Here is a 230,686-nt window from a genome sequence, read left to right as displayed (position 1 = left end):
TAGCTTGGATTTTGCAAACAGGATTAAGCCTGTCAGCACCAAGACAATCAGGGTAAACATCACGACACCTAAAATAATAATTTCCATGAATTCTTCTCGCCTTTATAGCTGCACACCGGAGAAGGACATAAAGCCCAATGCCATTAAACCGGTTGTCACAAAGGTGATACCTAACCCTTTTAGACCCGATGGAATATCTGAGTACTTCATCTTCTCTCGAATAGCTGCCATCAATACGATTGCGAGCATCCAACCGATCCCCGAACCGAACCCATATACGACCGATTCGCTAAAGTTATAGTCACGTTGCGCCATGAAAGAAACACCACCAAAAATGGCACAGTTAACGGTAATCAATGGCAAAAAGATACCTAACGCGTTATACAGTGATGGGAAGTAGCGATCTAAAATCATTTCAAGGATCTGAACTAACGCGGCAATAACACCGATAAACGTGATGAAGTTCAAGAAGGATAAGTCGATACCTTCAGCAATCGCACCATCACGCAATACTAAGTTGTATACCAAGTTATTAGCTGGGACAGAAATCCCAAGAACTACCGTTACAGCGATACCCAGTCCAAAAGCAGTTTTTACATTCTTCGATACCGCAAGGAAGGTACACATTCCCAAGAAAAATGCTAATGCCATATTTTCAATAAAAATGGCTTTAACAAACAGGCTAATATAGTGTTCCATGTGATTAGTCCTTCTCTACCTGAGCTGGTTTCAGGGTACGTAACCCCCAAATCAGCATACCGATGATAAAGAATGCACTTGGCGCGAGGAGGAACAGGCCATTTGGCATGTACCAACCACCGGTTTGTAGTGATTCAAAAACTGTGATACCAAACAATTTGCCGGAACCAAATAACTCACGTAAAAAGCCGACTAAAACAAGGATCACACCGTAACCTAGGCCATTACCAATACCGTCCATGAAGCTTTCAATTGGTGGTGCTTTCATTGCATAAGCTTCAGCACGCCCCATTACGATACAGTTAGTAATAATCAAGCCAACAAATACAGAAAGTTGTTTTGATATTTCATAGGCATATGCACGTAAAATTTGGTCAACCACAATAACTAAAGAAGCAATGATTGCCATTTGAACGATAATACGTACGCTGCTCGGAATATAATTCCTGATGAGTGAAATAAAGAAGTTAGAAAATGCCGTCACTAAGGTTACAGCAATCGTCATAACGAGTGCTGTTTCTAACTTCGTTGTCACTGCCAGTGCAGAACAAACCCCTAATACCTGTAAAGCAATTGGGTTGTTATCCAATAACGGTCCAAGTAGGACGCGTTTTACTTCTTTTGAATCAGCCATTATTCAGCGCTCCTTCACGTACTTTTTTCAGGAACGGACCAAAACCGTTATCCCCTAACCAGAAATCAAACATATGCTGGATTCCGTTTGATGTTAGAGTCGCACCTGAAAGGCCGTCGATACCGAATGGGTTATCTGTCGCACCACCGCGCACTATTTTAATTGCCGGAACCCCCTGCTCATTGAACAGTTTTTTACCTGGCCATTGGGCTTTCCACTGAGGGTTATCAACCTCACCGCCCAGCCCTGGTGTTTCGCCATGTGCATAGTAAGTAATACCACGAGAGGTGACACCATCTACATCTACCGCAATAAAGGCATACATGACAGACCACAAACCAGAGCCGTAAACAGGTAAAATAATTTGTGATACTTTTCCAGCTTCATCTTTAACTAAATAGATTTCAGCGCTATTGGCACGACGGCGAATTTTTGCAATATCTTCTGCAGGAGAGAGTGCAATACTCGTTTCTTCGCTGCGTAGCTCGCTATTTAAGTCATAACGGCTAGTGCTATCAGATAATTCATTAGTTTTAAAATTCAAAAGTTTAGGTTCGATACGATCCTTATATACATCTTGAACTTCCTCAGCGGTCATTTTAGGTTGCAGCAAGCCAGCAACACTTAAAATATTACGTTGAGTATCTAACTGAATCTGTTCTTGCTGCTGTGGTTTTAGACCAACTGCAGCCCCTGCGACGACAATAGAGCAAACTAGACAAAGAATAAAAACAACTAGAAATGTTCTGCCGACGCTATCGTTATTCATTGGTTTTTCATTAGCCACGAGCTTTTCTCCGCTTAATATTTGCTTGAACGACCAGATAGTCAAACAGAGGAGCAAACAGGTTGGCGAATAGGATCGCCAGCATCATCCCTTCTGGATAAGCTGGGTTAACAACCCTGATAAGAACACACATTACACCGATCAGAATGCCGTACGCCCATTTACCTTTGTCTGTGAAAGACGCTGATACCGGGTCTGTCGCCATAAAAATCATACCGAATGCGAAGCCACCAAGTACCATGTGCCACCACCATGGCATGGCAAATAACGGGTTAGTATCAGAGCCAATAGCATTGAATAGGTAGGACATTGCAATCATGCCAACCATCACGCCAGCAACAATACGCCATGATGCGATACGGAAGAACATGATAAGAGCACCACCAATAAACAACATCAGTGTTGACACTTCACCAATTGAACCTGGCATATTACCTAAAAAGGCTTGCATCCAAGTAATAGGTTCATGAGTCACCGTGTTCATTAGGGCATGCTCACCACCGGTTGCCCATTGTGATAATGGTGTCGCACCAGAGAAGCCATCTGCTGCAGTCCAAACTAAGTCACCTGATATTTGAGCAGGATAAGCAAAGAATAAGAAAGCACGGCCAGCTAATGCTGGGTTTAAGAAGTTACGCCCAGTACCGCCAAAAATTTCTTTCGCAACAACAACCCCGAAAGTGATACCTAATGCAGCCTGCCATAAAGGAATGGTTGGTGGCACAATCAAGGCAAATAAAATCGAGGTAATAAAGAAGCCTTCGTTAATTTCATGGCCGCGGATCATGGCGAATAAAACTTCCCAGAAACCACCGACTAAGAAAACGACAGCATAAATAGGAAGGAAATACACTGCACCTAGCAGCATTTTACTTCCCCACCCTGCATCCATCGAAAGTGATGCACCTAGAAACTGTGCTAAGCTATAATGCCAATCACTCGCGAGAACTTGCTGTAACTCCGCCCCGCTATATAATTGGTGCAAAGCTGGGATGGCTTGGTTACCAACGTTATACATTCCCCAGAACATCGCTGGGAAAACCGCTAGCCACACCAATATCATCATACGTTTCAGGTCGATGGTATCCCTGACATGAGAACGCCCTTTTGTTACCGTACCCGGCGTATAAAAAACAGTCGAAACTGCTTCAAATAACGCATAGTATTTTTCTAACTTTCCACCGGGCTCAAAATGGTGCTCATACTTTTCAAATAAATTTTTCAGACCCATGGAATCACCCTTCTAGCTCAATCTTGGTCAGAACATCACGTAGCACTGGACCATATTCATATTTCGCTGGGCAAACATAGGTACATAAACCTAGATCTTCTTCGTCCAACTCTAAACAGCCCAATTCTTGTGATGTATCAGTGTCTCCAGCGAGGAGATCGCGCAACAAATGAGTGACCATGATATCGAGAGGCATGACTCGCTCGTAATTACCAATTGGTACCATCGAACGCTCACCGCCGTTCATTGTCGTTGTGAAATTAAAACGTTTATTTTTCAGGAAGTGCCCGATTGTGGTACGCGTAATCGTAAACTTATTAACACCAGGCATAATCCAGCCAAATAACTCTTTATTGCGACCTTCGGCTAACACTGAAACTTGATTGTGAAAACGACCAAGATAGTGATGAGTATCATCACATGTCACGCCCCAAAGGACTGAACCAGAAATAATACGATTTTCACCCGCTTTAAGCTGACCTTGTGTTAATTCATATAAATCAGCACCTAGACGAGTACGCAGAAGACGAGGCTTTTCAACTTGTGGCCCTGCTAATGAAATCACGCGGTCTGTATATAGGTGACCCGTAACAAATAGCTTACCAATAGCAATAACGTCTTGGTAATTAAGGCTCCAAACTTTTTTCTTGATGCTAACGGGTTCCAAGAAATGAATATGAGTTCCCACTAAACCTGCAGGATGCGGCCCTATAAATTGGGTATAAGAAATTTGGTTATGAGCCGTATTCTTCGGTAAGTCTCCCTCTCCATGACAAACATGGATTTTACCTTCTGTTAAACGGCTTAGAACCAAAAGCCCATCGTTAAATGCTGGTTCTTGCTCTTGAATAACTAAAATAGGATCCGCTGCAAGTGGATTGGTATCCATTGCAGTGACAAAAATAGCGATAGGTGAAGAACCTGGTTGTGGAGAACGGCTAAATGGACGCGTTCTTAAAGAAGTCCACAAACCCGATTTTATCAAGTTTTCTTCGACTTGCTGTTGCGTTAATGTAGATAGCTCATCACGAGTATAAGCTGCAAAAGTTTCTTGTTCATCACCATCTATTTCGATGACAACAGATTGAAGCACACGACGCTCACCACGATGAATAGCAACAATTTTACCGCAGGCTGGGCTTGTAAATAAAACCCCTGAGTTCTTTTTATCTTCAAAAAGAACCTGTCCTTTAACTACACGCTCACCTTCTTTAACCAGCATCGAAGGACGCATTCCGACATATTCCTCACCTAGCACAGCTACGTGTTGAATTTTCGGGCCGTCTTCTATCACTTGGGCTGGCTCACCTGCAATAGGAAGGTTGAGGCCTTTTTTAATTTTAATCATAAGATCTGCACAAGTTTATCAGTTAAACCCTAAGCTAACGATTCAGCAATGAATGATAGCGACTCATTAAATAAAAAATAGCTCAAGCAATAGGCATCACTTAAGCAGGTATTCTCACATAATTGTTACTAAATTTTATCTTCTGCCAACCATAATTTTATCAGTTCCCACTCTCTATGTCCGGCTATAGAAGTGACATAGTTCAAGCAAATTGCATTAATATTTAAATTTTTTTGTTAACAATTCGATATTATCGATATTTAAGCTCACATTTATCGATCATTGTTCATTATTTAAACAATAAAGGTTCATTTAAAAACTATTAACAAACTATATTAATTTTCGATTTACTCGTCTAGAATGCATAAAATATGTACTCTTTTTATTCAATAACATTTTCTTGATATGGCTTAGATATGAAATTAAGTAAATTTTTTAGTGCAATTTTCTTATTTGTACTCATATATTCTCCTGTTATTCAGGCAAGTAACTATTCATTTCTACTTAATAATAACGTATCGGATAGCCCAAACTCATCTATTTTTATTCAAATATTTAAGCAAGAAGGTTTATTAGAACTCTACCAAAAAACGCCATCAGGAAAATATAAACTGTCGAAAACTTACCCAATTTGTAAGTTTTCTGGCGGGCTAGGCCCCAAAAAAATTGAAGGTGACCTGAAAAGTCCAGAAGGATTTTATCAAATTACTGCCGAACAGCTCAATCCTAATAGTCGGTATTACCGATCTATCAATATTGGTTTTCCTAATGAGTTTGATAAAGCACAAGGTTATAGTGGCAGCTATCTTATGATCCATGGCAGTTGCGTTTCTGTGGGATGTTATGCCATGACGGACAAATATATGGGTGAGATTTACCAAACAGTAGAAACAGCCTTACTCAGTGGACAGTCCGTCATTAATGTCAGCATTTATCCATTTAAAATGACAAATGAAAATATGCTGCGCTATCGCAATTCCAGCCACTATGCTTTTTGGAAACAATTACAACCGGCCTATGAGTATTTCAACCGCACAGGAAGGCCTGCTGAGGTGTCAGTCTCTTTAGGTAAATATGCGGTTATTGACCAAGCTGAGACCCCAACAAAATTGTTAGGGTCTAAATCACAATATGCGCTCACCAAGATAGAATAAGACAAAATTGCCTGGGTCAATTCGCTGCCAGTTTTCGTTGCCCGTGAGTGGTTGCGTTGCGATCACAGAGACCACATCAGTAGGTGTCGTACACTGTTCGAAATCGATTTCAATATCTTGGTCAAGTAATTTTGCTTTACCAAACGGTGCCTTACGCGTTAGCCAATGTAAATTCGTCGAGCTAAAGGCCATCATATATTGCCCATCGGACAGCAACATATTAAATACGCCTTTATGACGCAATTGGTCAGCTAGTGTCGCAATAAAACGGAACACACTTTTCCAATTCGATGGCCTACGTGGATACTTTTCACTAAGTTGATGAAGTATCCAACAAAATGCCCATTCGCTATCGGTTTCACCTATCGGGCAATAGCGCCCAGTTTTTAGTGTACGATAGCCTTTTAACTGCCCATTGTGCGCATAAGTCCAATTACGCCCCCATAGCTCCCGTGTAAAGGGGTGAGTGTTCACTAACGACACATCCCCTCGGTTTGCTTGGCGAATATGAGCAACAATACTTTCTGATTTAATCGGATATTCCTGCACAAAGCGAGCGACAGGTGATAAAAAACTAGGTTGAGGATCTTTAAATGTGCGACACCCGAGCCCCTCATAAAAGGTGATTCCCCAGCCATCTTTATGTGGGCCCGTTTGACCTCCTCGGGAAATCAACCCACTGAGGCTAAACGAAATATCAGTTGGAACATTGGCACTCATGCCAAGTAACTCGCACATTTAAAAAACTCCTGAAACAGTAATAACGTTATTTCACCATCTCTTTTTCAATTAACTGAATTAAGATATGAATAACTTTAATATGAATTTCTTGAATACGGTCGGCATAACCAAAGTGTGGGACACGAATTTCAATATCCGCAGTTCCCGCCATTTTCCCGCCATCTTTACCTGTTAATGTGATGACTTTCATACCTTTTTCACGCGCAGCTGCAATCGCTTTAATAATATTCCCAGAATTACCGGAGGTAGAAATTCCAAGTAAAACATCGCCTTTCATACCAACAGCTTCAATAAAACGTGAAAAAACATACTCATAACCGAAGTCATTACTCACACAAGATAAATGACTCACATCTGAGATTGCAATCGCAGGATAGCCCGGACGGTTTTCGCGGTAACGCCCTGTTAATTCTTCAGCGAAATGCATTGCATCACAGTGAGAGCCCCCATTACCACAAGATAATACTTTGCCACCCGCTTTAAAAGAGTCAGCCAGTAAAACGGCAGCCTGTTGGATAGCAGCAATATTGGCGTCATCGCTAAGGAAATTCGATAACGTCTCGGCCGCTTCTGTCAGCTCACCGCGGATTAGGTCTTGATACATGAGATTTCCTCTTAATTAAGAATACGTTATAAAAAACACGATTAATTCAGATTCAAATTATCCTAAAAGAAAAATGGCGCTCCATGGCAAAACTCAGATAGATATCAGTAATTAATCTTTAATAGTCAGATTGTTGCACAGGGATAATTTTGTTTCTACTTTTGATTGCGCTGTCTTGATCCTACCGACAAAATTCATCGTGACTCATAGCTAATAACCTGACTTTTCATAGAGCCAATAATACAAATTACTACGATATTTTCCTTTATATGACGTTTTTGTGAGCTAAGTTGTAATTAGGATGTAAATATATTGCTAATTCTTTATTAATGGGTATAGATTAAAGCAACAAACAGGTCAGACCTCTTACAAGTAGACAGGAGCTTCGCTATGATCCTTCTCAGCATCGTGTTATTTCTCGCCTTAATAGGCGTACTTTGTTATCACAAAACATCTTTGGTTTTTAGCTCAGTATTATTATTGGCTTATACCGCGGTTATGGGAGTCATCGATATTTGGAGCTACTGGATGTTACTGCCAGTTGCCTTGGTATTATTTCCTTTTGTCTTCACTCCTGTACGCCAATCGCTTTTCTCTATCCGCGCGATGAAAATGTTCCAAAAAGTCATGCCTCCTATGTCGAGCACAGAAAAGGAAGCCATTGACGCAGGAACAACGTGGTGGGAAGGCGACCTTTTCCGCGGAGCGCCAGATTGGAATAAATTGCATAACTATCCAAAACCACAGCTAACCGCAGAAGAACAAGCTTTTATTGATGGGCCTGTTGAAACCGTTTGTGGCATGGTCAACGACTTCGAAGTGAGCCATGAACTGGCAGATCTAACACCTGAAGTGTGGCAATACCTGCGTGATCACCGCTTCTTCGCGATGATCATCAAAAAAGAATACGGTGGCTTAGAGTTTTCTGCTTATGCGCAATCTCAGGTTCTACAAAAGCTCGCTGGTGTCTCCGGTATTCTTGCTATCACTGTAGGGGTACCCAATTCATTAGGTCCGGGTGAATTACTGCAGCATTACGGCACTGATGAACAAAAACAACGCTATTTACCAGGCTTAGCTACGGGTGAAGAAATTCCGTGCTTTGCATTAACCAGCCCTGAGGCAGGTTCCGATGCTGGTGCTATCCCAGATTCAGGTGTCGTTTGTATGGGTGAATGGCAAGGCGAGCAAGTATTAGGAATGCGCTTAACATGGAACAAACGCTATATTACTTTGGCACCAATTGCCACTGTATTAGGCCTCGCATTCAAACTTTCAGACCCTGATAAACTATTAGGTGGCGAGAAAAACCTTGGTATCACCTGTGCACTAATTCCAACCAATACCCCTGGCGTTGAAATTGGTCATCGCCACTTCCCACTAAATATTCCATTTATGAATGGTCCTACACGCGGAAAAGATATTTTTGTTCCAATCGATTACATTATCGGTGGGCCAAAAATGGCAGGCCAAGGCTGGAGAATGTTGGTTGAGTGTCTTTCTGTCGGTCGTGGTATTACATTACCATCGAACTCAACTGGTAGTTTGAAGAGTATTGCTATCGCGACAGGGGCTTACTCTTATATTCGCCGTCAATTCAAATTACCAATTGGTAAAATGGAAGGTATTGAAGAACCACTAGCTCGCATCGCAGGTAATACCTATCTGATGGACGCAGCAGCAACTCTCATCACCTCTGGAATTATGTTAGGTGAGAAACCTGCCGTTTTATCCGCTATTGTTAAATACCACTGTACACACCGTGGCCAGCGCGCCATTATTGATGCCATGGATATTACGGGTGGTAAAGGCATCTGTCTTGGGGATTCAAACTTTGTTGCCAGAGCTTACCAAGGCGCACCTATCGCCATTACGGTTGAAGGGGCAAATATCCTAACCCGCAGTATGATCATCTTCGGTCAAGGGGCTATCCGTTGCCATCCATTCGTATTAGAAGAAATGGCCGCAGCACAAGATAATAACTTACATAAATTCGATAAAGCCGTATTTGGGCATATAGGTCATGTGGTTAGTAATCAATTCCGTAGCTTCTGGCTTGGTTTAACCAATGGTCGCGGAAGTCATGCACCAACCAAAGATGAAACGCGCCGTTACTATCAAATGCTAAACCGCCAAAGTGCCAACTTAGCATTACTATCCGATGTTGCCATGGGTGTGTTAGGGGGTAGCTTGAAACGCCGCGAACGTATCTCTGCTCGCTTAGGGGATATTTTAAGCAACTTGTATCTCGCATCTGCAACCTTAAAACGTTATGAAGATGAAGGTCGCCAAAAAGCAGACTTACCATTAGTGAAATGGGCGGTTGAAGATTGTTTATATCAATCAGAAAAAGCGATGGATGATCTCCTGAAAAACTTCCCTAACAAGTTGGTTGCGGGGGTAATGCGCATCACCCTATTCCCTACTGGCCGTGCGATGTCAACACCATCAGACCGACTAGACCATAAACTGGCTCAAATCCTGATGGAACCATCAGAAACACGTGATAGGTTGGGCCGTGGGCAGTATTTAACACCTACGGAAAACAACCCTCATGGCCTTGTAAACCAAGCTCTGCTCGATATCATTGCTGCTGAACCTATTTTCGAACGTATCTGCCGCTTAAAAGAGCGTAAACTCAGCTTTACTCGCTTAGATAAACTTGCTGACCAACTACTTCCTGAAAACGTAATTACGCAAGAAGAAGCTGATATCTTGCGTAAAGCAGAAGCAAGCCGGTTACGGACGATTAACGTCGATGAGTTTGAGTTTGATGATTTGGGTGTACTTCCGACAAAAAAGTCACCAGATGAACCTTCAAATGAAGAAACTAGTAAGAAAAAGAAAGCGGCTTGATTAATTTTAGCTAGTAAATCAAAGGGAACTCAAGAGTTCCCTTTGTCATTTAGATTTAAAGCAAATAATCACTGAAATATTCGGCTACTTTGTCTTCATCAATACCTAAATGCCCCTTCCAGCCAGCCCATGGCATCTCCATATCTGAGCGACCTTTAGTATTGTTTAACTGGGACTCAGTACTCACAAGGTCACCAAAATTAACCCTCGACGCTAATGATAAAGGAATAAACTGATTTGGTATCACACCGATCAATGCTAGAGATTGTAAAACCCCTCTATGTGTATATTTATTACCCGGGATTATTTTGGCTTCAGCCAAACGCTTTTCAAAATGGCCGGGGGTTTCATCATCCTTAGCAGAACGAAATAAATCCAATAACTGGTTAAATTTAATTTTATCGTCCCCAAGCGGTTGTACTGGCTCAACATTAAGTAAGTGTTTTAAATTTAAATAAGCATATGAGGTATTACCTGTATAGGAATTTCCGTAATACAAGCAATATTGAAAGTAACTATCGTTGATGTGAATTTTTCGATTGTAATCACTGCATACCCAGCAACAGGCTAATTGTGGTTTTTCTATATAGTCATGAATCTGTATATTTTTGAGCTTATGAAAAGCACCTAGCACTGAACGTCCTCGTAAATAACTTCCGCCAACACCTGCAATAAAAGTATCAAAACAGCGCTCTTGGCTGAGTTTTTCCTCTTTTTTTAAACTGTTGAACTTGTGCATAATATCAGCATGGTCATTGAAAGACTCAATGTGATTCACTTGCCAATTAATTCGAGCGAGTTCCAATTGTTCTTTGGCTGACAGTGTACTTTGACTATAAACAGAAACCTCACGACCAACGTCATATTGGCTATTTTCGTACTTATACAGTTTACGAAGAACCCTCATCACTTTTTGCACTGATTTTTACCTTCTAGCTTTTATTATGTTGCGTAGAATTTATACAAGGTAGGTAAAGTACATGGGAATATAGATGTGGTGAATCAGAATAACCGCATCTTACAATAATAGCCCTATGAGTAAGATGCAGTTATCTATAATGAAAGGAAGACTTACAGCTCCAGAGCCAATAGCTCTTCAATCGTTTGGCGGCGGCGAATCAATTGTGGCTTACCATCAACAAACATCACTTCCGGCAATAATGGACGGCTATTGTAGTTTGATGACATGGATGCACCGTAAGCGCCAGTGTCATGAAAAACCAGAAAATCGCCAACTTTCACCTCGGGTAAAGCGCGGGTTACCACTAAACCGCCCTCTAACTGGGTAAATACATCTCCTGATTCACACAGTGGGCCAGCAACAATTGTGTCTTTTAGTTGGGCCCCATCAAGGTTACGTCCATCCATCGGTAATACCGAAATATGGTGATAACTGCCATACATCGCTGGACGCATTAGGTCATTAAAACCACTGTCTACAAGCACATAGTGGCGACTACCCATATCTTTAACGGCTCGCACTTCTGCTAATAGTACCCCAGACTCAGCAACTAAATAGCGGCCGGGTTCTATTTCAAGTTCAATTTTGTGCCCTAAGTGTTGTTCGATGCGTTGGCGAGCGTTATCCCATAGGCTGTAATAATGCGGTACATCGATTAATTCATCACCTTCACGATAAGGGGTTGATAACCCACCGCCTGCTGAAATGGCATGAAGGTCAACCCCTGCGGTTGTGACTAACGCCACCATAGAATCACACACATCGGCAAGATGTTGATAGTCAACCCCTGAGCCAATATGCATATGGATACCAACTAGCGATAAATTGTAATGGCGAATTTTCTCTAACGCTGCAGGTAAATCTTCATGCCAAATACCGTGCTTACTATTTTCACCACCAGTATTGGTTTTTTGGCTATGGCCGTGACCAAAACCTGGATTGATGCGTAACCAAACAGGATGGCCAGCTTTTTGTTCGCCAATTTGCTCAAGCATGTCAATAGAGCCTGCATTCACAGGGATATCTAGCTCAGTCACTTTCGCTAATGTGGCTCTATCGAGCACATCTGCTGTAAATACGATTTCTGAGTTCTCACGTCCAGGCTGGAACCCTGCCACCAGCGCACGTTCTATTTCCCCTAAAGAAACAGAATCGACTTTAACGCCTTGTTGTTTCATTAAGCGCAGAATATGAATATTCGAACATGCTTTTTGTGCAAAGCGGACAGTATCAAAAACTTGTAATTGCTTGATACGCTCAATAATCACCGCGCTATCATAAACCCAAACAGGGCTACCATACTGCTCAGGTAATACACGTAAATATTCAGATGTTAAATATTGGCTTGTTGTCGTTGCGAATGAAGTCATTGTCTTTCTCGTTTGCAAGTTTTTATTATATTAAAAGCTATTATTCAAAGAATAATACGGGAAAAAAAATATCTATTTTGCTAAAGTCTATTCATATTTGATATAGACTTTATTTAAGGACTTCCTATGCAAGCCATTTCATGGCGGCACATTGAAATATTCCGTGCAGTAATGACAGCCCCCAACCTGACGGAAGCCGCTGCACTGCTAAACACCTCACAACCAACTATCAGCCGTGAACTTGCTCGCTTAGAATACCTTTTACAGTTTAAGTTATTCGATAGGGTCAAAGGACGTCTACAGCCAACAGCACAAGGATTACGGTTTCTTGAAGAAGTCGAACGCTCTTATTATGGTTTGGAACGCATTAAAAACTCAGCGGAAACTATCCGACGCTTCGAACATGCCCAAATCTCGATAACCTGTTTACCTGCTTTCGCGCAATCTTTATTGCCCCATGTTTGCCAATCGTTTATGGAAAATTACCCTGATGTCAGCATCACAGTGATCCCGCAAGAGTCTCCTGTTCTTGAAGAATGGTTGTCCGCTCAGCGTTACGATTTCGGTTTAACAGAACATTTGCAAATGCCTCCGGGCACTGAACAACAAACACTGGGAAGTTTAAATGAAGTGTGTGTCTTACCCGCAAACCACCCTTTAGCCCAAAAAGAAGTCCTAATCCCCAATGATTTTCAAGGCCAACGTTTTATTAGCCTATCATTAACTGACAGCTATCGTCAGTTGATTGACTCAACATTTGCGGAGCACCATGTCGAGCGCAAAATGGTCATGGAGACGCATTCAGCATCATCTATTTGCGCTATGGCACTAAAAGGGATTGGGATTTCTATTGTTAACCCTTTAACTGCATTAGATTTTCATCAACAATCTGCTGGGAAGTTGGCTCTGCGCCCACTCAGCTTTTCCATTCCTTTTACCGTTAGCTTGATAAAACCTATTCACCGCCCTTCATCACAATTGACCAATATTTTTACTCAACATTTAGAGGATAACTTTAATCAAATAAAAACCCAGCTAATTTCCGCGCTGTTGCATCAATAACTGCCAGTGAGGTGAAGTTACAAACCAATTAGCGAGATAATCAATCACCACCCTCAATGCAGTTGGCATTTTTTGCCGACTCGTATACACAGCGTAAATACCTAGAGGCATTGGCGTATATTCAGGTAATAGTTGAACTAACGCCCCTGAGGCCAAATGATCAGCAACAGAATAATATGGTTGCATAGAGATACCCGCGCCCTGCAATGTTGCCTCAGCGAGAAATACGGATTCATTCGCACTTAATCGCCCATCAACCAATACACTATGCTGCATACCTGCCTTTTCAAAGACCCATAAGCTACGACCAAAAAAATTGTAGGTTAAGCAATCGAGTAAAACTAAATCTTCTGGTTTTTCGGGATATTTTTTCCCTTTTAAAAAATCAGGTGAAGCACAAATGACAGAATGGCAAGTTGACAATGGTTTTGCGATTAAACTCGGCTCCAGCTGATTAGTAATACGGATAGCCAAGTCAATTCGTTCCTCTATTAAATTAACTGATTTATTCGATATTTGCATATCTATAGCCATATTCGGATAGAGTTTCATAAACTCAGCAATAGCCACAGAAAGCGCACTTTGGGCAATAGATTGTGAGCAACTAATGCGCACTAAACCAGATAATGCTTTTGCATCAAGCTCTTGCTGCACAGGGACCATTTGGGAAATAGCATTAAGTTGCAAAGATTGTTGATATACCCCTTCCCCCGCTGAAGTTAAACTTAATTTCCGCGTGGTACGATTTAATAAACGCACTCCCGCCCATTGTTCCATTTCCGACAAATAGCGAGTCACCATCGCTCTCGACATCTCTAATTTTTCTGCTGCTCCACTTAGGCTGCCTTGTTCAACGATAGTAATAAATACTTCTGCTGCCTTTAATCTATCCATACCACTCTCATTTGACCGAATTATGCAACAAACAACACCTAATTATGGGGTTTTTCATCTTATCATTGCAATTTAATATACACGCCATGCAAAAAACAAGCGTTCCTGTATAACTTTATTTTAGGATACAAAATGAAATTTACCTTATTAGCTGCAACCGCGTTATTCGCCACTACGATAAATATGACCCAAGCTGAAACACTAACATTAGATGTTTATAATCCTGGAAATAACAGCGTATTTCCGGTTTCCTCTGAAATTATTAGCGGTTCAAGTGAAGTGGTGTTAATTGACGCACAATTTCAAAAAAATGATGCACAACAATTGGTTGATAAAATTAAAAAGCTCAACAAGAAATTAACCACGATTTATATTAGCCACTCAGATCCAGATTACTATTTTGGGCTCGATACCCTAACAAACGCCTTCCCTGAAGCTAAAGTGGTCGCGACAGCAAACACAGTTGAAGCCATTAAAGCAACTAAAGATGGCAAACTGGCTTACTGGGGTGGTGTATTAAAAGATGAGGCACCTGCCCATATTATCGTCCCTGAGGTCATTAAAGGAGATAGCTTCACAGTTGATGGTGAACGACTTGAAATTAAAGGCCTTGATAGCGCATCACCAGATAGAACTTATGTCTGGGTTCCATCATTAAAAGCCGTTGTAGGGGGCGTTATTGTTTCTGACAATATTCATGTTTGGGTAGCAGATACACAAACAGAAGAGTCACGTAAAAATTGGCAGCAAACATTAAAAGACATCAAAGCACTGAACCCAATAACCGTTGTTCCTGGTCACTTTACGGGAGCATCTAAATTAGATACAAGCACGGTTTCTTTTACTCAAAAATACTTACAAGATTTTGAAAATGCAGCAAAAACAAGTAAAAACTCAGATGAACTCATCCAAAAAATTGCGGTAAAATATCCACAATTGGATGACAAATCAAGTTTAGAACTTAGTGCAAAAGTTGTTAAAGGCGAAATGCAGTGGCCTCAATAACCAAGTGATACTCACTATTGCAGCCATTTTGCGCGGTATGTTCCGTAGCAACTCACTGAATGACTAAAAGCAATTTGGCTGATTTCACCGAATGATAGTGGTATTAATTTTTTGATGATAATGATACAACTTAACTCAAATTACTTAAAAAGATCAAATAGAGAGAACGATTATGAGCAACATCACCCTACACTATATTTATGACCCTTATTGCGGCTGGTGCTATGCCGCTGCGCCTTTAATCGAAATTGCCAACCAACATCCAAGTATCAACATTGAAATGCATGGTGGTGGTATGTTAGCTGACAATGCACGCCTACATTTAGATGATAATTTTCGCCAATATATTCTGCAAGCTGATAAGCGCATTGCATCCATGACAGGGCAAGTATTTGGCGATGACTATATAAAAATGCTACACGAACCTAATTTGGTTATGGACTCAACACCACCGCAAACCGCTATATTAGCGGCAACCAAGCAAGGCAAAGGCTTTGAGATGCTTAAAGCCATTCAAAAAACACACTACATTTCAGGACGCCATATTAAAGATACCGCGGTACTTCTTGAGCTCGCCAAAGAAATTGGCCTCAATGTAACCCAGTATGTGTCCGACTACAGTGAGTGTGAGCAACATGAAACTGCGGCCCACATTGAAACAAGTAAGGCTCTGTTAGCGCAGTCAGGTGCATCCGGTTTTCCAACTCTGTTAATACAACAACAGGGGAAATGGTTACGAGTTCCATTACAGAATTACCTCGGTGAGCCGAGTAAATGGCAGCAATTTTTAGATTCTTTGGTAACCGCAGCGTCTTAATAATCACCCTTTTTAATAAGCCACCTTTCAAATATGCGCATAAGGTTGTCATTTAATTTAATATTCAATTATTGATAAATACAACCATGTGCTAGCACTAATAATTAACGCGGGGCCAAATGGAATCGTCTTCGTTGTTTTAGCTATTTGCACCCCAGATAATATCTCGGCGTGGGCTAGATTTACCAGTTGCTTTTTTTGGTATATTTTAGGCCATAGCCCAAAGTTAACCCAGTATTGTAATAGCCCCAACCCTGCAGCGGTGGCCAAAAAGTAAGGTAACTCCCAAACACCAAGCCAAGCCGAACAAGCGGCAACGAGTTTAAAATCCCCTCTCCCCATTTGTGGTTGATAAGTTTGTTTTTCAACCAGTGTAACCACCATTAACATCACTAAGTAGCTGATCAGTACTGCATAAATAGCTGAGACTACATTCCCATTTGGTAAGTGAATTTGATATAGCAACCCCACCCATAATAATGGGTACGTAAGAACATCAGGGAGATAACCTATTTTATTATCAATGATAAATAATGGTATTATTAAATTAATATATAATGTTAAAAATAAAATAATACGTAAATTATTAGATGAATAATATATTATAAAAATTAGTACACTATATATTAGAAGCAAAACAGTATTTTTAATAATAATTTTGGATTTATCAAAATGAACAACGGGTAAATAAATAAGTAGTTTTTTAGTCGTAAAAAAGGATATTAGCAGCATAAAAAAAGAAGAAAAAACACAAATAAAATCAATGATGTTTATAGATTTATCATTTTGACATGATAATGTAAATTGCTCAGACGGCGAAATAATAGATATAACCGATGATATTAAAGTACAGAGTAACTCCCTCATATTAACTCCTTATTCCTTTATGGAGATAAAAATAAATATACTGTGAATTTCTGCTATCCCCAACACTTTAATTCCGTTGAGTAGAGTCGGTTTATTCGAATATCATGATCTTCTAGTTTACTTTCATCACTGTTTAAGATGTCACCTATGGCACAGACATACTATAAAAGGTCAGTATTTCGTTATAAACTAGGTAGCAGCGCTTGAGTTTAACAATTCAACCCCCATATTCATCAAAGTTATATTATTTATTAACCCAGTCTGTACTAAGGAAAAGCTATGCGCATTCCACGCATTTATCACCCAGAGCCTCTTCAAATAAACACAACAATTTCTCTTGGTGATGATGCTGCAAACCATGTAGGTCGAGTACTGCGCATGACTGCAGGCCAAAAACTCGAACTTTTTGATGGCAGCAATAAAACCTTTAGTGCTGAAATTACTGAAGCAACTAAAAAAAATGTATTCGTACACATTAAAAATAGCCAAGTTGACGATAGAGAATCCCCTCTCGATTTACACATCGGGCAGGTCATGTCTCGTGGGGAAAAAATGGAATTTACTATCCAAAAATCTGTCGAACTCGGAGTTAATACAATAACACCTTTGTTATCAGAACGTTGTGGTGTTCGCCTAGATGGCGAACGGCTCGAGAAAAAATTACTTCAATGGCAAAAAATTGCGATTGCTGCCTGCGAACAATGTGGCCGCAACCGAATTCCAAAAATTCGCCCAGTACAAACCCTTGAAGCATGGTGCGCGGAAACTGACGGTGCATTTAAAGTCAATTTGCACCCACGAGCAACAGAAAGTATTAATACGTTACCCACTGAACTGAAGAAAGTACGATTGTTGATTGGCCCGGAAGGTGGCTTGTCAGCAGACGAAATTGCCATGACAGCAAATTATCAATTTACCGATATACTGTTAGGGCCTCGAGTATTACGAACAGAAACGACTGCGCTAACCGCTATCACAGCACTACAAGTGCGCTTAGGTGATCTGGGGTAAGGAGAAAAAATGATCAAGCTCGGTATAGTGATGGATCCTATTTCATCCATCAAAATCAAGAAAGACACCAGTTTTGCAATGATGCTGGAAGCTCAGCGTCGAGGTTATGAAATCCATTATATGGAAATGAATGACCTGTATTTACACCAAGGTGAAGCTCGCGCACAAACAAAAATCGTGACAGTCGAAGAAAACCCAGAAAAATGGTACGAATTTCATGGGGAACAAGATATCCCCCTAAGTTCACTTGATGCCATTTTAATGCGGAAAGACCCGCCTTTTGATACTGAATTTATCTATGCGACTTATATTTTAGAAAGAGCGGAACAAGCTGGCACCTTAATTGTGAATAAACCGCAAAGCCTACGTGACTGCAATGAGAAACTCTTTACTGCTTGGTTTGCTGAGTTAACACCGGACACATTGGTCACGCGCAGCCCACAAAAGTTAAGAGATTTTCACCAAAAACATGGCGATGTCATATTCAAACCACTAGATGGTATGGGTGGCGCTTCGATTTTCCGTCTTAAACAAGATGACCCAAATGTGGGCGTAATTATCGAAACGCTAACGGAACATAGCTCCCGTTACTGCATGGCCCAAAACTTCCTACCAGCAATTAAAGATGGTGATAAACGTGTCTTGGTGGTGGATGGTGAACCTGTTCCTTATTGCTTAGCGCGAATTCCAGCTCAAGGTGAAACCCGAGGTAACCTTGCAGCGGGTGGCCGTGGGGAAGCTCGTCCATTAAGTGAAAGTGACTGGGCCATTGCGCGTGCCGTAGCGCCAACATTAAAAGAAAAAGGCTTAATTTTTGTTGGCCTTGATATCATTGGTGACCGTTTAACCGAAATTAACGTGACTAGCCCAACGTGTGCACGGGAAATTGAAGCCGCATTTGATATCTCCATTACAGGTATGTTAATGGATGCCATTGAACGCCGTCTCAATAAATAATTTATAGTGGTGGTTTATCTTCACTGATGGCTTTTATTATTTTCACACAATAAAAGTCATCCGTTTTATTTACCACCTATAAGTTTGCCTTTTATTGTGTTCTCTCAATTGTTTTAAATTTGCTGGAGTCTAAGTTTGAATCTGCAAAACCATTTTCTTATCGCCATGCCATCCTTAACAGACCCTTATTTTGAGCAGTCAGTCGTTTATATGTGTGAGCACAATGAAAAAGGGGCGATGGGGATTGTGATTAACAAGCCTATTGATGATTTTTCTGTCGATAAGATGCTTAAAAAACTCGAAATTACGATTTCAGATAAAATTGATAACCGTAATTTAAAGAAGCCTGTCATTGCGGGTGGTCCCGTGGCTGAAGAGCATGGGTTCATCTTACACACACCGATAAAAGGTTTTTTATCGAGTCTGCACTTAAATGATGAAGTGATGGTGACAACGTCAAAAGATATCTTAGAGACTTTAGGAAGTGAGCACTCCCCCTCAAACTCTTTAGTTGCACTAGGTTATGCAAGCTGGGAACCAGGCCAACTTGAACGTGAAATCATGGAAAATAGCTGGTTGACCGTTGAAGCTTCTCCTGAGCTTATTTTTGATACACCAATTCATGAACGCTGGACTGCTGCAGCTAAATTAATTGGTATTGATATTCATACTATTTCAATGCAAGCGGGGCATGCTTAATGTCTGGAAGAACTTTGTTAGCCTTTGATTTTGGAACCAAAAGCATCGGTGTGGCCGTTGGACAAGAAATTACAGGTACCGCGCGACCATTAACCTCACTAAAAGCCAGCGATGGCCGCCCTGATTGGCAACAAATCGAAAAGTTACTTAAAGAATGGCAACCTCAGTTGGTTATTGTTGGCCTTCCCCTTAATATGGATGGCACGGAACAACTGGTTACAAGCCAAGCCCGTAATTTTGCAAATCGAATTCATGGCCGTTTTGGTGTTAAAGTCGAATTACATGATGAACGTCTTTCCACGGTTGAAGCAAAAGCAGGCCTTTTTGAACAAGGTGGTTATCGAGCTTTGAGTAAAGGAAAAGTAGATTCTGCGTCTGCTGTTGTGATCCTTGAAAGCTGGTTTGAGCAACATATTTAAGCATTGCGTATTTTACGTGGTTATTTTTAGCTTAACCTCATGCAATGGTGCCGTTCTGATGTAATTTGCTTTACACTATGGTCAATAGCCGCTATTCATGTAAGACATGAATAAAATAGTATTGAATAAACCATATTGAATAAAATAATGACCATTCAAAATAATATCTCTGATGTCACCGCGCGTATTGAGCATGCTGCCGCAGAGTGTCAGCGCTCACCACAAGACATTACGCTACTCGCGGTAAGTAAAACCAAACCTTGTGAGGCTATTTTAGAAGCTATAGAGGCAGGCCAACGCCAGTTTGGTGAGAACTATGTGCAAGAGGGCGTTGAGAAAATTCAATATTTCTCTGATAGAAATGACTTAGTTTGGCATTTTATCGGCCCATTACAATCGAATAAAAGCCGCCTTGTTGCTGAGCACTTTGATTGGTTCCATACCTTAGACAGAGCCAAAATCGCTCAGCGCTTAAATGACCAACGTCCAAGTGGAAAAGCGCCCCTCAATGTGCTAATTCAAATCAATATCAGCGATGAAAACAGTAAATCAGGTATAACACTCGCAGAAGTTGCAGACCTTGCGGCGCAAGTCGCTACGATGCCAAACCTTGTGCTACGGGGCCTGATGACGATCCCTGCACCTGAAACGGATTATGAACGCCAATGTGCTGTGTTTCATCAAATGAATGAGGCATTTAAGCAATTAAAAACCACTTACCCCACTGTTGACACTCTTTCAATGGGGATGACTGACGATATGCGTGCAGCAATCCATTGCGGCTCAACACTTGTTCGCATAGGAACCGCTATTTTTGGCGCTCGCCAATATCACCAATAAGATAGGAGAACAGAATGCAACATCGTAAAATTGCCTTCATCGGCGCCGGAAATATGGCTCACGCCATCATTGCTGGGCTGGTTAACCATGGTTACCCTGCATCGATGATCACGGTGTGCTCTCCTACACCTGTACGTCGAGACAAACTGGCCGAGCAATATGGCATTATCAGCAGTCATGATAACTTAGCTGCGGTCAAAGCCGCTGAGGTCATTATCCTAGCGGTTAAACCACAAATGATGAAAGAAGTGTGTGAACCGCTGCAAAATGCCACAAACTTTGACCAAAAATTAGTGCTGACAATTGCCGCGGGGATCCCTGCAGAGCGTTATAATGATTACTTTGCACACCAACTGAATTTAGTACGCATCATGCCAAATACGCCATCGTTGGTGGGTAAAGGTGTTAGCGGGTTATTTGCTCAAGGGAAGGTTTCTGAGCCAGACAAACAGTTTGCTCAAGAGCTGATGCAAAGTGTTGGCTCCACGATTTGGTGCCAACAAGAGCAAGACATCAATAAGATTATTGCCATTACTGGTAGCTCCCCTGCCTATTTCTTTCTGTTTATGGAATCAATGCAGCAAAAAGCAGAACAACTCGGTTATGATAAGCAACAAGCTCGCGAGCTCGTTCTGAATGCAATTGAAGGGGCTGTAGAACTAGCTAAGTCACAAAGTGACACGGACTTTTCGGCTTTACGTGAACAAGTCACCTCTAAAGGCGGTACCACCGCGATGGCTTTAGAGCAATTTTATAATGGAAATCTTCCGCAAATTGTTGCCGATGCAATGCAAAGCGCAATACACAGAGCAGAAGAAATGGAAAAACTTTTTTAAATTAATCGCGGAATTCACCATGCAGACCTTAGTATTCGTCGTTACTACCCTGATCCAACTGTATATTTTTGTATTACTACTGCGCGTATGGATGCAGTGGGTACGCGCAGACTTTTATAATCCTTTTTCGAAATTTGTCGTTAAAGCAACACAGCCTATCGTCGCACCATTACGCCGAATCATTCCTTCTTTTGGCGCGATAGATACCGCTTCAGTGGTTGTTGCGTTTGTTTTAGCCATTGCAGCCATTATCTTTGGTATGTGGGCAACAAACTTACTCCCTATTTTAGGTATAAGCATTTTACCTATGGGATTGATTTTATTATTAACCTATACCGGTAAATTAATTTTTTGGATGATTTTAATCCGTGCAATTCTAAGCTGGGTTAGCCAAGGCCGTAACCCAGTAGATTATTTATTATACCAATTAACCGAACCTTTAATGGCGCCAATCCGTCGCATCATTCCTGCTATGGGCGGGTTAGATTTCTCTGCAATGATTGTGATGTTTATTTTAATCGCATTGAATTACCTGCGTGTAGATATCTCACTGATGATTGACCCATCATTGACTGCAATGATGTATTCCATTGGTATTATGTAAAAACGAGTTTTAAATAATGCAAAAAGTTGTTTTAGCCACCGGTAACCCCGGAAAAGTGAATGAGTTAGCTGGCCTACTACGTGATTTTGGGATGGATATCGTCGCACAAACCTCATTAGGCGTTGAGTCCGCAGAAGAAACGGGCTTAACTTTTATTGAAAATGCAATCCTAAAAGCGCGTCATGCAGCAGCACAAACCGGGTTACCCGCAATTGCTGATGATTCAGGAATTTCCGTTGATGCCCTTGGTGGCGCGCCGGGGATTTACTCTGCCCGCTACGCAGGTGAAGAAGCAACAGACGAGCAAAACCTAGTTAAGCTATTAGAAGCAATGAAAAATGTGCCTGACGACCAACGTCAGGCTCAATTCAACTGTGTGTTAGTTTATTTGCGGCATGCAGAAGACCCTACGCCATTAGTATTCCATGGCCGTTGGCACGGTATCATCACCCGTGAACGCAAAGGCCAAGGCGGCTTTGGTTATGACCCCATATTCTATGTTCCTGAATTAGGTTGTACCTCAGCAGAGCTAACAAAAGCGGAAAAGCAAGCCGTTTCACATCGTGGAAAAGCACTCACAATGATGTTGGATGCGCTAAAGAATGCTTAAATTACCCCCGCTGAGCCTGTATATCCATATCCCTTGGTGTGTACAAAAGTGCCCTTATTGTGACTTCAACTCACACACACTTAAAGGTGAGATCCCTCAGCAAGAATATGTGGCACACTTATTGGCCGATTTAGACACCGATGCAAAATTAGTTGCAGGACGTTCGGTGAAAACTATTTTTATTGGGGGCGGAACACCCAGTTTATTAAGTGCTGAGTCAATGCAAGCTTTAATGGATGGCGTACGTCAGCGAGTTGATTTAGACCCACATGCAGAAGTTACCATGGAAGCAAACCCTGGTACTGTTGAAGCTGGTCGTTTTGCAGGTTACCAAGCCGCAGGAATTAATCGTATTTCTATTGGCGTACAAAGCTTCGGTAACGATAAACTAATCACTTTAGGGCGTATTCATGGCGCTGATGAAGCGAAGCGTGCTGCTCAGTTAGCCGCTAATCTTAATTTAAGAAGCTTTAACCTCGATTTAATGCATGGGTTACCCGCGCAAACTCAGGTTGAAGGTTTATCAGACCTGCGCCAAGCTATTGAACTTGCCCCTCCGCACCTGTCTTGGTACCAACTCACTATTGAACCTAACACTCAATTTGGCTCACGCCCTCCGGTATTACCCGATGACGATACACTGTGGGATATTTACACTGAAGGCCATAAATTATTGAGTGCGGCAGGTTACCAGCAATATGAAACATCCGCCTATGCTAAACCCGGTTACCAATGCCAACACAACCTCAATTACTGGCGCTTTGGTGACTATTTAGGTATCGGTTGCGGCGCTCATGGAAAAATTTCTTTTGAAGATGGTCAAATTTTACGAACCGTAAAAACAAAACATCCTCGAGGTTATATGGAGGGCCGTTATATGCACCAATCCTATGACGTTGGCGCTTCCGATAGACCATTTGAATACTTCATGAACCGCTTTCGCCTTCTTGAAGCCATGCCACGCGCTGAATTTACCCAATATACAGGGTTACCAGAATCGACAGTTAGAGCGGCTATTGATGAAGCTTTAGCTAAAGGCTATATCACAGAAACCGTGAATGAATGGCAGATTACAGAGCATGGAAAGTTGTTTCTCAATTCGCTATTAGAGCTATTTTTAGGTGAAGAATAGCGGCTATTCGGTTCATTTATAAATTACTTCACTGATAAATTAGATGAAAGCCCACTTCAAACGAAGTGGGCTTTTGTTTAGAGATAAAAATGAAATAGACAAGAATAACAATTGAGGTAATACATATTGCCACCATCAATAAGACAGTGGCAGATATCTGTTATAGAGCATTCACCACCGCATTAACTTGCTCTGTTAAGCTAACTAAACCGCCACCTGACAAGTACCATAAGTCAGATTGCAGGTAAGTAATTTTGCCATCTTTATAAGCTTTGGTTTCTTGAATATTGCTATCTTCAAATACTGTTTTATCCAATTTACCTGCACCAATCGCTTCGCTACGGTCAACAATCAGGATCACATCTGGGTTAGCTTGAGCAATAGTTTTGGTATCCACAACACGGCGTTTTGCTTTATCTGCACTTTCATCAACCGGTAGGTCAGCGCGTTTTGCTTTCACAACGTTGTAAACAACGGCTTGGCTATTTGGAATTAATTTGCCGTCATTATGCATCAATACTAAAACTTTTTTATTGGAATCAGCCGCTTTCTTCTGGGCGTCTGCGATGACTTTATCTAATTGGACTAACTGCTCATCAACCGCTTTTTGGTTACCGTAGAGCTCACCAATCACACTAATATTGGCTTTTACAGAATCAATATAGTGTTTGCTATCAGAGCCTAAATTGATAGTGGGTGCAATTTTTGATAACTCATCATAAGACTTACCTTGACGACCTGTGATCACAATCAGATCAGGTTTTAATTGTGCGATTTTGGCTAAATCAGGTTGTTTCATTCCACCTGCGTTTTCCATTGATGCAGGAATACTGCCTTTTATATAAGCAGGAGCATTGCCAGTTGGTAGTGCAACAACCTTGTCACCTAAGCCGAGTTTTTGCATTGAGTCATAAACACCGAAATCAAACAGAACCACTTTTTGTGGTTTTTTCATGACTTCAGTTTCACCTGATAGGTGTTTGATCGTCACTTTTTCAACGCCTTGTGCTGTAACCGCATTTGGAGTGAAAGTGGTAGATTCAGCGCTAAGAGCAAAAGGCGCAGAGAATGACAACACAGAAACAAGCAGAGCAGGAATGAATTTTTTCATTTAAATGATCCCAATTTAGTCATTAAGCCAAACCCGCATTGTAAAGTGAGTGGCTTAGATGTCAATCAAATAAGAATCAATTTCATTTTCATTCCCATTAATGGAGTTAATATCACACAAATTGATGATAACGATAATATAGATAAATAAAAAACAGTAATGTACAAAAATACACTACTGTTCATAAAGTTATTATTGATTTTAAATCGATCAGTGACTTTTGATTGAATTAAGTAATGAGACGCGTTGTTGCTCTATTGAAGTCACTTTAGAACAAACTTGTTGGCCGAATTGCTGGAAGCTTTTCTCTTGTTTTTTCCATTCAGATTCAAGTTCTTGTTGTAACCCGCCTAAGTTGCCTAGCATACCTTGTAACGCTTTATTGGCATCACCACCCGATAATAATTGCTTACGCCCCATCTCATTAATGCTGTCTTGTAAAATACCGCCTAAGCTTTCATTGACTAACTCGCGCCCTTTCGTTTCAACAGTTTTCATGGCTTTATGGTGAAACACATAACCATTGGGACGAGTCTCAATAATTTGGTTGATTTGCCCATTAAGATCTTTTTCTAATTTTGTTAACCGGTTACGGATATTGCTGTCACTACCAACCACTTTAACGACAACTTTGTCTATCGTTTCCCTTGAAGTTGATAATTTTTTTTCTGATTCTTGTTTTATCCAAGGTAAATCCTGACGAATATCGGCTTGGTAACGAATAGCTTGCTGCTTTTGCGCCTCTGTTGCAGCCACATTTTTACCGTTAAGTGTGATTTCACCGTTTGGCGTAATTTTTAAATCACCACTCGCACCAATGACTTGCACACTTTCGGGTGTCATAAAGATGTCATCCTTTGGTGTTACAGAACAGTTATAATCTGCAGCTTGGCTCGTCGCACAAGCAAGGAGTGAAAATGCAATTAATGTACGGCGTAACATAAAATCTCCTAGTAGAGCATTAATTAAAAAACAGAACGCCCAATTCGTTTCGATAATAACTCTAAAGCCGCACATCCGACTAAAGAGTTCCCCGCCGAGTCTAGCTCAGGTGACCAAACCGCGACCGTAAATTGGTTTGGTACTACGCAGACAATACCCCCTCCAACGCCAGACTTACCGGGCATTCCTATCCGAAATGCAAACTCACCAGAGCCGTCATACATACCACAAGTCATCATTAATGCATTGATTTGTCTTGATTGCAGCGGTGTGATGATGGGGTCAATAGAGCAAGATGACATTCCTTGCGATGTTAAATAAGAAAAACATCTCGCTAATTCAACACAGTTCATACTTAGAGAGCAATAATGAAAATAAGTTTCGAGAACTGTTAAAACATCATTTTCAAAATTCCCAAAAGATTTCATAAGATAAGCAATGGCCGCATTACGGCTGGCGTGTTCCAGTTCTGAGCGAGCGACAACTGTGTCATAGCTAATATCCGGTTCGCAAGACAACTTCCGGACAAACTCCAACATACGCTGTTTTGGTGCGCTAAGGCGTGATTGCAGCATATCAGCGATAACAATGGCTCCCGCATTAATAAACGGGTTTCGAGGTATCCCCTTTTCCATTTCAATTTGAATTAGCGAATTAAATGGTAGCCCGGAGGGTTCTTTACCTACTCGGCTCCAAATTTCCTCTTCCTCATAACGCGTCATTGCAAGCGTAAGGCTTAATACTTTTGAAATAGATTGAATTGAAAAGCGTTGATATGCATCCCCTGCGGTAAAAATATCACCATCGATTGTGGATACAGCAATACCTAAATGGTGGGAAGGCACACAACCTAAAGCAGGAATGTAATTTGCAACACAACCTTGCCCAATCAGTGGGCGAACTTGGTCTAGGATATCGTTGAGTAGCTGGTTAGAAAACATGGCGCTCAAAACGTTGACTCCAGATAGTATTTGCAACAGAAAATAAAGGCACCCAATTTTTGGATGCCTCTTCAAGCGACTGAAAGTTCAGTTTATTTATTGAGGTTGACTCAATAAAATTATTCTTCCCACCAAACATCAAAAAGCTCAGAAACGACGACGTCATTCATACCTTTTGATTTTAACCAGTTTTCAACAATTTGACGGTGCTCTTCGGTACATTTGCCAATTTTTTGTAGGCAAACGATCCCTTCCCAGCTCATATAGCCACTTGCTTCAAATGCTAAACCATTCGGTTCAATCGCTTCTGCAATCAGTTGGTCAACGGTGCTGTCAACTTCCTCAATCGGCGTACCTTCTTTAAAGCTCCACTTAACGGTAAAGCCTAACTCTTGGAACTCATCCAAGCGTAATTTTTTACGTAAACGACGACTACGTTGTTGTTTAGCCATTATTTGATCCTCTCAAACATTAAATCCCATACACCGTGCCCTAACCGCTGGCCGCGCTTTTCAAATTTTGTTTCTGGTCTTGTTTCTGGACGAGGAACGTAATCACCTGATGGCGATAAGTTTTTATACCCTTCGACACTCGTCATCACTTCAAGCATGTGCTCTGCATAAGGCTGCCAATCCGTTGCCATATGGAAAACACCACCGATAGCTAGTTTACTACGAATTTTTTCTGCAAACGGAACTTGCACAATACGGCGCTTATTGTGTTTCGCTTTATGCCATGGGTCAGGGAAAAATAACTGAACCATTTCAAGGCTTCCATTTGGGATCATGCAGTCTAAAACTTCTATTGCATCATGGCACATCACCCGTAAATTGGTGACATTTTCTTCTTTTGCTGATGCTAAACATGCGCCAACACCGGGAGCATGAACTTCGATACCTAAAAAGTTTTTATCTGCATTTTGAGATGCCATGGTCACCAATGAGGCGCCCATCCCAAACCCAATTTCCAAGGTAACTGGATTTGAGTTATTAAATACTTTGGCAAAATCAAAAGGCTCATTGATAAAATCGATGCCTTTTTCTGCCCATTCTTTTTCTAATGCGTCTTCCTGACGTTTTGTCAGACGCCCTTGACGGCGGACAAAACTACGGACTCGGCGCATAACCCGCCCATCTTCATTATATTCGGGGGAGATAACATTATTGATCATAATAAAGGTTCTAAAATGAATGCCCAATTAAGTTAGTGTGCCAACAATCAAGTTTATAAGGTGATTGGTTACCAAATTTATCAATTTACAGCCCTAAATGCCCAAGTTACAGTGAGTACCCTTACCCTTGAAGCATGATGGATATCGGAGTTTAGCAAAACTTCCACAAGGATGCAGTTGATAATTAGCTAACTTTACACTAAACAACACAATAGCGGTTTACAGCCCTCTTCGTCTATGTTGCAATTCCTGCCATGACTGGAAATATCAATAAAAAATAAAATTATCAATGGAAGCTCAACAATTTTCATCTGCAGTGCTTGACTGGTATCACAAATACGGTCGTAAAACGTTGCCATGGCAACAGGAAAAATCGTCCTACCATGTTTGGTTATCAGAAGTCATGCTGCAACAAACCCAAGTGAGTACTGTAATCCCCTATTTTGAGAAGTTTATCTCTCGTTTTGAGGATGTTACCGCCCTTGCCAACGCACCTCTTGATGAAGTTTTACACCTATGGACAGGACTCGGCTATTACGCTCGGGCTCGGAACCTCCATAAAGCGGCACAAGTGATCGCGACTCAATATGATGGCTCGTTTCCCACTACATTTGATGAAGTATTAGCGCTACCCGGTGTTGGCCGGTCCACTGCTGGGGCAATTTTGTCTTTATCGCAAAAACAGCATTATCCTATTTTAGATGGTAATGTTAAACGTGTATTAGCTCGAGCTTATGCGGTTGATGGCTGGCCGGGTAAAAAAGAAGTCGAAAATCGCTTGTGGGAAATCAGTACTGATGTCACGCCAAAAGAGGGAGTTGAATTTTTTAACCAAGCGATGATGGACTTAGGTGCGATGGTCTGTACTCGCAGTAAACCAAAATGTGAGCTGTGCCCACTTATTTTTGGTTGCATGGCCTATGCCAATCATTCATGGCAAAACTACCCGGGCAAAAAGCCTAAACAGAAAATTCCTGAAAAAAGTGCTTGGTTTCTAATTATGCAGCACGGTGACAGTGTGTGGTTAGAGCAACGCCCACCATCCGGTATTTGGGGGGGGTTATTTGCCTTCCCACAATTCAATTCTTTAGAGCAACTCAATGATTGGTTGAGAGAATCAGGCCTTGAATATACTCAATTAGAGCAATTAATTTCCTTCCGTCACACATTTAGCCATTTCCATTTAGATATTATCCCTGTAAAAGTTAACATTCAGGCATTTAATTCTGCCATGGATGAAGGCAAAGGACTCTGGTATAACTTACACTTAGGCGCAACTATCGGCCTTGCAGCCCCAGTTGAAAGTTTACTAAAACAGCTCGCCTTACTACCTGATATTTGAGGAAAAATTAATGAGTAGAACCATTTTTTGTACATTTTTACAACGTGATGCAGATGGGCAAGATTTTCAGCTTTACCCAGGTGAGTTAGGAAAACGTATTTTTAACGAGATTTCAAAAGAAGCATGGAGTCAATGGATGGCAAAACAAACTATGCTTATTAATGAAAAGAAACTCAATACCATGAACCCTGACGACCGTAAAATGTTAGAACAAGAAATGATTAATTTCTTGTTTGAAGGCCATGATATCCATATTGATGGCTATACACCTGAAAAATAATCTGTTTGTCTACCTACTAAGTAGGTAGACTTTTGCCCCAAGACTGTGAATCGTATGAAAAAACTATTTGCGCTGAGTTTGTTAATTCCCTTAATTGTTTCTTGTTCTAGCAAGCAAAAATCTGACTTTAACCCTAATTATGTCAAAGATACCAATGGGTTCGATATTTTAATGGGCCAATTTGCCCACAATATTGAAAATATCTGGGGCATTAAAGAAGTGTTAATTGCAGGCCCAAAAGACTACGTTAAATATACCGATGAATACCGAACTCGTAGCCATATTAATTTTGATGCGGGAACCATCACGGTTGAGACAATTTCAGCAATAGAACCTTCACAGCACCTAAAGAAAGCTATTGTCACCACCTTATTAATGGGAGATGACCCTAATTCCATTGACCTCTATTCTGATATTAATGATATTCCTCATAGCAAAGAACCCTTTTTATTTGGCCAAGTGCTAGATAACACAGGAGAAGCTATTCGTTGGGAATGGCGAGCCACAAAGTTTGCTGATTATCTGATAGAAAATAAAATGCAGCGCCGGCAGTCTGGTATGAATATTGTTTGGTCCGTAACTATGCAACTAGTACCAAACCATTTAGATAAACGGGCTCATAAATATTTACCTTATATTAAAAAATCTTCAGCCAAATATGGTGTTGATGAATCATTAATCCTAGCTATCATGCAAATTGAATCGAGTTTCAACCCTTATGCGGTTAGCCGTTCTGATGCACTTGGTTTAATGCAGATAATGCCAAATACAGCAGGGAAAGATGTTTTCCGCTCACAAGGGAAATCCGGTGTTCCTAGCCGTAGCTATTTATTTGACCCAGAGAAAAATATTGATACAGGCACTGCTTACTTAGCTATATTGCAAAACAGCTACTTAGGCGATATTCGTAACCAGACCTCACGCCGCTATGCGGTCATCACTGCCTATAATGGCGGAGCTGGTAGCGTATTACGTGTCTTCCACAGTGATAAAAAACAAGCAGCACAACGTATTAATAATTTAGAGCCTGGAGAAGTGTATGAAACTTTATCCACTAAACACCCAGCGGCTGAGTCACGTAATTATCTTATCAAAGTGAACAAAGCACAGAAAAATTATCTCCGCTAAAATTTTTCCAATATTGCATGCCAGCCAAAATTGGTTTTTAGGCTGGCATTTGTTATTAACCTTAATAATTTTATGTATATTCGATTAAAAACTGGCTAACATGTTGAAAAAAAGCGCATACAGTCAAAAGTTTATTGAAAGCGCCTTGACTCAACCAATGAAATCAGGTTTAATACGCTCCGTTGCCCGGATAGCTCAGTCGGTAGAGCAGGGGATTGAAAATCCCCGTGTCCTTGGTTCGATTCCGAGTCCGGGCACCACTAATTCTCAACAGACGTCAAATGACGTCTGTTTTTGTTTGTAACGCCCGCTAAAATTAACACTCCGCCAAAGTTTCACCTCAACTGAATTCTATTCGACTCTACCCACATCAACCCTACTGTGCAGGTACAATTGCGGGTATACACTAGTTCGATAGAATCTTGTACCCTCTTTATCTGGCACTATTGCAAAATTTAAGTAATAGGTATGCTAAATTAATTATTTTGTTACTGAGAATTGTTTGGTGAATGCATTTAAAGCTCGTCATTTCACAGGTATTATCATCCTTTGAGCTATGCATTGGTACTGCAAATACGGTATCAGTTATCAAGAACGCTTGGAAATGTTGGCTGATGGTGGTGTAAATTTAGTTCACACGACAATCTATCGCTGGATTCAACGTTATGCGCCAAAAATAGAAAAGCGGTTATGTTGGTATAGGTGTAGTCCCTCCGACCTCAACAATTGGCATTTAAACGGAACTTATATCAAAGTGAATGGGAAATGGACGTACCTTTACCGAGCTGTCGATAGCCGAGTGCACAGCATTGAATTTTACCTCTCACCACATCGTAATACCAAAGCTGCCTATCGGTTTTTAAGAAAAATATTCAATCGAGTTAGAAATGGCAAATCCTCAGGGTTATCAATACAGATAAAACCTCACCTTATAGTCGAGCTCTTAACCCTCTAAAAAAAGAAGGAAAATGCCCTACACATGTAGAGCAACGGCAAATCAAATTTCACAATAATGTCATTGAATGCGATCATGGAAAATTGAAGCGCGTGATAAATCCCACCTTAGAATTTAAATCAATTAAAACGGCACATGCGACTATTAAAGGTATTGAGGTAATGCATGCACTTCGCAAGGGTTAAGCTGAACATTTGTTACTATGCTCAACCGCTAAGCGAAATGCACCTAGTGAATCGACTCTTTGGTATGTAGCCCATTTCGAGTTGAAAAATTCAATCTCACCACTTTATTTGCAACAGTGCCCTTAATTGGGATTCTGTTATTATTTTAATGGGTCACCTATTATTGAAAAACAATTTCAATATAAATAATCTTCATTATCAGGTAATATTTATTTAGCTACCTTACGACCCACATTTATTAAAATGAAGTGTAGCCTACAAATTCGCGAATACTTCATAAAACGAGGTTAAATGGAATGTGTACGAGTTTATCAATAACAGATAGCCAAAATAATATTTACCAAGGGCGAACATTAGAATTAACGGAAGACCTGCCCTCTTGGATAACATATTATCCTGCGAATACTTTTTTTCAGAAAAAAGCCCCTAACGGGGAAAATGGTATTAATTATACATCTAAATTCGATATTCTTGCGATAACGACCGAAGTTTATTTTGATGGAGATAACCATAATATATTCCAAGGGTTAAATAGTGCAGGATTAACGTTTAGTGCAAATATGATTTCTGAAGCAGAGCTTACGCCAATTAATCCGGAAAACTATTATTTATCATTGCCTGTTACCGCATTAGGCGAATGGGCTTTATCCCTTTTTAGTCATGTTGATGACGTTAAAAAAGCGGTTGAAAATGGTTACTTTTGGTCCCCTATTCTTGTTAACTTTAGGAATTTAACATCACCATTCCACTATGCTTTTTATGATAAACACGGTGGTAGCATTATTGTTGAAGCCGTAAATGGCAAATTACAGGTTTTTGATAACCCTACTCGTGTCATGACTAATGGGCCTGATTTTCAATGGCATTTAAAAAACCTGAATAATTATACTCAGTTATCAAACCTAGATATATCAACAAGTTTACTGGGTAATATTCGAGTTACTCAACCTGATAGTGGTATTGCAACATCAAATCTACCTTCGTCTGATACATCTGTTGGGCGTTTCATTCGAGCGGTTTTTTATAGTACTTATGCGCCAAAAGTTGACAATGCAAAAGACGCTATGATTACACTCGCTCACATTATGAATAATTTTGACCGTACTAAAAATATGACTGTTGATAATATGGGGGAAGGAGAAGGCACTCAAAATAGTTTACTTTCTGAATATACTGTTTGGAGCTGCTTATCTGATTTATCTAATGGTGTAATATATATTAGAGGTTATGGCGAAATGAATTATAACCAATATTCAATTAGCCAATTTAGTAGTGCAGGAAAACCTGTATTTCAACAACTGGATATTTATTAATTTATAATCGCAGAAGATAAATACTAGGTTATCTTCTGCTATCTCATAAACCTATTTTATCGTAGCGTCTTCATATTTTGGTAAAGCCCTTTCAATTTCACCTAATGCAAAGGCTAAATCCACAGCAGCAATAACTGAACCCGTATAAGAATCAATATGAGCAAGCTCGGCTGTTAATAATGCAATTTCTGCGGCATTAATTTCAGTCACTGTTCCTAAACCATTTTTATAAAAATCAACACTGGCGGTATAACTTAATTGAGTTGTTTCGACTAGGTTTTTCGCCGCTTTATTGGCCTCAACCGCTGATTTTAGTGCATTCTCAGTTAAACTCATCTCTCGAATCGCCATTTCTTGGCTTTTCCGCAAATTCTCTTGGGCAATAAGAATATCCGACTGAGCATTCTTCATACGTGCTTGCCTTATTCCCCCTTCATAAAGCGGAATACTGATACCTATCAAAATATTTGAAGATGAAGAACTTTGGTTGATACCCGGTAGTCCTTGCACATCTAAACGGCTGTTTCCCCCCGCGACTGCCCCCGCTAAATAGACTTTAGGGAAATAGTCGGATTCCACAGATTGGGTCGTTTTCATCGCTGCCAGTGTAAGTTCATAGTTAGCAAGCACATCAGGGCGCTGGGCTAACGCATTTCTGATCCGTTCATGGGTCAACGGTGCGATATTATCAGGCAAAACATCGTTATCATTATATTGAATATTAATTGTTTTCAATGGAGATATACCGATGGTAGAGAGTAATAATTGGTATTGATCTCTTTCTTTCCCTTTAGCTAATACGTTCTGAAACTCTAATTGTGAAACTTGCTGCTTCGCTAATGCAACATCCAGTACGGTTGCTAGCCCACGCGCTTTTTTTTGCTCTACGGCATACAATAAACGCTGGCTTCGCTCCAAAGCTTCATAAGTTATTTTTGTTTTTTTCTGTGCTGCACCATAAGCATAATAAGCAATGGTTACATCATGAATAATTTTTTGGTGAAGTAAATTAAAGTTAAGGTCAGAAGCTAAAGATGCATGTTTGGCTGCATCAGTTAATGCTCCTCGCTGACCAAAATCAAACAATAGCCATTGAAACGTTATCGCAGGGATAAAAACATGGTTAGAAACATCAATTTTATCGACTAAATCATTATGTGGTAACTTCAATGTTCCACGTTGATAGCCACTTAATGCTGTTGCAGTTATAACGGGTAAATAGGTACTTTCAACCATTCCCACATTGGTTGCGGCTTTTTTAGCAAGCTCCCAAGCAATACGTGTTTCAGGATTATTTTTTTGTGCAACATCGATAAGGCTTGCTAGGTCATATTGATCTTTAAATACTTCGTTATGTTCAGCATATAAATTCTCTTCAGGGGAAGAGATATATGTGTCAGTTTCATATTGTAAAGGCTGCGGCGCTTTATCCATAAATGAACGGCTCGTATCGACACAACCGACAAGAAAAATGCTGAATATCGAGATGAGTAAATATCGTTTTTTGTCGTATCTCATTGATTGGGTCATTATCATTACTTCTCGCTCACTAGTTCTTTAATGACTTGCTCTTTTTCTTGAGCCGATAAAGTTGAAGGTATCGTATTTAAGACATCATATTTCAAATCACTGGCAGATTTTAAATTTGTATTCGAATCAAAATGATCTTTATGATTAAAAGGAATAAATTCAGACGAATAATTTTGGTAACTATCTACTGAAACCTTGGTTAAGAATTGGTTTAAGAAATGAGTTAAAGCCCCCCCTTTATCTTTAAAGTGGGTTTCGAACATCAATAAATTAATATCATCTTTTGTTTTAATAACGCCCTCATTGATTGCAGCAACCAAACTGAGAGCCTCGACATTGTTATCATAAGATTTTAATTTAAGTGCCGCATAACTATCTAGAATATTTCTAATTTGAGAGTTAACTGTAGTCATGATAGAGACCGGCCACACTTTAGTGAACATAATGTACATGACAACATTACCTAATAGGATACCGAGGATCCTATCGGAAGCAACATCCAGATCATAGCTCGGTTTAAAACCATGAAGAACGGTTAATAAAAATGCCAGCCCAACTTGGACTCCTGCATAGGATATACGCTCATTACCCGCAGCCACCCATGCAGCAGGCAAGATACAGAAAAAGATGAGTATCATTAGGCTAAAAATATCGGATAAATGAGGGATAATATACACAATCGAAATAACCCCGATTAATGCACCAATTAAACACCCTATAATACGCAGCGTTAGCTTATGTACTGTTTCACCAACAGAAGTCAATGCAACAACGTAGCAAGTGATCATCGCTGTGTGGATCCCCTGCCATTCAAAATAGTCATAAAAAACATAGCATATTAGTGCAGCACAGGTTGTTTTGATGGCGAAATATTTATGGTTTGGATTTGTAAAAGCGTCTTTAACAAAAAAGGGATTTTTAGCTTTAGGGTCACTCCCCACTTTCTTCTTAAATAGAATATCTTGAAAATCAGCCAGTATTTTCTGGTTTTCAAGGTAACTATTTTTTTCGCTTTTTAGCGTTTCCAATTGTTCAATTTGGTTTTTTTCCAAACACTGCGCAATAAATTGACATTTTTCCGCAAGTAATAGACGAATTTCAGCAGAAGTATCATCGGGTAAATTTAAGGACATGATCAGTATTTCATACGAATTATCAACCATGCTATCTAGCCACTGGATTTCCCTTTTTCCTTTTAGAAAAAAGAGTTTGATGAGCATTAGGTTCCGTTTACATTCAGCCTGCGTACTTAAAGCTTCACTAATTTGAATTGAATACGGCATTTTCCCTAAAAAAAATTGGTTTGCAGCCAAAAAACGCTCAGCTAGCTTATTCATTAATAATTTTTTAGGGCTAATCCCAAAAAAGTAATTAAAGATAACCACCAATAACATGGGGGATACAGCCATTAATAGTGCGTATAAAAGCCCTCTTGTTGCGGCATCGCCAAAAGGAACATCATCAATCAATGTCATTAGAAATGCAATTACAAGGGCAATTAAGTTACCGACATCACCAAGGCTGCTCGCTGAAGACAAATACATAAATAACCCTGAGAAAAGGGCCATAAAGAAAAAGCGCAACATCACATTTTGAATCGTAAAGTTAAACAATATAAAGATTACACAGACCGCTATACTGCATAGCACTATGACACCAATACATAACAGAATATTTTCAATCGCATTGGCTTTAACAAGGTAGATAATTAAATAGCAGCTAATCGCCGATTCTGGAATTTCGTATAACATCGCAATGCCAGCCATTAATGCGCACAGTAAAGCAATCCGCCATGTTGTCGCGAAACGAAAATTAAATGGCAACAAATCTTGTTTTATTTGTTGAAGAACCAGTAAAGCTTTAGCAGTCATCATCTTGGGATACAATATTAACAGTGGCAGTCGCACCAACACGCATCAGATTTTTCGGTGGATTTTCTAAAATTACTCTCACAGGAAAACGTTGTTCAACACGCACCCAATTTAAAGACTTGGGGACATAAGGTAAGTCTCGAGGTATATTCAACAGATCAGTAGACATTACTCCCCAACCTGCACCTTGTACTCGGCCTTTAATAGGTTGTTTGTTATTAATCATTGAATAAACAACTGCACAGCTGCCCATTTGGATGTTATCTAACTCTGTTTCTTTAAAGTATGCGGACACAAACCATGTCTCTGTATCAATTAAGGTAAAAACAGATTGCCCTGAAAGGACAAACTCACCCGCTGATATCGTTAGTCCAACAATATACCCATCACTCGGTGCCTTAATTTCCGTGTTACCCAATTCCCACTCAGCCATGGCGAGTGATATTTTTAATGACTCAACAAGTGCTTCTTCAGATTTGGTGTTATTAATTAATGCTTCTGATGCCACATTTTGTTTTTGAGCTTGTTTTAAGCTGACTTCTGCATCACGTTTTAAGGTTCGGGCGTCATCCACTTGTTGGGCGGTAACAAAACCTTTCGCCAACAATGGCTCTAAACGTTTTAAAGACTGGGTTGCCAGTGCAAGGTTAACTTGTGCACGTTTTATTTGCTCTTCAGCCACTTCAGAATTTGATGTTTCAGCGACAATAATTCTCTTCTTATTGCTTAACGCCGCTTCTGCAACAAGTAACTCGGCTTTAGCTTGGTTCACTCGTAGAGCATACATAGTCGGGTCAATGGTAAATAATCGATCGCCTTTTTTGACTTCCTGATTTTCTTTAACATAAAACTGGCTTATCCGTCCCGGAACGACAGAAGAAATGTTAATTTTATTGGCCTCAATCACGGCCTCTTCACTTAGTGGATTCAGAATCGATGATTGCAGGCTTTTCCATAGTAATAGTAATAAAGCCGCAAATATGCCGATTGTGAGAATGACGGCTATCTTTTTTTTATTTTTTATATTCATAATTTAATGAGAAAAATAAAGTAAGGATATGGTAATAGAGATTGTCAACAAGACACCAAAGTAAAACATCAGAGGAAAAGGTAACTTATCATCAATTTCTAAATAAACGAGAACAACACGCAATAATATAGCGCCAACCAATCCAATTAAGACACATAGCATCCAATAAGGGAAATAAGCGCCTAACATGGGGAATAATGGGGAATGTCCTTGGTTGCATCCCATTAACAATAAGGATAGCAGGCTAACGCTGATAATATGGCGATATTTTCTAATTAAGCTCAAGATAACTCACCTATCATATTATGATTAATTAACTTATTAATTAATCACTACTATAACTCTTTTTAAATAATAATCGAATAATAAATCGAAAGTTTATTAAACCTATAAAATGAAATGAAATAAAAAATGAATTAAAGATACATAAACCAGCCACTAAATGCCGAGAACCCTCCCAAGAGGGCAATTGAGGGTTACTTCAAAAGCTATTTTTGCTTTATACCTACCGGTAAAAATGACTAAACAAAACGCCCTGTATCGCAACTAGCTTATGCGGATAACACTGAAAGTTAGTAACAGCTTATCATTTGTTTATCCGCTTATTTAAAATACCAATTAACCCGTTATTTGCCTCTCACCTTGCGTATCAACCAATAAGCGCTGGTTAATATACTCAATCGCCTCATCTATAGTCATGATTTTATTCACAACATTAGTAATTCCTTGCCCAATAATGACTTCAGCTTGGCGCAAATTAAACAACTTACCGTTTGGAATTGAAGATTCACGGATACCTCGATTTATTTCTTGATAAGCCAGTGGCATCCATGGGTAGCGATAGCAAACCTCTTGATTATGGCTGAAATCTTGATGATTACTGTTACCACCCAACAAAATGAGGTGATCCATTACTATTGGTGAATAAAGCCAACGATAAAATTGTTCTGCATAATGTGTTTTTTGGCTATAGCGAGATACCCCTAATGCCCCACCCCCCAATTGAGGGACTCCCCCTGGTACAGGGGCAAAACCAATTTTAGGGAAAATATTACTGTGAGCAACATCGTTAAATAGGTTCATATAAGCAATCAGCATAGCAAGTTTCCCTTGCTCAAATTGTTCGACTGATTCGCTCCACCATTTATTATGAATATTTTCTGTAATAGAAACCTGGTGGAGGTATTCATCTAATACCTGACCCGCTAATGGCATTTCTAATCTAGGAATATTACCATTACTTATTAACTTTCCTCCTGCCGCGTAATACCTTAATAAGTACTCAGTGGCAATTAACCCCGCACTGCCTAACGTCGTTGATGCACCGATAGGCCGTAAAAACTCACCTTCTTCATGTAGCTCTGTAAAAAATTGGGTTACCTGATCGTATTCATCAAAAGAAGTCGGTACTGTTAGTTCTTGTCCTGTTTTCTCGTAATACATTCTTTTTAAAATAGGATCTTCAAAGAGATCTTTACGATAAAATAACATTTGTGCACTGGCATCAAATGGCATTGCATAAGCAGTATCATTCACCAAACTAAATTTTTGCTGTGTTGGTAAGGAAAAGTTACTTAATAAATCAGTCACCCCATTCCCGACTTTATCTAACGGTTGCAAGATGCGTTCCGCAAACCAAGGAAAGCAGGCCATATCGATACGTAGTAAATCATAATAAGGATGTAAATGGAGCTGCCCTAAAATTTGGTAAACTTCATCATAAGGATAAACTGCTAAATTAACCTTAATTCCTGTTTGTCGATAAAAATGTGGCAGTAGCTTTTTAAGTGCGTTTGTTGAAGGGCTGGGTAAAATGAGTAAATTTAAGGTTGGATCGGATTTATTGTCAGTAATTATTGCCGATGTTGCCGTATAAAGGTTACCACTTTGATTACGAACGTAGACAGTATTCTTCCCCACCGTTTTCTTTGCGTGATCTTCTCTCATCAGTTCATCGACCACTTCCAACCCTAATTGTGCATAGTTCATTGGGAAACAATGTAACCCTTTTAGTATCGGAGGAATGTTACCACTTAAAGCAAAAATTGCAGGGCAATCACCTTCACTACCAAAAAAACTAGCTTGGGTTAAAAAACTAGCTTTTTCAATGTCTTCAGCAACAAATAAATCGGGTATTTGCTCCTCAGAGAAAAAATCAAAAGCTGCCTTATAAGATTCATCATTAGAAGCACGAATAATAATAAATTTTTTATTCGGGGCCTGCTGTTTAAGGTTATTTTGTAACTCACTGACAAAGGTGGCGTGCTCTAAATCACCATGATCATCGCTAAAAATACCCACTAGCTGGCTTCGACTTGTCGCAATTTGTTGGCAAATGGCATCAGCTGCCTGAGAGTAATCCAATGTGAAAAAATGGTAAGCGTTTACAGGCTGACGATAAATAAAAATAATTTGAGAAGCGGCTAATTTTAAGGTGTCAAAATAGATAGCGGCATCCTGCAAACAACTGACTGCTACGACTTGCTTATAGCCACCAGCGGCAATTTTTTGTAATGCATCGAGTTCTGTCGTCTCCAGATCATCCGTCAAGAATAGATCATAAGTTATCTCTGGATACTGAGCCATAGATTGCCTAAATGAATTAAAAAATATTGCATACTTATCAGACACCAATTGCGGTAAAAGTATTGCTATCTTTTGGCTCTTATTGGTTCTCAATAATTGAGCTTGTGTATTTAACTGGTACCCCATTTGCTTGGCGGCTTTATAGACTGCTTCAATTTTCTCAACACTCACATTCCCCCGCTTATTCAAAACATTAGAAACGGTTCCATGAGAAACACCTGCTAATTTTGCGATATCCTTGATTGTTGCCATTTGTCTTTTTCACCTTGATTATTGCTGCCAATAGCATACCTGAATTATTCATCGCGACTACCGATAATTGATTTGAACGTTCCACTCTCAATTAGTTTATAAAACAAACGAATAAAATAAAGATTACTTTTCTTGCCTTTCTTTTGCAGGGCAATATTAAACAATAATAAAATCAATGATATAAAAAATAATCTTTGAATGAGATCACTGATCTAAATAACATTTATTGGCAATAACAACCCCCAGCATTACTATTGGAACGTTCAAATTGATTTATTTTTTGTTTGAACACCAACACCAGGGATCAAAAATTCCAAAATAAAACTATAAAATACAGGTAATTATTATGAAACTTCACTTTTTAGGCACCGCGGCTTCTGAAGGCATACCAAATCCTTTCTGCCGCTGTGAGCACTGCCAAAAAGCAAGAGAGCTTGGAGGAAAAGATATTAGAACCCATTCTTCCGCCATTGTGGATGATCTTATGTTGATCGATGTTTCCCCGACATTTAGCTATCAGTTAATGCGTGACGGAATGGATGCAACTAAGTTTGAAAGCTTACTATTTACCCATACTCATCCTGACCATTTTAATGTCGGCGATTTATTCAGCCGCATGGAAGGTTATGGTTTTGAAATTCACCATCCATTACATATTTTTGGTAATGACCGAGCAATTAATGGCTGCCTTGACGTTCTACCCGGCTACAGTAAAGAGCGTTTCGATTTCCACTGTTTAATCCCTTTTGTCACCGTCGAAAGGAACGGTTATAAAATTACGCCATTACTTGCAAACCATGCTAAATGGGAACTTTGCTATGTCTATCATATTGAAAAGAATGGAAAAACAATTTTTTATGGACATGATTCAGGTTGGTTCCCTGAATTAACCTGGAAATGGTTAGAAAATAAACAACTTGATATTGTCGTATTTGAATGCACTTACGGGCTCAATGGGAAAAATCGTACAGATAATCACATGAGCCTAGAAACCGTCTTTGCAGCTAAAGAAAAACTGCAGCAACAAGGCTGCCTGCATTCAGAAACTCAAATTGCTGTTTCACATATTTCCCATAGTGGCAAATTACTTCATGATGAATTAGAAGCGGTTTGTGCACCTTATAATATCCGTGTTGCTTATGACGGATTAACGCTAGAAGCATATTAAGAGGAAAACTAATCATGGATATGAAAATAACCTCTCGCTTACTGATCATGATGTTTGTGCAATATTTCATGCAAGGCGCATGGAATATGACAATGGGACTTGTGTTAAGTACTTATGGGATGGCAAACATCATTGGTAATGCTTACGCTTTATTAGGTGTAGCAACCATTATTTCCCCTTTATTCATTGGTATGGTTGCTGACCGTTTCTTTGCTTCACAAAAAGTAATGGGAACACTGCATTTAATTAATGCAGCCGTTATTCTATGTGTTCCTCAATTTATTGAGGCACAAAATAGCGGCATGACCCTGTTTATGATTTTTATTATTGGTCTACTATTTTATCCAACAACTGCGCTTTCTAATAGCATCAGCTTCTCTCATATTAATGGTGTGAAATATTTCCCTATTATTCGTGTATTTGGCACATTCGGTTTTATGGCTATCGGATTTATATTAGGGGAAATGGGCTTCTCGGGTAGTACCATGACTTGGTATATCGCATCCGCTGTTGCTGTATTACTAGGTTTCTACTGCTTTACTTTGCCAAATACACCACCAAAAGCGAAAGGTAAACCTTTCTCCGCTAGAGATATTCTATGTTTAGATGCACTTTCATTATTTAAAGACCGTTATTTCGCTATCTTAATGTTTAGTATCTTTGTATTAATGATACCGAAAACAGCTTACTCCGCTTATATCCCTGTATTTATTAAAACACTTGGATTCGATAATGCAGCATCTATCATGCAAATTGGTATTGCATGTGAAGTCCTATTTATGTTTGTGCTGTCATTCTTCTTAATGAAATTCGGTTTCAAAATCACCTTACTTCTTGGCGCAGTAAGTTGGATTATTCGTTCAATGTTATTTTCCTATGCTGCAGTAGATTCCGGTTTCTACTTCATTATTTTCGGATTGATGCTTCAAGGATTATGCTGGGACTTCTTCTTTACAGCAGGTGATATCTACGTTGACCGTAAAGCAAAACCTGAGATCAGAGCGCAAGCTCAGGGTTTACGCTTTATTGTTTCAAATGGCTTTGGCTTATTATTTGCTTCAACAATTTGTGGTGAAATCTTTAATTCAACTGTCACAGAGACAGGTAGCGCAGCATTACCACAATGGGGAACATTCTGGCATTACCCAGCTATCGTCGCCGCTGTTGTCACCGTTTTCTTTATCTTCTTCTTTAAAGACGATGTGTCTAAAAAGAAAAATGGGGAAAATGAAAAACCAGCAAATCGCGTTACAGCACAATAATAATTAAGGAAAGGGTAAGGTCACGTCAGGAGCAAGCCATGGATTTATTTATACAGTTTGTTGGCACCATTGGCCCTTTATCACTATCAAGTATTGCTAAACTACTAGCCGCCTTCGTTTTAGGCGGCTTAATTGGCTTAGAACGTGAATCAAAGGGAAAACCTGTTGGTTTTAAAACTTGTGTCATTATCGCCGTTGCCAGCTGTTTATTAACCATCGTTTCTATTCAGTCAGCGGAATATTACGCCAATATCTCTGACAATATACGTAGCGACCCAATGAGATTAGCTGCACAAATAATTAGCGGAGTGGGCTTTCTAGGCGCTGGGGTTATATTGCATCGTCGTGATGATGCCATTTCAGGTCTAACAACTGCAGCCATTGTTTGGGCTTCAGCCGGTGTTGGAATTGCCTGTGGTTCAGGGTTCTACTGGCATGCTATCATCGTTACAATCCTTTTTTTCTTAGCAATACAACTCAGTCCTCAAGTTGCTTTATTTCAGATGAGAAACCAAAAACTAGGAAAAATTAAAGTTCGAATGCTATTTACTCATGAAAAAGGTGTTCCTTTGCTTATTGAGTACCTAAAAAGCCACAAAGACTTAATTGAGAATCTCACCATCAGAGATATCAAGAAAGAGCGTGTCGAGGTAAATTTAAAGCTATTAGTACGCCAAAAAATCACTTTACCTGAATTTTACTGCTCCTTAAAACAGTTGGAGTATGTCCACTCTGTTTCTTTAGATCACTAATTCTTTCTTTTTCAAAGTGATATATTTTCGCTAAATAAAATGTGAATTATTTTAATAACCTGTTTATTTTAGCAGGTTATTTATCTATAAATTCCCCATCGACACTATAAGTGCCGTAAATCCTCTGGAATATTCTTTTTTAAAATGCGCCAAAAGTCCTCTGCAGTTTTATTTAGCCTTGTATCCATACGGTAAATATAAGCTTGGATAGGTATCGTTAATTCAGGCGTATCTAGACAAACGAGTTTCTTTTCTTTCAATTCATTCACTACAGAATAAATAGGCAACCATGCTATGCCATGACCATCCAAAGCCATATTTTTTAATAACTCACTCATTGATGACATAAAAAGTGTTTTCGAATTGATCGTACCAAATTCACTTAACCGACGATTAACTAACCTTCCCATATATGAAGCACTTGTGTAATTCAACAACGGCACTTGAGGTTGATAGATGTCAAATAGCGGCTTACCATGCTCATCTGCGGCACAAATTGGGTATAATTCAGATTCAAATACATTCAATGAGGAAAATGGAGATTGCATGAGATCTTCATCATAAAATGAGATAATAAAGTCACTCTTCCCTTCTCTCAATGCGTTGACAACTTGTACGACATCAATGGCTTCAACATGGTAAACAAACTCCTCACCGTAACCGGACAGCCCATGGACTAATTTAGGTAGTAATGTTAATGACAACGAATGAGCGGCAGCAATTTTAATATTTGGTAGACTCAATACATTATGGCCGGATAATTCATTTAAGTTACATTCCAGTTGTTGTAGTAAACTACGTGCTTGGGAATGGAAAATTTTGCCCTCTTCAGATAACTGTAAAGGGGAAGTCGTTCTATCAAATAATTCAACACCAATAGCTTCCTCTAACGCTTTAATACGACGGCTAAACGCGGGCTGAGAAATATTTCGTTGTTCTGCGGCATGAGAAAAATGTCGGCACGACTCTAGTGTTAAAAAATCATATAGCCATTTTGTTTCTATATTCTTCATCTTATTAAGCCTTAAATTGACTTGCTGTTAAAATATAAGAAATTAAAAGTATTTTTATTGATATTTTAAGTTAATGATTAGTTAAGCAACCAAACAAAATTTGTAGATACATTATTTGTATTATGCATAGCCCTACTATTTAAAACATTAACAAAAATCAAAAATTAATTTTATTTAATTTATTTACATCATAAAACCTAGTCTATTCAGGCTCTCAGAGCAATTTATTAAAATAACTTTATTTTGAATAAAAAACTTAATGCATATCTTGCATCAACCCATACTTACTTGCATTTCTCATCCAAGATAAACATTGATAAATATTAGCCATAGGTTATGGCAGTAATATTTAGGTTAATAATTATTTTAATGCCAACCTATATGTTAAATAAATGAAGAAATATAAGCATTTATTGATTTTTATTTTATAAAAAGGCTAATGAAATGCAGGGGTATTAAAATGAAAGGTTTAATTGGTGTATTAGGTGGTATGGGACCTGCCGCTACTGTCGATTTATTTAATAAATTCGTTAATTATACCGTAGCAAATAGAGACCAAGAGCATATCCCTTTAATTATATCATCTATTCCTGATATACCAGATCGAACAGAGGCGCTATTAAACCGTGGTGAATCTCCTCTACCTTTAATGACTGACTATCTAAAAAAACTAGAAAATGCAGGTGCTGAATGTATTGTTATTCCTTGTAACACCGCACATTATTGGTTTAGTGAACTGAAAGATATTTGCCACGTCGATATGCTAAGTATTGTTGAGACAACAATGAAAGAAGTGCTAGCAACCAAGAAAAAAAATATCGGATTACTTGCAACAAATGCCACTATGTATATGGGGTTGTATCAAAAAAATATAGAAAATAAATATTTAAACTGCATCACGCCTGATAAAGAAAGCCAAGACAAAGTTATGGAAAGCATTTATTTATTAAAATCAGGAAATAAAAAAATGGCTGAGGCCATTATGAAAAAACAAGCTGAGGCATTATTCTCCCGAGGTGCAGAAATTATTGTTCTTGGCTGCACTGAGGTTCCCGTCATTCTTGAAAATGAAATAAATAATTATCCAGATAAATATATCGACTCAACCAGTACCTTAGTCAGAGCAAGTATTCACTGGTATGAAAGTAGAGTCGGGAAACAAAATTTAATGATAAATAAAAATATTTAATTTTATATCAAATATCAAAAATTAATTTTTAATATTACTAATGACAATATATTGTCTATTGGAGACGATTATGGTTTGGCTAGAAATCATTGTTGTATTAGGTGCAATATTCTTCGGTATACGGATGGGGGGAATTGGTATAGGACTCTGCGGTGGATTAGGATTAGCAGTTCTAACCATTGGGTTTGGTTTACCTATTGGCTCCCCACCTGTTGATGTTATTTTAATTATTATGACCGTCGTGGTAGCAGCATCTGCATTACAAGCTGCAGGTGGAATGGATTATCTCGTACGCCTCGCCAGTAAGTTTATGCGTAAAAACCCTAAGTACCTGAATATTATAGCGCCAATCATCACTTGGGTGATGACTATCATGGCTGGTACAGGCTTCATTGTTTTCTCTATGCTACCAGTGATAGCCGAAATCGCAAAAGATTCAGGCATTCGCCCATCCCGAACATTAGCAGGCTCAGTGGTTGCATCACAAATTGCTATTTCAGGTTCGCCAATCAGCGCCGCAATGGCAGCAATGTTGACAATAATGGAAGGTAATGGCGTTACTTTCATCGTTGTCATGTCAGTCTGCTTACCTGCCTCTTTTGTTGCAGCCATGGTTGCGGCATTTATCGCATCACGCCAAGGCTGTGAACTAGAAGACGATGAAGTTTATCTTGAGCGCTTACAAAAGGGCTTAGTCCATAAATACGAAGAAAAAACAGGTGAAAGTACCACCAGAGAAAAGTTTTCAGTTGTCTTGTTTATCATTGCCACTGTCGCGATTGTCATCCTTGCTGCCTTTCCGCAATTGCGTCCCGGCTTTGATATCGGTAAACCTATGGGCACTCGCGATATTATTATCATCTGCATGTTAAGTGCTGCATGTTTGATGGTGATATTCTGTAAAACATCACCAAACTCAATCGTTCTAGCACCCACTTTCCGTTCAGGAATGAGTTCACTTGCAGTGATATTGGGTATTGTTACCTTAGGGACGACATTTGTTGATGCACACATGGACCAAATTAAAGCGATAGCTGGAGATGTGTTATCTGCATATCCTATTTTATTAGCTTTAGTTCTGTTTTTTACCTGTGCATTGTTATATTCACAAGGTGCCACAACACCATTAATTATTCCGTTAGCTATTGCCTTAGATGTTCCCACATGGGCAATTTTGGCCTCTTTTGTCGCCGTCACCGGAGTATTTGTCTTACCCACTTACCCAACATCATTAGCAGCAATTGAATTCGACTCAACAGGGTCTACTCGGGTTGGAAAATATATTTTAAATCATCCCTTTATGTTACCAGGCCTAGGTGGAATTATTGCAGGTGTCACCTTCGGTTTTATCATTGCACCAATGATTGTCTAACATAAAGACGTGAGGCTTCCACATATTTATAACAAGATAACAAAATGATTTTATTGACAAAATGAAGTTAAACTTTGGCTCTATTTGGCTTTATACTTTGCAAGATTGGCAAAATACAATAACAAAGTATAAAGCTGTTTTTTTATGCCTTCTTCAATGTTCATTAGGTATATCTGCAAAGAAAATATAATTAACAGCACGTAAAAATACCCCATTACTCTATTCAATTTTTTAAATTAAATTTTATAAATTAAAAATAACGTTCTATTAACCATTTTGCGTCTCTTTATTTAATGTAAATTTAATTTGTTTTCATATAAAAATGTGAGCTGAAATGTTTTTGCATAAATTATCCACTTCTGAAAATAGTTAAAATAATTATACTCGGCTTCATATTCATTTCTTGAAAAACTAAAAAAAGGAATGAAATAAGATTTTTATTATAATTTTCATTGTGTTACAAAATCATTTTTGACAGTCTCATTTTCCAATGAAAGTACTCAATTAGGTGACTAAAATTAGGGGTTAAATCACAAATTTTAGTTTTTTACATTCATACTTTCAAAAATGACGACGTCGTCATATTAAAAAGAATTTATTTTATCTATAACATTAAACAACCATTTTTCTTACATACATATCATTATTGATAGTTAAGCGTTAAAAAACTAAAGCAAATGCGTTATAAAAAAACGCTTAATGTTGACGTCAACATTAGGGTTAACAACTAGAAAGAGGTTTTAGAACATGAGTAACCTACCTGAAAAAATGAAAGCTGTTGTTTGTCATGGACCGCATGATTATCGCTTTGAAAACATTAAAAGACCGACGCCAGGATTTAGAGAAGTTGTCATCAAAGTTGATGGATGTGGGATCTGCGCTGGCGACTGTAAAGCCAATGATGGCGCTCAAATGTTCTGGGGTGATGACCCATGGATTAAAGCACCTGTAGTTCCTGGCCATGAATTTTATGGGCGCGTTGCTGAACTCGGTGAAGGTTCCGCTGAAAAATTCAAATTAAAGGTAGGCGACCGCATCTTAGCTGAGCAAATTGTCCCGTGTTGGGAATGCCGTTTCTGTAAATCAGGCAAATATTGGATGTGTGAAACCCATGATATTTACGGTTTCCAAAAAGAAGTTGCCGATGGTGGTATGGCTGAATATATGCGTTTTTCAGAGCGTGCCATTATCCACAAAATCCCTGATGAACTATCTGATAAAGATGCCGCATTAATTGAACCGATGGCTTGTGCTATCCACACCGTACGCCGTGGTGATATCGATTTAAATGACGTCGTCGTCATTGCTGGTGCAGGCCCACTTGGGCTATGCATGATCCAAGTCGCCAAATTAAAAACACCGAAAAAATTGGTTGTTATTGATGCGATTGATGAACGTCTTGAATTAGCGAAAAAATTTGGTGCAGATGTTGTTATCAATCCACTGAAAGAAGATGCCATCAAATTAGTCAAAGATATGACGGAAGGCTATGGCTGTGATGTTTATATTGAAGCAACTGGCGCCCCAATTGGCGTTACTCAAGGGCTAGAAATGATCCGTAAGCTTGGTCGTTTCGTTGAGTTTAGCGTGTTTGGTAAAGAAACAACCGTTGACTGGTCAATCATTGGTGACCGCAAAGAACTTGATATCCGCGGAGCTCACTTAGGCCCATATAGTTATGAAGTCGCTATTGACCTATTTAGCCGTGGCTTAGTTAGTGCTGATGATATCGTTACCCACTTCTATTCCATCGATGATTGGGAAGAAGCTTTTGTCATGGCGAAATCGGCAGACTCAATTAAAGTCGTCATCAAGCCATAAACATGTTTTTAACTGGTAGTAATAATTGATAATTCAAATAAACACTAAATAAGTAAAAACCCTACATATAATTAAACGCTCTTTTAGGAGAACATCTTATGCTGAGTAAATTTAAAAAGTTGGCTGTAGCTGCAAGTGTACTGACTTTAGGTATGGCTTTTAACGCTACCGCTAAGCCAGTTTCAGTGGGTATGTCATTTCAAGAATTAAACAATGAATATTTTGTCACCATGAAGGAAGCCTTAGAGAGCGCAACAGGTGATATGGGTGCCCAACTATACATCTCTGATGCGGCTCATGATGTATCAAAGCAAACCAGTGATATCGAAGATATGTTACAGAAAAAAATCGATATTCTGTTAATTAACCCGGCCGATAGCGTTGGTGCAGAAACAGCTGTACTGGCTGCGAAAAAAGCGGGCGTTGTGGTTATCGCTATTGATGCACAAGCAAATGGCCCAATTGACTCTTTCGTCGGTTCTAAAAACTATGATGCTGGCTTAATGGCGGGTAAACGTTTAGGTGAAGCATTAGGCGGCAAAGGTGAAGTGGCTATTTTAGATGGTATTCCTGTCGTACCAATTCTTGAGCGTGTTCGCGGCTTTGAAGCAGCGATGAAAGAATACCCAAATATTAAAATCGTAACTAAATTGAACGGTAAACAAGAACGTGATACTGCGATGAACGTTACCGAAAATATGCTGCAAGCGAATCCAACTCTCAATGGGATCTTCAGTGTTAACGATGTCGGTTCTTTAGGTGCACTAGCAGCGATTGAATCTTCTGGCCGTGATGTCAAATTAGTGAGTGTTGACGGTTCTCCTGAAGCTGTTGCTGAAATTGCCAAAGGCAACTCTCCATTTATTGCAACTTCAGCGCAATTCCCTCGTGATCAAGTGCGTATTGGTTTAGCAATGGGCTTAGCAAAATACTGGGGTGCCAATGTTCCTAAAGAAGTCCCAATTGATGTTAAATTGATCGACAAAACCAATGCAAAAGATTTCCACTGGTAATCGCTAGTTATCAATAACCGATGTATTGCACCTGTATTTCTGATGTTCGGTGCAATACATTTTCATAAATATTAATTATTAAATGCATATTGGAATAAAAATTCCAAATGGCTTTGTTACCCATTTTTAAGCAGTTGAGAAATATAGGGAAGCAATATGATGCAATTATTAGCATTAAAAGATGTCAGCAAAACTTTCCCTGGGGTTAAGGCGTTAGATAATATTAATCTTTCCCTCGAAAAAGGAGAGGTTCACGCATTATTAGGTGAAAACGGCGCAGGTAAATCAACGCTAATGAAAGTGTTATGTGGAATACATAAACCTGACAGCGGACAAATCCTGATTGAGGGCAAAGAGCACACCTTTCATAACTACAGAGATGCAATCAAAGCTGGCGTAGGTATTATTTTCCAAGAATTTTCTCTTATTCCTTATTTAAATGCTTTTGAAAATATATTTTTAAATCGAGAGTTAAAAAATAAGTTTGGTTTATTAGATAGAAAATTAATGCGAAAAAAATCACAGGAAATCTTAGCTGAGCTGGGTGTCAACATTAATATTGATGAACCTATTAGCCATTTAAGTATCGCGGAACAGCAGTTTGTTGAAATCGCAAAGGCATTATCTTTAGACGCTAAAATTTTAGTATTAGATGAACCAACTGCAACATTAACCCCCAATGAAGCAAATCATTTATTCGATGTAATGCGTGATTTAAAAGCTAAAGGGGTTGGAATGTTTTTTATTTCACATCATTTAGAAGAAATTTATGAAATCTGTGACACCATCAGTGTACTGCGTGATGGACAATATATTGGGTCACGTAAGGTTGATGAAACAGATTTAGACGTTATCATCGAAATGATGGTTGGCCGTGAAGTTGAAAATATTTATCCTCATAAACGCCAATTCAACGAGCAAGAAGTCATCTTAGATGCTGAAATTCAGCGCTTCTCATATAGCCCAACTAACCACCTTCAATTAAAAAAAGGTGAAATTCTGGGGCTTGCGGGGTTGGTCGGTTCCGGTCGTACAGAGACTATTCTTGCCATGATTGGTGCTGACAAAGCATACAAGAAAAAAGTTATTTTAGAAGGCAAAGAAGTTAAAGTTAAATCGGCTGCAGCTGCGCTGCAATTAGGTATCGGTTTATTACCCGAAAGCCGAAAAACCCAAGGTCTTGTATTACCCTTCTCCGTTAAAGAAAATATATGGTTAAACAATCACGCTCAAAAATTATTTTTAATTCAAAATAAAAAAGAACTCACTTTATCTATTGATCTAATTTCCCAAGTAAAAGTTAAAACACCAGAGCCTCACACTGCGGTTTCTACTTTAAGTGGTGGAAATCAACAAAAGGTTGTTATTGCTCGCTGGCTAAATAAACAAGCCAAAATTCTTATTTTCGACGAACCCACTCGAGGAATTGATGTCGGGGCAAAATCAGAAATTTATCAGTTAATGCGCTCTCTAACTGAAAAAGGAATTTCCATTATTATGATTTCATCGGAGCTACCAGAAGTTATTGGTGTCAGTGATAGAGTTTTGGTTTTTCGAGATGGCGAAATTGCCGCTGAGTTAACTGGAGATGAAATAAACTCAACTCAGATCATGGTACATGCGGCCGGCAATATTATATAGGATAACGACTATGTCTAATCAAAGTGCAATTCCATTAACTAAAAATAAGTTTAGTTTTTCTAAGTTAACTAAAATACCTGCATTTTTACCACTTGTTGGTTTAATTCTTTTATTTGTCTGCATGTCCATTTTTAATGAACATTTTTTAACTGTAAATAACCTTTCTACTATTGCTCGTCAGGTTTCTATTAATGCCATTATCGCTATCGGTATGACATTTGCTATCTTAACTGGTGGAATTGACTTATCCGTTGGTGCTGTTATGGCACTTTCTGGAACCTTGATGGCTGGCTTAATGAAATATTATGGAATGGATCCTTATGCAGCCATTGCTCTGGGGTTATTATCCGGTGTTGCTTTTGGCTTTATTAATGGGATTTTAGCGGCTTATGGTAAAATGCCGCCCATCATTGTCACCTTGGGTGCCATGATCATTGCTAAAGGCCTCGCCTTAATTTATACCGGTGGCTACCCAGTTTCAGGATTACCTCAAGAGTTTGCTTTTTGGGGACGAGAAGAATTAATGGGGATCCAAGTTCCTATTTTATTAATGCTTGGCCTTTATCTTATTTTCTATGTTGTACTAAATCATGTCTCTTTTGGCCGCTATATTTACGCGATAGGCGGTAATGAAGAAGCCGCTCGTCTCAGTGGTATCCGCGTTGAACGTTATAAAATGTTAGTTTACGTCATTAGCGGTTTTACTGCGGCTTTCGCTGGGTTAATATTTACCTCTCGAGTCATGAGCGGGCAACCCAATGCAGGCGTAGGCTTTGAGTTAGATGCAATTGCTGCAGTCGTACTCGGCGGTGCTTCAATCGCAGGGGGCCGTGGTATGATCATTGGCACACTCATTGGCGCAATGATCTTAGGTGTACTCAATAATGGTTTAAATTTATTAGGTATTTCACCTTATGTTCAATATATTGTAAAAGGCCTAATTATTTGGGGGGCGACCTTAATTAGTTCAATGAAACGCTAAATGAATAGTTTCTCATAACCATTAAAATAGGCAGGTATCGTTACCTGCCTATTTATATTTTTCATACATTAAATTACATGTATGTTAACTGTGCTCATATGCAACTCAAATTCTTTAGAGTACATATAAAAATCATAACGTACTTTATTTCTGATTCTTATTAATAAACAACAAGTTTCCCATCAATAAATATTTGTTTTGTTTTATGATCTTTATGTGAATCTCGTTCTATCTCAGAAAACAATAACTCAGTTGTTAATTCACCAAGATATACCGAATCATGGTGTACACCAGAAATAGATAAATGGTAAGTATCTGCATAGGGAGGTAAATCAACAGAAAAATAGCGGCAAGAAAGGCCTAATTCTAAAATGATTTTATACATTCCAGCTGTAATAATTCCATTCAACCCAACTATATACATATTAGGTGTGTACAGCTCTTGGACTTTTTTCCTTAAATAATCTTCATCATTCTTATTAAACATATAGCTACTGTATAAGACATTGATGCTTTTTCTATTTGGAAAATTTTCATATATCCCCGCTAAACGGGATAAACTAATTTCGGAGCCTTCTGGCCCTGAAACAATAAGTGTATTCTCACTATTTTGTTGGTTAAGAAATTTTCCTGTTAAAGCACCTATTTCAAAGTTTTTCAAGAATAAACCCGAATACTTATTTTGATAACCATAAATTGAACGGTCAACAAAAACCAAAGGCACATTGTGTTGGTCAATTAATGATAAGTAACTTGGTTGATAGTCTTTATCGTCACGAACTGGCGATAGTAGAATACCGCTCGCCTTGTAACTGACTAACGTTTCAATTGCTGTTTTTTCTGCTTTTTCATCGCTATCTGAATCAAAAATCATGACTTGATAGCCTTTTTCTTTCGCTAAGCGTGAAACTGTTTGAATAAGCACCACATAAAATGGGTTAAATGTACTGTCAGTGACCACACCTATTATACGGCTATTTTTATTTTTCAGATTACGCGCAAAAAGGTTTGGGACATAATTGAGTTCTTGCGCAATAGCTAATATTTTATCTCGAGTTTCTTTCTTTACCATCTCAGGATGATTAAATGCTCTAGAAACTGTAATATCAGTTACATTAGCACGTTTTGCTATATCAATTATCGTTGTTGAGCTATCTTGTTTTGTCATAATTATACTAGTCAACCTTTAATGATTACCCGGAAGAATATATTAGCAATCCATTTTACTATTATCTGGGTAGAAAAAATGCGATTATTCATTATACCTCTTTGAGCTTGAAGATAAATCAATTTCACTTTCATTAAGGAGAATAAATGACTGATAATTCAAAATAGTGATACATGCCGCATGAATTATAAAAAACCACTTAATTGCTTGATATTTAAAATCTATTTTAAATAACATTTAATTCAATCAGTACTGATAAAATCAACCATAGAGCAACAAAGATAACAACACTTGAAAATAATATTTGGATAGCCTTATTGGAAATATAATGCGTTATTAATCGACCAATTAATAAACCAATAACACAAGAAACAATGAAAACAAGACTAATTTCTTTAGGGTACTGGAACCCATTCCAGACATTAATGAAAATACTAATACTACCAATACAAAAAATGACCATTAATGATGTTGCAATAATACTCTTCATATTTAAATTAGTGAATTTTCGCAATGCAGGAACAATAATAAAACCACCTCCCACACCTAACAGCCCAGTAAGTAACCCAGTAACAACACCAATGCACCCCAAGATTAAAGCAGTTTTAGTATTCCAAATAAATTTTCCAGTGTCTTTATTAATTATACAATGAGCATCATTCTGCACATCTGCTCGATTGAAAAATATACGGCATCCGACATAAATCATAACGAAACTAAAAGCAAGCGTTAACCAAACTGGTGGGGTAATATGGGCAAGATAAACACCATATTTAGCGGAAGGAATGCTCAATAATGCTATCCAAATAGCCGCTTTATAGCGAATGTTATTTTTTATAAGACCCTGAACAACACCAATAAATGCAGCAATTGTAACCGCTAAAAGACCAACGGGTGCCGCTAATGCCACACTCCAATTTTGGCTTGCCATTAACGCTGGAACAGCAAGAATACCACCACCGGCTCCCGTTAAACCAAGTAGGCAACCTATCAATAACCCTTCTAATATCAGTATTAGCATTGTGAATGACTTATCATTATTTTCAAATATATTCGCTAAGCATTAACGCTTCCCAAGTACTTTATTCAATACCATTAATGCACAATTAAATGACACTTCTCCAGCAATAATATCGATTAAACGAGTATCTTGGAAAATCGCAATTGTCGGCACTGATTTTATACCATATTTAGGAGCCAAAGTGGGTGACTGAGCAATATCCACAAGACCAAAAACAATATTATTTTGTTGAAAATGCTTAGAAAGTTTAATGAAAATAGGGTGCATGCTTTTACAAGGCAAACACCAAGATGCCGAAAAATAAACAACTACCGTTTGATGCTCTTCCTGACCTAGAGGGTAAAGTGTGCTTGAGAAATTATCACTATCTAACTGTAAGATATGAGGCATTATACGCTACCTTTTTATACATTTTTTCTTAAACTAACATACTGAAGTGATACTTCAGATAATATATCACCTCTTATCCATTAGTTGTTCAATATTATTGATAAATTAAATATTACCTAAAAATCAATTGGTTGAGTTAAATTTAATCATGAAAAAATACACGCGTGAAAAATAATAAGTAGTTAAAATAAAATCTGTATTCATTTAACAAAAAATAACCATACAATATATATACGCTACTTTTATTTTTTATTATGCATTAATTTTTTATTTGTGAATATTCTTGTCGTTATAGTAACGACGTCGTTTAATATAACTTAAAGGTGTTCATAATGAAAAATAGACTATATCTTTTACTCTTATTAATATTTAGCCCTTCAATTTTTGCTCATTTAGATTCTGCTTATTACAGAAGCGCTTCTGATGGATTTACGGCGAAGCCTAAATGGATGGATACTCTTAGAGATGATATAATGCTTTCCGAAATAGCATTACCTGGGACTCATGATAGTGCTGCATATAAAAATTTTGTAGATAGTGTGTCAACACAAGCATTAAATTTTGACCAACAATTAGAATATGGTATTAGAGTATTTGATATCAGGGTGAGGCATACGAGTAATGCATTTGCCCTACATCATGGTAGTATATTTCTTGATGTTATGTTTGGTGATTTTATGAATTCCATTAATATTTTTTTATCAAAAAACCCTTCTGAAACCATTATTTTTAGGTTAAAACAAGAAATAGCCCCTGACAATAATAACACTCGCCCCATGAATAAAACATTAGAGTATTACATTGAATTATATAAAGATAAATATTTTAATTTACAGTCTATGGATACAAAATTAGGTGATGTTAGGGGAAAATATATGATACTTAGCAATAATGCTGCTTTTCATAATTATGGTTTAGCTTACGAACTTACAAGTATACAAGATAATTTCCATTTAAAAACCAATTGGCATTTATATTCAAAATGGGAGGCAGTAAAAACACAATTAGACCGTGCAAGTAATGGAAATAATAATAGAATCTATATCAATTACTTGAGTGGCTCTGGCGGTTCGTTTCCTTATTTTGTTGCAAGCGGGCATTCATCTCCAGGTACCTCAGCACCCCGTCTTTCTACCGGCTTAACCACTCCAGGATGGAAAGATAGTTATCCAGATTTCCCTAGAACATCTTGTGCTGGTATTTGTACAATTTCCTTTGAAGGTACAAATATTCTAACTCGAGATAAATTAAAATATTATAATAGCCTAAATATGAAACGCTCTGTCGGGATAATTATGGCTGATTTTCCTGGTGAGTCTTTAATAAGCCATGTAATAGATAATAATAAGAACCTACGAAAATAATTATTTTAAAATAAAGCATATAAAAGAATAAATTTTTCCCTTTATTTTTAATAATATCCAAACAGATTTTATTTTAACTAGAAATTTATTACAAAATCACTTAACACCCAAATTTCTAATTTGCTATTTGACTGGTGAGAGATAAGTTTATTAATGCAAGTCCCAGTATTTTCTAAGACTTGCATCCGTCCCGCAATATCCGTGATTTGTTTGCCTAACTGCTAATGACCGCACCATCGAGCTGGGCGTGAATGCCAGCGGTCACTTCTGTGTCGGTATAAAACTGGCTGTCACTCTTTTCAAATCCGCTGCCTTTATTCACACTCGCATTGACATTCCAACCGCCTGTACTGATACCCGCACCGATTGAGCCACCTTTACTTTCATTTTTGCCACCCACCGTTTGCGTATTCGTCGCACTGGTCAGGTTAATATCATTTTTGGCAGTTATCCGGGTATTTTGTCCACTGATCTCACCTGAAAGTTGATTAATAACGGTCGTTGTGTTTAAAGCCAGTTCGCCAAGACTAGAAAATAAACAAGGAAAAACAATTTATTGATTTTCGGCTGATAACACAAAGCGGGAAAAAATACGCTTTATCCCGCTTTGTCAACAACCTCAAGGGCAGTTTTACTTTGCCCTTATATTCTGTGAAAGGAAAAATATCTAACTATTACTTATATTCAGTTTCAATGCAGCGGCGATAGCGAGAGGAGAAAAGGTAATGCTCGCTGCAAATAACGCGGCAAGAATGGCAAAATAGCCATCGAGAGGCATTTTAAAGCTATGTGCCTCCATCGTACCCGTTGCATAAATAAGCACTGGAATATAAAGCGGCAAAACGAGCAGACTAACTAAAACCCCGCCTTTTTTTAAGGAAACCGTTAATGCCGCACCAATCGCGCCAATAAAACTTAATACCGGCGTCCCTAGTAATAAAGTACCCGCCAACACCAATAGCGTGTCTGCACTAAAAGACAACATTAATGCCGCAACCGGAGATAACAAGATCAATGGCAACCCAGTTACTAGCCAGTGGGCGATCACCTTAGCAAATACGGTTATAAATAAAGGATGTGGCGCAAGTAACAATTGCTCAAGGGAGCCATCAAGATAGTCATCCTTAAATAAACGCTCTAGTGATAATAGTGAAGACAAAATAGCCGCGACCCAAAATACCCCAACGGCAATACGCGCTAATAATTGAGGCTCAGGACCGATACTAAGCGGAAATAATGTGATAACAATTAAGAAAAACCACAACGGGTTAACGAGCTCAGAAAAACCTCGGAAAGCAATTTTAAGCTCCCGTTTAATTAATAACCAAAACATGATTCAACCCCACCCGTCAGTTTTAGTGAACCAAATTGCCCTGACATCGCTTGGTGAGAGGTAAACAAAATAATCCCCCCCTGCTCTGCATGCTGATGAAAACGTTCTGTTAAACGAGCGACTCCCGCCACATCAATTGCGGTGAAAGGCTCATCAAGTATCCACAGAGGGGCTTCGCTTAGCCATAGCCTGGCTAAATTAACGCGCCGTTGTTGCCCTGCAGAAAGTTGGCTAACAGGAATATCTTCATAACCGATTAATGAAACTTCCTCTAAAGCAGACCAAATCCGCTCGCCTTCATGCCCTTTATGGTGCATTTGATAATAAAACTTGAGGTTTTCATAAGGTGTCAGTAACGATTTAACCGCAGGTTTGTGGCCTAAATAAAGTAAATGGCGAGTGAATTCTTCTTTTAGCTTATCAATCGATTGATTATTCCAACAGACCGCACCTTCATCAGGTTTTAATAACCCAGCCATCATACGTAGCAGGGTTGTTTTTCCCGCTCCATTAGGCCCTTCAACTTGTAAGATTTCACTGGGCTGCACAATAAAATCAAGTTGATGGAATAACACCCTATTTTGCCGATGGCAACTCACTTGTTGAGCACTTAGCATGAAGCACAATTCCTGTTGTTTTTATTTTGAGGTTAGCTTTTTGCAACTTTGTTCAACAGCATATCACTAATAGAGTCACTCGATATTGCTTCACCGCAAAGCACTTGCATCAAAACCTCTGAACCTAAGGTCGATAATGAAAACAACATATCAGGTTTAAGTAAGCGAACTTTATCCATATTACTTTCTTGGTTAATTAACACCACGGTTTTCACCGTGCCCTCAACACCCGCTTGTTCTTTCACGCCCAATAGGGCAAAAGTGCTGAGCGAATCGCTATCCGTCATCACCAGTACGCACTTAGCATGTTTTACGTTTGCTGCTGCAAGCAATTCCGAACTGGTGGGGTCGCCCGTTACAATGTTATCTTTTTCTGGATAATGGCTACGATGGTTTTCTTGGCAAATCACGGCTACAGGTAGCTCTCGTTTTTTCAGCCCTTGATAAACATTGACGGCCATCGGTGTGCTACCAATCACCACATAATGATTTTTCATATAAGAAAACCTCTTACGCACAATTTCTTTCGTGCCTTTTGCTAACACCCCAACAATATAAACCACTGAAGTGGTAAAAATTGTGATCCCTAAAATAATCACTGTCACCGTGAACACACGCGCATCCACGGTGACCGGTACAATGTCACCAAACCCGACCGTCGTCATGCATACTAAAGCAAAATAAAAGGCCGTAGTGCCATCTTTAACCACTGGCGAAAATTCATTACCAATGTATAAAGTGCCAAAAATGGAGTAAAGCAACAATGCGATAATACACGTGATCGCCACAAACCCTGCACTAGTTAAGCTATGATGATGATATAGCTTCCAAAACACACACAATGCAATTAATAAAAAGAGCGAGAAATAACCTTGGTGAATGTTTTCTTGCGCTAACCTCAAATCAACAAATGAAATAATTCCAAGTAAAAATAATGAGAACACCCAGGCGATACGGGCTCCATTAACCATAAATAGCGATAGGAAGATAAGCGAAATCCCCAATAGAAAACGAGGAATATCCAGCAGTTTCATAAAACCGAGTGATTTCAACCACTGTGTCAGCCCAGACTCACGCCAATCAATATAGTCGGTATAAGCACTTAACACAGGCTTTAGAATCATTGTGCCATCAATAATAATTAATAATGAGAGCAGCACCCTGATTGATAAGGATGATTTCAAAAAAGCCACAAATGAGTTGTCTAACATAAGTTGCTCTCACCCTTTATTGATAATGTTGGTCAAATTTTTATACACCATAAATAGGTTAAAAGATAATATCAACTGAATGAAATATTATTAAACAATAATTCAAGATTTTACTGTTTTAGTATCAACGTATAAAACATTGTCTATAATGCAATATCATAGAAACAGTTTCGAGCTGTAACTTGGCTCAGAAGTGCAGTTAACCCCCTGCATCTTGAAAGATGCCGATTCATACTCTAAATATTTCGAGAGGCAGGTAGGCGACAAATGACGATAGGCAAGGAGCATAGGTAAACTATGTGACTTGGCGAGCGGAGTACAGTTAACACCCCTGCATCTTGAAAGATGACGAGTATGGGGAACTTAAATTACATCTTCATATCTAAAAATCGATTTCTCAATTATTTTTCAATTCGACTTAACAATAATAGAAAACAAGAGTTTAAAAACCTATGAGTAACACTACACACTCGGAAAAGTTTAGCTGGACCTCTCTGTTCTGGTTACTAATCTACTTTTGGTATTTTTCATCGTTATTACAGCTGTATGTGCTCGTAACAGGGCAAAGTAACTCCATTGGCCTTAGAGACTCACTACTTTATAGCTCCCTTTGGCTAATTCCTGCTTTATTGTTCCCAAAACGAATCAAATTAGTTGCTGGGGTGATAGGTATTGTTCTTTGGCTATCCTCTGTTGTCGCACTCGCCTATTTTGTGGTTTATGGCCACCAAATATCGCAAAGTGTCATGTTCGTCATGTTTGAAACTAATACCAATGAAGCTGGTGAATTTCTTAAGCAATATTTTAGCTTCAAAGTCCTAGGCGTCATACTCGCCTATACTGTCGTGGCGATTTTCCTTTGGACGCGTCTAAAACCTGTCACATTACCCAAATCAGGGCGAATTGGTATTTCATTACTGATTTTAGTTATTTTATTCGGAATTCCTTATTATAACAAAGGGATAAAACAAGACCGACCAATGGCTAATGTTGCGTCTTATTTGAATAGTAAACTCGCCTATGCTGCACCATGGCAATTTGTTAGCGGTTACTTTTTATATAAAAACCAGTTGGCAAACATGGAAGAGCTAATCCGTGACAACAGTAAAATTCCGCCACTAGAAAACTTCGTCGATGCAAACGGTGATACTCCACGTACATTTGTATTAGTGATTGGTGAGTCCACCAGCCGCGATAGAATGAGCCTGTATGGTTATTCACGCCCAACCACGCCTGAGTTAGAAGAACTTGCAAGGGATTATCCTAACAACTTATCAGTATTCAATGATGTTGTGACATCACGACCTTATACCATTGAAGCGCTACAGCAAATTCTGACGTTTGCGACACAAACTGAACCTGAATTGTTCAATTCACGCCCTTCTATCATGAATATGATGAAGCAAGCGGGCTTTAAAACGTTTTGGATCACCAACCAGCAGACAATGACTGAACGTAATACCTTATTAACCGCATTTTCTCGCCAAACAGATAAGCAATATTATTTGAATAATGATATGGCTCAAAGCTCACGTATTTATGATGACGTGGTTTTTTCTCCATTCAAAGAAGCACTTGCAGACCCTGCTGAAAAGAAATTTATCGTTGTTCATCTGTTAGGGACTCATATGCGCTATGAATTCCGCTATCCTGAAGATAAAGCTATTTTCAAAGACAAAGATAGCGTAGTTCCCGCTAATTTAAATGAGGATGAAGTAAAAGATTATAATGCGTATGATAACGCACAACATTATAATGACTATGTTGTTTCAACATTAATCAAAGACTTTGATTCTTCAAAAGAAAATGGTTTTTTGGTATTTTTCTCGGACCACGGTGAAGATGTTTATGATACCCCACCTCATGAAATGTTAGGGCGTAGTGAAGGTAAGCCGAGTAAGGTCATTTATAATGTGCCTTTCCTAGTTTGGCAATCACCCGAGTGGTTATCAACTCATCAATTTGATTTGAATGATAAAACAACTCGACCGTTCAGTAATATGGACTTTATCTATGCATGGTCTGATTTAGCAGGTTTAAATTATACTGGATTTGAACCTGAAAAAAGCCTGTTTAATGAGTCATTTAAACCTCAGCCTCGTTATATTGGTGACCCAGATAATAAATCTTCATTAATGCTCTATGATGATTTGAAAAAGTAATTAAGCCCCTGTCGGTGAAATATTTTTTGTATTTCACCGACCTATTCATTTAAGCAATGACTTTTAGATGCTGTGCATTTTTGCGGTTTATTTTACCATCTCGCAAAATAAACGTGACTTCACCGCGCCAAAATTCAGCCAAGAAAATATCACTTATTGATTCAATGCCTTGTAATTCAATTTGCTGCATTAACCAGCTTTCATCTCTTTCGATGGACTCCAAACCATAGCTTCTAATAACCCCTTCTTTTATCAGGATCACTGATGGCATATTTTTTTCATCGCAAATAATAGTTAACTGCCCATCGGGCTCTATTTGTGCATAATAAATTTCTTGAAAAGAGTGGATTCCTTGCGCATGAATTCGAGATGAAATATTGATAAGGTCTATCTTATTGGATTTCTCTAAAATGTTTTCCATTATAAATTGGCCTTTTTTAATAATGGGTATGGGATTACCAATCGCCACATTACGAAAAAAATTAAATCTTTTTGTTAAAAAGTTTAAAAAGCTAATAAACAAAACACCAATAATTAAAATAGTCACATACTGGTACAATGGGATAGTATCACTGTAAATCACCCCGCCAATAATGCCCCCTAAGACGAAATTACCAATGAAATCAATAGGAGTCATTTGAGAAAGCTGCGTTTTTCCCGATAGGTTCATATGAGTGATAACAATGGCAAAACCGATAATAAACTTTAAAATAATCAACGAATAATAGTACGCCATATTGCTATTCCTTTGTTATCTAAAACATACATTTGTTTTCATTATTTATTTAACTATTAAGTTTCGAACAGTTTAGCTTGATTATCTACTTTTTATAACGCTATAGCATGGAACAAACGATTATTTTCCCAAAAAATAGGTTTCAACCCAAATCCAAATTCGAAAATACCTTTATATTTCATCATATTATATATTTGTTTTATAATACTCTTAATTTCAACTATAGTTAAATATACACATTGGCAATCATGCCAATATCGGGCTTTAATAATGTTTTTACCTACATCGTGCTAAGGATATGTTTATGAATATAAAACTCATCACTTCACTTCTTTTCGCGGGTCTTGTTACTGTTATCGCTGGTTGTGATGACTCATCCAAACCAAGTGATACCGTTAAACAAGCAGAAGAAAAAGCCCAGCAATTAAAAGAAGATGGTGAACAAAAAGCCAATGAGCTAACTAAAGATGCGCAAAATAAAGCTGAAGAGTTGAAACAAAACGCGTCAGAGCTAAGCCAAGAAGTTAAAACAGATGCGATTAATAAAGCCGATGAAGTGGCAACCGATATGAAAGAAAAAACGGAATCGCTCAAAGCAGAAAATGACGCTGAAACTGATAAAAAATAATTTCCTCCTCAGTTCTCTTCAAGAATGTGGGCTTTAAATGCCTGCATTCTTATTTGGTGCCAAAAAAACAACAAAACCCGCCTAACTAGTTCGCCATTCCACGATATAATTACACTTCTTATTCATTAGCAACTAGGAAAACTAATGCAAATTAAACACAGTATTGGGTACGCAAACCCAGAACTCCTTACCGATGCTTTCAGTCTGCGCCAACAAGTTTTTACTCAAGAGCAGGGGTTCCCCGCTGATATCGATGTCGATGAATATGATGAATCCGCATTACATGTAGTTTTGTATTTAAATGATCAGCCAGCAGCTGTATTACGCTGCGTACTACTTGAAGACACTCTCATCAAAGTTGGTCGTGTCGCAGTACAAAAGCCACACCGCGGCAAAGGGCTTGGACGTGAACTAATGAAATTTGTAGAACAATATGGTCGCTCCCACCATTACCCTAGAATTGCTCTTTCAGCACAACATACGGCCATTGATTTTTACCATACTCTTGGGTATCAAACTGAAGGCGAAATGTATGATGAGGACGGAATGGACCACATTTACATGACATTATCTTTAGAGTAATAATTGCCCTTGAATTAAATTCTCTCGTCCCTATATTGATAGAAGGTCAAGATTTAATCAAATAGAGGTGAATAATGGCAAATGGTTGGGCAAATGAAGATGCCGTTCAAGAACAAATTGATGCCACTCTTGATGATGCGGTAGCGAAAGCGCGACGGCAATTACACTCCGGTGAAAGCGCCGAGTTTTGTGAGGAGTGTGGTGAAGCCATTCCTGAAGCCCGCCGCTTAGCATTGCCCGGCGTTAAATTCTGTATTAACTGCCAAAATGAATTAGATAAAAAACAATCTGCATTTAGTGGTTATAATCGACGTGGCAGTAAGGATAGCCAATTACGTTAGTTACATTTTCATCCCAATTTATCTGTGCTTTTTACTTACCTAGCACTTACTTTCACGTATTTGCGTTAACTTATTGGTAAAACATGTAAATAGTGCATCATTAACTATTAATTTAATGATAATTAACATGATATTTTCATCCCTTATTTAATCTTATTTCCCACTTTTGTTGATCATTCATCTATATCATGGCAGTATAACCGCCTATTTTTTAACTTATGAAGGTGGCAAAGACTCGGATTTCATTACTACTTTAGGCAGTTTAGCCTGTCATCAACACCATATTATTGTTCTTTCTATCTTGTTTCCTTAGGGAACCTTTTCGCAATTATTCATTGTTTCATTAAGAAGGACAGCGCGTTGCATACTTTGTCAATTTCGGTATGCCAAAAATAAAATAAAACAAAAGAAGGTTGTTATGAGTCAAATTGCTACTGATTCTAAAAAAGTTCGTTCTAAAATTAGTCCCCCTGTGTTTTATAGCTCTGCCATTATTATTTTGGTTATCGTTGGCTTTGCCGCTTTGATGCCAGAAGTCGCAGAATCTCATCTAAGTCATCTTCAACAAAATTTATTTAATAACGCAAGTTGGTTCTACATTCTTGCTGTCGCTATTATTCTTTTGAGTGTGACTTATCTGGGACTCTCCCGTTACGGGCAAATAAAATTGGGACCAGACCATGCCCTGCCAAATTTTAGCTATGTATCATGGTTTGCGATGTTGTTCTCCGCGGGTATGGGGATCGGCTTAATGTTCTTTGGGGTTGCTGAGCCTGTCATGCACTACCTCAACCCGCCCGTCGGTGAAGCACAAACGGTTGAAGCCGCTAAAGAAGCTATGCGCTTAACGTTCTTCCACTGGGGGCTACATGCTTGGGCTATCTATGCCATTGTCGCATTAATTTTAGCGTTTTTTAGCTATCGTCATGGCCTCCCTCTCACATTACGTTCAGCCCTTTACCCAATTATTGGTGAGCGAATTTATGGCCCTATTGGCCATGCGGTTGATGTCTTTGCCGTTGTCGGTACCGTATTTGGTGTTGCTACTTCTCTCGGTTTCGGTGTGCTACAAGTAAACGCAGGTTTAAACCATTTGTTTGGTTGGCCTGTGAATGAAACTGTGCAGGTGATCTTAATTATCACCTTTACGGGTTTAGCGACACTTTCTGTGGTTTCGGGCCTTGATAAAGGTATCCGTATTTTATCTGAACTCAACCTTGGCCTTGCTTTCTTATTACTGGTACTTATTGTTGCTTTAGGGCCAACAGTGCTTCTGCTTAAATCTTTCGTTGAAAATACGGGGGGTTATCTATCAGAGATCGTCACTAAAACCTTTAATTTATATGCGTATGAACCTAAGTCCAGTGGCTGGTTAGGGGGTTGGACCTTACTGTATTGGGGTTGGTGGTTATCATGGTCACCATTTGTCGGGATGTTTATTGCACGTATCTCCCGCGGCCGCACCATCCGTGAATTTGTCATGGGCGTATTATTCGTCCCTGCAGGGTTCACATTGATGTGGATGACGTTCTTTGGTAACACGGCGATAGATTTAATCAAAAATAAAGGCGCAACACTATTAGCAGATACGGTACAAGCTGATGTGTCTCTCGCTTTATTTGAGTTTCTTAATTACTTCCCATTTTCTTCTGTGCTCTCCTTTTTTGCTATGTTGATGGTAATTGTATTCTTTGTTACTTCAGCAGATTCAGGCGCTATGGTCGTTGATACCCTAGCCTCTGGTGGTGACTCAAATACCCCAATTTGGCAGCGTATTTTTTGGGCTGGGTTAATGGGTGTCGTTGCCATTACCATGCTGTTAGCTGGTGGTTTGCAAGCCTTGCAAACACTGACAATAGCCAGTGCGCTACCGTTTGCGATGGTGTTATTGGCCTCTATTTATGGGTTATTTAAAGCACTTCGAGTTGATGCGTATAAACGCGATAGCCAGCAATTAGCGACCATCGCCCCAACCGCCAGTCGTAACCCTATTCCATGGCAAAGGCGTTTACGTAACATCGTATATTTCCCTAAACGCGCGCATGTTAAACGCTTTATGGAAGAATCTGTGAAGCCATCAATGGAAATGGTATCGGAAGAACTGGCCAAACAAGGTACTGTATGCCATATCCATACTGACAAAGATGACCGAATAGGTTTTGAGGTCGATTTAGGCGACGATATGAACTTTTTATACGAAGTTCGCCTCCGTTACTATATTCAGCCCTCTTTTGCCTTAGCGGGTATGGGCACAGAAAGTGATGATGAAAAGAGTGAAGAACAACGCTACTACCGCGCTGAAATTCACTTAAAAGAAGGTGGGCAAGACTACGATGTGATGGGCTGGGCAAAAGAGCAGATCATTCACGATATCCTTGATCAGTACGAAAAACATATTCACTTTTTACACTTGTTGGGTAAGTAGCCCAAAAAGAGTGAGATTGAATATTAAAGACTGAAGTTTACACAGTAGTAACCGCCATCGTTACGTAAAGATGGCGGTTATTTATGATTATTTCCTAGCTTTGCCTTGTTTTATTTTTTCGCTTAATAGCCCATAACCTTAGTCATGGTACATACGCGGAAAATACTCACTAATTTTATCGTTATCCAGTAGCCTATCTTTTGTAAAATCAATGGTATCAGATATCGCAATTCCATGGCGCAATTCTTCAGGAAAGTCTTCAATTGAAGCATAAATAGTCGGCATCAAATAACGAAAATAATCCCCCATCTTAGTTTCACCTTCATAGCCGACAGGGTAATCATCTCCAGGGTTATTGCCTTCTATCGCTTGATAAATAAAAAAACCTTTATTGACTGTCAGATTAGTATCACTGTAATGTCCCGAAGTCATTAACTCATTTTCTATGCACTCTTCAACTTCTTTTTTCGAAGATAGATGTCGATAAAGACATGATGAATATAAATCTAAAATAGCTGAGCCACCTTTATTGAGGGGATAATTTACAAAGGTTGCTGATTCTTCCCACATGTATTCATTTAAATCATTCAAAAGCTCTGTAACATTATTAATCGCCAATAACGATTTAGGTAAATCACCAAAACCATTATTAATCATGACAGCAATTTTTCCGTTTTTATCCATGGCAAACCAAGTAAAAACCGAACCAAAGCTAGGTTCCCAATTAATATCTAACATACTCATCTATCTACTCCTGTTGGCCATGTAACTAGGCAATTGTCACATGTTTCTTTTATTGCTTTTAGCGAAATTGTATCTTTTCCCCAAACCTCTCTAGGCCTGACCGCTTGGGTAAATCGGATATTTTCTGGCTTAACTCCTTGGCGGATCAACGAGTCTGCTGCTGATACCTCAGCACAGGCGCCCACTTTATTTTTACAAAATGTTGTATATTCAGCTATTTTAACACCAAGTTTTTTCTCAACATAAATTACAGTGTCCTTGTTCAGCATTTCAGCTGAAATTTTACCATCGCTGTATCCAATAGCTATCTTCCCCGTTACAGGATCATATGCACCTATCATGGTGGCTGTATTTGCAGCCTGCGTCTTAGACGGGAGTCTATTAATTTCCGCAACCAATTTGTTAGTCGCAGAGGCATGTAATTGCTCTTTTTCTATGATGGGGATTAATTTAGAGGTATTAAGTTTGCCAGATGTTAATAACTCCTTTGAGGTAGTTGGTATTGCATTTTTTAATGATTTAAGTGCCTCCTCAGAGTTCGCTACAACCTTAAAGCCAGCCCCCCCGATTGCAGCTGTCGATATAGCAGCTTCAGGTGCGGCTATCTCTGCGACTGCCAAGCCTAGCTTATTAGCACAGAAACTGACGCTTGCTTTACAACCAGCAAAGCCTAATTTTAGCCCTTCTGCAATTTGTGGAGTTGCGGCAATAACTACTTCACCTCCGAGTATGATAACTACCCCTCCGACAGCAACTAAGCCCACCACTCCAGCAGCCTGTTCTCTTGCGGCTACTCTTTGTGCGGCGGCTTTATCTCCCTTAGCTGCCGCCATCATATCGAGATTGTTCTCTATAATTATTTTCTGGAGTTGATGCTCTGTATAATTATATGTATAAACCAATTCAGCAGAATTAGCGGCAGAAAAAGCGCCTTCCGGCTTATGGGTAATTAATGCCCCTGCAAGTCCACCTAAGACTTTAGTGAATTGAGTTTTGGCTTCATTACCTTTGATAGCATCTTGTACCAATGCAAGTTGTCTTTCTTGCTCATTGAGATATTTAGGCTCAAACAATTTACTGTTCAATGTTATTGCAGCTAACTCTGCCGCTAACGCACCAACAACTGCGCCTTTGACATTAGCCCCAGATATTTCGGCACTCAATCCTGCCAATGCCATATGGCTAAGTGTCTTTCCAGCATGACCGATGATTTTTCCCTGTTTATCTACATATAAATACTGGAATTTATCACCTATCAGGTTAGCCCCTTCGGCTTGAATTTGCCCTGCCACACTATTGAGTAGGGCTGTTTTAAAGTTGTCCGTGAAGCTCCCACCTTGAATCGCTGTTCCGATGGTTGAGCTGATAGCACTTTGCCCCACCACACGCTGCGCGACTTGAGTCCAATTCCCGTCACTGAGCTTTGGTAAGGTCACTTTGGAGGGATCAGTGACTTTGCCATATAACGCAATATCAAACCCTTCAAGTGAACCCGCAATAATCATACTGGTCACTATTGATTTTGCAGTATCACTTTTCCCTAGGCTAGATAAGGTTTTTGACAGGTTTCCTTTATTCTCAACTAACGCGACAGACGCTTGAGAAACAAGTGAGGCAAACCCCGCCTGTGCCGCAGCAGAAGCCATTGACGCTGTCGTCGCTGAAGCCCCCATGCTTGTAGCAGTCGAGCTCGCAAGTCCACCAACACTGGCGGCTGTAGAGGTTCCATAAGTAGCAGCCGCTACAGCAATGGCAATCACAGCACCTACGACTGGATTAAGGCTTTCAGTTTTTATATCCCACTGGCTATAAGCATCTTTTACAACAGCCCAATTGATGTTTTTGTTATTTTTAACGTCCCCGAGCCACTCATACCCCGGAGTGCGACTTAATATGGCTAGCGCCTGCTCGAATGACTGTCCTTCTTTGGTTTTGACATCCGCAGTGATCCCTTTATTCGCATCAACCGTCAACTTGCCACCAATATGAAGGCTGGGTAGAATCCATTTATCTGAGGTATACCCTTTATTGCGCTGTGTAATATAAAACCCGTTAGAATTTGTAATCACCTGTTCAAATTGCGAGTTTTTGACAGCCTTAAAATTCACCTTACCGGTTTGACTGGTGATTTTGGCATTCTTGCCCGTATTAATTTTGGTGGCTTCTAAGGTGACATCATCCTTGGCATATAGGTTAATATCACCACCTGCGGTAAATTCAGTGACTTTATTGGTTTTATCACTGCGTGTTTTTCTCACTTCCTTTTTCGTGATACAAAGCGTCCATCTATTGCATTTCTTTTTATACTCTTCGAAGTAACTGCTTTCCTCCATGGCTTGGGCATAGAGATACCCACCTTTTGCCGCAATATCCATCGCGCCTTTGGCAATGAGACGAGACGCTTGGAAAAGAATGCTCCCCTCAGACAAAATGGTCAGCGTTTTACCACTGTTAATTTCAGTGCCAATTTGGCGATATAACTCTTCATATGTTTTCCCTGACTGTTTTCGATAATTCGTTTTAACCGACTCTAACCGTACATTTCCCCCGCTTGAGAGTGTGATGTCATTTAGGGATTTGATTGTGCTACCTTGTGCGGTAAGTGCGCCATTGGAGGCCAGCGTGACGCCTTTATCACCGGAAAGTGTCGAAGTGACATAACGTACATCTTGGTTATCTTCGTTGGGGTTGGGAATGGCAGAGTAAGCGGTAGCCGTTAATTTAGTATCACGGCCTGAAAGTACAATAATTTTATCTGTGGATTGAAGGTTAGCCGACTGCAAGTCAATATCACGGGCCGCATTTAACGTAATATTACCATTCGCAATGAGTTGAGAGCGCAGCTCTGGGTAGCGATTGGTCTTGAATACATTGTCGACATCTTTAATCGCTTTTAAGCCTAACAAAATATCTTGGCCTGCATTGAACGTCAGTGATTTTCCACTGTTGAAGGCAATGCCATGCGCTTCAATACTTTTGCCTGCGGTGAGGTTTATTTCCCCTGAACTTGCCCAATTTCCTGTTTTGGTAAGTAACGCATTGATATTGGTGACAGGTTCTGAAGCTGCGAGTTTCATTAAGTTGAGTTCATCGCGACGAATAACAATTGGTGGATAAGCATCAATGATTCATCCTTAAGTCATTGATGCTTTATGTTCAGCTATTCCATTAATAGTAGTTCTTAAGTAGTAGTTCTTAGCCTTTTTTGAAACTAGGCTTACCATTTTTAGCACGCCATTCTTTGATTGTTTTTAAAATACCAACTGGAGAATCATCAGCGCCATCCTCTGGGTAGTAAATAAGATCACTTCCACTTGGATGCTCTGTTACTTTTTCAAAGTGAGTCACAAGCTTAATTTGTTCTTCCTCATTTGCTGTATCTGCATTACAAATAATTGTTAAAAACTTTAAAAATTCAGATTCTGTATAATCAGTAATTTTATTTTTTAGTTCCATTCTTATTTACCTCTATGGATATCAATATGTTTTTTCGGGGTTGTAACTCTTAAATTGTCCATGTCATAGACTTCTCCCCCTTCACTAATTGGGTTGTCATGGTGCAACTCATGTACCTTTCTACCACCAACTTGATCTTTTTTCCTAGCAAAAGGCGAGTATCCTTTAGAGACAAGAGTTTTATTATTCTTACTAAGATTTTTAATCAATTCTGGAAATTTTGATATCTCATTCCAGATGGCCTTCCTGAACTCATCAAAACTGTTGAATTTCTTACCTCGTAATTTATTAGCTACTTGCTCAGGAATAGGAGCACCATTTTCTTTACTGGCATCATTAAGCCATTTATCGCCAACTTTTTTGCCTTTTCCTGTAGCAGTGCCAGGCTTTTTACGCTTCTCTTCTTTTTCTTTTTTATCCTTCGCTTTCTTTTCTTTAGCTTCGGCTTTTTTCTTTTTCTCTAAAGCTATGCCCAGCTTTCTCTCTGCTTCTTTAATTGCTTTTTCAGCGTCTAAAAGTCGCTCTTTTGCTAATGTGAAACGCTCTACAATAGACTCATAAATTTCCGGATCATCAATTAGAACTTCAGGTTCGCTACCATCATCAGTCTCATATCCATATACGCTAGCAATACTCAAAATGTTAATAACATAATCTTCAGGATTACGATTGAGTAAATATGACAATGCTTTTTGATTATCAATTTTTTCAATATATTCAATACCAAATACGCTAGAAATTACCTGACTTGACTGTTTAATTTGTAAAGGATTTTTACTCACATCAGTTAAAGCACCGCCTTCCGGAGAGCTTTTAGTTTTATCGAGTTCTCTTTTTGCTGTCTGAGCATCTACATCTGCTTGTGATAACTCGCTACTTGCTTGCTTCCAATCTAATTCCGCAGCTTCAGCTGGATATAAAGCACGCCAATCTCGGTTAGCTTCCTCAATTAGTTGTTTTTCTTGTGCAGTCGTTGGATTCTTCGATATTGAAATATAAATTGGCGCATGGTCGCCACCAAAATCAACAATCCCCTGATATGTCTCAGACGTTACACTCGGAATAACCGATTCTGGCTTAACATTGTCATAAGACGGTGTTTTAAACGATGCACTCGGCTTTTTATCCGTCATTTCAATCTGTAATGCCGGTTTACCTGGTGCAATTTCAACAGAATATACACCTGGTCGCCCAGTTTTTTTAGCTTGAACAACATTGACCTGTTGCGGGTTTTTAGTCATTGCGGGCGTAACTTTATTCTTTTCTGGCGAAACAACCTGTTCAACCACAACCTTAGCCGGCACTGTTTTTTGACGAGAAATATCTTTAACGGGCATATCTGTCACGATGCTGACAGGAAGAGCCGTTAATGAATATGTTTGACTCTGTAATTTCTGATTAGCGACTAAATTGGCTAATTGTTGCTGATGTTCCCGAAAAGCAGGGTCCATTGTATCTAAAGCAATAGGGGTAGGTGTAAGTAAAGCACCAACGGCAGTTAAACGACCAGCCATCGGTAAGCTACTCTCCAATAACCCAGCCAAACGGGCAAAAGGCGAAGTGAGTGCAGTCGTATTAATTGTAATACCCCACGTTCCCTCAACTATCGCTATTTGGGACGGAATCGTCATTAACATGGCTGAGGCAATAGCTTGTTTTTCCGGCGTTTTGCTGAAATTCACCGATGAACCATTCCCTCCACCGCCTGAGTTACCGCCATCCCCATTACCTTCCGGACCAGTGCCTTTTCCGCTGTTATCATTTCCACCGTACGGATCATTCTCAGAACTCCATCCTGAACCATCTGAAGCATGTACACCCATAAAAATTTCCTTTTTTTATTAAGAATCCGTTTCATGGCACTGTGTAAATACACAGTTAAGTTAAATTAAATATAAACCTAATTCATGAATAAGAAAAAATACTAATGAATATTATTTTTGTTTGCATTACTTTTTACCTTCGCTTTCCTGCTCCCTCATCCACTCTTCATGAAATAAATCATCCTGCAGAAGGTAGCAATTGATTTTCTGTGTAGCCATAAGGCGAAATCATGAATAACGGTAAATATAATAAACGCCATATAATTTGATTATTTGTCATGTTGTTTAAGTTTTTGTCATTAACAGTCAGTTAATAGTAATGTAACTTATTCTCATTAACTGTTTTTAGATAAAAAATATTCACTATGACTAAAATTGAACACTTTCCTGTTTAATACGGTTTTTTGTGTTTATTTCATTCCATTATTTCGGTTAATACTTCATTAAAGATAATATTTAATATTACACACTGAAAATCAATCGATTGATTTTATTAGAAAATAATTTTGCTGAAGACTTTGTCACAAGTAGCCCTACAGGTAATTTCACAATTGCAAAAAAGGATATGACAGTGGGGAATTTAGCGTTTATCTAATGAGTATAAGTAAAGTTCGATTGCAGTGAATCTACAGGGAAAGGGAATTATTCAAGTGATAACTATACTCTAAATAATTCGAATTGTAGGAGCAGCAATTGAAGATAGTCAGATGAGCATACATCAGTATGTGACCCAAATAACCGAAAGAAGCCAACACAGCTAGAGCTCGAAATATGACGAAAATTTAGGCACTTTTCCGCTTATTCATCTCACGTATGTAACCCAAATAACCGAAATATGGCCAATGATTAAATTTCTAAATAGTTCGAACTCTAGCAAGGCGGCAATTGAGGATAGTTTGGGGAGCATACATCAATATATGACCCAAATAGCCGAAAGAAGCCAACACAGCTAGAGCTCGAAATATGACGAAAATTTAGGCGCTCTTTCTCTTATCAGCAGCGATATTACTATAATCTGGGCTCTCTAAAGCGATTAGCTCATCCAACAACGCAGTTAATTGCTGCATTTTCTCTGGTGAAAATGCCAGCTCTATTTTTTGATAGCCTTCTTCCACTTCCTGCCGTGCTTTGTCATAGAGCTCTTGCCCTGCAGGTGTCAAAGAGACATATAATTTACGTTGGTCATTCAACGGTTTTAAGCGGAAAATTAAACCTTCGCGCTCCATACGGGTTAGGATCCCCGTTAAACTTGGGCGCAGAATACAGGTTTGAACTGATAATTCATGAAAATCAATTGAACGCTTATCAGCTAAAACTCGAATGATACGCCATTGCTGTTCAGTCAAATTATACGACTTTAATATCGGCCGGAAAAAACCCATTGCGGTTTCTCTTGCCTGCAATAATGCAATTGTCAATGATTCATGCATAAGATTAAAACTCACCACTTAATTAACGTTACTTAACCCAATTTTGGCATTTTATGGCAGTTGCCATTTCGCTTTGTTGGCCCTGTACTTTGATGAAATCACATACCATAACTATGAGCTTTCACATCACCAGTTTGCCTTATTTAAGAGTAGCACGGTCAAATAACAATCTCAAAGAAAAACCCTAAAATATTAATGAGTAAATAATTTAAAAACTCACTTTTAAGTTAATTTTTTGTAAATCAAAAAAAATTCAAAAAATAATAATTTCTTTTATAACATCAACTTACAAAAAGATAACTTAATTATGTTAATGAGATCACAATTAAAATTAACATTTCCATAAACCTATTGCTAATTTCAAAATTATACTTTATTAATATATTAATAATTACTCGAAAGTTGAATTCTTTTCATTAAGGAGTTGTCAATGAAAGGCACTGTATTTGCCGTTGCCCTCAATCATCAAAGCCAGCTTAGCCACTGGCTTGAGGCATTCCAGCAAGCCCCTTATAAAACCCCACCAAAAACCCCAGTGTGGTTTATTAAGCCGCGTAATACGCGTATCAATTCAGGCGAGAAAATTTTGCATCCCGCTGGTGAAGAAGTGCAAAGTGGCGCTACGCTTGCTTTGGTGATCGGTAAAAATGCACGTAAAGTCAGTAAGACAGATGCACATCAGTTTATTGCTGGGTTTGCGCTGGCAAATGAAGTGAGCTTGCCAGAAGACACCTTCTATCGCCCTGCCATTAAAGCAAAATGCCGCGACACGTTTTGTCCAATTGGTGAAATGGTTGCAACTTCGCTAAATAATCCTGTCGATATCATCACCCTAGTAAATGGTAAAGAAGTGGATCGCTGGTCAACAAAAGATCTGATCCGTGATGCGAGTGAGTTAGTTGCTGCATTAAGTGACTTCGCCACCTTAAAGCAAGGGGATGTGATCCTGCTCGGCACACCACAACAACGTGTCACCATCAAACCCGGTGACGAAGTGGTTATTCAAGCGGAAGGCTTTCCTAGCCTGAAAAATACCGTTGTGGCAGCAGGAGGAAAATAATGTCTACGATTACAAAACACGCAAAAATCCTTTTTAAAGGCACTGAATATTCCGTCACCGTCGGTGATAACGAAGCCATTACGTTACCTAACGGGGACGTGATTGCGGGTGATTCTCCTGATGTTGAATGGTTACCTCCTGCGCAAGGAACCTTGTTTGCCCTAGGCCTGAACTATGCCGACCACGCTGCCGAATTAGAATTTAAGCCACCTGAAGAGCCTTTAATTTTCTTAAAAGCAGAAAGCAGCTTAACGGGTCATCGCCAAGTTTCTGTTCGCCCTGATAATGTGGAATATATGCATTATGAGTCTGAATTAGTGGTGGTGATTGGTAAAACAGCTCACAAGGTTTCAAGGGAAGATGCCATGGACTATGTCGCAGGTTACACCGTGTGTAATGACTATGCGATCCGTGACTATTTAGAGAACTATTATCGCCCAAATTTACGTGTTAAGAGTCGTGATACTTTAACGCCGATTGGCCCTTGGATTGTCGATAAAGATGCCATTAAAGATCCGCATAATTTGGCTTTGTACACCTATGTTAATGGTGAATTACGCCAAAAAGGCACCACTGCCGATCTAATTTTCGATATTCCTTTTTTAATTGCTTACCTCAGTGACTTTATGACATTGCAACCGGGAGACATGATTGCTACGGGGACACCAAAAGGGCTGTCTGACGTGGTACCGGGCGACGAAGTCATTGTTGAAGTTGAAGGCGTTGGCCGACTGGTCAACACCATTATCAGCGAAAAAGACTATGAGGAACGAGTGTAATGACTAAGATTAATCATTGGATCAACGGTAAAAACGTTGCCAGCAAAGACTATTTCGAAACCACCAACCCTGCAACGGGTGAAGTATTAGCAGAAGTCGCCGCGGGTGGACAAGATGAAATCAACCAAGCCGTTGCAGCAGCGAAAGACGCTTTTCCAAAGTGGGCCAATACCCCAATGAAAGAGCGCGCTCGCTTAATGCGTCGCCTTGGTGAATTGATCGACGAAAACGTCCCGCAAATCGCGGAAATGGAAACCAAAGATACCGGTTTACCTATTCACCAAACTAAAAACGTGTTGATCCCACGTGCTTCACATAACTTTGAATTTTTTGCTGAAATTTGCCAGCAAATGAACGGCCGTACATACCCTGTTGATGACAAGATGATGAACTACACCTTGGTTCAACCTGTGGGTGTCTGTGCACTGATTTCCCCATGGAACGTGCCATTTATGACCGCCACATGGAAAACCGCCCCTTGTTTAGCACTGGGTAATACTGCGGTTCTGAAAATGTCTGAATTATCACCATTATCGGCAAATCGCCTCGGTGAACTGGCACTAGAAGCCGGTATTCCAGCAGGTGTTCTGAACGTAGTTCAAGGTTACGGTAGCACTGCGGGTGATGCGTTAGTTAAGCATCATGATGTCCGTGCGGTTTCCTTTACCGGCGGTACGGCTACTGGCCGCACCATTATGCAAAATGCAGGCTTGAAAAAGTATTCTATGGAATTAGGTGGTAAATCACCTGTGTTGGTGTTTGAAGATGCCGATATTGAGCGTGCACTAGACGCAGCTCTGTTTACTATTTTCTCCATTAATGGTGAACGCTGTACGGCTGGCTCACGTATTTTCATTCAAGAAAGCATCTACCCTGAGTTTGTTAAACGCTTTGCTGAGCGGGCAAATCGCCTGATCGTCGGTGACCCGAACGATCCCAAAACCCAAGTGGGTGCATTGATCAGCCAGCAGCACTGGAACAAAGTTTCGGGTTATATTCGCTTAGGTATGGAAGAAGGCGCAACCTTGTTAGCGGGTGGTCCAGACAAACCGACTGATCTACCTGATCACCTCAAAGGTGGTAATTTCTTGCGTCCTACCGTATTGGCTGATGTCGATAACCGCATGCGTGTCGCCCAAGAAGAGATCTTTGGGCCTGTTGCTTGTTTAATTCCGTTTAAGTCTGAAGAAGACGGTCTACGCATGGCAAATGATATTGAGTACGGTCTTGCTTCGTATATTTGGACACAAGATGTCAGCAAGATTTTACGTTTATCACGCAGCATTGAGGCTGGCATGGTGTTTGTTAACACCCAAAACGTGCGTGACCTGCGCCAGCCTTTTGGTGGTGTAAAAGCTTCGGGTGTAGGCCGTGAAGGTGGCGAGTATAGCTTCGAAGTCTTCGCGGAAATGAAGAACGTCTGTATCTCCTACGGAGACCACAACATCCCTCGCTGGGGTGTGTAATAAAAAGCAAAATTATTCCGTAGCAAGCTACACCATTCTTTATTCTAAGTAATTTTGAATCAATGATAATTAATTTGGCTACTTATCCTAAATAATTCGTGTTGTAGCTAGGCGGTAAGTGAAGTTATCCCTAGGAGCATACTGAAGTATGTGACTAGGGTAACTTTATGAAGCCAACAACGCTACGGCGCGAAGTATGACGGATAAGCGAAGGAGGAAGGAAATGGGTAAGTTGGCACTCGCAGCAAAAATAACACACGTCCCATCCATGTACCTATCAGAACTACCAGGTAAAAACTTTGGATGTCGCCAAGCCGCTATCGATGGGCACAAAGAAATCAGTCGCCGCTGCCGTGAGTTGGGCGTTGATACTATTATTGTTTTTGATACACACTGGTTAGTTAACAGCGCCTATCATATTAACTGTGCTGACCACTTCAAAGGTATTTATACCAGTAATGAGCTTCCACATTTTATTCGTGATATGGAATATGAATATGATGGGAACTCCGTATTGGGCCAAATGATCGGTGAGGAAGCACGTAAATTAGGCGTTCGTGCTCAAGCACATGAAATTCCAAGCTTAACCCTCGAATACGCCACATTAGTCCCTATGCGCTATATGAATAGCGATCGTCACTTTAAAGTCATCTCGATTTCAGCCTTCTGTACTTCTCATAGTTTTGAAGACAGCCGTAAGTTAGGCGAAGCCGTACTGACTGCGATTGAAAAATACGATGGAACTGTGGCGGTACTAGCAAGTGGTTCATTATCTCACCGCTTTATTGATGACCAACGTGCTGAAGATGGCATGAACAGCTACACACGTGAATTTGATGAGCAAATGGATAAACGCGTCGTCAAACTTTGGCGTGAAGGACGTTTTGAAGAATTCTGCAAAATGTTACCTGAATATGCCGACTACTGCTATGGCGAAGGCCATATGCACGACACCGTGATGCTATTAGGTATGCTGGGTTGGGATAAATACGCCGAAAAAGTGGAAATTTTAACTGACTTGTTCGCAAGCTCTGGAACAGGGCAATTAAACGCGGTATTCCCTCTGCCTAGTTATATTACTGACAAACAAGCCACCACTGCGTAAGGAGTTGTTATGCCTCATTTTTATGCAGAATGTACAGAAAACATTCGTGATGACGCTCAGCTACCTGAGCTCTTCGCCAAAGTGAATGAAGCCCTTGCGGGAACAGGTATCTTCCCATTAGGTGGCATTCGTAGTCGTGCTATTTGGCTAGATACTTGGCAAATGGCCGATGGCAAGCACGATTATGCTTTTGTCCATATGACGTTGAAGATAGGTGCTGGGCGTTCTCTTGAAGATAGGCAAAAAACGGGGGAAATGATTTTTGAGCTGATCAAAAAACATTTTGCCGATTTGATGGCAAAACGCTACCTCGCATTATCTTTTACCATGGAAGAGCTTGATCCAGTTTTAAATTATAAGCAAAACAATGTTCATGCCTTATTTAAGGGTTAACAGTTTAAAGGTTAATGGTTTAAATCTTTATTTATCGTTTTATTGAGAGGGCAAGATGGTTAAAAATTTCGATAAACACATACCGCACTATTTGATCCCATTACTAGGGTCATTAGTGGCATTCGGTCCATTGTCTATCGATATGTACCTTCCTGCCCTCCCTCAAATGGGTATTGCGTTACACGCCACTCAAGGGCAAATGCAGTACACTCTTGGCGCCTTTTTTGCCGGATTCTGCATTGGAATGCTGTTTTATGGCCCACTAAGTGACCTTCTAGGTCGTCGGAAAATGTTGTTAAGTGGCCTTGCCATTTTTACTGTCGCCAGTTTGTTGTGCGCCCAAGCCACCAATGCAAATACTTTGATTGTATTCCGAGCGCTGCAAGCTTTTGGCAGTGGAGCGGCCATTGTGATGGCAAGAGCTATCGCTAGGGATGTTTACCCTGCTCATGAGTTACCTAAAGTACTGTCATTAATGACACTTGTGACCATGATAGCGCCATTACTGGCACCGCTATTGGGTGGTTTTTTACTCATTCATTTTCAGTGGCAAGTGATTTTCTATTTGCTGGCAGTGATTGGCTTGGCTTCGGTGTGTGCAATTTTTTTCTTACTCCCTGAAACGTTAACCCACCAGCGCGGTTCTGAAAATATACTTTGTGTCGCTTTCAAGAATTATGCACAGGTGCTCACAGACCGAGAAGCACTGAGTATTATTGGCACCATGGCTTTCTCCTTTGCCGGTATGTTTGCCTTTATCAGTGGTTCACCGTTTGTGTACATCAATTATTTCGGTGTTTCTGAACAACATTATGGTTTGCTGTTCGGCTGTAACATCTTGGGGATGATTGTCATGCTGTTGTTGAACGTTAAACTACTAAAAACCTATAGTTTAACGCGCATACTGACTATGCAAAGTGGGTTTCAATTAGCGTTTGGTCTGCTGTTACTCATATTTTACCAACAAAGTTTGCCCATAATTGTTATTCTAGTCGTACTGTTCTTATCGATGGTCAATGCTATCGGCACGAACAGTTTGTCACTATTACTGCAACATCGCGGGAAAATTGCAGGAAGTGCCAGTGCACTTGCCATTTCTATTCAGTTTGCCTTAGCGGCTGTCGCCAGCGTTGCAGTTTCTGTATTACAAGATGAATCCCCATTCGCTATGGCACTTGTTATGGCGCTTTGTGCCGGGTTAAGTTTTGCTAGCCAACAGCTATCAGCTAAAAATATCCGCCCACAAGTCCAATCAGTGTCTTCGGAGAACAACGAAAAATGAGCATAAATACCAATTCTACATTATTTCGCCAACAAGCTTATATCAACGGCCAATGGGTTGATGCCCAAAATAAAAGTGTATTTGAGGTCACTAACCCAGCAAATAACGAGGTTATCGCTAACGTCAGCAATGTCGGTGCTTTAGAAACTCAACAAGCTATCGAAGCCGCAGAAAAAGCCCTGCCGGCATGGCGTGCTAAAACCGCCAAAGAGCGCAGCCAAATTTTAAACAAATGGTTCCGTTTAATGATGGATAACCAAAAGGAATTGGCCGAATTACTCAGTGCTGAGCAAGGTAAGTCGATCACTGAATCGATGGGAGAAATTGCCTACGGTGCCAGCTTTATTGAGTGGTTTGCTGAAGAAGGTAAACGAGTGTATGGGGAAACCATTCCATCACCTCTGCCAGGACGTCGTCTGGTGACGATAAAACAGCCCGTGGGTGTGGTTGCGGCTATCACGCCATGGAACTTCCCAAATGCCATGATCACTCGCAAAGTCGGCCCTGCGCTTGCAGCTGGTTGTACGATGGTATTAAAACCTGCGGCAGAAACGCCATTATCAGCATTAGCATTGGCAGCGTTAGGGGAAGAAGCTGGCATTCCTGCTGGCGTGTTTAACATTGTTCCAGGTACTGATGCTAAAGCTATTGGTGGCGTTATGACTTCCAGCCCAATTGTTCGCAAACTCACATTCACGGGTTCAACGCGAGTCGGTAAGTTGCTGATGGAACAGTGTGCCAATACGGTGAAAAAGATGTCTCTGGAACTCGGTGGTAACGCGCCATTTATCGTGTTTGATGATGCTGATTTAGATGCAGCAGTACAAGGTGCATTAGCGGCTAAATTCCGTAATAGCGGGCAAACTTGTGTGTGTGCTAACCGTATTTTAGTCCAAGAAGGGGTTTACGATGAATTTGCAGCTCGTTTGGCAAAAGCGGTGAATGAACTGAAAATCGGACCAGCCACACAAGCGGACTCTCAACAAGGCCCTCTGATTAACCAAGCCGCGGTCGATAAAGTCACTGAACATATTGCAGATGCCGTTTCACACGGTGCAAAAGTGATTGCAGGGGGTAAACCAGCCCAATTAGGTGGCTTGTTCTTTGAACCGACGGTTATCACAGGTGTGACTGAGTCCATGAAGGTCGCAAAAGAAGAAACGTTCGGCCCACTGGCACCATTATTTAAATTCCGCGATGAACAAGAAGCGATAGCTCTTGCCAATGATACTGAATTTGGCTTGGCATCTTATTTCTATTCAAAAGATATCGGGCGTATCTACCGTGTTGCAGAGGCATTAGAAAGCGGCATGGTGGGTATTAATGAAGGCATTATTTCAAATGAAGTAGCCCCATTTGGTGGTATTAAGCAATCGGGTCTGGGGCGTGAAGGTTCACGCTACGGAATTGAAGATTATTTGGAAGTGAAATACCTCTGCTTTGGTGGTCTTTCCAATTAGAAAGACACATTAGCTGGCGGTCTTCGCTTTTAAAATCTTAGCTCTAAATAATTCGAGTTAGAACAAGGCAGTAAATGAGACTAATCCCTTAGGAGCATACCCGTGTGACTAGGGGATAGGCGCAAGCCTATCGTGAAGCTAACGCAGTTATAGCTCGAAGTATGACGAGCTGAGGTGCAAAAGGAAAATAAGATGTTACAAAAAGATGTCATATCGCAAATCGCACAGCGCCTAAATCAGGCTGAAAAATCACGTGAGCAAATTCGTCAGATCTCACTCGATCACCCAGAAATGACGATCGACGATGCTTATGCTATTCAAAAAGAGTGGGTTGGCGTGAAAATTGCTGAAGGACGCGTGTTAAAAGGCCATAAAATTGGGCTGACGTCTAAAGCAATGCAAGCCAGTTCACAGATTGATGAACCTGATTACGGCGCGCTTCTTGACGATATGTTTTTTGATGACGGCTGTGATATTCCAACAGACCGCTTTATCGTGCCACGCATTGAAGTTGAATTAGCTTTCGTACTCGCGAAGCCATTACGCGGGCCAAACTGCACCATCTTTGATGTGTATAACGCGACTGATTATGTGATCCCAGCACTTGAGCTAATTGATGCACGTTGCCACAACGTTGACCCTGAAACCAATCGCCCACGCAAAGTGTTCGATACCATTTCAGATAACGCAGCAAATGGCGCAGTAATTTTAGGTGGCAGACCAATCAAGCCACGCGATTTGGATATGCGCTGGATCAGCGCCCTGCTCTATCGCAATGGTGTCATTGAAGAATCTGGCGTAGCAGCGGCTGTACTCAACCACCCAGCGAATGGTGTGGCATGGCTAGCGAACAAATTAGCACCGCATAATGTACAACTTGAGCCGGGCCAAATTATTTTAGGTGGTTCATTTACACGCCCTGTCCCTGCTCGTAAAGGCGATGTATTCCATGTTGACTACGGCAATATGGGTTCCATTAGCTGCCGATTTGTATAAGGAATCCCCATGGATCTGTTAGAAAATAAATTCAAGAAAGCCTTAAAAAGTGGCCAACCGCAAATTGGTTTATGGCTTGGCTTGTGCAGCCCATATAGTGCTGAATTACTTGCCGGTGCAGGCTTCGACTGGTTATTAATTGATGGTGAACATGCACCAAATAATGTGCAAACGACCTTATCTCAGTTACAAGCTATTGCCCCTTATCCGTCACAACCCGTCGTTCGTCCGCCATGGAATGATCCAGTTATCATTAAGCAATTGCTAGATATTGGCGCACAAACGTTGTTGCTGCCAATGGTGCAAAATGCAGAGCAAGCCAAGCAAGCGGTACGCGCAACGCGTTATCCACCCGCAGGGATCCGTGGTGTCGGCAGTGCTTTAGCTCGCGCTTCTCGCTGGAACCGAGTACCTAATTATTTAACTCGTGCCAATGATGAAATGTGCGTGATAGTACAGGTTGAAACCCGTGAAGCCATGAATAATCTTCCTGAGATCTTAAAAGTTGAAGGTGTCGATGGCGTGTTTATTGGCCCTGCGGATCTTAGTGCAGATATGGGCTTTTCAGGCAACCCTAACCACCCAGAAGTCAAAGCTGCGATAGAAAAAGCGATTGTCCAAATTCGTGAGGCTGGCTTGGCACCAGGTATTTTAATGGCAGCCCCAGATGTTGCCGAACATTATCTTAAACTCGGCGTACTATTTGTTGCCGTCGGGGTCGATACCACGCTACTGGCACGTACCGCAGAAGCACTAGCAGCAAAGTTTGGTAAAACAGTCTCAGAGGTGACCTCGAGTGCACCCAGTGTTTATTAATAAAGCTATCTCTAAATAAGTTAATTTTAACCCTACAGACAAATAACTTAATTAGATAAATAAAAAATCAATATCGCAATATAGGGCAGACAGCACCATGACTGCCTACTAGTCCCTTGTACCTATAATAATCTGCAAAAGAAAGAATTGAGGGCCCTACAATATGAGTAATCAACAACTTGCAAGCACTAACCCTGCTGAACAACATAAAAATTTAACCGAACCGCAGCAGCGGGTGATTAATAAACTATTTAAACGTCTCATTGTATTTTTATTTGTGCTGTTTGTTTTTTCTTTCTTAGACCGTATTAATATCGGCTTTGCAGGTCTAACTATGGGGAAAGATATCGGCCTAACTTCCACCATGTTTGGCTTAGCAGCCACCTTGTTCTATGCCACTTATGTGATTTTTGGTATTCCAAGTAACATCATGTTAGGGATTGTTGGGGCTCGCCGCTGGATAGCCACCATCATGGTACTTTGGGGTATCGCTTCTACAGCCACCATGTTTGCCACAGGGCCAACCAGTTTATACGTCCTACGGATGTTAGTGGGTATCGCTGAAGCTGGCTTCTTACCGGGGATTTTAGTTTATTTAACTTACTGGTTCCCTGCCTATTTCCGTGCTCGTGCTAATGCCTTATTTATGATTGCGATGCCAGTCACCATGGCATTCGGTTCACTAGCTTCTGGTTATATTTTAGGCATGGATGGCATTTTAAACCTAAAAGGCTGGCAGTGGCTGTTCCTGCTAGAAGGTTTCCCATCCGTGATCCTCGGTGTGTTGGTTTGGTTCTATTTGGATGATTCACCAAAGAAAGCCAAATGGCTGACCCAAGAAGATAAAGACACATTGCAAGAAATGATGGACCAGGACCAACTAGAGCTTGTGCAACCTCATGGTTCAAAAAGCCATACAGCAATGCAAAATAAAAGTTTATGGAAAGAAATCTTCACTCCAGTCATTCTGATGTATACCGTGGCCTACTTCTGTTTAACCAATACATTAAGTGCCATCAATATTTGGACTCCGCAAATTATGCAAAGCTTCAATCAAGGCAGTAGTAATGCCATGATTGGGCTGTTAACTGCCATCCCACAGTTTTGTACTATCCTTGGGATGATCTATTGGAGCCGCCGCTCTGACCGGTTACAAGAACGGAAAATGCACACCGCCTTACCGTACTTATTTGCAGCAGCGGGGTGGGTGCTCGCGGCGATGACTAGCCATCCAGTCATTCAATTGATTGGTATCATCATGGCATCAACAGGTTCATTTACTGCAATGGCAGTGTTCTGGACAACGCCAGACCAATCAATCAGTCTACGTGCTCGTGCTATCGGTATTGCTGTTATCAACGCAACAGGTAATATAGGTTCTGCCGTCAGTCCACTGTTAATTGGTTGGCTAAAAGACCAAACCGGTAGCTTTAACTCAGGCCTGTATTTTGTGGCTGGCCTGCTGGTGGTCGGCGCGCTGTTAGTCATTGCTATCCCAATGAAAAACTCAAGACCAAGAGCAACACCTTAATGTTTTGATATTTTAAATGTTTTAATAACTTACGCTGCAAATAATTATTAAAGGGTGTTACCCAAAATAATTTGGCTTGCAGCTAGGCGGCAAGCAAGTTAATCCCTAGGAGCATACTGAAGTATGTGACTAGGGTTGGCTTGTGAGGCCAACAACGCTGCGAGCCGAAGAATGAAGGGTAACTCAACTTTAATTACCAATATAGACATCAGTACAGACTACGACGAAACCCAAGGCACCGACGACGTCCACTACCAAACCTTTGGCAACATGGCCGCCTTCTTTGGTCGCGACATGCAAGCTCATCGCCATGATGGTTTCTTTCAGTTGCACTATTTGGTTACCGGCCATATTACTTTGCAGCTCGATGAGTCACGCTATTCTGTTCAAGCCCCGTTATTTATTCTTACACCCCCTTCGGTTGCACATGCATTTTTCACTCAAGAAGACACTGACGGCCACGTACTCACCGTACGGCAAGACCTGATCACCCCGCTTCTTGGCTCACTGTACCCTGCCAATCCAGATTTGGTCGATATTCCTGCTATTTGTTTATCTGTTGCCGATAAGCCTGATGATATCGATACCTTTAACCATTACTGGGCATTAATGGCTCGTGAATCGGCTAATAACCATACAGGCAAAGACCAAGTTCTTGCCTCTTTAGCCCAAGCGCTATTTACCTTTCTACTGCGCTCTATTCCACTTGATGAGCACCCAACAACAGGGGTTAGAGGCGAACACCGCCTATTCCAGCGGTTTAATCAGCTTATTGACTTACACTATCATGAACACCTCGCAGTGCCTGAATATGCCAAAAAACTTGATGTCACAGAGTCACGCCTTAAAGATATGTGCCGGCGGTTCGCTAACCGGCCACCGAAAAGGTTAATTTTTGACAGAATATTGCGAGAAGCCAAGCGGATGTTACTGTTTTCCGATAGCCCTGTTTCAGAGATTGCCTACCAGCTCGGTTTCAAAGACCCCGCCTATTTTGCTCGTTTTTTTAACCGATTAGTCGGATGCTCTCCTAGCCTATGGCGGGAACAAAACCTTCATTAAAAAGGAGCCTTAGTGATTTTATTCTTATTTCTGAGAAAAAATCATCAATAGCTCCTTAGCTGTATCTCAAATCCTCTTCAAGTTTATCTCGATAAACTGTTACGCCCTCAAATCACGTTACATTTTAAAAACATTTTTGATATTTTATAAATTTCGTTTTAACTTTGTAAAAATACCAATAATGCTTAACCAAAAGTGAATACAAAGATCAAAAAAAAGAACAATTACAAAAAATAATACAATTAACATTAATATAGAAATAATTTTATTATTGAATAATAATCAATATGTTACAAATAAAATTAAGCATTACATTAATATCAAAACATCGAAGTGATCACATTTCTTTCACAAAGAACAATTTTCAACGAAAAGTACCAGCGAACCTTTAGAAAATCTCTTTAAAACCCCCTCGAAAAACGATTCAATTAAGAAACACAAAATAAACATAAAATTAACATATTCGCTTGCAACCTTTATACCCTATCAATGCAAGCCCTCATTGTGAGATAACGAGGTAGACATGAAACCAGAAGATTTTCGTTCAGATGCTAAACGCCCTTTTAATAGCCAAGAATACTTAAAAAGCCTACAAGATGGCCGTGAAATCTATATTTATGGCGAGCGTGTGAAAGATGTCACTACTCATCCAGCTTTTCGTAACTCTGCAGCTTCAATAGGACAGTTATATGATGCGCTTCATGATAAAACGACTCATGACCAACTTTGTTGGAACACCGACACAGGTAACGGTGGATACACTCACAAATTCTTCCGTTTCGCAACCAGCCCAGAAGAATTACGCCAACAACGTGATGCCATCGCAGATTGGTCACGCCAGAGCTACGGATGGATGGGACGCACTCCAGACTATAAGGCGGCATTCGCCAGCTGTTTAGGTGCGAACCCTGAATATTATGGCCAATTTGCAGATAACGCGCGCAATTGGTACAAACGCATTCAAGAAAGCGGTCTGTACTTTAACCATGCGATCGTTAACCCACCGATTGATCGTCATAAGCCCGCTGATGAAGTGAAAGATGTTTATATCAAACTCGAAAAAGAGACAGATGCAGGGATTATCGTCAGTGGTGCGAAAGTCGTTGCGACCAACTCCGCATTAACACACTATAACTTTATCGGTTTTGGCTCTGCACAAGTAATGGGAAATAACCCTGATTTTGCCCTGATGTTTGTTGCCCCAATGGACGCAGACGGTGTGAAATTAATCTCACGTGCATCTTATGAATTAGTGGCTGGCGCAACAGGCGCACCATTTGATTACCCGCTTTCAAGCCGTTTCGATGAAAATGATGCCATCTTGGTGATGGATCACGTGTTAATTCCATGGGAAAACGTCCTGATCTACCGTGACTTTGACCGTGCACGTAATTGGGCTGTCCAAGGTGGATTCGCACGTTTATTCCCATTACAAGCTTGTGTCCGCTTAGCGGTTAAATTAGACTTCATTACCGGATTGTTACAAAAAAGTTTAGAATGTACAGGTGTTATTGATTTCCGTGGTGTACAAGCAGATTTAGGTGAAGTGGTTGCGTGGCGTAACCTGTTCTGGTCCTTGACTGACGCAATGACTTCTGAAGCCAAAGCCTGGGAAGGCGGTGCATTCTTACCGGATACCCAAGCTATCCAAACTTATCGAGTTATGGCACCAATGGCTTACACCAAAATCAAGAATATCATTGAAAGTAACGTAACAAGTGGTTTGATTTATCTGCCATCAAGCGTTCGTGATATGAATAATCCAGAAATTGATAAGTATTTAGCTAAATATGTTCGCGGCTCTAATGGTATGGATCACGTTGAACGCATCAAGATCCTTAAGTTAATGTGGGATGCTATTGGTAGTGAATTTGGTGGGCGCCATGAATTGTATGAAATTAACTACGCAGGAAGCCAAGACGAAATTCGTCTGCAATGTCTGCGTCATGCACAAGGTTCTGGCAATATGAAAGCCATGACAGATATGGTTGATCGTTGCTTATCAGATTACGATCAACATGGATGGAAACGTCCACACCTGCATAACAACAATGATATTAATCAGTTAGATTCGCTGCTGAAATAGTCGGCAGCAGGAGGTCAAAATGTCTTTAGAAAATGAACATCGCCTGCGTTTCAGAGATGCGATGGCAAGTCTTGGTGCAGCAGTCAATATCGTCACCACGGATGGGACTGAGGGTCGCTGTGGAATTACAGCTACCGCAGTCTGTTCAGTTACAGATACGCCACCCACTTTGATGGTCTGTGTCAACCGCAACAGTGCAATGAATGCGGTTTTTCAAAAGAATGGCCGCCTGTGCGTGAACGTGCTGAGCCATGACCAAGAAGAGTTAGCGTGCCATTTTGCTGGGATGAAAGGTTCCACAATGGAAGAGCGTTTTAGCTGGAATGTGTGGGAAAAAGGCCTCTTACAACAACCTCAATTAAAAGGTTCTCTTGCTAATTTAGAAGGTGAAATTACACAAGTGCAAGATATTGGTACGCACTCTGTCTACATGGTTGAAATGAAACAAATCATTGTTAACGATACAGGGCATGGTCTCGTTTACTTTAAACGTAAATTCCATCCTGTTATGCACCAAATCCTTGAACCAACCGCATAATTGGTAAAGTATTTATATTAAATAGCCTCTTATACTTGAGGCTATTTTTTTATATCTCATCGTTTAGTCAAAATAATAGCTAGCAACAGACTTACTCCCCATAAAATGTTTCAGTCTGAAATTTTTTATACATATAAATTATTAGTTATTTTGTATAATTTTTAAAGGATAGTGTTTTTCTGGAAAAACAAATACTCCTTTAGCCTCCCACCTTTAAACATAACATGCGTAAACAAAAACCCAACCACCTGATTTTTAAGGGTTTTTAAAATTACACTAAATATGATTAATTGACATAACATAAATAACAGGTATAAACTCAAATAATATAAATATTTTTCCTATAAATACAATCAATCTAAAAATGAACTATTTGATTAATAATCATATTAATTATGACAGTCATCAGGGGCTGTTATATACCGACAATGTTGATAATGCATTAAAATTAACAACTACTTTAAATCGCTTGTTATTAGTCTTAGTGCAAAACAACCATGATATCGTTGACCGAGAAACCATATTACGCAGGGTTTGGGAGGAACATAACCAAGTCGTCTCTGATAATAACCTGAATAGTAGTGTGTCTGTACTACGACGCCATTTATCTTCCTTTTCTGATGAAGAAATTATCACAACAGTACCTAAAGTTGGGATTAAGTTTTCTGCTGACCTGAAAATTGAGAATGAGCGTGAGGAAATAAAGGATAATAATGACAAAGAATTGCTCACTACTGAGGTTGAACTAGGTTCTTCATCAGAAGCACCCGAAGGGATTCCCCCCCAAGCAAGCGAAAATAAAAAAAACTACATGCTGAATAACCGGTATGTTGAAATCTCACTTATTGGACTCATTATTTTTTGCTTATTATACCTATTTAAAAGTTATTTCTTTGCAAGCCGAACAGAATATCCTGAAGTTGGTCGTATCGATCAATGCAGTATCCGCTACATTAATAGTTACCATAAACCCGATACAACAACCATCAGCTTTGCGACAATTCAAAATGAACTCACGAAATTAAACCTTGATTGTAAAAAGCCAGCAACTGTTTTTTATTATAACGTTGGTATCGTTGCGAATGATAAAAATTTATATGACAATTTCCTATTTTTGTCGTATTGCCCAACAATACCGAAAGAGAGCACAACTGTGAGCTGTGAGAATTTTTATGTCAAATAAAGTATCAGCAAGAATGCTTTTTTTGTTTATTACATCTATAACTCTAGTTTTTATTAGCTTATATGTTCATCACATAATTAATACTCCTGTTATTCCAAATTGTCAGACAACCTTAAAAATAAATATCTCTGATCACCGTTCTACCTTAAAAGGATTTTACCTACTAAGTGTTATTCCTAATGAAAACAAACCTGACCAACACACGTTCATCATGAATGGAAATATTAATGAAAATGGTAAAAACTATACTATTTCACGAAAATTTCTGATGAAACATGAATACTTAGGCGACCATTTTTTTTTACGTGTTGACAATATATTTATAGACCCAGGTGATCAGGCTCAAGGAAAAATCAATATTCGGGGAGTCCCTGAAATGAATCAACTTTATTTTTTAAAAATAAAAAAATTAACCGATACAAGTTATATTTTTGAAGAAAATTTCTCTCCACTTTTTATTTGCACTCTGTAAATTCAAAAAAAAACACAAAAAATGCATCAAATATTAATATTTTGATGCATTTTTTTTATTTCTAAACATCTCCAACCTTAAAACACCTTAAAAGCACAAACATTAAACATTTCACAGCAAATTAAATCAACATAAAAACATTAATAGACATTAAAAAAAACTAAATATCAAACTATAACTTTGAATTTAATTAAAATTAAAGAATTTTATTCCACTTTACACCTGAGAAGGATAAGATTTCCTCCGTCGAAATGACCCACGCTAAAAACGATTATGTTAAGCGTTCTGTGATTAGGACATTTGAAAATCCATTGATGGATACTGAACTTTATTCCTATGCCAGTACTTATATAAAGGCTTACTAGGGATCAAATATTTACTTATTTTTAAGGATGTAAGATATGAAATTAAATAAACTTTCCATTGCTGTTTTATTCGCTACTTCTGCTATTTCAACTTCTATCTTTGCTAGTGGTAATAGCGGTGAATTACATTTCAGCGGCCAAGTTGTTAATGCTCCATGTAATATTGAATCAGAAAGTACAAAACAAGAAGTTCCATTCGGTCAACTTTCTCGTGCATCTTTAGAAGCGGGTAATGCAGCAGAGAAAGATATCGCAATTAAATTAAAAGAATGTAATTTTGATGAGTTTAGCAAAGACACTGAAGGTAAGTGGGTTGCTGTTAAAGATATTAAAATTACCTTTGGTGGTAAAAACTATGTCGGTACTGATAAAGAATTCTTAGGTACTACTGGTACAGCTTCAAATATCGGTATTCAAATCAAAGATTTCAAATTTGATGAAGCCAAATCTGTTATGAATCAAATTCGTAATAAACAAGGTGAAAACGTTTTAGAATTTACTGCATTAGCTAAACGTGTTGATGGTACAACACCCGTTACCGAAGGTGAATTTAGTTCTATTGCTGATTTTAAAATCACATACGAGTAATTTTTTTAGGGGAGAGAATTCTCTCCCCATAAAAGGCTCATTATGAAAAAAAATACTTATCTATGGATTGCCTTATTATTTAACTCGATTAACTCTAATGCGACTAGCTCTAACCTTGGACATATTCAAGATGGTCTTCGAGGTGAAACAGTAATGCAAGGTTATATCGTTGCGGCACCTTGTTCAATTGAAACTGATAGTCAATATCAATATATAAATTACGATTATATTTCTAACTATAGTATAAATAATATAGAAGATGAAAAATTAATGCGAAAACCTTTCTATATAAAATTAAATAACTGTATTAGTGAATATGACAGCAGTAATCATAAAGGTATTAAAATTCGTTTTTTTGCACCGCAAGATACGTATTCTAATGCAATAAAACTATCAGGCCCAAAGCCTGGGGTTGTCCTATATATATACGATATTAATAATAATTTATTAATGCCAAATAAACTCTATCCTATTTCTAATAATTACGTTTATTTTGATAAAAAGAGTAAAGAGAGCTTTTTAAAATATGAAACAGAATTGGGTGCAAGTAATAACGAAATTACACCTGGCGATTACTTTACCACAATTAAATTCAACGTTACTTACGATTAGTAAATAAACTCATAATTAATTTGATGAAAAAATCATGGTTAAATTTAATATTTACTCTTACATCATTGTGACTTCTTTTGTATCTTCAATCTCTTCGTTAGCCTATGCTGTCGAATTTAATACCGATATGTTAGATACGGAAGACACTCAAAATATTGACTTTAGCCAATTTTCTCAGGCTGGATTTATTATGCCTGGTATTTATCATTTAACCCTCAAAGTCAATAATGAGAGTATGGGTAGTGCACAAGATATCACTGTGATAGCGCCACAATCCCAAAACAATAATTTATTCGATACCGTTTGTGTTCCCGTTAATATTCTTGATCGTTTAGGGCTTACTCAAGACGCAATTAAATTAATTAAATATCGTGATGAGGGTAAATGCCTTGATTTATCTCCGCTTGAAGGTGCTTCATTAAATGTAGATTTATCAACATTAACGCTATCCATTTTAATTCCACAAAGCTATTTAGAATATACCGATCCCAGTTGGGTTCCTCCTTCACGTTGGGAGGAAGGGGTAAATGGATTTTTATTAGATTACAACCTAACAGGTTCTTTAACGCGTCGAGATTCAGGTTCACGAGAATCGTACCTTTCTGCTAACGGAACAACAGGGCTTAATTTTGGTGCATGGCGTTTACGCGGTGATTACCAAGCAAACTATCGAAAATCGACAGGAAGCTTCAAGAACCAATATAGCGATGCCACATTTAGCCGATTATTTGCATATCGCTCAATAAAATCTATTGCATCTATTTTAACGTTAGGTGAGAACTACTTTTACTCTGCTATTTTTGATTCTTGGCAGTACACCGGGGTATCTCTTGAAACCGATGAAAATATGATGCCCCCTAAATTAACGGGTTATGCACCAGAAATTATTGGTATTGCTCAAACTAATGCCACTGTTATTGTCAAAAGCCATAACCGTATAGTTTTAGAAACAACCGTACCGGCTGGCCCTTTTCGTATCCAGACACTAGATAGCTCCATTCGTGGAACATTAGATGTGACTGTACGAGAAGAAAATGGTGAAGAGCAACAATTTAGCATTACCACTGCAGCATTACCCTATTTAACGAGACCAGGGCAAATCCGCTATAAATTTGCAGCGGGTAAACCACGTTTTAATGGCCGCCAGCTCGAAGGTGATTTAACTGCGTCGGGAGAACTCTCTTACGGGTTAAATAACCTTTGGTCTATCTATGGGGGATCCGTTTTATCAAAAAATTATCAGGCATTTTCAGCTGGCTTTGGCCGTGACCTGTTTTCATTCGGTAGCCTTTCGTTCGATGCGACTCAGTCACATGCTCAATTGCTTGATAAAACATTAACTGGCCGAAGTTATCGACTTAGTTATTCAAAATCATTTGATGAAGCCAGAACTGACATTACATTCGCAGGGTATCGTTTCTCTGATGAAACCTATCGCTCTTTGCAACAAACGTTGGATGAACGACGTACTGGTAATGAAAGCCAAGCTCAAAAAGAAAGCTATCAAGTTAATATTAATAAATATTTTGATGATTTCTCATTGGGTGGAAACTATCAATATAATACTTATTGGAATAGTGAAACAGAAGAACAATACAGCTTATACCTAAGTACTCTTTTAAATTGGGCGGCTATTGGGCTAAAAAATATTAACCTGACAGCGTCTGCAACTCGTTCAAAAAGAGCAGGATATCAAGATGATGCGATCAGCTTATATTTCACTATTCCTTTAAGTCAAGGAAGTAGCGTCAGCTTTTCTGAAGGTTATACCCGCAACCAAAATGGCCAACACAGCTCAACACATAATATCGGCTATAGCGGATATAGTGAGCAGCGCAATTATAACTTAAATGTCGGTTATCAAACAGGAAGCCATCAGGATGACCAAACCAGCTTTAGTGGTTATTTAAACCAAAATCTTCCTTATGCCTCCATTTCAGGAAACGCAAGTTATGTCCCGAACGAATATCACAGTGTTGGGGGATCAATTAATGGTGGAATTACCTTAATTAAAGAAGGCATTGCCATGCACCAAGCCGCTTATGGCGGTACTCGACTCGTTGTAGAAACACCTGGAGCAGCTAACGTTCCTCTGAGTGGTGGCGTTTATCAAACTAATCACTTTGGACTCGCTGTATTGCCAAATGTGAGTAGTTATCGGAAAACCAGTGCATCTATTAATACCAGTAAATTACCAAAGGATGTTGAAGCATTAGAGACTGTCACCGATGCAACTTTGACTCGTGGAGCAATCGGATATCGTCGCCTCAACGTTATTCAAGGTGAAAAAACGTTCGCTCGCTTAAAGCTGGCTGATGACACTTATCCACCTTTTGGCACTAGCGTGCGTAATAGCAACAATATTGAGCTCGGAATTGTTGGTGAACAAGGTATTACGTGGATTGTTGGTATCCAACCTAAAGACTTACTCAATCTCTATTGGGGAAATAAACACCAGTGTAGCGCCCATGTGCCTGATGTGATTAATCCTCAGGAGATTTACCCAACTATTATTTGCCGTTAATAAGAGAACTAAGATGAAATTGAATTCCCCTTTTTTATTACTTACTAGCGTATTCACGCTGACTATGAGTGTAATTTCAGTTACGAATGCTGCGGTTACACTTGATCGCACTCGTATAATTTTCGATGGAAATCAATCGTCTATTAATATTACGATCCGTAATGATAACCCGGAGCTACCTTATTTAGCCCAGTCGTGGTTGGAAAATGCATTAGAACAAAAATTGGAAACCGGCCCTATTATTGCCACTCCGCCGATTCAGCGCATGGAGCCCAAATCAACTAGCCTAGTTCGCCTAAGCACCGCACCTGACATTGCAAAGTTACCGCAAGACAGGGAATCCCTGTTTTATTACAACCTGCGTGAAATCCCGCCTAAATCATCAGAAGCGGGTGTGTTGCAAATTGCATTACAAAGCCGTGTAAAACTATTTTATCGCCCTGAAAACATTGTTGCACAAAGCAAAACAGATTGGACGAAACATATAACATTAACAACAACATCATCGGGCTATACATTAAATAATCCAACACCATTTTATGTAACTGTAATTGGTTTAGGGAACAGCCAAAAACAATCTGAAGAAAGTGATTTTGACGCGGTTATGGTACCGCCAAAATCTAATCAAATGATTAAATCCTCCAAATTTTCAACACCTTACCTGACATATATCAATGATTATGGTGGAAAGCCTTCACTTGCTTTCAAATGCCAAGCTTCAAAGTGCAGTGTGACGGAATAATGAGTAAAAAATAGATAGGAGCAGAACAATGAAATTGAATTACCTAGCACTATGGGCTTTTGCTATACCTATTTTTGCTGAATCTGCTGTGCCTGTGACAACAGGTACGATATATATCAATGCGCGTATTGTTACTGCTCCTTGTCTACCTGATATCTCATTAAAATTAAATGAAAGTACTTTAATTGCAGCAACCTATAGCGTGGAAATGCATTTTTCTCATTGTAGCAAACCAATACAAAAGCAAGCTTGGGCGCCGTTTACACTGAAATTAGGCAATAACCAATACGTGCTAACACAACCACGACGCAATAACACCATTTTATTCTCTATTCCTGCTAGTAATAAGATGCAACGTGTGGAAATAAATTATGACTAGATACTCAACATTATTATTTAGCCTTTTATTCCTAACATGGAATACCAGCTTTGCCAATAGCCTAACCGTTTACTTTGAGGGTGTGCTAGTGCCTCTTGGTTGTCGGCTGAGTGATGATGATACACAAAAAAAAATATATCTTTCTGGGCTACGTTTTTCTTCAATCGAAACATTAGGACGTTCAGATATGCAGCCATTTAAGTTGGATATCATGGACTGTTCTGCAATGGCTTTGAATAAAACGATCAAAATAACGTTAAATACCCAAAATATTGAAACACATAATGGTATTAATTATTTAAAAACCACAGGTGAATCTAATGTTTTATTAGCTCTGACTGATAGTCGTGGTAAAGAACTGGAGCTTAATACAACAATTGATGTCAGCACAGTTACTGAATCAGGTAAAGGATCTGTTAATACACTTTTATTTGGTGTTTATGCTCAAAAACCCTTTAGTACTCGTTTAAAAACAGGGGGGTTTTCCTCAACTGTTACTTTTAACCTTGATTATCAATAAGGAGAATTGAAATGAAATTCATTTGTTTTTCATTCCCTTTAATTAGCTTATTAGTTTCCTTAGGTACTCAAGCGGATGTGCTAATTTCTCTTTCTGCTAAATTGGTTAGACCGCCATGTGTACTTACAGCAGAAAATGGCGAAAAAGAATTAGTCATTAATTTTCGAGAGGTGGCGCTAGACAGACTAACTGAAGAAAAACAGTCCTTTGGTATTCTCATTAAACAATGTGAACTTCGAAAAAATTTACAAGTTTACCTATCTCCTAGAGAAGGAAGTACTTTAACAATAAACAATGAAACCGTGCTTGCGACCTCTATTAATGGATTGGGTATTCGTTTTTCAGAAGAAAATAAAAGTAATGCACTCAACCTTAATAAATGGGAAAGGATTGCTCCATCCGTAAGTGGTGATACAGGGAAAGTTGTTATTCAATCACAATTAGTCACTAATCAAGCTATTGAAAATCTCACTGCAGGGCCATTTAGTGCCGCTTTATCAGTGATGGTTGATTATCTGTAATATTGGGAAGTCTTTATGAAAAATATAAAAATATATTCACCATTACTTTTGTTACTACTCTTAATTAGCTTAAATTCCTATAGTGCGACCCGCTATTCAGGAAGTGGTGGTGGTTATAAAATGAGCTTAGTATCTAACAACTCCGTTGTTTCTAACACCCCAGCAATTGGAAGCGATAACAATAAATATTTTTTAATCGCTCCAGCAAATAGCTCCGGTATTGTTATTAATGAAAGTACATCTCAGCCTTATGGCTCTGTATATTGTACTGTGAACTTCTTACAAGGTAATTATTCCGCTGGTCTTCCTTGGAGCTACGCCTACCACCGTGTCTTTGCCTATATGCCAGAGGCAGGCTTTACTATTGGTGGGCTGACCGCATATAAAATAAACAACAATACATTTTTTACTCTTTATTCTGAGAATGGAATAACCAGTGGCTGGCGAAATATTTCAGGGAGAGGATGTTCTAATGAAGAAATGGGGCCATTAGCAACATCATTTTTTACTGTTCATTTTCCTTTTACCGTTAGAGTTTATGTCAAAGATATTCCTGTTGATGGAAAAATTGTTATTCCAAACGCAATGATCGCAGGTTATACACGATTATTCCAAGACTATGGAACACCAGATATTTATGTACCTATTGATAAAGCCACCGTTAAATTAGACCTTGCTACATCAGTTATCAATTATCCGTCAAATTGCCGTTCCAATATTGATAATTTAAATATTGATCATAAAACACTGGATGCTTATGAATTTAATAGTAAAGAAACTCGTACTGTTACCTATACATGCGATAGAGTGCAGCCAGTTAAAGTAAAATTAACTTTAGACTATGCCACAGATAGCGATCCACAAAAAAGACTCCCTTTAAAATCAGGAAATAACACTATTTATTCTGAGCTTACAATTTATGATGAACAAAATAATCAAAGTGGAAAAACATTTGAAACAACAATTGATAAAGTAAAAAACATTATGATTGAAAGTAAAGTTTCTGGTTATGACGCTGAACCAGGAGACTACAAAGGTAATGCTTGGTTAATCGCCACATTTATTTAATTTAGCGGTAAGTGTACTATGATAATAATATCCCGCGCACTATTTATTGGTATCTTTATTGTTTGGCACCTTGCTAGTCTTATTTATATCGATAGCCTAGGAAGCCTAAGACAATCATTACCACAAAACATTATTAGTTGGTTATCTATTTCCTTGACAATATCTATTATTGCATTTACTGTTTTCTATCGGAAAATTAAAATAATCATTACATTACCTGCTATTTGCTACTGTTTCTCTTTAGCCATTCTAATGATGGGATTAATATCTTATCAGGGAGAAAATAATAGTATTGATTTTTGGTATTGTTCTGGTATTACTGTTGGCGTATTACTCTATATTGCAGGGTTACAAGTGAGAAAAAAATGGTTAATACAATCATTTTGTATTTACTGTTATATCACTATTAGTGTAGCTCAAGCCTTTATCACTGCATATCAATATATATTTGAAGCCGATATTTTTTATCTTGCATCTGGTATGAGGTCAAATGGATTATCACAACAAGTCAATATATTATCAGTTAACATGGCGGCTGCATGCTTATTATCTCTAATGACTCTTGTGTTATCACAATTTTCGTTGTTATCTGAGCGTTATGAAAAAATTAGGGTTGTATTACTTGGAACTTGTATTTTATTTTTCACATTAACTTTAGTTGTTCTGCAGTCTGTTATTGCTTGGCTAAGCTTTACTGTTTGTGCATTTATTTTTATTTGCCTTTTTTACAAGAAAAATCCTCTACGTGTTAGCGCTAGTTATTTTATTATTGCTGTAGCAATTTTTATTGGAATTTATCTAATAAGGCTATGCCCTCAGTATATTGCAACTGAAATTATGAACCAATTCCATTTAAAACAAATGTTGCGTTTTTCTATTACTTTATTCTTAGAGAAACCTTATGATGCATGGGAGCAGTCTTTTTTATTTGAAAACAGTTATGAAAGAACAGCAATTCCTTTTTTCAGCCCTAAAATGTATATTGTTCCTCATCCACATAATGAAATATTACTCTGGCTGATGACTGGAGGGTTCACTAATTTGATTTTTTTATCTTTATTATTAACCGGAGGTATCTATGTCGTATTTCAATCTTTTATAAAATATAAAATTAACGGAAATGGTTACCCATTGGCAATCATTCTATCAATAACCCCTATTATTATACATAATCATGTTGAATACCCTTTTTTACTTTCTGTATTACACTGGGGGATCGTCATATTATTTCTATCATTCTCAGATGCCGCTTTCGCATTAGAAGAACAATCCCTATTTTATATTAACAAGCAACTATCTTATTTATTCAGCTTTATTATATTTATTATTGGATTGGGTGTATTTATTATTGGGCTATTTCTATTTAATGGAGAGAAATCTTTTTATGCACAGGGTAGTTATCATAACGAAAGCATAGCAATTCGAGTATCGAGTTCAATTAGCTTAGAAAAAAATAACGTATAAAAAAACATAAATAAACCTAATTTTCACTCAAGTAGTGTTATATTAATCAGGACAGTATTATGAGAATATATCAAACTGAAATTTCAAACACCTATATAGGACTACAACTTCGTAAGCGCCGCTTGCAAATGGGCTGGACAGCACACACTTTAGGGAAAAAGTCGGGATTAAGCCAACAACAAATTTCCCGTTATGAACGCGGTACGCAGAATTTTACGATTCATCGACTATGTATATTTGCTAATGTACTGCAGTGTGACCTAGATTATTTTCTTGAACAGAATATCTATGAGAACCATTCCCTTGTCGATATAAATCTTTAAGCACTGTTTAAACAGTAAAATCTGATTTTGTCATAAAGCAAGATCAGATTTTCTTTATTCTAACCTCACTTTCATTCTTTTCTGATTGCATAAGCGATAAGGCTCTTATATTTTTAACTCAAATCACTGATCATGGGTTAAAAGGTACCAATATGACCATCACACTTATCGTTGTATTTGTTTTACTCTTATTGGCCATAGGTTGGGGAATCTCTATCTATAACCGTCTAATCAACACCCGCAATCAAGTCAGCAATCAATTTGCCAATATTGATGTTATTTTAAAGCAAAGAGCAGATCAGATTCCTCAGCTAGTCACTATTACGGAAAAAGCGATGGAACATGAACAAACGTTATTTACCTCATTAAGTGATGCACGCCAACGCTATTTCAATGCCCAAAATATGAATGAAAAAATCGCAGCATCGAATGAAATGAACCGTGCACTGGGTAACCTTGTAGCCATTGCGGAAAATTACCCCACCCTCATTTCTGGTGAGCAATTCACCCAATTACAAATCGCTTTAAGTGATGTTGAAAATAAAATAGCCCAACGACGTGAAGGCTTTAACGACGCAACAACAGAGTATAATACTGCAATACAAATGTTCCCTGATAGCTTAATTGCCAATGCCTTTCGTTTTTCAGCACTGCCATTACTTGATATTTCTGAAGATGAAAAAAAATATCAAGGCGTCCAGTTTAAATAATGTAAGCCTAAAGGTATTAATGCGTGAATATGTATTTTTTACTCGGAGCCGCCATTGGTGCCTTAATTTTATTTATTGATAATAAATTCTCGGTAAATAAAAAAGTAAACTGGGGGATCATTCCTTTCGTCGGTGTTGCTTGTGGTATGTGGTACTTACTCTCACCTTCTACCCGTGATTATGTCAGTATCATTTATTATGTCGTTGTACTGGTCATCACCTTTTTTATTACTCGTAATGTCGTCAATTCTAGCAAAGTAGCCTACCAACGTTATCAGCGCTTACAAAATGAAGGCTCATCAAAGTTTAGTGCGTTTCTTAGAGTCCTTGTGGGAATGCTGATCGCCACTTGCCTATTTGCTGGGTTCTTTATCGACATACGCGTATTTTTTATCGCATTTGTCTTAGCCTTCGTATTTAAAGCAATTGAAAATACACCAACCAAGCGCTTCTTAAAATTTCAGAAAAACCTAGCCACCTCTAAAATACGCTCAATGGCGATGGGACTTGTGGAAGTTGAAGGGAAAATCACAGCGGGCACGTCCATTAAAAGCCAGCTAGGTAATAAAACCTGCTATGGCTCCTTTTATTTTGAATATTCCATATCAAAAGATAAAGACGGTAAAAAAAGCTATACCTTACAAAGTAGTAAGTGCAACATGCACAGCTTTACCCTAACGGATGATACGGGCTCTGTTAAGGTAGAATGTGACCCTGATTATTTCGTTTACCCGGGCTTAGAGCCGCATATGGATGTTGAAAGCGGTAATCGCCGTTACACAGAGTATTTACTTGAAGCAAACCGCAGTTATTTATTAATTGGTACAGCAGACGCTAACGAAAAAGGCGAATCGGTTATTATACGTAAAGCACCTCATATGCTATTAGGCGTCTCCCCCTCGGACTATGTCGTTCGTTGGAACAAAACAGGTCCATTACGTCGAAATTTAGCTATTACCGCCATGATTGCACTTTTTCTGATTGGTGTGATTTTAGTTACGCCAATGGATTATCAAAACGGGCAGCTAAATATGCATTTCGACCAGATCGCATTATTTGATGGTAATGACTAACATGGAAAAGCTTATTTTTTTCATCATCATTGCGGTTATTAGCTATATTTTTATACGCTATCTTATTAATATTTATAATAATATTGTATTTTTAAAAAACAATTGCCATAAAGCGTTTGCTAATATTGATGTATTGCTAAAGAAGCAAATTGAATTAGTGCCGGTATTAACTCACGTTGCAGATAAAGCGATGGCACATGAAAAGCAGCTGTTTAGTGAATTGATTGCCAGCCGCCAGCGCTATTTATCCAGCAGCGCGATCGAAACCAAAGTCGATATTGCGAATCAACTGACAGCGAAAATAAAGCCACTGCTCGCGGTTGCAGAAAACTACCCAACACTAATTAGTAAAGCAGTCCTAAGGGAATTACAAACCCAAGTAAAACATATTGAAGACCAAATTGCAGACCGACGTGAATTTTTCAACCAAACCGTCACACTCTACAATACAGATATTCATGTTTTCCCCAATCTGATTTTTGCCAGATTATTTCGTTTTAAAGATATCCCCCTACTCTACTCTAAATAATTCGAGTTGCAGGTAGGCGACAAAGGAAGATAGGCCGATGAGCATACACAAGTATGTGATTCGGCTAGCTGAGTGTAGTCAACACCCTTGCAACTTGAAGTATGACGAGTATATGGCAAACAGGAGCGTTTATAATGATAAGTATCCCTTTCTCTTGGTTTGGTTTCACCGATTGGCTCATTGAGCAACAGGCAGGGCTTATCATTATGTTTGCGACATTCGGTACACTACTTTTAACGGTTGCCGTCCTTATCATCCTCAATATATTCGGGTTAAAAAAGTACTCGCTCTACATTGCAGGTGCTTTATTTTGTTCCGTTTTCATTAGCATGATGGTCATGATCCCACTGTTACTGCTTTTTAGTATTGAAAATTCAATTAAGTTGCAACTTGTCTGGTTGGTGATCGTTGCCAGTTGCTTAATTTCATTTTTAAGCAACCGACACTATTTAGATATCTACTTCAATTCCATTGCAAAGAAAGCGAATAAAGAAGTCAAAAAACAAAATAAGAAACGTAAAAAATAGCACCGGATCTATTTATCTTAAACTCGCTCTGTTTCTAATCGCTGCATATAGCGGTAGTGCGAAAATGTCACTAACAGCGCAATAAAGGCAATTAACGCCCCTAATATAAACCCACCGGAATAGCCTACCGCTGCGGTTAAACCTACAAGCATCATTGAACTGGCTAATTCACCAATATCACGGGTACTTTGTACTGCTGTCATATCAGTACCTGCTTGCTGATAGCGCGATGCAAATTGCATCCCGGCCGTCATTATCGCGACTGATGTAATCCCCGCAGATAACGAACCAAATGTAATACACAGTGCAACTAAAGAAATAGAAACACCATTAGCCGATTGCAACAGCCATAACAATGAAGATAACAAAGCAAATAACAGACCAAATGAGAAAGCGCGCCACACACCGGTTTTACCGATTAACCACGCCCCACCACCACAGCCCAGTACTAGTGTGACTATCCCCCCTGCCATGCCCATTTTACCAATTTGCGCTAATGACCAACCCGCATCATTTAGGAATAGTTTGGCTAAACCAAAACCGGAAACAGCCGTCACCGCAGAAAGCAAAGTTAATAACAATAAACGCGGAGCACCACGACGTTTTACCGTTTTTAATAGGCTCGCTTTTTCGTTCATATCCTGTGTTATTGATGGCGTTTTTAATGGACAGACACTAATAAACAATAAACTGAGTAACGGCACGCAGGCTAAAACCCCCAAAGCAAGGTGTTGGCCTAAACTTTCACTCATGATCATCAACCCTGCGCCACCAATAAAAAAGCCCGCCATCACCCCTGCTATCTGTACCGCATTGATCTTTGATAACATTGTGCCACTGACCTGCTCCGCAGCCATACCATCTGTTGCAATATCTTGGGTAGCACTGGCAAGGGAAGCGGCAAACAACAATACAATGCAGGGTAAAGCATTCTCAACCGATAACCCGATGGTGCTTAGTGCGAACATCGTTATCGTGACAATAATTTGCATTGGAATAATCCAACTTTTACGGCGACCTAAACGATTCCCCCAATGGTTATCAACAAACGAAGCCCATAAAAATTTCACCACCCATGGCAAACCGACTAATGGCAAAAAAGCTAATGCTTTCAGTTCGCCTCCGTCATGGCGTAAAAAAGTAGGTAATGCATCCATTGCTATCCCCATCGGTATCCCTTGCGCAAGATAAAGTAACCCCAACGTCACCACTAACTGTTTATTTTGTAATAGATCTTTCATACTCACTCCGCGCACGTTTTGCTGTGCCTGACAATTTTCGACAACCGAATAAAATACATAAAAGCCCTATTCCGCCACATAACAAAACGAGATTGATACGAGAAAAAGGCAACGAACTAAACAGATAGGAGGCTATAAATGCGAATAGCAACAAAACAGCGGAGAATAAAAGGCATACCTGCAAGCTCAACTGTGCATTTTTGCAGAGTAAACTCGCTATACAGGCTATCCCCCAGCCCATAAAAAAGTGCATTGGTAGCAAAGCAGTGAACCATGGTATTAGCGCTAATAGTGCGCATGCGGACAACAGCAATCCACCACAACTGCCCACAATGAACCTTGCCGCTAGGCTATAATTTCTTTTCCAACACCATATGGCGAGGCCGACAGAAACCAATATCAGCCCACTCACCCCTGCGATAAAATGCAGATAACTCAATGTATTACTTATTTTAGGTAACCATTGATATTGCCCATAATGCAAAGGTTGGATGGCGATAAAAGCACGTGTCCAAATACCTTGCTGTGCAGAATCCCGCACTGCAACTAACTGGCGCTTTTTACTATCAAATTGATATTGTTCAAAGTTAGAGGTAGATAACTGTCCATTACGCACACCGCCAATCACCCACGTATCACCTTGCTTGAACAAGATTTGAGGGATAAAGCTAGGGACTGTTTGCTGTAATGCGCTGATTGCCGCAGTAATCGAGCTTTCAGCCGCGGGAACCGGTGTTTTCAGTGGTTTAAACTCGCCCATCAAGGTTTTCATGATAATTTGTGGATTATCCGGTGCAGCCCTTTCACCAAGGGAAACCGTTCCTAGCGCCCCTAGGCCTGATAATGCTCCGGTAAACGCAAATAAAACCAGCCACGGATAACACCATAGGCCAAGCCAGCTATGTAAATCATGGAGAAACACTCTCAAGTGTGTCACACGCGGCAAGCGCACCATTGTGGATATTCTGCGGCGTTGTATCACTAGCCCTGTGATTAACAAAACGGCGAATGCAAAACCAAATAAACTGATAAAAACTCGCCCAGGAAAATCCATAAATAAGTTTTTATGTAATGTTACTAGCCACATTGTCGGGCTGTTTAAGGCAACCAATTCACCGTTAATCGCGCTATAGCTTAATTCACATCTTCCCATACCTTGGCAAAAAGTGATCTCAGGATTATGCTGCTCAGGCAGCTGGATCATAGTTGCACTTGGTTGCAACGCAAGAAGCTGTTCGAGTGGTAATAACTCACCTGAAAGTGGCACATTGTTCCACCATAACCGCAATGCATCACTACCTAAGCTCCAACACCCTGTGAATAGGATCACAAACAGAAAAACGCCAAATAGCGCCCCAGCACTGCGATGTAATTGGTCTAAACGACGAGTGAGAGGCTGTTTATGCTTCATACCCACCCCGCCATCATTAAAAAAAGCGGCAATAGCCACCAGCTATAGCTACGTACTAATAATTTTCGCCAATTTAGTGCACTGAAGTTATAAACTAATAATCCCATCGTGATGATAACGCTTAGAAATATTGCACCATATACGCGTTCGAGCGGATCTGCTGATGGATAAAAACGTGCTATCAACATCGATAGCACGATCCCACCGAACAACGTGCCAATAACTGCTAGGCAACTGACTAATTTCATTAAAAATCAGCCTTCAATGTAAACATTACATTACGTGGATCACCATAGCGGTTATTCCATTGTGGAGAGAAGAGTCCTGAGTAATAACGACGGTCGAACAAGTTATTAACATTAACCGCTGCCGTCCATGTCTCATCGATTTGGTAACCTAAGCGGGCATTAAAAATGGCATACCCACCTTGACGCAAGGTTACATTACCATTGCTAGTGCTGTAGGCGCTTTGCGCTTGCATACCACCGCCCAAGCTCCATTTGCGCTCATTCCAAGGTAGGTCATAGTTAGACCACACGCGTAGCATATGACGAGGGGTTAAAGTGTTATAAGACTCCCCTTGATGCTGACTGTCATCACGGTATTTGGTATCCGTATAGGTATAACCCACCGATACATCCCAAAATGGGGTCAGATAACCAATACCTTCAAGCTCAAAACCTTGGCTACGAACTTTACCACCACTAATGAAATAGTTATTAAAGCCCCCTGTTGGGTGTGCAGGATCAATTTGTGGGTTATTTTTAATATCAATTTGGTAAATAGCACCTGATAGGTTTAATCCGCCGTTGAATAGCGCGCCTTTGACACCCGTTTCAAGCGTTTGCCCTTCAACAGGCTTGAGCATTTTTCCGCTCCACATTTTTCCTGTTTGTGGCTGATAGACTGTTGAATAGCTGCTATACCATGACCATTGCGGCGTAAAATCCCAAATCACACCACCGTAGGGAGTAAGACGGCCATTTTCGGTGAAGTTTGCTGTTGGTGTTTTGACATCCCACCAGCTATCACGCACCCCCGCAATAACAGTAACAGGTTCGATCACTTTGATACGTCCCATCCCGTATAGACCCTTTTGCGTCGTTTTGGTTGGCCCTGCGGAACTATAAGCGCCAACATTAGGTTTTGGTACACTGTGAGGGTCCCAACGATACACGTTCACTGGTACATTTAAGGCGGGGTCTAAATCTGCGCTATATTGCTTTTCACTGGCATGTGAGTAACTTGCACCGACAACTACATCATGGGTTAACCCCCATGCGTCTACCTTACCGTTTAAACTGGTATCTAAGCTGGTTTGTTCGTTACGGAATTTATACGCTCCCCCCATTAACATTGCACCATCACCGGTTACAGGGTCGATATTTCCCCATGCTCCTGCGTACAATAATCGGGCATTTACATGTTGATACTCTGCGTTAAGCTTATATTGCCAATCATCATTGATTTTATGTTCAATACCCGCAAATGAACGGGAGGTATCCCACTTGAAGTGGTCCCAATCCACATCTAAATAGGTTTTACGTGGTAAATGTAAATCACTGCCATCTTTACCGAAAGGAACACCTGCCATATTGGTAACAGAATCAATTGTTTGGAATTGTGCCCCCATACGCAGTAAAGTATCTGGGGTAACATCGATGTCAACAGTACCGTACATCAACCGTGTTTGTTGGTCAGAGATATCATAAAAATAGTCTTTATCTTCCCATGCCATGACAAACCGCCCACGCACTGAACCTGATTGATTCAGTAGGCCCCCAACGTCCACTTCTCCACGATAACGATCCCAACTTCCCGCACTTAAGCTCAACTTGGCCATATTTTCTTTTGGCGCATGTTTTCTTACCATATTGACGGTTGCGGCGGGGTTTCCCATACCATGTAAAAGGCCGTTCGACCCGCGAAGAATTTCAACCCGCTCATATACCGCCATATCTTGAGGAGAACTGGCCATGTTACCTAATAGAGCTGGCACACCATCAATTTCAAATGAATCAATCTGGAAGCCGCGCACATAATAAGCCGTTGTTAACTTCACATAGGGCGCACTGGTTACCCCTGTTGCACGTTGCATTACATCATCAAGCGTTTGTAGGTTTTGTTTTTCAATTTGCTCTCTATCAATCACGCTAACAGATTGCGCCACTTCCCGTGGTTTGAGTGCAATTTTTCCGAGTGTTGTCACCCCCGGTGCAACATAGTCATCATCAATCTCTGAAGATGCGGTCACTTGTATAACATCCTGTTTCGGTTGCATAGGTGCTGCATTCACCATCGCAGAGCAACTCACTGTTGCACACAAAAGGGCACAAGGTGTTAAGCGGAATTTTCCGCGTGACTTAATGTTATAAACGGACAGCATTTCCCACCCTAAAAAAGTTAAATGATAATTGTTATCAATTTAACAATTAATGTGATGGGATACTTTCGACCGCCGGAATTTGTCTATCGTTATCCGGCTACACACTGTTATTTTTTGAGTTGATTAGGTGAAATGCCAAAACGTTTGCGAAATGCAACGGAGAAATGAGCGGGGGTATAGCCGACTTGGTAAGCCACTGTTGAGATATTTGCATCATTCATACTCAATAGCTGGAAAGCTGTTTCCAAACGGGTCTCCTGCAACCAGCCATAAATACTATTGCCAAATAATTGGCGAAAGCCTTGCGTGAGTTTACGGGTATTGACCCCTAACCGTTTAGCCAATTCATCTAAACTGGGTGGGGATTCCATTTCCTGAATCAATATAGTTTTTGCCATATGCAAGATATCAATATCTCTCTGGCGTAGTACGCTCATAACAGGCGTATTTGTATGAGATAGCGAATGATGTAAGCACAGTGCCGTAATTTCAGACACTTTAGCGCTTAAATAGAGTTGGCGTAATGACGAATGAGTTGGGCAAGCAAATAACTGATGAGTGATCGCCAGTACACTCGGTGGAATAACCAACTGTAATAGCTTTGGGGAACGAGGATGATAACAAGTATCTGGTAAACTTAATTGTTGCATTTCCAACCATTCAGGAGAAATATCTATCATGGTGTATTTCATGGTTTGCTGGCCATAAAATTGATTATTCAATAGATAATTTTGCGAGCTGCTCGATAAAATCAAAGAAGGTGAATTGACTTCAACATTTTGTCCCGCACTACTACGGCAACCCATTGCCCCTTGATGGATAGCCACAATTTTGAGCCCAGCGGCTTGTTCTTCTTCAATACCTAAATCACGGTTAATCAGAAACTCACCGCGGCGGATCCGGATAAATTCACCAACAGTTTGTTCTTCACGGGCTGAATGTGCTTGTGTGAATTTATCTTCAATACGCTGCTGCATAGAGCTCTTACCTAGACGAATAAATAAACAGTTATAGTGGCAAAAAAACACCAAGATAACAATAATTATCATTCGCAATAAAAAAGAGGAGATTAATTATCTTAAATTGAAGATTTGACTATAGCTTTTAGGGTTCAAACGCAAATAAAGAATCAATGTTACTAATACAAAGACCACATGCATTGCCCATACCCATGTAAAACTCTGGCTGACTTGATGTAACCAAGCCGCCACTAATGGCCCAAATGCAGCAATAATAAAGCCACCAGCCTGCATCAACGACGTTAATGCGCCTGCGCTAACGGGATGAGGAAGGTGATCTAAAGCCGTAATAATACTGAGTGCAAAGCAGCCGCCTAACCCCATACCTAATAACGCCACCCATAAAAGTGGCACATCGCTGGCAAACAGCATCAACCCGGAAAAACCAAGTGCTTGGCAACTGAGCGTGACTATCAACCAAAAGCGACGATCAATATTATGCGAAGCAAATACAGGGATCATTAGCGCAGATAACGCCTGAAATACCGTTAATATGGCAACAAACGTGCCACTTTGTGCAGCACTCATTCCCTGCTCTTGGAAAAAAGGTGCCAACCAAGTCACTACGGTACCATAACCCGCATTAATCAGCCCAAAACCTGCCATCAATAACCATGCTCTCGGCTTTCGTAAGAACACCAATACTGAAACTGATTCTACTTTTGAACTCCGCTCTGTATGTACATTCGCCCAAATAGCCAACAACGCCAGCAAAGCTGGGAAGGCAAGCCACGCTAAGGCACTCTGCCAATGGCCTGTCATTTCCTCAACTAAAGGGGTGAGCTGTGCGCCAATTGCTCCCCCCGCCATTAACGTGGCGGAATACAACCCTGTCATCATCGCCATTTTTTGGGGGAAATTCGCTTTAATGAGCCCAGGAAATACCGACTGAATATAAGCCGCCCCCACACCACATAAAAAAGCCGTTAATAATAAAGCCGCACCATCAACAACAAAGTAACGAGCGAGTGAACCGACTAGCAGTAATAGCATTGCAGTACTGATCCCTGCACGCTCGCCTATACGTTGGTTTAACATCGGTACAACCAATGCCCCAACCCCCATCAACAACATGGGTAACAAGGTTAAAAGCGAAATGCTTTGATAACTCATCCCTGTCGTTTGAATGATATTGTCGATAACGGGCCCTGGGCCCGTCATAAAGGGCCGTAAATTCAACCCGACTAAGACAATGGTCAGTATCAACGCCAACGAAGATGGTGCTGTTTTACTCATTTAGATTGCCGTTCCCACCACTGTTGGTATAGGGTGCTGCGCATTTCACCGTTGGGCTTTAATTGCTCAAACCGTAAACCTGATTGCTGTTCAGGCGCGACTCTCAGCGCTTTGGCAATGGCATCCGTAGAAAGCCCAAAAGGTGCGGCATCATCGTTTGAATAGGCGTAAACGACCCGAGAGATACCCGCCATTCGCATGGCAGCAAGGCACATAGGACAAGGCTGCCCACTCGCATAAACCACACAGTCATCTAATTTCACGCGGCTTAATTTTTGCCCTGCCTGACGCAGCGCCATCAGCTCTGCATGGGCAGTTGGGTCATTGAGTTCAAGCATCTGGTTGACGCCACTTGCAACGACTTGCCCATCACAGACAACAATTGCGCCAAAAGGTCGTCCGCCAGCTTGCACGTTTTCCATTGCTAAGTTGATAGCTTGTTGCAAAAATTGCGTATCCGACATTATTTCGCTCCCGAATTCTCAAGAATTTCAATCAAATTACGGTAACCTTTGCTTTTTGCCAACGTCAACGGTGATATCCCCGAGCCATCCGCTAAATTGACATCTGCGCCGCCTTTAATTAATTCAGTGACAATTTGTGCGTACTTATCGCTACCATCACCCAAAATAATCGCCTCAATCAGTGCAGTCCAACCCAACCGATTAACGTGATTCACATCAACCCCTGCATCAATCAAGGTTTTGACCGTCGTTACGTGTCCGCGTTCTGCCGCAGGGATCAACGCAGTTCCCCCGTAGCGGTTAGTACTTTTTAAATCAGCCCCATTTTTCAGGGTTAATAATAAAATATCTTGCAGCCCACGCGCCCCTGAATAAAGGTACGGTGAATCTTGCATGTTATCCTTCGCATTCACATCTGCACCGCGCTCAATTAAATAGCGCGCCACATCCACACGGTTTTCATGGGTTGCCGCCATCAACGCAGTACGTTGGCGTAAATCGTGTTGTTCAATATTTGCGCCTTGCTCAACCAAGGACTTAACGGCTTGTAGATTACCTTGTTCAGCCAATGACACCAAAGAATCAAGTTGTGGATTCGCCATACCTTTCACCATAAATACCAATGAAACCATAAGAATGCTAGCTAAGTGAACCAACCATTTCCCACGTAAAAAGAATGTTTTCATGATTAATCTCCCCGATGACTCTTTAATCTACTGAAAAAGTATGCTATTTAAAAATTAAATAACTAAATGATAGGTATTTATAAAATGAATCCATTACTCAATCTTGTTTTGTTGAAAACCTTTGTCACTGTTGCTGAAACAGGGAATTTCACCGTGGCTTCACAGCATTTAAATTCAACGCAATCAACATTGAGCCAGCAGATTCAACGGCTAGAAACTTTAGTCGGCCAGCCTTTATTCATCCGGGGACACCGTATACTTACCTTAACCGAAACTGGTGAGGTTTTGTTGAGTTATGCTAAAAATATCTTAGTACTTAATGATACCTTCTTTATGAAAATCACTGGCAATGCGGTAATTCAAACTATTCGGCTCGGTTTTCCAGAAGATCTCGCTTCTGGCCAAGTTACCCCAACACTTGCTGCATTTATGCAAGCTAATCCCAATATACGGCTAGAAGTCACGAGTGGCCTAAGCCGCCAGCTTCATCAGCGCTACCAACATGGTGAGTTAGATTTAATTATTGTGAAACAGAAAAAAGGCGAATTTAAAAGCGATTACCATTGGCCTGAACCATTATGTTGGCTAATTAGCAACCAATATAAACACTTCAATAATGATTCCGTACCCTTGGTAGTTTTTCCTGAAAATGGTCTATATCGTAATGATATGTTTAAGTTATTAGACAATGAACAGCGCCCTTGGCACATAACTTATACTTGTTCTAGCCTCGCGGGCATTCAAAGTGCTATCGCTGACGGGTTAGGGGTCAGCTTATTACCTTTGCGAGCAAAACTACCTCAACATCGAATTTTAACAGAAGAAGAAGGTTTCCCAGCCGCTCAAGAAATGGAAATTGCCATGCATTTCCACGCAAATACTTCGGATATTGTTACTCAGCTAGCCGAGAAACTGGCACAAAAATTGGAGGAACGCGAGTGATACATAAACTGATTGAATTAGAAAAAAAATTACATAACAGTACTAACCGACAGAATAGCCATTTTCTTCGTGAGATTTTGCATGCAGATTTTTTTGAATTTGCTCGTTCTGGAGGAACCAGTGATAAGCGAGATACGCTTTTGTCATTAGCAAATGAAATGGAAACATCTATTTATTCAGAAAATTATCACTGCTCATTCTTGAGCGATAATACCGTGTTAATGACCTATACCAGTTTTGAATTACACTATGGTAAAAAAATCAAACCCACCCATCGTTCATCTATTTGGCTAAAAAATTCAGAAAACCAATGGCAGCTGCGGTTTCATCAAGGAACCCCAATATAACTCTCTACTAAAAAATTTGAAGCCTACTGAAAAACAACAGCCTCCATTTGAAGACTGCTGTTTTTTATTGACGATTACTTATCAAAATAACCCGCTCGGATAGATGCCCCAATAAGATTCACCACGAAGCGCCCAGCAGTCACCCCCGTTAGCTTAGATGGAATATCTTTGGCTGGGGTAATTTCCACAATATCCATACCAACAACGCGACCCTTCTTCACTAAACCGTGAATTAGGCTCCGAGCTTGCAAATAGGTCACCCCACCAGGAGCTGGGCCATCAACTCCAGGCATGATACTTGGGTCAATCCCATCTGCATCAATACTAATATAGTAGTTCGAATTATCAGGGATCCGGTCTAAAATGGCTTGCATCCCAACCTCATGCAGTTCGTAGGCTGGAATAACATGCGCCCCATGGTCTTTAGCCGCTTGGTAATCCGCTGGGCGCCCACTACCTTGCGCACGTAAACCAATTTGGAAAATTTCACCGATATGTTTCATTTCTGAAGCGCGGCGGATCGGGCTTGAAAGGCCAGTATCGACACCATTAACCTCTTCACGCCAATCTAAATGCGCGTCAATATGCACAAGTGTAATCGGTCCTATTTCATCAAATCCCTGCAAAATAGGTGTTGTGATGCCATGATCGCCCCCTAAAACAATAGGAAGTGCTTTAGCTCTTAGTAATTGCCGAACCGCCTCAGCCGCACGTTGATGATGTTCCCCCAAAGGCTTTGATAAATCAGGAATAACATCACCACAGTCAACAAATTTAATATCTTTTCGGCCTTGTAATAGTGGCCCATCAATATCAAAATCATAATGATCTGGATGCCTAACAATTCGGTCACTCATATCACGTAAATATTGTGGAGCTCGAGATTGGTCATTGGTAAATGCGTGAGCACTATAAGCAGAACTAAATGGCATCCCTAGTATGGCAATATCCGCTTCAATGTCGGTCAATTCAGTCACTAATTCTGAATATAAAAATGTTTTATGCCCAACATTTGGGGGTGTCGTTAATTTTTTCATACAAACTATTCCTTCTTAGATTTAGTTTTATTTCTTTTATTTTTTATTTCTTAGCCACCAAATGTGTTAGCTAGGAATACAAATAGAGGAACACCAACAATATCCGTTAATACCGTTCCGGCGATTGGAATAATAATGAATGCCTTTCGTGAGAATAAACCATATTTATTACAAATAGCGTCCATAACCACTAAGCCATTTGGTGTTGCACCTAAACCATGTCCAATAAAACCAGCGGACATAACAGCAGCATCATAGTTTTTACCTAATGCGCGATAAACAACAAATATAGAAACTAATATTGTTGTAATAACCTGAGATATTAATATAATCGTTAGTGGTAATGCTAACTCATATAATTCCCAAAGTTTTAATTTCATCATTGCCATCACTAAAAACATTTCTAGTGATAGAGTAGAAATTAACACCACTGTATTACGAGATATTTTAATTATCGGTTTTCTTTCATTAATTGAATGAAATACAACACCAACAAATAAACTAAAAATATGGCCGGGAATGGTAAAGCCTGTTGCTGTGCTTATCCATTTCGCTGTCGGCATTCCGATAGCGAGTATGCTTAAAATAATCGCTCCTGTAATAATACATTGTTGGGCTGTAATTTTATCTTCTTTGCTGTTACTTTCTGCTAAATTTTCTAAATCAACATGGTCAGTTTCAATTTTTAATTTATTTCTTTGGATCAACCAGTTCCCAACTGGCCCCCCTAGAATTGACCCTGCAATCAAACCAAACGTTGAAGCCGCTAACCCAACATTCAGTGCTTGGTCATGACCAAAGGATTCAATCAGTGGTGCTAAAGATGCCGCCATACCATGACCACCCTGCATCGAGGCTTGGCCTGCCATCATGGCAACTAATGGCTCAATATCTAAAACATATGATAAACCAATGCTGACGCCATTTTGCATAAATGCCAATCCCCAGCAAATTACCATATAAATCAGTAATATTTTTCCACCACTCACTAATAGTTTAACACCTGTCATTAAACCAATTGTGACGAAGAATACATACATCGATAAGTCATATAATGTGTTATCAAAATTAAGTTCTACAATATTAAATTGATAAGCTAACCACATTACAATAGAAAACATAAACCCGCCGATAACAGGGCTAGGAATTGAATACTTCATAAAAAATGGGAATTTTTTTATAATTACATTGCTAGCGATTAATAATAAAGCCCCTAATGCTGTAAATGTAATCATATCTAATTTTATTGTTAACAATTCATCTGTGACCATAAATTAGAATCCTTTTGTATTTATATATATTTGGATTAATTATTATTTTGTGGCGCCACTTTGGTAATAATCTATTAACAACTACAACTTTAAGATATACGTATCTGATAGGAATAAAAGTGATATTTTTGATCCTATGGTTTCATAAAATGAAACCTTTTATAGAAAACAAAAATAATTTTAATAATTAAAATAAAACAACATTATTTGTGTCGTTTGTATCCCAACAAAAATTAAGCTAGATTAGCATTTAGTGATTCATTTCACGTAATAGGTATAAATATGCATAATAAAAAATTAACGGAAAAAGACTTAAAATCATTACGTGTTTTTACTTCTGTTGCAGAAGTCGGTGGCTTTACCATTGCAGAAAAAAAATTAAATATGTCAAAAGCGTCAATAAGCCGCCATATTCGTGAAATTGAAGAAAAACTCGGTGTCCAATTATGTGAAAGAGGGCCTTCAGGCTTTAAGCTAACTGAATCAGGTTTATTTGTTATCGAAAAAGCCAAAACCGCTTTGAAAGCATTAGATAATATCAAAACTGAAGTTGATGAACGCCATGGGGTTTTATCTGGCACATTAGTTATTGGTGTTATTGAACATATTTTAACGGATCCACTATGCCATCTATCAGCAACAATCACTCAATTTACCCAAGAAGCACCTAATGTCAAATTAGAGCTAAGCATACTCAACCATAATCAATTAAATAAAGCACTTAGCGACAGAACAATTCAAATTGGTATTCGGGGGCAGTATCACGAAAATAACCGTTATAATTATCAATTCTTATTTATAGAAAACCATAAGCTTTATGTTTCTGCCAATACCGCCAGCAACAAGCATAATCTAGCATTGGTTTACCGGCCACATCCATTCACTGAAAGTATTTTAGCATCGGGGGAATTTAGTCGAGGCCCTGAAGCCGCTGGCCTTGAGGCCGTTGCTACCTTTATCGCTTCAGGTCACTATGTCGGAATTCTGCCCGAGAACTATGCCTCTCATATTAATTTTCGCCACTCACTGGTAGAAATGAACGATTCCCCTGTTTTTCATAACCGCATATGTGCGATCACTGAGGCCAGTAAACCGCTAACACAAAGTGAAGCATTATTTTTGAAACTACTTTCACAATTAAGTGAAACTTCGCTATCTACATGATCAAAAATCCCCCAGTAAGTCACCTTACTGAGGGATTCATCACAAGAAACTTAATGCGTGTTAATTAGAGAACATCAACACAGTTCAGTTCTTTAAATGCTTGCTCTAAACGAACAACCATTGACTCTTGTGCTTTACGCAGCCATACACGTGGGTCATAGTATTTTTTGTTAGGTTTATCCGCACCTTCTGGGTTACCTAACTGACCTTGCAGATAGCCTTCGTTCTTTTTGTAGTACTGTAAAATACCATCCCAAGTTGCCCACTGAGTATCAGTGTCGATGTTCATTTTGATAACACCGTAGCTAACTGCTTCTTTGATTTCAGCAGCACTTGAGCCAGAACCACCGTGGAATACGAAGTCTAAGCTGTTGTGTGGCAGATTATATTTTTCTGAAACGTAGTCTTGTGAATTACGCAGAATTTTTGGCGTTAACTGAACGTTACCTGGTTTATAAACACCGTGAACGTTACCGAAAGATGCAGCGATAGTGAAACGTGGGCTCACTGCACTCAGTTTTTCATACGCATATGCAACGTCTTCTGGCTGAGTGTACAGCTCAGAACTGTCCATTCCGGTGTTATCAACACCATCTTCTTCACCACCTGTACAGCCTAATTCGATTTCCAATGTCATATCGATTTTAGCCATACGTGCTAAGTATTTAGCACAGATTTCGATGTTTTCTTCCAGTGATTCTTCTGACAAGTCAATCATGTGAGAAGAGAACAGTGGTTTACCGGTTTTCGCGTAGTGTTTTTCACCTGCATCTAACAGGCCATCGATCCATGGCAGTAATTTTTTCGCACAGTGGTCAGTATGCAGAATAACAGGAACACCGTAGTGCTCTGCCATTTGATGCACATGATAAGCACCTGAAATTGCACCTAAAATTGCAGCTTGTTGGCCTTCTGCTTTCAAACCTTTACCTGCGATAAATGCGGCACCGCCGTTTGAAAACTGAACAATAACTGGCGCACGCACTTTCGCGGCCGTTTCAAGTACGGCGTTAATTGAATCCGTACCAACACAGTTCACCGCTGGCAATGCAAAGTTATTTTCTTTGGCAACTGCGAAAACTTTCTGTACATCATCACCCGTGATAACACCCGGTTTAACAAAATCAAAAATTTTAGACATGTGAAAAGGTCCTGTGGTAAACAGGCAGCCTACGCTGCCTGTTGTGTATGAACAATTAATTACGCTTTAGCACGTTCTTCTAGCATCACAACGGCAGGGAGCTTTTTGCCTTCAACGAACTCAAGGAAAGCACCGCCACCAGTAGAGATATATGAAATTTTGTCAGCAATATCGAATAAATCGATAGCTGCTAGGGTGTCACCACCACCAGCGATAGAGAATGCGTCGCTATCAGCAATCGCTTTTGCAACGATCTCGGTACCTTTACGGAAATTAGGGAACTCAAACACGCCTACTGGGCCATTCCAAAGAATGGTTTTGGCATTTTTCAGGATCTCAGCCAAGCGCTGTGCAGATTCATCACCTAAATCCAGAATTTGTTCGTCATCTTTAATTTCAGTACTCGCTTTCAGAGTTGCTGGTGCAGTTTCAGAGAACTCGGTTGCAACGCGAACATCCGTTGGTACTGGAATTTGGCAGTTTGCCAGTAATTTTTTCGCTTCAGGGATTAAATCCGCTTCATATAATGAGCGACCAACATTATTGCCTTCCGCTGCGATAAAGGTATTTGCAATACCGCCACCAACAATCAGCTGGTCTGCGATTTTAGATAGGGAATCTAATACAGTCAGTTTCGTTGACACTTTAGAACCACCAACAATCGCAACCATTGGACGAGCTGGGTTATCTAATGCTTTACCTAATGCTTCTAACTCACCACTCAGTAGTGGGCCAGCACAAGCAACTGGAGAGAATTTAGCAACACCATGTGTTGACGCTTGTGCGCGGTGAGCCGTACCAAATGCGTCCATAACATAAACATCACACAATGCAGCGTATTGTTTAGACAGGGTTTCATCGTCTTTTTTCTCGCCTTTATTAAAGCGAACGTTTTCCAGCACAACTAACTCGCCAGCTTCGATTTCAACACCGTTAAGGTAGTCTTTAACTAAGCGGACTGGGTAATCCATTTTGTCAGCCAGATAGTCAACAACAGGTTGCAGTGAAAACTCTTCGTTGTACTCGCCTTCGGTCGGGCGACCAAGGTGAGAAGTGACCATGACTTTAGCGCCTTGTTTCAGAGCAGCTTCAATTGTTGGTAATGAAGCACGAATACGTGCATCAGAAGTAACTTTGCCATCTTTTACAGGAACGTTTAAGTCAGAACGGATGAATACGCGTTTACCCGCTAAGTCTAAATCGGTCATCTTAATTACAGACATGGTGAATCCTCTCGTTGATTCTCTATAAAGTTTCCATCAGCGACTGTGCAAAACAATAAAGTTATCATGCCCTGCTGTCTGTCAGTCGCCAATTAGTTTAAACCTGTCGCTGCCATCGCTAATGTTGTATCTAGCATCCGGTTAGCAAACCCCCATTCGTTATCACACCAAACTAGGGTTTTAATTAAATGCTTACCACTAACTCGCGTTTGTGTACCGTCTATAATAGCACTGTGTGGATCATGATTGAAATCCATCGAAACTAGCGGTAATTCAGTGTAGTCCACTATACCACGAAAATGGCCTTGTGCCGCGCTTCGCAGTAGTTGGTTGACTTTATCAACACAAACATCGTTATGTACGGTAACACTCAAATCAATCGCTGTCACATTCGTCGTCGGTACACGGACAGAAATGGCTTCAAAATGGTCTTTAAATTTCGGAAAAATTCGCGTAATTCCTGCCGCTAACTTGGTATCAACAGGAATAATAGACTGACTCGCTGCACGAGTTCTGCGTAAATCTTTATGATAGGCATCGATAACAGGCTGGTCATTCATTGACGCATGAATCGTCGTCACGGTTCCCGATTCAATCGAAAATGCCTCATCAAGCAATTTAATAATAGGAATAATACAGTTGGTGGTGCAAGAAGCATTGGAAACAATCTTGTCTTGAGCGGTTAAACTTTCATGGTTAACACCATAAACGATAGTTGCATCAAGGTCATCAGTACCCGGGTGAGAAAATAATACTTTTTTCGCCCCTGCCGCTAAATGCAATAAGCCGTCATCCCGTGAACCATAAACCCCACTACAATCTAAAACAACATCAATCCCCAGTTCTTTCCAAGGCAACTCATGCAGCTCAGATTGGTGAAATAAACGAATATTATCATCACCAACTTGTAAAAGTGTTCCGTTAAGTCGTACATCCCAAGCAAAACGCCCATGGCTGGAATCATACTTCAGCAAATGCGCAATCCCTTCAGGTTCAGCAAGTTCATTAACCGCCACCACGACAATCTCTGCCCGACGGCCAGACTCATACAACGCTCTTAGAACACTTCGACCAATGCGGCCAAAGCCATTTATTGCTACCCTGATTGCCATTCTACACCTTGTATCTGAGCAAAATCACACGGTTGCTAAGGATAACTGACTCACACCAACTCTACTGCTCATTTTAGCTGTCAAACATCAAAAGTGTGCTTCAACCGACATTTTTAAAAAATATTTTCATTCTGCAACATACAACTGAAACGGTTCAGCTTATCTAGGATTAGATTAAGGGATATATTTATAGAACGCAATAGAAAATCCTATATTGGTGCACAAAAAAACAACGCCTAGTTTATCGCTAGGCGTTGTTCAGCAAGATAATTAGGAATGAGAACCGAAATTCGGAACTCATTCCTTCTTATTTTATTTCAGTAAAGATTTCGCAGCTTCAACTGCTTTCTCTACTGTGATACCGAATTCTTTAAACAGAACTTCGGCAGGAGCAGATTCACCAAAGGTATGCATACCGATGATGGCGCCGTTTAAACCAGTGTACTTGAACCAGTAATCTGCAATACCCGCTTCGATAGCAACACGCGCTGTCACATTAGCAGGTAAAACCGCTTCACGGTATGCCGCGTCTTGTTTATCAAATACATCCGTTGATGGCATAGAAACAACACGAACTTTACGGCCTTCTGATGTTAATTGATCAGCCGCTTTAACAGCCAATTCCACTTCAGAACCTGTAGCAATAAAGATTAACTCAGGCGTACCTGCGCAATCTTTCAGAATGTAAGCCCCTTTCTCGATATTGGCTAATTGTTCAGCGCTACGAGGTTGTTGCTCTAAGTTCTGGCGAGAGAAGATTAATGCGCTTGGGCCATCTTTACGCTCGATAGCATATTTCCACGCCACCGCAGATTCAACTTGGTCACAAGGACGCCACGTGCTGACATTTGGTGTCACACGCAGGCTTGCCAGTTGCTCAACCGGTTGGTGAGTCGGGCCATCTTCACCCAGACCAATAGAATCGTGAGTATAAACGAAGATGCTACGCACTTTCATCAGTGCTGCCATACGAACCGCATTACGCGCGTATTCAACAAACATCAGGAATGTCGCGCCGTAAGGAATGAAACCACCATGTAACGCGATACCGTTCATGATAGCTGACATACCAAATTCACGAACACCGTAGTGAATATAGTTACCCGCTGGGTCAACATTCAGCGCTTTCGAACCTGACCACATGGTTAAGTTACTTGGTGCTAAGTCTGCAGAACCACCCATAAATTCTGGTAACACTTTACCAAACGCTTCTAATGCATTTTGTGATGCTTTACGGCTGGCAATATTTGCTGGGTTTTGTTGCAGATTTTCAACAAATTGTTTTGCATCCGCGTCAAAATTAGCTGGTAATTCACCATTCATACGACGAGTAAATTCCGCAGCTAATTCAGGGAATTGGGCTGAATATGCGGCGAATTTTTTATCCCATGCGCTTTGTTTTTCTTTACCTGCGGTACGAGCATCCCAAGCTTCGTAGATATCTTTAGGAATTTCGAATGGACCGTAGCTCCACCCCAGAGCTTCGCGAGTTGCTGCAATTTCAGCATCACCTAAAGGTGCACCGTGGACAGACTCAGAACCAGCTTTGTTTGGTGAACCAAAACCAATGATAGTTTTACACATAATCAGTGTTGGTTTATCAGTTTGGTTTTTCGCTTCATTCACTGCCGCGTTGATCTGTGATGCGTCATGTCCGTCGATATCACGGATAACATGCCAGCCATAAGATTCGAAACGTGCTGCGGTATCGTCAGTAAACCAACCTTCAACTTCACCATCAATTGAGATGCCGTTGTCATCATAGAATGCGATCAGTTTATTTAATTTCAGTGTACCCGCTAAAGAACATGCTTCGTGCGAGATACCTTCCATCATACAGCCATCACCCATGAATACATAAGTGTGGTGGTCAACAACGTCATGGCCAGGGCGGTTAAATTGCGCGGCTAATGTGCGTTCTGAGATCGCAAAACCCACTGCGTTTGCAATGCCTTGCCCCAAAGGACCAGTTGTTGTTTCAACACCTGGAGTATAGCCATATTCTGGGTGGCCCGGTGTTTTAGAGTGTAATTGGCGGAAGTTTTTTAACTCTTCGATAGGTAAGTCATAACCAGTGAGGTGCAGTAAGCTATAAATCAACATTGAGCCATGGCCGTTTGACAGTACAAAACGGTCACGATCTGCCCAGTGAGGGTCTGCTGGGTTATGATTCATATGGTCACGCCACAGTACTTCAGCGATATCAGCCATGCCCATTGGCGCGCCAGGATGCCCTGATTTTGCTTTTTGAACCGCATCCATACTTAGAAAGCGGATAGCATTAGCAAGGGTTTTACGAGTCGTCATCAGTATACTCCAGGTAGGATAAAAACGTACTTAAACCAATTTTTACAACGCAATACGGATAGTGCTACTTTAATTTCGCTGCAACATGAAAGTATCAATTTACCGAGGTATCGCCATCGGTCTCCTTATCTAAGGAACCACAACACATCGACAACAAACTGAGCATTTCACGAATAGAGCGATTGAAAGTAACCCAATTCTACCCATACCGCAATATTTGCTATGTTCATGGCAGCAGATCGCTAATAAATTGAACTGCCGCAAAGCTGAATCCATTCCATTGCGCAAAATATCCCTTAAGACTTACATTTTTGCGCAAGTGACTAACCTTATTAAACCTGAGTTCAGTGTCTGGGATCAAGGTGATTTATGCTTCTAGCACATTTAGCTGCCACATTAGTGATAATTGGCAAAGTTTTAGACAAAAAAAAGCGCAATATGCCCGAATATTTTTGTTTGAGTTGAGTAAAAGACCTAGCCTTTCTAATGACTATTAATAGATAGAAGTAACATGAATTGAAAAAAACCAGTAACAACAAATATTACTGGCTAATCATATAATATAAAATTTTAAATCAGCTAATCGCAGTTGCCTATAGAATAGTATTTATCAAATATAACAATGTATTTACGGCTTTTTTTCTTTACAGCTTCATGGTGAAATTCTTGTTGTGGTAAAAGATAAAGAACTAAGGGCTGCTCATCATCCTTTACTTCACAGCTTTCATGAATTAGCACCCTAAAATAAGTATTGCCCGTATTTTTTAATATGCCCGCATCCGCATCCATCGCATATTTAAACTCAATATCTTTCGGCCTAACCACAAAATAGGTTTCTAAACTAACTGTGGGGTAAAATAACGGTTGCTGATTCTGAAAAGAGTCAGTTTCCACATCAAGTGCCGTTTCACTGATTACAATCTTATAATAGCGTTCTTTATCATCCGCTTTACCGCGATAAAAAATCTTAAAATACTCTTGCTCACCGGGTAATACGATTTTTTTTAAAGGGGTAAAAATAATTTCCCCTTCTTCTATTGGCTTCCCTTGCTCTTTATTATCAGGCTTATCTATTTGGTATGCACTAAATGTATATAAATTCACCTTTTTCGTATCATTGATATAGGACTTTGAAAAAAAGCTTTTATTGGGCTCTAAAGATGAAATATCTGAGCTCAAATAAAGTGAATAGGCTTTACCAAAACATGAAAAAAGCAATAATAACAGCGAGCTAATCAATAGTTGAGTCGCTATACGCTTCAGCTTATCAGTATAAATCGCGCCAACCTTATAAATGGACATCTGGCCCCGTCCAAATCGCTTTCACGACAACCGTTCCACTCGCAGACACCGTTCCTAACCAATCGATGCCATCTAACGTAAATAATGAGTTTGAATCATTCATTGGGAAACGTAAATCCAAATTAGTGCGATAAAAAGAACCTAAATCTTGGTTAGGGATATCCCATGGTGTTTCCGTCCACAAGGCATTATCCATCGATATTTCCGTACCATCACAACTTGAGCGATAAGACTCTTCGATACCTGAAGCATTTTTAAATGACAAGTAAGCTGAAAACGGAACACGAAATTTGTCATCATCGGAGCTGAACAAACAAAAGTTTTGTCCGTTAACATTCACTGTCGGCCCCTCGACTCTTGCAGTGATCGCGTCCGCTTGTCGAGGGCCGCTTGTCGTCACAATATAATTAAACTCAATTGGTGGTTCCGCTGGGCCAATTTTCCCAGTTTTTGACGGGTTAGGAATATAATCCGCAGGCACAATACTAATGCTGTAGTCCCTAGGCTTTATCACTAACTGGTTCGATGGCGTGAATTCATAATAGCCTGACTGTGGGGCAGCGGCAGGGTTCGTAAACGAAAACGTAAAAAAGTCTTGGCTATTGGTGAAATCAATATTATTTGTCACTAATTGTTTGAAAAACGTATTAGAAAAAAAGATAGAAACATAGTTATTTGAACTTTTAAAATATGAGTTCGCTGCATAAGATGAGTTGTAATTTTGCCAAACATTAGAACCGTCGTCAGGGCCTATTTTTATTGACGCAGCAGCAGGGGTAAATGGAATTAATGTTGAATTTACTTTTAATGTTAGCAACACATTCGCAAAAATATCCCCCGATGTTTCATGTTTTACCACTTGGCAAATTAAACCGTTCACGTTGGCAACAATACCAATACGACAAAATTGCTCCCCGGGACCTAGGCTTGGGTTACCATTACTATCAATGTAAACTTCTTGCATTGCGCCTGTTGAACTCAGTTTAATATGCCCTGATTTCGTCATTGTAAACTCATGAGATGCGATAATTCGTCCACCAACACTTTGGCAACTTTCCCCTTTTGCAGGGTCATAATCCAAGTCAGTCATACATGCACGATAGCTATAAGTTTCTACTGTACCAATAGGCAGTTTTTGAAAATATTGGTATGTTGACTCACTAAAAATACCTCGCGCATATGCCCCTTCCCCCAAGGTATTATCCTGTACAATTTTATACGCGCCATTTCGACCAACATATTGTGCAGGCCAATAACCCGTATCGCGATTACAGTAATTACGCATACAGCGGTTACCAATAAATGGGCTATCAATCGGTGAATTTTCAAACCAAATATCTACATTCTGGTTGGCCCGAATCGAGGTATTGGTGTAACCCATATAACCTAAGCTTTCTTGGTTTCTTGCTGAATAACGGGAAAATTTATTTGCGCCAGTGAATCGAGGATCTAAAGACCTTGGTGTTACAAAAAACTCATTATCAACACCATTTTCAATAAATACATAAGAGTTACTCAGAGCCACAGCTAAGCCAGAAGAACTAAAGACGCCATTCAATAAACAACTCGTCAAAAATAGTAAGAAATATTTTTTATTCATCATGAAACTCTCATTGCCTTAATGCGACTGTTCTTTGCGGGTCACAGGTAACATCCCCTAGCCATAACGCACCTCTGGCTCCCTCTAGATTCAAATCAGCTTCGCAAATAGTTTGCTCATCTTCTTGTAGAAGTGAAATAACAGGGTAGCGAACATCGACATCCATCGAAAACTCACCATTGTGATCTGTTTTTGTGCGACCAATATGGTTACGGATAGACGCATATTTAATAAATTCGCCAGTTGGCGATTTCAAACGACCAAATACCGTCACGAGCTGCCTAACTTCAGGTTTATAAATAGCAATATTCCCAGGGTATAATGTGACAGACTTATTTCGCCCCGATACAATGTCAAAACTGTCTTTAGATTTCGCATCATTCATTAATTGAATGTCATAATCCGAATAAGGGGATAATGGAATAAAGGTATTTGCTCCACTAATAGGGTAATTTTGCCCATTAACACGTGCTGTCATACTCCCAGCCCCATAAATATCCGAATTAATAATGACGCCTGATTTCCCTTGCTGCCCACTTGGCATAATAGTTCCATTGCTATAAGCGACTGAGCCTCTTGAGGTCAAATTACCATTAAGCCTATTACTATCGGGCCGGTTAAGTGTCACCATACCTGAGTTATATTTAGTCTCGTAAGAGGCATAGCCCATTGTTGAAATATTAGACTCACCGTTATTTTTATCTTTAACTAGCTTTGACACCGAACCTCCGACACTTGTAATAACCGAATCATCAAAGCTCTTATTCGCATAAATATTGGCTTTCACATTACCATTGCTCGATGAAAGACCTGTACTCAACCATGTTGATAACGGTAATGAAAAATCGAGGCTAATAAATTTTTCATTCATACTTTTTTGGTCATCATAGTGATAACGCTGAACGCCTGTTCTTAACCCAATCGTGCCGTAACGACCTGAAAACAATGTATTTGAATACTCATAGTTAATTGAATCACTACCAATACGTTTATCTTTTGTACTACTAATAGTGAATGTTCCCGCTCGCTCAAATACCTTGTCAAAATTTAAAGTCGCGCCATAAGAATAACTATCAGAGTCATAAATGGGTAATTCACCTTTTACTACGGCCTTTTCTTTCGAAGCCCAAACAGATCCATAGCCATCAGGTATATTTGTCGATAGCGTAGCAATATTTCTATGGCTTCCATGGTTTTCAATCATTCCCTGCCAAGACAGTGATACATACTGATTTAAAGAAAAGTTAATACTGCTTTCATTAATTAAAAAATTGTCATAGCCATAATTAGACATCTGAATATTTAATCCAGATAAAACAGGAAAACCTTTTGCCACGGACGCACCGACTAAATAACTTTGCTTCAGTGGCTCACGTTTAGAATATTTTCCTCTTACATAACGTTTCTTATCGAAATCAACATATCCCCCATAGACTTCCCAATTTAATTTTTCAAAATTAGCGCCGCTAGTTCCAAAGGACTTATTAATTGTTTGATGTTGAGTCGTCACAATTTTACCATCTACAACGGTCTCAATCGTGACATCATAGATACCAAATGGAAGAATACTCGTGTCGACTTCAAAGCTACCCATCGGAAAATTTTGAATATTTAATAACTTTCCATCACGGTAAATACGAATTTCACCTGGGCTATTTAAAAATACATAGATTGGTGTTAACGAATATTTTGAATTCACCACGACACTAGATGCATTATTTCCTAGTGTAACTGCATAAATTTTACTGCTATTTAGTGTCGTTAGGCTCGCAATAGACTGTAAATTCCACGTACTCATTAACCCAATCGCATAACGTATTCCATTAAAATCGCGTTCATACATAGCACGATATAATTCAATATCAGAGTTTGATTTACCAATGCTGTAAGCTGATGCATTAATGTTAATGTGGTGTTCGGCTATAGCCAACAAAGTATCTAAATTAAAATAGCTACTCGACGAATTTTTCCCTTTTTTTACCTGACTTCCAAAAACACCTAAATCATAATTAGCTACTGCAGAAAAATCATTTACCGATGAGTCACCTAGAGAAAATTGCCTAACTTTTTCTTTAGGCACAAAAGCATCTTGGTCAACATCGAGTGACAGATTAAATGAAGAAATATCTAACTGAAGTAATGCATCTTTATCAATCTTAATGTTATTTGATTCATTGAAAAAGTTATCCTTACTGTTTTCTAATTCATCTATCAATAATGAGCTTAACTTTAGTCCTTGGCTATTATCAATAAAATTAATATTCGCAAGTTTAATTTTTCCTTGTTCAACAATAATGATGGCATCAGCAATTTTATCTTCACTTTGATTTTTTTCTCTAGAGGTATTTAATCGTAAAAAAACAGGTACTGACATTCCCTCTTCCAGTGCCATAACAAAAGCTGGCGGAATAATATACCCACCAATTTTAATACGCTTGTTATCTTTAGCATAAACAACATTTGAAAAAATAAAGCTCATTATTGATAATGCAATAATACTTTTATGCATAGTTAAGATCCAATATTAGCTATTTGACCACAATAAAATTACCTTTGTGCCAAATACCAACACTTGTTTTTTTATTATTTATATCGACCAACTGAAGTTTTACAGCTAAATTTGGCATCAAGTAATAACGTTCTTTACAGATCCCATCGGAACCAAGATTTATTTTATCAGGTAAACAAGGTCCTGAAGCAACAACACGAAAAGAACTGTTCCCTAAATTAGCAACTTTCTGATTTTCATATTTGTATTGAAAATTTTCTATTCTAGGTGCAACAACAAGTATTGTACTAATCGTTGCAGATGTTGTTGCTGATGCTGATTTTGAACTTTTCGTAATCCCACTTTCACTAATTGGGTCATCTTTCCAATTTAGTCGATAATAACGTTCCTTATCGTCTTTCGGGCCATTGTAGATAACTTTAAATACATCACGTGCATTTCCCGGAAGAATAATATTCGCTGGTGTTGACAAGATTTCGTTAGGATCGTTAGTTGAAATTACCTTTCCATGTTCTAATGGTGTATCTATTTTTTCTATCGTTAAGTTTACTAATCTAGCCGCATCAACTGTGTTTTCAATTTCCTTAGAAAGTGAATTTTCATCAGATGAAATAATTTCTGTGATATTACCAACATTAACAGCCAAGGTATTTTTTAGTGGGAGAATTGATAATAGAATAACTGCTATTGTTGTTTTTTTCATAATAGAACTCAAAATAAAAAACGATAAAGACTCTATATCCTTATATTATCTTTATCGTAACAAAGGATTTTTTATTTAATTAATAAAAAACTTATGGAGTAACAAAAGTTCCTTCCCAGTTTGCAGTAAACTGGACTTTCACATCACCATCCCAAACACCATCATCTAAGTCTTTAAACTCAGCGACTGCGCCTGCTGCTTTAGCTTTAGCAATAACAAAGGTGAACTCACCGCGATCTGTTGCACGGTCTGAGCTATTATAAACACCATCAGCCGCTAAATTATCTAAACCTGAAGTAATACCGTCAGCAACGCTGATTAACGTAGTATCCGTAGCAGTGTTTAAATCAGTACCATTCCATTTAACGCCAACTTCTAATGTAGAATCGTCGGTAGTTCTTGCTAATGTATTAGCAATAATTTTAGATGTTAATTTAAAGTCAGTTGCGCCGGATTGTCCTTGAATAGCGACATCAAATGCACCATTTTGCTGATTAAAGCTTTTTTGGCCTTCGGCGTAATTAAAAGTTAAGCTTTTTAGTGGAGTCACAACTAACATGCTTGTCGTGTCTTTAATTGCAGTCGCTTGCCATGTTGCTGTTGCTTGAGCGGTACGTGTATCTGCATTTGCAACGGTAGCAAAAGAAGCAGCAATAACCCCAGATAATAATACAGATGATATTTTCTTATTAAACATTTTATTCTCTCTAATTTAAATTCAATATACAACAAATGAAAAATTACTTAGTATAAAAAACACTTTTAACTGTGTTTTTTATAAAACATAATCTTGAGCACTATGAGAATAGAGCTAGAACAATTTAAAATAATATTACTGCTTTTTATTTATGAAACTATCAATCAAGTAATTGCTTAATAAATAACTTTTTTTACTTTTTTCTTTCTCCAATTTTATATCGATATCACATTCGCTTTGAACAAATAAAATAAGCTCAACCCAATTCTTATCTAATAGGCGTAAAAGATGACTTAATTGGTCTATTGTTAATGATGTTTTCCCTGTTTCATAACGAGATATTTGTTGCTGGCTAACATGCATTAGCTTTGCCAATTGCTTTCCCGTTAAATTTTTTTCCTTTCGAGATTTTCTTAAAAATATTCCCGCATAATAACTCAACCTATTTACTTCCATAAGCATTTCCAAAATTTTCCCGATGTATAAACCAAATTTAATTTTTATTAAATGATAATCATTAATATATTTATTTAATAGGCTAAATTATTCTAGTGATAATTCATTAACTACTAATTTATGCTTAATAATATAAATTGATTAAAAAACGTGTAAAAATGTTTAAACCTATCAATAGAATTAAAATCAATAGGCCTGAGCTTTTTAATGTTTTTTTGTACCCATATTTTGAGATATACAACCGAATAAAACACGCAATTGGAGTAGAAAAATGATAAGTAACTATGTGATTAATAGATTAATTTTAAATGTGATGATATTGTTGCTGTTATTGCTATAATATGTTGCAAGTATTATTACTTATAAAACAATATAGATTACAGTGACACGCCAATTAATGCTAAGTTTCATTTTGTTACAATTTGGAATGCAATGTATTACTTGTAATTTAAAATAACACTCAATATGAGTATTAAGGATTTTGCTCTATAAAATACTCATTGATTAGCGTTAAGATCGAGTATGCTATTTTTATTGATTCATATCAAAATATACTCATTCATTTTTATTTTTTTAAAGAATTAAAAAAATAAAAACAATGACTATAATAACTATCCCTACTGAAACAGTTCATCAATGATATAAAAAAAACATCATTTCAACCCTTCAAATAAAGCACAAAAAACCATCTATTTTGCTCTATTTATACCAAAGAAAAATAGTAACGTTTATAAATTATAATTCACACTTACCAAGAAGAAAAAGAAAATCGTTCAAAAAACAATCTGGCTAGCTATCCCAGGATAGCTTATCGATATTACTCATCATGTATAGATAGCTTATGGACTTCTAACAACCAACGTTTTTACTAACAGACATTCCTATGCTCTGTTACTATACCCAAAAGTATAATCTCTAGTGGAAAGCTAAGTGCAAAAGAAAGGATTAAAATCTAGATTAGCTGCTATGTAGATAGTTATATCTAATTTATAAGTAATATTTAGAGTAGCTTTAGGTGATGAATTGGGTTTGGAACAAACGCGCATAGTATTAGGTACTGCAAAATCGGTAAAATGAAAGGCAATGGAGGACATAACCCCCCACCCCTGATTCAACTATCACTGGTAAAGTACTTTATGAAATTATAGAAGATAAACAGGTCTGTAGGACGAAGTATTAGCTCCTACTCCCTATGTACCACAATAGGTTCATGATATAGAAAGTTGATACTATAGTGGATAAAGCAAATCAACTATTTGTTTTATCTTACATTTATTCACCTAATAGACATTGATATTATATCATATATCTAATTATCAAAGTGGGACTTTAACATCATACACATTAAATTAGTTAACTGAGTTATTAATAGATAAGAGAGTTAAATACACATTTAAAATTACAATTCTACCAATATAACTGGTTTCCTACCTTTATTCTCAATTCTTCCCTCTCTTTAATTGTAATAAATTGTAACTTTCAATGTGGATTCTTTATGCTTCTTAATTAAATATACATTTGTTAAAAATTATAATAATTCTACACTTATTTGGTGTATTTTTTTATTGAATACCCTGTTTTCAACATTATGAAGTGTATTTTTAACCAATTAAACTGGTGAAGAGATATTTTTTAATTGAATAATGCTAAAAAAAACAGATTTAATAGAAAAAACCTATTGAAAGTAAATCTTTAATAGAAACCCTGCCATTTACTCTTTTTTTAATGTATTTATTATAACACTCAATTAAGCAAGCGAGTGAGCTAACGAATATCACATAAATAGATCTATTAATATTAGAGGCTGAAAAAATGAAAGCTAATATAATTAGTAGTCATGTAGGAAATTATTTACGAAAATCACGCAAAGAAAAAAACATGACAGGAAAACAGTTGGCAGAATTAATTAATATTAGCCAACAACAGGTATCTCGCTATGAAACTGGTACCAGTTCATTATCGCTAGATCAATTAAATGAAATCTTAACTGTTTTAGACAAAAGATGGATTGAAATGATTTACTATATTGATTGTTTCTCTGAAGAAAATAAAAGAAACAATATAAATTTAAGTAAAAAAACAATCGCAATATTACTAAATAGCATGAAAGATATTTAAACCTTTCATTTTAAATTCAATAAAACCATATCAATATGTAAAAATTAAATAACTATTTTTACTATTGTTTTCTATCAATATAAAAAGAGAGATTAGTATGTTAAATAAAAAAATGGCTTCTGTATTGTTATCAACAATTATTGCAGCTTCTTTTGCTACCGTTGCAAATGCAGATACACGTACCGCTCAAGCAACAGCTACATGGCAAGCAACTGCAATTAAAGACACGACAAGTATGTTAGTTGTGACTCCATTAAGAAGTTTAACCTTTAATTATGCCGAAGGCCAAAAAAGCTTTAACCAACAAAATGGCGCATTTGATATCGCTATTCAAGGCCAAGCTGGTGCAACTGACTTTAAATTAGCGTCAAAAATTATTGCTAATACATTAGCAAGAACTACCGACGATTCTAAATTAACTGTTGGTGTTAAATGGAATGGTGAAGATCTGACTAAAAATAATGATTTAGTATTAATTGATACATCAACCGGTTTAACTTCTGGTTTAGATAATTTAGCGGCTGATGGTATCTATAATGGCTCAGAGCGTGCAGCAGATCGCGGTGAATTTACCTTTGTTATTGCTGGCGCTGAAGCTGATGGCGCAGCGACTGACTTTAAAGCACTGACTGACGGTACATGGGATGGTGATGTGAAAGTTCAGTTTACTGCAACTTGGGACGGTGAGTTTACTCCAGCTCCTTAATTCAATATCCCCTTATTAGATAACTAAATATTACGATAAAGATACTATAGGGAAATAATATCTTTATCGTCATTCATTTTATAAATTTATGATTATGAAAAAGATAACATTAGCATTAATTTTATTATCATGGTTACCATTAAAAAGCAGTTTTGCTGTCAATGTGGGAAATATCACTGAAATAATATCATCGGATGAAGACACCTTATCTAAAGAAATTGAAAATACAGTAGATACGGCAAGATTGGTAAATTTAACGATAGAAAAAATAGATTCACCACTTGATACTGGAAAAGTAATTCCAGTTACTGATCCCAATGAAATATTATCAACCCCCGCTAACTTAATTCTTCCGGGGCATGCAAAAGATATATTTAAGATAATTTATCAAGGCCCAAAAGATAATAAAGAACGTTACTATCGATTAAATTGGAAAGATGATCCTATTGGCGAGAGTGGTGTTACACAAAGTGCGAAATCGGCATCAGCAACAACATCGGCAACAATTAGCACAATTCTCGTTGTCGCACCAAGAATTGAAAACTTTAATTATAAATATTCTAATTCCCAAGTTTCAAATACTGGAAACAGCACCTTCCGTGTAGTGGCTTCAGGCCCTTGTTTAGCAGAAAAACAAAAATACGGAGCGGATGGTATTTGTCGCGAGCGTTATTACCTCATGCCAAATTTAGCTGTCAAATTACAATTTGTCGATGTCACAAATAAAAAATCAAGCGTAGGTATTTGGCACAAAGGAGAGTTCATTGTTGTCAAATAATTAAGAATGGACTTAAATTATGCGTAAAAGTGCTATTGCTTTATCAATATTAAGTATTATTTTTTCGAATACGATTAATGCCAATGAAATGAAAAGCGTTAAGATCGGTGGATATATTATTCCTCCTGCATTTGTTAGTGCATTGGAAGAAGGAATGTCTGTACCTGTTTTTTTACGACTAAATGATGATACGGTAACCAATCAGAGCGAAAGCAAAATTGCAGATGCAGTTATTGTAATCGACCATGATAATATTAAATTATCAAGTATTCATCTCATTGAAAATGAGCACGGTGCGAAACTAAATAATTTACTAGTCGATAAACTTGAAGAAAAAAAGGATGCCATTTTTAATGAAAGTAATGGCATTGTTATTGATAATAATGCAACCCTTCAATTAAACATCTCTTCATTTAATTTATCATTAGATGTTGATAAAGCTGCTTTTTCGCCAAAAGAACATGCGCGGCAATCTGTACTAGGAAATTCTTCAGTCAATTCATTTTCAGCAGTAGCTAACTATGATTTAGGGGTATTTCAGAGCCGTGTTAAAGATTCAAAAGATACATCCAGTAGCTATTTCAATTTAGATACATTATTCGCAGCTGCGGAACATCACTTTAATGTAAATGCATCAGCATATAGCATTGGAAAATCTAATTCTAATGTTGAACTGTATCGTGCAATGTATGAGCGTGATTTCAACGGATTCCGTTTTGCACTTGGGCTAATGAGTACATGGAATTTGCAGTCTATTGCCAGCTTAACTGCCCTTAGCAGCAGTAAAATTTATGCGGCATCAATAGGAAACAATTCCTCAAGTATGGTGACAAATAAGCAGCAATCACTCACGCCGATTTATGCTTTTTTAAATAGCCCAGGTGAAGTACGTATTTATCGACAAGGTAAATTATTAAATATTCAAAATTTTCCCATGGGTAATTTTGAAATTGATACAAGTATACTGCCTTATGGCATTTACGACGTCACTATTGAGACGGTAATCGATGGCAAAATTGTCACAACACAGCACCAAACAATTAATAAATCCTTCGGAGCGATAACAGGCGGTTTTGATAAACTCAATTGGGAAATTTATGGTGGTTATATTGACTTTGATAAGCGCCATTATGTAAGAAATGAAGGCTCAACGAGCCAAACTCCTGGTAAAAGCCATTTAATCGGAGCCTCTTTCGCTTATAACTTCCCTGTGTTGTCTGGCGTGCGTTTTCAAATGTCAAATTATGGGTTTGATAAATTTGTTGTACAAGAAACGAGTATCAATGCAGCTTTAAATAACTATATCTCAGTTAACTGGCAAGGCATGCTAGAAAACCATGGTAGTTATCGTAATATTGCGACTCTTTCTGTCAATATACCGGAAGGTTACGGTTCTTTATGGGCATCTAAAGAAAAAACTGTAGTGACTGGTGATTTACCACTTTATGATGCTGACAGTTATTCTTATGGCGGAACCATTAATTTTGACAAAATAATTGATAGAACTGGGTCACTGACTATTAGTAATACTAAAGATCGTCGTATTGGCAGTGATTCAATTAACTATGAATATGCGAATACATTATTCTCTGGCCGTTATGGAACCGTGGGGCTAAGAGCAGGTGTACAGCGTTATCATTATGATAATCAAAATAGTACCAACGAAAAATATATTAACCTCGATTTTTCCTTACCCTTATCAACATGGTTGAGTACAGGTGTTTCCTCAACAAATGGTAATGTGAAAGCGAATATTTATGCGAATAAAAATTTTGAAAATTCGGTGATTACCAATGCAGGGGTTTCTGTCTCCAAATTAGTCCGAGATAAAGATAATGGTGAATCCAATTTTTCAACATTAGGCTATGCTTCTTATGATACTAAATATAATTCAGGTACAGTGACGATTAATCGCCCCGATAATAACAGGCTTAATGGCAACTTAACATCTCGTGGCTCAGTGGCATATAGCGACGGCATGATCATGCCAAGTGGGCAGCAAGGCAAATCAGGCGTTATTATTAATTCCGATATAAAAGGTAGCGGTAGTATGGTCGCAAAAGTAAATGGGCAAAATTACCCAATTAGCGGAAAAAATACCTTTATTCCATTATCCCCTTATTCGGATTATGACATTCAGTTAATGAATGACGGAAAATCAAAAGACAGCTTTGATATTGTCTCAGGGCGAAATAAATCCGTCACATTATACCCAGGAAACATTGCTCTTTATCAACCAAAGGTAAGGCAATTAGTCACGGTATTTGGCCGTCTGAAATCACCAAATGGTGAATACATAAAATATGCCTCAATTCGAAATCATATTGGTCGCACAAAAACAGATCAAAATGGTGAATTTTCCATGGATGTTGACGTCCGATATCCAGTGATATCGCTATTACAAGATGATCAGCAAACAATTTGTGAAGCAGATTTAAACCTTCAAGGTGCACGTGGTGCATTGTGGGTCGGTGAGGTGACATGTGAACCTCAAGAAGCATTTGCTAAACGTTAATTATCACTTTAAAGGCTAATTTAATATGCGATTATTATCGATAACAGCACTTTTTATTTCATTTTCGGCTCTAATACCGAATTCGTTTTCTGCAACAGCACCATTACAAGAGTATGTCATTGTCGAAAACCAAGTTGATAACGAATTCTTTATTGTTGCTAATAGAGTTGACCCACGCTTCTCGGGCTCAAATGTATTCACAAAATACCAGCGCAATAGGCAATACAGCTTAGGTTATATGGGATATACAGGAACACCTTTTAGCTCAACTTATAATACAGGTGATATTTGGTTAGAAAATTCTCCCGTAAGCCAACCTTTTATCGGGAATCGTTGTATGACAAATAACCGAAATTGCCCGGCGACGTCTTATTGGTCAGCTCAGCAGTTACGAGATAATGGTGCGTATAAAATCCAACAAACAGGAACACCGGGTGAGTCTGGATATTCAAGACCGATATTTTCTGAATCTTTTTATCGCTGGTTAGCCGAAATACCACCAGGAACAGAATATACTTTTGATTTAAGAACCTGTACAAGCCGCGATGATTATGATTTAAGTAACGCAACCTGTATGACGAGTGGCGGAAGAACAACAACACAACAACATTACATTCCAACCAATAAAAAAGGCAATATTATTCTAAAAGGAACGGGAGCCTTACAAGAAGTTTTTGTGGATAGCAATGGCAATCCAACTATTGGACTTGGTTCTAACTTTTGCTCAACAGGAATTGTTGGAAATACATCTGGAATTATTTGTAAGTTAGTTGAATTAGAAACCCAAGGGCAATCTATCGGCGGTACATTTACAGTTCGTATGTATATTGATAGCGCAAAATTAGGCTTAGCTAGGGACCCCCGGGCTGCACTTATTCAGTATAAAGGGAGTAACAGCACACGCTGGACGAATTGGTCCTCAACAACCAACATGTCAGAGATCTTTAATAATGGCTCACAAAATATTGAGGTTTTCCTCTCAAATGAGTATTTAAAGTCAATTGTTGATGCTTCACCTAATTCAACCGTCACACTCGCTGATAGCGTGTATACTTTTGGTTTTCAATCACCACTTCCTCAATCGGGATTTTATGAATTTACGCCTTCAAATTTCTTAATAATTAAACCGAGGGATTATGGAATCAGCATTATTCCTGCAGATTTTAACCCAAACCAATCGAAAACGGGCAAAGTCGGCAATGATGAACCACCAATAGAATTTAATTATATCGTCACAACTAGCGGGCCAAGACAAGCGGATTCTATTACGGCAAAAGTTGAAGGACCAAACACAACATTAAAAGGACAATCATACTGTTTATTTACCTCGAGTGATAATAAACTTAATGTCCCTTTTTCCGCTTATCTTTCATTTAAAAATGAAAATGGCGCTAGAGAATCACACCGAGCAAGTTGTGATAGCAATGAAGTTTCATTAAAAAATGCATTATGGTCTGAAACACCATGGGATAGGCCTAATGAGGATTTAGGATCTTTTTATCGGACTAACTTAGATTTATCATTCCCAATGAATGACTCTGAATCATTTTTTACATTAGATGGCATTGATTGGTTAGGAACCGTTTCTGCAAGTGGCACAATAACTGTCAAAGCAATTTGGACTGGACCCGATATTCAATAATATCTAATGACGACTTATAGGGCTACTTGTAAAAGCTCAAATGGCCCTTTTATTGAACCTCATATATACTTAAACTTTGGCTTGGATTTTTAATATGAAACCATTTTATTTACTTAAAATCCTATTCTTGATTGTGCTATCAATGCTTTGCAATAGTGCTGTTGCTTTATATATCAATGCAGATATTTCTTCGATGGAGTCAGGACAAGAGTTTTTTTCTAAGCCATACATCAATGATACAAATAAAACTAATTTATATAATTTTAGTGCTTACAAAATTGATAAACCAGGTAACCAAGAACATGAAACATCTCTCCATAATGGCGAGATTATTTTTACTCCATTGAAGAAAATTTTATTACCTGGAGAACAAGAGTTTTTTAAGATTTTTTATCGAGGAGAAACCGATGAGACTGAGCGCTATTATAAAATCATCATTAGCGAAACGCCTCTTGATATGCGTAATGATGATGAACAAAAAAAGCGACCTTTATTTTACCCAACGGTTAGCCTAGAAACCTATTTCGTTGTAAGACCCAAAAAACCAGATTTCAAATATGAGCTTAATCCCAGTACTCGTATTCTAAAAAATACGGGAAATACCTATTTTAGAGTGCTCTTACATGAAAACTGTGATGCTAATGATGATTCCGAGCCTTATGTATTTTACTTATTACCTGGCCAAGAATCTAAAGATGAGCGTCTTAAAAAGAAGAGCCGTAAATATATTGTAATCTTTGATAAATATTACCCAATTGGCAACTGTGAATAAAAAACCAATAATATCAATTTGTTATAAAATAAAATGACAAATTTGACTATGCTATTGTTTAAAAAAATTTAATTATCTAATCATAATTCGATAGATACTCTGTATCTATAATTACCTAAAAGCATTACAAATTCATAAAACTCAGTTATATAAAATTGCTTCAGACAATTTAAAAATAAATTAATTTAAGCATCTATGACTTGAAATAGTGATTAATACTGTTTTTTGCCCAAATATAAAACATCAAAACAAAAAATGTCAGTTTCATTAATACGATACACTGAAATTTTTCATCATTACATATATAACCAATCATTATAAACAAAAATTTATTTTCATATTTTCTTCTCAAAAAAAGAGTAGTATATTACACTGATATAATTACTTTAAAATCAATGACTATCATGTTAGCTAAAAGTAACCAAACTAAGCACATATTTTAATAACTAAATAAGAGTCATGTATGATATATATACTGAATAACATAATAAAATATAACTCTGACTTAGGTGAAATATTTAGGGTGGATACAGAACTCAGTGTAATGAAATTAACCCCCGTATTGAATTATATTTTTATAATACTAATTCAAAATAACAAAACGACTATCACTCGTGAAGAGATACTAAAAAAAATACTAAATAAATATGACTTAAAAGTTTCGATAAACACGCTTAACCAATACATTAGTACATTAAGAAAAGTATTACATCAACAGCTTTTAGTTGAAAATGCAATTCTAAGCATATCAAAAAAAGGCCTTGTTATCTCTTCTGAAATTCAAATTGAAGAATCGATTGCCAAGTTCAATAACAAAATAGAGAAAAGCCTAGCTAACCCTCCCATTTCAAGCAAAAAATCTGCCAAATCACTATTACTTAGTAATAAAAATCATATTATTAAAAAAATATTATTGATAATTAGTGTTTTTTTACTTTTGGTGATTATTTACCTTGTAAATCAAATTTACGCAGTAAAATACCCATATACATCAATACAATCATACAAAATTAGCACAATTGGTGATTGCCCTGTTTATGGATTCAAAGATAACTATGAAAAAAACATAAGTGATACAATAGGCAAACAAGCAATTGATTTTAACTTAACCTGTGAAGATTCTGATATCTTTTATTATTACAACAACATACAAAACTTAGGAAAAAACAAACATAGCTTATTAGTAAAATGCAAAAAAAACAAAGATTGCATTTCAACAAGAATAAACTGGCAGGAAAAAAATGACTAATAAAACACTATACTCATTGATACTAACATTTTCATTAATCATCGTTTTCTTGTTGTTTAACTTGAATTTAGAAAAAAATAAAGCGCAATATTGCGAAGCAACTGTTTCCTCTAATTTCATATTGGCTAATAATAAATCATCATATGCACTAGATATGAAATTAGTAAAAAACAATGATAACAGTGGGTATATTAAATTATTAGGAACAATTACAACTGATAAGACATATACTGTCAATCGAGTTGTTCATTTCAATCAATCATCAAGACAGTATATAAAAGATTTAAAATTAACCATAAGTTATGACAGAAAATCTACAAATGATAATGTCCCTGATGATATATTCGAAAAATATTTCAAAGCATTCAACCTAAATTCAATTGCATATGTAGAAATTGATGAGATAACTCCTGATTGGTACCTTTTTTCAAGTTCGTTTGGCCCTTATTTTGTCTGTAGCAGACAAGCCAAATTAAATACAATTTAATATATAGCGTTCCACTTATAAAGTTTAGATAATAGCAAGTATTGCATCTTTGCTTCTTATTATCATTTCTATTTATCTCCAACTAATTAGGTTTGATTATACTTTTATCTAGAATTAAATTTGTATGCTACCTATCGATAAGTACTAACTCAACCCTTAATAAGTCACCATTTCAACTTAATCTATAAATACTTTCTGTAATTTTATGTAAAAATATAAATAATTACTTTTATATGACTATAAATGCATTTTTTTCATTTATTATTTATTATATTTCTACTTTTAAGCCCCCCTTCAAGTTAACATAACGCATTGTTTTTATTGAATTATAAAAACCTATACTTTAGTTTAATAGCTTATAGTCATTATTAATATCTATATTGATAGTCAGGGCCTATTAAATAAACTATTTTTGATTCATTAAAACAATTTCACATTAGTAACTAAAAAATATAATCTACCCTTCATTGAGAAAGCCAAAAAATTTAAAATAGTGCTATCATTAATAGCTAACTTTTAGATAATAAATTTATAATAGAGAGAATATAAAATGAAACATATCAATACTAAAGAATTGAATATAAATAACGACCTAGATATTGTTATGGCCACCGCAAAATACTTAAAATCTGCACGTATTGAAAGATCATTAACGGGTACAGAGGTAGGAAATCTATTAAATTTGAGCCAACAACAAATATCAAGATATGAGAATGGCCAATCTGCTATTTCTATTGATAGTCTTCATACATATCTTAAAGTATTAGGAAAAGATTGGTTAGATTACTTTAGATCTGTTATCTTAGTTAGAGTTCATGCGAATTACTATTAATACAAGCAATACAAAATTTAAATTAATTATTTTAAATAAGAAATTAATTTTAAGATAAGTGCTCAAAATCACATATCAATAACAACATGAAAAATTTTAAAGTAGTTAATATGATTGAAAAAAATGCGAATTATTCTCGCAAGTTTACTATTTACAAATCTCATTATATCAAAACTTAACTCGAAGAAGTTATTAGAAGCAGCAAATGATATCTATAGAAAGGAACTCTCAGTGCAGTTGAATACAGTCATTCAAAAAGAAAACGCCACGCTAATAAATTAGCGTGGCGTTATAATTTGGCGGAACGGACGTCTGCCATAAATCAATCCAATACAATCCAAACAAATCCAATTTACCCTTTATTATCAATTGATTATTTCAAAACCCAATCCAAATGCATATAATCAATTCCATTCAATACTTAGCCTTAATGGCATACTCAATGGCATACCCAAAAGTTAGGATTTATTCATCATGGCTTTACTAACGCATTCCAAAGCTAAACATATACAGCCCGGCGATAAACCATTACCTCACGGTGGTATCACCGGATTAACGCTACACCCGTCATCAACAAAAGGTAGAGGAAAGTGGGTACTTCGTTATATGAGTCCAGTAACACAAAAACGCCGAAATGCAGGGCTAGGGAGTTACCCTGAAATCACAATTTCCGAAGCGGCAAATATTGCCTCAACGATGCGAGAGCAAATCATTAAAGGTATTGATCCCCTTGAGCTCAAAAAATCAATCTCCGATGAACCTTCAATCCCTACTTTTGAGGTGGCTGCCCGTAAACTCCATGCAGAGTTACTTCCCGGCTGGAAAAATGAAAAACACGGTAAACAATGGATCACTACACTGGAACAATATGTATTTCCTACCATAGGTTTATTAAAGTTGGATATCATAACTCCAGCCAATATTGCAGATGCATTACGCCCTATCTGGCTAACTCGCTCAGAAACAGCCTCCCGCATAAAACAACGTATCCACGCAGTTATGCAGTGGGGATGGGCTCATGGCTATTGCGCAGCCAACCCTACTGATGTCGTTAACCATTTATTACCGCAACAAATCAGCGCTCATGTACGTACCGAGCATCAACCTGCGATGCCTTGGAAAATGCTACCTTTATATATTCGCACACATATATACCAACCCGAACGTTACAATGTTACCCGAGCAATACTGCTATTTATCATGTTAACAGCCTGTCGTTCTGGCGAGGCTAGAGCGATGCAATGGCAGGAAATTGATTTCAAACGTGCTATATGGACAATACCCGCAGAACGCATGAAATCAGGGTTACAACACAGAGTTCCATTATCTCAACAAACTTTAGCGCTATTAAGCAATCTAAAAGGCGCGCATGATACACTGGTATTTCCCTCCCCCAGAAAACAAATTGTACTCTCTGATATGGTTGTCACCGCATTTCTTAGGCGGACTAAAGCCCCCAGTGACACAAGTAGACGTGTCGCAACAGCACACGGTTTTCGTTCTACCTTTCGAGATTGGTGTTCAGAGCATGGCTATTCGCGCGATTTAGCTGAACGAGCACTTGCTCATACCGTAAAAAATAAAGTGGAAGCGGCTTACCACCGCACTGATTTATTAGAGCAACGACGACCGATGATGCAAGCGTGGGCTGATTACCTTTTCACTTAACATTAATACTAAGCGCTGTAGGTATAGCTCCTACAGCGAATCAAATAAATATGTTATTTTTATTGCATTCTTAAAAATTCTTCTAATATCGGCATTGATAATGCCACAAATAATTCGAGCAATTTTATTGAATTATTAATCTAGAGCGAAATTCTAGCTCAATCATTTTTTCGCACTTTTTCTGATATTAGCCGTTTCTTCCATTGCCACTTTAACCAAATTATTGTCTTCTCTAGACCATTTCAATATGGTTCTTTCTAAATCCTCATACCGTTGCCCTACATAATCATCTTTTTTTTGCAAAGACAGGATATAAGTTCGCAACTTACTCTCTATATCTCTTATTGCCACACTCTTATTTTTCCATTTCCCATCTCTAGGCTTACGTTCATGTAATAATGCATATGTATACTGTTGTATATCAAGGATATATTGGTTGCGTAATCCTGCACCTTTTCTCCCAGCTTCGGCTCTTTGTTTGCTTAATCGATTTATTTCTTCACTATACTTGCTATAAAGCCCCAAACCAAAACATTCACTTAATATCTCAATACTTTTTAATAAAGAGCGTATAGCAATCGCACGCAAATCTGAAGAATCATTACGCTCAAGACGTATAGCCAATCTATAATTAACACTTGACCAGAAAATCCTATCCAGCAAAAAATCATTAACTCCTGTATGCATATCACTTATTTTAGCATTTTTACTTAAACACAGCCGCTCATGTATTTTTACCTTCCCCTTACTTTTTAAAATGCGTTTGTATAGTTCACTAGCTTTGCCTTCTATTCTTCTATCTAAAGAGAGATAACCCTGTCTATACATCTCACCCATTTGACGGATTGAGTCTGGATTTAGACTTACTAGCATACATATTGCATCATCTTTAGATTTTTTTGTTAATCCTCTCCAACCTTTATAGATTTCTTCAAATAATTGCTTTTGCTTAAAGCTAACCTGCCTTTTGACTTCATCAAAAAGTAAATTATAATCAAACACTTAACTACTCCCCTAATATTGAATAAATAGAATTTTTGCTTACTGTCTATTTACCCTTTCAGATATTCGATAGACTAAAAACATTGTAAACTTCATAGCAACACAAGAGAGGAAAACACAATGAGATCCCCCGATATTAGAATGCTACGACTGCCAGCCGTAATTCAAAGAATCGGTGTTGCCCGTTCAACACTATATGACTGGATAAACCCAAAATCACCACGCTATGATCCGACGTTTCCAAAGCAAAAACGCTTAGGTCGCCAATCCGTTGGCTGGATTGAATCCGAAGTGAATGATTGGTTACTGAATAGACAATCGTATTAAGCACGAAACGACTATAACAAATAGTTGAGTGCGATTAGAAACTCCATTTTATTTTTTGTGAACACATTAAAAAATAAAACACTCGATGATGAATGCATCAAATGATGACAATTCACTTAGGATGATTTTTATTAAATTTAACACCAGAAAGGAATAATCATTATGTCAAAAAAAATCACCATTACATTAAAAGATGAATCAAGCTTAAATACTATTGATAATTTTTGTCGTAAACAAAATATCTCTCGTTCCTCATTTATTTCTAGTGTGCTTGCAAGCACATCTCCTTTACTTTCTGAAATAGACGAATATCAAAAATTAACGAATGAGTTAATCAGTAATTTTTTTACACCCAAAAAAACGCCACGGACTTCATTTGGAACTGCCCCTGTATTTTGTTTAGCAGAATATCTCACTGATATATGGCATACACACATAACAGAAAAAGGCGTTTTACTTGATGCGCATGTGTACCCACACACCTATAAAAGTCCCAAAGTAGGATTGAGAGAAAAGAAATCACTTGAAGAAACCTTAAATGGCTATATAGACCAACCTCGGATTAAAAAGGCGATACTTATTTATACTGATAGACATGTTCATTATAAAACGCATCAAGCAGGAGGATTATCAAATACAATATTAATTAAAGAAACCGAATACAAAAATTACATGTTCGACTTCAATACGATTATTTATTTACCGATGAATGATATCGTTATACATGGTTTAGAAGCCGCAATGGAAAAAAATCAAATCGTATTAAATAATTGCTATGCGGCTTTCATCCCTATTTACCATACTAATCATCAATGCATATTGATTGGTGTTATAGATAAAACTCATATCAATCACTCAATTACAAAAAGCCCAAATACGATAATCATAAACCCATTATAAGGTATCATCAATTCGTTTTTTGAAACCAAAGGGATTACCATGAGCCATTATGCTTACTTTCGAACAGTGAAAAATAGCCAGTATAGCCTACAGGGACTGGAACAAAGTGCCAGAGATATCCTTCAAGAAAATGAGGATATAATAAGTCAGGTTATTATAGAAGAACAGTTAATTACGGAGATTACCAAACTACCCCAAAATCTAATGAAGTATATTAATAATATATTTAAACCTAATGATACGTTATTAATCCACAGCTTGACCAATTTGGGAAACAATACACAACAGATTGTCAACATCGTACAGCGTTGCCAGTCTATTGGTATGGCTATTGCTCTAATCGATGAACCACATGAAAATATTTTGATGAATAAAATTCTTCTCGGAGATCTATTTTATCAAATTAACAATATTGAGGATAATTATGAAAAACTCAAATTAGAAAGGAGGCACCTAATCGCATTAAACCGTCATAAGCAATTAGGTCGACCTGAAGGCAGTGTATATAGCGAGGCTATTTATCGGATGCGACAAAAAGGATTTAAGCAACGAGAGGTAGCTAAACAATTTAACATTAGCCTTTCAACAGTAAAGCGTTATTGGACAAAACGGTTATTTGAAAAAACACCTAACTCCAGAGTGGTTATTTATTAACCAGCCCTGATATAAAGGGGACTGAGCGATATTATTGATGTTGGATAGGTAATAATACCTCTAATCTATTACTAATCTATTACTAATCTATTACTAATCTAGTACCGATCTATTTAATCTAATATATAGATCTATTAATTAACTGACATATATCTACTAGCCATATAATCCTATTAGTGAATAGAACTATAAATACATATTCATCATTAGGTATGTAATCGAATTAACCATTAACGCAAACTGGGTATAGGTAACCCTAATTACCTATACCCTACCTCTTAAATTAATCGCTGAGCCATTACCCATGGCTCTAAGGTAACCTTATGTCTAATGATAACGATTCCATGTATAACCCTGATTACATAAGAATCATAGAAAACACCTTAACCCGTTCCTTAACTGACTACACACGTATTATGGCATTACGCGTAGACTTACGGTTCCCTGTCATAGATAACCACGGTGATATGCCAACCTGCTTTATTAACCTAGATAAGGTAATGTCTCGTTTCATTGATTCATTAAATGCTAAGCTTAAGCACTACACGTATAATAAAGCGAAGAACGGACAACGTATTTATCCTAACCGTTTACGTTATGTGTGGGTGAAAGAACAATCCAGTTCTGACTTACCTCACTACCACTGCGTATTAATCTTCAATAAAGACGCTCATTATCACCTAGGAGACTATAACCTTGATGAACCGAGTCTAAGGACGATGATCACGTCTGCGTGGTACAGTGCGTTACAGCTCCAATTAGACCCTATCACAGATCCGACAGGTGCATTGGTCCACTATCCTGATAACGGTAAGTATTGCTTAAATCAGAATTCAATGACGTTTGAAGCGGATCGAGCGGTATTAATGGAACGGTTACATTACTTAGCCAAAGAGCACACTAAAATCTATCGTGCTAGTTCCCGGAGCATAGGTTATAGCCTTTCATAATTGTTACAAGGGTGATAACCGTACGGTAGTTCACTACTCAGAAAACTATCGATACTATTTAAACAAAGAAGCATCATCCTTTACCGATGATTATAACGTGGTGACAGGACAGTTAAATTACCTAGCCAAAGAATACTCTAAACACTATAGTTCCAATTATCGTACGATAGGTCATAGCCAATATTAATAATATTTATGGTGGCCTTAGGACCACCTATACAGGTAATATTCACACTGGCAGTACTGCGTAATCTATCGTTATAACAAACTAATATCACACTCAACGAACGTTACTATCCAATGCCGAAGAAAACAATTGGACTCACTTCTTTCTAATCCACTTCAATTCGAATATTTTGAGTAAAAATCATTACAATGATAGTATAAGCAACATTGATACATCACACTAAACAGTAAAAAAACAATGAAAATCAATTCATTAATAATAAAATCCACTTGCAATAAAAATCACATGCAAAGAACAATAGCGACAACTAGCTAATCATTGTAGCCCGTTTAATAAGTGAATATTAAATACGTATCAGCGACATAATGTGAGAAATCGGACTAGACCATGTTTTTGTACACAAACACGCTATGAATACTTAAAAAAGCTAGATAAGCCATGTGAATTATTTAGTTACGAGCTGAATCAATCATTGTAATGTTATAAGCTACAAATCTGTCATCTAAAGGTTAAGGGACCCAAATGGCCATTAAGAAAAACGAACTATACTCCTCACTATGGGCCAGTTGCGACGAATTACGCGGTGGGATGGATGCCAGCCAGTACAAAGACTATGTACTGACCATGCTGTTTATGAAGTATGTCTCTGATAAGTATAAAGGCGACCCATACGGTATGATTGTTGTGCCCCAAGGTGCCAGTTTTGATGATATGGTTGCGCTTAAAGGCGATAAAGAAATCGGCGATAAAATAAACAAAATTATCAGTGCGTTAGCCGAAGAAAACGACCTCAAAAGTGTCATCGATGTCGCCGATTTTAACGACGAAGATAAGCTAGGCAAAGGCAAAGAGATGATTGACCGCCTTTCCAAGCTGATAGGCATATTTGAAGGGCTTGACCTCTCTTCGAACCGCGCCGATGGTGACGATTTATTGGGTGATGCTTATGAGTACCTTATGCGTCACTTTGCGACTGAGTCTGGTAAATCCAAAGGCCAGTTTTATACCCCATCCGAAGTTTCACGCATTCTCTCGAAAGTGATTGGTATTGATAGTAATACCCCTCAGGACGCTACCGTTTATGACCCAACTTGCGGTTCAGGTTCCTTATTATTAAAAGCGAGTGATGAAGCACCGCGTGGCTTGAGTATTTTTGGCCAAGAAATGGACAACGCCACCAGCGCCTTGGCCCGTATGAACATGATCCTACACAACAATGCCACCGCAAAAATTTGGAAAGGCAACACAATTTCAGATCCGCAGTGGAAAGAAGCCAACGGACAACTGAAAACTTTCGATTTTGCTGTCGCTAACCCCCCTTTCTCCAATAAAAACTGGACTAACGGCATTAATCCTCAAGAGGATGAATTTGATCGCTTTAGCTGGGGAATTCCCCCCGAAAAAAATGGTGACTACACCTTCTTGTTGCATATTATCAAAAGCTTAAAGAGTACAGGTAAAGGCGCAGTCATTCTCCCCCACGGTGTATTATTCCGGGGCAACGCCGAGGCGCGTATTCGTGAAAACCTGATTAAACAAGGTTATATCAAAGGAATTATCGGTTTACCTGCCAACCTGTTCTACGGCACGGGTATTCCTGCCTGTATTATCGTGATCGATAAAGAACACGCACAGGCGAGGAAAAGTATTTTTATGGTCGATGCCAGCAAAGGCTTTATCAAAGATGGCAATAAAAACCGTTTGCGTAGTCAGGATATTTATAAAATTGTTGAGGTATTTACCAAGCAATTGGGGCAACCTCGCTTTAGCCGGATGGTGCCATTAAGCGAAATAGTGGCTAATGACTACAACCTGAATATTCCACGTTATATTGATTCCAGTGAACCAGAAGACTTGCACGACCTCAGAGCCCATCTACAAGGTGGTATTCCTAATCGTGATATCGATGCCTTAGAACACTACTGGCAGATATTCCCGAGTATTCGCGCGACCTTATTCAAACCAGCACGTGAAGGTTATAGTGAAGCTTTGGTTAAAGCCTCTGAAGTGAAAAACACCATTCTAAACCACGATGAATTCAAACAGTTTGCAACAAATAGCTTGCAGCATTATCACGTTTGGGCTCGCGCTGCTGCGTTAGCCGAGATTGCCGTAGGTGATCAACCTAAAGCGTTAATCGCTGAAATTGGTGAAAGCTTGTTGCAAAGCTATTCACAAACACCGTTACTGAGCAAATACGATATCTACCAGATCCTGATGGATTACTGGAGTGATACGATGCAAGACGATGTGTACGTACTGGTACAAGATGGTTGGTCAGCGGGTAAGGTATTGCGTGAGTTAGAAGTCAAAAAAGGTGAAAAACTGAGAGAAACACCTGACTTAGTGATTGGTAAAACAAAGTATAAAGCTGAGTTGCTCCCCCCTGCTCTTATCATGGCACGCTATTTTGCCGATGAACAAACCAAAGTCGATACGTTACAAAGCGAACTCGACAGCGCCAGCCAAGAGCTAGAGACCTATCTTGAGGAAAATAGCGGTGACGACGGCCTACTTAATGATGCATTGAATGATAAAGACAAAGTCACCAAAGCAACAGTCACGGCACGTTTGAAAGTTGCTATTGACCCTGATGAAAAATCAGCATTAAAACAAGCCAAAAAACTGTTTGATAATGAAGCCGATGCTAAAAAAGTGCTGAAAGAAGCCCAAGATGCCCTCGATTTAGCTGTGTTTAAACAATACCCGAAACTGAGTATCGACGAAATCAAAAACTTGATTGTGGATGATAAATGGCTAGCGACGTTGCAAAGCAATATCGAAGCAGAAATTGAGCGTGTGACTCAGCAATTAGCTAATCGAGTTAAAGAGTTAGAAGAACGTTACAGCGAGCCATTACCGGATATTAGTAAATCGGTAGAAGACCTGAGTGAGAAAGTCGCAGGTCATTTAAAAGCGATGGGTTTGGAGTGGGTGCTATGAGCAATGGAGTATCTGAAACAGGTTTAAATCTTATTCCGGCTGGCTATAAGCAGACAGAAGTTGGGGTGATCCCTGAGGATTGGGAAGTTAAACAATTAAAAGATATTTTTACCTTAAAAAACGGGTTCTCGTTTAAAAGCGAATTTTTCTCAAATAAAGGCCCAATAGTCTTAACCCCAGGAAACTTTAAATTAGAAGGTGGATTATATTTCGAAACACGAAATACAAAGCGATATGTAGCAAACTACCCTAAAGGCTATGAGTTTAAAAAAGGGGACTTAGTTGTAGTAATGACAGACCTTACTCCTGATTGTAACCTTCTAGGTAAACCAGCCTTTATCGAGCTAGAAGAACAAGTTCTTCACAACCAGCGAATAGGAAAAATTACTCAACTTGCAAAAAACTGGGAAAGTAGATTCCTATATTACACACTGTTGTCTTCCGTATATCTTTCCAAAATTAAGAATGCAGCTACGGGTTCAACTGTAAGGCATACTTCTCCGGGAACAATTGCATCTTCATGGGTTCCTGAGCCGCAAAAAAAAGAACAAACAGCCATCGCCACTGCACTATCTGATGTCGATTTGCTGGTTAGTGAATTAGAAAAACTGATCGCAAAAAAACGGGATATCAAAACTGCTACCATGCAACAACTCCTCACAGGCCGTACTCGTCTACCTCAATTCGCACTACGTGAAGATGGTTCGAAAAAAGGCACTAAACAAAGTGAGTTGGGTGAGATTCCTGAAGATTGGAAAGTTAAAATGGTCTTTGAACTGGCTGACTGTCAAAAAAGTTTATTTGATGATGGTGACTGGATTGAAGCTGAGCATATTACGAACAAAGGTATTAGGCTAATACAAACAGGTAATATCGGTGTTGGTCGATATGTTGATAAAGACACAAAAAAATACATCTTCAAAGAGTCATTTGAAAAACTAAAGTGTAAGGAACTACACGAAGGTGATTTGCTAATTTGTCGTTTGGCAGAGCCTGCTGGACGAGCTTGTATTTTTCCCTATATAGGTGAGGACAAAGTGATAACTTCAGTAGATGTCACTATATTCAGACCATCGCATGAAGTAACAAGTAGAGAATTCTATAATCAATATTTTTCATCATCAGATTGGTTTAAATCTGTTCTCGAGCAGGTTGGTGGTACGACACATAAAAGGATTTCTCGAGGTGCACTTGGACGGATTAGCGTGCGCTATCCCAATATAGAAGAACAAACTGCCATCGCCACCATGCTCTCCGATATGGATAAAGAAATTCAAGCGTTGGAACAACGCCTTAATAAAACTCTCCAAATTAAACAGGGCATGATGCAAGAGTTACTGACAGGGAAGACCAGACTTATGCAAGGAGAAAATGGTTGATGAGGTGTATTAGGGATAATAATAAAACCACCGTATCGACTACCACATCAGAGGATGTCTCGGTACAGATACTCGATTTTGATAAACTAACCACCGAGTGTGCTCCGTTAATGTTGGATACCTACCAACGCCCCTATGTCTGGGATGAAGATAAAGTCACTCAATTATTGCAAGATTTCACCGATTTTATCGACAATGATTCACTAGAGAGTCATCGTCAATACTATTTAGGTACAATACTGCTACACGAAAAAAATGACCCTACACAAAAACAATACTGCGTAATTGATGGTCAGCAACGTTTGACCACACTGGCAATCTTGTACTGGCTGCTTCATGACAGAGTGCCTAAAGGGATTCAGTTTACGTTTCGATCTGTTCGTTCATTAGCGAGAACGCTATTTAGGGCGAGGTATGTCATTGAAACTCGAAGATGTATATGTAAATACACAGTGGCAAAAAATACAGATCGAACAGCATCAAAATAAGATGATTACAGCCTTTCAAAAGTATTTAGACGATGTGGAAGAATCATCAATTAAGTATTGTTTAGAAAATCGAATACAATTCGAGATAGTCCCCCCTATAGATATGACGTCACAACAGTTGTAACGGTTATTAAAATAGTTCTGTTTATTATCCGGTTAAGCAGAATAGGTCGAGTTTAGGCACAACACTGAAATTTAAAATGTCGTCCATGATATTTCGGTCTTGCCAAATTCACAAGGTTAACAAGCATCAGATTAATAAGAGGCTAAAATGAGCAACGTAGGTCAGCGCGAACGTATCACCCAAAATCGTATCGTTCAGTTTTTTCAAACTGACTTAGGTTATCGCTATTTAGGTGATTGGCAAGATCGTGCAAATAATAAGAATATTGAAGTTGAGATCCTTGTTGATTGGTTAACAAAGCGTGGTGTAAGTGAAGCGTTGATCAATCGCACAATTCGCCAGCTAGATACAGCCGCCGCGCTGGGTGAAGGGAAAAAACTCTATTACGCTAATAAAGAGGTTTATCGCTTACTACGTTACGGTGTGAAAGATAAAGAAGGTGCAGGACACCAAAATGAAACCGTTTGGTTGATTGATTGGAATAACCCCGAAGCTAATGACTTTGCGATAGCAGAAGAAGTCTCGATTAAAGGTGAAAATAAGAAACGTCCAGATATTGTGCTGTACGTAAATGGTATTGCATTGGGTCTGATAGAGCTTAAACGCTCGTCTGTCTCTGTTTCTGAAGGTATTCGCCAAAATCTGGATAACCAAAAGAAAGATTTTATTCGTAATTTCTTCACCACGATGCAATTGGTGATGGCGGGCAATGAAACTCAGGGACTACGTTACGGCACAATTGAAACACCCGAAAAATTTTATCTTGAGTGGAAGGAACCGCTTGAAAATAATTATGACTATAAACTCGATTTTCACCTAAGCCGTGTATGTAATAAGGCGCGCTTTTTACAAATTATCCATGACTTTATTGTCTTTGATGCGGGAACAAAGAAAACCTGTCGCCACAACCAGTTTTTCGGTGTTGAGGCCGCCAAGCGTCATATCGCAAAGCGTGAGGGAGGCATAATCTGGCATACTCAAGGTTCAGGTAAAAGCTTAACGATGGTGTGGTTAGCTAAATGGATACGGGAAAATGTCACTGATGCTCGAGTGCTGATTGTGACTGACCGAACTGAACTTGACGAACAGATTGAAAAAGTGTTTACGGGGGTTGACGAAGAAATTTATCGTACCAAAAGTGGTACAGATCTCGTGTCCACGTTAAATCAACCTAACCCTTGGTTGATCTGCTCATTAGTGCATAAATTTGGGCGGCAGTCTGATCCTGAAAGTGATGCTGCGACTGATGAATTTATTGAAGAACTGAAAAAATCACTGCCATCGAGTTTCAGTGCTAAAGGGGCACTGTTTGTCTTTGTCGATGAGTGCCATCGTACTCAATCTGGTAAGTTGCACAACGCAATGAAGACCATTTTACCCGAAGCTATGTTTATCGGTTTCACCGGTACTCCTCTGATGAAAAAAGACAAAAAAAAATCAGTTGAGGTATTTGGTCCTTATATTCATACCTATAAATTCGATGAGGCTGTAGCCGATGGCGTAGTATTGGATTTACGCTATGAAGCAAGAGATATAGACCAACACATTACCTCCCAAAAGAAAGTTGATGAGTGGTTCGAGGCAAAAACGCGCGGATTATCTCGAATAGCTAAAACGCAGCTCAAACTAAAATGGGGCACCATGCAAAAGGTGCTATCCAGTAAATCACGCTTGCAACAGATTGTGAATGATATCTTGCTGGATATGGATACTAGACCACGTCTAATGGATGGCCATGGTAATGCAATGTTAGTCTGCTCCAGCGTTTATCAGGCCTGTAAAGCCTATGAGATGTTTAGCCAGACCGATTTAGCGGGTAAGGTTGCCATCGTCACCAGTTTCCAACCAACACCTACAAGCATTAAAGGTGAGGAGACTGGTGAAGGCTTAACGGAAAAACTCTTTAAATACGATATTTACCGAAAAATGTTAGCAGACTACTTCGAACTACCTGAAGACAAAGCAGCTAATAAAGTTGAGGATTTTGAAAAGGAAGTTAAAAAGCGTTTCGTTGATGAACCGGGGCAAATGCGCCTGCTGATTGTGGTCGATAAATTGTTAACTGGCTTTGATGCGCCTTCTGCCACTTACTTGTATATTGATAAGCAAATGGCAGATCACAGCCTGTTTCAGGCAATTTGCCGAGTTAACCGTCTAGATGGTGATGATAAAGAATACGGTTATATCATCGACTATAAAGATTTGTTCCGTTCATTAGATAAAGCTATTTCTGATTATACTCAAGGCGCATTTGAGGGCTATGACAAGGAAGATGTGGTTGGTTTACTAAAAGATCGATTAGAGCAAGCGAGACTCGATTTGGATAGTGCGCTGGAAATGGTTCGAGCATTATGTGAACCGATAAAAGCACCACGAAATACAGAGGATTATATCCATTATTTTTGTGGCGAATCAGGCTTAAATCAAGATGAGTTAACCGAGAAAGAGGCACTACGTTTAACCTTATATCAGAGCGTTGCCAAGTTACTGCGGGCATTCGCAAATATCGCCAACGAAATGCCTGATGCAGGGTATTCTGCTCATGATGTTGACTCAATTAGATCTGAAGTTTGCCACTATGAAAAAGTTCGCGATGAAGTGAAGCTTGCAAGTGGTGATCTCGTCGAAATGAAGCGCTTTGAGCCTGCGATGCGTCATCTGCTAGATATGTATATTCGTGCCGATGATAGTGAAGTACTTATGGACTTTGAAGAGCTCGGCTTGATTGAATTAATTGTCGAAAAAGGGGTCAGTGCTGTCGATGCCCTGCCCGAGGATCTGCGTAAAAATCCGGGGGCCATGGCTGAAGCCATTGAGAATAACGTTCGAAAAATCATTGTTGATGAAAACCCGGTTAACCCTAAATACTATGAACAGATGTCAGTGCTACTGAATGAACTGATCGAACTTCGTAGACAAAAAGCCATTGAATATCAGGATTACCTCGAGAAAATTCGCGAGCTTGCTGCTAAAGTGGTGCATCCTGAGCGAACAGCATCTAACTACCCGGCATCAATTGATACTAATCCCAAACGTGCTTTTTATGATAACTTTGACAAAGATGAATTGCTTGCCACCAAAATTGATAGTGCAATTCGTTATACAAAGAAAGCGGACTGGGTTGGAGATCGTTTTAAAGAACGAGAAATTGCCAATGCTATTCGAGAAGAAACAGCTGGTTATGAATTGGATATTCAGGCTGTAATGGAACTCGCTAAAGAGCAAAAAGAGTATCAATGATGACGATGATTGAAATTGGTTCAATTGCAATACAGTTGAACCGTAAGACAATCAAAAACTTACATATCAGCGTGTTACCGCCAGATGGTCGTGTACGTGTGTCTGCGCCTGTATCTATGACAGAAACAGCTATTCGAATGGCAGTGATCCGTCGTATCCCTTGGATTAAACAACAGCAGAATAATTTTATAAAACAACCCCGCCAATCAGAACGAGAAATGGTTAGTGGTGAATGCCATTACTTGTGGGGCCGGCGCTATCGTCTCAATGTTGTGACACATGTAGGAAAGCATGAAACCAAATTAGGCCGTGGGCGATTACATTTGTATGTAAGCCATACTGCAACTGCTGAGCAAAAGGCTTTAGTTCTCACTGAATACTACCGTGAAGCACTTAAAAAGCGAATAGCTGACTTGTTACCTATTTGGGAAAGCAAAATAGGTGTCACTGTCGACGCTTGGGGCGTGAGAAAAATGAAAACCAAATGGGGTAGCTGTAATACGCAAGCAAAACGTATTTGGTTGAACTTAGAACTCGCCAAAAAACCACCAGAATGTTTAGAATACATCCTAGTTCATGAGTTAGTTCACCTACTTGAACGTAAACATAATCAACGATTTAAAGCCTATATGGATAAGCTACTTCCTGATTGGCAAGAGCGTAAAAATTTGCTTAATAAAGCACCGTTGGCCTACAGTCATTGGTTGTACTAATGTTAATTTGACGTTCTACTCAATATGACAATAAATCTCAGATATATTATCTCTTTGAATAGCTATCATTTTCTTTTATTTCAAGGAATAATATGCCTCAGCACTCTCATTTTAAACTGCTCCTGTCAGCATTACCTCATTCATTCCAAACCTCTTTTTTCAATCAACTCAACCACCTAATTAACTACTCCCCTACCATCGGCCTGATGGGCAAGACAGGAGCTGGAAAATCCCGTCTTATTAACGCACTATTCCAATCGTCACTGTCGCCTGTAAGTGCTGTTTTAGACTACACACGTCGGGCTCAGCGTTTCACCATGGCAATGGGCAGCCATGCAATGACGTTTATTGATTTACCGTAAGTAACGACTTACTAACAGTTTGAATTAATCTAAACCTCAAAATAACCACAAACTATCTTGTGGCTATGATTCGCTCAAAAAGTAACTTATACTAGATCCACTGTTCACTTCCTCACCTTAGTTTCTTATATGAAACTAAACTACGCCATAAGCTCGACGCCCCCACAACCTGGAATGAATATTTTACATATTGTCAACATTCAATTGGCTATTAATCATCCATATAGTAGAGCGAGGGGTCGTAATGGTAATGCGAATGAATTAGCTAACCACTTACCGTAATTCCTTGTTGCATAATCTCATGATAAGGACTGTAAAAGGACCATTATTTTAACTTTGGTTATTGATAAGATAGGCTCAAACCTATTTATGATGTACAGATGACGGTACCATCATTTCCATATCGGAATAAAGCCAGATAAAAATGACGAGTAATGTGCTTATATCATAATGAAACAGAGACTATGACAAAATTATGAGGATTATTACTGACAATACGGTCATACTCAGCCTCATCCCGCCAATTTAAATACCGATAAAATAAATAAAACGATTTAAATAACCAAAAATACTAACCATATGCTTATATTCATAATTAAATTTTATTTACCAAAAAATGCGATTTCACCTTATTGTTCTTCTTGTCAATTTATGTAAATGTTAACAGTAAATTTAACTTAAGATAACATTCTCAATGAAAGTAAGTTGTCCTCTTAATTTCGTACGCAACGGATTTATGGATATATTAGCAAGGATGCCCTGAATCGACATTTCATCACTGGCACCGCCTTAATTCATTGAGTTAGATAACTACATGTATTGATTAATGAATTAGGCAAAAATATGCAGGCAAAAGCATTACCCACCGCGCATCGTCAAAGTGGCGGGCAACACCGGTTCTTAAAATGGACTCTGTTCAGCGTATGTTTTATATCAGCACCATTATTGGCTGACCCCGTCAACCAAGCACTCTCTATTGATGCTCGCGAGCAACAACGTCAACAAGAACGTGAGCGCATGTTACAGCAGCAGAACAACCCTGTTGTGGATACGCGTATTCAACAGCCTGATTTGTCACTGCCTGATTACCCACAAAATGAACAACCCTGCTTTACCATTTCCACTATTCGCCTTGACGGTGAGTCCGCTGCAGATTTTCAATGGGCGTTAAAGGCCGTTAACGATGCCAAAGGCCAATGCTTGGGTAGCCAAGGGATTTTGTTAGTCCTCAATAAAGTCCAAAATGCCATTTTAGAAAAAGGGTATGTGACAACCCGTGTGATGGCACAAGAGCAAGATTTGAATCAAGGCGAATTAGTGCTCACGCTTCAGCCGGGGCGAATTAACGCCATCCGTTTTGATGAAGGAACCTCATGGCGTGGACGCTTGTGGAATGCCATTCCTGCTTCCTCAGGCGATATTCTGAATCTACGTGATATTGAGCAAGGGCTGGAAAACTTTAAACGTGTACCCAATGTCACCGCCGATATACGTATCGAACCCGGCCCGGTTGATGGCACCAGTGACTTAGTGGTCAGTTGGCAAGAAAAACGCCCCGTACGATTAAGCTTGGGTTTGGATGATAGCGGGTCAAAAAGTACCGGGCGCTATTTAGGCTCTGCAACGCTAGCCATTGATGCCCCGTTTGCCCAAAACGACATGTTTTACGCCAATATCAGCAAAGATTTGTTTGATAAAGGCCCTTTTGGTAACCGCTCTTACACCCTGAACTATTTTATCCCTGTTGGCAATTGGGGCTTTGCCGCCAATTATAATGAATATAACTATCACCAAAATATTCCTAATGCCAACGAAGTGCTGCGTTATAGCGGCAAGAGCGATACCGCACAATTTACCGTGTCACGGCTCTTGTTTCGCGACCAAACCCATAAAACCACGCTTAACTTGCGTACCTACCGAAAAACCGCCAGTAACTCAGTCAATGACATTGATATTGAGCAACAACGCCGCCGCACCGCGGGATGGGAAGTTGGTGTTAATCAGCGCAGTTTCTTAGGCAATGCCACTCTCGATGCCAATGTCAACTGGCGTCGCGGCACAGGCGCCTACGGTGCTCGCCGAGCTCCTGAAGAAGATACCCACAGCGGCAGTGCCCGCGTGGGGATTTTTCTTGGGGACATCAGTTTCAATCAGCCCTTCACGTTGGGCGAACAGCCTTGGCGCTGGAATACCGCTTTACGTGGTCAATGGACTCAGCACGCCCTAACACCTCAAGAGCGCATGTCTATTGGTGGACGTTATACCGTCCGTGGTTTTGATGGCGAACAAGTGCTGTCGGGTGAAAAAGGTCTGTTATGGCGCAACGAACTGGCATGGAATGCTTTCTCTCAAGGGCAAGAACTGTATTTAGCCGCTGACTACGGGCGTGTTGAAGGCCAAAGTACCAAATACCTTGTAGGGCACCAGCTAGCGGGAACCGCATTAGGGCTGCGCGGCTCAATTTCATCACGTTTAAGCTACGACCTGTTTGTCGGCGTGCCGTTATATAAGCCGAAAAAATTTGAAACCTCTGGGGCAAGTGCAGGCTTTAGCCTCAATCTTGAAATTTAATCGCATTTTATTGATTTGATAGTCGGTAGACATTTTCAGTTTTACCCGTGTCTGTACTGTTTTTAAAGGAATATCATCATGAACAAGCATTGTTATCGTTTAATTTTCAGCCGCACTCACGGGGAATTACGTGTTGTATCCGAGCTCGCTAAAAGCTGTAGTACCGAATCAGGCCAAACGCGCTGCTCAAACGGTGGTCGCCTGTGGGTCACTCTGCGTCGCACCTCGCTGCTGCTGTGGTTAGCCTTGTGGGGTGGCTCAGCCATGGCGAGCAGCATTATTGCCGATAACAATGCCCCTAAAAACCAGCGTCCTGATGTGATCAACACGCAAAATGGCATTCCGCAAGTCAACATTGCGGCACCAAATGGTTCGGGTATTTCCCATAACCAATATAAACAATTTGATGTCGATAACCGTGGCGCCATTCTCAATAATTCGGCGGTGATGACTTCAACACAAACCGCTGGGATGATCCAAGGCAACCCGAATCTTGACCCAAACAAAGCCCCTGCGCGCGTTATCCTAAATGAAGTCAACAGCAATAACCCGAGCCAAATTAAAGGCTTCCTCGAAGTGGCGGGTGGCAAGGCGCAAGTAATTGTCGCTAACCCTTCGGGGATCATCTGTAATGGCTGCGGTACCATCAACGCTGGACGCATGACACTCACTACAGGTAAACCGCAATTTAATCAAGACGGTAGCCTTGCGGGGTATCAAGTCGAGCGCGGGGTTATTCGTGTTGAAGGCGGTGGCTTGAATGCCGATAACCGCCACGATACCCAATATGTGGATTTGCTCGCCCGTGCCGTTGAAATTAACTCCGGGGTGTGGGCAAAAGAAAAAATTGCCGTCGTTGCAGGTAAAAATAAGGTCGATACTAACAATAAAGCCACTCCGATAGAGAGCCAAACTGCACAACCTGAGTTTGCTATCGACATGGGCCAAATGGGCGGCATGTACAGCGGTTATATCCACATGGTGGGCACCGAAAAAGGCGTCGGTGTTCGCAACCAAGGCGGGCACATCCAAGCGGATAAAACCTTAACCGTCAGCAGCAACGGTAAGCTGATTTGGGGCAGCGCATCGCAGCAAGCCACCACCCAAGCGGGCAGTGATATCACCTTGACCGCCAAAGACGCCATCGACCACCAAGGTAAGTTGCACAGCGGCGGCACTTTAAATGTGGAAAGCCAAACAGGCTCAGTGAGCAATACCGGCACACTGGCTGCGCTGAAAGATGTCAATATCAATGCCAAAGGCGATATTCGCAGCCAAGGCAACGTGCTTGCAGGTAGTGATAACAAAAGCAATATTATTAAAGATGCCAATATCACCTTAAACAGCGACGGTAAAATTGATACCCGAGGCACCCTATTAAGTCAACAAAATGTCACAGTAACAGGCCAGTCACTGGATTTAAGCCAGACGCAAGTTGCTGCCTCCACCTTGTCACTGGCGGCTAAACAAGGGGATATCACCCTCACTCAAGGCAAGGTTGACGCCAACAACGTCAAACTCCACAGTGCGCGTGATATTCATGCGCAGCAAGTGCAAGTCAAAGCCGCGCAATGGAACGTCAGCGCTAACAATTTATTTAACCAGAAAGGCACATGGGTACAAACAGGGCAAAATGAGAGCCAATTCGCCCTCACAGGACAACTGAATAACCAAGGCGGTGCGATTGAAGCCAATCGCCTCAAGCTCAATGCCGACTCATTGAACAACCAAGCTGGCCGGCTGGTTGCGTTAAGCAAGAGCCAACAAGATTGGCAGGTGAAAAATAGCGTTAATAATCAGCAAGGTGAAATCGGGGCGAATGGTGATTTAAGCCTAACAGCGAATACGATTGATAACCAATCGGGTACGATTAAAAGCCAAACTACACTGGCCTTGAATGCCAAAGAGCAGATTGATAATCGCGCAGGTAACCTTGTCGCAGGGAATGCTGTCAACCTGCAAGCAGGCAAATCGCTGAATAACCAATCCGGGACGATTAACAGCCAGCAAGTCACTGTCACCACGGACAATCTCAATAATGCGTTGGGTAAACTGATTAGCCAGACGACCCTCGATATTGTCGCTCGCCAACAGATGAATAACGCCAACGGGTTTATTGGCTCAGGTGACAAACTCACTATCGCCACTCAAAACTTGGTTAACAACCAACAAGGTACGGTGCAAAGCGATACTCAACTGACCATTGATGCACAGCACGTTGATAACCAAACAGGGAAAATACTGTCTGGTGAGCAACTTGCTCTTAATGCAACGACTGACCTTGATAACCAAAGCGGAACGCTTTACAGCAAAAACATTGCCCTGAATGCAAACAAGATTAACAACCAGCAAGGGCAAGTCGTTGGTGAAAATAGTGTTGATATCACAGCAAAAAATGCGTTCGACAACACCAAAGGTAAAGTGATTGCCAATGAGACATTAACCGCGTCTATTGGGCAGCAACTCGCCAACCAAGCAGGTTTACTGCAAAGTGGCAATCAAGCGCTCATCTCTGCCCTTTCATTGGATAACCGTGACGGCCAAGTGCTATCCGGTAAAGCCCTTGATATCACAACCACCGCGCAAATTGATAATGCCAAAGGCGAAATCAGCAGCCAGAACGTCAACATCAATACCGCCCAACTGGATAACCAAACGGGGAAAGTGATTGCGACCCAAAATCTCGACCTCACCAGTCAAGGCGATGTGAATAATCAGTCTGGGTTATTGGAAGCAGGCAATCAATTAACCCTCAATACCCAAGGGGATATCAACAACCAAAAAGGCACGCTGCAAGCAGGAAAACAGACGGACCTCAACGCAGAGAATATTGATAACACCCAAGGCCAGTTGTTATCGGGCAACCAACTCATCGTAAACACGCAAAATGACCTCAATAATAATCAAGGAAAAGTCAGCGCGGGTAAAACATTGCAGTGGCAAGGTAATCATTTCAATAATACCGCGGGCTTGCTACAAAGTGGTGGCACATTAGCGTTAACCGGTAACCAACTGAGTAATCAGCAAAAAGGCCAAATCCTCAGCCAAAATGCGCTATCCTTCACCCTCAGTGGCGATTTTAATAACCAAAGCGGTATTCTGACCAGCCAAGGTGATACGGCGATTAGCGCTAACCTTGTCAACAATGCCCAAGGCGCAATCAATGCCCTTGGTCGTTTAAATGTTCAGGTTGCACAGTTGATTGACAACCGTGATGGGCGCATTTTCAGCCAGCAAGCGCAAACGCTCAACGCACACAATATTCTCAACCAACAGGGTTGGATGGGTAGCTTAGATTCATGGCAGGCCAAGACTCAGTCACTGAATAACCAAAACGGTGAAATTCAAAGCCAGAAAAATGTCGAACTCACGGCAAACACACTGGAAAACCAGCAAGGCACATTGCAAGCGGGTGGCTTTGCATCACTGTTGGTTGCCAAAGAAATTAATAACACCCAAGGCAAAATCAGTGCCAGTCAAAACCTCACTACCACAGGGCAATCTGTCAGAAACCTGCAGGGACAATTACTTTCCGGTGGCACATTACAGCTCAGCGCATCGAGTGTCGACAACTCGCAAGGCGGTTTACTGTATAGCCAAAAACAACTGTTGTTATCCATTGAAAAAGCACTCAATAACGCTCACGGCAAATTGCAAAGTGGTGAAAATCTCACGTTAACCAGTAAAACGTTAGACAATACGTCGGGCAAAATAGAAAGCCAGCAAACCCTGAATATCACAAGCACAGAGCGAATTGATAACACCTCAGGGTCAATCCTCAGCAATCAAAACCAGTTGCTAGAAACTAAAACCTTTAAAAACCAGCAAGGGACAGTGAGTAGCCTCGGCGAGCTTGCGCTGAATGCAACAGCGCTAGATAACACCCAAGGCACTCTCATTAGCCAACACGCGGGCACTTATAACATCGCGCAATTGAATAACACGCAAGGGAAAATTCACAGCGGTGATACCTTGACGTTAACGGCTGCCGATATCCAAAACCAACAAGGGCAACTGGTTTCCACCAAAGCGCTGAAACTGATTGCGCTGACCTTGGATAATCGACATAACGGTATTTTAAGCAGCCAAGGCCGTCTCAGCCTGTTACTCAATGCCTTAGATAACCGTGAAAATGGGCTGGTTCACGGCAGTAAAGAAACCACGTTGACCGTTAAAAATATCGAAAACACGAAAGGCCGACTGCAAAGCAACGAAAGCTTGACGTTTTCGGGGGTGAATACCCTCAATAACCAATCCGGTCAGGTGTTAGCCAATGGCGATATTGCACTGAATACGGATGCAGCGTCCACCTCAGCTCAGCTTGCCCTCTCAAACCAACAAGGTACCCTGCAAAGTGGTTCGGCGCTCGCCATCAACACCCAGTCTATTAACAATCAGGGCGGGACAATCAAAAGCCAAAAAGCGCTTTCGCTGACCGCGGCGCAGGATTACACGCACCGCGCAGGCGATACCCTCACCAGTAACCAATCGGTCACCCTAAATATTGCAGGCGCTTTGACTAACCTCACTGACTGGTTATTACCCAGTGACTTTACCTTGTCGAGCCTAAACTTCACCAATCAAGGCTCATTGGTCAGTAAAAACCTCGCTATCACAACGGGTAAACTGAATAACCTGAATCGGTTAGAAGCCGATAAGATGACGCTCGACGTCGACGCCTTAAATAATAGCGCCACCTTAATGGGTGATGAGATCCGCGTGAAAGCCAAAACGCTGGATAATCAGGGGAAAAAAGCCGCCATTGCGGCAGCAAAACACATTGACCTACAAACAGAAAAAACACTCACCAACCGCGACCAAGCTCTGATTTACAGTGGCGATACCCTTGCACTCACCAGTGCTGACTTAATTGAAAATAACGCCAGTTTTATTGAAGCCGAAGGCGCCGTTTCCATTACGGCGCGTCAGCTCAATAACTTACGCGAAGGGTTAGAAATCCAACGTGATGCAGAAAGCGAAAGTTATAACAAACATCTGTATAACTTCTACTGGCGTTCATTTGAAACTCAGGCCCATAAAGACCCCAGTGCGATGGCACCGACCACGCAACAGTTGACCTTTCAAAACGACCAGGCCGCGTTGGATAACAAGTATGGCACCATCTTAGACATTGATGCCAAAAATAAACGCGCACAAATGAAGGTGAAACAGCAGGATGGTCAAGTCACCACCCTGTGGGTCAATTATTTGGCGCTCACCCCCAATAGCGATGGCAGTTATGCCATGACCTTCTATGAGTCGCGTGGCGTACCGGGACGTATCAAAATTCCACCAACGCCTTACCATGGTGCGGTATGGCGTGTGCACAACCAATATCGCTATGAAGTGTGGGATCCGAATCAACATATTGATGTGGCAACCGCAACCGGTATTGATGATTTTAGTTGGATACGCGAACGTTCGGTCACAGGCTCTGTCACCCGTGACAAATTGATCTCCGAAGGCATTGGCGCGCGCATTTTGTCGGGCGGCAATATGACGCTCAATATCACGGATTTACTCAAAAATGATGCCAGCACCATCACCTCAACGGGCGATTTGGATATCAAAGGCAAAGGACGCATTGAAAATACTGGCTATTCCGTAAACGAGCGCCGTAAAGAATTTTATTCCGATCATTATGATGTCAGTAAAAGCCACTGGTATCCACAGTCCAGTAGTGACAAAACTACGGCACTCACCACCATCGATGGCATTATTTCCGGTAATGGTAATGTCTCGATAACCAGTGCTAATATCACCAATACCACCATCAATGCCGCGCAAATCACGGCGTTAGAAGCGGCGATGAATGCGGCTAAAGCGGAACGTGCCGAATGGGAACGTAATCCACTGGCGTTTGATATTGACAGCGTGAATAAACAAGACCTCAATACCACTGTCACTGAACAGGGAAAATCTGAACTCAATCAAACAGAGGGCACTTCGCCAATCGACCGCCCCCTACTTCCTGCTGAACTGGCGTTAACCGAAAAACAACACATTGGTGATGTGGCAACCTCTATCCCAGATAATGGCTTATTCCGTCCAAACTTAACCCCGGACAGCCCATTCTTGGTGGTCACCGACCCGCGCTTTACTGACAGAAACAAATTTATCAGCAGCGACTACCTGCTTGAGCGTGTTGGCTACTCCCCTGCCGATGTGCATAAGCGTTTAGGGGATGGCTTCTATGAACAACGTCTCGTCCGCGAACAAGTATTAAAACTCACCGGTCGCCCTTCCCTGCGTGAAGAAGATGCCATGGCGCAGTACCAATACCTGATGAATAATGGCATTAAGGTCGCGGAAGAATTCAACTTACGTCCCGGTGTTGCCTTGACGCCAGCACAAATCGCCGCCCTGCAACAAGACATTGTGTGGCTAGTCAGTGAAACCCTCGATACACCACAAGGCCCACAAACGGTGTGGGTTCCGAAAGTCTATTTAGCTAACACGACACTTAGCCTGACACAACAAGGGGCGATGATCAGCGGTAAGACACTGAACTTATCCGCTGACAGCATTGATAATGCAGGAAACCTGTTGGCTGAAAAAGGCCTTGAGGTCGATGCGAAACAATTTATGCACCGTGATGGGGATATCAAAGCGGATACCATCAATATTCAAGCTGATAGCCTCACGTTAAGCACCAACTTACAAGATGCTCTACGCCAAGCAACGATGAGTGCCACCGATATCACCTTAAGTGGCCATGACGTGCAATTGCAAGGCGCTAAACTGGATGCAACGGGGGATATCAAGCTTAATGCGCGCGATAACTTGTCCATTACGGCAGTGAAAAGTACCCATACAGGCAGTATTGATGTGATTGCGGGAGCGATGGGTGAACGCGGTAATGAAGGTCTAGATGCGACTGGTGGCCTTGCCCATATCAGCGGCGAATGGCAGCTCGCACAAAGTAGCGAACTCAGCGCTGGTGGAAATCTCAGCCTCAATGCCGGAAAGGACATCACCGTCAAAGGCAGCCAAGCGCAAGCTGGCGGCACACTGGATGTCAATGCGGGTGGTGATATCAATATCCTATCGGACAAAACCACCAATAAAAGCCAACTCGATGCACAAGGCAACGGTTCTTCCGTCAGCAATGCCCGTGAAGAAGACAGCTTAGTGCTCAGTACGCTCAGTGGTGACAAAGGCGTTTCATTGAACGCGGGCAATAACTTGGTGGCAGAAGGCGCCCAAGTCGATAGCCAAGCAGGTAAAATCAGCGTCTCAGCGAAAGATGTCACCATCACAGCAGCAACCCAAGACACTCACGCGCTAGACCAAGAACAAACTCGTAACGGCAGCAGCAAAGGCTCCCGAGTCGATGAGAGCTCATCCCATGAGGTGGTCGGCAGCACATTCAGCGGGCAAAACGGCGTCGATATCACCGCGCGTGATAAAGACATCACCGTGACGGGCAGCACTATTCACAGTGAAAAAGGGGAAATTACCCTTGATGCTAAACAAAATGTGACGCTCAATACCGCCACCGAAGAAAACAAAAAAACCGTCGAAGAGCAGCGTAGCAGTAAAGGTTTCTTAAGTGCCAGCAGTGAGCACACCCTCCAACACGATGAGACCATCCGTGAAAAAGGCAGCTTGCTCAGTGGCGAAAAAGTCACCATTACCGCAGGGAACGACCTGACCGTCAAAGGTTCCTCGGTGGTCGCAGAAAACGATGTCAGCTTAACCGCTGGCAACAATGTGGATATCACCGCTGCCACTGAAACCGACTCTCACTATCTTCTCGAAGAGAAGAAAAAAAGCGGCCTCATGAGCAGTGGCGGCATTGGCTTTAGTGTCGGCAAACAATCTTCTCGCCATGAAGTGGATGAAAAAGGCACCACCCAAAGCCAAAGTGTCAGCACCATTGGCAGCACACAAGGTAATGTCAATATCACCGCAGGCAACAAACTGCATGTGGGCGGCGCTGACCTGATTGCTCAAAAAGACTTAAACCTCACGGGTGACAGCGTCCAAATTGACCCAGGCTATGATGAGCGTACCCGCACTGAAACGTTTGAAACCAAGCAAAGTGGGTTTGGTATTTCGCTCTCTGGCAGTGCAGGCAGCGCCCTCAATACTGCCGTCAGCACTGCACAGCAAGCTCGCAAAGAAAGTGACGGTCGTTTAAGTGCCCTGCAAAACACCAAAGCGGTATTATCGGGTGTACAAGCCCAGCAAGCGGTTGAATTGGATAAACTGAATACTGAAGCCGGAAAAAATGCCACCAATACTGTCGGCATCAACGTGTCTTATGGTAGCCAATCCTCAAAAAGCGAAACGCATACCGACAGCCGCCAATCCCAAGACAGTACCTTAAATGCAGGGCTGAACCTGTCGATTACCGCAACCGGTAAAAACAAAGATACCAACCCAGACAGCGGTAATATCACAGTCGTCGGCAGTGAACTCAAAGCCGGCAAAGACTTATCACTGTCTGCCACACAGGATATCAACCTAGTCTCGGCCCAAAATACCGAGCAGACAAACAGCAAAAACAGCAGCAAAGGCAGCAGTGTCGGGGTTGGTGTAGGCGTGGGTGCAGGCGGCTACGGGGTCAATGTCTCAGCCTCCGTCAACCAAGGCAAAGGCCATGAAAAAGGCAATGGCCTCACGCACACCGAAACCACACTGGATGCAGGCAATAAACTCACCTTAAACAGTGGGCAAGATACCACCCTCAAAGGAGCACAAGTCAGTGGTGAACAAGTCACGGTCAATGTCGGTCGTGACCTCACCTTGCAAAGTCAGCAAGACAGCGACCGGTATGACGCCAAACAGCAAGAGAGCAGTGTCGGGGGCGGTTACACGATTGGTTCAGGTACACCTTCTATCAATATCAGTGCCAGCCAAGACAAACTGCACAGCAACTACGACAGTGTGAAAGAGCAAACCGGTATCTTTGCAGGCAAAGGCGGCTTTGATGTCAACGTCAAAGAGCACACTCAGCTTGATGGCGCGGTGATTGCATCAACGGCGGACAAAGACAAAAATCGCCTCGATACGGGCACATTAGGCTGGAAAGATATCGACAACAAAGCCGACTTTACCGCCGAGCACACGGGCGGTTCGATTGGTACGGGTGGCCCGATTGGCAGCCAGCTGGTGACCAATGCCGCGGGCGGGTTACTCTCTAACGCCAATAACAGCGGACACGCCGAAGGCACCACCAAATCTGCCGTCAGTGAAGGCACTGTCATTGTGCGCAATGACGACAAACAAAAACAGGATGTTAACGAACTCAATCGTGATACGGAACATGCCAATGACGGCAGCATCAACCCGATATTCGATAAAGAGAAAGAACAAAACCGCTTAAAACAATCCCAGTTGATTGGTGAAATCGGTAATCAGACCATGGATATCATCCGCACCGAAGGGGATATTGCTGGCCTGAAAGCCCAGAAAGACCCCGATGCGCTTGCCATCGCCAAAAAACAACTGGAAGCGGCAGGGAAAACCCCCACCGAGCAGGCCATCAAAGACCAAGCCTACAACAACGCCATGGCACAATACGGCACAGGCAGCGACTTCCAAAAAGCCGCCCAAGCGGTTACTGGATTGCTACAAGGGCTGGCGGGTGATAATTTAGCGGGTGCATTGGCAAATGCCTCGTCGCCGTACTTAGCAACGTTGATAAAACAGCAGGTTGGCGAAGATAATAAAGCCGCGAATGCCATGGCGCACGCAGTATTGGGTGCTGTAGTCGCTGAGCTGAATAATCAATCCGCTGCTGCAGGTGGGTTGGGTGCTGGTGGCGGTGAGCTATCGGCTCATGTTATCTTGAGTACCCTCTTCCCGGGCAAAGAAATTTGGGAACTGAGTGAAAGTGAGAAACAGCAAGTCAGTGCGTTGAGCCAATTGGCTTCAGGCCTTGCTGGTGGTCTTACTACCGGCGATGTGGCCGGTGCGATTACTGGCTCGCAAGCAGCTAAGAATGCGGTTGAGAATAACTATCTGAGCTCTCAAAATGTAGTTGATATGATGAGAGAACTTAAAGAAGCGGATAGAACAGGCGCGGATAAAAAAGGGATTTATGCTAAATACGGCAAAATCAGTGAGGACAACAGAGATAAAACCATTGCTGAAATTAAAGATGGTGGTTCATCTGTTGCTATCGGTGCATGGTCTGATTTAAATGGCGGTATTGATGTTGCTGACGCCTTGAAATGGATTGGCCTTGTTGATGATTTGAGTAGTGAAGATCGTGCTCAACTTGTTAATTTTGTGAAAGCAGAAAATGCACAAAGTGCTCAAGCAATTTATGACTCACTATCAGTTACGGCTAAAGGTGTATTAATAGCTAAAGAAGCAGGGGAAAACATTGGAATTGGCGGGGCTGTGCCGGGTGCTGGAATTTCTGTTGTCGGGATAAAGGGAAGTGGTAATAAAGGGAACTCTAAGCAGCCAGCAGATGAACAAAAAAATAGTTCAAATAAAGGTAATAACAATTCGCTACCAAATACAGATAATGCTAATAATTCTTCTGCTTTAACAGGAATAACTCAGAAGCAATTAGACAAAAAATTTAAGCATGCGATTGATTTTGGTATAACAACAACAAAGAAAAATCCAGAAACCCTTCGTCAATATGAAAATGCAATTAACAATCACATGGCTGATAAGGTTACGGCACCTAAGGGAACTTATGGGTTTGTAAAAGATTCTAAAGTTTATTTCAATTCAAACACAAATAATGCCGTTGTACTGGATAGTTCCGGTAATTTTGTCACTGGTTTCAAGCTTACACCAGGAACCCCACAGTACGATAATTATATGAAAAATGGAGTATTACGATGAGTTATATGTTGTTGGAGTTTACTAAATCATATGTAGAAGGCAGAGTAAAACCTGAAACTTTTAGCGAAGCTTATATTGAGCTTTATCGACTAGAAAGAGATCATAATTTGTTGTTAAAAGATAATGCTAAATTAAGTGAGTGCCTTTCCAGTATTTTTTGTATCGCGGATCTTTACAACCCAGAGTCGGACAAAGAAGAGTATGAATTAAATGATGAAAATCTCCTAATTCAAGTAAATGCAGAATTAGATAAATTGAATGGGTAAATTTAGTTTTTATAGCGATTATAATGGAGCTCATAGCTTCACACAGCGATTTCTTCAGACGCTCTACTCCCTCTCAGCCAACTGGATAATCAATTGTCCGGCTTGGCTAGTGAGAGCTATGTTGCTACCCACTGCCCCTTCAACTAATTACCATTGAATATCAGTTGAAAGTTGGGGGTTGGGTTTACCGCAGTTGTCGAGGGTAGGCTATCATTCAGTCTCTCGGTGTATCGTGCTTGTAAAAGCGGAGTGATGAATAAAAGATAGAATGGACAATCAAGAAGATCTATTTAAGCGAGTTCATTATTTTACTATTCAGAAATGCAAAAGAGTTTTCTGGCATTCTGAGTATGGCGTAGTACGGTTTCGCGAGATGATTGCAAACGCACATGAGTATGGTTTTGAACCCATCTATGTTGCCGGAATTTCAGTCAAAAATTTACCCCTTCATTATCGCCGTTTCTTCGTTACAGAAAGCATGCTTTCTGTAACTCGATTTCTTTGCGATTTCTGGTCACGCACCTATTCAAACAAACATGTACAAAAAATAACAGGAAAACCTGATGTGCTGATTATTGACCGACGGCTTGACGGATGCTTGGATGTGACATTTTTCGACTGGCTGGAGAAGGAAGGTATTACATATCAATATTCGGCCAAGGGGGATAAAAAATTCTCCTCCACAGTGAGGCATCATCAGAGTTACCCGCATGTTTTTACTTATAGGGAGGAGTTACCAGACCCAGTAGACGGAATGAGGGAACGTTGGCCTCTTTCACTTGAAAGGTTGAATGACCATAGCAAAAAACAGACTATCCTTAGCGATGACTTGTCACCTGCTATACGAGCTATTATTTTAAAATTGTACCCAACAGGATATCGACCTGAATTGCCATTAAACCCGCCACTTCGTGATGATTTTCAAGTAAATGATGCTTGCCTCAGTGTGGCATCCTCTAACGATGTGGCTCTATATTCTGCTAGCTGGTTCCATGCAAAGCAAACAGATTATGGTTTTGAATACGGCTATGCAATTAATCACGTAGAGGTTTCGGAGGATAATACCTCTACTCCCAGTCACTGGCAGAAGGAAATACTGATCGCATTACGTTGTCTTGAGTCACAGTTTGATCGGCTTGCTCTGGCTCTTGCCTATCATTTTGATGGTGATCATTATTCTGTTATTTTAAATCAGATTAAAAAAAATAGATATCGGACACTATTGCCTCTAAACCATGCTGAACAAGATGTCCTCTTCGGGCTGGTGGGACTGGATACAGACGATCCGACAGGGAATACTGTTTATGATCTGTCAAAAACTAGCGTTGCCGATACGGTTTCGTTATGGGAACATATTACCAATGGAGGCGATCAACGCCAGTCTTTTGAAATTAGACCGAAAAAGGGGAATGATGATCCTGCATACCGGCTATTTGCTGTTATTGGATACTGTGCTCGGTATTACCTTGTATCTCACCGAACTAGCCGTTCTTGTCATGCTCTTGATAATGGTAATTGTATTAACTATGAATCTGGTCAATCTCTGAATGTTCGTAGTATGGATTACAGAAGGTTGCTGAATATGTCGCTGAAAGGAAAACCAGAGAAAATGACTTCTATATTAAATGAGTATATTGAATACTAATTTCTTTGTCGTTGATTCGGTTCAACATGAGGTTCAACTTACAGTATTATTACAAAAAATCTCATATATATATTATCGTTTTGAATAATCAACATTTTAATTCAAGGCGATAATATGGCTCAACACTCCAAATTAAGAACCGCGCTATCCACCTTACCGCATTCATTTCAGCCCCCCTTTTTCACCCAACTTAACAATGTAATCAACTACTCACCCACCATTGGAATAATGGGGAAAACGGGTGCAGGAAAATCCAGTCTGATCAATGCACTGTTTCAATCAACCCTATCACCTGTGAGTGATGTTTCAGGCTGCACACGCCAAGCCCAACGCTTCAGCATGACGATGAACAACCATACTCTCACTTTTGTAGATTTACCCGGCGTGGGGGAAAGCCTTGAGCGGGATAAAGAGTACCACCAGCTCTATCGCAACTTATTACCAGAATTCGATTTAATCATTTGGGTACTCAAGGCCGATGACCGAGCATGGTCTTCTGATGAACAGTGCTATCGCTTTCTCACGAAGAAATGCGGTTACCAACCTAATCAATTTCTATTTGTCTTGAACCAAGCCGATAAAATAGAGCCTTGTCGCCAGTGGGATGAATACAAGCATCAACCATCCTCAGAGCAGGCCTATAACTTAAAATTAAAGCAACAAGCCGTCATAACCGCCTTTAAGCCGCATCATCCTGTGATAACAGTTTCTGCGGTCGAAAACTATCAACTCACTGAATTAGCAGAGCAACTCATACAGGCGTTACCGGCGCAAGCCAGTAGCGGAGTAGCTAGGCAACTGAACACCCCTTACCGGACGCAATCGGTGGAGAACGCCGCACGTAACGATTTTGGTCAATGTGTCAGTGATATTGTGGATACCTTAATCAATATCATTCCCTTGCCGCCATTGATAAGAAGTACGGTTAGCACCGTTAAAAACGGTATCGTCTCCGTCGCTAAATCCCTGTGGAGAATGTTCTTTTAACCTCTTACATTAAACCATTAATTATCACTCTCAGCGCCAGTCCCGTTAAGGGCTGGCGCTTTTTTATTTCTTTTTCTTGGAGTATTAACTGATGAATAATTCAACTGAATGTGCAATTACAATGACACTCGTTCCCGATGAGCAACGCCTGGATTTTTGGATCAACCACTTCGGAAGCGTGAAAGGATGGAGCACCTTTGAAGTGGTCATATTTACCACTATGGGACAGTTTTGTGAGGACTACCACGGCGGGTATTGGGAATATTGTACCTTATCCAATGGTGGCGCCTTTATTTATCCCGATTTACCTCAAGAGACACTGACGCTGTTCAACCCACATAACGGTAACGAAGCCAACGTCAGTTGCGAAGCGGCAGGCATTGCCGTGTGTTTGATGATGTACAGTTTATGGTCATTTCAAATGGAAAGTGACATCCTCGTCGATCGCTTTTATCAATTGCGTGATTATGCGGCGCAACACCCAGAACGTTCCGCCATATTCCATCTAATCGATTAACCACGTCCTTATTTACGCCTTCGCATTACCTATCCACTTCATTTTAAAGGAAATTCATTATGACTCGCTTAGCGTCCCGCTTTGGTACGGCGAATAGCATTCGCCGTGACCGCCCGTTAACTCTCGAAGAGTTATTTCGCACAGTACCCAGTGTGTTCTCTGAAGAAAAGCATGAATCTCGTAGCGAAAAGTATACTTTTATTCCTACGATTACCTTATTGGATAGCCTGCAAAAAGAAGGTTTTTATCCGTTCTTTGCATGCCAAACTCGTGTGCGAGATGACAGCCGTCGTGATCATACTAAGCATATGTTACGGCTCCGACGTCATGACCAAATTACGGGTAGCCAAGTGCCTGAAATCATCTTACTTAATAGCCATGATGGTTCAAGCAGTTATCAAATGTTACCGGGCTTTTTTCGCTATGTTTGTCAAAATGGGCTGGTTTGTGGCGATACCTTTGGGGAGGTCAGAGTTCCCCATAAAGGTAATGTCGTCGATAAAGTGATTGAAGGGGCTTACGAAGTGTTAGATACGTTTGATGCTATCGCTGAAAAACGTGAGCAAATGCAGTCCTTACTATTACCGCCACCAGCACAACAGGCCTTGGCGCATGCGACTTTAACCTATCGCTTTGGTGAGGAACATCAACCAATAACTGAAGCTCAAGTCTTACAACCCCGCCGTTTTGAGGATAAGAAAGACGATCTTTGGACAGTGTACCAACGATTACAGGAAAATTTAATCAAGGGAGGATTATCAGGCAGGAATGCCAAAGGTAAACGCGCTCGCACGCGTTCAGTGAACGGAATTGATGGGGATATTAAGCTTAATAAAGCGTTGTGGGTACTGACAGAACAAATGCATGCTCATTTTGCTGGACGCGAACAACTATAGCCACAGTATACGTTAAATAATTGGATCTTACGGTGAACGCGATGAAATTATCAGAACGGCAGCTAAAAACCTTGAGTAATGTGAAACTCAATTATGGCTCACTCTGCAACAAAAGGACACTCAACTCGCTGGAGAAAAAAGGAATGATTCAATGGAATACATCAAACCATTGGGTCTTAACGGAGTTCGGCTTTCATATCTATAACATGAGGAAACGGCGTTGCTTATAAAGCGTTAGCGCTAACATAGAGACTTCTCCCGTATTTTGGTACTTGATAATATCGAGCATACCAACCTATTCAAGAAAGGAGAGCATTCTTTAAACATCATTTTATTCCCTTCCATTTTGACTCACTCTCTCATCAATTCTTTTTCTTATTTAAGCACCAAAACAACAATTGATCGATTACGCCGATCGATAACCGTTTATTGATAGTTATGATCGATATTACCGATCGTATTCTAATTATTGATAGGTAAAACAGATCGATTAAGTTAAACTATCTCACGCAAAATTATCTTTATGTCAGTGATATTAAGGTGATTGAGTCAAATCTTTCATGCCTTCCACTGACATAACGCGATTCAACCCTATTTAATGTGATATTGATTAAAAGGAAATCAATCATGAAAAAAGCGTTTATTGTTCCCGCCCTCATGGGGTGCATTTCATTACCGGCATTCGCTAACACGGATGGCAGTAAAACGGGGCTTTATGTCACAGGTAAAATGGGCGCATCCATTGTGCAAATGTCTGGCCAGCAGTTTGTCTACAGCGGCTATGCTGATGCCGGTGATAATGGTACAAAAAATGGAGATAGCCATCGTACTGGCGTATTTGGCGGTGGACTTGCGTTAGGTTATGACTTTTCCAATCAGTTTGATATCCCTGTTCGCGCTGAATTGGAGTTTATGGCGCGTGATAAAGCGAATTCAACCTACAATATCCGCGACCGTGTGCGTAATGGCGTACATCAAACTCGTGATATTAAAAACCAAATCAAACTCAATACGTTAATGGTCAATGGGTACTACGACATTAAAAATAGCTCAAATTTCACGCCGTATATCTCTGTCGGGCTAGGCTATGCGGCCATGGATTTTAAAACCACCCGCGCAGATGCTTATACCCCAGGGCTCTCTTTGCATGATACTCACTCGCATACCGCCAATAACTTTGCCTGGAGTGTCGGTGCGGGGGTGAACTATGCCATCAATGACGATTGGGATATGGGTCTAAGTTATCGCTATTTAGATGCCGGAAAAGCCGACATCACGACAGCGGTAGGCGATGGGGAAAACACCTCAAAAATCAAAGTGAAGGCCAACGATATCATGCTTGGTTTGACTTACCGATTCTAATCTCTGGCATTCAGTCTTAAAGATTACCCTCAACTTACCTAGCCAACATGCCTTTTTGATGTTGGCTATTTTATTGATTAAACAAAAAAATAACCGCGGTTAAATTTTATTCACAGAATAATTGTAATAAAAAGAGGTACAAATGAATTCAATTAATCATATTCGTTTAGGTGTTGAACGAATTTTTTTCATCATTAGCTTAGTGCTAGTATTCGGTTTTACAGTCATCATCGCCAATCACTATAATATCGACTCATTTATTGGTAATCCCTTAATGTATCTACTGTATTACCTTATCGCGATGTTAGCCCCACTCTTGATTTCTCAAATATTGTTGTGGGTCATTTATGGGTTTAAGGGTATCCCTTTCCGTTTAATGCTAACGCGAAAAATTTTGGCATTTGTCTTCGCTTTCATCGCCTCTTTATGTGTTATCTACTTATTGCTCATCGGGATTATTCCTTTTATGGTTTTTAACCATGCTTTAATATTTATACTTTATGAATACTTTTTTATTTTCCTCCTTTTCGCCTGCCTTATCGGACTGAGCGCTGGCGTTATCGTCTATATCCATACCGTTAAAAATGCATCCCATCCATTTAAATATCCGCATCCTATTTTCCGTTTAATGACATTTTTAGCGCTATACCTTGTCATTATGAATGCCTTGGCGATAGGCATTGGCAACGAAATCAATTTCGATATCATGGTGATTCTAGTGGGAACTATCGCAGGTTATGTGGGGTATTGGGGGTATGGCTTCCTACAACAATACACGACAACACCTTCTCGGAAACTCAGGATAACCCTATCAATAATCATTTCCCTTGTTATCTTCGCGCTACTGGTGCTCCTTAACGTTCTATTGCCTAGCCGATTAAATATGTTCGGATTATTCCTGTTATTTTTTATCGAACTGGCTATTGCTATCACATTAGGTCGATTCACCTATCAGAAAAACAACCATCAGAAAGACGGTTCAACAATGAGGATAAATCATGACTAAATACGTATTTATTTTCATGGTGTTTTGCCTCAATTTTACCGCGAGCGCCTTTAACACGAATGTATTTGATACCGCCATCGATAAAAGTGGTTTTACACCAATGTGTAATAACCAAGCGATTGCCGATAAGGATTGTCGTGTTGATGATTACCTCGAGGGACGTTATGTCGTCACGAGCACAGTGAATCTGGGCGCTAAATGTGCCTTCGTAATTGCCGAAGTGATTGATAGTCAAACCAATAAGCTGTTCAGTACCTCGACTGGCGATTGTGAAGACGGTCCTCTCGATACCTATTACCGTTTATCCCGTATTGACAAAAAAGTGTGGCTGGATGCTTACAGCCAAGGAAAACACATTGACCATGTGGAGGTTATCTTTCAATGAAACATCGCGCATTAAATAGCCTTCCTTTTGTGGGAATTATTGCTGTCGTCACGTTGGGAATTTATTACGGCGAACAAACTAAACCCACTTATCGAGATTGTGTTGAGTTCAGCTCATCTCCTGCCAATATGCTTCAGATTTATGAGCAACCTGATAGAACGTCCAAGTCTATCAACTATCAGCCCACATCAGGAAAAGAACAATTCTGGGTCGCTAAACGAACGGCTGATGAACAATGGGTACAACTCTACCATGCCATAACACTTTTTGATGATTTACCTGAATCGGCTAAACTCGGATGGGTTAGTACCACGAACATAAACACATTGGGGATATTTGAGTGCATGACTAAGAATTAGCACTCATGATAAAATAATAATTGAAGGTGGGTAACCTCACCTTCATTATTGTCCATCTTAATCAGAGTTCACTATATACCTGTATTACGTCCAATACTCACTAATGCAATTGAAGGAGAACCAAAATAAAATGGCATACTGAATGGCATACCATAATAACCTCAAAAACAAAAACGCCATGCTAATCAATAGCATGGCGTTGCAATATGGCGGAACGGACGGGACTCGAACCCGCGACCCCCTGCGTGACAGGCAGGTATTCTAACCAACTGAACTACCGCTCCTGATGTTCCCTGCTGGGAACGCCATGCATATTACGAATACTTGAGGACCCCGTCAACACTTTTTCTTGTTAAATCGCACAGTTGAACAGTTTTTAGCCTTGAGAGGCTTTTCTATCCATTTTCCTAAGCAAGTATAAATAATGAAATCAATTATTAGTGTAAATTTTCAGCTTCATCAGAAGGTTGGCGCCAAAGACAAGGTTTGCCGCCTTTCTTATCAACAATATCCAACCGAGCTTCATGAGCAATTATTTCTTCATCAGAAGCAAAAATCACTCTAAGACCGCTCTGAGGACGTTCAATCCTTTGAATTTCATACTCTTGCTCATTATTAGCTGATTCTGAATCCATCGAAAATGATAATGAAGTTTGCCCGCCCGTCATTGCCAAATAGACATCTGACAGAATCTCAGCATCGAGTAAAGCCCCGTGCAGTGTACGCTTAGAGTTATCAATTAAATAACGGTCACATAACGCATCCAAGTTATTCCGTTTACCAGGAAAAAGTTTGCGAGCCAATACTAAGCTATCAGTGATAGTACAAAATTCTTGCGTAGGCGGAATACCTTTATTGAGTTTACGGAATTCATAGTCCATAAAACCGATATCAAAGGGGGCATTATGAATAACAAGTTCTGCACCACGAATAAATTCAAGGAACTCATCCGCAATGTCAGCAAAAACAGGTTTATCTTGTAAAAATTCATCACTTATCCCATGCACTTCAAATGCCTCAGGATCCACTAAACGGTCAGGTTTAATGTACACATGAAAATTACGCCCTGTGAGTCGGCGGTTAATCACTTCAACCGCACCAATCTCAATTATGTTGTGCCCTTCATAATGAACACCGAGTTTATTCATACCGGTTGTTTCAGTATCAAGGACAATTTGTCTGGTTATCACCGTGCTCATAATGTTTTTTTGTGTCAAACTAGAAAGGAACGAATAATATAGAGTGTAACAGAAATGACAAAGCAGGTAGAAATTTTCACGGATGGTTCCTGTTTGGGCAATCCTGGCCCGGGTGGATATGGCGTTGTTCTACGCTACCAACAACATGAAAAAACATTGAGTGATGGATATTTTTTAACCACGAATAACCGCATGGAACTACTTGCAGCCATCGTTGCATTGGAATCACTAACAAGGCCTTGTGATATTATTTTAACCACTGATAGCCAATACGTACGACAAGGAATCACACAATGGATCCATGGCTGGAAACGAAAACAATGGCGAAAAGCGGATAAATCCCCTGTCGTCAATGTTGATTTATGGAAGCGCCTTGATGACGCCATCCAACGACATACAATTGATTGGCGTTGGGTTAAAGGCCACGCAGGCCACCCTGAAAATGAGAAATGTGATGAACTGGCTCGAGCTGCCGCGTCAGCGCCGACTAAAGAAGATACAGGTTACCAGCCTGCACAAAACTAAGAAGGGTCGTCTATCTTCATTGATTTACTGATCTCCTTCGCCGCACCGAGTGCTGTTCCAATCTTAACCTTCGGTTGCTTGAATTTTAGTGGTGTCGGAGTCAGTGGATAAGTCCGTTTCCGCGCCACAATCACGCTTAAAGCCCCAATTCCCCCACAGTTTTTATTCATTCGTCTTTGTGCACTCAACCAAGGAAATATTTGGCAATTACGATGATACAAAACTTCATAGTTTAATAAGCTTAACCAATCAAATACCCTAACAGAGGGGAAAAAACGGCTACAATAAGGCTGCCGTTTACGTAAAACAGGTACGAGTTTCGCCATTCCGACAAGACTGAAAGGGTTAAAACCTGAGATGATTAGCCAGCCATCGTCGATTAACACCCGGTCAACCTCCCGTAAAAGCCAATGAGGATCATGGCTATATGCCAAACAGTGAGTCATTAGACAGGCATCTATCGATTTTTGGGTTAATGGTAATGCCTCGGGCTTTGCAATAAGATTAAAACGAGGATCACCAGTACCAACATTAAATTGGTGGGAGATTAAGCAGCCTTCGGTATGGATTTCAGTACTTAAATGGCCTAACTTAAGCAAATGAAAGCCAAATATCTTCGGCCACCAAGGGCTAAGTTGATTTTCTATGGCTTGACGATATTGTTCTCCAAAAGGAATGTCAGACCAACTAACTGGCATTTGAATTTTTTTATCAATACGCGCAGGCTTCATGAAATTCCCCTATTAACTATTAACAAGTATCGAGGTCATTATGGAGTTAATTCGAGTACCAGCTTTAAACGATAACTACATTTGGGTTTTAGTCGATGGCCACCAACAGTGTATCATCGTTGACCCCGCAGAGGCAGAGCCTGTGCTTGAAATAATTACAGCTAAACAGTTGACGCCTGTCGCCATCCTATTAACTCACCACCATAATGACCATACAGGTGGTGTAAAAGGGATTTTAAGCAAATTTACAACTCTTCCTGTTTTTGGCCCAAAAGAAACCCAATCTAAAGGGGCGACAGAAATAGTCGAAAACGGTGATAAGGTCATAATTAACGAGTTCAACCTACAAGTTATTGCATTATCAGGCCATACTTCTGAGCACATCGGCTTTTACCAAGCACCTTATTTATTCTGTGGCGACACGCTGTTCTCTGCCGGTTGCGGGCGGATATTTGAAGGAACACCGGAACAAATGTTCGAATCTATCCAAAAAATTGCTGAGCTTCCTGATGAAACCTTAATTTGCTGTGCCCATGAATATACTTTATCTAATCTAAAATTTGCACACCATGTATGGCCTGAAAATGAAGCGATTACACAATATTTACAAAAAATAACGCAAATACGTGACAAAAATCAACCAACAGTACCTACTACATTGAAAACAGAGAAAAAAATAAATATTTTTCTGCAATGCGATAACCACCAATTACAGAAAAAACTCGATATTAATGTACAAAATCCACCTTTAAGAGCAGTTTTTACCCTGTTGCGTCAATTAAAAGACCAATATTAAAGTTTAATGATTGTCATATCGGGGTGGGATAAGTATTATTGTTCGACTTTTAAACATCAAAATGAAGAACAATAGAAAAGAATGAAGATAATCGCGACGCTTATCGCCATTGTTCTGTTGGCCGGATGCCAAACTGCCCCGAAAAAAATTAAGCAGAACAAAACTCCAACTAATCATACTATTGAAACTGTTGCATCACACAACCAAGCAGCCAGCCGACAATTACCTAAAGTCGACTATGACCTATGGGGCTATATTAGTGATGAACTAAAAATGGATATCCCTGATAAACCTCAAATTAGGGAACTCGCAAATAGTTATTTAAATAAACAACGTTTTGTCTACGATGTGGCATTAAGAGCTGAGCCATACATGTACCTCATCGTAGACGAAATTAATGAGCGCAATTTACCTATGGAATTAGCTTTAATTCCTATTATTGAAAGCTCATTTAATCCTAAAGCAACTTCTCCTGCACAAGCTGCGGGTCTATGGCAAATCGTTCCTATCACTGCACGCTCATATGGACTAAAACAAACACAATGGGTTGATGAGCGCAGGGATGTGGTTTCTTCAACTAAAGCAGCTTTTGATCTTCTCGAAAACTTAAATGTTATGTTTGGCCACGATTGGGAGCTCACCCTTGCTGCCTATAACTGTGGAGAAGGCTGTGTTCAAAATGCTATCAAGAAAAACGAAGCTGCCGGGCTACCTACTGATTTTTGGTCACTCTCATTACCAAAAGAAACTAAACAATACGTACCAAAAATCTTAGCACTTAGCCAAGTATTGAAAAATCCTGAAAAGTACCAAGTTAATTTGCCAACAAGTAATAAAAATCGAGCACTCACTCAAATCGATGTTGGTCAACAAATCACGTTATCTCAAGCCGCTGAGTTGGCTGGGTTAACTGTTGAATCGGTAAAAACGTATAATTCTGGTTATACACGCGGCATAACATCGCCAAGTGGCCCTCATTATATTATGTTACCTACAGCAAAAGCTGAACAATTCAAAACATCACTCTCAGATGAAGATGTTTTAAACACTATTCGTTTAGCCGCACAACAAAACCAACAGATAAAAACAGCACAACCCACTGCAATTTCTAGCGCGCGTCAAAATCGAGCTAAAATAGCTACATATAAAGTACGCAAAGGCGAATCTGTCGCGAGTATTGCAAAAAAATTCGATACTACCGCCAAAAATATTCAAAAGCTAAATGGGTTAAAAACTGCGAGTGTTATCAAACCAGGACAAGTATTAAAAGTTACGAGCTCAGCGCCTACTGCAAGTAACCGTAAGGCAAAAACCTATAAAGTAAGAAAAGGCGACTCCTATTATAGCATTGCGAAACGTCATGGCATAAAGCTCAATGATTTAATGACTTGGAATTCAGGTGTTAAAATGGCAGACCTGAAACCAGGGGTAACCTTAAACCTCTATCTTTAAGTTATTCTCATCAACAAAGCTTTTGTCTATTTCAGGCAAAAGCTTTTTTATTTTTAATTCTCTTATTAGTAAAAATAAATTATTTGAATGAATTAAATAGGAAAATAATTTTTATAACATCTTTTGTATAAACACTTCATATTCACTGTACTAGAATAACTGATGGTTAAACTATAATTTAAATACTTCATAAAATTGAGTTTAAGCAGAACATACGCGACCCAGCCCCCAACAACTTGCTAATAAACTAGAAAAAGTAGTTTATTGCTGGTGACATATGTGATAATAATGCTATTATTATATCGCGGCTAGTTTAGTCCGAGCTGCCAGTCCGTATTCGAATATCGCTTATGTATTATATTAATAATCTTCGAAAGTTTAACGAACTAGCAATAATCTTATATTTTTCAATATATTAACATGCAACCTTTTATATTGAACATAGGTGCTTTAATTAGTTAACATGACATTATTGATAAAAAATACACACAGCAAAAGTCAGATTCGCCTGCGGAGGTGATTATGGATGAATACTCACCCAAAAGACACGATATAGCAGAACTAAAATACTTATGTAATAGCCTCAATAGAGACGCTATTTTAAGCTTACAAAAAACAAATACACACTGGATTAATGATTTAAGCTCCCCGCAAAGCGCAGCCTTGAATGAACTTATTGAACATATCGCTGCATTTGTATGGCGGTTTAAAATCAAATATCCAAAAGAAAATCTTGTTATATCACTTATCGAAGAGTATCTCGATGAGACCTACGATTTATTCGGCAGCCCAGTCATCACGCTCAGTGAAATTATAGACTGGGAAGCAATGAATCAGAGTCTTGTCACTGTGTTGGATGATGACCTAAAGTGTCTAACCAGCAAAACCTAAAGATATTATTTATCTTTAGCTCAACTACAAAACCGTATATAAATAAGTAATTTTGCACAAAAGAAAGGGTATTATGACCAAATCTGATTATCTGATGCGTTTAAGAAAATGCACAACAATTGAAACTCTTGAGCGTGTCATTGAAAAAAATAAGTATGAATTATCTGATGATGAGCTAGAGCTATTCTATTCAGCTGCAGATCACCGCTTAGCTGAGCTCACAATGAATAAGCTTTATGATAAAATTCCAGCTTCTGTTTGGAAATTTGTTAGGTAATATCTTATTAACACGCACAGATAGTGAATGGTTGTAGCCGGTAAATCCCCTTATCGGCTGGACGCAATGCAATTATCGTTTTATTATTGGCATTATAATTATGCTAATGGAAATTTATTGCTTTTAATTTTAGCATATCAACTTTTCTTATTACAATAATCAACAATGAATGTTGTATTCTTAACCTTTCTTTTTTAACTTCAGAATTTATTTGAGATTTAGAGTTTAATTAACAATTATAAAATATAATTAAATAACATATTTATAATAAATTAGAATATATAGATGAGAGGAAAGGCAAAGGATGCTGAGTTGGGTGGGAGCCCTGCCAGCGACATCCCGGCACACACGACCCCTGCTATGGCTGCTTCCTTCCGGACCTGACCAAGTTAACAAGTTAGCGTTGCGGGAGAACCAACAGAGCCCCCATTGATTGCTTCTTTCAAAGCAGGGGCATTATGCTTGATAGTCATTGAAATAGCAAGAAACCCCTGACCAAGTGACGTTTTATTACACAAACTCATATAAAAATAGCGACTCAACTAAAAAGTCGCTTATTGGCTAGTTCGCAGGTACCATCAACAATTCAACATTTTTTGTGACGCCATTATTGATAACCTCTACAACGCTATCACTAATGTATAAAAGTTTTCCATTCGCGTTCACGGTTGCATTAACAACTAGCGAGCCTTCCTGCCTAACTTCATTTTTTTGGTAAGTTAGTTCAAAAGGAATGGTTGGACGATTATTCACTGAATTGTAATATTTTTGAGATAATATCAGTGCAGGTAAGTCCGCAACCGTTGTATCTGCCAACGTAATTGTAACAACTGCGTCTTCAGGTAAAACAGTATCCTGTAAAATCACCACACGGCCCTCGATTTTTCCTGAATCGACTGTCTGGTTATTATTACTATTTTGAGCATTAAGTGCTTTTTCGCTGGGCTTGGTGCTATTCCCTTCACAGCTAACCAACGTTAAAATCACTAATAAGCTAACCAACGTTAAAATCACTAATAAGCTAACAATATAGCGAAAAAACTTCATAGTTATTACCTATAACACAATGTTTACTAAAACATTTTAAAATAATCGGAATAGACAAGTCATTTTCTGATGAGGGAATAATAAAAAGTATAACTAATATTGGTAGAATAATACATTTATATTTCCAAATGTAACAATACGTAACCCCAATTTATTCGCTAGTAATTAATCTACCTATTCAGGGTAAATAATGGGAAAATACCAATATCTCATTTACGTATAACTGAACTAAGATGACTATGAGCCCAGAATTACAGAATTTAATTAGCCTAATTGAACTCGAAAAAATTGAAGAAGGTATTTTTCGTGGACAAAGCGAAGACCTTGGTTTACCTCAAGTTTTTGGTGGACAAGTTGTTGGACAAGCCATGTATGCAGCGAAGCAAACCATACCTGAAGAAAGAGCGATTAATTCTTTTCATAGTTATTTTTTACGCCCAGGCGATAGCTCACGTCCCATTGTTTATGACGTGGAAATTTTACGCGATGGCGGAAGCTTTAGCGCACGCCGAGTAAGTGCCATTCAAAATGGTAAACCTATCTTCTTTATGACCGCATCATTTCAATCTCAAGAAGAAGGTTATAGCCATCAGAACTTAATGCCAGATGTACCACCACCTACAAAATTAATTTCTCAAGATGATATTGTTCAAAGTTTGGCTGATAAATTACCAGAAGCAGTTAAAAAGTATGCTCTTCGGCCAACTCCTTTTGAATTTCGTCCCGTTGAATTTTACAGCCCATTCGATGCCGCACCTCAAGAACCATTTCGTTATATTTGGTTCAAAGCGAAAGGGCAACTGCCTGATATACCTTCACTACACCACTATTTATTAGGTTATGCCTCTGATTACAATTTCCTTCCTGCCGCATTACAGCCGCATGGTAGAGGATTTATGGAACGCGACTTACAGGTTGCAACTATTGACCATTCAATGTGGTTCCATCGCCCATTTAAAATTGATGACTGGTTACTGTACGCTGTAGAAAGCCCTTCGGCATCAGGTGGGAGGGGTTTTGTGAAAGGACAAATCTATAATTTACAAGGTGATCTTGTTGCAACTGCAGTCCAAGAAGGCGTAATTCGTCAACGGCAACCTCGTAAATAACCGCTATTTAAAGTAAGTGATTACTTACTTAGAAAAATATATTAGTCAGTTTAAAAAGGTAATGGCAGCCAGCAATAAGCTGCCATTATCAATTTACATAAAACACAGTATTATCCTGTAATTATCTTTACATGAAGGTTAATTGTAGGCACTTTCACCATGAGAAGTAATATCTAAGCCTTCCCTTTCTTTTTCAACATTAATTCGTAAGCCTGACGTTTTCTCTGCAATTTTAAATGCGATATAAGCAACAATTGCAGTCCAAACAACACAAACTAGGATGCTAACGGCTTGAATTCCTACTTGTTTCATCATCGTAATACCTTCCGCATAGCCACTTCCGCCTAATACCGTTGAGGTAAATACCCCCGTGAGTAAACACCCTAAAATGCCACAGACTCCGTGAACGCCAAAAACATCGCAAACATCATCAACTTTTAACCGACGTTTTAAAATCACTACCCCCCATAAACCTGCCAATCCAGAAAGTAGTCCGATGATTAATGCCCCGCCAACACCCACAGTACCCGCAGCAGGCGTAACACCGACTAACCCAGCCAAACACCCAGAGCAAGCCCCTAATAATGAAGGTTTCTCCCTGAAAAGCCATTCCGCTAAAGTCCACGATAAGATAGCGCCTGCCGCAGCTGCGATAGTGTTCACAAACGCGAGTGCAGCAATACTATTTGCACTTCCAGCCGAACCTGCATTGAAACCAAACCAGCCAATGAATAATATGGAAGTTCCCATAAATACCATAGGTAGGTTATGAGGTTTAATGGCTTCTTTCCCTAACCCGGTACGATGCCCCAGTAAGTAAGCACCAACTAAGCCTGCAACAGCCGCATTGATATGAACAACCGTACCTCCAGCAAAATCTAATGCGCCATCTTGCGATAAAATACCACCTCCCCACACCATATGTGCCATTGGCAAATAAGCAAATGTAGTCCAAATAAGGGTAAAAATTAGAATTGCAGAAAATTTAATTCGCTCTCCTAATGCACCAATCACTAATGCAACCGTTAAGCATGCAAATGCACCTTGAAACACGACGTGAATAAATTGAGGGATCGGTCCAGATAAGCTTTCTACAGTAATATCTTTCAACATGATCTGGCTAAAACCACCGATAAAATCATTTCCCTCACTAAAAGCTAAACTGTATCCATAAACAATCCAAATAACAGACACCAAAGCAAAAATAACTGCAGTTTGAGCCATCAAAGAAAGGACATTTTTGCTTCTTAGTAGCCCACCATAAAATAATGCGATACCTGGCAGTATCATAAAGATAACTAAAGCAGTCGCTATCATCATGAATGCATTATCCGCTTTATCCAGAGCTTCCTCTGCAGCAAACACGGTTATTGGAAAACCACCCATTAATAAGAATAAGTATTGGAACCCTTTGCGCATAGTTGTTCTCCTACAGTGCTTCGTCTTGTTTTTCACCTGTACGAATACGTACCGCTTGTTCTAATGACAAAATAAATATTTTTCCATCCCCAACTTGGCCCGTATAAGCTTTTTTTTCAATTGTTTCAATTACCTGCTCCACTAACTCATCAGAAACGGCTATTTCCATACGTACTTTAGGTAAAAAGTCGACAGTATATTCAGCACCTCTGTACAACTCGGCATGCCCTTTTTGCCTCCCAAACCCTCTAACTTCAGTAATGGTAAGCCCTTGAACTCCAATATCTGATAACGCTTCTCGGACTTCATCTAATTTAAATGGCTTAATGATCGCGATGATATATTTCATGTTCACTCCTATAAGTCAGGTGAATAAACTGCTCAATGCTTTGAACAGCACTGACGTTATAGCAAACCGTGTGCCAAAATATATTTATTCATATAATTCAATAAGAAAGGGCAAAATAAAAAATCACTCGGATGAGTGGCTTTAGAGGATGCATTATAAGAGTGCAGAACAATTAACTAGGTATAGCCTCAACTTCAGCATCACTATGGGCATTCAGTGATTCCCCAACTTGTTGCAACTGGTACATTTGATAATAGCGTCCTTTTTGTTGCAAAAGCTGTGAATGCTTACCTTGCTCAACAATTGCACCACGATGTAACACAACGACTTGATCAGCATCGACGATCGTCGATAAACGGTGAGCTATCACAACTAGAGTAGTATGTTGGCGGATCATACGTAATGCTTTTTGTATCGCTTGCTCTGTTCCTGAGTCAATGTTCGCGGTTGCTTCATCCAAAATTAAAATTTTAGGTGTCACCACAAGAACTCGAGCCATCGCTAGTAATTGTCTTTGCCCAACAGATAACGTATTTCCTTGTTCTCCGAGCACGGTATCTAACCCATCAGGTAACGCACGAACCAACTCAGCAAGCTGAACAGTTTCAAGAACTTCCCAGACTTTATCTTGGCTAATTTCACGTCCTAATGCGACGTTATCAAAAAAAGAAGCGGCGAGAACAACAGGGTCTTGTTGCACCATTGCAATACCATTACGTAATACTTGATGAGATAGTGAACTTAAATGACGCCCATCTAATAAAATATCCCCTTCTTGCCATGGGTAATATCCCATAATTAAATTTGCAATGGTACTTTTACCACTTCCTGTATGGCCGACCAACGCAATAAAATTATGATCAGGCACTTGTAAATTAATGTCTTTAAGCACAATGTTGTTATCACGATAGGCAAAGGATAAATGGTTAATTGAGATTGAACCACCTTGTAACGGCTCAATACTTGCGCCATAGCCTTGTTGCGGGCTATCCATTAATTCAAAAACACGCTCACCAGAAACAACGGCTTGCTGCAACATTGACTGCTGAGAAGTTAATTCAATGAGCGGTTCATTCAAGCGGCCTAAATAATTAATAAAAGCATATAAAACACCAACACCAATGGTGGTCGTTCCTTCGAATCCAAATAGCAATAGTAAACCACATAATACTGAGGCAGAAAGTAAGCTCAACAATGGCCTTAATAATAAGCCATCAAGCTTTAATGCTTTCATTCTTGCAAAATAATGGTCTTGGCTAAGACTTTGCATTTTTTCGCCAAATCTAGCTTGCTGGATAAATTGCTGAATAACTGTCATTCCATTAATAACTTCATTAAAACCGTTATTAATATCAGCAAGATAAGATCTCACACGACGTACAATCGGTGTGCTTAGACGCTGATAAACAAGCATTACCACAAATACAGCAGGAAAAATCATCACTGCAATTGATGCCATACGCCATTCCAATGAAAACATGGCAACCAGCATAGCGCAGATCAGTGCTAAGCTACGAAACACGGTTGGTACAACCATCACAAATAGATCTTTAATAACCTCAGTATCATTTGTAACTCGTGAAATTAACTGACCAACTGGCTGCTTATCAAATGCACTTAGAGGCTGCCTTAGAGCAGCATTCATCACATCTGTTCGTAATGTTTGCACTACCCCCACAGAAGCTTTATTAAATAAAATAATTTGATAGTAATGTAATAGTGCAGCAATAACTTGGAGCAATATAAACCCAACAGCCATATATAAAGCCAGTGGCATGATGATTTGTTTTTTCGCTATCATGTTATCAATAAAATAACTGATTAGCAGAGGCCCACTAACTTCTGCAATAGCAGCTAGCCATAGCATTGCAATGGCAATAGCCATGGTTCCTCGGTACGCTTTTCCATAAGCAAGTAAACGCTTAAGTGCTGGCCACAGCGGTTTCTTTTGGCTCATAGATCACCATCCAAAGCTGCTTCAATCTGTTGATATTGATACATATCTTTATACCAACCCGATTGCTCAATAAGCGCGTCATGTCTACCTCTGCTAACAATAGCACCTTGAGATAGCACTAAAATATTGTCCGCCTCTACCAATGCAGATAGACGATGGGCGCTGATGATCATGGTTCTATCTTGTCGCCAATGGCTTAAATTTTGTAAAATTGTAAACTCAGTCTGCCCATCAACGGCAGAAAGTGCGTCATCTAGCACCAAGATTTCCGCATTCTGCAAGATAGCCCTCGCAATAGAAATTCGTTGTTTCTGCCCGCCTGATAACATGACGCCTCGCTCACCAACCTGAGTGGAATAGCCTTCAGGTAAACGTAAAATATCATCATGTACACAAGCAATGCGTGCAGCCTGTTCAATTTCTTCTTGAGTGGCATCAGGTCGCCCAAGCGCGATATTGCCTGCGACGGTATCTGAAAACAAAAATGGAGACTGATTTACGATAGATAACCGAGCACGCCATTCATCTAAACGAATTTCGGGTAACGGTAAACCTTGATAGAAAATAACCCCTTCCGTAATATCAAATTGACGTTGTAATAACGTCAACAATGTTGATTTTCCAGATCCTGTTGGCCCACATATCCCTAAAAATTGCCCAGGTTTTAGGTCAAACTTAATATCATGTAATGCTGTTCTCGAGGTTTCTGGATAACTAAATTTGATGATATTTACATTCAAATTTCCCTTTTCAGGCTGTAATGAATGCGAACCATCCTGAATGACTAACGGTTCATTGAGTAAACTAAGAATACGGCTATAAGCTGCACTACCCCGTTCAACGATATTAAACATCCATGCGAGCGCTAACATCGGCCAAATCATTAACCCTAGATACATCACAAAGCTCGTTAATTCGCCTAGCGTCAGTGTGTCGTTTAATACCATCCAGCTTCCCCCTGCAATAGCGAGTAAGTTGGCCATACCAATCGCCATAAAAATAGTGGGGTCAAAACGAGCATCAACTTTAGCAACATGCATATTGCGACGCCCTGCCTCGGTAGCTACCTGTTCAAATTGATTTGATTGATGATCTTCGAGGCCAAAAGCTTTAATCATGCGAATACTTGTTAAACTTTCTTGTGCATGATTATTTAAAGACGAAAATGCCCCTTGGGCATGCTTGAAACGCTGATGAAGCTGATCCCCATAACGTTTAATGACTAATGCCATAATTGGCATTGGAATAAGTGCAAGTAAAGTAAGCTGCCAACTAATTTCAACGCTCATCATAATGAGCACCGCACACCCCATCACTAATGAGTCAACTAATGTTAAAACGCCCTCTCCTGCAGCAAACACAACTCGGTCAACATCATTCGTTGTACGTGCAATTAAATCTCCCGTTCGGTACCTAAGGTAAAATGCTTGGTTTTGCAGACTTAGTTGCCGATAAAATTTTTGTCGTAGTTGTACGGCTAACTTATAAGAAGCACCAAATAACCATAAACGCCAGACATAGCGCAAACCATACACAACCAATGCAATCAACAGCATGACTAAAACATAAGTGATCAATTGCTTTGTCGACATTGCCCCTTTACTAATTCCATCAACAACAACACCAACAATGCGTGGGGGAACTAATTGTAAGATAGCAATGATAATTAAAAAGCAAACAGCGCCGAGATAGCGCCGCCATTCACTCAAAAAATACCAACTTAGTTGTGAAAATAATCGCACGTAATACTGCCTTGAATATATTGATTTATTGATGCCTAAGAATGAGAGCCCGTAATTATCTAAGTTATTACAGGGTTAATCAGGAATAGGCAATACTGTCGTATACTTGATTTTTTCCATTGCAAAGCTTGAAGTTACATCGATTAAACCATGAACACCATTAACTAACTTTTTATAAAACAAGTCATATGATTTCATATCATGAACTTCCACTTGCATAAGATAATCATACTCCCCAGCCATACGATAAAACATCAGAACTTCAGGAAGTTGACTAACAAAAGAAACAAATTGCTCATACCACTCACTATTATGATGCTGTGTTTTAATTGTCACAATCACCGTTAAACCTAAACCTAACTTCTCACCATCGAGTAAAGTGACTCGCCCTCGAATATAACCTTCATCTTCAAGCCTTTTTAATCTTTTCCAGCACGGAGTAGAGGTTAAATTAACAGCTTCCGCAAGGGTATTTAAGGATAAGCTGCTGTCATTTTGCAATAAACAAAGCAGTTTTTTGTCTATTTTATCTAACATAATTACTCTCTTGGCTTGGGTGTAAGTGCTTTTATCGTTATTTTATTAGCTGTATAACTATATTATGCAAAATTGAATAATTAAAAAACAATAAAAATGTTACCAAATACCATGATTATAGAATATTTTTATACAGATAACCAAATCAGCATATAAATAGTCCTTCAATCAAACTAATTTGATAAAAATAGAACTATGAATTACATCCCAGTATCGCTAACATGCTTTACTCTCTTTCCATCACATTTTGATAATGATATATCACCAAGGAGTACCTATGAAACGCGCAGTTGTGGTTTTTAGCGGAGGCCAAGACTCAACAACCTGTCTTATTCAAGCTTTGCAAAACTATGATGAAGTTCATTGTGTTACTTTCGATTACGGCCAGCGCCACCGTTTTGAAATCGAAGTCGCACAGAAATTGAGCGTATCTTTAGGTGCTACAGCACATAAAGTGTTAGATGTCACATTACTCAATGAATTAGCAATCAGCAGCTTAACTCGAGATAACATCCCAGTTCCTGATTTTTCAGAAAGCGAGTCCAGTACTTTACCCAGCACTTTTGTTCCAGGGCGCAACATTTTATTCCTCACATTAGCAGCAATTTATGCTTACCAAGTAAAAGCAGAAGCGGTGATAACCGGTGTTTGTGAAACTGATTTTTCAGGTTACCCAGATTGCCGAGATGAATTTGTCAAAGCCCTCAATCATGCTGTAGACCTCGGTCTTGCCAAAAATATTCGCTTTGAAACCCCATTAATGTGGTTAAATAAAGCCCAAACATGGGCTCTTGCCGACAGTTATGGCCACCTTGAAACCATCAGGCAGCAAACACTGACTTGTTATAATGGTATTCAAGGTGATGGTTGCGGTGAATGTGCTGCCTGCCATTTAAGGAGCAAGGGCTTAAATGAATATTTAAATGATAAAGAAGCCATCATGCTCTCATTAAAGCAAAAGCCATAATGAATTAGTCAAACACACAGCCTATCATTAGCTTATTCGTAATATTCAAGCTAATGGTAGGCTAGTTTTGAATAAAATCTTCAGAACCCACCTTGAATGACTCTAACTTCTCACGCAGCTGTTCATCGATAATAATTGCTTTATTCTCGATATTATTGATAAAAACAAATGTCACATAAGCATCTGAAACAACCTCTTGAATTCCTGCTTTAGTGCGAATAATTTGTTGATAACATACTGCGCTTTTACTGCCTATTTTGTCCATACGGGTCACCACAGTCAGCTCATCACCGAGTAAGACACCTTGTATATAATTTACATTAATATTCACCGCAGCTATTGTTAAATTGTTTTCTATAGCCCACCTAATAAAATTGCGTTTATTCATCCATTCCCAGCGGTCTGCTTCATAGAATTCTAAGTAACGTGCATTATTAACGTGCTGAAAAACATCTATATGATAACCATGAACTTTAATGTGTGTTGTCATAACTACTCCGACCAGTTTATTTTTTAATAACATAAAAATAACAAATGTACGGAAAATGTGCTGAATGATTATCAAGAATAAGACTTAGCTCCCAAATTATTTACAAGATGCTTAGTTTTCTGCTTAATTATTAACCTTAAATATATTCCCCCATACTTTGTATGGGGGATTTTAGTTACAAAGTTAACTTATCTTTATTCTTTTCTAAAAATGCAGGACCTATCCCCTGAACTTCTAAAATATTCTCAATGGAATTAAAAGCCCCATATTTTTGCCTATATTCAACGATAGCTTTAGCTTTTTGCCTACCTATGCCATTAAGTTTTTCGGCAAGTTCCTCTTCACCTGCTAAGTTAATATTTACCTTGTCAGACTGCTCATGGTTAGTTGATGGTGAGTTATTACTTACTTGTTTTTCTTGAGTGACAGCCGTAGTGGCTTTTTCTGGCTCAATTTTCTTAGCCAAAGAAAAAGAAGAAAATGAGCATAATAAAGAAAGGAGCAGAACAATACCTAATCTGCATTTATTGACTGAATTCCATAACATATTTGTTCTCCTGTGTATGTTGAGACACAACGATGCCATAGAAAAATATGGAACACTTTTTAATAAAATTAAAAATACGAAAGGCCACCCAAAGGTGGCCTTCTATTCATAACGTTACAATTTTACTTGCGAAGCTGCTCGCAATTATTCAATATTCAGCACTTCAATTTTTGCATTTTCACGCAAGTTAAGCATCAAAGCTTCGTTAACCGCAGAACTCATAGCGCCTTGGTATTCACGAGTTAGTTGTTTTAACTCGTCATCCGTTGGCTGACCTAATGTTACTTTATCTAGCTGAATAACCACATAGTTATCAGACTCATCACGCGCAAGTGCGTAGCTTGGTTTACCATCAACAGGTTGTGGCATTTCCATTGTCGCATTGATAACCGCTGTTTGTGGCATTAAACGAGAAACGGTTTGAGCATCAGAGAATTTAACACCCGTGGCACTTAGAGCTTCAGCCCCTTTACCCGCTTTTAACTCAGTAAGTAATTTATCGCCCGTAGCTTTCAACTCTGCTTCGGCTTTTTGGCGTTTAACCAGTGTTTCAATTTCTGACTTAACCTGTTCAAAAGGTTCAACACTTTCAGGTTTGTACTCTGTAACACGCACAACAAATGCACGGTCACCTTCCACGTTAATAACGTCTGAGTTGATTCCTTTAGAACCATTTTTATCCACTAAACGATCGCTAAATACTTCACTGACCACTTTAGGGAAATTAAGCGCAGCAGGTGGGTTTGTTCTATCAAACCAATCCGTTGTCACAGCCTTCAAACCAGATACAGATTCAACTGATACTAATGATTCCATATCACTCGTGGCCGCTTCACTGACTTTTTGCTGTAAGTCATAGAATTGCTTAATGTTTTTATCTTGAAGCAAGCTAGTTTTAATACTTTCTTCAACTTGCTCAAACGGTTTAATCGATTCTGGCTTAATATCATCTAAACGAAAAATAACATAGCTATTTTGTGATTTAACAGGTGCCGAAAGTTGCCCTTTTTCTGTTAATTTAGCATCCACAATTTCGCTTGGCGTTGATGCAGCTTCCATCCAACCAATCAGGCCTTTTTGCCCTGCACTGAATTTATCCGTTGATTTTTCAGCGGCTAACGTTGCAAAGTCTGCACCTTGTTTTAATTCATCCAGAATATCATTCGCTTCTTTTTCAGAAGCAACCTGAATCATACTGTACTGCTTTTGCTCTGCTTGAGTATAATTTTTCAGGTTTTGCTCATAATAGGTTTTTACTTCTTCATCAGACACTGTCGCTGGTGCCATCGATGCTGCATCCATTTCAACATAGCTTACTTGCACCTTCTCAGGTGAAATAAAGCTATTTTGGTTAGCATCATAATAGGACTTTAATTCTTCTTCAGAGGCTGTTTGTTTTGCTTGAACCTCTGCTAAATCTAAAATTGCAGTGCGAATTTCACGCTCTTGCATAAATAATTCAGCATACGCTTTAACTTCAGATGGTAAAGCGAAATCCGTTCCAGTAAAGGTTTTAGCTAGCTGAGCACGTGTAAGATCTTGGCGAATTTGAGCCGCAAGGCTATCTGCATTAATGTTGTTACGGCTTAAGATCTCACGATATTTTTCGCTATCAAACCGGCCATCTGTTTGGAAAACAGGCATTGAGAAAATATATTGCTCAATTTGCTGATCGCTTGCTGAGAGTTGTAGTTCATTAGCATACTGATTAATCAATTCATTGTTAATCAAGTTATCAAGAGCTTGGCGGCGCAGTAAATTCATGCTTTCTTCATTACTAGCGACTTCTGAAAATTTATCCCCCAGGTACTCTTGTAATGATTGGCGCTCTTGTTGAAAAGCCTGCTGTAGCTGCTCTCGGCTTATTGACTGCCCGTTAACTTCAGCGGCATTATTTGCACTGTTGCCACCAAGGCCACCCATCATAACGCCACCCAACACGAATGAAAGGATAATCAGCGCCAGTATTATTTTGAGCAAAGGACTATTCGCCTTTGTGCGTAAATTTTCCATCATAAAAAGGCTTAACTCCGCTTTGTTGAATTCAATTTCCTGATAATACGCTAATCTTAACTCAGAAAGAAAAAAAAGCGCACCATTTCAATGGTGCGCTTATATATTAGCTGATTAAAGACATTCCGTCAGTTTGAGTTTTCGCAAAAATACGAGAAAGACAAACTTAAATACCTAATTAGCTATTTACAGCGTCTTTAAGACCCTTACCTGGACGGAAAGCAGGAACTTTCGCCGCAGCTATTTTAATTTCTTTACCCGTTTGAGGGTTACGGCCTGTACGTGCTGCACGCTCACGAACAGAGAAAGTCCCAAAGCCAACTAGAGCAACATCGTCCCCTTTACTCAAAGAACCCGTTACGGTAGCAACGAACGCGTCAACAACACGACCTGCTGCAGCTTTAGAAATATTCGCATCAGAAGCGATTTGATCAATCAGTTGAGCTTTATTCACTCTTATCATCCCCATATTAGTTGGACTATAAATCTCTTAATTAACTATAGCAGTTATTAGTATAGTTAATTAATGATGCAGCCGTTATATCAATCCTGATTACCAATGGCAAGAGAACAGATTGCATACAAACAATTATCAGAATCATCGTTAAATTAGCGATGAAAAAAAAGGCTGACAAGCCCTAAATTAGCTGTCAGCCTTAATTTTATACAAACTTCTTGATTCAGCTCACTCTTTTAGCTTTCTTTTTAACTACTTCAGCTCCAAAAGGAGGATTAACTAAAGCCAAAGATAAGACTTCTTCAATCGTTTTCACAGGGTGAATTTCAAGATCTGCGATCACATTTTGAGGAATTTCTTCTAAATCACGTTCGTTTTCTTTAGGAATTAATACTGTTTTAATCCCTCCACGGTGTGCCGCCAATAATTTCTCTTTTAAGCCACCAATTGGGAAAACTAACCCTCTTAATGTAATTTCACCCGTCATAGCAACATCTGCTCTCACCGGATTACCCGTTAGGCAAGAAACTAATGCTGTAGACATCGCAATACCTGCACTTGGACCATCTTTTGGCGTTGCCCCTTCAGGTACGTGCACATGGATATCGCGTTTTTCATAAAAATCGCTATTAATACCCAGTTTTTCCGCTCGAGCTCTAACAACCGTTAATGCGGTTTGAATAGACTCTTGCATCACTTCACCTAAAGAACCGGTATAGGTTAGTTTGCCTTTACCGGGCACACAAGCAGTTTCAATAGTGAGTAAGTCACCACCAACTTCAGTCCAAGCAAGGCCTGTAACTTGCCCAACACGGTTTTCTGTGTCTGCTTGGCCGTAATCAAAACGACGAACTCCCAGATAATCTTTCAGGTTGTCCGCATTGATTTCAATGTGCTTGAGCTTTTTGTCCATAAGTAGCGCTTTAACCGCTTTACGGCATAATTTAGAGATTTCGCGCTCTAAACCACGAACTCCAGCCTCACGAGTGTAATAACGAATGATGCTCATTAAAGCACTATCATCGATAGTTAACTCATTCTTTTTCAACGCATTACGTTCAATCTGCTTAGACAGCAAATGTCTTTTCGCAATATTCAGTTTTTCATCTTCTGTATAACCAGAAAGGCGAATCACTTCCATACGATCTAACAATGGTGCAGGGATGTTCATTGAGTTCGATGTTGCAACGAACATCACATCAGACAAATCGTAATCCACTTCTAAGTAGTGGTCGTTAAAGGCAATATTTTGTTCTGGATCAAGCACCTCTAGTAATGCAGAGGCTGGGTCGCCACGCATATCAGATGACATTTTATCAATTTCATCCAGTAAAAATAGTGGGTTTTTGACGCCTACTTTTGCCATCTTTTGGATCAGCTTACCTGGCATTGAACCAATATAAGTACGACGGTGACCACGGATTTCAGCTTCATCGCGCACCCCACCTAATGCCATACGTGTATATTGGCGACCTGTAGCCTTAGCAATAGATTGCCCCAAAGAGGTTTTACCTACACCCGGAGGCCCAACCAAGCAAAGGATTGGCCCTTTAATTTTACTGACGCGGCTTTGCACTGCCAGATACTCTAAAATACGGTCTTTCACACGCTCTAAACCGTAGTGGTCGGTATCTAACACTTCTTGTGCTTTAACTAAGTCTTTTTTGACTTTGCTACGTTTATGCCATGGAACCTGCACCATCCAATCAATATAGCTACGGACAACAGTAGCTTCTGCTGACATCGGAGACATCATTTTCAGCTTCTGCAATTCTGCTTCGGCTTTTTCTTGTGCCTCTTTTGGCATTTTCGCTTCTTCGATTTTACGTTTTAGCGATTCATATTCGTCTGGCGCATCATCCATTTCACCCAGCTCTTTCTGAATAGCTTTCATTTGCTCATTCAGATAATACTCGCGCTGGCTTTTTTCCATCTGTTTTTTAACGCGGTTACGAATGCGTTTTTCCACTTGCAGCAACTCAGTTTCTGACTCCATCATGGCCATCAAAAACTCTACGCGTTCAGCAATATTTGCCATTTCTAAAACGCGTTGTTTATCTGCTAATTTTAATGGCATATGAGAGGCAATGGTATCTGCCAGTTTATCTAGCTGATCTTGTTCAATTGCATGTAACGCAGTTAGTACTTCAGGTGGAATCTTTTTATTCAGTTTTATATAGCTTTCAAACTGACTAACAATAGTGCGATACAATACTTCGTTTTCTTTTTCATCAAGTGCATCTGATGATTGAGAACCCGCTGCCGTTTCATCATACGGTGCGTGTTCAGATTCACTATTTTGCTCTGTTGCCAAATACTCTGCTTGCGCTAAGAAATATTCGCCATTATCTGTCAAACTGGTAATACGTGCGCGTCGTAGCCCTTCAACGAGGACCTTAACTGTACCATCAGGCAGTTTTAGCATCTGGATAACGGATGCAACTGTACCGACAGCAAATAAATCATTCACCCCTGGCTCATCAGTCGAGGCTTCTTTTTGTGCAACCAGCATTACCTGCTTGTCATGATCCATCGCTGCTTCCAGACTGTGAATGGATTTTTCACGTCCAACAAACAGTGGGATCACCATATGTGGGTATACCACTACATCACGCAGAGGCAATACTGGTATTTCAATGCGTTCGGAACGCTCAGGATTCATAAAGCTCTCTCTTCGTTTAGCTCACGCTAGTTTAAGGGTTTCTGTCTCTTGCTTTAAAATTGCTTTCTAAAACAAGGAAACCACACCTCAGAATATAAACTATATGGGGACAAGATTTTAGCATTCAATGGCTAGTTGAACATAAAAAACAAAATGAGGGAAACCCCTCATTTCGTTTGATTAACTATTGAACGTTTTATATGGGATTAGTTATCGCCGGAAGCTTGAGCATCAGGTTTGCTATATATCAATAGCGGCTCTGATTGCTCATTAATGACGTTTTCATCAACGACAACTTTTTCAACATTACTCATTGAAGGAAGGTCATACATCGTATTTAACAATGCAGCTTCAACAATAGAACGTAAACCACGAGCTCCGGTTTTACGTGCCATGGCTTTCTTAGCGATGGCTTTTAATGCTTCCTCACGGAACTCAAGCTCTGTATTTTCAAGACTAAATAAGGCTTGGTATTGCTTAGTTAATGCGTTTTTAGGTTCTTTCAGAATCTGAATTAATGCTTCTTCACTTAATTCAGTTAATGTTGCAACAACAGGCAAGCGACCAATAAACTCAGGGATTAAACCAAATTTAATTAAATCTTCTGGTTCTGCCTGCGTTAACAATTCGCCTTCCGTTGCTTTATCTGATTCACCTTTCACTTCTGCAGCAAAACCGATACCTGAACGGGTATTTAAACGCTGACCGATCACTTTATCGAGCCCTGCAAATGCCCCGCCACAAATGAAGAGGATCTTTGAGGTATCAACCTGCAAAAACTCTTGCTGAGGGTGTTTACGTCCCCCTTGTGGTGGTACTGCCGCAACAGTTCCTTCAATTAGTTTCAGAAGTGCTTGTTGCACACCTTCACCGGAAACGTCACGGGTAATTGATGGGTTATCTGATTTACGTGAAATTTTATCAATTTCATCAATGTATACGATACCACGTTGGGCTTTTTCAACATCGTAATCGCATTTTTGCAGTAATTTTTGAATAATATTTTCAACGTCTTCACCAACATAACCAGCTTCAGTTAATGTCGTTGCATCAGCCATTGTAAATGGTACATCCAAATAACGCGCTAAAGTTTCAGCTAAAAGTGTTTTACCACTACCTGTTGGTCCAATTAGCAAAATATTACTTTTACCTAATTCAACACCATCACTGGTTTTATCACCATTACGTAAGCGCTTGTAATGGTTATATACCGCAACAGCTAAAACTTTTTTCGCTTTTTCTTGACCGATGACATAGTCGTCAAGATGCTGCCGAATTTCATGTGGTGTAGGCAGTTCACTACGCTCACGATGCGGCGTAAGTTCTTTGATTTCTTCACGGATGATATCGAGACATAAATCTACGCATTCATCACAAATATAGACTGACGGACCGGCAATCAGCTTACGTACTTCATGCTGACTTTTTCCGCAGAAAGAGCAGTAAAGCAGTTTTCCTGTCCCCTCTTTGCGTTTATCTGTCATCAGTTGACCTCACTTTTATCCATATTGTTTCGTTTTCGTTGATTAAAAAAACAAAACAACGATTTTCTTTAAAATAGTTTATGGTATGAACTAATTATACCAAAAGTTAACCCATTAACGGCTACTATAAATTTGGTCGACTAAACCATACTCTTTTGCTTCATTTGCAGATAAGAAACGGTCACGCTCTGTGTCTCGAGTAATTTCTTCAATGGATTTTCCCGTATGCAGAGCCATTAACTCGTTCATTCGAGATTTCACTTTAAGAATCTCTTGGGCATGGATTTCGATATCTGACGCTTGGCCTTGATAACCCCCTAACGGTTGGTGGATCATCACGCGTGAATTTGGTAAGCAGAAACGTTTACCTTTGGTGCCCGCCGTCAATAAAAAAGCCCCCATGGAACAAGCTTGCCCCATACAAATAGTGCTTACATCAGGCTTGATAAACTGCATCGTATCGTAAATTGACATTCCTGCGGTAATAACGCCACCTGGTGAATTAATATACAAATGAATATCTTTTTCAGGGTTTTCTGCTTCAAGAAATAACATCTGAGCGACGATTAAATTCGCCATATGGTCTTCCACTTGACCGGTCAGGAAGATAATACGTTCTTTTAATAGACGTGAGTAAATATCATACGAGCGCTCACCACGAGAAGTTTGCTCTATGACCATAGGCACAAGGGCCATTTGAGATGCTAATTGTTCCTGACTGCCAAAATGTGACATCGAAATCTCCTATTAAAAACGTTCTGGTGCTTGCGCCTAATTTGCTGTCTGCCTGCTATTTTGAGCAGAGATCATGCCACAAACAACGGTTTTAAAAAATTCCTGTGTCTGCAGGCTCTTTCAATTCTCTTATTTTTCTAGTTTAGCTAATATTTAACCAAATAACTGCAGAAATAAGAAGAAAATGCAGCTAAGTATGCTGCAGTAAATAAGACGCTCTTTAAAAGAGTTTAACACAAGTCTATTGGGTTACATGGAATTATACCATTAGAAAACCATACTTGATTTTCAAGGGAAACAAAATAACTCAGTTGGTTAATATCACCGTTTTCGACAATGTTAAGCTATTCAAAATAGTTCAAATTGCAATTAAAATCCCATTTAGACTACTTGAAGTATAGATAATATAATTAGGGTTTAAATGTGTTTTTCAAGGGTATCCTAATTAAATTCGCTAAAGTGATAATTTAAAGGCTTTAATTGACAAAAAACCCGTAGCAGTACACCACGGGTTTCATTATTTTATACAGCAAGAAAAAATTAACCTGCTTGAACTTGGTTCATCAGTTCAGTGAAGTTAGTTTCTTTTTCTGTCACTTTAGCAACTGCCAATACAGTTTCAACAGCTTGTTCTTCTAAAGCTAAATTACGAACGCTGTTCATCAGCTCTTCGTTTTTGCTGTAGTATTCGATAACTTCAGCTGGATCTTCATACGCAGAAGCCATTTCTTCAATCAGCGCTTTAACACGATCTTCATCAGCTTTCAGTTCGTTTTTGTTGATCACTTCGCCTAACAGCAGACCAATCACTACGCGACGTTTTGCTTGTTCTTCAAACAGTTCACGAGGTAATTCCATCGCTTGTTTTTCGTCGCCACCAAAGCGTTGTGCCGCTTGACGACGCAGAACATCAATTTCACCATCAACAACTGCAGCTGGAACTTCGATGTCATTCGCTTTGATTAAGCCATCAAGAACTTGTGCTTTAACACGGTTACGCACGGCATTTTTCAGCTCACGTTCCATGTTTTTACGTACTTCTGCACGCAGGCCATCTAAAGAACCATCAGCGATACCAAAACGCTTGATAAATTCTTCAGTGAATTCAGGCAGTTCACGTTGTTCTACTTTCTTCAGAACGATAGCAAATTTCGCAGCTTTACCTTTCAGGTTTTCAGCATGGTAGTCTTCTGGGAAGTTAACTTCGATATCGAATTCTTCACCCGCTTTATGACCAACAACACCTTCTTCGAAACCTGGGATCATACGACCTTCGCCCATAACCAGAGCGAAATCTTCTGCTTTGCCGCCTTCGAATTCTTCACCATCGATAGAACCGGTAAAGTTGATAGTGATGCGAGAGTCAGCTTCTGCTGCCGCTTCAACTTCTTTCCACTGCGCTTGTTGCTTACGCAGAGTTTCTAACATATTTTCCAGATCTTCGTCTTTTACAGAAACTGCTGGTTTTTCAACTTCAATAGTTTCTAAACCTGCTAATTCGATTTCTGGGTAAACTTCGAATTCAACTGAATAAACAAAATCTTTACCATCTTCGAGTTGCTCAGGCTTGTAGCTAGGCGCACCCGCTGGATTGATTTTTTGTTCAATAATTGCGTTGATGAAGTTACGTTGCATTACATCACCCAGAACGTCTTGCATAACAGACGCGCCATAACGCTGTTTAACGATGTTCATTGGTACTTTTCCTTTACGGAAACCATCAACACGTACTTTTTTAGCAACACTAACTAATTCGCTATTAACTGCTTTTTCAATATCAGTGGCAGGAACGGTGATTGTTACACGACGCCCAAGGCCTTGAGTCGTTTCAACAGAAACTTGCATCTTCTTACCTCAAAATAAATCTTAGTGATCGGTCTACTCCAGAGTTATGCCATTAAATCATAATGGCTGTCTCCCTTCCAGAACCGGGGGGCGTTACTTTCGTAACGGTCAATCCCTGATATCAGAAGCGTCCCGAAACCTTACTGAAAATTAGACGCAGCATTATACCGATGCATGCGCCCTGAGTCGAGAAAAGCTGAGAAAAGAAGCGTTTTTTCCTCATTATTTGTGACTTTTCTGACTAAATTTTTTGTTTTTTCACCTAAAGTGAAGAAAAAACATTCACCAAGCTCATCATTGAGCATGGCTGATTATGTAAAGCATAGTCTCAGTGTATTAACTGAAATGAAAAACTACCGATTAACACCGCCAACACCACGACAAGCTGGTGATTTTAACGCAGTGTCAGCAAGCTCATTCCACTCTTGTTGAGTATATGTATGCAAAGCAAGGGCATGGATCCCTCCCGATAATTCGTCCGCTAAAATAGCATAAATTTCGCGGTGACGGGCAAGCATTCGTTTATTTTCAAATTTATCACTCACTAAAATAACTTTGAAATGGCTTTCAGACCCCGGTAACACATTGTGTTGGTGGCTTTCATTAATGACCTCCAAATGTGTAGGTTCAAAAGCAACGTGTAACTTTTGGTTCACGAGAGATTGCATACTTTGAGCTGCATTAGCGACCATAAAATGTTCCTTAATTAAAAATTATGCCCAGAGGCAATTATTTTTATTGTACGCGTTGATTATTGCTATCTTCTTATTATAGAAATATCCGATAATAACTTACCAATGTTATGATAGCGGCACATTGATGCGAATTTTTTCAAAAATTGTTGTCTAATAGTTCAGGATAAATAAGCCGCTAAGCTTTATATTGAACGACGGATACCCGCACCATAACGAAACATTTTCAATTAGGAAAGATGAACTGGAAAAAATTATGTTAAGAAAACTGTGTTTTCCACTTTTAGGGTTATTTCTTCTTGCGGGCTGTGCAACCAGCAGCAATACATTATCACTAGAGCCTAAGATAGCTTTACCTGCGAAAAACCCTACACTGAATGCAACTTCAATTAGTGTCAGCAGTGTCGATAACCGTACGAATAAATCCTTAGCAGAAGTTAATCGTAATGGTAGTTTAGTTGTACTGAACCCTTCACGCGATCCTCGTTATCTGATGCAAGAAGCCGTCGAAAAGCAAATGGCTGCACGTGGGTTTATGGTGACATCACCGGCAAATGTGAATTTAGTCGTTCAATTGAATAAACTCGATACCAAAGTAAGTGAAGGCAGCCTGCGCCATAATATTACTGTAAACTCCAGTGTCAGTATTATTGCAACAGCGCCAAATGGCTCGACAAAAACACGTTCATTTACCCGTAATTTTAATACACAAGAATTATTGGCTGCCAATAATGCCAAGATAGAAACGGCTATCAATAGCGCATTAACTGATTTAATTGCAGATATGGCAACAGACCAAGAAATCACCGATTTTATCAGACAAAATTCACGCTATTAATTGAGCAATCATTATCATTAAGTATTAAGCTACCTAAGCTCTCATTGATTGAGCTTGGGTAGCATAGCGCAGCCAATACCTCTGCAGCGCAATGTATTGCAGCAATATCACACTGGCTTAGAGGGAAATAATGCCTCGTTTTACTCTACCAAATAACATCACTTTAATCCTTTTAGGCTTTGTTTCTGGTCTACCTTTAGCTTTAACTGCAGGTACATTACAAGCTTGGCTAACTGTTGAAAATGTCGATATAAAAACCATTGGTTTCTTTTCATTAGTCGGACAGGCTTATGTGTTGAAATTTCTTTGGTCTCCAATGATGGACCGCTATACCCCACCCTTTCTTGGTCGTCGAAGAGGATGGCTATTAACCACTCAAATTCTGTTGATTATCAGCATTGCCGCTATGGGCTTTATGAATCCGTCAGAACATTTGTGGTACCTTGCTGCACTGGCGGTCACTGTTGCATTTTGTTCAGCCTCGCAAGACATTGTTTTTGATGCTTATAAAACCGACTTGCTGAGTGCAGAAGAACGTGGAATTGGCGCTGCAACCTCAGTTATGGGTTACCGGATCAGTATGTTAGTCTCAGGCGGCCTTGCACTTTGGTTAGCGGATAAGTTTTTAACGTGGAAACAACTTTATTTAGTCATGGCAGGGCTAATGATTATCGGTGTTATTGCTACATTACTTGCGAAAGAACCCGAAGAGAGTTGTGCTGCGCCAACGTCACTAAAAAAAGCGATTTACGAACCACTCGCTGAATTCTTTAGCCGGAACAATGCTTGGCTAATCTTACTACTGTTAGTTTTTTACAAACTTGGTGACGCCTTTGTGATGGCGCTCAACACCAATTTTCTATTAAATGCCCTTGGTTTTAGTTTAAGTGAAGTGGGTACCGTCAATAAAACTGTCGGTATGGCCGCAACCATTATTGGGGCGTTACTTGGTGGTTACTTAATGAAAAACATGAGCTTATTTAAAGCTCTGTTTATTTTTGGGCTTCTACAAGGTGGCTCTAATATAGGCTATTGGTTCTTAGCGATAACACCACCTCATATCCTAACCATGGGGTCGATTATATTTCTAGAAAATATCTTTTCTGGTATGGGAACCGCTGCTTTTGTCGCCCTATTAATGACACTATGTAATAAATCGTTATCCGCAACGCAATTTGCACTTCTTTCCGCTCTTTCGGCTGTAGGCCGTGTTTATATTGGCCCAGTTGCGAGTATTTTCGTCAGTAATTATGGCTGGCCACTATTCTACCTTATTTCAATCGCAGTTGCGGTTCCGGGTGTTTTGCTTTTATTAGCTTGCCGGACATCCCTAATATACACACAAGCAACAGGGTTATTTCAGCGGCGCCAGCTGTATGCAAAAGGCTATCGCATTGCCGTATATGCACTTATTACTGCCGTTAGCTTCCTTGCTATTTGGTTACTTTCATTACTTGTATTTTCATTTAGTGGTATGAAAGTTTATCTATTTACTACACAAATTGAATTTTGGCTGAGTTTACCTCACTACCAAAATCTTATTTTTAATACTGGCATTAGTATTGGTGCTATCAGCCTAGTTATTGGTGGTAGTTTAGACTACCTCGCCGTTCGCAAGACAGTACAACAATAACCCTTTCTATACTTTTCTCATTAACCCAACGATTACCTAAATAAAGTTTATTTATTTAGGTAATTTGATCTTTACCTATAAATTAGATCCAAATAACAAAACAAAGCGATAATGTCAAAATATCGTGATTGCGATCACTTCATACGTGTAAAATATTTCTTAATTGCAACTTTCAAGTCTAATATATCACAAGTTATAAATTGGTTAGCTAAAATGTTAATAACTAACGCTTTACTAAACCCCATTAATCTATAAGTGAAAATAATCTATATATGAAAAAAATCATTTACATTGCCACCTTAATTTCTCTAGCAGGTACGGCATATTCTGACGATATTATTGGCTATAAAAATGGCTTTGCTGATGTCAATGTAAACTATTTAGATTGGTCACATCGTACTGAAAATAAAACAGAAAATACGACACGTAAAAAAGACTTTGCCTATATTGAACTTGAAGGAGGTGCCAATTTTAATTGGGGGGAGTTATATGGTTTTTTTGATCTCGAAAACCCATTCCACAGCCAACACACCGATTCAGGACGAAATAAACGTTATACCATTAAAACAACAGGCCGCTTTTATTTAGGTGACACTGGTTTCAACCTATATGGCCATGTTTATGGTACTTGGTCATTACCTGGTGCCAAATATGGTGGTAATTTCCATGATGTGAACACTTTATATGGTATTGGCTATAACACGGCATTCGGTGACTTATGGTTTAAACCTTTTATTGCCCTTAATTACACCGACCAGACATTCTATTCAGGTAATAATGGATATGTCGCGGGTTGGGTAGCCGGCTATAATTTCAGCGTATTTGACGAAAATTTCATGATAACGAACTGGCATGAAATGGAGTTTGCTAGGAACAAACGCTATAACGGAGGCAAGAGTAATGGCATAAATGGCGCTCTCGCTTTTTGGTGGAATGCCACAAACCATGTTTCTGCTGGGGTACAATACCGCTATGCTGATAATAAATTAGGCGATACTTTCTACCAAGATGCAATCATTTATACATTAAAGTATACCTTTTAGCGCTCGATAGAGAATTGTATCAGAGTTAATAGTTTTCTTTTTTTTATCAGTAAAATAAGAATTTTTTTTATGATTTAGCCGATAAAGCAACCAAAATAGCTTTATCGGCAATAAAAACTGTAACTTCCCTTAGCATATTGCTAATCATTTATATCAGTTTCACTGTTTTTTCATTTCTTTTGTATATATTTTTCTTTGAAAAATTACTAAGATAATTTACTATTAATTGAGTTTTATCAATGCATACTTATAAACCTCATCAATTTTAACGTTTTCTTTATAAGCTCTTTACATGTGATCATATTAACATAAAGAGCTAACAATTCCGTTTCTTTGCCTTACAATCATTTACACTCGCATAACCTTACCGTAAAATGCCCGCACTGATGAAACGACAATTAGAATCTTTGTCATTTGGGGTCGTGGATGAGACTTATGAACTACAAAAAAAGCATTGGAGCAATCTCACTCGTTGTAGCTACCTTACTATTAGGTGGTTGCGATATGGTGTTGATGGATCCAAAAGGCGCCGTTGGCGTTAAACAAAAAGAGCTAATTCTTATTGCAATTGGCTTAATGCTACTTGTTGTTATTCCTGTTATTTTCATGACGATTATCTTCGCAAGAAAATACCGTGAATCCAACACGTCAGCTACTTACCGTCCTAACTGGGCTCACTCGAATAAAATTGAGTTAGTCTGCTGGACTGTTCCTATCATCATTATCATTATTCTGGGTGCTATCACTTGGAAGACGACACATGAGCTGGACCCGTATCAGCCATTAGTGAGTGATCAGGAACCTGTCACTATTGAAGTTATTTCCGCTGACTGGAAATGGATATTCATTTATCCAGAGCAAGGAATTGCAACAGTTAATGAAATCGCATTCCCTACAGGTGTGCCAGTTAACTTCAAAATCACGTCAGATTCGGTGATGAACTCCTTCTTCATTCCATCTTTAGGTGGCCAAATCTACGCGATGGCGGGTATGCAAACAAAGCTTCACTTAATCGCTAACGAACCAGGTACTTATAAAGGCTTCTCTGCAAGCTACAGTGGCCACGGTTTCTCTGATATGAAGTTTAATGCTATTGCAACTCCAGATCGTCAAGGTTTTGATGAGTGGGTACAAAAGGTAAAAGCTTCTCCTAAAACAATGGACACCATGCAGGCATTCGACGAAGTCGCTAAGCCAAGCATGAACGTTCCTGTTACCTACTTCTCTAGCGTGAAGCCTAAACTTTATGAAGATATCGTTCTGAAGTTTGGTCATGAGCACCATAAAGGTCACGCTCCTGTAGAAAATCAAAGTCATTCAATGACTGACCATAACGATGCTACAGGCAATTCAATGCAAATGAGCCACAGTGCTCATGCAGCAGGCGCTGAGGAATAAGGGCATGTTCGGAAAATTAACACTAGATGCAGTTCCGCTCCATGAGCCGATTATCGTTGTTACACTGATTGCTATTGTCCTTGGTGGGCTTGGCTTAGTCGGTGTGATCTCCTACTTCGGTAAGTGGAAATGGCTGTGGAAAGAATGGTTAACCTCTGTTGACCATAAGAAAATTGGTGTCATGTACATCATTGTGGCGATGGTCATGTTATTCCGTGGCTTCGCTGATGCAATCATGATGCGTGGGCAGCAAGTTCTAGCTTCTGCTGGCCAAGAGGGTTTCTTAAATCCTCATCACTATGACCAAATCTTTACCGCGCACGGCGTTATCATGATTTTCTTCATGGCAACTCCATTCGTTGTTGGTCTGATGAACTTAGTTGTGCCTCTGCAAATTGGTGCACGAGATGTGGCGTTCCCATTCCTTAACTCATTGAGCTTCTGGTTCTTTGTTGTTGGTGTTGTATTAATCAACATCTCTCTAGGGGTAGGTGAATTCGCACAGACTGGTTGGTTGGCTTATCCGCCGTTATCAGGCTTGGAGTACAACCCTGGGGTCGGGGTCGATTACTGGCTCTGGAGTCTCCAGATATCCGGGATTGGTACACTATTAACAGGGGTTAACTTCATCGCGACTATTATCCGTATGCGTACGCCGGGTATGTCGATGATGAAAATGCCTGTATTCAGCTGGGCTGCGTTATGTACTAACGTATTGATTGTTGCTGCTTTCCCTATCTTAACTGTTACATTAACGCTTCTGACGTTAGACCGTTATTTAGGCACCCATTTCTTCACTAATGATATGGGCGGCAACATGATGATGTACATCAACCTGATTTGGGCATGGGGTCACCCTGAGGTGTATATCCTTGTTCTGCCTGTGTTCGGTGTATTCTCTGAAGTTGCAGCAACCTTCTCGAAAAAACGTTTATTCGGTTATACCTCATTAGTTTGGGCGACAATCGTGATTACCGTTATGTCCTTCATCGTTTGGTTGCACCACTTCTTTACGATGGGTTCAGGAGCGAACGTTAACGCCTTCTTTGGTATCGCCACAATGATTATCGCAATCCCTACAGGGGTTAAGATTTTCAACTGGTTGTTTACCATGTACCAAGGTCGTATCGAATTTAAATCACCTATGCTGTGGACTATCGGTTTCATCATCACCTTCTCTGTCGGTGGTATGACGGGTGTTCTGCTTGCTGTTCCAGGTGCAAACTTCGTTCTGCATAACAGTTTATTCCTGATTGCTCACTTCCATAACGTTATTATTGGTGGTGTTGTATTCGGATGCTTCGCGGGTATGACTTACTGGTTCCCGAAAGCATATGGCTTCACGCTAAATGAGAAATGGGGTGTTCGTGCCTTCTGGTTCTGGATCATCGGTTTCTTCATGGCCTTTATGCCACTGTATATTCTTGGCTTTATGGGTATGACCCGTCGTTTAAGTCAGAATATTGACCCGACTTACCACACAATGCTAGTTGTTGCTGCGGGTGGTGCTGCGTTAATCGCAATCGGTATTGCATGCCAAGTTATCCAAATCATCGTGAGTATCCGTGACCGTCATGAAAACCGTGATTTAACCGGTGACCCATGGGGTGGACGTACACTTGAGTGGGCGACATCTTCTCCACCACCATTCTATAACTTTGCGATTGAACCTCACGTTCAAACTCGTGATGCGTGGTGGGATCTAAAAGAAAAAGGCCTTGCTCACAAGAAACCGGCTTCATATGAAGAAATTCATATGCCGAAAAATACAGGCGCTGGCGTTATTATCGCTGCATTTAGCTTGGTTTTAGGTTTCGCAATGATCTGGCACATCTGGTGGCTCGCAATCATTGGTTTCGGTGGAATGATCGTAACTTGGATTGCAAAAAGCTTCGACGAAGATGTTGATTACTACGTACCTGTGGCTGAAATCGAAGAAATCGAGAATAAGCACTTTGAAGAATTGCGTAAGGCAGGTGTGAACGATGTCAACTAATACAATGACTAACCAAAATATCGCCCATGCTGAGCATGGGCACCACGATGCAGGTGGAACAAAAGTATTCGGTTTCTGGCTCTATATTATGAGCGACTTGATTCTGTTTGCTTGTTTATTTGCTACCTATGTTGTTTTGGCCGATGGAACTGCCGGCGGACCAGCTGGTAAAGATATCTTCAGTCTGAAGTTCGTATTAGGCGAAACCTTCTTACTGTTAGTGAGTAGTATTACTTACGGCTTCGCAATGATCGCGATGCATAAAGGTAAGATTGCTGCCGTTAACTTATGGCTGTTTGCAACGTTCCTGTTAGGCCTTGGCTTCGTGATCATGGAAGTCTATGAGTTCCATGAACTGATCGCAGAAGGCTTTGGCCCTGACCGTAGCGGTTTCTTATCTGGCTTCTTTGCACTTGTTGCAACACACGGTCTACACGTAACAGCAGGTCTGATTTGGATTATCATTATGATGATTCAAGTGACTCGCCGTGGCTTAACTGATGTCAATAAAACACGTTTAAACTGCCTAAGTTTGTTCTGGCACTTCTTAGACGTTGTTTGGATTTGTGTATTTACCGTTGTTTATCTTCTGGGGGCTATTTAAATGAGTCATGCAAAAGATGCTCACACTGGAGCAAGCCACGGTAGCGTTAAAACATACCTAATTGGCTTTATTCTATCAGTTATCCTGACAGTGATTCCTTTCTGGATGGTGATGGAAGGTACAGCGTCAACCTCAGCAATCCTTTGGACTGTAGTAGGTATGGCTGTTGTGCAAATTCTAGTTCATTTGGTTTGTTTTTTACATATGAATACATCATCAGATGAGCGCTGGAATTTAGTTGCCTTCCTGTTCACGATGCTAATTGTTGGTATCGTGGTCATCGGCTCGCTGTGGATTATGTACAACCTGAACATCAATATGATGCTCGACTAAAGAGTTGCCGATATGTTTAAGCAATACCTGCAAGTGACCAAACCAGGAATTATATTCGGAAACTTGATTTCTGTGATCGGTGGTTTTTTATTGGCTTCAAAAGGGTCAATTGATTACCCACTGTTCGTTGCGACTTTGCTGGGTGTATCACTGGTCGTGGCTTCTGGTTGTGTTTTTAACAACTACATCGACCGTGATATCGACCGTATCATGGAGAGAACGAAGAATCGCCCTTTAGTTAAAGGGTTGATTGATCCGAAAGTTAGCCTGATTTACGCTGCTGCATTGGGTATTGCTGGTATGGTGCTGCTACTTGTAGCAGCCAATGCGCTGGCAATGCTGCTTGCAGTTATCGGTTTCATTGTTTATGTAGGTGTTTATAGCCTATATATGAAACGTAAATCCGTTTATGGCACGCTGATTGGCAGCCTTTCAGGCGCAGCACCACCGGTTATCGGTTACTGCGCTGTTACAAATGAATTCGATATGGGTGCTCTTATCCTGTTATTGATATTCAGTTTGTGGCAGATGCCTCATTCTTATGCCATTGCTATCTTCCGTTTTAAGGATTACAAAGCCGCAAACATTCCTGTGTTACCGGTTATTAAAGGAATTTCCGTCGCGAAGACGCACATTTTCCTGTATATCCTAGCGTTTATGGTCGCAACATTAATGTTAGCTATCAGCGGATACGCGGGCTATAAGTACCTCATCGTAGGTGCAGCAGTCAGCTTATGGTGGCTAGGTATGGCAATTTCGGGTTTCAAAACCGAAAATGACGACCGAGTCTGGGCAAGAAAACTATTCATCTTCTCAATCGTAGCAATTACTTCATTGAGTGTAATGATGTCAGTTGATCCTATAGTCTCAAGCGATACTGTTATAGCTCTCGTCAGATAACTTATCTGTTTACTGATGATAACAATGTCTAAACGGCGGGCCTTCCCCGCCGTTTTTATTTGTCTCTAACTGCTTTTACAACTCACTTTTACTTATTCTGCCTATCCTTATGAATCTATTTTATGGTTAAATAGCCGCTTACCATTGATAAGCTAGATATTAAATGCACTATTAAAATTCTAATAGATTGATACTAAAAATATAACACCACAACGTACTGCATATTTGTTCAAGTTGTTGTATTTACTAATATGTGACCTAAGTAGCAGAGAGAAGCCAACACCGCTACAGCACGAAATATGAAGAATAAAAATGAATGATAACAAAATGACATCCGCAGAGCTTAGATCCACTTGGGGATTAGGCTCTGTTTTCTCCTTGCGAATGCTTGGAATGTTTATGGTATTACCTATTTTGACCAGCTATGGGATGCATTTACAGGGAGCTAACGAGTTCTTAGTAGGTGTCGCTATTGGTATCTACGGTCTTAGCCAAGCTATTTTCCAAATCCCTTTTGGTTTGATGTCAGACAAAATCGGAAGAAAGCCTTTAATTATTATTGGGTTAGTCATTTTTATTATCGGAAGTATCGTTGCAGCATTAAGCGATTCTATTTGGGGAATTATTATTGGGCGTGCTTTACAAGGCGCCGGAGCAATTTCTGCTGCTGTTATGGCGCTACTCTCTGACCTAACTCGAGAGCAAAATCGGACTAAAGCCATGGCATTTTTGGGTATTAGTTTCGGTTTAACTTTTGCCATTGCCCTAGTTCTTGGCCCAATACTCACCAACGTGGTGGGGTTAAGTGGCCTATTTTGGGGAATTGCACTACTTGCAGCTGGTGCTATTGCAGTGACTGTTTTTATTGTTCCTAGTACCAATACTCATGTTCTAAACCGTGAGTCTGCATTTGTGCAAAGTAATTTAAAAACGGTTTTAATGCACCCTCAGCTACTCAAATTAAATATAGGTATCCTCAGCTTACATACCCTACTGATGTCCAGTTTTGTGGCTCTACCTCTTATTATGACTGATTCTGGTTTTTTAGCGAAAGACCATTGGAAAGCCTATTTAGTCACGATGTTAATCGCCTTTGTTACCGTACTTCCTTTCATAATTTATGCGGAAAAATACCGCAAAATGAAGCAGGTCTTCTTATTTTGTATTGTCGTTTTGGCATTGGCTGAAATTACCTTATGGTTTTCTGGTAATCACTTATGGGTGATTTTCTTAGGTATCCAACTATTTTTTATTGCTTTCAATATTATGGAAGCCATTTTACCGTCACTCATAAGCAAAGAGGCACCTGCTGGCTATAAAGGAACTGCCATGGGCGTATACTCCACCAGCCAGTTTTTAGGTGTTGCCATTGGCGGTATTGTCGGTGGGTGGTTGTACAGCTTTGAAGGTGCTAATACGGTTTTTATTGGCGGACTAATATTAACCATTATCTGGTTTATCATTAGCTTAACTATGCAGCAACCTCCGTATGTCAGCAGTATTCGTATTGAATTACCCAATCATATTGGAGATACAAGGGCTCTTGAGAAGAAATTACAAGCCCAGAAAGGGGTGATGGAAGCACTCGTCGTTGACGAAGAATATAGTGCTTATGTTAAAGTTGATAGAAAAATCATCAATCGAGAACAACTTGAAGCATTAATAAATCAGTAAAAATTAGCCCGCTAGCGCGGGCTTTAAACGAATACTTGAAAAATAACTAGTCGCGGAAGTTATTAAACTGAAAAGGTTGGCCTAAGTTCCCGCCACGTACTAATGCCATAACCGATTGTAAATCATCACGGGCTTTGCCTGTCACACGCACTTGGTCACCTTGAACTTGTGCTTGGACTTTCAATTTACTGTCTTTAATTAATTTAACGATTTTTTTGGCAATTGCAGCATCAATACCTTGTTTGAACGTAACTTCAACGCTATAGGTTTTTCCACTATGAATGATATCTTCAGGCACATTCAATACCGCACCATCAATACCACGTTTTGCCATTTTTTCTCTTAAAATATCAACTAACTGAAGTACCTGGAAATCCGATTCACTAGTGATTTTAACTGATTCATTTTTGTCATTGAGCTCAAAACTGGCTTCAACATTTTTAAAATCCCAACGGCTGGTTAACTCACGCTGCGCATTCTCCACCGCATTACGTACTTCATTCATTTCCACTTCAGATACAATGTCAAATGATGGCATAGCTAGAACCTCGCTGATAATTTTTAGATTGTGCGCATGATAACGTTTTTACTCACATTACTTCAAGTTATCGGAGCCTATGATATTTCGTTAACTACAACTTCGTATGGTAAAAGGTTATACTGGTGATAAATCACTTCCGCCTTACCTTATAAGACGTTAAAGTCCCATATTCAAAGGGGAAACAATGAAAATAACTCTAATTGGTTGTGGTGCGATAGGTAAACTGTGGCTTGCTTCACTTGCAATACAAGGGCATGACATACAAGGTTGGCTACGTGTTGCACAGTCTGATTTATTCGTCGATGTTAATGAACCTGATGGACGTACTTTCCGAGAACTGATTCCTTCTAATAATATTAACCACTTACAAACCAGTGAATTAATCATTGTCTGTTTAAAAGCATGGCAAGTTTCTGATGCTTTATTACCTTTGATTAATACTATCCCAGAAAATACGCCTATTTTATTACTGCATAATGGCATGGGAACGGTTGAAGAGCTGACGCCTTTACGCCATCCTATCTTAGCGGGCGTCACAACCCATGCGGCTTGGCAAGAAAATAACCAAGTATTTCATGTCGCAAATGGGATCACACATATTGGCGCTATCAATTCCCAAGCACAAGCATACTACCCAATAGCAGATATCTTGCATGAAGCCTTACCTGATGTGGCTTGGCATAATAATATTTTAACCACTTGCTGGCGTAAATTGATTGTAAACTGTGTCATTAACCCACTAACAGTAGAACATGACTGTAAAAATGGTGAATTAATCCAACATTCTGCACAAATATCTCGGATCATTGATGAAATATGTCATGTTATGGCGGCAGAAGGGCTGCATACGGATAAAGCAGAGCTAACAGAGTATATTTACGGCATTATTAATAATACCGCTGATAACTATTCTTCTATGTTACAAGATATACGAAACAATCGCCGTACAGAGATTGATTACATCACTGGCTTTTTAATCAAACAAGCACGAGCTCATGGGATCAGTACACCTGAAAACGATCGCCTTTACCATTTAGTCAAAAATAGAGAACAACAATATGACGACATCCGTTCTAATCTGCATCGCTCATGGTAGTGAAGAAATTGAATTTACCATTACTGCTGATTTATTAGTTAGAGCAGGTATTGATGTGACTTTAGCGAGCGTGACGGAAGATGGTTCTTTAACCATTACCGCTTCACGAGGGCTAAAAATTAGTGCCGATACCCCATTGATTAAAGTTGCTGATGAACCTTTTGATGCCATTGTACTGCCTGGTGGTATGACTGGAGCGGAAACATTTCGTGATAGCCCACTGGTTGTGGAAAAAGTTCGCCGAATGCATCTTGATGGTAAAATTGTGGCGGCTATTTGTGCGGCGCCAGCGCTTGTACTTGAATATCACCAATTGTTTCCGCTAGGTAATATGACTGGTTTTCCATCAATGAAAGATAAAATTCCAGCCCATAAATGGGTCGATCGCCGAGTCTACTTTGATGAACGCGTTAATTTATTAACAAGTCAAGGGCCCGCAACGTCCTTTGATTTTGCCTTAAAATTGATTGAGTTATTGGTCGGGCGCGAAATTGCAGGCCAAGTTGCAGCCCAATTAGTTTTACCTAATGGTATTAATGATTATTTAGAGGATTAACGGAAAAATCCGCTATTAACAACGAATGATTAAAATCATTTAATCGTTTGAATAATAAAGGATTAAAATAAAAACCCTCAACAAAAAACCTTTGTTTATCACCATTTTTTGCTATGATTGTCGCGGGTGCTTGGATCATTTTAGTTCAAGCATTTGTGAGAGCCAAAAAGACGAAAGCCCCGAATTTAGATGTTAATCTTAATCCGAGGCAGTTTCCAAATCTCAACAATTTGATTCTGTCTCCTTTTAGAAAAGGAGTCAAGAGGAATGGCCAAAATTGCCCTTCTGGGGCTAGTTACCGTGTGCCTTACGGTGTTGTGTTTTTCGTTATTGATGCAAGAAAGGCTGTGCTCTTTCAGTATCAGTAGCGGAAACACACTGGTTCAAGCTACGTTATCTTGCGATAACTAGTCTTGTGGGGGAAACTTTCCCCCACATTTCTCTTTAGTGATGATTTGGTGGTACAAGCACCCTGTTATTCTTCTACACGCTTTTTCATTGCTATCTCAGCTAAATCAACAATCATATTAATACCAATGATTATCAAAATATCTTAATTACATGAATTTAAACAATTTATTATCGAGATTTAGCTGTAATTAGATTTGTTTATCGCCATTTTTTGCTATGATTGTCGCGGGTGCTTGGATCAGTTTGGTTCAAGCATTTGCCAGAGCCAAAAAGACGAAAGCCCCGAATTTAGATGTTAATCTTAATCCGAGGCAGTCTCCAACTCACACAACTGGATTCTGTCTCCTTTTAGAAAAGGAGTCAAGAGGAATGGCCAAAATTGCCCTTCTAGGGCTAGTTACCGTGTGTCTTACGGTGTTGTGTTTTTCGTTATTGATGCAAGAAAGGCTGTGCTCTTTCAGTATCAGTAGCGGAAGCACGCTGGTTCAAGCTACGTTATCTTGCGATAACTAGTCTTGTGGGGGAAATTCCCCACATTTCTCTCTGATTGTGAATTGGTGATACAAGCACCCTGTTTTAAGCTATGGGCGATAAACCTTTATATTTTCATAACCTTGCTCTTTTAAGTATAGCGCTTGCAAGCGGCTCATTACCCCACGGTCACAATATAATAAATAGGTTTTATCTTTTGGTAAGTCACCAAATTGCGTGCTCAACTTATAGAATGGAATATGCTTAACCTCCATTCCATCGACATTCAGTGGCTTGTCTTCAAATTCATCAATTGAACGAATATCTAAAATCACTTCATTTTCAATTGAAAGCTCACTCACCATTTCAATTTCAGGAACTTTTTCAAGGCTTTCTTGTGCAATTTGTCGAATATCAATATTTTGCGCTTGCTCAACAACAGACTCTAAAATACCAAAATCAAAATTGGCTTCTTCTGCTTCAATACGCGCTTTCACCGCTTTAACGGTTGGGCTTTTTGAAATCACACCGCAATATTCGGGCATGGTTTTTGCGAAATCTTCAGTGCCAATTTGGCGAGCTAGTTTGATAATGTGTTCTTTATCATGGGAAATTAATGGCCTTAATATTAAGGTATCAGACGCATTATCAATCAAACGTAAGTTTGTTAGGGTTTGGCTGGAAACTTGACCAAGTGCTTCACCCGTGACAATCGCCTGCACGCCATAACGCTCTGCAACTTTAGATGCAGCTCTTACCATCATACGTTTGAGCACAACCCCCATTTGGCCATCATCAACTTTTTCTAAAATTTCAGCGACAACAGGCTCAAAATTTACAGCAATAAAACGGACTTTATGGGAGCTACCAAAACGGTTCCACAGATAATGTGCGATTTGCTTCACACCAATTTCATGAGCTGCGCCGCCTAAATTAAAGAAACAGTAGTGAACACGACAACCACGGCGCATCAACATATAGCTAGACACACCTGAATCAAAACCACCAGAAATGAGTGATAACACATCTTCTTGAGTCCCAATAGGGAAACCACCGATACCTTCAATACGTGCTTTAACTAAAATAAGTTTATCATCTTCGATTTCTAAGTGAATCGTGGTATCAGGGTCTTTAAGCTTAACTTTTGCAGAGGCAATGTGTTGATTTAACCCACCACCGATATACCGTTCAGCGTCGATAGATGAAAATTCATGTTTACCACGACGTTTTACCCGCACACAGAATGTTTTATTTTCTAATGATTCACCATAGGCTTCGTGTGTCATTTCGTAAATATGATGTAGACTGGTAAATGGTTTTTCTTCCACTTCGAGAATATGGTGAATACCTGGAATGCGCCCTAGCATGTCACAAATTTCGTCGTGTTTTGTTTCTCCCTTCACACGCACTTCAATGTTATCCCAATTACGGACAACCGAAATCTCTTCGCCAAGCGGTTTAAGCACGTTACGGATATTACTGGTCAAAATTTTAATAAAACGTAGCCTAACAGTTTGGCTTTTAATGGTAATTTCTGGGAATAACTTAATGATAAACTTCATAATAGCTGCATGTTCATGGTGGTTGGGGGCAAACGAATGTGCCTTAACAGAGACACATGACACGTTACCAATTGTCAATAAAGAGGCGTATTATAACACTATCTTGCGGGTTGAATCTAAAAACCCCAATAATAAATTGTAACCGTAGCAAGACTGCGTTAGTCTGCTGAATATTTAAAATCCCTCGAATTAACTGATTTCACATTAGTGGCTAAAGACTATGGCTAAAGAAAAAACTCAGCAAGTTCCGACTGTTAGTTTTGAAAACTCGCTTCAAGAGCTAGAGCAGATCGTCGCTCGCCTAGAATCTGGTGAACTTCCCTTAGAAGATGCCCTTAATGAGTTTGAACGTGGTGTTCAAATTGCTAAACAAGGTCAAAAAGTATTACAGCAAGCAGAGCAACGTGTACAAATTTTGCTAAGCGATGACGAAAATAAACCTCTAGCCGATTTTTCACCTGATACAGAATAAATTATGTCTGAACAACATTTAGATAGCTTTACGCAGCAACAAAAGCAAGCCTACGACAGAGTCAATCAATATCTATTAGATGCCTTAAATGCGCTGCCGTTTGCAGACCTCCCACTTGCTCAAGCGATGCGCTATGGCACATTATTGGGTGGAAAGCGCTTACGCCCATTTTTAACTTATGCCGTCGGTTCTATGTTTGGTGTTAGCCAAGAAAACCTTGACGCTCCAGCTGCTGCAGTCGAATGTATTCATGCTTATTCATTAATCCATGATGATTTACCTGCAATGGATGATGATGATTTGCGCCGTGGCCAACCGACTTGCCACATTAAGTATGGTGAAGGCAATGCAGTGCTTGCTGGAGATGCATTACAAACATTGGCATTCCAATTACTGTCATCTGCACCAATGCCGGATGTGACAGACAAAGACCGCATAGCGATGATTGCAGAGTTATCATACGCAAGTGGCTTAGCGGGAATGTGCGGCGGGCAAGCTCTTGATTTAGATGCAGAAGGAAAGCAAGTTGACCTTGAATCTCTTGAGCGCATTCATCAACATAAAACAGGGGCATTAATTCGTGCAGCAATCCGTCTTGGTGCTTTTGCTGCTGGTGAAAAAGGTCAAAAATTACTGCCTGTTTTAGACAAATATGCACAATCCATCGGTCTTGCCTTTCAAGTACAGGACGATATCCTTGATGTTATCGGTGATAGCGAAGTCACAGGTAAACGCCAAGGAACGGATGCCGAACATGAAAAAAGTACCTATCCATCGCTATTAGGGCTTGAAGTTGCTCAGAAAAAAGCACGTGAGCTATATCATGATGCGGTAGACGCTTTAGAGACTCTCCAGTCCCATGGATATAATATAGAAATGTTAAGCGCTTTAGCTAATTTCATTATTGAACGTAAAAGCTGACAATATGCTTTGCCTTTTGGCTACAAGAAGATCGATAATTACGGCAATTTATTACCCTAATGCATCTTCGAATCATTCCTATAACCAAAAAAATAGATGGATTACTTCTTAATCACTCGAGTTATAGGCAGACGATAAACGAAGGCAACCCAACAGCAGATAGAAGCTTTATGCTGCTAAATACTGAGAATAGTCATTTTACTGTGGCTAAGTAAGTTGGGTTTTTTATTAATTATAAGTGAGCAACTAATGAGTATTGATATCGCTAAATATCCCACGCTAGCCTTGGCAGAGACACCAGATGAGCTTCGTCTGTTGCCTAAAGAAAGTTTGCCTAAGCTTTGTGATGAACTCAGACAATTCTTGCTGAGTAGCGTGGGTCGCTCTAGCGGTCACTTTGCTTCTGGCCTCGGTGCTGTTGAACTCACCGTCGCATTACATTATGTCTATAAAACTCCATTTGATAATCTTGTTTGGGATGTCGGCCACCAAGCCTACCCACATAAGATATTAACGGGTCGCCGTGACCGTATTGATACCATCCGTCAAAAAAATGGTCTACATCCCTTTCCATGGCGCGAAGAAAGTGAATATGACATTTTAAGCGTTGGCCATTCCTCAACATCCATTAGTGCCGGTTTAGGTATGGCCATTGCTGCAGAAAAAGAGCAACAAAACCGTAAAACAGTTTGTGTGATTGGTGATGGCGCCATCACCGCTGGAATGGCATTTGAAGCAATGAATCATGCAGGGGATGCCGCACCTGACATGTTGGTTATCTTAAACGATAACGAAATGTCTATTTCAGAAAATGTTGGCGCACTAAACAATCACTTAGCTCACTTACTTTCTGGAAAGCTCTATACAACATTACGTGAAGGTGGGAAAAAAGTTTTTTCTAACATGCCACCTATCAAAGAATTATTGAAAAAGACAGAAGAACACATTAAAGGCATGGTCGTACCGGGGACCATGTTTGAAGAATTAGGTTTTAACTATATTGGCCCCGTTGACGGTCATGATGTTGTTGCCTTAGTTCAAACGTTAAAAAATATGCGTGACTTAAAAGGACCGCAGTTTTTACATATCATGACCAAGAAAGGTCGCGGTTATGAGCCGGCAGAAAAAGACCCAATTAGCTGGCATGCAGTTCCTAAATTTGACCCAAGTACATTCACTTTGCCCAAAAGCAAAGAGACCGGGCCGACATTCTCTAAAATTTTTGGTGATTGGCTGTGTGAAGAGGCTAAAGATGATGGCAAGTTGATGGCTATCACGCCAGCGATGCGTGAAGGCTCTGGTATGGTTCGGTTTTCTAAAGAATTCCCTGATCAATACTTCGATGTCGCGATTGCCGAGCAACATGCAGTCACCTTTGCCGCTGGCCTTGCTATTGGTGGCTATAAGCCTATCGTTGCTATCTATTCGACTTTCTTGCAACGTGGTTACGACCAAGTCATTCATGATGTGGCTATCCAAAAGGTGCCTGTCATGTTTGCGATCGACCGAGCCGGTATTGTGGGGGCTGATGGGCAAACTCACCAAGGTTCTTTTGATATTTCATTCCTGCGCTGTATACCAACCATGGTTATTATGGCTCCAAGTGATGAAAATGAGTGCCGCCAAATGCTACATACTGGCTACCATTATCAAGATGGTCCATGTGCGGTGCGTTACCCTCGAGGCACAGGAACAGGCGCTGAGTTACAGCCGCTATCACCGCTGCCTATTGGTAAGGGTATTGTTCGCCGCAAAGGTGAAAAAGTCGCTATCTTATGCTTTGGTACCTTATTAAGCCACGCATTGGTCGCTGCTGAGCAACTTAATGCAACTGTTGTTGATATGCGCTTTGTGAAGCCTTTAGACGAAGCGCTTATCCTTGAAATGGCCAATACTCATGATGTACTTGTCACTCTCGAAGAGAATGCCATCATGGGTGGAGCAGGTAGCGGTGTGAATGAATTCTTAATGCATGAGAAAAAAATCATTCCAACCTTAAACCTTGGCTTACCTGACTATTTTATTTCTCAAGGTACCCAAGAAGAACTTATTGCTGAACTGGGCTTAGATTCCACAGGTATTGTTAATTCTATTAATAACTACTTAGCCAAATAATTTTTATCTCTAGGAGGGCATTGCATCAACACGCAATGCCCTATTCAATCACAAAGCCAATCACTCTTATTCTCTTTCTTAATATATTAGAAAATTATTTAACTCTTTGTAATTGCTTACTCGCTAATATTCAATTAAAAAAATCACCCATGTCACATTTTTATTATATTTCAAGATCATTATAATCAAATATAAAACCAAATATAATCAGTTTATCTACAACGATATTCAGTTATTTACCTAGAATCTGAATATAAACAAAACTTTTGTCTTGAATGTAAATTTTCACAATAAAGGCATGCAAATCATTTTGAAATCCATTAATATGAAGCTTGTCACTGTATGACGGCGTAATTTAGGCTGTGAATTATATTCGACACCTATCATTATGAAATATAAGTTTTTATATTAAAATAATGATAATTAACATTAAAAACGAATATATTATTTTAACAATTTTAACCAGAAGTTAATAATTAATTATTTTGTTTTCTTAATTAACAAACCAGGAAACAAATAAACGCTATTCCAACTACAATTTGCATATAGTTTCTTTTTATTTAGCCAATTTTAATAAATAGATTTGGGAGCGCTTATGTGTGGACAATATATTAATGAACCCTTGTATTTATCTATCGCAAACTGGGTAATGAAACAAGGCCATTGGACTACAGCTAGAGAAATATCTAATCACTTTGATATTCCGCATCCTAATGCTGTCAATATTGTTTCTTATATTTTATCTGATGTTGCTGAAATTCAGTGTGAAGTAAAAATGATCCCAAATAAATTATCGGGACGAGGCTGCCAATGTCAGCGGCTTATTAAAGTTAAGAAAATTGATAACCAGCTTTATGCTCGTTTAAGAAGCCATCAAACTGAAAAAGTCACTATCGATTCCCCAATGAAAGCGGCCTCTATGCCACCAAGTGAATTAAATCGAGAGCAAAAATGGCAATGGATGCTATCAAAAGCACAACGTCGTTAAACTTATTTTTCAGTTTTATACCAATAAAAAACGCAGACTTCACCATCTGCGTTTTTTATTTTACGGCCTTTTAGTGAATCACTGGCCCTTAGGTTTTACATCTGTTGTACCAAATAATTTGGGTCGATTAACTTCAAGCTCTGTCAGCGGTTGGGTTTCCTGTAATTGTTGATGATATCGGCCTGCTAAGTCTTGATATTCTTTCGTATTTAACCGTTTCCAATGCAGTTCTTCATCAGTCACTGAGCGTAAAAAGCGCGCAGGACTTCCGACCAACATCTGACGATTTTCGCCTTGAAAACCGGCCTTAACAAAACTCATCGCAGCAACAATACTTTCCTCACCAATCACTGCGCCATCCATAACGACACTGTTCATTCCGACCAAAGCATCACGGCCAATAATGCATCCATGTAAAATAGCTCCGTGGCCTATATGCCCACATTCATGGACAATGGTTTCGACATCACTATAGCCATGCATAATGCAGCAGTCCTGAATATTTGCCCCTTTTTCTATGATCAAGCGACCATAATCCCCACGTAAAGAGGCATTCGGCCCAACGAAAACCCCTTCACCAATAATCACATCACCAATCACTACCGCTGATGGGTGAACATATGCAGTAGGATGAACAACCGGGATAACACCTTCAAAAGCGTAAAAACTCAAAATTCACCTCACTGCTAGATTAATTAGCGACCTTTCCAGTTTGGAGAACGTTTCTCAGAGAAAGCCAATGGCCCCTCTGTGGCATCTTCGGAATGAAGAACCGCAGGATAATGAGTCAGTACACCACTGCGCATTAATTTATAGCCCTCTTCGACAGTAAGCTCTCCTGTCGCGCGGAAAATTTCTTTTAGAGCAGCAACTGCTAATGGCGCACTTTGCGTAACTTGTTCTGCAAGTTCACGGGCTTTATCCATCAGACTCTCAATAGGCACTACATCGTTAGCTATTCCCCAACGTAAAGCTTCTTGTGCATCCATTCTTCTGCCAGTCATAACCATTTCATTCACGATTGGCGCAGGTAAAATTTTAGGTAAACGTAAAACCCCCCCGCTATCTGGAACAATACCGAGCTGAGCCTCAGGTAATGCAAAACTGGCATTTTCAGAACAAATTATCATATCTGCCGCTAAAGCCAGTTCAAAACCGCCACCAAATGCATATCCATTCACCGCCGCAATAACAGGTTTGTTTAAATTAAAAATTTCAGTCAAACCGGCAAAGCCACCTGGGCCAAAGTCAGCATCAGGGGCCTCACCTTCTGCCGCCGATTTTAAGTCCCAGCCTGCAGAGAAAAATCGCTCTCCTGCCCCTGTGATAATTGCAACACGCAACGAAGGATCATCGCGAAAATTAAGGAAAACCTCCCCCATTTTGAAACTGGTTTTTGCATCTATTGCATTAGCTTTAGGTCTATCGAGTATGATTTCTAAAATAGCGCCATTTCGGGTAATTTTTAATGATTCGCTCATAATATAATCCTTTCTTCGTCGTGCAGTGACGCTTCAGGTTGCAGGTATGCAGCCCGAAATGTATGCAAAATTAATCACGTTTGTCGATTATTGCAGATGTTTTTTCAATACTTTTCCAGAGCAGTTACGCGGTAAATCTTTACGTACCTCAACACACGTTGGCACCTTAAATTTCGCCATTTGTTTTTCACAAAAAGCAAAGAACTCTTCCTGAGTTAAGGTTTCCCCTTCTTCAAGCACAATAAAAGCTTTAATCGCTTCATCTCGGATGTCATCCGCAACGCCGATCACTGCTACATCCACAATGGCAGGGTGTGAGGCAATAATATTTTCAATTTCACTGCAAGAGACATTTTCTCCACCGCGTTTGATCATATTGCTGCTTCTATCGACAAAATAGAAAAAGCCATCTTCGTCTTGGTAGGCAAAGTCCCCCGTGTGCATCCATCCCGCTTCATCAAAGGTTTTTGCGGTCGCTTCAGGGTTGTTGTAATACTCTTTAAAAAGGGTTTTACCACGCTCACCTTTCACACAGAGCTCACCAATAACCCCCGCACCAACACGCTGGTTATTTCTGTCCCGAATTTGAGCCTGATAACAAAAACCCGGGCGACCAATGGACGGCCAGCGACGCATATCGCCAGGCCGGTCACCAATCAAACCAACAATAGTCTCCGTCATTCCATACGAAGTTAAAAACCGCTTCACCCCAAAACGGGCCATAAACTGGTCGCGTTCTTCTTCACTTAAATTGAGGTAAAACATGGCTTCTCGTAAACAATGATCTTTTTCGTTATCCGCCAGCGGCTGGCTTAATAATGTGCGGATCATCATGGGGATAAGTTCGATGACAGTCGCTTTGTATTTCACCACTTGTTGCCAAAAACGGCGTGCGCTGTATTTCTCTAATAACACAAACGTTGCACCGACAGAAAATGCAGCCATAGAAGCTGTACATTGGCAGTCAATATGAAAAGCAGGCATGACTGTTAAATAAATATCATCAGAGCGTAAGCTGTTTTGCCAAGAAGAGTAATAACCGGCAAAGCGGAGGTTATAGTGGGTAATAATTACCCCTTTAGGCTTCGAGGTCGTTCCAGAGGTAAATAAAATCTCGGCCGTATCATCGACACTCAATTCAACAACCTGAGTCAATTGCGTATGTTGTTGTGACTGTTCAAACCAAAAGTCAGAAATATGCTCTACGGGTTCAATTTGTGTGTCTGTAATCAAAAAAATATGTTTTAGACTTGTCGCTACGTCAGCGAATACTTGTTGATAAATATCTAAGAAAGAGGAACGAGTGACTACCATTTTGGGTTGGCAGTTCTGCATGATCCAAGCACTTTCATTGTATTTATAACGCGCATTAATTGGGACCATAATCGCCCCAATTTTAGCCAAGCCAAACCAGCAAAAGAAAAATTCCGGGCAATTATCTAAATGTAAAGCCACTTTATCGCCTTTTTGAATGCCATAGGCTAAAAAGAGATTGGCGGTGCGATTAATGTGCTGGTTCATTTCTAAATAGCTGAACTTGCTAGTTTTTCCATCGCAGGATTCAAAGATAAGCGCCTGGCTGTTTCCATGGGTTAACGCTAAATCATCCCACATTTGACGCAAATTTTGTTTACCGATTACATCCATTAATTGTTACCCATCATTTCCCTGATGAATACTCAGCTCAATAGTCATCATTGACCTGAGTACCCATTCAATTAATCAACTATTTTGGCTAGCCCTTTATCGACTAACCCCCGAATATCAGTTTCGCTGTATCCAATATTTTTTAAGATATCTGTCGTGTCCATACCGTGTGATGGCATGCCTCGCCAAATTTGTCCGGGGTTATTTTTGAATTTAGGCATGACGTTAGGACCACGACAGGTTTTTCCTTCCATTGTTTGCCAACTGGTAATAGATTCGCGTGCAATGTATTGAGGATTGGTTTCTAACTCAGGAATAGTAAGGACTTTGGCGCTAGCAATATTCAATTCCGCGAGTCTTGCTAACACTTCATCAATCGAACGTGAACCTAGCCATTCATCGAGTTTTTCTTCAACTAAAGGCCCATAAGGGCATTCCACACGGTGAATTAACTGTGTGCCTTCCGGTATTTCTGGTGTACCTAACAGATGCGCCAACCCAATATCTTTAAAAATTTCCTGAATTTGCGTGATACCAACAATTTCCATCACGATATAGCCATCATTACAACTATATAGGCCACAACCTGCGTAATAGGGGTCTTTCCCTTTTGTCATACGTGGGCAGATCTCTCCACCATTGAAGTAGTCCATCATGAAGTATTGCCCCATACGCAACATCACTTCATACATAGCAACGTCAATGCTTTCACCTTTTCCAGTCTCACGTGCTTTATACAATGCAGCCAGTGCGGCAGTTGTCGCCGTCATGCCAGAAAAATAGTCTGCGGTATAAGGAAAAGCCGGCATTGGCTGGTCTTTATCACCGTTTTGAATCAGATAGCCGCTGAAGGCTTGAGCAATGGTGTTATACGCTGCGAGGTTGGTATATTGTGGGTCACCGTACTGCCCAAAACCGGATAAGTGTGCAATGACCAGTTTAGGGTTATGTTCCCAAAGTACTTCGTCCGTGATACCACGACGAGCAAATGCGGGGCCTTTACTCGCTTCAATGAAGATATCGGTTGTTTCCATCAGTTTTAGAAACGCGTCACGCCCCTCATCTTTGAAAATATTCAATGATAACGCACGTAAATTACGCCGTGATAGCTGTGGGTAGTTGGGTTGAACGCGAATAGTGTCTGCCCAGGCGACATTTTCTATCCAGATCACTTCAGCGCCCCATTCTGCAAACATTTGCCCTGCAAATGGGCCAGCAATTTCAATTCCTGAAAATACCACTCTAACCCCAGCTAGAGGGCCAAATTCTGGCATAGGTAGATGCTCTGCCATGTTCTTATCTCCTGTGAAGCAGGGTTGGCCTTCTCTTGAAAACCATCCCATTACGTTCAGTTATTAGCGGTATTGTTTCAGTACGCTACGGCCTAATGTCAGTATTTGCATTTCATCTGAACCACCTGATACGCGATCCACACGAAGGTCACGCCAGAAACGGGCAATTCGGTGCTCACCTGCAATTCCTACACCACCGAGTACTTGCATCGCAGAGTCCACGACTTCAAATGCCGCATTTGCACAGAAGTATTTACACATTGCTGCATCACCAGAGGTGATCAATCCGTTGTCACTCTTCCATGCAGTTTCATATAACATGTTGCGCATTGAATTGAGCTTGATCGCCATATGTGCAAATTTTTCTTGAATTAACTGAAAACGACCAATGGCTTCACCGAATTGAACACGCTGGTTAGCGTAACGCGCCGCATCTTCGAACGCACACATCGCGGTACCATAGTTAGTTAATGCCACTAAGAAACGCTCATGGTCGAACTCTTCTTTTACACGGTTAAAACCGTTACCTTCGCGGCCAAACATGTCTTTTTCATCCAGTTCGACGTTATCAAAAGTAATTTCACAACAGCTATCCATGCGTAAACCCAGCTTTTCAAGTTTATTCACCTTGATACCTGGTTTGCTCATATCTAAGAACCATTCGGTGAAAACAGGTTTGTCTGGTGAATCCGCATCGCGACTCATCACCACAATGTATGGTGTGTAAGCACTACTGGTGATAAAACATTTACTACCGTTCAAATACACTTTGCCATTACGGCGTTGGTAGGTGGTTTGTAGGCTACCAACATCAGATCCTGCACCCGGTTCAGTGATCGCCGAGTTCCACATTTGTTTACCCGTACCACGGAACGCCATGATTTTGTCAATTTGCTCTTGAGTTCCTTCTCTAAGCACCGTATTAAAACCGCCCGGTAATTGATACAACACATAGGTTGGTGCACCTAGGCGACCAAGCTCCATCCATACCGCAGCAACGGTGATAAACCCTGCATCTAAGCCGCCATGTTCTTCTGGGATCAGCAGGTTATCGATTTCCATATCCGCTAAGGCTTTGACAAAGCGTTCAGGATATTTACTGTCTCGGTCACATTCGGCGAAATAGCTTTCCCAGTTTTCACTGGCCATCAGTTCACGGATCCCTGCGACAAACAGTTCCTGCTCATCATTCAATCTAAAATCCATATCAATAACCTCTTACATGTTGTTTTTGAATAAATTAGTCATTTTTCCAATGCACTTTGGCATCTTTAATAAAGGAGAGCGTTACCATGATGTTGACGAAAAAAAGTGGGCATCCTCCGGCAATTATCGCGGTTTGAATTGGTTTTAATCCGCCTAAAGCCAGCAAGACAATGCCGATAACGCCAACTAAGACAGACCAACCAATGCGCACTAATAACGGTGGCTCATCGCCATCTTTAACTGCGCGACAAGTTGACATCGCAAGTGTGTAAGAACACGCGTTGATCAGTGTCACCGTGGCGATAAAGCAGAGGATGAAGAAGCCCCAAATTGTTACAGTGCTCAAAGGTAAAGCAGCCCATGTTTCAATGATGGCGCGTGCGACGCCGAACTCTTCGATCAGCTTTGGAATGTTAATAATGTTTTGGTCTACCAGTTGTAGGGTATTACTACCTAATATTGTCCAAATTAACGTAGTTCCTGCCGTCAAGCCTGCTACCATACCGATACACAGCTCACGGACGGTACGGCCTTTAGAGATACGTGCGAGGAAAATACACATTTGGATGGCATAAATTACCCACCACGCCCAATAGAACACGGTCCAACCTTGTGGGAAACCGCCTTTGCCGACTGCATCTGTATAGAACAACATGCGTGGCATATACATCATTAGAACCCCGATAGAGTCGGTAAAATAGTTCACAATGAAGCTAGCGCCGCCAACAATAAATACCCATCCCAGCATCAAGAAACTCAAGTAGCTACGGACGTCACTGGCGATTCTCACCCCTTTTTGCAAACCAAAAGCCACACAAATTGCATTCAGGATGATCCAGCAGAAGATAATGATGGCATCGAGCTCAAGAGTATGAGGAATTCCAAACAGGTATTGAATACATTCGGTAACCAGCGGTGTCGCTAGCCCTAAACTCGTCCCCATTGCTAAAATCAATGCGACCAAGTAAAAGTTATCAATAATGGTTCCAAACCAGCCATTTACGTGTTTCTCACCCACTAATGGAACCAGCGTACTACTTGGGCGAATAACATCCATTTTACGAACGAAGAAAAAGTAACCAAATGCGACCGATAAGAAGCTATAAGTCGCCCATGGGAGCGGTCCCCAGTGGAATAAGCTATAGGCTAACCCGATATTTTTCGCTTCATTTGAATAAGGCTCAAAACCAAATGGAGGCGCAGATACATAGTAGAATATTTCAATCGAACCCCAGAAAAGTACGGCGGCTGAAGTACAAGATGCGAACATCATGAAAATCCAGCTTGCTCGGCTAAACTCAGGTTTTTCTTCCCCTAAGCGCTTCTTCGCATAAGGCCCTAAAATCAACCAAAACCAGCCACCAAACATGACAACCATATACCACTCAAATGCCCAGCCCCACACATTGGTGACATAGCTGAAAACTTGGTTGATAACTTCATTTGACGCATCTAAATCACGAACAGTTAACCAACACAGTAGTCCAACAATGATCAACGGTGGAAAAAAAACCTTCGGTTCGATCCCACCTTTTTTATTTTCTTTGCTCATAGTTCGGTCCCAATTTATTATTTAATATATAAGTTTTAAAATAGATATTATTCTCATTACCTAATATCTATATGCATTTAAAACTTATATTTATTATTAAATCCCAACAAACCTAATTAAGTATTAATTCAAATTCTATCCGAATCATGTCTAGTCCCCATAAACAATTCTGTTATTAAGGTCACAATATTATTCGTGATAAATAATTGTTATTAACTTTAATAATTAAAACACCAATAAATACATAGAGATAAAATATTGTGTAACGTTAATGTTATTAAATACCTTCAGTATTGGTGATTCCAGTAGCAATATTGAACATTTCATTGATAACTAGATGATTTTTACAGTATTGGTGAGTAGGGTATCAGTATGAATATTTAAACCCACTTTAATTTAAGGTTTTCAATATTGGTGACTTAGGTTTTATTTTTAAATATCCAGTTCATGATAATTATATAATCCGAAACCGAAACGGATCATATTTATTAATATTATTTTAGGAGATGTAATGAATATTATTACATGCTATAAATCTGTTCCTGATGAACAAGATATTATTGTAAATAGCGCAGATGGTTCTTTAGATTTTTCACGTGCCGATACAAAAATCAGTCAATATGATTTAAATGCAATTGAAACCGCTAATCAAATAAAAGCACAGCAAGCTGACAGCAAAGTGATTGCGTTAAGTATTGGTGGTAAAGCACTCACGAATATGAAAGCACGTAAAGATGTGCTATCGCGTGGCCCAGATGAGCTCGTTGTTGTGATTGATGACCAACTTGAGCATGCACTTCCCCATCAAACTGCCATTACCCTTGGTGCAGCGGCACAGAAAGTGGGCTTCGATTTAATTATTTGTGGTGATGGCTCCGCAGATCTCAATGCACAACAAGTGAGCATTTTATTAGGTGAAACGCTGCAAATTCCTGCCATCAATGGTGTGAAAAAAATTGTTTCCATCACAGCTGATACGGTCATTGTAGAACGTGAGCTAGAAGATGAAATTGAAACGCTATCCATGCCATTACCGGCCATTATCGCTGTAACCTCCGACATTAACGTTCCTGTTATTCCTTCAATGAAAGCCATTTTAGGTGCCGCTAAAAAACCCGTCCAAGCCTGGACGATGGCAGATATTGGCTTAGATAACGTTGCCGCATTATCGTCTCAATCTATCGCCGCGCCGAAACAAAAAGTCCGCCAGCGGGTCATCATTGAAGGTGATGGCGATGACCAAATTGCGCAATTTGCTGAACATTTAAGAAAAATTATTTAATTGGAGGAGTTATGAGCAAATTATCAACCGTTTGGGTATTTAGTGATATGACTTCTCGCTTACCTGAACTTATCGGTGGTGCCCTCTCGCTTGGCGAGCAAGTGAATATTTTTGCCCTTGATGAAGCACAAAGCGCACAAGCTTTCCAACTTGGCGCTTCGCAAGTCTTTCTATTAACAGGTAAACCCGATGACCGCATTATTGAAGACTATGCGGACACGATGGTTTCCACCATCAAACAACAAAGCGATAACGGTTTACTGTTGTTACCAAATACCCGCAGAGGAAAATTACTTGCAGCACGCTTAGGCGCGAAACTACAAGCCGCGGTTTCCAATGATGCCGCCGCAATCACAATTGAATCTGAAAAACCGCTGATTAAACATATGGTTTATGGTGGCTTAGCCTTCGGCCAAGAGACCCTAGATAGCGCATTTTCAATTGCAACCCTTACCTCTGGTACATTTGAAGCGGCACCGAGTGATGCATCACGTAGCGGCACAGCTCAAGCTACACAATGGGTCGAACCAAAACAATCTATTGTACGTACCTCGATTCAGAAAAAAGCAGGTAACTCAGTGGAATTAGACAAGGCACGCTTAGTTGTCAGTGTCGGGCGAGGTATTGGTAGCCAAGAAAACATTGCGATTGCCAAAACGCTTGCCGATACCATCGGTGCTGAAATCGCTTGTTCTCGCCCAGTCGCAGAAAATGAAAAATGGATGGAACATGAGCGCTATGTGGGTATTTCTAACTTAATGCTCAAACCTGAACTTTATCTTGCCGTCGGCATTTCAGGGCAGATTCAACATATGGTCGGTGCGAATGGCGCACAAACGATCGTCGCAATCAACAAAGATAAAAACGCCCCTATTTTCCAATTTGCAGACTACGGGATCGTTGGCGATCTGTTCAAAATCTTACCTGCGTTAACGCAACAACTGGCGAAATAAACTCAATAACAGTGAGGCATTTTCCTCACTGTTTTCGTGACCTTTGGAGAAACTATGTCCGATGATATTTTTGATGCAATCATTGTAGGCGCAGGTCTAGCTGGCTCTG

General features: G+C 39.7%; 205 protein-coding genes, 2 tRNA genes, 1 other RNA gene and 2 pseudogenes (2 of these 210 cut by a window edge). 126 read left to right on the top strand and 84 right to left on the bottom strand.

All coding sequences use genetic code 11. The annotated features are described in order from the left end of the window. The 6 genes in view from nqrF to PR725_RS13085 are tightly spaced (at most 15 nt apart) and all read right to left on the bottom strand, a layout consistent with a single transcriptional unit that may run on beyond the window. On the bottom strand, positions 1 to 87 hold the 5' portion of the coding sequence (gene nqrF / locus PR725_RS13110; RefSeq protein ID WP_004914098.1) for an NADH:ubiquinone reductase (Na(+)-transporting) subunit F. It extends 1,140 nt beyond the left edge of the window; only the first 87 of its 1,227 coding nucleotides appear in the window; it begins with the start codon at positions 85 to 87; the stop codon falls past the left edge of the window. Between the two features lie 15 nt (positions 88 to 102). Then, on the bottom strand, positions 103 to 699 hold the full coding sequence (gene nqrE, locus PR725_RS13105) for an NADH:ubiquinone reductase (Na(+)-transporting) subunit E (protein ID WP_004914100.1): 597 nt from the start codon (positions 697 to 699) through the stop codon (positions 103 to 105). 4 nt (positions 700 to 703) lie between these two features. Beyond that, the gene (locus tag PR725_RS13100) at positions 704 to 1,333 is read right to left on the bottom strand and encodes an NADH:ubiquinone reductase (Na(+)-transporting) subunit D (protein ID WP_004914102.1); all 630 of its coding nucleotides are present in this window, start codon (positions 1,331 to 1,333) and stop codon (positions 704 to 706) included. Continuing rightward, the gene (locus tag PR725_RS13095; protein WP_004914104.1) at positions 1,326 to 2,120 is read right to left on the bottom strand and encodes a Na(+)-translocating NADH-quinone reductase subunit C; all 795 of its coding nucleotides are present in this window, start codon (positions 2,118 to 2,120) and stop codon (positions 1,326 to 1,328) included. The genes PR725_RS13100 and PR725_RS13095 overlap by 8 nt, the downstream gene beginning before the upstream one ends. Beyond that, the gene (locus tag PR725_RS13090; protein WP_004914105.1) at positions 2,113 to 3,351 is read right to left on the bottom strand and encodes an NADH:ubiquinone reductase (Na(+)-transporting) subunit B; all 1,239 of its coding nucleotides are present in this window, start codon (positions 3,349 to 3,351) and stop codon (positions 2,113 to 2,115) included. Before PR725_RS13090 ends, PR725_RS13095 begins: the two co-directional genes overlap by 8 nt. 4 nt (positions 3,352 to 3,355) lie before the next feature. Beyond that, positions 3,356 to 4,699 carry a Na(+)-translocating NADH-quinone reductase subunit A gene (locus tag PR725_RS13085; RefSeq protein ID WP_196718533.1) on the bottom strand — a complete coding sequence of 448 codons (1,344 nt, stop codon included), beginning with the start codon at positions 4,697 to 4,699 and terminating at the stop codon, positions 3,356 to 3,358. Between the two features lie 416 nt (positions 4,700 to 5,115). Between PR725_RS13085 and PR725_RS13080 the strand changes: the two genes are divergently transcribed. After that, complete coding sequence (locus tag PR725_RS13080) at positions 5,116 to 5,853, top strand: L,D-transpeptidase family protein (RefSeq protein ID WP_109911969.1); 738 nt, start codon at positions 5,116 to 5,118, stop codon at positions 5,851 to 5,853. Here the strand turns inward: PR725_RS13080 and PR725_RS13075 are convergent. Both PR725_RS13075 and lpcA read right to left on the bottom strand, forming a co-directional pair. Continuing rightward, a complete protein-coding gene (locus PR725_RS13075) occupies positions 5,824 to 6,591 on the bottom strand; it encodes a class II glutamine amidotransferase (protein ID WP_004914108.1) in 768 nt (255 codons plus the stop codon). The two genes, PR725_RS13080 and PR725_RS13075, sit on opposite strands and share 30 nt — an antisense overlap. A gap of 28 nt (positions 6,592 to 6,619) precedes the next feature. Further along, complete coding sequence (gene lpcA / locus PR725_RS13070; protein ID WP_004914109.1) at positions 6,620 to 7,198, bottom strand: D-sedoheptulose 7-phosphate isomerase; 579 nt, start codon at positions 7,196 to 7,198, stop codon at positions 6,620 to 6,622. Between the two features lie 390 nt (positions 7,199 to 7,588). On the opposite strand from lpcA, the gene fadE reads away from it, so the two are divergent. After that, positions 7,589 to 10,054: an acyl-CoA dehydrogenase FadE gene (gene fadE / locus PR725_RS13065; RefSeq protein WP_004914110.1), complete on the top strand. Its 2,466-nt coding sequence runs from the start codon at positions 7,589 to 7,591 to the stop codon at positions 10,052 to 10,054. Between the two features lie 55 nt (positions 10,055 to 10,109). Here the strand turns inward: fadE and PR725_RS13060 are convergent, their stop codons facing one another. Both PR725_RS13060 and lysA read right to left on the bottom strand, forming a co-directional pair. Next, positions 10,110 to 10,973, bottom strand: coding sequence for a hypothetical protein (locus tag PR725_RS13060; protein WP_227024213.1), 864 nt, complete (start codon positions 10,971 to 10,973; stop codon positions 10,110 to 10,112). Between the two features lie 152 nt (positions 10,974 to 11,125). Beyond that, complete coding sequence (lysA, locus tag PR725_RS13055) at positions 11,126 to 12,385, bottom strand: diaminopimelate decarboxylase (RefSeq protein WP_109911968.1); 1,260 nt, start codon at positions 12,383 to 12,385, stop codon at positions 11,126 to 11,128. Positions 12,386 to 12,511: 126 nt separating this feature from the next. Between lysA and PR725_RS13050 the strand changes: the two genes are divergently transcribed. After that, positions 12,512 to 13,447: a LysR family transcriptional regulator gene (locus tag PR725_RS13050; protein WP_109911967.1), complete on the top strand. Its 936-nt coding sequence runs from the start codon at positions 12,512 to 12,514 to the stop codon at positions 13,445 to 13,447. Here the strand turns inward: PR725_RS13050 and PR725_RS13045 are convergent. Next, positions 13,421 to 14,341, bottom strand: a complete 921-nt coding sequence (locus PR725_RS13045) for a LysR family transcriptional regulator (RefSeq protein WP_117162822.1) — start codon at positions 14,339 to 14,341, stop codon at positions 13,421 to 13,423. The genes PR725_RS13050 and PR725_RS13045 overlap by 27 nt on opposite strands. A 132-nt stretch (positions 14,342 to 14,473) precedes the next feature. Here PR725_RS13045 and PR725_RS13040 point away from each other — a divergent pair, with 132 nt between their 5' ends. Together PR725_RS13040 and PR725_RS13035 are read left to right on the top strand one after the other, a co-directional pair. Then, on the top strand, positions 14,474 to 15,346 hold the full coding sequence (locus PR725_RS13040) for an MBL fold metallo-hydrolase (protein WP_004914125.1): 873 nt from the start codon (positions 14,474 to 14,476) through the stop codon (positions 15,344 to 15,346). 172 nt (positions 15,347 to 15,518) lie between these two features. Further along, entirely contained in the window at positions 15,519 to 16,163 is a 645-nt protein-coding gene (locus PR725_RS13035) for a DsbA family protein (protein ID WP_123382461.1), read from the top strand. 57 nt (positions 16,164 to 16,220) lie between these two features. On the opposite strand, the gene PR725_RS13030 is transcribed toward PR725_RS13035, so the two are convergent. Continuing rightward, positions 16,221 to 17,030, bottom strand: a complete 810-nt coding sequence (locus tag PR725_RS13030; RefSeq protein WP_227024214.1) for a prepilin peptidase — start codon at positions 17,028 to 17,030, stop codon at positions 16,221 to 16,223. Positions 17,031 to 17,309: 279 nt separating this feature from the next. Here PR725_RS13030 and rsmE point away from each other — a divergent pair, with 279 nt between their 5' ends. The 9 genes from rsmE (at position 17,310) to hemW (ending at position 24,138) form a co-directional block, all read left to right on the top strand. Beyond that, positions 17,310 to 18,041, top strand: coding sequence for a 16S rRNA (uracil(1498)-N(3))-methyltransferase (rsmE, locus tag PR725_RS13025; RefSeq protein WP_272569323.1), 732 nt, complete (start codon positions 17,310 to 17,312; stop codon positions 18,039 to 18,041). Between the two features lie 9 nt (positions 18,042 to 18,050). Next, on the top strand, positions 18,051 to 18,998 hold the full coding sequence (gene gshB / locus PR725_RS13020; RefSeq protein ID WP_123382462.1) for a glutathione synthase: 948 nt from the start codon (positions 18,051 to 18,053) through the stop codon (positions 18,996 to 18,998). A gap of 135 nt (positions 18,999 to 19,133) precedes the next feature. Further along, complete coding sequence (locus PR725_RS13015; RefSeq protein ID WP_004914139.1) at positions 19,134 to 19,697, top strand: YqgE/AlgH family protein; 564 nt, start codon at positions 19,134 to 19,136, stop codon at positions 19,695 to 19,697. Further along, the gene (gene ruvX, locus PR725_RS13010) at positions 19,697 to 20,116 is read left to right on the top strand and encodes a Holliday junction resolvase RuvX (RefSeq protein ID WP_004914142.1); all 420 of its coding nucleotides are present in this window, start codon (positions 19,697 to 19,699) and stop codon (positions 20,114 to 20,116) included. Before PR725_RS13015 ends, ruvX begins: the two co-directional genes overlap by 1 nt. 147 nt (positions 20,117 to 20,263) lie before the next feature. Then, the gene (locus PR725_RS13005; RefSeq protein WP_164528470.1) at positions 20,264 to 20,956 is read left to right on the top strand and encodes a YggS family pyridoxal phosphate-dependent enzyme; all 693 of its coding nucleotides are present in this window, start codon (positions 20,264 to 20,266) and stop codon (positions 20,954 to 20,956) included. A 14-nt stretch (positions 20,957 to 20,970) separates the two neighbouring features. Continuing rightward, positions 20,971 to 21,792, top strand: coding sequence for a pyrroline-5-carboxylate reductase (gene proC / locus PR725_RS13000; protein WP_109911962.1), 822 nt, complete (start codon positions 20,971 to 20,973; stop codon positions 21,790 to 21,792). A gap of 19 nt (positions 21,793 to 21,811) precedes the next feature. After that, on the top strand, positions 21,812 to 22,396 hold the full coding sequence (locus tag PR725_RS12995; RefSeq protein WP_042851654.1) for a YggT family protein: 585 nt from the start codon (positions 21,812 to 21,814) through the stop codon (positions 22,394 to 22,396). A gap of 16 nt (positions 22,397 to 22,412) precedes the next feature. Further along, positions 22,413 to 23,006, top strand: a complete 594-nt coding sequence (gene rdgB, locus PR725_RS12990) for an RdgB/HAM1 family non-canonical purine NTP pyrophosphatase (RefSeq protein WP_109911961.1) — start codon at positions 22,413 to 22,415, stop codon at positions 23,004 to 23,006. After that, positions 22,999 to 24,138 (top strand): radical SAM family heme chaperone HemW, encoded by a 1,140-nt coding sequence (hemW, locus tag PR725_RS12985; RefSeq protein WP_004914156.1) that lies wholly within the window; start codon positions 22,999 to 23,001, stop codon positions 24,136 to 24,138. The genes rdgB and hemW overlap by 8 nt, the downstream gene beginning before the upstream one ends. 160 nt (positions 24,139 to 24,298) lie before the next feature. On the opposite strand, the gene PR725_RS12980 is transcribed toward hemW, so the two are convergent. The 5 genes from PR725_RS12980 to trmB form a co-directional block, all read right to left on the bottom strand. After that, positions 24,299 to 25,249, bottom strand: a complete 951-nt coding sequence (locus PR725_RS12980) for a siderophore ABC transporter substrate-binding protein (protein WP_004914159.1) — start codon at positions 25,247 to 25,249, stop codon at positions 24,299 to 24,301. Positions 25,250 to 25,459: 210 nt separating this feature from the next. Then, positions 25,460 to 26,191: a DUF2884 domain-containing protein gene (locus PR725_RS12975; protein ID WP_004914162.1), complete on the bottom strand. Its 732-nt coding sequence runs from the start codon at positions 26,189 to 26,191 to the stop codon at positions 25,460 to 25,462. Between the two features lie 23 nt (positions 26,192 to 26,214). Continuing rightward, positions 26,215 to 27,141 carry a glutaminase B gene (glsB, locus tag PR725_RS12970; RefSeq protein WP_094962054.1) on the bottom strand — a complete coding sequence of 309 codons (927 nt, stop codon included), beginning with the start codon at positions 27,139 to 27,141 and terminating at the stop codon, positions 26,215 to 26,217. A gap of 110 nt (positions 27,142 to 27,251) precedes the next feature. Then, positions 27,252 to 27,584 (bottom strand): YggL family protein, encoded by a 333-nt coding sequence (locus tag PR725_RS12965; RefSeq protein WP_109911960.1) that lies wholly within the window; start codon positions 27,582 to 27,584, stop codon positions 27,252 to 27,254. Further along, positions 27,584 to 28,303, bottom strand: a complete 720-nt coding sequence (gene trmB, locus PR725_RS12960) for a tRNA (guanosine(46)-N7)-methyltransferase TrmB (RefSeq protein ID WP_109911959.1) — start codon at positions 28,301 to 28,303, stop codon at positions 27,584 to 27,586. Before trmB ends, PR725_RS12965 begins: the two co-directional genes overlap by 1 nt. A 289-nt stretch (positions 28,304 to 28,592) precedes the next feature. Between trmB and mutY the strand changes: the two genes are divergently transcribed. The 6 genes and pseudogenes from mutY (at position 28,593) to PR725_RS12930 (ending at position 33,506) form a co-directional block, all read left to right on the top strand. After that, entirely contained in the window at positions 28,593 to 29,645 is a 1,053-nt protein-coding gene (gene mutY / locus PR725_RS12955) for an A/G-specific adenine glycosylase (protein ID WP_109911958.1), read from the top strand. A 10-nt stretch (positions 29,646 to 29,655) separates the two neighbouring features. Next, on the top strand, positions 29,656 to 29,925 hold the full coding sequence (locus PR725_RS12950) for an oxidative damage protection protein (RefSeq protein ID WP_004914180.1): 270 nt from the start codon (positions 29,656 to 29,658) through the stop codon (positions 29,923 to 29,925). Positions 29,926 to 29,979: 54 nt separating this feature from the next. Then, positions 29,980 to 31,053, top strand: coding sequence for a membrane-bound lytic murein transglycosylase MltC (gene mltC, locus PR725_RS12945; RefSeq protein ID WP_109911957.1), 1,074 nt, complete (start codon positions 29,980 to 29,982; stop codon positions 31,051 to 31,053). Positions 31,054 to 31,237: 184 nt separating this feature from the next. Continuing rightward, positions 31,238 to 31,313, top strand: a tRNA-Phe gene (locus PR725_RS12940). Between the two features lie 296 nt (positions 31,314 to 31,609). Further along, a pseudogene (locus PR725_RS12935) lies at positions 31,610 to 32,263 on the top strand (IS6 family transposase). Positions 32,264 to 32,489: 226 nt separating this feature from the next. Then, the gene (locus PR725_RS12930; RefSeq protein WP_004905208.1) at positions 32,490 to 33,506 is read left to right on the top strand and encodes a linear amide C-N hydrolase; all 1,017 of its coding nucleotides are present in this window, start codon (positions 32,490 to 32,492) and stop codon (positions 33,504 to 33,506) included. Positions 33,507 to 33,557: 51 nt separating this feature from the next. On the opposite strand, the gene PR725_RS12925 is transcribed toward PR725_RS12930, so the two are convergent. From PR725_RS12925 to PR725_RS12905, 5 genes are all read right to left on the bottom strand, one after another. Next, positions 33,558 to 35,042, bottom strand: coding sequence for a TolC family protein (locus PR725_RS12925; protein ID WP_442959434.1), 1,485 nt, complete (start codon positions 35,040 to 35,042; stop codon positions 33,558 to 33,560). After that, positions 35,042 to 36,910 (bottom strand): FUSC family protein, encoded by a 1,869-nt coding sequence (locus PR725_RS12920; RefSeq protein WP_110732244.1) that lies wholly within the window; start codon positions 36,908 to 36,910, stop codon positions 35,042 to 35,044. Before PR725_RS12920 ends, PR725_RS12925 begins: the two co-directional genes overlap by 1 nt. Continuing rightward, positions 36,897 to 37,937 carry a multidrug transporter subunit MdtN gene (mdtN, locus tag PR725_RS12915; RefSeq protein ID WP_123382467.1) on the bottom strand — a complete coding sequence of 347 codons (1,041 nt, stop codon included), beginning with the start codon at positions 37,935 to 37,937 and terminating at the stop codon, positions 36,897 to 36,899. The genes PR725_RS12920 and mdtN overlap by 14 nt, the downstream gene beginning before the upstream one ends. A 3-nt stretch (positions 37,938 to 37,940) precedes the next feature. Then, complete coding sequence (locus PR725_RS12910) at positions 37,941 to 38,222, bottom strand: YtcA family lipoprotein (protein ID WP_004905217.1); 282 nt, start codon at positions 38,220 to 38,222, stop codon at positions 37,941 to 37,943. Between the two features lie 333 nt (positions 38,223 to 38,555). Next, positions 38,556 to 40,775, bottom strand: a complete 2,220-nt coding sequence (locus PR725_RS12905; RefSeq protein ID WP_004905219.1) for an extracellular solute-binding protein — start codon at positions 40,773 to 40,775, stop codon at positions 38,556 to 38,558. Between the two features lie 346 nt (positions 40,776 to 41,121). Here PR725_RS12905 and PR725_RS12900 point away from each other — a divergent pair, with 346 nt between their 5' ends. Genes PR725_RS12900 through PR725_RS12890 form a run of 3 tightly spaced genes read left to right on the top strand, consistent with a single transcriptional unit; the run spans position 41,122 to position 43,957 of the window. Next, on the top strand, positions 41,122 to 41,943 hold the full coding sequence (locus PR725_RS12900) for an MBL fold metallo-hydrolase (protein WP_004914200.1): 822 nt from the start codon (positions 41,122 to 41,124) through the stop codon (positions 41,941 to 41,943). 14 nt (positions 41,944 to 41,957) lie between these two features. Next, a complete protein-coding gene (locus tag PR725_RS12895; RefSeq protein ID WP_004914203.1) occupies positions 41,958 to 43,205 on the top strand; it encodes an MFS transporter in 1,248 nt (415 codons plus the stop codon). A 38-nt stretch (positions 43,206 to 43,243) separates the two neighbouring features. Further along, positions 43,244 to 43,957: an MgtC/SapB family protein gene (locus PR725_RS12890; protein ID WP_109911952.1), complete on the top strand. Its 714-nt coding sequence runs from the start codon at positions 43,244 to 43,246 to the stop codon at positions 43,955 to 43,957. 104 nt (positions 43,958 to 44,061) lie between these two features. Here the strand turns inward: PR725_RS12890 and hypT are convergent, their stop codons facing one another. Next, a complete protein-coding gene (gene hypT / locus PR725_RS12885; protein WP_004914205.1) occupies positions 44,062 to 44,970 on the bottom strand; it encodes a hypochlorite stress DNA-binding transcriptional regulator HypT in 909 nt (302 codons plus the stop codon). Between the two features lie 460 nt (positions 44,971 to 45,430). Between hypT and PR725_RS12880 the strand changes: the two genes are divergently transcribed. The 6 genes from PR725_RS12880 (at position 45,431) to PR725_RS12855 (ending at position 52,988) form a co-directional block, all read left to right on the top strand. After that, on the top strand, positions 45,431 to 46,159 hold the full coding sequence (locus tag PR725_RS12880; protein ID WP_109911951.1) for an aspartate/glutamate racemase family protein: 729 nt from the start codon (positions 45,431 to 45,433) through the stop codon (positions 46,157 to 46,159). Between the two features lie 70 nt (positions 46,160 to 46,229). Then, positions 46,230 to 47,531, top strand: coding sequence for an anaerobic C4-dicarboxylate transporter (locus tag PR725_RS12875; protein ID WP_272569304.1), 1,302 nt, complete (start codon positions 46,230 to 46,232; stop codon positions 47,529 to 47,531). Positions 47,532 to 48,278: 747 nt separating this feature from the next. Beyond that, complete coding sequence (locus tag PR725_RS12870) at positions 48,279 to 49,352, top strand: zinc-binding dehydrogenase (protein ID WP_004914213.1); 1,074 nt, start codon at positions 48,279 to 48,281, stop codon at positions 49,350 to 49,352. Between the two features lie 152 nt (positions 49,353 to 49,504). After that, positions 49,505 to 50,365 (top strand): ABC transporter substrate-binding protein, encoded by an 861-nt coding sequence (locus PR725_RS12865; RefSeq protein WP_370661211.1) that lies wholly within the window; start codon positions 49,505 to 49,507, stop codon positions 50,363 to 50,365. Positions 50,366 to 50,521: 156 nt separating this feature from the next. Then, on the top strand, positions 50,522 to 52,006 hold the full coding sequence (locus PR725_RS12860; RefSeq protein ID WP_109911950.1) for a sugar ABC transporter ATP-binding protein: 1,485 nt from the start codon (positions 50,522 to 50,524) through the stop codon (positions 52,004 to 52,006). A gap of 10 nt (positions 52,007 to 52,016) precedes the next feature. Further along, positions 52,017 to 52,988, top strand: a complete 972-nt coding sequence (locus PR725_RS12855) for an ABC transporter permease (RefSeq protein WP_004905244.1) — start codon at positions 52,017 to 52,019, stop codon at positions 52,986 to 52,988. Between the two features lie 160 nt (positions 52,989 to 53,148). Here PR725_RS12855 and PR725_RS12850 read toward each other — a convergent pair whose 3' ends face one another. The 3 genes from PR725_RS12850 to PR725_RS12840 form a co-directional block, all read right to left on the bottom strand. Then, entirely contained in the window at positions 53,149 to 54,156 is a 1,008-nt protein-coding gene (locus tag PR725_RS12850; protein WP_272569301.1) for a LacI family DNA-binding transcriptional regulator, read from the bottom strand. A gap of 226 nt (positions 54,157 to 54,382) precedes the next feature. After that, positions 54,383 to 55,177, bottom strand: coding sequence for a sulfite exporter TauE/SafE family protein (locus tag PR725_RS12845; RefSeq protein WP_109911948.1), 795 nt, complete (start codon positions 55,175 to 55,177; stop codon positions 54,383 to 54,385). Positions 55,178 to 55,219: 42 nt separating this feature from the next. Next, positions 55,220 to 55,567: a thioredoxin family protein gene (locus tag PR725_RS12840; RefSeq protein ID WP_109911947.1), complete on the bottom strand. Its 348-nt coding sequence runs from the start codon at positions 55,565 to 55,567 to the stop codon at positions 55,220 to 55,222. Positions 55,568 to 55,899: 332 nt separating this feature from the next. Here PR725_RS12840 and PR725_RS12835 point away from each other — a divergent pair, with 332 nt between their 5' ends. Next, on the top strand, positions 55,900 to 56,931 hold the full coding sequence (locus tag PR725_RS12835) for a phosphatidylinositol-specific phospholipase C (protein ID WP_004914233.1): 1,032 nt from the start codon (positions 55,900 to 55,902) through the stop codon (positions 56,929 to 56,931). A gap of 214 nt (positions 56,932 to 57,145) precedes the next feature. On the opposite strand, the gene PR725_RS12830 is transcribed toward PR725_RS12835, so the two are convergent. The 4 genes from PR725_RS12830 to PR725_RS12815 all read right to left on the bottom strand — a co-directional run bounded on the left by PR725_RS12830 (position 57,146) and on the right by PR725_RS12815 (position 60,092). Further along, on the bottom strand, positions 57,146 to 57,448 hold the full coding sequence (locus tag PR725_RS12830; RefSeq protein WP_231136608.1) for a hemagglutinin repeat-containing protein: 303 nt from the start codon (positions 57,446 to 57,448) through the stop codon (positions 57,146 to 57,148). Between the two features lie 150 nt (positions 57,449 to 57,598). Continuing rightward, complete coding sequence (gene ccmB / locus PR725_RS12825) at positions 57,599 to 58,264, bottom strand: heme exporter protein CcmB (RefSeq protein ID WP_004914238.1); 666 nt, start codon at positions 58,262 to 58,264, stop codon at positions 57,599 to 57,601. Then, on the bottom strand, positions 58,249 to 58,881 hold the full coding sequence (gene ccmA, locus PR725_RS12820; protein ID WP_004914240.1) for a cytochrome c biogenesis heme-transporting ATPase CcmA: 633 nt from the start codon (positions 58,879 to 58,881) through the stop codon (positions 58,249 to 58,251). The genes ccmB and ccmA overlap by 16 nt, the downstream gene beginning before the upstream one ends. Before the next feature lie 32 nt (positions 58,882 to 58,913). Next, positions 58,914 to 60,092: an ion channel gene (locus PR725_RS12815; protein ID WP_004914242.1), complete on the bottom strand. Its 1,179-nt coding sequence runs from the start codon at positions 60,090 to 60,092 to the stop codon at positions 58,914 to 58,916. A gap of 452 nt (positions 60,093 to 60,544) precedes the next feature. Here PR725_RS12815 and cptA point away from each other — a divergent pair, with 452 nt between their 5' ends. Continuing rightward, positions 60,545 to 62,254, top strand: coding sequence for a phosphoethanolamine transferase CptA (gene cptA / locus PR725_RS12810; protein ID WP_109911944.1), 1,710 nt, complete (start codon positions 60,545 to 60,547; stop codon positions 62,252 to 62,254). A gap of 49 nt (positions 62,255 to 62,303) precedes the next feature. Here cptA and PR725_RS12805 read toward each other — a convergent pair whose 3' ends face one another. After that, positions 62,304 to 62,990 carry a DUF421 domain-containing protein gene (locus PR725_RS12805; protein ID WP_123382471.1) on the bottom strand — a complete coding sequence of 229 codons (687 nt, stop codon included), beginning with the start codon at positions 62,988 to 62,990 and terminating at the stop codon, positions 62,304 to 62,306. A 304-nt stretch (positions 62,991 to 63,294) separates the two neighbouring features. Between PR725_RS12805 and PR725_RS12800 the strand changes: the two genes are divergently transcribed. The 4 genes from PR725_RS12800 (at position 63,295) to PR725_RS12785 (ending at position 66,966) form a co-directional block, all read left to right on the top strand. Beyond that, positions 63,295 to 63,618 carry a hypothetical protein gene (locus tag PR725_RS12800; RefSeq protein WP_004914251.1) on the top strand — a complete coding sequence of 108 codons (324 nt, stop codon included), beginning with the start codon at positions 63,295 to 63,297 and terminating at the stop codon, positions 63,616 to 63,618. A gap of 144 nt (positions 63,619 to 63,762) precedes the next feature. Beyond that, positions 63,763 to 64,200 (top strand): GNAT family N-acetyltransferase, encoded by a 438-nt coding sequence (locus PR725_RS12795; protein WP_004914258.1) that lies wholly within the window; start codon positions 63,763 to 63,765, stop codon positions 64,198 to 64,200. Positions 64,201 to 64,274: 74 nt separating this feature from the next. Then, the gene (locus PR725_RS12790; protein ID WP_109911943.1) at positions 64,275 to 64,541 is read left to right on the top strand and encodes a DksA/TraR family C4-type zinc finger protein; all 267 of its coding nucleotides are present in this window, start codon (positions 64,275 to 64,277) and stop codon (positions 64,539 to 64,541) included. 418 nt (positions 64,542 to 64,959) lie between these two features. After that, positions 64,960 to 66,966 (top strand): BCCT family transporter, encoded by a 2,007-nt coding sequence (locus tag PR725_RS12785; protein WP_004914264.1) that lies wholly within the window; start codon positions 64,960 to 64,962, stop codon positions 66,964 to 66,966. Between the two features lie 138 nt (positions 66,967 to 67,104). Here the strand turns inward: PR725_RS12785 and PR725_RS12780 are convergent, their stop codons facing one another. The 5 genes from PR725_RS12780 to hpaR all read right to left on the bottom strand — a co-directional run bounded on the left by PR725_RS12780 (position 67,105) and on the right by hpaR (position 74,419). Then, entirely contained in the window at positions 67,105 to 67,710 is a 606-nt protein-coding gene (locus tag PR725_RS12780; RefSeq protein WP_164528463.1) for a hypothetical protein, read from the bottom strand. Next, a complete protein-coding gene (locus tag PR725_RS12775; RefSeq protein ID WP_272569291.1) occupies positions 67,707 to 70,787 on the bottom strand; it encodes a DUF637 domain-containing protein in 3,081 nt (1,026 codons plus the stop codon). Before PR725_RS12775 ends, PR725_RS12780 begins: the two co-directional genes overlap by 4 nt. A 118-nt stretch (positions 70,788 to 70,905) precedes the next feature. Then, entirely contained in the window at positions 70,906 to 71,166 is a 261-nt protein-coding gene (locus tag PR725_RS12770; RefSeq protein WP_004914275.1) for a bacteriocin immunity protein, read from the bottom strand. A gap of 2 nt (positions 71,167 to 71,168) precedes the next feature. Continuing rightward, a complete protein-coding gene (locus PR725_RS12765) occupies positions 71,169 to 72,989 on the bottom strand; it encodes a colicin-like bacteriocin tRNase domain-containing protein (protein WP_109911940.1) in 1,821 nt (606 codons plus the stop codon). A 974-nt stretch (positions 72,990 to 73,963) separates the two neighbouring features. Then, positions 73,964 to 74,419, bottom strand: coding sequence for a homoprotocatechuate degradation operon regulator HpaR (gene hpaR, locus PR725_RS12760; RefSeq protein WP_004905292.1), 456 nt, complete (start codon positions 74,417 to 74,419; stop codon positions 73,964 to 73,966). Positions 74,420 to 74,849: 430 nt separating this feature from the next. Here hpaR and PR725_RS12755 point away from each other — a divergent pair, with 430 nt between their 5' ends. From PR725_RS12755 to PR725_RS12615, 29 genes are all read left to right on the top strand, one after another. Further along, positions 74,850 to 75,479, top strand: coding sequence for a fumarylacetoacetate hydrolase family protein (locus PR725_RS12755; RefSeq protein ID WP_109911939.1), 630 nt, complete (start codon positions 74,850 to 74,852; stop codon positions 75,477 to 75,479). Next, positions 75,479 to 76,258 carry a fumarylacetoacetate hydrolase family protein gene (locus PR725_RS12750; protein ID WP_004914288.1) on the top strand — a complete coding sequence of 260 codons (780 nt, stop codon included), beginning with the start codon at positions 75,479 to 75,481 and terminating at the stop codon, positions 76,256 to 76,258. Before PR725_RS12755 ends, PR725_RS12750 begins: the two co-directional genes overlap by 1 nt. After that, positions 76,258 to 77,724 (top strand): 5-carboxymethyl-2-hydroxymuconate semialdehyde dehydrogenase, encoded by a 1,467-nt coding sequence (hpaE, locus tag PR725_RS12745; protein ID WP_004905295.1) that lies wholly within the window; start codon positions 76,258 to 76,260, stop codon positions 77,722 to 77,724. Before PR725_RS12750 ends, hpaE begins: the two co-directional genes overlap by 1 nt. 223 nt (positions 77,725 to 77,947) lie before the next feature. Beyond that, positions 77,948 to 78,829, top strand: coding sequence for a 3,4-dihydroxyphenylacetate 2,3-dioxygenase (gene hpaD, locus PR725_RS12740; protein ID WP_004914293.1), 882 nt, complete (start codon positions 77,948 to 77,950; stop codon positions 78,827 to 78,829). Positions 78,830 to 78,838: 9 nt separating this feature from the next. Continuing rightward, positions 78,839 to 79,222, top strand: a complete 384-nt coding sequence (locus tag PR725_RS12735) for a 5-carboxymethyl-2-hydroxymuconate Delta-isomerase (protein WP_004914298.1) — start codon at positions 78,839 to 78,841, stop codon at positions 79,220 to 79,222. A gap of 55 nt (positions 79,223 to 79,277) precedes the next feature. Further along, positions 79,278 to 80,504, top strand: coding sequence for a Bcr/CflA family multidrug efflux MFS transporter (locus tag PR725_RS12730; protein ID WP_117162839.1), 1,227 nt, complete (start codon positions 79,278 to 79,280; stop codon positions 80,502 to 80,504). After that, positions 80,501 to 81,964 (top strand): NAD-dependent succinate-semialdehyde dehydrogenase, encoded by a 1,464-nt coding sequence (locus PR725_RS12725; RefSeq protein WP_110732248.1) that lies wholly within the window; start codon positions 80,501 to 80,503, stop codon positions 81,962 to 81,964. The genes PR725_RS12730 and PR725_RS12725 overlap by 4 nt, the downstream gene beginning before the upstream one ends. Positions 81,965 to 82,156: 192 nt before the next feature. After that, positions 82,157 to 82,960, top strand: a complete 804-nt coding sequence (hpaH, locus tag PR725_RS12720) for a 2-oxo-hept-4-ene-1,7-dioate hydratase (protein WP_004914311.1) — start codon at positions 82,157 to 82,159, stop codon at positions 82,958 to 82,960. A 9-nt stretch (positions 82,961 to 82,969) separates the two neighbouring features. After that, positions 82,970 to 83,776 (top strand): 4-hydroxy-2-oxoheptanedioate aldolase, encoded by an 807-nt coding sequence (gene hpaI / locus PR725_RS12715; RefSeq protein WP_196723330.1) that lies wholly within the window; start codon positions 82,970 to 82,972, stop codon positions 83,774 to 83,776. 163 nt (positions 83,777 to 83,939) lie between these two features. Continuing rightward, positions 83,940 to 85,307, top strand: a complete 1,368-nt coding sequence (gene hpaX, locus PR725_RS12710; RefSeq protein WP_004914317.1) for a 4-hydroxyphenylacetate permease — start codon at positions 83,940 to 83,942, stop codon at positions 85,305 to 85,307. Positions 85,308 to 85,478: 171 nt separating this feature from the next. Then, entirely contained in the window at positions 85,479 to 86,369 is an 891-nt protein-coding gene (gene hpaA / locus PR725_RS12705; protein WP_004914320.1) for a 4-hydroxyphenylacetate catabolism regulatory protein HpaA, read from the top strand. A 523-nt stretch (positions 86,370 to 86,892) separates the two neighbouring features. Next, positions 86,893 to 88,455, top strand: coding sequence for a 4-hydroxyphenylacetate 3-monooxygenase, oxygenase component (hpaB, locus tag PR725_RS12700; protein WP_004914324.1), 1,563 nt, complete (start codon positions 86,893 to 86,895; stop codon positions 88,453 to 88,455). 19 nt (positions 88,456 to 88,474) lie between these two features. Next, positions 88,475 to 88,993: a 4-hydroxyphenylacetate 3-monooxygenase, reductase component gene (hpaC, locus tag PR725_RS12695; RefSeq protein ID WP_109911935.1), complete on the top strand. Its 519-nt coding sequence runs from the start codon at positions 88,475 to 88,477 to the stop codon at positions 88,991 to 88,993. Positions 88,994 to 89,357: 364 nt separating this feature from the next. After that, a complete protein-coding gene (locus tag PR725_RS12690) occupies positions 89,358 to 90,176 on the top strand; it encodes a winged helix-turn-helix domain-containing protein (protein ID WP_272569277.1) in 819 nt (272 codons plus the stop codon). Next, positions 90,166 to 90,648 carry a FidL-like protein gene (locus tag PR725_RS12685; RefSeq protein WP_109911933.1) on the top strand — a complete coding sequence of 161 codons (483 nt, stop codon included), beginning with the start codon at positions 90,166 to 90,168 and terminating at the stop codon, positions 90,646 to 90,648. The genes PR725_RS12690 and PR725_RS12685 overlap by 11 nt, the downstream gene beginning before the upstream one ends. Positions 90,649 to 91,049: 401 nt before the next feature. Then, on the top strand, positions 91,050 to 91,601 hold the full coding sequence (locus PR725_RS12680) for a fimbrial protein (protein WP_109911932.1): 552 nt from the start codon (positions 91,050 to 91,052) through the stop codon (positions 91,599 to 91,601). Between the two features lie 42 nt (positions 91,602 to 91,643). After that, complete coding sequence (locus tag PR725_RS12675; protein WP_109911931.1) at positions 91,644 to 92,213, top strand: fimbrial protein; 570 nt, start codon at positions 91,644 to 91,646, stop codon at positions 92,211 to 92,213. 34 nt (positions 92,214 to 92,247) lie between these two features. Further along, complete coding sequence (locus tag PR725_RS12670) at positions 92,248 to 94,737, top strand: fimbria/pilus outer membrane usher protein (RefSeq protein WP_110732250.1); 2,490 nt, start codon at positions 92,248 to 92,250, stop codon at positions 94,735 to 94,737. A 13-nt stretch (positions 94,738 to 94,750) separates the two neighbouring features. After that, positions 94,751 to 95,479, top strand: coding sequence for a fimbrial biogenesis chaperone (locus tag PR725_RS12665; protein WP_272569270.1), 729 nt, complete (start codon positions 94,751 to 94,753; stop codon positions 95,477 to 95,479). A 28-nt stretch (positions 95,480 to 95,507) separates the two neighbouring features. After that, positions 95,508 to 95,858 (top strand): hypothetical protein, encoded by a 351-nt coding sequence (locus PR725_RS12660; protein ID WP_102139510.1) that lies wholly within the window; start codon positions 95,508 to 95,510, stop codon positions 95,856 to 95,858. Further along, positions 95,851 to 96,378, top strand: coding sequence for a fimbrial protein (locus PR725_RS12655; RefSeq protein ID WP_102139511.1), 528 nt, complete (start codon positions 95,851 to 95,853; stop codon positions 96,376 to 96,378). Before PR725_RS12660 ends, PR725_RS12655 begins: the two co-directional genes overlap by 8 nt. An 11-nt stretch (positions 96,379 to 96,389) precedes the next feature. Continuing rightward, a complete protein-coding gene (locus tag PR725_RS12650) occupies positions 96,390 to 96,899 on the top strand; it encodes a fimbrial protein (protein WP_004905345.1) in 510 nt (169 codons plus the stop codon). A gap of 15 nt (positions 96,900 to 96,914) precedes the next feature. Continuing rightward, positions 96,915 to 97,967: an adhesin gene (locus PR725_RS12645; protein WP_109911927.1), complete on the top strand. Its 1,053-nt coding sequence runs from the start codon at positions 96,915 to 96,917 to the stop codon at positions 97,965 to 97,967. An 18-nt stretch (positions 97,968 to 97,985) separates the two neighbouring features. After that, positions 97,986 to 99,431 carry an O-antigen ligase domain-containing protein gene (locus tag PR725_RS12640; protein WP_226538033.1) on the top strand — a complete coding sequence of 482 codons (1,446 nt, stop codon included), beginning with the start codon at positions 97,986 to 97,988 and terminating at the stop codon, positions 99,429 to 99,431. Positions 99,432 to 99,490: 59 nt separating this feature from the next. Continuing rightward, positions 99,491 to 99,754, top strand: coding sequence for a helix-turn-helix domain-containing protein (locus tag PR725_RS12635; protein WP_109911926.1), 264 nt, complete (start codon positions 99,491 to 99,493; stop codon positions 99,752 to 99,754). A gap of 152 nt (positions 99,755 to 99,906) precedes the next feature. Beyond that, a complete protein-coding gene (locus tag PR725_RS12630; RefSeq protein WP_228367442.1) occupies positions 99,907 to 100,464 on the top strand; it encodes a LemA family protein in 558 nt (185 codons plus the stop codon). A 29-nt stretch (positions 100,465 to 100,493) separates the two neighbouring features. Further along, positions 100,494 to 101,537, top strand: coding sequence for a hypothetical protein (locus tag PR725_RS12625; RefSeq protein ID WP_272569359.1), 1,044 nt, complete (start codon positions 100,494 to 100,496; stop codon positions 101,535 to 101,537). Position 101,538: 1 nt separating this feature from the next. Next, positions 101,539 to 102,066: a LemA family protein gene (locus PR725_RS12620; protein ID WP_110732251.1), complete on the top strand. Its 528-nt coding sequence runs from the start codon at positions 101,539 to 101,541 to the stop codon at positions 102,064 to 102,066. A gap of 134 nt (positions 102,067 to 102,200) precedes the next feature. Further along, on the top strand, positions 102,201 to 102,593 hold the full coding sequence (locus PR725_RS12615) for a hypothetical protein (RefSeq protein WP_272569264.1): 393 nt from the start codon (positions 102,201 to 102,203) through the stop codon (positions 102,591 to 102,593). A 17-nt stretch (positions 102,594 to 102,610) separates the two neighbouring features. On the opposite strand, the gene PR725_RS12610 is transcribed toward PR725_RS12615, so the two are convergent. The 8 genes from PR725_RS12610 to PR725_RS12575 all read right to left on the bottom strand — a co-directional run bounded on the left by PR725_RS12610 (position 102,611) and on the right by PR725_RS12575 (position 111,036). Continuing rightward, complete coding sequence (locus PR725_RS12610; protein WP_117162842.1) at positions 102,611 to 103,834, bottom strand: RhtX/FptX family siderophore transporter; 1,224 nt, start codon at positions 103,832 to 103,834, stop codon at positions 102,611 to 102,613. Then, complete coding sequence (locus PR725_RS12605; protein WP_272569262.1) at positions 103,812 to 105,245, bottom strand: PepSY-associated TM helix domain-containing protein; 1,434 nt, start codon at positions 105,243 to 105,245, stop codon at positions 103,812 to 103,814. The genes PR725_RS12610 and PR725_RS12605 overlap by 23 nt, the downstream gene beginning before the upstream one ends. Continuing rightward, positions 105,242 to 105,493 (bottom strand): hypothetical protein, encoded by a 252-nt coding sequence (locus tag PR725_RS12600; RefSeq protein ID WP_109911920.1) that lies wholly within the window; start codon positions 105,491 to 105,493, stop codon positions 105,242 to 105,244. The genes PR725_RS12605 and PR725_RS12600 overlap by 4 nt, the downstream gene beginning before the upstream one ends. Next, positions 105,493 to 107,631, bottom strand: coding sequence for a TonB-dependent siderophore receptor (locus tag PR725_RS12595; RefSeq protein ID WP_272569260.1), 2,139 nt, complete (start codon positions 107,629 to 107,631; stop codon positions 105,493 to 105,495). Before PR725_RS12595 ends, PR725_RS12600 begins: the two co-directional genes overlap by 1 nt. Before the next feature lie 107 nt (positions 107,632 to 107,738). Further along, on the bottom strand, positions 107,739 to 108,608 hold the full coding sequence (locus PR725_RS12590; RefSeq protein WP_109911918.1) for a helix-turn-helix transcriptional regulator: 870 nt from the start codon (positions 108,606 to 108,608) through the stop codon (positions 107,739 to 107,741). A gap of 96 nt (positions 108,609 to 108,704) precedes the next feature. Beyond that, the gene (locus PR725_RS12585; RefSeq protein WP_123382483.1) at positions 108,705 to 109,886 is read right to left on the bottom strand and encodes a cyanate transporter; all 1,182 of its coding nucleotides are present in this window, start codon (positions 109,884 to 109,886) and stop codon (positions 108,705 to 108,707) included. After that, entirely contained in the window at positions 109,883 to 110,350 is a 468-nt protein-coding gene (locus PR725_RS12580) for a nucleoside deaminase (RefSeq protein WP_004914393.1), read from the bottom strand. The genes PR725_RS12585 and PR725_RS12580 overlap by 4 nt, the downstream gene beginning before the upstream one ends. Continuing rightward, positions 110,350 to 111,036: an ankyrin repeat domain-containing protein gene (locus PR725_RS12575; protein ID WP_272569256.1), complete on the bottom strand. Its 687-nt coding sequence runs from the start codon at positions 111,034 to 111,036 to the stop codon at positions 110,350 to 110,352. Before PR725_RS12575 ends, PR725_RS12580 begins: the two co-directional genes overlap by 1 nt. An 84-nt stretch (positions 111,037 to 111,120) precedes the next feature. Between PR725_RS12575 and PR725_RS12570 the strand changes: the two genes are divergently transcribed. Further along, on the top strand, positions 111,121 to 111,978 hold the full coding sequence (locus PR725_RS12570) for a LysR substrate-binding domain-containing protein (protein WP_164528454.1): 858 nt from the start codon (positions 111,121 to 111,123) through the stop codon (positions 111,976 to 111,978). Next, the gene (locus PR725_RS12565) at positions 111,975 to 112,325 is read left to right on the top strand and encodes a nuclear transport factor 2 family protein (protein ID WP_109911913.1); all 351 of its coding nucleotides are present in this window, start codon (positions 111,975 to 111,977) and stop codon (positions 112,323 to 112,325) included. Before PR725_RS12570 ends, PR725_RS12565 begins: the two co-directional genes overlap by 4 nt. Before the next feature lie 74 nt (positions 112,326 to 112,399). On the opposite strand, the gene PR725_RS12560 is transcribed toward PR725_RS12565, so the two are convergent. Both PR725_RS12560 and PR725_RS12555 read right to left on the bottom strand, forming a co-directional pair. After that, positions 112,400 to 113,362: an agmatinase gene (locus PR725_RS12560; RefSeq protein ID WP_109911912.1), complete on the bottom strand. Its 963-nt coding sequence runs from the start codon at positions 113,360 to 113,362 to the stop codon at positions 112,400 to 112,402. Positions 113,363 to 113,412: 50 nt separating this feature from the next. After that, positions 113,413 to 114,633 (bottom strand): sodium/glutamate symporter, encoded by a 1,221-nt coding sequence (locus PR725_RS12555; RefSeq protein ID WP_110732254.1) that lies wholly within the window; start codon positions 114,631 to 114,633, stop codon positions 113,413 to 113,415. A 282-nt stretch (positions 114,634 to 114,915) separates the two neighbouring features. On the opposite strand from PR725_RS12555, the gene PR725_RS12550 reads away from it, so the two are divergent. Beyond that, positions 114,916 to 115,797: a LysR family transcriptional regulator gene (locus PR725_RS12550; RefSeq protein ID WP_117162845.1), complete on the top strand. Its 882-nt coding sequence runs from the start codon at positions 114,916 to 114,918 to the stop codon at positions 115,795 to 115,797. A 64-nt stretch (positions 115,798 to 115,861) separates the two neighbouring features. Here the strand turns inward: PR725_RS12550 and fbaA are convergent, their stop codons facing one another. The 10 genes from fbaA to PR725_RS12500 form a co-directional block, all read right to left on the bottom strand. Then, a complete protein-coding gene (fbaA, locus tag PR725_RS12545; RefSeq protein WP_109911909.1) occupies positions 115,862 to 116,938 on the bottom strand; it encodes a class II fructose-bisphosphate aldolase in 1,077 nt (358 codons plus the stop codon). Positions 116,939 to 116,997: 59 nt separating this feature from the next. After that, entirely contained in the window at positions 116,998 to 118,161 is a 1,164-nt protein-coding gene (pgk, locus tag PR725_RS12540; protein ID WP_004914415.1) for a phosphoglycerate kinase, read from the bottom strand. Positions 118,162 to 118,253: 92 nt separating this feature from the next. Then, a complete protein-coding gene (epd, locus tag PR725_RS12535) occupies positions 118,254 to 119,273 on the bottom strand; it encodes an erythrose-4-phosphate dehydrogenase (RefSeq protein ID WP_004914418.1) in 1,020 nt (339 codons plus the stop codon). Between the two features lie 312 nt (positions 119,274 to 119,585). Beyond that, positions 119,586 to 121,580: a transketolase gene (gene tkt / locus PR725_RS12530; RefSeq protein ID WP_272569250.1), complete on the bottom strand. Its 1,995-nt coding sequence runs from the start codon at positions 121,578 to 121,580 to the stop codon at positions 119,586 to 119,588. 579 nt (positions 121,581 to 122,159) lie between these two features. Next, positions 122,160 to 122,684, bottom strand: coding sequence for a fimbrial protein (locus tag PR725_RS12525; protein WP_272527701.1), 525 nt, complete (start codon positions 122,682 to 122,684; stop codon positions 122,160 to 122,162). Between the two features lie 184 nt (positions 122,685 to 122,868). Beyond that, positions 122,869 to 124,485, bottom strand: coding sequence for a fimbrial protein (locus tag PR725_RS12520; protein ID WP_227024218.1), 1,617 nt, complete (start codon positions 124,483 to 124,485; stop codon positions 122,869 to 122,871). A gap of 7 nt (positions 124,486 to 124,492) precedes the next feature. After that, entirely contained in the window at positions 124,493 to 126,991 is a 2,499-nt protein-coding gene (locus tag PR725_RS12515; RefSeq protein ID WP_272569248.1) for a TcfC E-set like domain-containing protein, read from the bottom strand. Positions 126,992 to 127,010: 19 nt separating this feature from the next. Beyond that, on the bottom strand, positions 127,011 to 127,694 hold the full coding sequence (locus PR725_RS12510; RefSeq protein ID WP_004914433.1) for a hypothetical protein: 684 nt from the start codon (positions 127,692 to 127,694) through the stop codon (positions 127,011 to 127,013). Positions 127,695 to 127,785: 91 nt separating this feature from the next. Beyond that, the gene (ecpA, locus tag PR725_RS12505; protein ID WP_004914437.1) at positions 127,786 to 128,391 is read right to left on the bottom strand and encodes a common pilus major fimbrillin subunit EcpA; all 606 of its coding nucleotides are present in this window, start codon (positions 128,389 to 128,391) and stop codon (positions 127,786 to 127,788) included. Between the two features lie 135 nt (positions 128,392 to 128,526). Then, a complete protein-coding gene (locus PR725_RS12500; protein WP_109911906.1) occupies positions 128,527 to 128,847 on the bottom strand; it encodes a helix-turn-helix domain-containing protein in 321 nt (106 codons plus the stop codon). A gap of 1,812 nt (positions 128,848 to 130,659) precedes the next feature. Between PR725_RS12500 and PR725_RS12495 the strand changes: the two genes are divergently transcribed. The 10 genes from PR725_RS12495 to PR725_RS12450 all read left to right on the top strand — a co-directional run bounded on the left by PR725_RS12495 (position 130,660) and on the right by PR725_RS12450 (position 141,614). Continuing rightward, a complete protein-coding gene (locus PR725_RS12495) occupies positions 130,660 to 130,965 on the top strand; it encodes a helix-turn-helix domain-containing protein (protein WP_004914446.1) in 306 nt (101 codons plus the stop codon). 97 nt (positions 130,966 to 131,062) lie between these two features. Then, positions 131,063 to 131,671 carry a common pilus major fimbrillin subunit EcpA gene (gene ecpA, locus PR725_RS12490; protein ID WP_004914448.1) on the top strand — a complete coding sequence of 203 codons (609 nt, stop codon included), beginning with the start codon at positions 131,063 to 131,065 and terminating at the stop codon, positions 131,669 to 131,671. Between the two features lie 94 nt (positions 131,672 to 131,765). Next, positions 131,766 to 132,449: a hypothetical protein gene (locus PR725_RS12485; RefSeq protein ID WP_004914450.1), complete on the top strand. Its 684-nt coding sequence runs from the start codon at positions 131,766 to 131,768 to the stop codon at positions 132,447 to 132,449. Positions 132,450 to 132,468: 19 nt separating this feature from the next. After that, positions 132,469 to 134,964, top strand: coding sequence for a TcfC E-set like domain-containing protein (locus PR725_RS12480; protein WP_272569244.1), 2,496 nt, complete (start codon positions 132,469 to 132,471; stop codon positions 134,962 to 134,964). Positions 134,965 to 134,989: 25 nt separating this feature from the next. Then, positions 134,990 to 136,606, top strand: coding sequence for a hypothetical protein (locus tag PR725_RS12475; RefSeq protein ID WP_004914456.1), 1,617 nt, complete (start codon positions 134,990 to 134,992; stop codon positions 136,604 to 136,606). A 142-nt stretch (positions 136,607 to 136,748) separates the two neighbouring features. Then, a complete protein-coding gene (locus PR725_RS12470) occupies positions 136,749 to 137,378 on the top strand; it encodes a fimbrial protein (RefSeq protein ID WP_442959435.1) in 630 nt (209 codons plus the stop codon). A gap of 523 nt (positions 137,379 to 137,901) precedes the next feature. Continuing rightward, the gene (locus tag PR725_RS12465; RefSeq protein WP_162598834.1) at positions 137,902 to 138,627 is read left to right on the top strand and encodes a winged helix-turn-helix domain-containing protein; all 726 of its coding nucleotides are present in this window, start codon (positions 137,902 to 137,904) and stop codon (positions 138,625 to 138,627) included. After that, entirely contained in the window at positions 138,620 to 139,114 is a 495-nt protein-coding gene (locus PR725_RS12460; RefSeq protein ID WP_004914465.1) for a FidL-like protein, read from the top strand. The genes PR725_RS12465 and PR725_RS12460 overlap by 8 nt, the downstream gene beginning before the upstream one ends. A 550-nt stretch (positions 139,115 to 139,664) precedes the next feature. Next, on the top strand, positions 139,665 to 139,946 hold the full coding sequence (locus tag PR725_RS12455; protein WP_004914468.1) for a helix-turn-helix domain-containing protein: 282 nt from the start codon (positions 139,665 to 139,667) through the stop codon (positions 139,944 to 139,946). Between the two features lie 474 nt (positions 139,947 to 140,420). Then, positions 140,421 to 141,614, top strand: a complete 1,194-nt coding sequence (locus tag PR725_RS12450; RefSeq protein ID WP_272569238.1) for a tyrosine-type recombinase/integrase — start codon at positions 140,421 to 140,423, stop codon at positions 141,612 to 141,614. A gap of 162 nt (positions 141,615 to 141,776) precedes the next feature. Here the strand turns inward: PR725_RS12450 and PR725_RS12445 are convergent, their stop codons facing one another. After that, positions 141,777 to 142,616 carry a hypothetical protein gene (locus PR725_RS12445; protein ID WP_272569236.1) on the bottom strand — a complete coding sequence of 280 codons (840 nt, stop codon included), beginning with the start codon at positions 142,614 to 142,616 and terminating at the stop codon, positions 141,777 to 141,779. Between the two features lie 120 nt (positions 142,617 to 142,736). On the opposite strand from PR725_RS12445, the gene PR725_RS12440 reads away from it, so the two are divergent. The 22 genes and pseudogenes from PR725_RS12440 (at position 142,737) to PR725_RS12335 (ending at position 175,689) form a co-directional block, all read left to right on the top strand. Next, positions 142,737 to 142,943, top strand: a complete 207-nt coding sequence (locus tag PR725_RS12440) for a helix-turn-helix transcriptional regulator (RefSeq protein ID WP_272569234.1) — start codon at positions 142,737 to 142,739, stop codon at positions 142,941 to 142,943. 162 nt (positions 142,944 to 143,105) lie between these two features. Beyond that, complete coding sequence (locus PR725_RS12435; protein WP_272569232.1) at positions 143,106 to 143,843, top strand: hypothetical protein; 738 nt, start codon at positions 143,106 to 143,108, stop codon at positions 143,841 to 143,843. A gap of 39 nt (positions 143,844 to 143,882) precedes the next feature. After that, positions 143,883 to 144,497, top strand: a complete 615-nt coding sequence (locus PR725_RS12430; protein ID WP_272569229.1) for a helix-turn-helix domain-containing protein — start codon at positions 143,883 to 143,885, stop codon at positions 144,495 to 144,497. Positions 144,498 to 144,820: 323 nt separating this feature from the next. After that, a complete protein-coding gene (locus PR725_RS12425; RefSeq protein WP_272569227.1) occupies positions 144,821 to 145,447 on the top strand; it encodes an inovirus Gp2 family protein in 627 nt (208 codons plus the stop codon). Continuing rightward, positions 145,434 to 145,634 (top strand): YagK/YfjJ domain-containing protein, encoded by a 201-nt coding sequence (locus PR725_RS12420; protein ID WP_272569357.1) that lies wholly within the window; start codon positions 145,434 to 145,436, stop codon positions 145,632 to 145,634. The genes PR725_RS12425 and PR725_RS12420 overlap by 14 nt, the downstream gene beginning before the upstream one ends. Before the next feature lie 522 nt (positions 145,635 to 146,156). After that, entirely contained in the window at positions 146,157 to 148,577 is a 2,421-nt protein-coding gene (locus PR725_RS12415; RefSeq protein WP_272569225.1) for a type I restriction-modification system subunit M, read from the top strand. After that, the gene (locus PR725_RS12410; RefSeq protein ID WP_272569222.1) at positions 148,574 to 149,956 is read left to right on the top strand and encodes a restriction endonuclease subunit S; all 1,383 of its coding nucleotides are present in this window, start codon (positions 148,574 to 148,576) and stop codon (positions 149,954 to 149,956) included. The genes PR725_RS12415 and PR725_RS12410 overlap by 4 nt, the downstream gene beginning before the upstream one ends. Further along, positions 149,956 to 150,444: a DUF262 domain-containing protein gene (locus PR725_RS12405; RefSeq protein WP_272569220.1), complete on the top strand. Its 489-nt coding sequence runs from the start codon at positions 149,956 to 149,958 to the stop codon at positions 150,442 to 150,444. Before PR725_RS12410 ends, PR725_RS12405 begins: the two co-directional genes overlap by 1 nt. 271 nt (positions 150,445 to 150,715) lie before the next feature. Next, positions 150,716 to 153,808, top strand: a complete 3,093-nt coding sequence (locus PR725_RS12400; RefSeq protein ID WP_272569219.1) for a type I restriction endonuclease subunit R — start codon at positions 150,716 to 150,718, stop codon at positions 153,806 to 153,808. Then, entirely contained in the window at positions 153,808 to 154,521 is a 714-nt protein-coding gene (locus tag PR725_RS12395) for a M48 family metallopeptidase (protein WP_272569355.1), read from the top strand. The genes PR725_RS12400 and PR725_RS12395 overlap by 1 nt, the downstream gene beginning before the upstream one ends. 92 nt (positions 154,522 to 154,613) lie before the next feature. Then, positions 154,614 to 154,880: pseudogene (locus PR725_RS12390) on the top strand (GTPase); the annotation flags it as partial. An 846-nt stretch (positions 154,881 to 155,726) separates the two neighbouring features. Then, entirely contained in the window at positions 155,727 to 157,454 is a 1,728-nt protein-coding gene (locus PR725_RS12385; protein WP_272569217.1) for a ShlB/FhaC/HecB family hemolysin secretion/activation protein, read from the top strand. Between the two features lie 78 nt (positions 157,455 to 157,532). Next, complete coding sequence (locus PR725_RS12380; protein WP_272569215.1) at positions 157,533 to 168,266, top strand: hemagglutinin repeat-containing protein; 10,734 nt, start codon at positions 157,533 to 157,535, stop codon at positions 168,264 to 168,266. Further along, entirely contained in the window at positions 168,263 to 168,532 is a 270-nt protein-coding gene (locus PR725_RS12375; protein ID WP_272569214.1) for a colicin immunity domain-containing protein, read from the top strand. Before PR725_RS12380 ends, PR725_RS12375 begins: the two co-directional genes overlap by 4 nt. A 268-nt stretch (positions 168,533 to 168,800) precedes the next feature. Then, positions 168,801 to 170,177, top strand: coding sequence for a hypothetical protein (locus PR725_RS12370; protein ID WP_272569211.1), 1,377 nt, complete (start codon positions 168,801 to 168,803; stop codon positions 170,175 to 170,177). A gap of 114 nt (positions 170,178 to 170,291) precedes the next feature. Next, positions 170,292 to 171,164 carry a GTPase family protein gene (locus PR725_RS12365; RefSeq protein ID WP_272569209.1) on the top strand — a complete coding sequence of 291 codons (873 nt, stop codon included), beginning with the start codon at positions 170,292 to 170,294 and terminating at the stop codon, positions 171,162 to 171,164. Between the two features lie 91 nt (positions 171,165 to 171,255). Continuing rightward, complete coding sequence (locus PR725_RS12360) at positions 171,256 to 171,681, top strand: antirestriction protein (protein WP_272569207.1); 426 nt, start codon at positions 171,256 to 171,258, stop codon at positions 171,679 to 171,681. A 59-nt stretch (positions 171,682 to 171,740) separates the two neighbouring features. Next, on the top strand, positions 171,741 to 172,577 hold the full coding sequence (locus PR725_RS12355; RefSeq protein WP_272569205.1) for a DUF932 domain-containing protein: 837 nt from the start codon (positions 171,741 to 171,743) through the stop codon (positions 172,575 to 172,577). Positions 172,578 to 173,204: 627 nt separating this feature from the next. After that, on the top strand, positions 173,205 to 173,939 hold the full coding sequence (locus PR725_RS12350) for an outer membrane protein (protein WP_272569203.1): 735 nt from the start codon (positions 173,205 to 173,207) through the stop codon (positions 173,937 to 173,939). A gap of 142 nt (positions 173,940 to 174,081) precedes the next feature. Next, a complete protein-coding gene (locus PR725_RS12345; RefSeq protein WP_272569201.1) occupies positions 174,082 to 174,945 on the top strand; it encodes a hypothetical protein in 864 nt (287 codons plus the stop codon). Next, positions 174,938 to 175,330 (top strand): hypothetical protein, encoded by a 393-nt coding sequence (locus PR725_RS12340; RefSeq protein ID WP_249890683.1) that lies wholly within the window; start codon positions 174,938 to 174,940, stop codon positions 175,328 to 175,330. The genes PR725_RS12345 and PR725_RS12340 overlap by 8 nt, the downstream gene beginning before the upstream one ends. Continuing rightward, positions 175,327 to 175,689, top strand: coding sequence for a hypothetical protein (locus PR725_RS12335; RefSeq protein WP_272569197.1), 363 nt, complete (start codon positions 175,327 to 175,329; stop codon positions 175,687 to 175,689). Before PR725_RS12340 ends, PR725_RS12335 begins: the two co-directional genes overlap by 4 nt. A 207-nt stretch (positions 175,690 to 175,896) precedes the next feature. Here the strand turns inward: PR725_RS12335 and PR725_RS12330 are convergent. Next, positions 175,897 to 175,973, bottom strand: a tRNA-Asp gene (locus PR725_RS12330). 153 nt (positions 175,974 to 176,126) lie between these two features. Next, entirely contained in the window at positions 176,127 to 176,888 is a 762-nt protein-coding gene (gene dnaQ / locus PR725_RS12325) for a DNA polymerase III subunit epsilon (RefSeq protein ID WP_004914471.1), read from the bottom strand. Between the two features lie 54 nt (positions 176,889 to 176,942). Between dnaQ and rnhA the strand changes: the two genes are divergently transcribed. Then, a complete protein-coding gene (rnhA, locus tag PR725_RS12320) occupies positions 176,943 to 177,413 on the top strand; it encodes a ribonuclease HI (protein WP_004914473.1) in 471 nt (156 codons plus the stop codon). On the opposite strand, the gene PR725_RS12315 is transcribed toward rnhA, so the two are convergent. Then, positions 177,410 to 178,144, bottom strand: coding sequence for a class I SAM-dependent methyltransferase (locus PR725_RS12315; RefSeq protein ID WP_109911903.1), 735 nt, complete (start codon positions 178,142 to 178,144; stop codon positions 177,410 to 177,412). The genes rnhA and PR725_RS12315 overlap by 4 nt on opposite strands. A gap of 40 nt (positions 178,145 to 178,184) precedes the next feature. Between PR725_RS12315 and gloB the strand changes: the two genes are divergently transcribed. The 4 genes from gloB to PR725_RS12295 all read left to right on the top strand — a co-directional run bounded on the left by gloB (position 178,185) and on the right by PR725_RS12295 (position 181,560). Further along, positions 178,185 to 178,940, top strand: coding sequence for a hydroxyacylglutathione hydrolase (gene gloB, locus PR725_RS12310; protein WP_117162848.1), 756 nt, complete (start codon positions 178,185 to 178,187; stop codon positions 178,938 to 178,940). 81 nt (positions 178,941 to 179,021) lie between these two features. Beyond that, entirely contained in the window at positions 179,022 to 180,392 is a 1,371-nt protein-coding gene (mltD, locus tag PR725_RS12305) for a murein transglycosylase D (protein ID WP_272537962.1), read from the top strand. Positions 180,393 to 180,914: 522 nt separating this feature from the next. Beyond that, positions 180,915 to 181,283 (top strand): Hha toxicity modulator TomB, encoded by a 369-nt coding sequence (tomB, locus tag PR725_RS12300; RefSeq protein WP_004914480.1) that lies wholly within the window; start codon positions 180,915 to 180,917, stop codon positions 181,281 to 181,283. Positions 181,284 to 181,356: 73 nt separating this feature from the next. Continuing rightward, positions 181,357 to 181,560 carry an HHA domain-containing protein gene (locus tag PR725_RS12295; protein WP_004905417.1) on the top strand — a complete coding sequence of 68 codons (204 nt, stop codon included), beginning with the start codon at positions 181,357 to 181,359 and terminating at the stop codon, positions 181,558 to 181,560. Between the two features lie 323 nt (positions 181,561 to 181,883). Here the strand turns inward: PR725_RS12295 and ffs are convergent. Further along, positions 181,884 to 181,980, bottom strand: an RNA gene (gene ffs, locus PR725_RS12290) — signal recognition particle sRNA small type. Between the two features lie 141 nt (positions 181,981 to 182,121). Then, positions 182,122 to 182,607, bottom strand: a complete 486-nt coding sequence (locus PR725_RS12285) for a YbaY family lipoprotein (RefSeq protein WP_272569191.1) — start codon at positions 182,605 to 182,607, stop codon at positions 182,122 to 182,124. A gap of 239 nt (positions 182,608 to 182,846) precedes the next feature. On the opposite strand from PR725_RS12285, the gene tesB reads away from it, so the two are divergent. Beyond that, positions 182,847 to 183,716 carry an acyl-CoA thioesterase II gene (gene tesB, locus PR725_RS12280; protein WP_109911901.1) on the top strand — a complete coding sequence of 290 codons (870 nt, stop codon included), beginning with the start codon at positions 182,847 to 182,849 and terminating at the stop codon, positions 183,714 to 183,716. 138 nt (positions 183,717 to 183,854) lie between these two features. Here the strand turns inward: tesB and amtB are convergent, their stop codons facing one another. The 5 genes from amtB to PR725_RS12255 form a co-directional block, all read right to left on the bottom strand. After that, positions 183,855 to 185,135 carry an ammonium transporter AmtB gene (amtB, locus tag PR725_RS12275; RefSeq protein WP_109911900.1) on the bottom strand — a complete coding sequence of 427 codons (1,281 nt, stop codon included), beginning with the start codon at positions 185,133 to 185,135 and terminating at the stop codon, positions 183,855 to 183,857. Positions 185,136 to 185,145: 10 nt separating this feature from the next. Further along, the gene (gene glnK / locus PR725_RS12270) at positions 185,146 to 185,484 is read right to left on the bottom strand and encodes a P-II family nitrogen regulator (RefSeq protein WP_004905421.1); all 339 of its coding nucleotides are present in this window, start codon (positions 185,482 to 185,484) and stop codon (positions 185,146 to 185,148) included. Positions 185,485 to 185,656: 172 nt separating this feature from the next. Then, the gene (locus tag PR725_RS12265; RefSeq protein ID WP_109911899.1) at positions 185,657 to 187,441 is read right to left on the bottom strand and encodes a SmdB family multidrug efflux ABC transporter permease/ATP-binding protein; all 1,785 of its coding nucleotides are present in this window, start codon (positions 187,439 to 187,441) and stop codon (positions 185,657 to 185,659) included. After that, positions 187,438 to 189,183, bottom strand: a complete 1,746-nt coding sequence (locus tag PR725_RS12260) for a SmdA family multidrug ABC transporter permease/ATP-binding protein (protein ID WP_109911898.1) — start codon at positions 189,181 to 189,183, stop codon at positions 187,438 to 187,440. Before PR725_RS12260 ends, PR725_RS12265 begins: the two co-directional genes overlap by 4 nt. 75 nt (positions 189,184 to 189,258) lie before the next feature. Further along, positions 189,259 to 189,720, bottom strand: coding sequence for an Lrp/AsnC family transcriptional regulator (locus tag PR725_RS12255; RefSeq protein ID WP_004905429.1), 462 nt, complete (start codon positions 189,718 to 189,720; stop codon positions 189,259 to 189,261). A 277-nt stretch (positions 189,721 to 189,997) separates the two neighbouring features. Between PR725_RS12255 and queC the strand changes: the two genes are divergently transcribed. Beyond that, positions 189,998 to 190,687, top strand: coding sequence for a 7-cyano-7-deazaguanine synthase QueC (queC, locus tag PR725_RS12250; RefSeq protein WP_109911897.1), 690 nt, complete (start codon positions 189,998 to 190,000; stop codon positions 190,685 to 190,687). A gap of 61 nt (positions 190,688 to 190,748) precedes the next feature. Here the strand turns inward: queC and PR725_RS12245 are convergent, their stop codons facing one another. The 9 genes from PR725_RS12245 to bolA form a co-directional block, all read right to left on the bottom strand. Continuing rightward, positions 190,749 to 191,177 (bottom strand): acyl-CoA thioesterase, encoded by a 429-nt coding sequence (locus PR725_RS12245; RefSeq protein WP_109911896.1) that lies wholly within the window; start codon positions 191,175 to 191,177, stop codon positions 190,749 to 190,751. Positions 191,178 to 191,352: 175 nt separating this feature from the next. Further along, positions 191,353 to 191,724 carry a ComEA family DNA-binding protein gene (locus PR725_RS12240; protein WP_109911895.1) on the bottom strand — a complete coding sequence of 124 codons (372 nt, stop codon included), beginning with the start codon at positions 191,722 to 191,724 and terminating at the stop codon, positions 191,353 to 191,355. 144 nt (positions 191,725 to 191,868) lie between these two features. Beyond that, a complete protein-coding gene (gene ppiD, locus PR725_RS12235) occupies positions 191,869 to 193,740 on the bottom strand; it encodes a peptidylprolyl isomerase (RefSeq protein ID WP_117162851.1) in 1,872 nt (623 codons plus the stop codon). 175 nt (positions 193,741 to 193,915) lie between these two features. After that, entirely contained in the window at positions 193,916 to 194,191 is a 276-nt protein-coding gene (gene hupB / locus PR725_RS12230; protein WP_004914513.1) for a nucleoid-associated protein HU-beta, read from the bottom strand. 226 nt (positions 194,192 to 194,417) lie between these two features. Continuing rightward, complete coding sequence (gene lon, locus PR725_RS12225; protein WP_004914515.1) at positions 194,418 to 196,856, bottom strand: endopeptidase La; 2,439 nt, start codon at positions 196,854 to 196,856, stop codon at positions 194,418 to 194,420. 206 nt (positions 196,857 to 197,062) lie between these two features. After that, complete coding sequence (gene clpX / locus PR725_RS12220; protein ID WP_004914518.1) at positions 197,063 to 198,340, bottom strand: ATP-dependent protease ATP-binding subunit ClpX; 1,278 nt, start codon at positions 198,338 to 198,340, stop codon at positions 197,063 to 197,065. Between the two features lie 114 nt (positions 198,341 to 198,454). Continuing rightward, positions 198,455 to 199,075 (bottom strand): ATP-dependent Clp endopeptidase proteolytic subunit ClpP, encoded by a 621-nt coding sequence (gene clpP / locus PR725_RS12215; protein WP_004905443.1) that lies wholly within the window; start codon positions 199,073 to 199,075, stop codon positions 198,455 to 198,457. A gap of 540 nt (positions 199,076 to 199,615) precedes the next feature. Beyond that, positions 199,616 to 200,920 carry a trigger factor gene (gene tig / locus PR725_RS12210; RefSeq protein WP_004914522.1) on the bottom strand — a complete coding sequence of 435 codons (1,305 nt, stop codon included), beginning with the start codon at positions 200,918 to 200,920 and terminating at the stop codon, positions 199,616 to 199,618. Between the two features lie 353 nt (positions 200,921 to 201,273). Continuing rightward, complete coding sequence (bolA, locus tag PR725_RS12205; RefSeq protein WP_004914525.1) at positions 201,274 to 201,612, bottom strand: transcriptional regulator BolA; 339 nt, start codon at positions 201,610 to 201,612, stop codon at positions 201,274 to 201,276. 256 nt (positions 201,613 to 201,868) lie between these two features. Here bolA and PR725_RS12200 point away from each other — a divergent pair, with 256 nt between their 5' ends. From PR725_RS12200 to PR725_RS12160, 9 genes are all read left to right on the top strand, one after another. Next, the gene (locus PR725_RS12200; RefSeq protein ID WP_004914528.1) at positions 201,869 to 202,450 is read left to right on the top strand and encodes a YajG family lipoprotein; all 582 of its coding nucleotides are present in this window, start codon (positions 201,869 to 201,871) and stop codon (positions 202,448 to 202,450) included. 130 nt (positions 202,451 to 202,580) lie between these two features. Then, entirely contained in the window at positions 202,581 to 204,083 is a 1,503-nt protein-coding gene (ampG, locus tag PR725_RS12195; protein WP_004914530.1) for a muropeptide MFS transporter AmpG, read from the top strand. A gap of 272 nt (positions 204,084 to 204,355) precedes the next feature. Then, positions 204,356 to 205,126: a nucleoside-specific channel-forming Tsx family protein gene (locus tag PR725_RS12190; RefSeq protein ID WP_004914534.1), complete on the top strand. Its 771-nt coding sequence runs from the start codon at positions 204,356 to 204,358 to the stop codon at positions 205,124 to 205,126. 426 nt (positions 205,127 to 205,552) lie between these two features. After that, the gene (gene cyoA, locus PR725_RS12185) at positions 205,553 to 206,524 is read left to right on the top strand and encodes a cytochrome o ubiquinol oxidase subunit II (RefSeq protein WP_042851662.1); all 972 of its coding nucleotides are present in this window, start codon (positions 205,553 to 205,555) and stop codon (positions 206,522 to 206,524) included. Between the two features lie 4 nt (positions 206,525 to 206,528). Beyond that, positions 206,529 to 208,520: a cytochrome o ubiquinol oxidase subunit I gene (cyoB, locus tag PR725_RS12180; protein ID WP_004914540.1), complete on the top strand. Its 1,992-nt coding sequence runs from the start codon at positions 206,529 to 206,531 to the stop codon at positions 208,518 to 208,520. Next, positions 208,510 to 209,124 carry a cytochrome o ubiquinol oxidase subunit III gene (locus PR725_RS12175; protein ID WP_042846920.1) on the top strand — a complete coding sequence of 205 codons (615 nt, stop codon included), beginning with the start codon at positions 208,510 to 208,512 and terminating at the stop codon, positions 209,122 to 209,124. Before cyoB ends, PR725_RS12175 begins: the two co-directional genes overlap by 11 nt. Next, positions 209,125 to 209,457, top strand: a complete 333-nt coding sequence (locus PR725_RS12170; RefSeq protein WP_004905459.1) for a cytochrome o ubiquinol oxidase subunit IV — start codon at positions 209,125 to 209,127, stop codon at positions 209,455 to 209,457. Between the two features lie 12 nt (positions 209,458 to 209,469). Further along, positions 209,470 to 210,357, top strand: coding sequence for a heme o synthase (cyoE, locus tag PR725_RS12165; RefSeq protein ID WP_004914545.1), 888 nt, complete (start codon positions 209,470 to 209,472; stop codon positions 210,355 to 210,357). A 312-nt stretch (positions 210,358 to 210,669) separates the two neighbouring features. Further along, complete coding sequence (locus tag PR725_RS12160; protein ID WP_117162855.1) at positions 210,670 to 212,031, top strand: MFS transporter; 1,362 nt, start codon at positions 210,670 to 210,672, stop codon at positions 212,029 to 212,031. Positions 212,032 to 212,077: 46 nt separating this feature from the next. On the opposite strand, the gene PR725_RS12155 is transcribed toward PR725_RS12160, so the two are convergent. Further along, on the bottom strand, positions 212,078 to 212,569 hold the full coding sequence (locus PR725_RS12155) for a YajQ family cyclic di-GMP-binding protein (protein ID WP_109911888.1): 492 nt from the start codon (positions 212,567 to 212,569) through the stop codon (positions 212,078 to 212,080). Positions 212,570 to 212,756: 187 nt separating this feature from the next. Here PR725_RS12155 and panE point away from each other — a divergent pair, with 187 nt between their 5' ends. The 4 genes from panE to PR725_RS12135 all read left to right on the top strand — a co-directional run bounded on the left by panE (position 212,757) and on the right by PR725_RS12135 (position 215,148). Further along, entirely contained in the window at positions 212,757 to 213,668 is a 912-nt protein-coding gene (gene panE, locus PR725_RS12150; RefSeq protein ID WP_109911887.1) for a 2-dehydropantoate 2-reductase, read from the top strand. Next, complete coding sequence (gene yajL / locus PR725_RS12145) at positions 213,631 to 214,224, top strand: protein deglycase YajL (RefSeq protein WP_004914556.1); 594 nt, start codon at positions 213,631 to 213,633, stop codon at positions 214,222 to 214,224. Before panE ends, yajL begins: the two co-directional genes overlap by 38 nt. Before the next feature lie 267 nt (positions 214,225 to 214,491). Next, positions 214,492 to 214,635 carry a Hok/Gef family protein gene (locus tag PR725_RS12140; protein ID WP_004905468.1) on the top strand — a complete coding sequence of 48 codons (144 nt, stop codon included), beginning with the start codon at positions 214,492 to 214,494 and terminating at the stop codon, positions 214,633 to 214,635. A gap of 369 nt (positions 214,636 to 215,004) precedes the next feature. Beyond that, entirely contained in the window at positions 215,005 to 215,148 is a 144-nt protein-coding gene (locus PR725_RS12135) for a Hok/Gef family protein (protein WP_004914564.1), read from the top strand. A 68-nt stretch (positions 215,149 to 215,216) separates the two neighbouring features. On the opposite strand, the gene thiI is transcribed toward PR725_RS12135, so the two are convergent. Then, positions 215,217 to 216,668, bottom strand: a complete 1,452-nt coding sequence (gene thiI, locus PR725_RS12130) for a tRNA uracil 4-sulfurtransferase ThiI (RefSeq protein WP_004914568.1) — start codon at positions 216,666 to 216,668, stop codon at positions 215,217 to 215,219. Positions 216,669 to 216,888: 220 nt separating this feature from the next. Between thiI and xseB the strand changes: the two genes are divergently transcribed. From xseB to caiF, 4 genes are all read left to right on the top strand, one after another. Further along, entirely contained in the window at positions 216,889 to 217,140 is a 252-nt protein-coding gene (gene xseB, locus PR725_RS12125; RefSeq protein ID WP_004914571.1) for an exodeoxyribonuclease VII small subunit, read from the top strand. A 3-nt stretch (positions 217,141 to 217,143) separates the two neighbouring features. Continuing rightward, positions 217,144 to 218,061, top strand: a complete 918-nt coding sequence (gene ispA, locus PR725_RS12120) for a (2E,6E)-farnesyl diphosphate synthase (RefSeq protein WP_004914574.1) — start codon at positions 217,144 to 217,146, stop codon at positions 218,059 to 218,061. Positions 218,062 to 218,310: 249 nt separating this feature from the next. Further along, positions 218,311 to 220,176 (top strand): 1-deoxy-D-xylulose-5-phosphate synthase, encoded by a 1,866-nt coding sequence (gene dxs, locus PR725_RS12115; RefSeq protein WP_004914577.1) that lies wholly within the window; start codon positions 218,311 to 218,313, stop codon positions 220,174 to 220,176. Positions 220,177 to 220,771: 595 nt separating this feature from the next. Then, positions 220,772 to 221,164, top strand: coding sequence for a carnitine metabolism transcriptional regulator CaiF (gene caiF, locus PR725_RS12110; protein ID WP_004914580.1), 393 nt, complete (start codon positions 220,772 to 220,774; stop codon positions 221,162 to 221,164). Positions 221,165 to 221,242: 78 nt separating this feature from the next. Here caiF and caiE read toward each other — a convergent pair whose 3' ends face one another. The 6 genes from caiE to caiT all read right to left on the bottom strand — a co-directional run bounded on the left by caiE (position 221,243) and on the right by caiT (position 228,342). Next, a complete protein-coding gene (gene caiE, locus PR725_RS12105) occupies positions 221,243 to 221,836 on the bottom strand; it encodes a carnitine operon protein CaiE (protein WP_109911885.1) in 594 nt (197 codons plus the stop codon). Positions 221,837 to 221,859: 23 nt separating this feature from the next. Continuing rightward, the gene (gene caiD, locus PR725_RS12100; protein ID WP_115166640.1) at positions 221,860 to 222,645 is read right to left on the bottom strand and encodes a crotonobetainyl-CoA hydratase; all 786 of its coding nucleotides are present in this window, start codon (positions 222,643 to 222,645) and stop codon (positions 221,860 to 221,862) included. An 87-nt stretch (positions 222,646 to 222,732) separates the two neighbouring features. Further along, positions 222,733 to 224,292, bottom strand: coding sequence for a crotonobetaine/carnitine-CoA ligase (caiC, locus tag PR725_RS12095; protein WP_004914587.1), 1,560 nt, complete (start codon positions 224,290 to 224,292; stop codon positions 222,733 to 222,735). Between the two features lie 71 nt (positions 224,293 to 224,363). Continuing rightward, a complete protein-coding gene (gene caiB, locus PR725_RS12090; RefSeq protein WP_004914591.1) occupies positions 224,364 to 225,584 on the bottom strand; it encodes an L-carnitine CoA-transferase in 1,221 nt (406 codons plus the stop codon). 63 nt (positions 225,585 to 225,647) lie between these two features. After that, the gene (gene caiA / locus PR725_RS12085) at positions 225,648 to 226,790 is read right to left on the bottom strand and encodes a crotonobetainyl-CoA dehydrogenase (RefSeq protein ID WP_004905499.1); all 1,143 of its coding nucleotides are present in this window, start codon (positions 226,788 to 226,790) and stop codon (positions 225,648 to 225,650) included. A gap of 34 nt (positions 226,791 to 226,824) precedes the next feature. Continuing rightward, entirely contained in the window at positions 226,825 to 228,342 is a 1,518-nt protein-coding gene (gene caiT, locus PR725_RS12080; protein ID WP_117162857.1) for an L-carnitine/gamma-butyrobetaine antiporter, read from the bottom strand. A 511-nt stretch (positions 228,343 to 228,853) separates the two neighbouring features. Between caiT and fixA the strand changes: the two genes are divergently transcribed. The 3 genes in view from fixA to fixC are tightly spaced (at most 54 nt apart) and all read left to right on the top strand, a layout consistent with a single transcriptional unit that may run on beyond the window. Next, positions 228,854 to 229,624 carry a putative electron transfer flavoprotein FixA gene (fixA, locus tag PR725_RS12075; RefSeq protein ID WP_109911882.1) on the top strand — a complete coding sequence of 257 codons (771 nt, stop codon included), beginning with the start codon at positions 228,854 to 228,856 and terminating at the stop codon, positions 229,622 to 229,624. A gap of 11 nt (positions 229,625 to 229,635) precedes the next feature. Continuing rightward, complete coding sequence (locus PR725_RS12070) at positions 229,636 to 230,577, top strand: FAD-binding protein (protein ID WP_272569171.1); 942 nt, start codon at positions 229,636 to 229,638, stop codon at positions 230,575 to 230,577. A gap of 54 nt (positions 230,578 to 230,631) precedes the next feature. After that, positions 230,632 to 230,686: the beginning of an FAD-dependent oxidoreductase FixC gene (gene fixC / locus PR725_RS12065; RefSeq protein WP_272569169.1), read on the top strand. Its footprint extends 1,232 nt past the window's final position; 55 of the gene's 1,287 nt are visible here — the first part of the coding sequence; its start codon is at positions 230,632 to 230,634; its stop codon lies off the right edge, out of view.

Source organism: Providencia sp. PROV255 (assembly GCF_028478065.1).
GTDB classification, from domain to species: domain Bacteria; phylum Pseudomonadota; class Gammaproteobacteria; order Enterobacterales; family Enterobacteriaceae; genus Providencia; species Providencia rettgeri.
The sequence above is the reverse complement of the archived record's forward strand: the minus strand, read 5'-3'. Positions and strand labels throughout refer to the sequence as shown.

Excerpts from the sequence above, each read along its gene's own strand:
- PR725_RS12070 (WP_272569171.1), top strand. The coding sequence starts at position 229,636 with ATGAGCAAATTATCAACCGTTTGGGTATTTAGTGATATGACTTCTCGC.
- PR725_RS12440 (WP_272569234.1), top strand. The coding sequence starts at position 142,737 with ATGAGATCCCCCGATATTAGAATGCTACGACTGCCAGCCGTAATTCAA.
- PR725_RS12925 (WP_442959434.1), bottom strand. The coding sequence starts at position 35,042 with ATGATAATGACCCAATCAATGAGATACGACAAAAAACGATATTTACTC.
- ispA (WP_004914574.1), top strand. The coding sequence starts at position 217,144 with ATGTCTGAACAACATTTAGATAGCTTTACGCAGCAACAAAAGCAAGCC.
- PR725_RS12190 (WP_004914534.1), top strand. The coding sequence starts at position 204,356 with ATGAAAAAAATCATTTACATTGCCACCTTAATTTCTCTAGCAGGTACG.
- mltD (WP_272537962.1), top strand. The coding sequence starts at position 179,022 with ATGAAGATAATCGCGACGCTTATCGCCATTGTTCTGTTGGCCGGATGC.
- hpaI (WP_196723330.1), top strand. The coding sequence starts at position 82,970 with ATGGATCTGTTAGAAAATAAATTCAAGAAAGCCTTAAAAAGTGGCCAA.
- PR725_RS12920 (WP_110732244.1), bottom strand. The coding sequence starts at position 36,910 with ATGATGACTGCTAAAGCTTTACTGGTTCTTCAACAAATAAAACAAGAT.
- PR725_RS12620 (WP_110732251.1), top strand. The coding sequence starts at position 101,539 with ATGGAAAAGCTTATTTTTTTCATCATCATTGCGGTTATTAGCTATATT.
- gshB (WP_123382462.1), top strand. The coding sequence starts at position 18,051 with ATGATCAAGCTCGGTATAGTGATGGATCCTATTTCATCCATCAAAATC.
- PR725_RS12845 (WP_109911948.1), bottom strand. The coding sequence starts at position 55,177 with ATGCTAATACTGATATTAGAAGGGTTATTGATAGGTTGCCTACTTGGT.
- caiA (WP_004905499.1), bottom strand. The coding sequence starts at position 226,790 with ATGGATTTTAGATTGAATGATGAGCAGGAACTGTTTGTCGCAGGGATC.
- PR725_RS13075 (WP_004914108.1), bottom strand. The coding sequence starts at position 6,591 with ATGTGCGAGTTACTTGGCATGAGTGCCAATGTTCCAACTGATATTTCG.
- fadE (WP_004914110.1), top strand. The coding sequence starts at position 7,589 with ATGATCCTTCTCAGCATCGTGTTATTTCTCGCCTTAATAGGCGTACTT.
- PR725_RS12645 (WP_109911927.1), top strand. The coding sequence starts at position 96,915 with ATGAAAAATATAAAAATATATTCACCATTACTTTTGTTACTACTCTTA.
- hpaA (WP_004914320.1), top strand. The coding sequence starts at position 85,479 with ATGAAGGGTAACTCAACTTTAATTACCAATATAGACATCAGTACAGAC.
- PR725_RS12840 (WP_109911947.1), bottom strand. The coding sequence starts at position 55,567 with ATGCCTCATATCTTACAGTTAGATAGTGATAATTTCTCAAGCACACTT.
- PR725_RS12770 (WP_004914275.1), bottom strand. The coding sequence starts at position 71,166 with ATGGAACTAAAAAATAAAATTACTGATTATACAGAATCTGAATTTTTA.
- lpcA (WP_004914109.1), bottom strand. The coding sequence starts at position 7,198 with ATGTATCAAGACCTAATCCGCGGTGAGCTGACAGAAGCGGCCGAGACG.
- PR725_RS13005 (WP_164528470.1), top strand. The coding sequence starts at position 20,264 with ATGACCATTCAAAATAATATCTCTGATGTCACCGCGCGTATTGAGCAT.
- mltC (WP_109911957.1), top strand. The coding sequence starts at position 29,980 with ATGAAAAAACTATTTGCGCTGAGTTTGTTAATTCCCTTAATTGTTTCT.
- PR725_RS12140 (WP_004905468.1), top strand. The coding sequence starts at position 214,492 with ATGGCCAAAATTGCCCTTCTGGGGCTAGTTACCGTGTGCCTTACGGTG.
- PR725_RS12930 (WP_004905208.1), top strand. The coding sequence starts at position 32,490 with ATGTGTACGAGTTTATCAATAACAGATAGCCAAAATAATATTTACCAA.
- PR725_RS12405 (WP_272569220.1), top strand. The coding sequence starts at position 149,956 with ATGAGGTGTATTAGGGATAATAATAAAACCACCGTATCGACTACCACA.
- hpaB (WP_004914324.1), top strand. The coding sequence starts at position 86,893 with ATGAAACCAGAAGATTTTCGTTCAGATGCTAAACGCCCTTTTAATAGC.
- PR725_RS12200 (WP_004914528.1), top strand. The coding sequence starts at position 201,869 with ATGTTAAGAAAACTGTGTTTTCCACTTTTAGGGTTATTTCTTCTTGCG.
- caiB (WP_004914591.1), bottom strand. The coding sequence starts at position 225,584 with ATGGCAGAGCATCTACCTATGCCAGAATTTGGCCCTCTAGCTGGGGTT.
- tig (WP_004914522.1), bottom strand. The coding sequence starts at position 200,920 with ATGCAAGTTTCTGTTGAAACGACTCAAGGCCTTGGGCGTCGTGTAACA.
- PR725_RS12175 (WP_042846920.1), top strand. The coding sequence starts at position 208,510 with ATGTCAACTAATACAATGACTAACCAAAATATCGCCCATGCTGAGCAT.
- PR725_RS12765 (WP_109911940.1), bottom strand. The coding sequence starts at position 72,989 with ATGGGTGTACATGCTTCAGATGGTTCAGGATGGAGTTCTGAGAATGAT.
- PR725_RS12735 (WP_004914298.1), top strand. The coding sequence starts at position 78,839 with ATGCCTCATTTTTATGCAGAATGTACAGAAAACATTCGTGATGACGCT.
- ecpA (WP_004914448.1), top strand. The coding sequence starts at position 131,063 with ATGTTAAATAAAAAAATGGCTTCTGTATTGTTATCAACAATTATTGCA.
- PR725_RS12975 (WP_004914162.1), bottom strand. The coding sequence starts at position 26,191 with ATGTTACGCCGTACATTAATTGCATTTTCACTCCTTGCTTGTGCGACG.
- rdgB (WP_109911961.1), top strand. The coding sequence starts at position 22,413 with ATGCAAAAAGTTGTTTTAGCCACCGGTAACCCCGGAAAAGTGAATGAG.
- pgk (WP_004914415.1), bottom strand. The coding sequence starts at position 118,161 with ATGTCTGTAATTAAGATGACCGATTTAGACTTAGCGGGTAAACGCGTA.
- PR725_RS12865 (WP_370661211.1), top strand. The coding sequence starts at position 49,505 with ATGGCTTTTAACGCTACCGCTAAGCCAGTTTCAGTGGGTATGTCATTT.
- PR725_RS12600 (WP_109911920.1), bottom strand. The coding sequence starts at position 105,493 with ATGAAATTAGTCAGTTGCCTAGCAGTTATTGGCACGTTGTTCGGTGGG.
- hemW (WP_004914156.1), top strand. The coding sequence starts at position 22,999 with ATGCTTAAATTACCCCCGCTGAGCCTGTATATCCATATCCCTTGGTGT.
- cyoE (WP_004914545.1), top strand. The coding sequence starts at position 209,470 with ATGTTTAAGCAATACCTGCAAGTGACCAAACCAGGAATTATATTCGGA.
- PR725_RS12965 (WP_109911960.1), bottom strand. The coding sequence starts at position 27,584 with ATGGCTAAACAACAACGTAGTCGTCGTTTACGTAAAAAATTACGCTTG.
- PR725_RS12795 (WP_004914258.1), top strand. The coding sequence starts at position 63,763 with ATGCAAATTAAACACAGTATTGGGTACGCAAACCCAGAACTCCTTACC.
- proC (WP_109911962.1), top strand. The coding sequence starts at position 20,971 with ATGCAACATCGTAAAATTGCCTTCATCGGCGCCGGAAATATGGCTCAC.
- mdtN (WP_123382467.1), bottom strand. The coding sequence starts at position 37,937 with ATGAATATAAAAAATAAAAAAAAGATAGCCGTCATTCTCACAATCGGC.
- fbaA (WP_109911909.1), bottom strand. The coding sequence starts at position 116,938 with ATGTCTAAAATTTTTGATTTTGTTAAACCGGGTGTTATCACGGGTGAT.
- PR725_RS12790 (WP_109911943.1), top strand. The coding sequence starts at position 64,275 with ATGGCAAATGGTTGGGCAAATGAAGATGCCGTTCAAGAACAAATTGAT.
- PR725_RS12725 (WP_110732248.1), top strand. The coding sequence starts at position 80,501 with ATGAGCATAAATACCAATTCTACATTATTTCGCCAACAAGCTTATATC.
- PR725_RS12370 (WP_272569211.1), top strand. The coding sequence starts at position 168,801 with ATGGACAATCAAGAAGATCTATTTAAGCGAGTTCATTATTTTACTATT.
- hpaD (WP_004914293.1), top strand. The coding sequence starts at position 77,948 with ATGGGTAAGTTGGCACTCGCAGCAAAAATAACACACGTCCCATCCATG.
- ruvX (WP_004914142.1), top strand. The coding sequence starts at position 19,697 with ATGTCTGGAAGAACTTTGTTAGCCTTTGATTTTGGAACCAAAAGCATC.
- PR725_RS12750 (WP_004914288.1), top strand. The coding sequence starts at position 75,479 with ATGTCTACGATTACAAAACACGCAAAAATCCTTTTTAAAGGCACTGAA.
- PR725_RS12395 (WP_272569355.1), top strand. The coding sequence starts at position 153,808 with ATGACGATGATTGAAATTGGTTCAATTGCAATACAGTTGAACCGTAAG.
- PR725_RS12155 (WP_109911888.1), bottom strand. The coding sequence starts at position 212,569 with ATGCCATCATTTGACATTGTATCTGAAGTGGAAATGAATGAAGTACGT.
- PR725_RS12515 (WP_272569248.1), bottom strand. The coding sequence starts at position 126,991 with ATGCATAAAAGTATTATTGCATTATCAATAATGAGCTTTATTTTTTCA.
- cyoA (WP_042851662.1), top strand. The coding sequence starts at position 205,553 with ATGAGACTTATGAACTACAAAAAAAGCATTGGAGCAATCTCACTCGTT.
- PR725_RS13080 (WP_109911969.1), top strand. The coding sequence starts at position 5,116 with ATGAAATTAAGTAAATTTTTTAGTGCAATTTTCTTATTTGTACTCATA.
- PR725_RS12550 (WP_117162845.1), top strand. The coding sequence starts at position 114,916 with ATGCATAATAAAAAATTAACGGAAAAAGACTTAAAATCATTACGTGTT.
- PR725_RS12665 (WP_272569270.1), top strand. The coding sequence starts at position 94,751 with ATGAAATTGAATTCCCCTTTTTTATTACTTACTAGCGTATTCACGCTG.
- tomB (WP_004914480.1), top strand. The coding sequence starts at position 180,915 with ATGGATGAATACTCACCCAAAAGACACGATATAGCAGAACTAAAATAC.
- caiF (WP_004914580.1), top strand. The coding sequence starts at position 220,772 with ATGTGTGGACAATATATTAATGAACCCTTGTATTTATCTATCGCAAAC.
- PR725_RS12245 (WP_109911896.1), bottom strand. The coding sequence starts at position 191,177 with ATGACAACACACATTAAAGTTCATGGTTATCATATAGATGTTTTTCAG.
- PR725_RS12610 (WP_117162842.1), bottom strand. The coding sequence starts at position 103,834 with ATGAAAGATCTATTACAAAATAAACAGTTAGTGGTGACGTTGGGGTTA.
- PR725_RS12560 (WP_109911912.1), bottom strand. The coding sequence starts at position 113,362 with ATGAAAAAATTAACGACACCCCCAAATGTTGGGCATAAAACATTTTTA.
- PR725_RS12575 (WP_272569256.1), bottom strand. The coding sequence starts at position 111,036 with ATGAAAACATTCTTTTTACGTGGGAAATGGTTGGTTCACTTAGCTAGC.
- PR725_RS13035 (WP_123382461.1), top strand. The coding sequence starts at position 15,519 with ATGAGCAACATCACCCTACACTATATTTATGACCCTTATTGCGGCTGG.
- PR725_RS12335 (WP_272569197.1), top strand. The coding sequence starts at position 175,327 with ATGAAACATCGCGCATTAAATAGCCTTCCTTTTGTGGGAATTATTGCT.
- PR725_RS12785 (WP_004914264.1), top strand. The coding sequence starts at position 64,960 with ATGAGTCAAATTGCTACTGATTCTAAAAAAGTTCGTTCTAAAATTAGT.
- gloB (WP_117162848.1), top strand. The coding sequence starts at position 178,185 with ATGGAGTTAATTCGAGTACCAGCTTTAAACGATAACTACATTTGGGTT.
- PR725_RS12265 (WP_109911899.1), bottom strand. The coding sequence starts at position 187,441 with ATGAGCCAAAAGAAACCGCTGTGGCCAGCACTTAAGCGTTTACTTGCT.
- PR725_RS12835 (WP_004914233.1), top strand. The coding sequence starts at position 55,900 with ATGAAAAATAGACTATATCTTTTACTCTTATTAATATTTAGCCCTTCA.
- PR725_RS12900 (WP_004914200.1), top strand. The coding sequence starts at position 41,122 with ATGAAACTTCACTTTTTAGGCACCGCGGCTTCTGAAGGCATACCAAAT.
- PR725_RS12555 (WP_110732254.1), bottom strand. The coding sequence starts at position 114,633 with ATGGTCACAGATGAATTGTTAACAATAAAATTAGATATGATTACATTT.
- PR725_RS12430 (WP_272569229.1), top strand. The coding sequence starts at position 143,883 with ATGAGCCATTATGCTTACTTTCGAACAGTGAAAAATAGCCAGTATAGC.
- bolA (WP_004914525.1), bottom strand. The coding sequence starts at position 201,612 with ATGGTCGCTAATGCAGCTCAAAGTATGCAATCTCTCGTGAACCAAAAG.
- hypT (WP_004914205.1), bottom strand. The coding sequence starts at position 44,970 with ATGAAGAATATAGAAACAAAATGGCTATATGATTTTTTAACACTAGAG.
- PR725_RS12670 (WP_110732250.1), top strand. The coding sequence starts at position 92,248 with ATGGTTAAATTTAATATTTACTCTTACATCATTGTGACTTCTTTTGTA.
- PR725_RS12655 (WP_102139511.1), top strand. The coding sequence starts at position 95,851 with ATGACTAGATACTCAACATTATTATTTAGCCTTTTATTCCTAACATGG.
- PR725_RS12520 (WP_227024218.1), bottom strand. The coding sequence starts at position 124,485 with ATGATGAATAAAAAATATTTCTTACTATTTTTGACGAGTTGTTTATTG.
- PR725_RS12355 (WP_272569205.1), top strand. The coding sequence starts at position 171,741 with ATGACTCGCTTAGCGTCCCGCTTTGGTACGGCGAATAGCATTCGCCGT.
- PR725_RS12425 (WP_272569227.1), top strand. The coding sequence starts at position 144,821 with ATGTCTAATGATAACGATTCCATGTATAACCCTGATTACATAAGAATC.
- PR725_RS12630 (WP_228367442.1), top strand. The coding sequence starts at position 99,907 with ATGACCATCACACTTATCGTTGTATTTGTTTTACTCTTATTGGCCATA.
- PR725_RS12345 (WP_272569201.1), top strand. The coding sequence starts at position 174,082 with ATGAATTCAATTAATCATATTCGTTTAGGTGTTGAACGAATTTTTTTC.
- PR725_RS12685 (WP_109911933.1), top strand. The coding sequence starts at position 90,166 with ATGTCAAATAAAGTATCAGCAAGAATGCTTTTTTTGTTTATTACATCT.
- PR725_RS12415 (WP_272569225.1), top strand. The coding sequence starts at position 146,157 with ATGGCCATTAAGAAAAACGAACTATACTCCTCACTATGGGCCAGTTGC.
- ccmA (WP_004914240.1), bottom strand. The coding sequence starts at position 58,881 with ATGCTAAGTGCTCAACAAGTGAGTTGCCATCGGCAAAATAGGGTGTTA.
- hpaR (WP_004905292.1), bottom strand. The coding sequence starts at position 74,419 with ATGCATGAATCATTGACAATTGCATTATTGCAGGCAAGAGAAACCGCA.
- nqrE (WP_004914100.1), bottom strand. The coding sequence starts at position 699 with ATGGAACACTATATTAGCCTGTTTGTTAAAGCCATTTTTATTGAAAAT.
- PR725_RS12805 (WP_123382471.1), bottom strand. The coding sequence starts at position 62,990 with ATGGCGTACTATTATTCGTTGATTATTTTAAAGTTTATTATCGGTTTT.
- amtB (WP_109911900.1), bottom strand. The coding sequence starts at position 185,135 with ATGCGCAAAGGGTTCCAATACTTATTCTTATTAATGGGTGGTTTTCCA.
- hpaH (WP_004914311.1), top strand. The coding sequence starts at position 82,157 with ATGTTACAAAAAGATGTCATATCGCAAATCGCACAGCGCCTAAATCAG.
- PR725_RS12605 (WP_272569262.1), bottom strand. The coding sequence starts at position 105,245 with ATGAAGCATAAACAGCCTCTCACTCGTCGTTTAGACCAATTACATCGC.
- PR725_RS12650 (WP_004905345.1), top strand. The coding sequence starts at position 96,390 with ATGAAATTCATTTGTTTTTCATTCCCTTTAATTAGCTTATTAGTTTCC.
- ecpA (WP_004914437.1), bottom strand. The coding sequence starts at position 128,391 with ATGTTTAATAAGAAAATATCATCTGTATTATTATCTGGGGTTATTGCT.
- xseB (WP_004914571.1), top strand. The coding sequence starts at position 216,889 with ATGGCTAAAGAAAAAACTCAGCAAGTTCCGACTGTTAGTTTTGAAAAC.
- PR725_RS13030 (WP_227024214.1), bottom strand. The coding sequence starts at position 17,030 with ATGAGGGAGTTACTCTGTACTTTAATATCATCGGTTATATCTATTATT.
- PR725_RS12800 (WP_004914251.1), top strand. The coding sequence starts at position 63,295 with ATGAATATAAAACTCATCACTTCACTTCTTTTCGCGGGTCTTGTTACT.
- fixA (WP_109911882.1), top strand. The coding sequence starts at position 228,854 with ATGAATATTATTACATGCTATAAATCTGTTCCTGATGAACAAGATATT.
- tkt (WP_272569250.1), bottom strand. The coding sequence starts at position 121,580 with ATGACGACTCGTAAAACCCTTGCTAATGCTATCCGCTTTCTAAGTATG.
- thiI (WP_004914568.1), bottom strand. The coding sequence starts at position 216,668 with ATGAAGTTTATCATTAAGTTATTCCCAGAAATTACCATTAAAAGCCAA.
- PR725_RS12860 (WP_109911950.1), top strand. The coding sequence starts at position 50,522 with ATGATGCAATTATTAGCATTAAAAGATGTCAGCAAAACTTTCCCTGGG.
- PR725_RS12460 (WP_004914465.1), top strand. The coding sequence starts at position 138,620 with ATGACTAATAAAACACTATACTCATTGATACTAACATTTTCATTAATC.
- PR725_RS12450 (WP_272569238.1), top strand. The coding sequence starts at position 140,421 with ATGGCTTTACTAACGCATTCCAAAGCTAAACATATACAGCCCGGCGAT.
- PR725_RS12850 (WP_272569301.1), bottom strand. The coding sequence starts at position 54,156 with ATGACAAAACAAGATAGCTCAACAACGATAATTGATATAGCAAAACGT.
- PR725_RS12480 (WP_272569244.1), top strand. The coding sequence starts at position 132,469 with ATGCGTAAAAGTGCTATTGCTTTATCAATATTAAGTATTATTTTTTCG.
- PR725_RS12240 (WP_109911895.1), bottom strand. The coding sequence starts at position 191,724 with ATGTTATGGAATTCAGTCAATAAATGCAGATTAGGTATTGTTCTGCTC.
- hpaX (WP_004914317.1), top strand. The coding sequence starts at position 83,940 with ATGAGTAATCAACAACTTGCAAGCACTAACCCTGCTGAACAACATAAA.
- dnaQ (WP_004914471.1), bottom strand. The coding sequence starts at position 176,888 with ATGAGCACGGTGATAACCAGACAAATTGTCCTTGATACTGAAACAACC.
- PR725_RS12905 (WP_004905219.1), bottom strand. The coding sequence starts at position 40,775 with ATGGCAACAATCAAGGATATCGCAAAATTAGCAGGTGTTTCTCATGGA.
- PR725_RS12875 (WP_272569304.1), top strand. The coding sequence starts at position 46,230 with ATGGTTTGGCTAGAAATCATTGTTGTATTAGGTGCAATATTCTTCGGT.
- PR725_RS12640 (WP_226538033.1), top strand. The coding sequence starts at position 97,986 with ATGATAATAATATCCCGCGCACTATTTATTGGTATCTTTATTGTTTGG.
- ppiD (WP_117162851.1), bottom strand. The coding sequence starts at position 193,740 with ATGATGGAAAATTTACGCACAAAGGCGAATAGTCCTTTGCTCAAAATA.
- PR725_RS12160 (WP_117162855.1), top strand. The coding sequence starts at position 210,670 with ATGAATGATAACAAAATGACATCCGCAGAGCTTAGATCCACTTGGGGA.
- PR725_RS12255 (WP_004905429.1), bottom strand. The coding sequence starts at position 189,720 with ATGTTAGATAAAATAGACAAAAAACTGCTTTGTTTATTGCAAAATGAC.
- PR725_RS12400 (WP_272569219.1), top strand. The coding sequence starts at position 150,716 with ATGAGCAACGTAGGTCAGCGCGAACGTATCACCCAAAATCGTATCGTT.
- clpX (WP_004914518.1), bottom strand. The coding sequence starts at position 198,340 with ATGACAGATAAACGCAAAGAGGGGACAGGAAAACTGCTTTACTGCTCT.
- PR725_RS12690 (WP_272569277.1), top strand. The coding sequence starts at position 89,358 with ATGAACTATTTGATTAATAATCATATTAATTATGACAGTCATCAGGGG.
- PR725_RS12285 (WP_272569191.1), bottom strand. The coding sequence starts at position 182,607 with ATGAAGTTTTTTCGCTATATTGTTAGCTTATTAGTGATTTTAACGTTG.
- ampG (WP_004914530.1), top strand. The coding sequence starts at position 202,581 with ATGCCTCGTTTTACTCTACCAAATAACATCACTTTAATCCTTTTAGGC.
- PR725_RS12135 (WP_004914564.1), top strand. The coding sequence starts at position 215,005 with ATGGCCAAAATTGCCCTTCTAGGGCTAGTTACCGTGTGTCTTACGGTG.
- PR725_RS12855 (WP_004905244.1), top strand. The coding sequence starts at position 52,017 with ATGTCTAATCAAAGTGCAATTCCATTAACTAAAAATAAGTTTAGTTTT.
- PR725_RS12980 (WP_004914159.1), bottom strand. The coding sequence starts at position 25,249 with ATGAAAAAATTCATTCCTGCTCTGCTTGTTTCTGTGTTGTCATTCTCT.
- PR725_RS12615 (WP_272569264.1), top strand. The coding sequence starts at position 102,201 with ATGATAAGTATCCCTTTCTCTTGGTTTGGTTTCACCGATTGGCTCATT.
- PR725_RS13045 (WP_117162822.1), bottom strand. The coding sequence starts at position 14,341 with ATGGATAGATTAAAGGCAGCAGAAGTATTTATTACTATCGTTGAACAA.
- PR725_RS12880 (WP_109911951.1), top strand. The coding sequence starts at position 45,431 with ATGAAAGGTTTAATTGGTGTATTAGGTGGTATGGGACCTGCCGCTACT.
- PR725_RS12455 (WP_004914468.1), top strand. The coding sequence starts at position 139,665 with ATGAAACATATCAATACTAAAGAATTGAATATAAATAACGACCTAGAT.
- yajL (WP_004914556.1), top strand. The coding sequence starts at position 213,631 with ATGACGACATCCGTTCTAATCTGCATCGCTCATGGTAGTGAAGAAATT.
- PR725_RS12675 (WP_109911931.1), top strand. The coding sequence starts at position 91,644 with ATGAAAAAAAATACTTATCTATGGATTGCCTTATTATTTAACTCGATT.
- PR725_RS12570 (WP_164528454.1), top strand. The coding sequence starts at position 111,121 with ATGAATCCATTACTCAATCTTGTTTTGTTGAAAACCTTTGTCACTGTT.
- PR725_RS12470 (WP_442959435.1), top strand. The coding sequence starts at position 136,749 with ATGCTTTGCAATAGTGCTGTTGCTTTATATATCAATGCAGATATTTCT.
- PR725_RS13085 (WP_196718533.1), bottom strand. The coding sequence starts at position 4,699 with ATGATTAAAATTAAAAAAGGCCTCAACCTTCCTATTGCAGGTGAGCCA.
- PR725_RS12755 (WP_109911939.1), top strand. The coding sequence starts at position 74,850 with ATGAAAGGCACTGTATTTGCCGTTGCCCTCAATCATCAAAGCCAGCTT.
- caiD (WP_115166640.1), bottom strand. The coding sequence starts at position 222,645 with ATGAGCGAATCATTAAAAATTACCCGAAATGGCGCTATTTTAGAAATC.
- PR725_RS12485 (WP_004914450.1), top strand. The coding sequence starts at position 131,766 with ATGAAAAAGATAACATTAGCATTAATTTTATTATCATGGTTACCATTA.
- epd (WP_004914418.1), bottom strand. The coding sequence starts at position 119,273 with ATGGCAATCAGGGTAGCAATAAATGGCTTTGGCCGCATTGGTCGAAGT.
- dxs (WP_004914577.1), top strand. The coding sequence starts at position 218,311 with ATGAGTATTGATATCGCTAAATATCCCACGCTAGCCTTGGCAGAGACA.
- cptA (WP_109911944.1), top strand. The coding sequence starts at position 60,545 with ATGAGTAACACTACACACTCGGAAAAGTTTAGCTGGACCTCTCTGTTC.
- PR725_RS12995 (WP_042851654.1), top strand. The coding sequence starts at position 21,812 with ATGCAGACCTTAGTATTCGTCGTTACTACCCTGATCCAACTGTATATT.
- PR725_RS12170 (WP_004905459.1), top strand. The coding sequence starts at position 209,125 with ATGAGTCATGCAAAAGATGCTCACACTGGAGCAAGCCACGGTAGCGTT.
- cyoB (WP_004914540.1), top strand. The coding sequence starts at position 206,529 with ATGTTCGGAAAATTAACACTAGATGCAGTTCCGCTCCATGAGCCGATT.
- PR725_RS12580 (WP_004914393.1), bottom strand. The coding sequence starts at position 110,350 with ATGTCGGATACGCAATTTTTGCAACAAGCTATCAACTTAGCAATGGAA.
- PR725_RS12365 (WP_272569209.1), top strand. The coding sequence starts at position 170,292 with ATGGCTCAACACTCCAAATTAAGAACCGCGCTATCCACCTTACCGCAT.
- mutY (WP_109911958.1), top strand. The coding sequence starts at position 28,593 with ATGGAAGCTCAACAATTTTCATCTGCAGTGCTTGACTGGTATCACAAA.
- PR725_RS12340 (WP_249890683.1), top strand. The coding sequence starts at position 174,938 with ATGACTAAATACGTATTTATTTTCATGGTGTTTTGCCTCAATTTTACC.
- PR725_RS12475 (WP_004914456.1), top strand. The coding sequence starts at position 134,990 with ATGCGATTATTATCGATAACAGCACTTTTTATTTCATTTTCGGCTCTA.
- PR725_RS13100 (WP_004914102.1), bottom strand. The coding sequence starts at position 1,333 with ATGGCTGATTCAAAAGAAGTAAAACGCGTCCTACTTGGACCGTTATTG.
- PR725_RS12585 (WP_123382483.1), bottom strand. The coding sequence starts at position 109,886 with ATGAGTAAAACAGCACCATCTTCGTTGGCGTTGATACTGACCATTGTC.
- trmB (WP_109911959.1), bottom strand. The coding sequence starts at position 28,303 with ATGATCAATAATGTTATCTCCCCCGAATATAATGAAGATGGGCGGGTT.
- PR725_RS12360 (WP_272569207.1), top strand. The coding sequence starts at position 171,256 with ATGAATAATTCAACTGAATGTGCAATTACAATGACACTCGTTCCCGAT.
- hpaC (WP_109911935.1), top strand. The coding sequence starts at position 88,475 with ATGTCTTTAGAAAATGAACATCGCCTGCGTTTCAGAGATGCGATGGCA.
- PR725_RS12895 (WP_004914203.1), top strand. The coding sequence starts at position 41,958 with ATGGATATGAAAATAACCTCTCGCTTACTGATCATGATGTTTGTGCAA.
- caiC (WP_004914587.1), bottom strand. The coding sequence starts at position 224,292 with ATGGATGTAATCGGTAAACAAAATTTGCGTCAAATGTGGGATGATTTA.
- PR725_RS12625 (WP_272569359.1), top strand. The coding sequence starts at position 100,494 with ATGTATTTTTTACTCGGAGCCGCCATTGGTGCCTTAATTTTATTTATT.
- PR725_RS12510 (WP_004914433.1), bottom strand. The coding sequence starts at position 127,694 with ATGAAAAAAACAACAATAGCAGTTATTCTATTATCAATTCTCCCACTA.
- PR725_RS12595 (WP_272569260.1), bottom strand. The coding sequence starts at position 107,631 with ATGCTGTCCGTTTATAACATTAAGTCACGCGGAAAATTCCGCTTAACA.
- PR725_RS13040 (WP_004914125.1), top strand. The coding sequence starts at position 14,474 with ATGAAATTTACCTTATTAGCTGCAACCGCGTTATTCGCCACTACGATA.
- PR725_RS12375 (WP_272569214.1), top strand. The coding sequence starts at position 168,263 with ATGAGTTATATGTTGTTGGAGTTTACTAAATCATATGTAGAAGGCAGA.
- rsmE (WP_272569323.1), top strand. The coding sequence starts at position 17,310 with ATGCGCATTCCACGCATTTATCACCCAGAGCCTCTTCAAATAAACACA.
- PR725_RS12410 (WP_272569222.1), top strand. The coding sequence starts at position 148,574 with ATGAGCAATGGAGTATCTGAAACAGGTTTAAATCTTATTCCGGCTGGC.
- glnK (WP_004905421.1), bottom strand. The coding sequence starts at position 185,484 with ATGAAATATATCATCGCGATCATTAAGCCATTTAAATTAGATGAAGTC.
- PR725_RS12350 (WP_272569203.1), top strand. The coding sequence starts at position 173,205 with ATGAAAAAAGCGTTTATTGTTCCCGCCCTCATGGGGTGCATTTCATTA.
- hpaE (WP_004905295.1), top strand. The coding sequence starts at position 76,258 with ATGACTAAGATTAATCATTGGATCAACGGTAAAAACGTTGCCAGCAAA.
- rnhA (WP_004914473.1), top strand. The coding sequence starts at position 176,943 with ATGACAAAGCAGGTAGAAATTTTCACGGATGGTTCCTGTTTGGGCAAT.
- PR725_RS13090 (WP_004914105.1), bottom strand. The coding sequence starts at position 3,351 with ATGGGTCTGAAAAATTTATTTGAAAAGTATGAGCACCATTTTGAGCCC.
- caiT (WP_117162857.1), bottom strand. The coding sequence starts at position 228,342 with ATGAGCAAAGAAAATAAAAAAGGTGGGATCGAACCGAAGGTTTTTTTT.
- PR725_RS12380 (WP_272569215.1), top strand. The coding sequence starts at position 157,533 with ATGAACAAGCATTGTTATCGTTTAATTTTCAGCCGCACTCACGGGGAA.
- panE (WP_109911887.1), top strand. The coding sequence starts at position 212,757 with ATGAAAATAACTCTAATTGGTTGTGGTGCGATAGGTAAACTGTGGCTT.
- PR725_RS12435 (WP_272569232.1), top strand. The coding sequence starts at position 143,106 with ATGTCAAAAAAAATCACCATTACATTAAAAGATGAATCAAGCTTAAAT.
- queC (WP_109911897.1), top strand. The coding sequence starts at position 189,998 with ATGAAACGCGCAGTTGTGGTTTTTAGCGGAGGCCAAGACTCAACAACC.
- lon (WP_004914515.1), bottom strand. The coding sequence starts at position 196,856 with ATGAATCCTGAGCGTTCCGAACGCATTGAAATACCAGTATTGCCTCTG.
- clpP (WP_004905443.1), bottom strand. The coding sequence starts at position 199,075 with ATGTCACATTTTGGCAGTCAGGAACAATTAGCATCTCAAATGGCCCTT.
- tesB (WP_109911901.1), top strand. The coding sequence starts at position 182,847 with ATGAGCCCAGAATTACAGAATTTAATTAGCCTAATTGAACTCGAAAAA.
- PR725_RS12815 (WP_004914242.1), bottom strand. The coding sequence starts at position 60,092 with ATGTTAGACAACTCATTTGTGGCTTTTTTGAAATCATCCTTATCAATC.
- PR725_RS13050 (WP_109911967.1), top strand. The coding sequence starts at position 12,512 with ATGCAAGCCATTTCATGGCGGCACATTGAAATATTCCGTGCAGTAATG.
- ccmB (WP_004914238.1), bottom strand. The coding sequence starts at position 58,264 with ATGTTTTGGTTATTAATTAAACGGGAGCTTAAAATTGCTTTCCGAGGT.
- PR725_RS12775 (WP_272569291.1), bottom strand. The coding sequence starts at position 70,787 with ATGAAACTCGCAGCTTCAGAACCTGTCACCAATATCAATGCGTTACTT.
- PR725_RS12730 (WP_117162839.1), top strand. The coding sequence starts at position 79,278 with ATGGTTAAAAATTTCGATAAACACATACCGCACTATTTGATCCCATTA.
- PR725_RS12680 (WP_109911932.1), top strand. The coding sequence starts at position 91,050 with ATGAAATTAAATAAACTTTCCATTGCTGTTTTATTCGCTACTTCTGCT.
- PR725_RS12500 (WP_109911906.1), bottom strand. The coding sequence starts at position 128,847 with ATGGAAGTAAATAGGTTGAGTTATTATGCGGGAATATTTTTAAGAAAA.
- PR725_RS12950 (WP_004914180.1), top strand. The coding sequence starts at position 29,656 with ATGAGTAGAACCATTTTTTGTACATTTTTACAACGTGATGCAGATGGG.
- PR725_RS12590 (WP_109911918.1), bottom strand. The coding sequence starts at position 108,608 with ATGCAGCAGCGTATTGAAGATAAATTCACACAAGCACATTCAGCCCGT.
- PR725_RS12780 (WP_164528463.1), bottom strand. The coding sequence starts at position 67,710 with ATGAGTATGTTAGATATTAATTGGGAACCTAGCTTTGGTTCGGTTTTT.
- PR725_RS12635 (WP_109911926.1), top strand. The coding sequence starts at position 99,491 with ATGAGAATATATCAAACTGAAATTTCAAACACCTATATAGGACTACAA.
- PR725_RS12495 (WP_004914446.1), top strand. The coding sequence starts at position 130,660 with ATGAAAGCTAATATAATTAGTAGTCATGTAGGAAATTATTTACGAAAA.
- PR725_RS12295 (WP_004905417.1), top strand. The coding sequence starts at position 181,357 with ATGACCAAATCTGATTATCTGATGCGTTTAAGAAAATGCACAACAATT.
- PR725_RS12660 (WP_102139510.1), top strand. The coding sequence starts at position 95,508 with ATGAAATTGAATTACCTAGCACTATGGGCTTTTGCTATACCTATTTTT.
- PR725_RS12315 (WP_109911903.1), bottom strand. The coding sequence starts at position 178,144 with ATGAAGCCTGCGCGTATTGATAAAAAAATTCAAATGCCAGTTAGTTGG.
- PR725_RS12870 (WP_004914213.1), top strand. The coding sequence starts at position 48,279 with ATGAGTAACCTACCTGAAAAAATGAAAGCTGTTGTTTGTCATGGACCG.
- lysA (WP_109911968.1), bottom strand. The coding sequence starts at position 12,385 with ATGACTTCATTCGCAACGACAACAAGCCAATATTTAACATCTGAATAT.
- PR725_RS12890 (WP_109911952.1), top strand. The coding sequence starts at position 43,244 with ATGGATTTATTTATACAGTTTGTTGGCACCATTGGCCCTTTATCACTA.
- PR725_RS12385 (WP_272569217.1), top strand. The coding sequence starts at position 155,727 with ATGCAGGCAAAAGCATTACCCACCGCGCATCGTCAAAGTGGCGGGCAA.